This is a genomic window from Yimella lutea (assembly GCF_006715095.1).
GTDB classification, from domain to species: domain Bacteria; phylum Actinomycetota; class Actinomycetes; order Actinomycetales; family Dermatophilaceae; genus Yimella; species Yimella lutea.
In genome coordinates this window covers 2,456,691-2,687,376 of the sequence record NZ_VFMO01000001.1, presented here as the reverse complement: position 1 = coordinate 2,687,376, position 230,686 = coordinate 2,456,691, and the positions used below count along the sequence as shown (strand labels likewise).

Below are 230,686 nucleotides of genomic sequence, written 5' to 3'. Positions count from 1 at the left end.
ACTCAAGTTGCGCGGTTGGTCCGGGAGCGTCCTGGCTGAACAGGTTGTGGATGACATCGGTGCCCGCCTCGTAGCGGAACCAGTCGCCGGGCGGCGGGATGTCGTACCGGGTGCAGTGGTCGATGTACGCCCGGTACGCCGGCAGGAGCTGGGGGTGGCGCCGGGCGAACTGCTTGGCGACACCGGCGCCCATCACGCCATGCGTGTTGACCCCGTGCGCGAGGTGACGCTGCTGCCCGAGCACTGCGGGGACGTCGAACAGGTCGGTGTGACTGTGCTTGATGGTCATGCTGCACCACCAGGTGCGCTCTGGAAGCGGGTGAGTGCCTTCATCGACGACGAAGAAGGCATCCGGACGCGGACGGGAGCGCAGCACGTGGACGTGTTCATAACCTCACGGTGCGACGGGCCTCGCCGGCTATCCGCCGAACTGACACAGGAACGTCAACTTGACCTGGTCGGGACGCCAGATGATCGCCTCGTGGTTGAGCACGCCGCACGTTCCACCCTTGACGTTGATCGAGTCGAAGCGGCGGCCTTCGTGGTGGTTGTCGACCAGAGAGCCGGAGCGGGCGCGGTCGTAGGCAGCATGGCTCTGACCGTGCATGTTCGGTCGGTACTCCCAGCCCATCGCCACGTCAGCGGCGAACATGAAGAACTCCGGGTCCGTGCCAGCAGACCACACCCCGCCACGGCTGTACTGCAGCGACTTGGACGACTGCTCGGACAGGTACACACCGTCGCCGAACATGCGGGCTGTGACGTGCTTGGCGGTCGCCGGCGGCACTACCAACCCGGAGGACAGGATGGACAGCACGTTGCCTGCGCGCGAACCGTGCCACATCGACCGCACATTGCCGACGCTGGCGATGGTCTGCTCGATCTCATCGCTGCGGCGGTTGTCAATCAGCCGGTAGGCACCGGACATCGTCGCCGAGGAGACTCCGCGGTGCTTGGCGTTCTTCGTGCCCACGTACCGGGCGCGCAGGGTCTTCAGTTCGGCGGCGGTCGCCGGGACGAGGGTGTAGCGGAAGAAGTCGTCGTCCCCGCTGTCCGGCGCCGCGGTGAACGCGACAGCAGCCTCGAGCTGATCGAGCAGGTCCCGCTGCTGACGCACCTGCGCGTCACCGGTGACGAAGTGGTCCGCCCAGGCACCGCGTGAAGGCACCGTCTGCGGGATGAGCATGAGGTAGTCGTTGACCAGGCGGACCCGGTCAGTGCCGGACGTCATGACGTGCATCCGGTCGAGCAGGTTGCGGGCCTGACTGATCGCGGAGGAGGACACCGGGCCGAGCGCGGTCTGCACACCGGTCGAGGTGACGGTGATCTTGCCGCCGGACGCCGAGGAGATCGTGTGCGCGGTCACGGCGACCAACCGGTCGACCATCGCAGCGATCGCCGTGTTGCCGCCGGCGAGCTTGTCACGGCCCACTGTGCGCAGCACGTCGGCGCTGGCTTGAGCAGCCCCGCAAGCGCCGTCGACCAGCTCAACCGGACGATAACCCTTACGTGTCTTGTCGTGAACCGCACGGTCAAAGGACTTCTTGCCGGTCAGGTCGGTGATGTTTCCCGACTGGCCGACGCGCCCCCAACGGGCGATGACACGGCCGTCGGCGTGCGCGGTTACTTCGTAGAACTTGTTGCTGTTCGCGGACCCGTCGGTCAGGACGAGCATCGTGCGTTCGAGGGTTGTAGACATGACCGTACGGTGCGACGCAGCACGCCCGGCGAAGGTTGTCACACCGTACCGCCATGACTTCTCAAAGCACCCAGAACAACCACAGCAGTCCGACCTCATGCGATCCCGTTCGGTCATCGTGCAGTCAGCGAGGTCCCACAAGGACTCATCAGTGAGCGGGCGAGGGGCATTCGGCCGTGACTGCGAGACCGTAATGCCGACAGCTGGGTTCTTGGTGATGAGCCCCTCGTCGACGGCGTCGTCCAAGCAGCGTCGAAGCAGTCCGAGCGCTTGGTGTGCCGAACTCGCGGACAGGTCGCGGCTCATTGAGTGAGCCGAAGTAGCAATCTCCGTCTTGCGCATCATGGTTAGTGGCTTGCGCCCGAAGGCGGGAAGAATGTGGTTGTCCCGCAGGCCGACATACCGTGCCTCGGTGCTGTCCTTGACAGGGCGTCGGGACGGCCACCACAGCGCGACCCAGGACGACATGAGCATCGACCCTCCGTTCGGGTCGACCCATGTTCCTCCGCGCAAGGCACTGCGCTGGTCGCGCTCCCATTGCTCGGCCTCTGCCTTGCGAGCGAACGTTTGACTCGATAGGTACCGACCCTTGTGTTTGATCCTGACTCGGTACCGCTTGCCACGCTTCTCAATCATGACGCCGCTCCAGGAGTTGATCGGTTCTGGGCGATCCAGGAGTCGACGTCCTGCAGGTCGTAACGGACGGCGTGCCCGACCTTGATCCACGGCGGTCCGCCGCCGCGAACCCTCCAGGCCTAGAGTGCGGCCTCCGAGACCGACAGATAGATCGCGGTGTCGCGGGTGGTCATCAGCCGTGGCTGGACCTCTTTCATGGCGTGCCCTTCGAGTCGATGAATCTCGAAGGTCACGGTGCGACGGTGCGTGTCCGCGGTCCTGTGGGAGTTGATCGGGTTCGTGGGTGATGGAGTGATACAAAGTGCTATCCAGTTGGGCCCCAGTCGGGCCCCACGCTGTTTCAAAGATCCGATGTTAGGTGACGCTAAAACAGCACTTGACCTGCTCAAACACTCTGTAGGGCGACTGGGGCTTGAACCCAGGACCGACGGATTATGAGTCCGCTGCTCTGACCGGCTGAGCTACCGCCCCGCGCCCGGAGATCCGGGCCGGTCAGATCCTCCGTCCACCTCGGGACAGCCGGTGCGTTGATGAGCCGACGAGAACCTGACCGGTAGACGAGGGTACGGGAGCGCCGACGGAGGACGTCAGCCGGTGCCGTGCGGTGGATCCCAGGTCAGGCGGCGTCGGGTCGGGGCGTCGAGCACAGCTCGTGCTGGATCCTTGCCCCCGACGCCGTACACGAAGTCGGCCAGGTCAGCACGCTCTTCGGCCCGTCGCGGGTAGGTGTAGTGGCCGACGGGGTCGGAGGGACGCGTGAGCCGATGCTCACGGATCACCGCGTCCGCGCGCTCCAGGTCGTTCGCCGGCCTCCCCTTCATGCTTTCGAGCGTAGGAGGCGCAACGGAGGAGCTCAATCGGTTTGCGGTCTCAGCGTGCCGCCGGGTAGGCACCCCCGCGTGGTGCATGCTTGGGCACAAAGACAGCCACGACGGGGAGGCGCGATCGTGAGACCGGGGGAGACGCTCGGCGGACGGTACGAGTTGCGTTCGCGGATCGCCGGCGGTGGCATGGGCGAGGTCTGGGTGGCGCACGACGCCGTGCTCGATCGCACGGTCGCGGTGAAGGTCATCAGACGCGAGCTTGCCGAAGACTCTGAGTTCGCACGGCGCTTCCATCACGAAGCCCGCACCGCCGCTCGGCTGAGCCACCCCAACATCGCGCAAGTGCACGACTTCGGACGTGACGCCGGCACCGACTACCTGGTCATGGAGTACGTCCGCGGTACATCCCTCGCAGACCTCATCGAACGCCGAGGTGGACTACCGCCCGAGCAGGTCGTGTCACTCGTCGGCCAGGCAGCCGCAGGGCTCGAGGCGGCGCACGAGGCAGGTGTGGTCCACCGTGATGTGAAGCCGGCCAACATCCTGGTCACCGAGAAGGGCACGGTGAAACTCACCGACTTCGGCATCGCCCGCGCACTTGGCGAGGCGAAGATGACCCGCACCGGAGAGGTGCTCGGCACCGCGCAGTACCTCGCGCCGGAGGCGGCGCTCGGACACGACGTCGACGGCCAGGCCGACCTGTACGCGCTCGCGGTAGTCACGTACGAGGCCCTCACCGGCGGTCGACCGTTCCAGGCCGATTCGGCTGTGACACTGGCGATGAAGCACATCAACGAATCGCCGCCGCAGTTGCCTGCGCACGTCCCGTCCGGAGTCCGGGACGCGGTCATGCACGGTCTCGCCAAGGGCGCCTACCAGCGTCCACACGGGGTGGGGGAGTACGCCCGCGCACTGCGGGGTGGCCTCAGTTCGACCCCGAGCCGCTTCCCGGTGCAGCCGACCCATGCGCCGTACGCCGGACCGCCGTCCATGCCGCCGTCCATGCCGCCGTCCATGCCGTCGTCCATGCCGTCGTCCATGCCGTCGTCCATGCCGTCGTCCATGCCGTCGTCCATGCCGTCGTCCATGCCGTCGTCCATGCCGCCGTCTGCGGCGCAGACCTACCGCCCGTCATCGGATCCGAGAATGCACGGCGGCTCGGCCGTTGCGAGCCACGGGCCCAGTGCGTCAGGCTGTTGTGAGACAGCTGGGTGGGGAAAGGATTTCCCTGATGGTTTCTGATGAGGTGCCGTTTCGTCCGTCGCGTCATGCGGCTTTCACTGATGAGCAGCGGTGGGCTCTGCTGCTGGAGCATGACCAGTGCCTCGAGCGTGGTGCGAAGGCCGCGTTCCTGCGTAGGGTCGGTGTCACGCCGTTCTCGATCAAGAAGTGGTCGATGTGGCGGGACGCTGGCCGGTTGGTCGACCCGGCCACCAAAGAGCCAACGACGGTAGCGAGGCACGTGTTGAAATATGACGAACGCGTTGAGCTGGAACGGTTGCGGCGTGAGAACCAGCGGTTGCAACAAGAACTGGAGCAATCGCAGTCCGCGGTGGAACTGCTGGGAAAAGCTGCCGCGCTCTTGGAGGGATTGGCCAAGAGCGCGGGCCCCAACCAGGAGGAACCACCACCCCGCCCGGGGATGCCGGACTGGTTGAGAGACCCCGATACTTCGAGGTTGCCGCCGATACCGTCACGGCCCTCGGCCATGCCGGAGTGAGCATCGTCCAGGGTTGTGCCTGGCTGGGGATCGCTCGGTCGTCCTACTACCGATATCTCAATCCGCCCCCACGGATCGGGGTGGTGGTGCCCCACACGGAACGGGCGTACCCCAACCGTGTCACCGCTGCCGAGGCGAAGGCCGTGGTGCAGGCCCTCAACACGGTCGAGTTGGCAGGGTTATCGATCCGGCAGGCACACTTCGAACTACTGGATCAGGGCGTGTACCTGTGTTCGTTGCCCTCGATGCACCGCATCATGCGTCGCGAAGGGCAGTCCAGTGATCGCCGCCGGCACACCGCGCACCGCGGGTACGGTGCACGGTCCACTCCCCGGTTGCACGCCACCGCCCCGGGACAAGTGTGGTGCTGGGACATCACCAACCTGCCCGGTCCAGGACGGATGAGTTTCAAGCTGTACTCGATGATCGATCTGTACTCGAGGTACGTGGTCGGGTACCGCGTCGAGCACGTCGAGGACCACCGGTTCACCCAGGAACTGTTCAACAACGCGTTCACCGCCCAGCAGGGCACACCGCAGGTCATCCATGCCGACAACGGTGGCGTGATGCGAGCCGGGACCGTGCGAGAACTGCTGGCCACGATGCACGTCCACGCCTCGTACTCACGCCCTCGGGTGTCGAACGACAACGCGTTCGCCGAGGCGTTGTTCAAAACGGTGAAGTACGACCTGGACTACCCCGAAGAGTTCGACTCCTTAGAACACGCGCGGCAGTGGAGTGCCGAGTTCTTCGACCGGTATAACACCCGCCACCACCACGCCGGCCTCGCCGGACACACCCCGGCCCGAGTCCACCACGGCACCTGGAGCAGTACCCACGACCAGTGGGCAACCACCAAAGCCGCCTACGCCGCCAAGCACACCGCCCGGCACCACAAACCGCCGATCACGCACATGCCCCCAGACACCGTCTGGATCAACAAACCCAACACACCCAACCCACAGCTGTCCCAAACAGCTTGATTCATTCCGCGGGTACGGCGCACCGTACGGGCAACCGGCGTACGGATTCGCTCCACCGATCAACCGGGAGCGCCCGGCCGACGGCACGGCCAAGGGAATCGGCTGGACCTGGATCATCATGTGTGTGGTGATCCTCGCCAGCCTGTTCATGCCGTGGGCGTCGATGAACGGGCAGAGCTGGAACGCATTCAATCTCGAATGGGCCGAGCTCAACTACAACGTCGAGCCGGCGTCCGCAGGGCTGGCAGAGGTACTACTCGGCGTCACGGTCGTTCTGCTGATGCTGGGCCTGCCGCAAGCACTCGGCAAGGGACATCTGGCGTGGGGCATCGTCGCGCTGTTCGTGTGCCTGCTGGGTGGACTGTTGTGGGCGGCGATGATGGGATACGTGACCGGCACGGACGACGAACCGAGTCCGCTCGATGCCGGGGCCGGACTCACGTTCTGCGGGATTGCGGGGTTGGTGGTGTTCGGCACCGCCATCGCCTCGCTCGCCAAACGACGCTGACGTCGGCGCGCCGGATCGGGCGTCGAGCTGAGCGCCGTTAAGGTCATCGGCTGTGACCGATGGTGCGGAAGTTACGAATTTGGGGCACAATGGCCACAACAACTTCACTGCCGTTGACATGGGCCACTGCGAGGCCGTTGGGGAAGACGTCCCTCGCACAGCTAGGAGGCCCGGATGTCTGCGGTGAATTCGCGTGTCACGCGCGGAGTCGTGTTCATTCACTCGACTCCGACTGCGTTGTGCCCACACATCAGTTGGGCGTTGGAGAACGTCCTCGGTTCTGCCGTCCGCATCGACTGGACCGGCCAGCCGATGGCGCCCGGCCTCGTCCGCACCGAGTTGTCCTGGATGGGGGAACCCGGTACCGGCGCCAAACTCGCCAGTGCTCTGCGCGGCTCGGAGCACGTACGTTTCGAGATCACCGAGGAACCCAGCCCCGGCTGTGACGGCTCGCGCTGGTCTCACACCCCGGCCCTCGGCATCCACCACACCTGGACCTCGGCCAACGGCGACGCCGTCGTCAATGAGGACCGGCTGCGCTCTGCGCTCGCCGCGAGCAAGGGCGACCCCGACCAGTTCCGTGCCGAGATGGCCGAACTCCTGGGAGTCGCATGGGACCAAGAGCTCGAACCCTTCCGGTACGCCGGTGACGGCGCGACCGTCCGCTGGCTGCACCGCGTGAGCTGAGCGTGAAAACAGAAGCCCTGCACCGAGATCCGGTGCAGGGCTTCTGTGTGCAATGACTCAGAGCGGGATGTTGCCGTGTTGCCCCCGCCGGGCCGGTGCGGACGCGATGGCCGCCGCCAGCGCAGACCTGGTCGCGGACGGCTCGACCGCCTCGTCGATCACGCCGATCTCCATCGCTCGGGGGAGCCCGCCGGCGAGCTTGGCGTGCTCGTCGGCCAACTGGTTCTCGACGCCGGGGCGCTCGGCCTCGTCGACCTCCGCCAGTCGGCGGCGGTGCAGGATGCGTACTGCGGCGACGTGGCCCATGACCGCGATCTCGGCGTCGGGCCAGGCGAAAACCCTTGTCGCACCGAGCGATCGGGAGTTCATCGCGATGTACGCGCCGCCGTAGGTCTTGCGGGTCACCAGCGTCACCCGAGGCACCACGGCTTCGGCGAACGCATGCAGCAGCTTGGCTCCGCGGCGCACGACGCCATCCCATTCCTGGCCGACGCCGGGTAGGTAACCGGGCACGTCGACCAGCACGACCAGCGGCACGCCGAACGCGTCGCACATCCGCACGAACCGGGCCGCCTTCTCCGCCGAGGAGGAGTCGAGGCACCCGCCCAGGCGCATCGGGTTGTTCGCGATGACACCGACGGTCCGACCGCCGAGGCGGCCGAGGGTCGTCACGATGTTCGGTGCCCAACGCGGATGCAACTCGAGGGAATTGTCACCCTCGTCCAGCAGGTCCGCGATCAGCGGATGAACGTCGTACGCACGCTTCGCAGACTCAGGCAGCGTGGCAGCGAGGTCGCGGTCCTCCACGCTGTCCACGTCCATCTCGCCCTGTGCGGCAAGCAGATCCACGAGCTGGCGGCCACGCTCGTACGCCTCCTCGGTCGAGTCGGTGACGACGTGGACGACACCGGAACGACGTCCGTGCGGCTCCGGGCCGCCCAGGCGTAGCGCGTCCACCTGCTCGCCCGTCACCGAACGCACGACATCCGGGCCGGTGACGAACACGCGTCCGTCGGGCCCCAGGATCACGATGTCGGTGAGCGCGGGACCGTACGCGGCACCGCCCGCAGCAGGACCGATCACGATCGAGATCTGCGGGATCTTGCCGGACGCGCGGGTCATGATCGCAAAGACCTCGCCCACCGCGTGCAGCGATACGACGCCTTCGGCCAGGCGGGCGCCGCCGGAGTGCCACAACCCCACGACGGGCACCTCGTCGGCCAGCGCACGCTCGTAGGCCACCAGGATCGCCTTGCAACCCTCGACGCCCATCGCGCCGCCCTGGATGGTGGCGTCAGAGGCGAAAGCCACGGCGCGCGCACCCTTCACGTCACCGACACCGACCAACACACCACTGGTGTCCTCGTCGGTGATCAGTTCGAGCGTGCCGGCGTCGAAGAACTGCTCCAGACGCTTGCGCGGGTTACGGGGATCGTTCTCCCGGTCGACTTTCGGCTTGGCCGATGCGGACGCGGCGGCGGACGCTTCGTTGGGCTGACGTGCCATCAGAGGCTCTTCACCATCATGGCGACGTTGTGACCGCCGAATCCGAACGAGTTGTTGAGGGCAGCGATGTCGCCGTCCGGAAGCTTGCGATGCTCGCCCTTGACGACATCGAGGACGATCTCGGGGTCCTGGTTGTCGACGTTGATCGTGGCCGGAACCAGGCGGTGGTGCACCGACAGGACAGTCAGCAGTCCTTCGAGTGCGCCGGCAGCACCCAGCAGGTGGCCGGTCATCGACTTGGTGGCGGTGACGGCGATGTTGTCGGTCGCATCGCCGAAGGTGCGACGGATCGCGTTCGACTCGGCGATGTCACCGACCGGAGTCGAGGTGGCGTGCGCGTTGATGTGCGCAACATCCTTGTGCGACAGGCCTGCTCGCTGTACAGCCTCGTTCATCGCACGGCTGGCGCCGGAACCTTCCGGTTCGGGTGCGGTGATGTGGTGTGCGTCGGCGGACATCCCGATGGATGCGAACTCGGCGTAGATCTTCGCGCCGCGTGCCTTCGCGTGCTCGTAGGTCTCCAGCACGATCACCGCAGCACCTTCACCCATGACGAAGCCGTCACGATCGACGTCGTACGGCCGCGATGCAGCCGCCGGGTCGTCGTTGCGCTTGGACAATGCCTGCATCGCGCTGAAACCGCCGATGGTCAATGCGTGGATCGCGGCCTCTGTGCCACCGGCGACGACGACATCGGCGCGGCCCACACGGATCATCTCCGCGGCGTAACCCATCGCCTCAGCTCCGGACGCACAGGCGGAAACCGTGGTGTGTGCTCCGGCGCGCGCACCGAGTTCGAGGGAGACATTGCCGGACGCGGTGTTCGGCATCAGCATCGGAACCGTCAGCGGGTAGATGCGACGCGCGCCCTTTTCCTTCATCACGTCGTACTGCGACAGCAGCGTGTGGACGCCACCGATACCGGTGCCGATCGCGACGCCGAGACGCTCCGGGTCGACCTGGGGCTCGCCGGCGTCGGCCCAGGCCTCACGGGTCGCCACGAGTGCGTAATGCGCGGACGGGTCCATGCGGCGCGTCTCCACACGCGCGAGCACCTCACCAGGATCCTGGGCGATGGACGCGGCGAAAGTGGTGGGCAGCTCGTACTGCTGCACCCAGTCGGCTTCGATGGTGCGGGCTCCGGAACGTCCGGCCAGCAGTGCGTCCCACGTCTCGGTCGCCGTGCCACCCAGGGGTGTGGTGGCGCCGACTCCGGTGACGACGATGCGCTTGTCTGCGCTCATGGGGTGCGTACTCCTCGTGGTTGTGGCGCGCGTGCGAGTGCTGTGCGTGGTTCGGTGAGTGGTGCGGCAGCGGGTGGGGGAGCCGGCCCGAAGACGCCGACCGGCTCCCCGACCGGTCAGCCCTGGGCGTTCTTGATGTAGGTGACGGCGTCGCCAACGGTGGTGAGGTTCTTGACCTCGTCGTCGGGGATGCGCACACCGAACTTCTCCTCGGCGTTGACGACGATCGTCATCATCGACAGCGAGTCGATGTCGAGGTCCTCGGTGAACGACTTGTCGACCTGCACCTCCTTGGTGTCGAGGCCGGTCTCCTCGTTGACGATCTCAGCGAGGCCCTCGAGGATCTCCTGGTCGCTCTGTGCCATCTTCGACAACTCCTTGTTTCGTGATGTGTTTCCCTGTGGTTCAGGGAAACTCGGGGCTGACCCGGTTTGCCCGCCGAGCCGACGGGGGTTTACGGGAGTTCGATCACCTGGGCGGCATAGACCAGACCGGCACCGAAACCGATCTGCAGTGCCAGCCCACCGTGGGGGGCTTCGCCCTCGCGCAGCATGCGTTCGGTCGCGAGCGGGACCGAGGCGGCGGACGCGTTGCCCTGCTCGGCGATGTCGCGGGCGACGGGGATGTCGGCAGGCAGCTTCAACTGCTTGATCATCGCGTCGATGATCCGCATGTTCGCCTGGTGCGGGATGAACGCGTCCAGGTCGTCGGCGGTGATGCCGGCGGCGTCCAATGCCTTCTGAGCAACCGGGGCCATGCCCCACACCGCCCAACGGAACACCGACTGGCCGGCCATTCCGATCGTCGGCCAGGTGCGCTGGTCGCCGGGTTCGTTCTCCCACGAACGCCGGATGTCGAGCCAGGACTCACGCTGGGAGATGACATCCCACTGTTCCCCGTCCGATCCCCAGACGGTGGGTCCGATGCCCGGGGTGTCGGACGCGCCGACCACCGCTGCACCGGCTCCGTCGGAGAAAATGAAGGCGGTGCCGCGGTCGTACTTGTCGGTGAAGTCCGAGAGCTTCTCCACGCCGATCACCAGGACGTTGCGGGCACTGCCCGAGCGCACCATGTCGTTGGCCAGGCTGATGCCGTAGCAGTACCCGGCACACGCGGCGGAGATGTCGAAGGCCGGCACACCGTTGATTCCCAGGTTCGTCGCGATCAACGGTGCCGCGGCGGGTGTCTGGTACGGGTGGCTGACCGTTGCGACCAGCACCGCGTCGATCTGGCTCATGTCCATCCCGGCGTTCGCGACCGCCTCGCGTGATGCGGCTTCGGCCATCGAGGTGACGGTCTCGTGGTCACCGGCGATGCGCCGGGTGATGATGCCCGAGCGTTCGCGGATCCACTGGTCGGAGGAGTCGATGAACTGGCAGATCTCGTCGTTGGTGACCACTCGGTCGGGGCGGTAGGCGCCCACTCCGAGGATGCGCGAGTGTCGGACGCTGTCGGCGACCTGGAGTTTGCCGGTTTTCTTGGGTTGGGACACAGGGGAATTCATCACAGTTCCGTCGGGTAGAGGCGAAGGATCGGTTGGCCGGGTGCGACGGGATCGCCGTCGTCGACCAGCCACTCCAGCACCTGTCCGCCGTGCAGTGCGCTGACCGGGTAGGAGTCGCGCAGGGTGTTGACCGTCGCGATCTCGGTGCCGGGTCGGACGTCCTCGCCGGCGGTGAGGTCGGCGATCGTGACCGTGCCCTTGGCGGGCGAGATGACCAGGCGCCAGGTGGGGTCCATCGCCTGCTGCGGGTCCCCGTGCTCCCGGATCATCCGGTGAGCGGCGTCGAGGTCGTCGGGCGACTTCAGGGCCAGTGCCTCGACGCCCGGCATGTCGCGTTTGGCGAGACCGACCAGGGTGCCTGCCGGAGGGATCTCGATGATGCCGGTGACACCCATCCCGACGAGCGTCTCCATCGTGAGGTCCCAGCGCACCGGGCTGCTGACCTGGGTCACCAGGCGGCGCAGCACGTCGACGCCACTGTGCACGACCTGCCCGTCCTTGTTCGAGACCAGGGCGACGCGGGGATCGTGGGTCGACATCGCACGGGCGTATCCGCCCAGTTGTTCGACGGCCGACCCCATGTGCTCGGTGTGGAATGCACCGGCGACCTGCAGCGGGATCACGCGAGCCTTGGCCGGCGGGTCGGCCTTCAGCGCGTCCAACTGCTCCATCGTGCCGGCGGCGACAATCTGTCCGCCACCGTTGCGGTTGGCCGGTGTCAGCCCGTGCTTGTCGAGCACCGACAACACATCATCCTCTGTGCCACCGACGACGGCGGCCATCCCGGTCGGCAGGACGGCGCTCGCAGCTGCCATGCCTTTGCCGCGCTCACGGACGAACACCATTGCCTGCTCCGCCGACAGCACGCCCGCAGCGGATGCGGCGGTGATCTCACCGACGGAGTGACCGGCGCCGGCCCCGACCAGGCGGAAGCCGTCGGCCGGGTGACTGAACAGGGCCAACAAGGAGACCAGGCCGGCGCCGACGATGAGCGGCTGCGCGACTGCGGTGTCCTTGATGGTGTCGGCGTCGGACGTCGTGCCGTGCTCCACCAGGTCCATTGCGGCGACGGCGGAGAGCCAGTTCAGACGGTCTTGGAAGCCGGGCAGTTCGAGCCAGGGAGCCAGGAAGCCGGGGGTCTGGGAGCCCTGTCCAGGGCAGACGATTGCGAGCACGTCCTCAACTCTCCCTTGCCGACCGTGGGGGAGCAGGTCACCGAAACCGACGAAAGTCGGCGGTCCGTCTTTGTAGGAATCGTCAACGACGCTCGGACGGAGATGGCAACACGGCATACATGGCACCGAGCCGGACGGCGAAGGCGTCACGGGAATCGGTGATGTCGTAGCCGCTGTCCTGCTCGAACTTGCCGAGCCGGTAGCGGACCGTGTTGGGGTGCACAAACAGCGCACGGGCGGTCGCCTCGAGGCTGCCGTTCTGCAGGTAGGCCATCACGGTTTGTCGGGTGCCGGCACGTCGTTCGAGTGCTTCGTCGACCCGGTCGGTGAGCTGTCGCCGGGCGCGGTGGTCGCCGCCGAGTGCGCGTTCGGCGAGCAGTTCTTCGGCGTGACAGGGACGCGGTGCATTCGGCCAGGCGGCCGCCGCGACATACCCGGATTGCGCGGCCCTGGCACTGCGTCCGGCCGCGTACAGATGCGGAACCAGCGGGCCGACGACGACCGGGCCGGGCGCCCAGAGGTCGGCCAGGTCACCGGCGACCGGCATGGGGTCGGCGACATTGCCGAGGATGGCGATGAGCCTGCGTCCCTGCACAGCGGCCAGCGCTTCGGCACCGATCCGGGTCGAGACCCGGCGAACGGCGTCCACCGTCTCGCTGCCCGCACCGGGGGGTGCGTTCCCGGCGATCACCACGATGTCCTTGACCTCGTCCCAGCCCAGCGCCGACACCCGCGAGCGCAACGCCTCGTCGGCCTCGGCGCGCAGCACCGCGTCGAGCACCAACGACTCCAGTCGCGCGTCCCACGCGCCGCGGGTCTCGGCGGCCTGCGCGTACACGTGGGCGCACGCGAACGCGACTTCGCGTGAATAGGTGAGCACCGCGGCGCGCATCTCGACTCGCTCGTCCGGCTCAGCGACCTCGGGCACGGCCTGTTCGACGACATCGATCGTGGTGCGGACGAGGTCGAGGGTCTGCTGGAGCGTGATCGATCGAGTGAGTTCACGCGGCGCGGTGCCGAAGACGTCGGCCGCGATCGGAGGCAACGTGTCTTGGTCGGCGTGCCAGGCGATGAAGGCCGCGATGCCCGCATGGGCGACCATGCCCACCCAGGACCGGTCCTCGGCGGGCAGCGCCCGGTACCAAGGCAGTTCGTCCTCCATCCGCTGCACCGCGGTCGTTGCGAGACCACCGGCTGCGGCCTCGAGTCGGCGCTGGGTGCTGCGGGGCTGGGGCATGGGGCCAGCTTATTTGTAGAACCTTTACCAAAACGGGCGACCGTTCGTCGATTGGACACCTCGATGTCACCCCTACGGCGACTTGATGGGCTGGCATGGATTCATGAATCGACGTTCTTTCGCCGGCCTCGTCGCCGCCGGCGCCGCATCCGCTGTTGCTGCCCCCGCCCTGACCGACCCCGCGTACGCCGACTCCGGCCACCGACGTGGACCCCGCCGCAAGGGTCCGATCGTCGTCGGACACCGAGGTGCGTCCGGCTATCGCCCCGAGCACACACTTGCCGCGTACACCCTCGCCGCCCGGATGGGCGCCGACTTCATCGAGCCCGACCTGGTCATCACCAAGGACGGCGTGCTGGTCTGTCGGCACGAGCCGGAGATCGGTGGCACCACGGACGTTGCCGAACGCCCGGAGTTCGCCTCCCGCAAGACCACCAAGAGTCTGGATGGTGTCCCGGTCACCGGATGGTTCGCCGAGGACTTCACCCTCGCCGAACTGCGCACGCTGCGAGCGGTGGAGCGCCTGCCGGAACTGCGGCAGGAGAACACCGCGTACGACGGTCTGTGGCAGATCCCGACCTTCGAGGAGGTGCTGAAGCTGCGCGAGAAACTGTCGCGTGAGCTCGGTCGTGTCATCGGGGTCTACCCCGAGACCAAGCACCCGACGTACTTCCGGGAGATGGGAAACCCGTTGGAGGAGAGGCTTGTTCGTCTCATCCGTCGTTTCCGTCTCGACTCGCCCAAGGCCCCGATCTTCATCCAGTCGTTCGAACTGCAGAACCTGATCGATCTGCGGACCGAGATGCGGGTCAAGGCGCCGTTGGTCTTCCTCGCCACGGTCAAGGGCACGCCGTACGGTGACACCCGCAGCTACGACCAGTTGCTGTCCCGCTCGGGCATGAAGGAGTGGGCCAAGTACATCGACGGCGTCGGCCCGGACACCAAGCGCGTCATCGCCTGGAACTCCGACGGCACCCTCGGCAAGCCCACCTCGCTGGTCGCCGACGCGCACGCCAACGGCCTCACGGTCTGCCCGTGGACGGTCCGCGCGGAGAACACCTTCCTTCCCGCCGACTACCGCATCGGCACGAACCCGGCCGACTACGGTCGCGTGCTCGACTTCTTCGCGCAACTGTGGAAGACCGGCATCGACGGCATCTTCACCGACAACCCCGACCTCGGTGTGCTCTCGCGTGAACTGACGCTCGGCATCGAGGCACCCTGACCCCCGGTCCCGGTCGATCATGATGAAGCCCCCCGGCATGTGCCGGGGGGCTTCATCGATCGGTGTCGCGAAGTCAGGCGTCGCCGCCCGCGTTGCCGGAGGTACCCGCGCGGACGTCGAGCAGCTGGTACTTCTCGGCGGCCTTCTTCGGGTAGCTCTCGTCCAGCTCACCGCGCTCGACCAGCATCTGCAGCGCACGCACCGCCATCGACGGACCGTCGATGTGGAAGAAACGTCGTGCAGCCGGACGGGTGTCGGAGAAACCGAACCCGTCGGCACCCAGCGAGGCGAACTCCTGAGGAACCCATTGGCGAACCTGGTCCTGCACGGTGCGCATCCAGTCGGACGTTGCCACGACCGGACCCGGAGCACCCTGCAACTTCTGCGTGATGAACGGGATCCGCGGTTCCTCGTCCGGGTGCAGGAAGTTGTGCTCGTCGGCGGCCAGGCCGTCGCGGCGCAGTTCGCCCCACGAGGTCACCGACCAGACGTCGGCGACGACGCCCCAGTCGTCCTTGAGCAACTGCTGCGCCTCGAGCGCCCACGGCACACCGACACCGGACGCGAGCAACTGCACGCGACGTGCGTCGTCACCGACACCCTCGGTGCTGCCCTCGGACACCTTGTAGATGCCCTTGAGCAAACCTTCGACGTCCAGGTCGTCCGGCTCGGCCGGCTGCTGCATCGGCTCGTTGTAGACCGTCATGTAGTAGATGACGTTCTCCGGTTCGGCGCCGTACATGCGCTCCACACCGTTCTGCATGATGTGCGCGATCTCGTACGCGTACGCAGGGTCATAAGCCACGACGGCCGGGTTGGTCGACGCCAGCAGCAGGCTGTGACCGTCGGCGTGCTGCAGACCCTCGCCGGTCAGCGTGGTACGACCGGCGGTGGCGCCGATCATGAACCCGCGCGCCATCTGGTCGGCGGCCGCCCAGATGCTGTCTCCGGTGCGCTGGAACCCGAACATCGAGTAGAAGATGTAGATCGGGATCATCGGCACGTCGTGCGTCGCGTAGGCCGAGCCGGCAGCCGTGAACGCAGCCACCGAACCCGCCTCGTTGATGCCGGTGTGCAGGATGTGTCCCTGCTCCGACTCCTTGTACGCGAGCATCAGCTCGGCGTCGACCGACTTGTAGTTCTGGCCGTGCGGGTTGTAGATCTTCAGCGTCGGGAAGAACGCGTCCATGCCGAACGTGCGTGCCTCGTCCGGGATGATCGGCACGATCCGGTTGCCGAACTCCTTGTCGCGCATCATGTCCTTCAGGATGCGGACGAACGCCATGGTCGTTGCGACCATCTGCTTGCCCGAGCCCTTCTTGGCCTGGGCGTACGCAGAGTCGGCCGGAAGGCTGATCTCCTTCGACTTCGTGCGGCGCGAGGGCAGGCCACCACCGAGGGCAGCGCGGCGCTCACGCATGTACTTGATCGCCTCGTCGTTCTCGCCCGGGTGGTAGTACGGCGGCAGGTAGGGGTTCTCCTCCAACTGCGCGTCCGAGATCGGGATCTTGAGCGAGTCGCGGAACATCTTGAGGTCGTCCAGCGTGAGCTTCTTCATCTGGTGGGTCGCATTGCGCCCCGCGAAGTGGGTGCCCAGGCTGTAGCCCTTGATCGTCTTGGCGAGGATGACCGTCGGCTGACCGTGATGCTCGGTCGCCGCCTTGTACGCCGCGTAGACCTTCCGGTAGTCGTGGCCACCACGCTTGAGGCGCCACCAGACGTCCTCGTCGCTCCAGTCGGCGACCATCGCCTTGGTACGAGGGTCGCGTCCGAAGAAGTTGTCGCGGACGTACTTTCCGTCGTTGGCGCGGAAGGTCTGGTAGTCGCCGTCGGACGTGGTGTTCATCAGGTTGACCAGGGCGCCGTCACGGTCGGCAGCGAGCAACGGGTCCCAGCCGCGTCCCCAGACCGTCTTGATGACGTTCCAGCCGGCGCCGCGGAAGAACGACTCGAGCTCCTGGATGATCTTGCCGTTTCCGCGCACCGGGCCGTCGAGCCGCTGCAGGTTGCAGTTGACGACGAACGTCAGGTTGTCGAGCTCCTCGCCGGCCGCCAGCTGCAGGAGACCGCGCGACTCCGGCTCGTCCATCTCGCCGTCACCGAGGAACGCCCACACGTGCTGGTCGCTGGTGTCCTTGATGCCGCGGTTGTGCAGGTAGCGGTTGAACTGCGCCTGGTAGATCGCGTTCATCGGACCGATACCCATCGACACCGTCGGGAACTCCCAGAAGTCGGGCATGTTCCGCGGGTGCGGGTACGACGGCAGACCGAACGGTTTGCCGTCGATGAAGTGCGACTTCTCCTGGCGGAAACCGTTGAGCTGGTCCTCGGACAGGCGGCCTTCGAGGAAGGCGCGGGCGTACATGCCGGGGGAGGCGTGGCCCTGGAAGAAGACCTGGTCGCCACCGCCGGGGTGGTCCTTGCCGCGGAAGAAGTGGTTGAAACCCACTTCGTACAGCGTGGCGGCCGATGCGTAGGACGAGATGTGTCCACCGACGCTGATCTCAGGACGCTGGGCGCGGTGCACCATGATCGCAGCGTTCCAGCGCAGCCAGGCGCGGTAGCGGCGCTCGACCTCCTCGTCACCGGGGAACCACGGTTCGCCCTCCGGAGGGATGGTGTTGATGTAGTCGGTCGTCGTCAACGACGGGATGCCCACCTGGCGTTCGCGAGCTCGCTCAAGCAACTTGAGCATGACGTAACGCGCGCGGTTGCGACCGCCGGCGTCGATGATCCCGTCGAGGGACTCCAACCATTCCTGCGTCTCTTCCGGATCGACGTCCGGAAGTTGGCTGGGTAGACCGTTGAGGATCGGGCCCTTGGCAGGCTCTGGTGACACGATTGGCTCCTTCGCGTACATGATTCGCAATCTCCATCAAACACCGCGGAAGGCGTGTACGTACAAGCGAGTCCGGTTACCTTCTAGTACGTGGGCATATATGCCCGCATCTGACCCGATTCGTGCGGTGATCGCAGTCGGCGCCGCTCGTCCACTACCGTGGGGCGGCATCACCGACGCACGATCGAGCGGGTGGTGCAATCGAACACTCTGGGAAGGAACATGGCTAACGACGCAGGCGGCGGCACCTGGGCGAACCGCATCGGGTTCACCGAAGGACAGGTCGTACTCGAGATCGGTTGGGACGAGGACGTCGAGGACGCCCTCCGGGAGAACGTCGAGGACCTCATCGGATCGGCCCTCGAGGAGGACCAGTTCGACGGCGTCGTCGACGCGGTACTGCTGTGGTGGCGCGACGGCGACGGTGATCTCATCGACGACTGTGTCGACGCACTCGCCATGCTGGCCGACAAGGGTTTCCTGGTCGTGTTGGTGCCGAAGGCCGGCCACCCGGAACACGTTCAGGCCGCAGACATCGAAGAGGCGGCGAAAACCGTTGGACTCAAGGCGAGTTCGACCGCGAAAGCCGGCGACTGGATCGCCACCAAACTGGTCCAGGGCGGCCACCAGAAGCAACGCTGAGAAGAGGCGACACATGACTTCCCCCAAGCAGGTCGGCGAACAGGCTGCCGCGTTCACCGCCAAGGACCAGTTCGGCCAGGAGCAGACCCTCACCGGTCTGACCTCCGAAAAAGCACTGCTGCTGGTGTTCTACCCGTTCGCGTTCTCCGGCATCTGCACCGGCGAACTGTGCTCCATCCGCGATGACCTGTCGCGCTTCGCGAACGACAAGGTGCAGGTCGTCGGAATCTCCTGCGACCCGATGTTCACCCAGCGCGCCTGGGCGGACGACCAGGGTTACGACTTTCCGTTGCTGTCCGACTTCTGGCCGCACGGTTCGATCGCCCAGGACTACGGGGTGTTCAACGAGGACGCCGGCATGGCCATCCGCGGCACCTTCCTCATCGACGGCAGCGCCACGATCACCTGGTCGCAGGTCAACGGCCCGGGCGAAGCCCGCGACTTCGCCGGCTACGACGAGGCCGTCGCGAAGCTGTCCTGAACCCCATTACCCTTGACCGAGCTCCGCACCCGACGGTGCGTGGCGAGGGCCTGTAGCTCAGTTGGTAGAGCACCGCGTTTACACCGCGGGTGTCGTCGGTTCGAGGCCGGCCGGGCCCACTCGATGACATTTGCCGCTCCCTCGGCGTGAAGGCGGGCAGCCGCTCACTTCGTGGCGGCTGCCCGCCTTCGCCGTTCCGCGGCGTGAGCCTTCCAGCGTGGTCGCCCAGGTGCCACCACCGGCTTCGCGGTCCAACCTCGCTCGCTACACACACCTTCGCTGCTCCGTGGCGCAGGGGCCCACCTTTCCCGCTGGTTGAGCCTGGATGCAGCGACGAAGCAGCAGCGTCCAGGGTCGAAACCACGGTGACACTCGACGGCCGCCCGACCCGTAGGCTTGGCGACGCCCGCAAACCCGAACCGCTCGAAGGAACCCATGACTTCCGACCTGACGAGTCCGACTCTGGCGCAGGTCATCTCGGTGCTCGAGGAGTTCTTCCCGAGTTCGACCGCCGCCTCCTGGGACCGCGTCGGCCTGGTGACCGGAGACCCCGAACAACCCGTGCAGCGCATCAGGTTCGCGGTCGACCCGACGCTGGCCGTCATCGAACAAGCGCGGGACGACGTCATCGACCTGGTGGTCACCCACCACCCTCTGCTGCTGCGCGGCATCAACTCGGTCGCCACCACCACGGCCAAGGGTGCGGCGATCACCTCCCTGGTGGTCGCCGACATGGCGCTGTACTGCGCGCACACCAACGCCGACGTGGCGCGGCCCGGCGTCAACGACGCGCTGGCGGCCGCGTGCGGTCTACCGGATGACTGCGAGGCCCTCGACGACGAGGACGGCCAGCCCATCGGGCGCGTCGGCGACCTGCCGCAACCGTTGTCGCTCAAGGCTTTCGCCGAGCATCTTGCGTCCGCACTGCCGCCTGCCCCGGTCGGCATCCGGGTCAGTGGGGAAGCGAAAGCACAGGTCCGTCGGGTCGCCGTCCTGGGTGGTGCCGGCGACGACCGTTTCGAGGCCGTGCGACGCTCGGGTGCGGACGTCTACGTGACCGCCGACCTGCGTCACCACCCCGCCATCGAGGCGCGCGAAGAGGCGCGAGGCGGGCCGCCCTACCTTATCGACGCGGGCCACTGGGCCACCGAGTCGCTCTGGCTCGACGCAGCCGCCGACCGGCTGCGGGAGCGCCTGGCCTGCGACGGACTTACAGTTGACACCGACATCTGCACAGTGCGCACCGATCCGTGGGATTTCCTCGTCGGCAGCACCCACTCGACAACCGACTCGACACCGGACTCTGGGAGCCAGGAATGAAAGCCGACCTCGCAAAGCAGTGGCGCATGCTCGACCTGCAGGCGCTCGACACGCGCCTGACGCAGCTCGCCCACAAGAAGCGCACGCTGCCGGTGCTCGCCGAGATCGAGAAGGCGACCAAGCAGCAGGACGAACTCTTCGAGGAGGTCGTGCTCGCTCGCACGGCCGCCCAGGACGTCGAGCGGGAGATCACCAAGGCCGAGGACGCCGTCCAACTCGTCCGCGACCGTGCCGCGCGCAACCAGCAGCGCCTGGACGCCGGGCAGGGTTCGCCGAAGGACCTGCAGGGCATGCAGCACGAACTGCAGACCCTCGCGCGCCGACAGGCCGAACTCGAGGACGAGGAAATCGCCGTGATGGAGCGTGCCGAGGAGCTGCGCGCCGTTCTCGCCCGGCGCGAGGCACAGAAGGCGGAGCTGGACGAGAAGATCGTCTCCCTCGCGAACGACCGCGACCAGGCGATCGCCGAGATCGACGAAGAGTCGAACAGCGTTGCAGCGCAACGTGATCAGATCGCGCCCGGACTCGGCACCGATCTGCTCGGCCTCTATGAGAAGGTGCGCGAGCAGTGCGGCGGACTCGCAGCAGCGGCGCTCACGCAGCGTCGGTGCGGCGGCTGCGGTCTTGAGCTGAACGCGACCGAGCTGGCGAAATTCAAGAACGCACCCGAGGACGAGATCCTGCGCTGCGAGGACTGCCGCCGGATCGTCGTCCGCACATCCGAGTCGGGGCTGTAAGCGCTCGATGGCACGGGCTCTCATTGTCGAGGCCGACGGCGGCTCTCGGGGCAATCCGGGGGTGGCCGGATACGGCGCCCTCGTCCGGGACGCATCCACCGGAGAACTGCTTGCCGAACGCGCCGAGCCGCTTGGTTTGGCCAGCAACAACGTCGCCGAGTACTCCGGTCTGATCGCCGGGTTGGAGGCTGCCGCCGAGATCGACCCGTCCGCGCGCGTCGAGGTGCGGATGGACTCCAAGCTGGTCGTCGAACAGATGGCCGGTCGTTGGAAGATCAAGCACGAGGACATGAAGCGCCTCGCCCTCGAGGCGCAGGAGATCGTCCGGTCATTGACGACCGCGGGCGGCGCCGTGACCTGGACGTGGATCCCGCGCGAGAAGAACAAGGACGCCGACAAGCTGTCCAATGTGGCGATGGACGGCGAAACGGTCGTCCGGAATCTTTGGCGGACAACCGAACCCGACGACCCCGCCGAGGTAAGTGAGCCCGCCGTCGATGCCACCGACGCCGAGGCAGCCGCTGCCCCCGCACCGGCGTCTGCGCAGGCAGGTCGTCCGGTTCGCGTCCTGATGGTGCGTCACGGAGTCACCGACTTCACCGTCGAGGGAAGACTCGACGGTCGCGGCGGACCGAACCCCGACCTCAACAAGCAAGGGCTCGCCCAAGCCCGATCGGTCGCTGCGGGCATCGCCGCCAAGACGGGCGACCTGCCGGTGCGGTTCATCGCATCGGACCTGTCGCGCGCCCAGGAAACCATCCGTCCGGCGGCTGAAGCCCGTGGCCAGCAGGTCGAGATCGACCCGGACTGGGACGAACAGAACTTCGGCGAGTGGGACGGCGAGCTCGTGCGGGATCTGGTGCAGCACAAGGACTTCGCGCGGCTGCGTGACGACCCGACCTACGCGGCACCGGGCGGGGGAGAGACGCACGAGCAACTCACGTCCCGCGTCCGGGACGCCCTGCGCCGGGCCGTCGAGTCGGCGTCCGACGGGAGTGTGGTCGTCGTGGCCACGCACCGCAAGCCGATCATGGTCGTGCTTGCCGAGGTGCTTGGCCTCGATCTGGCGCACGCCTGGATGCTCGCGATCGGTCCGGGTTCGTTCACAGGTCTCGAACTCTGGGCCGACGGGCACGGCTCGGTGAGCTTCGTGAACGATACGAATCACCTTCGCGCGACGCGCGGTGCTCGAGCGCAGTAGGAGCGAGATGGACGACCAGCAGTTTGCCCCCGACACCATCGCGGTGCGAGGAGGCTTGTCCCGCAGCGGTTTCGAGGAGACGGCGGAAGCCCTTTATCTGACGTCGGGTTTCGTCTACGAGACCGCCGAGGACGCCGAGGCGGCGTTCAAGGCAGAGGTGGATCGTTTCGTCTACAGCCGGTACGGGAACCCGACCGTCGCCGTGTTCGAGGAGCGCCTACGTCAGTTGGAGGGCGCCGAGGCCTGTTACGCGACCGGCTCAGGCATGGGCGCGGTCTTCACGGCACTCGCGGCTCTGCTCGGTGCCGGCGACCGCGTCGTGGCGTCCCGCGGACTGTTCGGCTCCTGCTTCGTGATCCTGGACGAGATCCTCCCGCGCTGGGGCGTCGAGACCGTGTTCGTCGACGGTCCCGATCTCGATCAGTGGCGCGAGGCCCTCAGCGTTCCTACGACGGCGGTCTTCTTCGAGACGCCGAGCAACCCGATGCAGGAACTCGTCGACATCCGCGCAGTCTGCGATCTCGCCCACGCCGCCGGCGCGCAGGTGGTCGTCGACAACGTGTTCGGCACGCCCGTCTACTCCAAGCCGCTCGAGCACGGCGCCGACATCGTCGTCTACTCCGCGACCAAGCACATCGACGGACAGGGACGCGTCCTCGGTGGCGCGATCCTGGGGCCGAAGGACTACATCGAAGGTCCTGTCCAGAACCTCATCAGGCACACCGGCCCGTCGCTGTCGCCCTTCAACGCGTGGGTCCTGGTCAAGGGTCTGGAGACCATGCGTCTGCGCGTGGATCAGATGGCCCAGTCGGCTATCGAGGTTGCGCGCACCTTGGCGAATCACGCTGCGGTGGAACAGGTTTGGTACCCATACCTGGAGTCGCACCCGCAGTACGAGTTGGCACGCAAGCAGATGGGTGGGGGCGGCACGGTCGTCACTTTCCGCCTGGCCGGCGGCAAGGCCGAGGCGTTCAAGCTGATGAACGCGCTGCAGATCATCGACATCTCCAACAACCTGGGCGACTCCAAGTCGCTGATCACCCACCCGGCCACCACCACTCACCGCCGCATGGGCGAGGAAGCGCGGCTGGCGATCGGGATCACCGACGGCGTCCTACGCGTCTCGGTCGGCCTGGAGGACGCCGCCGACCTGGTGCGTGACCTCACCCAGGCTCTCGACAAGGCGACCTGACCCGGCGTCCGACCGGTGGTCCGAGGAGCGGAGGCGGTCTCCCCCTCAAATCACGAGGGTTGCTGCAAGGACCGCGCACACGGCGACCAGCGCGCTCTGCCAGGTGTAGGTGCGCAGGGGCACCTCCACCCCGGCACGGCGGCAGCGTTGCCGCCACAACAGCGTCGCGACGGTGCCCCAGACCGTGACGATCGATCCGGTGTTCACCCCGACCAGCAGGGCAGCGTGCCGATCGAGCGATCCGGTGACCGGCTCGATCGCGAGGTACGTGGGCAGATTGTTGCCGAGGTTGCCGAGTACCGCGGAAACACCCGAGAGCCGCATGAGATCAGTCACCGACGAACCCTGGCCCGTGAGTGCTCCGATCGCGTCGGTGAGGCCGTGTCGTCCGGCAAGGTCGACCACCACGAACAGTACGACGAGCGCTGCGACGGTGCGCCACGGCAGGTTGAGCGCGCGCAGCCCGGGACGGTCTCGGACCGCCAGGACGACCAGCAGAAACGCCGCCGCGACAGCCGCTGGGAACACCGGCGTGATTCCGCTGACGCAGAGCGGGCCGAGGGCGACACAGACCCCGGCTGCGGTGAGCAGCAGAACGCGGTCGTGCGGGTCCGCAGGACGCGCGGTCACGTACCGTCCACGTAGTTGTCTGCGGTACAGGATCGCGGCCACGACGACCGTCGCGAGGATGGCCGCGAGAGCCGGACGCCACATCACGCTCAGGTAGGACGGATGGTCGGGGATCCGGGAAAAGCTGTGCAACGCAAGCAGGTTCGTCAGGTTCGAGACCGGCAACAGCAGCGACGCCGTGCTCGCCAGCCACACGGTGGTCAGCGCGAACAGTGTGCCATCGAGCTTGGCCTGGCGGGCGACCGCGAGTACCACCGGAGTGAGCAGGACAGCCGTCGTGTCGAGGCTGAGCACGATGGTGCTCGCGACAGCCAGCACGACGATCAGCAGCCAGAGTCGAAGAACGCTTCCGCGCGCCACTCGTGCGGCCCAGTGGGCGGCCACGTCGAAGACACCGGCCCGCTCGGAGATCTCGGCAACGATCGTGAGCGCGACCAGGAACCCGATGACCGGTCCGACGCGCTCGATGAGGTCAACCACGCGTGGTCGTCGACAGAACCCAGGGCCTGCCCGGCTTCGTGAGGGCGTCCCATGACACCTCGAACTGCTCGGAGAGGCCATCGGCGAGTTGTTCGGGACGACGGGGGTCGAGTCCGAGTTCGCAGATGGCGCGCGCAACCAGGCCGCGGGTGTGCTTGGCCATGTGGGTGGCTCCGGGCACCTTGATCTGCACCCAGCGGGCAGCGAGGTCGCCCGACGGTGTCCAGGCGGCGGCGTACGTGCTGGAGCGGCAGTCGACGATCAGACCCTTGCCCGCAGCCGAGGTCATCGGTTCGTCGAGCAAGGGTTTCCAGAACGACGCGAGCGGACCGACACCCGGCAGGTTGACTGCCATCGAGAGCCGGTATGGCGGCACCTTGTCCTTCATCCGAAGTGCTCCGAACAGCGCGGATTGCACGACGAGCCAGCGGTTCGCCCGTCGCAGCGCGGCAGCGTCGAGGGAAGGAAGATCCAGCGCGTCGTACAGGACGCCGGTGTAGAGGGCCGCGACCGGTACCGCCGGCGCGGACCGCAGACGTGTGTTGCGGGCGATCTCCTCGGTGAGGTTCGGGCTCACCCCGAGCACCGTTGCAGCCGTGTCGGATTCGCTCAGCCCGCCGGCCCGCTCGATGACAGCCTCCCGGGCGTCGACCAGTTCGGGAAAGGACATCGCGTCCGGTCGGTACGCCCCACCTCGGGAGCGGGGAGTCTTGGATTCCGAGGGAGGCAGCAGCACGAGCACCCGGTGAGTCTACGAGCCGGCGCCTCCATCCGTTCAGTCACTAACCCGCGCGACCTGCGTCCGGCTCCCTAGGGTGTGAGCTATGGTCAAACGCGTCATCAAGGTCACCAGCGAAGTCCCCTCGGATCAGGTCGAGAGCCCTGAGCTCGCCGCTGCCTTCGACGGCCTGCGGCAGCGTCTGGAGCTACCGGCGCGGTTCCCGGCCGAGGTGGAGGAGGAAGCAAGGCGGGCTGTTGCCGCGCCGGAGTTGCCGGAGCGCGACGAGACCGCCGTGCCGTTCTTCACCATCGACCCGGAAGGCTCGACCGACCTCGACCAGGCGATGTGTCTGGAACGGGACGGCGACGGCTACCGCGTGAGGTACGCGATCGCCGACGTCCCCGCGTTCGTGAAGGCCGGGGGAGCACTCGACGCCGAGACGCACCGACGCGGACAGACCATCTACCTACCCGATCAGCGAATTCCGTTGCACCCAACAACGATCAGCGAGGACGCAGCCAGCCTGCTCGAAGGGCAGACGCGGCCCGCGTTCGTGTGGAACATGAAGCTGGACGCGTCCGGCGACTGCACCGCCTACGAGGTGTACCGGGCGATGGTGAGCAGCAAGAAGCGTCTGGACTACACCTTCGTCCAGGAGCAGGTCGACTCCGGCAACGCCGACGAGTCCCTGATGCTGCTGAAGGAGATCGGCGAGAAGCGGATCGAGATGGAACGTGCCCGTGGCGGCGCGAGCCTGCCGATGCCCGAGCAGATCGTCACCAGCAAGGAGAACGGGTACGAGCTGACCATGCGTCCGCCGGTACCCGCCGAGGACTGGAACGCACAGATCTCGCTGCTGACGGGCATGGCGGCCGCAGAGATGATGCTGCACAACCAGATCGGCGTGCTGCGCACGATGCCCGAACCTGAGGGCAACGCGATCGCACGGTTCAAGCGGGCCGCTCAGGCGCTCGGCGCCGAGTGGCGTTCGGACCTCACCTACGGTGAGTTCCTGCGCACCCTCGACCGCGACAACCCCAAGCACCTCGCGCTGATCTACGAGGCCACCGGGCTGTTCCGCGGAGCCGGTTACACCTGCTTCGACGGCGACATCCCCGAGGTCACTCAGCAGGCTGCGGTGGCAGCGCCGTACGCCCACGTCACCGCGCCGCTTCGGCGCCTCATGGACCGCTACGGCCTGGTGATCTGCGAGGCGCTCAGCCGTGACGCCGAGGTGCCGCAATGGGTGCGATCGGCCCTTGCGACCCTTCCGGACGACATGAAGAAGTCCGACGAGCTGGCCCGCAAGGCCGAACGGGCCGCGACCGACATCATCGAGGCGGCGTTCATGTCCGGCCACGTGGGAGAGTCCTTCGAGGCCGTCGTGGTCGACAACAACGGCAAGGAGGGGTTGCTGGTGCAACTGACCGAGCACGCGGTGATCCAGCCGGTGCCCGGCACCGCCGAGCTCGGTTCCACCGTTCAGGTGAAGGTGGTCTCCGCCGACATCGCGGCCGGCAAGGTGGAGTTCGCGCTCGCCTGAGGTGAACGGACACCGATAGACTCGACCACGGATGAGCCGGCCAGGCGGCCGCGTCGGGAGTTCGCTCCCGCCGAGGAACGTCCGGGCTCCGAAGAGCAGGGTGGTGGCTAACGGCCACCCGGGGTGACCCGCGGGACAGTGCCACAGAAAGCAGACCGCCTGCGCTCGCGCAGGTAAGGGTGAAACGGTGGTGTAAGAGACCACCAGCGCCCCAGGTGACTGGGGCGGCTAGGTAAACCCCACCCGGAGCAAGGCCAGACAGCATGCGCCCGAGGGCTGCTCGCCCGAGCATGCGGGTAGGCCGCTGGAGGCGACTGGCAACAGTCGTCCTAGATGGATGGTCGCCCAATGACTGAACCCGGCGTATCGGCCGGCTCATCCCCGGCACGCCCACTTTCTGCGGAACCGGATCAACACCCACGCACGTCGGTGTTGAAGCTTCTTCGACCGGTGGGCCGTCACCGAAATGCGTTCGTGCGGTCTGGCGTCGCGCCCTACGGTCGAGGACAACAAGAGAACACAGCTGAGAGTCGGGGCGGGCCGAAGACCGTCGGTCACCTTTCGCCGAAGCCACCGGTGGTCGTTCGCGCCTGTCACCCTCCTCGCTTGTTCCGAGAGGGGTCCGCCGTGACCGGCGTTCTGCGTACCTTCAACACCCCGCCGCACCGCTCAGACGTCCAGTTCGGATGCCCGACAGATGCCCAACCATGCAGGCGGCTAATCCTTCGAACTCGCCCACGTGCAGCGGCTGCGCCGGTTCCTGACGCTCGGCACCTATTACGTCACTGCAACCGAGCTGACCGCGCCGCGCCGTCGCCGACTGGTACACGTGCAAGGACGCCGACACGGTCGCCTTCCAGGTGGTCAAGTACCGACAGCGCGAGGGCTGGTCTCATCGGGAGATCGTCGGCGCGTTGGACGCGGCGTTCTACAACGCGTTCGGTGCGGTGCACCCGTCCGGCAAGCGCACGTTGCTGGTCCTCGACGTGTCCGGTTCGATGACGATGCCGATCAGCAACATGCCGCTGACCTGTCGGGAGGCGTCCACGACGCTCGCCTTGGTGACGATGGCGACCGAGCCGGAGTGCGAGGTCGTCGGGTTCACCGGTTCGGGCGGGGACTGGCGCGAGGCGCCGTTGCTGACCGAGCTCGGTATCAGCCCGCGGCAGCGACTAGACGACGCGGTGCGCGCCGTTTCGGATCTGCCGTTCGGTGGCACGGACTGTGCGTTGCCGATGGTGTGGGCGAAGGAGAGCGGTAAGGAGTTCGACTCCTTCGCGGTCTTGACGGAGTTTGCGAAGTCCTGACTCCACGTTCGCCCGCCGGTCACCGTCCGGGGCGTTGGCTGGACGCATGTCTGCTCACTCCTGCACCCGCCGCACGCTGCTGACCGGAGGTCTGGTCGCTTCGGCCACCCTCGCGCTCAGCCAGGAACAGGCCGCCGCTGCTGCCCGGTCGCCGCTGGCTAGCGTCCGTCCGCTGGCCAAGGCCCACGCCCACAACGACTACGAGCACACCCGTCCCCTGTTCGATGCTCTCGAGCACGGCTTTACCAGCGTCGAGGCCGACGTCTGGCTCGTCGACGGCGAGTTGTACCTCGGTCACGACGGACCCGACCTGTCGCGCACGCTACGCAGCTTCTACCTCGAGCCGCTGGATCGGCTGGCCCGGCTCGGCAACGGCCGGACCTTCCCGCGTCGCAAGACGCCGATCCAACTGCTGATCGACATCAAGTCTGACGGCGACGCCGCTTGGCCCGTCGTCCAACAGCAACTGAGCCAGTACCCGAAGCTGATGACGCACTGGGTGCGTGGTCGCCGCCGCGACCGCGCGGTGACCGCCGTCCTCAGCGGCAACCTGGCGCAGCGCACGTCAGAAGTCGCGGTGCGGTGGGCCGGCTTCGACGGTCGCCTCACGTCGCCGCTTCCGGCGGGCGCGAACAGCGAGCAGTTGCCTCTGCTCTCGGACAACTGGACCAAGTTGTTCACCTGGCAGGGCTTCGGTCCCATGCCCGCGGCAGAGCGCACGAAACTGCACAGGATCGTTTCGGACGCGCATGCCGGGGGATACCGCGTGCGGTTCTGGGCAACTCCCGACCTCGCGCTGCCCAACCGTGAGGCATTGTGGAGCGAACTCGTCGCGGCCGGGGTCGACCACATCAACACCGACGACCTCGCCGGATTACGGAGTTTCCTCAGCAACCGCTGATAGCCGCCACAGCGAAGGGATCCGGTCGCCATTGCGACCGGATCCTTGACTACGGGTGTAGCGGCCTCAGCTCCAGGAGGTTTCGCGGGGGCGGCCCTCGTCGTAACCACTCGCGCTCTGCACACCGACCGTCGCGCGCTCGCGGAACTCGGCGATGTTGCGGGCACCCGCGTAGGTGAAGCTGGAGCGGACACCGGCGATGATCGAGTCGATGAGGTCTTCCACGCCGGGGCGCTGGGCGTCGAGGTACATCTTCGAGGACGAGATGCCTTCCTCGAACAACGCCGAGCGGGCGCGGTCGAACGCGGTGCGTCCCTGCGTCCGGTTGCTCACCGCACGGGCGGACGCCATGCCGAACGACTCCTTGTAGAACCTGCCGGACGCGTCCCGGTTGAGGTCACCGGGGCTCTCCCAGGTGCCCGCGAACCACGAGCCGATCATCACCGAACCGGCTCCGGCGGCAAGGGCGAGAGCGACATCGCGCGGGTACTTCACGCCGCCGTCCGCCCAGACATGCGCGCCGAGTTCCGTTGCCGCAGCTGCACATTCGAGCACCGCCGAGAACTGCGGGCGTCCCACGCCGGTCATCATGCGGGTGGTGCACATGGCGCCCGGTCCGACTCCGACCTTGATGATGTCGGCACCGGCGCTCGCCAGGTCGCGGGCGCCGTCGGCGGTCACCACGTTGCCGGCGGCGATCGGGATACGGGTTCCGGTGGACGCCTCGTGCTCGTCACGGGCGGACTTCACGACGTCGAGTGCGTCGAGCATCTTGTCCTGGTGGCCGTGCGCGGTGTCGACGACCAGCACGTCCGAGCCCGCTTCGAGCATCGCCTTCGCTTTGGCGGCGATGTCGCCGTTGATGCCGATCGCGGTGCCGATCCGCAGGCGCCCCCGGTCATCCAGCGCGGGCTGATAGATCGCGCTGCGCAGGATGCCCTTGCGGGTCAGCACTCCCTGCAGCTCGCCGTCCTTCACCACCGGCGCGAGGCCGAGGTGGTGCTTGGCGAGGTCGTCGTAGACCTGGTCGAGGTCGGCGTCCGGAGTCACGCTGAACAGGTCGCAGGACATGACCTGACCGACGGTGGTGAAGCGGTCGACATCGCGCAGGTCGCCTTCGGTGACCACTCCGACCGGACGGTGGTCGGCGTCCACGACCACGGCGGCCTTGTGCGCGCGCTTGCCCAGCAGGGCGATCGCGGACGCCACCGGAGCCTCGGCCGACACCGTCACCGGGGTCTCGTAGACGGTGTGTGCCGCCTTGACGTAGTCGATCGTCTCGGTGACCGCGTGCACCGGAATGTCCTGGGGCAGCACCGCGATCGCGCCGCGTCGAGCGACGGTCTCGGCCATGCGTCGACCCGACACCGCGGTCATGTTCGCGACCACCAGCGGGATGGTGGTGCCCACACCGTCCGGCGTGGACAGGTCGACGTCGAGGCGACTGGTCACCGATGACCGCGACGGAACCATGAACACGTCGCTGTACGTGAGATCGAACGGGGGCATTTCACCGAGGAGTTTCACGGGAGGTAATGGTACGTCGCGCCCAGGAACACCCGCGCGTTCGTGTCGTGTTCGCGATGTGGGCGCTCGTCAGTTGTTCGCCCGGAACGCCTCCGCGTCCGTGCGCCGACTCGTACGGTGGCTGGCATGAAGATCACCCACCTCGGTCATGCCTGCCTCCTGGTCGAGTACGCCGACGCACGCATGCTCATCGACCCGGGTTCGTTCTCGGACGTCGCGGCCGTCAGTGTCGTCGATGCCGTCCTGATCACCCACCAGCACGCCGATCACCTGGACGTCACGAAGCTGAGGGGTGTGCTGGAACGCAACCCGGACGCCTCGGTGTTCGCCGACACAGGATCGCTGAGAACGTTGCAGGAGAACGACATCCAAGCGACCGAGAACCGCGCCGGTCAGAGTTTCGAGATCGGCTCGGTGCGGGTCACCCCGATCGGGCAGCAGCACGCCGAGATCCACCCGTACGTCGACCGCATCCCCAACCTCGGCCTGATGTTCCAGGTGGAGGGAGAGCCGACGCTGTTCCACCCCGGCGACGCACTGGATGGTCAGCCCCTCGACCGGATCGACATCCTCGCGGTGCCCGTCTCCGCGCCGTGGGGCGCGGTCAAGGAAACAATCGCCTTCGTCCGGCGGATCGCACCACGCGAGGTCGTCCCGATCCACGACGGCACCCTGTCGGAGGCCGGTCGTGCGATGTACCTGCAGCACATCGGCGACTTCGGGCTGGACGGTGGCGTCCCCGTGCGTGATCTGCGCCGGGAGAAGGCCACCGAGTTCACCCTCTGACGCCGTAACCTCGCGCCGTCGGATTCACCGTCCGGGCTCAGGTGACCTAAGCTCGAACGGTGCCCCAACTCACCGCCAAGAAGAAGTGCTGCAAGAAGGACACCCGGTGCAAGAAGTGCCCGGTCGTTCTATCGCGTCTGGCCAAGTGGGGACACGCGGAGCGGATCGACCGCCGCCGTTACGAGCTCGCCGAGTCGGTGCCCAAGAAGGTGCGCAAGCGCGCCCGCGTCCGGTGAAGAACCTTCAACTACGCCCTTAGTAAAGAACGTCGGCCGCTGTTGCGACCGCGCACGGCCTCTGCCCACCCGTCGCAGTCAGTTGGTGGATAGCCTGACCGCATGACTTTGAGCGTCGCCCTGTGCACCGATCAGACCGAATGGGACGAACTCGTCGACGCCGCCGGGGGACACCCGCTGCAACTTTGGGGCTGGGGTGAGCTGAAGTCGAGGTATGAGTGGACCGCAGACCGGCTCGTCGTCCGCGACGGTGACCGGATCGTCGGGTCGGCGCAGGTGCTGCACCGCAAGCTGCCGCAGCCGTTCCGCAGCCTGTCCTACATCCCGCGCGGGCCCCAGGTGCAGGATGAGGCTCGGCGCGCCGAGGTGCTCGACGCGCTCGCGGGCTGGGTGAAGCGCGAGCGGCAGCCGATCGCACTGTCGATCGAGCCCGACTGGGAGGCCGGCTACTCGCCGATGCCGAAGGGCACCGACGACGAAGCTCTCGCACAGCTGCAGTCGCAGCCGGCGCCGCAATGGTTGAAAGACATTGCAGCCAAGGCCTTTTCGCCCAGCGAGAACACCGGTCTGATCCCACGGACCCTCGTCGTCGACTGCAGCCAGGACGACGATGCCCTGATGAAGGGCCTCGGTTCAAGTGCGCGACAGAACGTGCGCAAGTCGTTCAAGGCCGAGAACGTCCGCTTCGGACTGGTCGAGACCGACGAGGACCTCGCCCAGGTGCTGGCGATCAACAACGAGACCGCGCGGCGAGCGGGCTTCGCGGTGCACAGCGACGACTACCACCGCGGCATCCGCGACCTGATGGGGGAGCGGTCCCAGCTGATCGCGGCCTGGGAGGGCGACCAGGTCGTCGCGTTCGTCTGGCTGGTGGTCTCGGCGACGACGGCCTTCGAGTTGTACGGCGGCGTCAACGAGCGCGGCATGAAGCTGCGCCTGAACTACGGCCTAAAGTTCCACGCGATGAAGCATGTCCGTGAGCAGGGCGTGTCCCGTTACGACTTCAACGGCCTGCTCAACGACGGCATCAGCGACTTCAAGCGGCAGTTCGCCAAGCACGAGAACATGCTCATCGGCACCTGGGACCGGCCGCTCTCGCCGCTGTACCCCGCGTTCGCCAAGGCCCTGCCCAAGGTGCGCACGGTGCTGAAGAAGGGTGTGCCGCAGGTGAAGTCGGCGGTCAAAGACCCGAAGGGCACATTCGCCAAGCTGCGTCCGAACAAATCCGAGCAGGAAAAGTAGATTCGCGCACCGTGACAGGTGCGCGGATCACCGCAGGATGCGCGGATTCGGCGCTCGGGGTCAGTCGCGCTTGTGGCGGGCGGTCCATGCGGCACCGATGATGCCCGCGTCGTTCTGGAGCTTCGCCGGCACGATCTTGGTACGCAGGTCGAGCAGCGGCAGGAACTTCTCGTGCTTCTTGCTCACCCCGCCGCCGACGACGATGAGGTCAGGCCACAGCAGGTTCTCCAGGGTGGAGTAGTACTTCTGCAGGCGCTCGGCCCACTTCTCCCAGGAGAGGTCCTCCTTATCGCGGACGCTCTCGGCAGCGCGTGATTCGGCGTCGTGACCGTCGATCTCGATGTGTCCGAGTTCCGAATTCGGAACCAGCACACCGTTGTTGAAGATCGCGGTGCCGATGCCGGTGCCGAGCGTGGTCATCACGACCACACCCTTCTGGTCCTTGGCGGCGCCGAAGTGCAGTTCGCCCACGCCGGCCGCGTCGGCATCGTTGAGGACGCTGATGTCGCGGCCGAGCCTCTTCTCCAGCTTCTGCTCGATCTCGGTCTCGATCCAGGACTTGTCGATGTTCGCCGCGGTCTTCACCACGCCGTGCATCACGACGGCGGGGAAGGTGATGCCGATCGCCTCGCCCTTGGTCTCGTCCGCGAAGTTCTCGGCGATCTGCTCGATGACTTCGGCAACCGCGTCCGGGGTGGCCGGTTTCGGAGTGTCGATCCGCAGACGGTCCGTCGCGAACTTGCCCTTGTCGAGGTCGACCGGGGCGCCTTTGATGCCGCTGCCGCCGACGTCGATGCCGAGGGCGTAGGTCTTGGCCTTTGCCATTGTGTCGTTCTCCTTCTCCGTCACGGGAGGGTGAGGATCTCCGGGCCGTCCTGCGTCATCAGGACGGTGTGTTCGAACTGTGCGCACCACGACTTGTCGGCCGTGGTGACCGTCCATCCGTCATCCCACAGTTCCCATTCGTGGGTGCCGAGGGTGATCATCGGCTCGACGGTGAAGGTCATGCCGGGCTCGATGACGTCGTCGTACGCCGGCGCTGCGTCGTAATGCGGGACGATCAGGCCGGAGTGGAAACTGGTGCCGATGCCGTGTCCGGTGTAGTCGCGCACCACGCCGTAGCCGAAACGGGCGGCGTACTTCTCGATCACTCGTCCGACCACGTTGAACTGCCGACCCGGCATCGCGGACTTGATGCCGCGCAGCATCGCTTCCTGGGTGCGGTCGACCAGGTCGCGTACTTCGGGGGCGACGTCGCCCACCAGGAAGGTGGCGCAGTTGTCGCCGTGGACGCCGTCGATGTAGGCGGTGACGTCGATCTTGACGATGTCGCCGTCCTGCAACTCGCGATCGTCGGGGATGCCGTGACAGATGACCTCGTTGACGCTGGTACACAGCGACTTGGGGAAGCCGCGGTAGCCGAGCGTCGAGGGGTAGGCGTGGTGGTCGAGCAGGAACTCGTGTGCGACGCGGTCGAGTTCGTCCGTGGTGACACCCGGCCGGACGGCAGCACCGGCGGCCTGCAGCGCCTGCGCACCGAGGCGTCCGGCGAGCCGCATGCGTTCGATCGTGGCGGCGTCCTTGATCTCCGATCCCTCGAACGGCGTCGGTTCCGGCCGGTCGACGTACTCGGGGCGGGCGATTGAGGACGGCACCGGACGGCGAGGACTGATCGTTCCGGCGACCATCGGACTGCGTAGCGGCATAAGGTTCAGCTTAGGACGCGGACCTACGGGCTACGTCCTAAGCGGTCGACCCGGACATCGCCGCACATGAACCGACAACGGTGGACGAAGGAGTGATGATGGCCTACTGGTACAACGTCAACACGGGCCAGATCGAGCAGGACGGCAGCACCGAGAGCAAGGACCACCTGATGGGTCCGTACGCGTCCGAGGACGAGGCGCGCTCGGCGATCGAGTTGTCCCGCAAGAAGAACGAGTTGGCCGACGAGGCCGACCGGGCGTGGAAGGAAGGCTGAGCCTGCCTTCGAGCTGAAGGGCGTGAGGCGACGGCCTCACGCCCTTCACCGTTGTTCGGGCTTCCCCCGGCAGCTCAGGCCCGTTTGCGGCGCAGGAACGCGCGCCCGGCCACGGCCAGCAGCAGCGCGATGCCTCCTGCGGCGACCGGCACCCAGAATCCGGCGTGCGGACGGACCTGCTCGATCACGATGCCGGACAGCGCCGAGCCGGCCGCGATCCCGATGATCAAACCGGTGAGTACCACGCTCATCGCCTCGTTGACCTGCGATGAGGGCACGAGTTTCTGCGCCAGTTGCATGGAGATGATCAGCGTCGGCGCCGTTGCCGCGCCGGCGACCATCATCACCAGGGCGATCGGCACCAGATGCTCGGTGAGCAGGATCGGCGCTTCGAGCAGGAACATGCCGGCGGTGCCGACCACCAGCAGAGACTGCAGCGATCGCGTGAGGGTTCGACTGCCGAACCAGAGCCCGGCAGCGGCCGAACCGACCGCGAAGAGCGCGACGATGAGTCCGGACGCCGAAGGGTTGCCTTGGTCCTTTGCGACGGCGATCGCGGTCACCTCGTTGGATCCGAAGATCGCCCCGGTCATGAACATCACGCAGGTCAGGATCAGGATCCCGGGCGTGCGGATGGCCAGCGCACTGCCGTGGTGGGCCACCTCGTCGACCGGAGGTTCGGTACTGCGATCGGACAGGAAGATGAGCGTGCCGACCAGATAGAACAGTGCCGCAGCGATGTAGCCGGCCTCGGGGAACCACAGGGTGGCCAGCGCGATGGCGAGGGCAGGGCCGAGTACGAACGACAGTTCGTCGACCACCTGTTCCAGCGACATGGAGGTGTGCAACTTGTTCGGCTCGTCGCGCAGTTTGTGCGCCCAGCGTGCGCGGCTGAGCGTGCCGACGTTCGCCACGATCGTCGCCATCGCGTAGGCCCCGAACAACGTCCAGGTCGGCCATTCCAGCGCTGACGCCGCAACCATCACCGCGCACCACACCGACGACCAGACCAACAACGGGTAGGTCACGCGGCGCTGACCGAACCGGTCGGTGAGCCGTCCGGCGACGACCGCGGTCAAGGCCAGGAGCACCAGACCGGTCGCCGACACCGCCCCGGCGAGCGCGAACGAACCAGTGCGGGTGGAGATCATCGCCACCAAGGACATGCCGAACATCGCACCGCCGAGGCGTCCGATCGCCGAGCCGATCATGAAACGGCGGGTGGCGGAGTCCTTCAGCAAGGGGGTGTACGTCGACAGCACCGGGTCATCTCATCACCCGATCAGCGGCGTCGACGAATCGAGTGGCGCGCGCCACTGCATTGTCGGACTATGAAAGTCCTCCGGCGGGCGCTCGCAGTCGTACGGTGGGAGGCGATGACTACGCAAACACCCGCGCTCGCGGTGACCCAGGCCAACGGTTCCTTCGAAACGATTTCCCTCGACCGCCGCGCCCTGCGCGACGACGACATCCGAATCGACATCAAGTTCGCCGGCATCTGCCACAGCGACATCCACACGGTGCGCCAGGAGTGGGGCGACATCGAGTTTCCGATCACCCCCGGTCACGAGATCGCCGGTGTGGTCTCGGCTGTCGGCGACGGCGTGACGAAGTACAAGGTCGGCGACCGCGTCGGCGTCGGCTGCATGGTCGACTCGTGCGGCGAGTGCGAGAACTGCAAGAACGACCACGAGCAGTTCTGCACCAAGCCTGCGGTCTTCACCTACAACTCCCTCAACTATGACGGTGAGCGTGCCCAGGGCGGCTACGCCCAGCAGATCGTCGTGACCGAGCGTTTCGCCTGCCGCATCCCCGACGAGATCGGGTTGGATGCAGCTGCGCCGCTGCTGTGCGCCGGCATCACCACGTACTCGCCGCTGAAGCGCTGGGGTGCGCGTCCGGGTACGAAGGTCGGCATCGTCGGCGTCGGCGGCCTGGGACACCTCGGCGTGAAGATCGCGGCCGCGATGGGTGCGCAGGTGTACGGCATCTCGCGCAGCATGGCCAAGGCCGAGGACTCCGAGGCGCTGGGTGCGACCGCGCACCTGGCCACCTCGGACGAGCGCACCTTCTCCGACCACAAGCGCAGTTTCGACATCATCCTCAACACCGTCAGTGCGGACCTGCCGATGTTCGACTACATGAAGCTGCTCAAGCCGTTCGGTGTGATGGTGAACGTCGGTCTGCCGAACGGCACGTACGAACTGCCGCCGCGCGCGTTCAGCGGCAACACCGCGATGGCCGGCTCGATGATCGGCGGCATCGCCGAGACCCAGGAGATGCTCGACTTCTGCGCCGAGCACGGTATCGGCGCGACGATCGAGACGATCAGCGCCGACCAGGTGGACGAGGCGTACGAGCGGGTCGTCGACGGCGACGTCCGGTACCGCTTCGTCATCGACACCGCCACCATCGGCGCATCGGAGAAGGCTTGACCCGTGAGTGAGTCCGGCGCAGGTTTCGACCTGCGCCGGCTCGCTGTTCCGGCGTACGGCCCGTCGCTGCTGTTCGGGCTCGCGGAAGGCGCGATTCTCCCGGTCGTCACGTTGACCGCACGCTCGCTCGGGGCGAGCGTCCCGGTCGCGGCCTTGATGGTGATGCTGACGTACGTCTCGTCGCTGGTCTGCAACGTGCCGGCGTCCGTGATCACCCATCGGGTGGGGGAGCGCAAGGCGATCGTCGCAGCCGCCCTGCTCGGTGCTGTCGCCGGTGGGATCTGTTGGGGCGCAAGCCAGTTGTGGCACCTGGTCGTCGGAGTACTCGTGTTCGGCGCGGCGGCCTCCGTCTTCATGTTGGCTCGGCAGAAGTACCTCACCGAAGCCGTCCCCATCGCCTACCGGGCACGCGCGCTGTCGACGCTCGGTGGGGTCATGCGCATCGGAGTCTTCGCCGGTCCGTTCCTCGGCGCCGCGGCGATCGGGGTGTGGGGCCTGCCGGCGGCGTACCTGGTCTGTTCGGTGGGACTGCTGCTGGCCGGTGTGCTCGCGATGACGCTGCCCGACCTCGAGGGTTCTGCCTCGACCGGACAATCCCGGGTGACCGTCGCCCACGTGCTCCACGAGCACGCGCGCGTCTTCCTTACCGTCGGTCTCGGTGTCCTGTTGATCGCCGCCGTGCGTGCCTCCCGGCAAGCGGTCATCCCCTTGTGGGCCGAACGCCTCGGTCTCAGCCCGCAGCAGGCTTCGGTGATCTACGGCATCTCCGGTGGAATCGACATGCTGGTCTTCTATCCGGCCGGCAAGTTGATGGACGTGCGCGGACGTCGCTGGGTGGCCATCCCGTCGATGATCGTGATGGCTGTGTCATTGCTGGCAATTCCGTTGACGCACAACCCGATCGCTTTCACGATCGTGTGCTGCGTCCTCGGTTTCGGCAACGGCATCGGCGCCGGCATGGTGATGACGCTCGGCGCGGACTTCTCCCCGGACGTCGGACGGGCACAGTTCCTCGGGATCTGGCGAGAACTGTCGGATCTGGGAGCCGTCGGGGGACCGGCGCTGCTTTCCGGAGTCACCGCGGCGCTCGCCCTCGGTCCGGCGATCGCAGCCACCGGGGCGGTCGGACTCGCCGCGGCGGCCGTGCTGTGGCGTTACGTGCCGAACCACCCGTCTCGCTGATCGAGGCGGGCATCACTCGGCGAAGGACTGCTCCTGGTTGGGGAAGGTGCCGGCGGCGACGTCCTCACGGTACTCACGCGCGGCCTCCAGCAAGGTGCTGCGAATGTCGGCGTAGCGCTTGACGAAGCGGGGAGCCTTGCCGCCACGCAAACCGGCGAAGTCCTGCCAGACCAGCACCTGGGCATCGCATTCCGGCCCGGCACCGATGCCGATCGTCGGGATACGCAACGCCTTGGTCACCTCTGCGGCGACCGGGGTCGGCACCATCTCCATCACGATCCCGAATGCGCCCGCGTCCTGCAGCGCTCGCGCGTCGGCGATCATCTTGGCTGCCGCTTCGCCTCGCCCCTGGACCCGATAGCCGCCGAGATTGTGCTCGCTCTGTGGAGTGAACCCGATGTGCGCCATGACCGGAATGCCTGCGGCCGTGAGGGTCTGCACCAGCGGCGCCATCGCGGCACCCCCCTCGAGCTTGACCGCGTGTGCACGCCCTTCCTTCATCAACCGGACCGCGGAGTCGAAGCCCTGCTGGACGCTGCCTCCGTAGGTGCCGAACGGGAGGTCGGCGACGACCATCGCGTACTTGACCGCGCCGGACACCGCGCGCACCAGCGGAACGAATTCGTCGAGAGTCACCGGAAGAGTGGTCTCGTACCCGAACACGTTGTTGCCGGCCGAGTCACCGACCAGCAGCACCGGGATCTGCGCCTCGTCGAAGATCTCGGCCGCGTACTGGTCGTACGCGGTGAGCATCGACCACTTCTCGCCCCGCTCCTTCATCTGGTGCAGATGGACGGTGCGGGTGCGACGGCGGGGACGCATGCCGTCGCCCTGTGGAGCATCGGAGGACTTGGCCGGGCTGCCACCGTAGGGTGCGGGCTCTTCGCTCATGGCCGCAAGGCTAGCGAGCGTGCCGCCGTGTGCACGGACGAGCCCACGTGCGGGAAAGTTCCACCTCTACGGGTGGGGAAAGGTAAGAAGATGTTAAAGAAATCAGATCGCCTATCGCTGTGGCGATGATTTGGAGCCAAACTTCCTGGATGACCGGGCTCCACCCCCGCAGCCCGGGATCCCCTGGAGGAACAGTGAACCGACGGATTTTCCGTGCCGTGGTGGGCACGACAGCTGCCGTGACGGCAATGACATGCGCAGGAGGCGCAGCGACCGCGGCCCCGGTCGTGGGCCAGGTGGCCACTTCGGCGGTGCCCGGTGACGACGCACCCTCGAAGGTCCAGCGCGACAACCTGCCCGACCCGATGCACGAGGCGCAGGGCAAGTTGCGCAACGACGCCGTCAAGCAGGTCGTCGCCGGCAAGGCCAACCTGAAGACCATCAACGGCAAGCGTGTTGTCGAGATGAAGAAGGCCAAGGGCGCTCAGAAGGGCAAGTACGTCCAGTACGACGTCAACCGAACCGCCTCGATCTTCACGATCCTCGCCGAGTTCGGAGACCAGACCAAGCCGGCCCAGGGTGGTGGCGCAGGTCCGATGCACAACCAGATCGAGCAGCCCGACCGCTCGGTCGACAACAGCACCATCTGGAAGCCGAACTTCGACCGGGCACACTTCCAGGACCTCATGTTCGGTCCGACGAACTCGATGCAGCACTTCTACAAGGCGCAGTCCCAGGGGCGCTTCAACGTCACCGGTGACGTCAGCGACTGGGTCAAGCTGCCCTACAACGAGGCGCGCTACGGCCACAATCCGGTCCCGGGCGACGGCACCAGCGAGGCCGAGGGCTACTGGTCGTTCATCGGCGACTCGGCCACCGCGTGGTACAACGCGCAGAAGGCTGCCGGCAAGACCGACCAGCAGATCAAGACCTACCTGGCGCAGTTCGACAAGTGGGACCGTTACGACTACGACGGTGACGGCAACTTCGATGAGCCGGACGGCTACATCGACCACTTCCAGGCCATCCACGCCGGCCAGGGCGAAGAAGTCGGAGGCGGCGCACAGGGCGAGGACGCGATCTGGTCCCACCGCTGGTCCGTCCAGTCGGGTACCGGCACCACCGGTCCGGCCAACTTCAAGGCCGGCGGTGTGCAGATCGGTAACACCGGCATCTGGATCCGCGACTACACGACCGAGCCGGAGAACGGTGGCCTCGGTGTGTTCGCGCACGAGTTCGGCCACGACCTCGGCCTGCCGGACCTGTACGACACCGCGGGTGGCGACAACAGCACCGCGTTCTGGTCGCTGATGAGCGCCGGTTCCTACCTCAACGACGGTGGCCCCGACGGCATCGGCACGATTCCGGGCTATATGGGTGCCTGGGAGAAGATGTTCCTCGGTTGGTCCGACACCAAGACGGTGAACTACGCCAAGGGTACGAGCCAGACTGTCACCACTGGACCGGCCGACCTGGACGACAAGAAGCTTCCGCAGGCTGTCGCCGTCAACCTGCCGAACCGCACGCTCGTGGAGCAGTACACCAAGCCCAAGACCGGAACGATGGAATGGTGGAGCGGTCGTACCGATGGCACCACCACGTCGCTCACCCGCGACATCGACCTGACCAACGCCTCGACCGCGTCCGTCTCGGCTGCTGTCGCCTACGACATCGAGACGAACTACGACTACCTGTACTCGCAGGTCTCCACCGACGGTGGCACCACGTGGAAGAACGTCGCCGCGCCGCTGACGGGTAAGAACCTCAACTGGGCGACCAAGACGGTCGACCTGTCGGCGTACAAGGGACAGAAGATCAAGTTCCGTTTCGCCTACGTGACCGACGAGGCCTACAACGAGGCCGGCGCGTTCCTGGACGACATCGTCACCACCATCGACGGTGTCTCCAGCACCGAGGGTGCGGAGTCCGAGACCTCGGCGTGGACCGCGAAGGGCTTCACCCGAATCGACGGAACCGTCACCAAGCAGGTGCCGCAGTACTACCTCGCCGAGTACCGCCGTTACGCCGGGTACGACGCCGGCCTGCGGACCGGTCCGTACAACTTCGGTTTCGCGAACACCAAGCCCGACTGGGTGGAGCACTTCCCCTACCAGGACGGCCTGCTGATCACCTTCAGCGACGGTCGCTACGAGGACAACAACACCTCGGTGCACCCGGGCGGCGGACTCGTCCTGCCGGTCGACGCCAACCCGGCGAACATGAAGTTCTCGGACGGTACGAAGGTCGGCAACCGTCGCCAGCCGTACGACGCGACGTTCACCACGCAGGCTCGTGACGAAATCACGTTGCACCGCAACGGTGTTCCGACCACCTTCCCGTCCAAGCCGGGCGTGACCACGTTCGACGACAGCGACCCGGACCGCTACTACGACGCCACCAACCCGTGGGCCTCGACAAAGGTCGCCGGCTCCGGCACGACGATCCGCGTCCAGAACCACGCGGCTAAGTCGATGAAGCTGGTCATCTCGTTCAAGTGATCGCACAGCAGTAAGCCGCGACCCTCGCGGTGAGATGCGTGGCCCCGGGTGTGAATCACCCGGGGCCACGCGTATGACGCCGCAGTAGGCCAAGATGGGAACCATGGATCGGCAACAGGAATTCGTGCTGCGCACCATCGAGGAACGCGACATCCGGTTCGTACGGGTGTGGTTCACCGACGTGTTGGGAACCTTGAAGTCGGTGGCGGTCGCCCCGGCCGAGCTCGAGGGGGCGTTCGTCGAGGGCATCGGCTTCGACGGCAGTTCGATCGAGGGACTGGCCCGGGTCTACGAGGCCGACATGCTCGTACGGCCGGACGCTTCGACCTTCCAGATCCTGCCGTGGCGCGGTGAGCGTCCCGGCACCGCGCGGATGTTCGCCGACATCCGGTTGCCCGACAACTCACCGAGTGCCGCTGACCCGCGCAGCGTGCTGCGTCGGGCGCTGGGCAAGGCGGCCGAGAAGGGGCTGACCTTCTACACCCACCCGGAGATCGAGTTCTATCTGTTCGAGAAGGACCTGTCCTCCTCCGGTGAACCGGTGCCGATCGATCAAGCGGGCTTCTTCGACCACGTCCCGCAGGGTGCCGGCCACGACTTCCGTCGAGCGGCGATCTCGATGCTGGAGACGATGGGCATCTCGGTGGAGTTCAGCCATCACGAGTCCGGTCCAGGCCAGAACGAGATCGATCTGCGTTATGCGGACGCGTTGTCCACCGCAGACAACATCATGACCTTCAAGACGGTCGTGAAGGAGGTCGCGCTGGAGCGCGGCATCTTCGCGTCCTTCATGCCCAAACCGCTTGCGCACCAACCGGGTTCGGGCATGCATACGCACGTGTCGCTGTTCGAGGGTGACACCAACGCGTTCTACGAACCCGGTGCGCCGTACCAGCTGTCGCTCACCGCACGCCGCTTCATCGCGGGCGTCCTGAAGCATGCACCGGAGATCTCCGCCGTCACCAATCAGTGGGTCAACTCCTACAAGCGGCTATGGGGCGGCCAAGAGGCTCCGGCGTACATCTGCTGGGGCCACAACAACCGCAGCGCGATGGTGCGAGTGCCGATGTACAAGCCGAACAAGGGCGCCTCGACCCGCGTCGAGATCCGGTCCCTCGATCCGTCCTGCAACCCCTACCTGGCGTACGCGCTCGTGCTGGCCGCAGGCATGCGCGGCATCGAGCAAGAGTACGAGTTGCCTCCCGAGGCGGAGGACGACGTCTGGAACCTCACCGACCGCGAACGCCGAGCGATGGGCATCGACCCGCTGCCGGCGTCCCTCGACCACGCGATCCACCTGATGGAGGAGAGCGAACTGGTCGCCGAAACCCTTGGCGAGCACGTCTTCGACTTCTTCCTGCGCAACAAGCGCGCCGAGTGGGCGGCCTACCGCGAGCAAGTCACCCAGTTCGAGATCCAGCACTACCTCTACCGGCTATGAGCGCCGAGTCCGCACTGACCGACGGCGCCCTCACCCGCGTCGGCTTCCTGGAACCGTCCCGAAGCAAGGGTCTGCTGGAGCAGGTGCCCGACTGGTCGCCGGAGGCGTTGGTCGGCCCGTTGTCGAAGGTCGCCGATCCCGATGGCGCGGCCCTGGGCCTGGTCCGGTTGTACGAGGCGCTGGACGCCGGTGATCGCCGCGAGGTCGGCGAGCTGCTGGCACAGGACGGCGACCGCGCCGATCGGCTGTTGCATCTGCTCGGTGCATCCTCCGCACTCACCGACTGGCTGGTGCGCCGCCCCGAGCAATGGCGCGAGGTCGCGGACGCCACGATCGGCGACGAGGCGACGCTGCGCGAGGCGGTCTCGAACGAGGTGCGCGACAGCACCGGTCCGGAAGCGGTCGATCTGCTGCGGATCGCCTACAAGCGCCAACTGCTGAAGATCGCGGCTGTCGACCTCTGCGGCAACTCGGTCGAACTGCTGCCCCAGGTCTCGCAAGCGCTTGCGGACCTGGCCGGCGCCGCGCTGCAGACCGCCCTCGACATCGCCTCCCGTGAACACGACGACAGTGATCGGTGTCGGCTCACCGTGATCGCGATGGGCAAGTGTGGGGCACGCGAGCTCAACTACATCTCCGATGTCGACGTCGTGTTCGTGGCCGAGCCGGCCGACGGTGCCGACGAGGACGAAGCCCTTTCTGTGGCGACGAAACTGGCGATCGACCTGATGCGGATCTGCAGCACCTCGACCGGGGAGGGGAGCCTGTGGGAGGTGGACGCGGCGCTGCGCCCGGAGGGCAAACAAGGCCCGCTGGTGCGCACGGTGGCCAGCCATCGTCGTTACTACGAGCGTTGGGCGAAGACGTGGGAGTTCCAGGCGCTGCTGAAGGCACGACCGGTCGCGGGCGACATGGAACTCGGCGCGGAGTATCTCGACGCCATCCAGCCGATGATCTGGCAGGCCGCCCACCGGGAGAACTTCGTCGAGGACGTCCAGGCCATGCGTCGCCGCGTCGAGCAGCACGTGCCCGCCGGGGAGGCGGCCCGGCAGATCAAGCTCGGGCCTGGCGGCCTGCGCGACATCGAGTTCAGCATGCAGCTGCTCCAGCTGGTGCACGGCCGCACCGACGAACGATTGCGGCTGCGCAGCACTCTGGCGGCGATCGACGCGCTCGCCAACCGCGGTTACATCGGTCGTACCGACGCCGCAAAGCTGGACCAGGCGTACCGGACCCTTCGGGCGATGGAGCACCGCATCCAGGTCTCGAAGATGCGGCGCACCCACTTGATGCCGACCTCCGAGACCGACCGTCGGCGGATCGGGCGCGGACTCGGCTTCCGTAGTGACGCCGAGACCGAGATCGAGTCGCTGTGGCGCAAGCAGTCGCGCGAGGTGCGCCACCTGCACGAAAGCATCTTCTACCGTCCGCTCCTGTCGGCCGTTGCGCGGTTGTCCGACGACGACGCTCGTCTGAGCCCGCAGAGTGCGGCCGACCGGTTGAACGCGCTGGGTTACCGCGACGCCAAGGGAGCCATGCGTCACCTGGAGGCTCTGACCGGGGGAGTGACCCGGCGCGCGGCGATCCAGCGCACGCTCATGCCGGTGATGTTGCAGTGGTTCGCCGAGGAGCCCGATCCTGATCTGGGCCTGCTGACGTTCCGCAAGATCAGTGAGGCCCTGGGCACCAGCCCCTGGTATCTGCGCATGCTGCGTGACGAAGGCTCCGCCGCCGAGACCCTGGCGCGGGTGCTGGCCACCAGCCGGTTCGTGTCCGGGCTGCTCGAACGCGCCCCGTCGGCTGCCGCGCTCGTCGGCGACAAGGACGCGCTCGTCCCGTTGTCGCGTGAGGCGATCATCACCGCGATGAAAGCGGCCGCGTCCCGCCAGGAGGATGACGAAAAGGCCGTCGTCGGGTTGCGGTCCACCCGGCGCACCGAACTCATCCGCATCGCGATCGCCGACCTGTCCGGCGACCTCGACACGGACGCGGTCGAGACCGCACTCAGCGAACTCACCGCAGCCACTCTGCATGTCACGCTGGGAATCGCGATCCGAGCGGTGGAAAGGGAAGCGGGAGAACGACTTTCGACCCGCGTCGCGATCATCGGCATGGGCCGGCTCGGGGGCCGCGAGTGCGGTTACGCCAGCGACGCCGACGTGCTGTTCGTGCATGACCCGGCCGAGGGTGCTGACCCGAAGACTGCCGAGAAGCAGGCCGAAACCGTGGTCGGCTTCGTCCGCAAACACCTGAGTTCCGCAGGCCCTGACCCAGCCTTGGGCATCGATGCCGATCTGCGTCCGGAGGGCAAGGCCGGTCCCTTGGTCCGCACGCTGGAGTCGTACGCCGCGTACTACGAGCGCTGGTCCGAGGGCTGGGAGGCGCAGGCCCTGCTGCGTGCCTCGCCGGTCGCCGGCGACCCGGAGGTCGGTCGCCGGTTCATCGAGATCATCGACCCGCTTCGTTACCCCGAGGGCGGCATCGACGACAAGGCCGTTCGTCAGATCCGCACCCTGAAGGCCCGCATGGAGGCCGAACGCATCCCGCGCGGCGGCGACCTGAAACGGCACTTCAAGCTCGGTCACGGCGGTCTCTCGGACGTCGAATGGACCGTCCAGATGCTGCAACTGCAGCACGCCGCCGCCTACCCCGACCTGCGTCACCCGGGCACGATGACTCCGCTCAAGGCGCTTGCCGAGCACGGTCTGATCGACGACGAGGCGGCGTCGATGCTTCGGCAGTCCTGGACGCTTGCCTCGCGCCTGCGTAACGCGTCCGTGCTGTGGCGCGGCCGTGCGTTCGACGGGTTGCCGAGCAACATGACCGACGCGAACGGCATCGCCCGGGTGATGGGCTGGCCGGTTGGCTCGGGCAACCAGCTGTCCGAGCGGTATCGCCGAGCGGCGCGTAAGGCGCGTGGTGTGGTCGAGGAAGTGTTCTACGGCGAGAAGAAACGCCTCGGCCGGGACCCCAATCCGAGCCGGTGAGCAGCTCGTCGGGCGGCCGTTCGGTGGACGGTTCTACATCACACCGGCGAGCTTCGTAGACTGAAGCACGTGCTTTCCCGTATCGATCTGCGCGGCACCGCCCTGTCCGGCCTGGACGCCCGCGGCCTGCGTAACACCCTGCCCCGTGCCGAGTTCGACGTCGAGGCCGCGCTGGACGCGGTCCGTCCGATCTGCGAGCAGGTCGAGCATGGTGGCGTCGAGGCGCTGCTGGAGCTGGGGGAGAAGTTCGACGGCGTCCGACCCCCGCAGCTTCGGGTGCCCGCCGAGGTCATCACCGCCGCGCTCGAAACGCTCGACCCGGCCGTCCGCGCCGCGCTCGAGGAGTCGATCCGCCGCGCTCGCCTGGTGCACGCCGACCAGCGCCGCACCGAGGTGACCACGAAGGTCAGCGACGGTGGCACGGTCACCGAGAAGTGGATCCCGGTCGATCGGGTCGGTCTCTACGTCCCCGGCGGCAAGGCGGTGTACCCGAGCTCGGTGGTGATGAACGTGGTGCCCGCGCAACTGGCCGAGGTCGGCTCGATCGCGGTCGCCAGCCCCCCGCAGAAGGACAATGGCGGTTACCCGCACCCGACGATCCTGGCCGCGTGCGCGCTGCTCGACGTCGACGAGGTGTACGCGGTCGGCGGGGCACAGGCGGTCGCGATGTTCGCGCACGGTGCGCGGGACGCGTCCGGTGTCACGGTCTGTGAACCGGCCACCTTGGTCACCGGCCCGGGCAACATCTACGTCGCCGCCGCCAAGCGGTTGCTCAAGGGGCTCATCGGAATCGACGCCGAAGCGGGCCCCACCGAGATCGCGATCCTCGCCGATGCCACCGCGCAGCCGGACCTGGTGGCGGCCGACCTGATCAGCCAGGCAGAGCACGACGAACTGGCTGCATCGGTGCTGGTCACCGACTCGGTCGAGCTGGCCGACGCCGTCGACGCCGCGCTGGAGCGCCGGGTGCCCGCGACCAAGCACACCGAGCGCGTGCGTATCGCGCTGACCGGGCGCCAGTCGGGCACCGTCCTCGTCGACGACGTGTCGGCCGGACTGCGGGTCGTCGACTCCTACGCGGCCGAGCACCTGGAGATCCAGACCGCGGACGCAGCCTCGGTGGCTGCCAAGGTCCGCAATGCCGGCGCGATCTTCGTCGGCGATCACTCGCCGGTGAGCCTGGGCGACTACGCCGCCGGTTCGAACCACGTCCTGCCCACGGGCGGATGCGCGTGCCACAGCAGCGGTCTGTCGGTGCAGTCCTTCCTGCGCGGTGTCCACGTCATCGACTACTCTCGTGACGCGCTCGACGTGATCGCCGAAACCGTTGTGACGCTTGCAAATTCCGAAGATCTACCGGCGCACGGTGAGGCCGTGACCGCCCGCTTCGAGGCGCGCTCATGAACGAACTCGACCGACTGCTGCGCGCGGATCTGCGCGGCCGCACCGCCTACGGCGCTCCGCAGCTCGACGTGCCCGTGGCGCTCAACACCAACGAATCCTCCTACGGCGTCTCACGCGAGGTGATTGACGCGATCCTCACCGAGGTGGAGGCCGTCGCGAGCACGCTCAACCGGTACCCCGACCGTGAGTTCACCCGCCTGCGCACCGACCTGGCCGGCTACCTCACCCGGACGACCGACGTGCACGTGGAGCCGGACCGGGTCTGGGCGGGCAACGGCTCCAACGAGGTGCTGCAGCACATCGTGCAGGCCTTCGGCGGCACCGGACGTACCGCCCTCGGCTTCACCCCGTCGTACTCGATGCACCCGATCATCAGCGGCGTGAGCGGTACGAGCTGGGTCGACGGAATGCGCACCCAGGATCCGTCCCGCTTCGACATCGATCTCGGCCTCGCGGTGGAACAGGCGACGGAGCATGACCCGTCGGTGGTGTTCCTCACCTCCCCGAACAACCCGACCGGCACCGCACTCGACCTCGACGTCGTGCAGGCCGTGTACGACGCAGCACCGAACGCGATCGTCGTCGTCGACGAGGCGTACGCCGAGTTCGCGCGACCGGGCACGCCCAGTGCGATCACGCTGCTCAAGGGACGGCCGCGACTGGTGGTGACCCGCACGATGTCCAAGGCGTTCGCCTTCGCGGGGGTGCGTCTGGGCTACCTGGCCGCTGACCCACACCTGATCGACCTGCTCCGTCTGGTCCGGATGCCCTATCACCTCTCGTCCGTCACGCAGGCGGTCGCGTGTGCTGCTCTCGAACACCGCACCACGATGTTGTCGATGGTCGAGGCCATCAAGGCCGAGCGTGACCGATTGGTCGCGGGGTGCACCGATCTCGGGTTGCGACCGGTGCCGAGTGATGCGAACTTCGTCCTCGTCGGCGGGTTCGACGACGCCGCCACGACCTGGCAGGCTCTGCTCGACCAGGGGGTCCTGGTGCGTGACGTCGGCATCGCCAACCACCTGCGGATCACCGCAGGCACACCGGACGAGACGGACGCCGTCCTCGCCGCCTTCAGCACTGTCCTCGCCACCGCGCGAGGCGCGGACGAACGTCAGGAGACAGCATGAATTCCGTTCACGCAGAGCCCTACTCGCCGCAGAACCAGCCGCACCGCGTCGCTGAGTTGTCGCGCAAGACCTCGGAGAGCTCAGTCGAGGTGCGGGTCGACCTCGACGGAACCGGGAAGGCCGAGATCTCGACGGGTGTGCGCTTCTACGACCACATGCTCGAGAGCTTGGCGAAGCACTCGCTCATCGATCTGCGGGTCAAGACCGTCGGCGATGTCGACGTGGACGCTCACCACTCGGTCGAGGACACCGCGATCCTGCTCGGGCAGGCCGTCCGTGAGGCGCTCGGTGACAAGTGCGGGATCAGCCGGTTCGGCGATGCGACGGTGCCGCTGGACGAGGCACTCGTGCAAGCCGTCGTGGACGTGGCCGGTCGCCCCTACTTCGTGCACGTCGGTGAACCCGACGGGCAGATCTACGCGATCATCGGCGGCGACTACACCGGCTCGCTGACCCGACACGTGCTGGAGAGCTTCGCGCACCACGCAGGGATCGCGCTGCACGTTCGCGTGCTGTCCGGTCGCGACCCGCACCACATCGTGGAGACTCAGTTCAAGGCGGTCGCCCGAGCGCTGCGCGCCGCGATCGCGCGCGACCCGCGCGTCGAGGGCGTGCCCAGCGCCAAGGGCGTGCTTTGAGCCGATGAACCGATCATGAGTCGAACGCTGCCCGGCGTTCTGCTGCTGCACGCCGACGCCAAGCTGACCGACGCGTGGGTGCGGCGCGGTGTGGTGCCCAGCTACGTCGTCCCGCTGCCCGGCTGGACCGCGGTCGTCCCCGCCGGACCGACTCAGCTGTCGGCCCCATACGACGACGCGTTGACCGTGACAGCGAACCGTCCGGTACCGACCCGGCTGCGAACAGCCTTGGGGTTCTTCGTGATCGACGGTATTGCGATCGTGTCCGCGCAGACCCGTGGCTGGCGCTCCGCACCGCGGATGGTCAGTTGGACGCCCGGTCACGGCGCGGATGAGGTGCCTGGTTTCCCACCGCTGAAGCTCGGTCAGCTCGCCGAGTCGGCGGGTCTCGACGAGAACGATGTCGCCGGGGTCCGTCGGGTGCTCGCGGCTCGCGCCGGTGACCCGACCGCGCAGTTGCAGCAGTTGATGCACGCTCTCGCATTGCCGGGTGCCGGGATGCTGTCCGGCGAGGGCGTGAAGTCCGACCTCGAAGCAGTTCTGGTGGAGCCCGACCGGAGCGCCGTCGGTCACTTCGAGAAGGTTGCCGGCGACGAGGCCGAGATGCGCGCCGAACTGCGGGAGAACCTGTGAAGCGGGTCGTCGTCCTCGACTACGGCAGCGGCAACGTGCGCTCCGTCGTCCGCATGCTCGAGCGGGTCGGCGCCGATGTCGAGTTGACGGCCGATCGTGAGGCCGCACTGTCGGCCGACGGACTGTACGTGCCCGGTGTCGGCAACTTCCACGCGTGCATGGCCGGCCTCGACGCGGTCGGTGCTGCCGGATTGATCGAGCAGCGGCTCACGAACGGGCGTCCGGTTCTCGGCGTCTGCGTCGGCTACCAGGTGATGTTCGACGGCAGCGCCGAACCCAGCCCGGCCCCGTTGCCGGGCCTTCGGCGCTGGGCCTGCGAGGTCGGCCGTCTCGAAGCCGACGTCGTCCCGCACATGGGGTGGAGTCAGGTCGCCGCCGGGGCGGGGAGCGTGTTGTTGGACGGTCTGGACGGCGAACGGTTCTACTTCGTCCACTCCTTCGCCCCGTCGCGCTGGGGAGGTGCCGACACCGCCGTCGTCAGCACGGCCACGCACGGTGGCTCCTTCGTCGCCGCGGTTGAGGACGGCCTGCTGGCAGGCACACAATTCCACCCGGAGAAGTCCGGGGACGCCGGTGCGCAGTTGTTGCGCAACTGGTGTGATTCGTTGTGAGACAAGGGAAGTGACATGACCGAACAGCCACGCCTCGAGCTTCTTCCGGCCGTCGACGTCGTCGACGGCCAGGCCGTCCAACTGGTGCAGGGCATCGCCGGCACCGGTGGTGAGTTCGGTGACCCTTGGCTGGCCGCGAAGGGTTGGCAGGACCAAGGCGCCGAGTGGCTGCACCTCGTCGATCTCGACGCCGCCTTCGGTCGCGGGTCGAACCACGAACTGCTCGCCTCCATCGTGCAGCGTCTCGACATCAAGGTGGAACTGTCCGGCGGCATCCGCGACGCCGAGACCCTCGAACGGGCGCTGGCCACCGGCTGCCGCCGGGTCAACCTCGGCACCGCTGCGCTGGAGCACCCGGAATGGACCGCCCGCGCGATCGCCGAGCACGGCGACCGGATCGCCGTCGGGCTCGACGTCAAGGGCACGACGCTCGCCGCGCGTGGCTGGACCAAGGAAGGCGGCGACCTCTACGAGACGCTCGCCCGCCTCGACGGTGAGGGTTGCGCTCGTTACGTGGTGACCGATGTCGCCAAGGACGGGATGATGCAGGGCGCGAACGTCGACCTGCTGAAGGACGTCTGCTCACGCACCGACCGTCCGGTCGTCGCATCGGGTGGTGTCTCGACGTTGGACGACCTACGTGCGATCCGTGAACTGGTGCCGAACGGTGTCGAAGGGGCGATCGTCGGTTCGGCCCTGTACAAGCGGGCGTTCACGCTGCCCGAGGCGCTCGACGTCGCCGGGCGTGCGTGAGAACGCTGTGAGCTCCGAGGTACCTGACTCGACCGACGACAACGAGCAGTTCGACTCCGCAGGGCAGACCTGGCGGGGTAGGCAGGTCACCGACACCGGTTTCGGACACGATGACGGTTCGGCGAGTCCGGCTGTACTGCAGGCCCTTTCGGCTCCCGGTGACGAAGTCTCGCTGATGGCGACCCTCGCCGACGCCCGCTTCCTGGTTCCGATCGTCGCCGACGCCACCGAGGTCGTCCAGGGCGGCGGCCTGCACGCGGACAAGGCCGCCGACATGGCGGTGGCGGTGCTCGTCGGACAGGACGGCACGCGTGCACTGCCGGTCTTCACCTCACTCGATTCGCTGCACGCGTGGGATCCGGCGGCACGGCCTTCTGCGGTGGCAGCGGACAAGGCCGCGCAGGCTGCGGTGAGCGAGCGCGCCGACGTGATGGTGGTCGACCTGGCCGGTCCGCACCAGGCCGTCCTGCGACCCAGCATGGTGTGGGCGCTGGCGATGGGACGTCCGTGGCGTCCGGCACACGAGGACGAGCACGTCATCGCAGCGGTCGACTCTGCGGTGGCGCTCGAACAGGCTGCGGCCGGAGCGTCCTGTGAGGCAGGAGAGAGCGGTGCACTACGCATCGTGCTGCACCTGCGACCCGGGCTGGACGCGTCCGAGGTTTCAGCCCTCGCGCAGCGCGTGGGGGAGAGACTGGCGACCGACGGTGAGGTGCGGGCCCGCATCGACGCGGTCTCGTTCGCCGTCCGCCCTGCCGAGTAGGGCTCGGCGGGGCGCTCAGTCGCCGTCGAGTTCGTCGGTCCAGTCGTCCAACCGTTCCCACTCGTCCTGCAGCCAGGCATCGATGTGCTCGTCCGGTAGCGAATCTGCCTGTCGCACATCGATATGGATCTGCCGACGCAGTGGCAGGGCCCGCCAGATGTCGGGCACCGAGCGAAGGTCCTCCACTCCCTGATGGCCCGCGACGAGCACCTGGGAATCGGGCCTGGCCTGCAGGATGCGGCGCACACCGGTGGATCGTGGTGACAGCACCCGCGGGTTGCGTTCCAGCCAGGCCGCTCGCTCGGTCTCACCCTTCTCGATCGCTTCGGCGAGATCGGACGCGTGCCGGCCGGGTGACCAGTTGCGGCCTTCGGGGAACAGGAGGGTCGCGTCGTTCACCTCGACGTGTTCGGCGAAAGCGCGCAACCGTTCGTCACGCACCTGTGCAGTCATGCCCTCACCGAGGAAGTAGGCGTGCAGTCGACGCAGGCACAGGTCCATGGCCGGGTCCCACAGCAGCGCCCGTTTCAACACGACGCGGGGAACACGCACCAGGGTGTGGGTGATGACGTACACCATCAGCAACGAGTCTCCGGTGCCGGCGTGGCGGGCGAGCAGGAGCACGGGCCGGTCCGGATCCACGGCCGGCACCCTCACCCGTAGGTCGAGCCCCACCAGGCGATCGGCTGCCTGCACGAACCGGTGCAGTTCCTGGCCGAGCACGACCACATGTCGTGCCTGCCACTCCTGCTGATTGCGTCGCCAAGGCGGCATTACACACCACAACCAGGTACAGCGCACGAACACCGACCAGTCGAGCAGGACGGCAACCGCACAGGTCCACGTCAGGCGCCATCCGCGCTTGCGGCGGCTGGGCAACTCCAGCACCCACAACAGACAGCCGAGGACGACGAGCAGCAACATCATGACCGGCGCGACAACGGCGTAGATCGGATCGCGAAGGATCCGACGGACGATCAGTCCAGGGACCGGCGGATTCACCGGCGCAGGCCGGTCAGGTGTGCGGACGCCGCGTCGTAGGCGTCGTCGATCCGGCGGCGGACGGCGGTGTTCGACATCTGGCCGAAGGACACGGACGGTGCCGCTTCGGTGCCGGTCGGCAGCACGATCAGTTCGATCTCGTCCGGTACCGACTCGATCTCCTCCAGATACCGGTGGCGCCGGGCGATCTCGAACGCGACCTGACCCACCTGCCAGGGCCATCTGGGGGCGCGCAGCGCGCGGTCGACCCGACCGACGTGCATCACGAAGATTCGGTCGCAGTCCAGCAGCATCGCGCGGCCGACGGGGATCGAGTGCACCAGACCGCCGTCGAAGAAGTGCTCGTCGCCGATCCGAAACGGCGGGAACATCCCTGGTACCGAACAGGATGCGACGACTGCTTCGGCGAGCGGTCCTTTGGTGAACCAGTGCGCCTTCGCCTGCTCGACGCTCGCTGCCACACACTGGAAGCGCACCGGGAGGTCTTCGATCGATCGGGCCGGCAGTTCGTCACGCAGCAGTTTGAGCAGCCCGCCGGAGGGGTAGAGGTGAGTGCGTAGGTCTCGTCCGCGAGGACGGCGCAGATAGTCCGCTCGGTCGCGCAGTCCGCGCACCGTGGTCAGTTGTGTCCACAGGTCCTCCAAATCGGCGAGACCTGACGCGTCCGGTCTGCCGGCGAACGCCGCCCCGTTGATCGCCCCGATGCTGGTGCCGAGGACGACGTCCGGGGTGATGCCGTGGTCGACCAGGGCTCGTAGGGCGCCGATCTGGGTGGCACCCAACACACCGCCGCCACCGAGGACGAAGGCGGTGCGCGGTGTGCTGACGGGGGCGGCGCGAGGATCGTCATGAACGGCGGGGGACACGTCGCGACGATATCCGAGCGATCGCCCTGTCGACCGAGCACAATGGCGCACGATTCGGTGAGGCCTCGGTGAGGCCTCGGCGGGACCGGGGTGAGGTCCCGTCGAGACCTCGATGGACAAGGGGAAGTGACGGATGCCCGAACAGGAGTTTCCTCGGCAGTTCGGTCAGTATCGTCTCGACGCACTCGATCCGAGCTGGGTGGCGACTCGGAGCCGGATCCGACCGCTGCGCCATCGACCCGCAGCACTTCGAGCTCGACGCGTTCGGCGGTGACGCTCTGCCTGAAGGATCCGAGCGAGAGCTGACCGATCAGCGCTCGAAGTAACGGCGCGGATTCGCGACCAACATGGTCTCGATGTCGTCGTCACTGACGCCGCCGTCGCGCAGGGCAGGAAGGACATCCTCGCTGATGTGGCGGAAGTTCCACTTGGGCACCACCTGCCGCTTTGCCTCAGGGTCGAACCAGTCGATGAAGCACGACGCGTCGTGCGCGAGGACGATCTTCTCGGCGTAGCCGCGCTCGACGAGATCGACGACCGTGCGGACTCGGTCCTCGAACGGCAGCAGCACGTCGAGACCGAACCGGTCCATGCCGAGAAGCGATCCGGCGTCCGCGAGTTCGGCGAGGTAATCCAGGTCGGTCGTGTCGCCGGAGTGCCCGATGACGACCTTGGTCAGGTCGACGCCCTCTTCGCGCAGGACGCGCTGCGCCTCCAGCCCCGAGCGGGTATGCGGGTTGGTGTGAACGGTGATGGGTGCACCGGTGCGGACGTGCGCCTGCGCGACCGCTCGCATCACGCGCTCGACGCCCGGAGTCATCCCTTGCTCCTCGATCGCGCACTTGAGGAATCCCGCTCGGACGCCGGTGTCGGCGATTCCCTCGGTGAGGTCCTTCACGAAGAGTTCGGTCATCGGCTCGGGGACGTCGAACAGCAATCCCGGTCCGCTGTAATGGAATTGGAACGGGATCTCGTTGTATGTGTAGACGCCGGTCGCGACGACGATGTTCAGGTCGGTCTGTGCGGCGATCTTCTGGATCCGCGGGATGTAGCGGCCCAGGCCGAGCACGGTCGGATCGAGGATCGTGTCGATCCCGAGTCCCTTCAGTTCGTTGAGGTCGCGGACCGCATCGGCGATCTTTCCCTCCTCGTCCCAGTCACCCTGGAAGTTCTGCCGGTACTCCTCGTTCACCACGAAGACGTGTTCGTGCACGAGCACCCGTCCGAGCTCTGCGGACTCGACGGTGCCGGTGACGGTGGGGATGCTGGTCATGCCCGCTCCTGCGCTTCGAGGGACGCGCGATCGATCGCGCGTTTGAGGATTTTGCCGGTCGCACCCTTGGGCAGGGCGTCGGTGAACGTGATGACGTGCGGGACCTTGTACGCCGAGAGTTGTTCCTTCGCGTAGGCGCGCAACCCTTCGGCGTCGAGGGTGGAGCCGGGGGTGCGCACGACCACAGCGGCTACTTCCTCGCCGTAGTGCTCGTGCGGGATACCGACGACGGCGGCCTCGACGATCTCGGGGTGCGCGTAGAGCACCTCCTCGACCTCGCGGGGGTAGACGTTGTAGCCACCACGGATGATGAGATCCTTCACTCGGTCGACGATGCTCAGATACCCGTCGGCATCCACGGAGCCGAGATCGCCGGTGCGCAACCATCCGTCCTGCAGGTCGGACGCGGTCGCGTCCGGACGATTCCAATAACCCTTGAAGATCATCGGTCCGGTGATGAAGACCTCGCCGACGGTGCCCGGCTCGACCGGCTGCCCGGACGGGTCGCGGATCTCGACGGCGGCACCCGGGAGAGGCGGGCCGACGGTGCCGACCTTCTGTTCCCGCCGAATGTCGTTGAAGGTCGCCGTGCCGTTGGACTCCGTGAGCCCGTATCCCTCCAGGATCGCGCAGCCGAACTTCTTCTTGAAGGCGTTGATCACCTCGACCGGCAGCGACGCGCCGCCCGAGCTGGCCACACGCAGGTGCTTGAAGTCGTCGGCGCAGTAGTCGCCCGCGGCGTGCAGGATGGCGTTCCACATGGTCGGGACGCCTGACACGGCGGTCAGCTCGTGCTCGGTGATCATCCGCAGCATCGTCTGCGGGGTGAACGGGTGCAGGATCGAGAGGGTGACCCCCTGGACGAGCACGGCGTTCATCACCACGCACTGACCGAAGACGTGGAACAGCGGCAGACCCGTGCCGAACCTGTCGCCGGGTTCGACCTGCAGCACCGGCTCGAACATCTTGGGCGTTTGCACCAGGTTGTCCGCCGTCAGCTCGGCACCCTTCGGGCGGCCCGTCGTGCCGGAGGTGTAGAGGATGAGCGCAGTGGCATTCGCGTCGTGATCGTGCGCTGCGGTCAGCGGCTCGGTGTCGTAGCGATGGCCGGGCTCGATGATGTCCAGCGGTAGGTCGCGGCGCTCGGCCACCACGCCGGACGCATCCGCGCACCGGCTGTACGCGACGATACGGCTGACACCCGCGTCCTCACAGAGGTAGTCCAGCTCCGCAGCGGTCGACATCGTGTTGGCAGTGATCACCGTTGCGCCCAGAGCGTGCAGACCCAGGTAGGTGATCGGGAACTCCATCACTGTCGGCGCGATGAACAGGACGCGGTCGTACGGCTGCACTCCGGCCTGCCGGAAGTAGCCGCCGGCTGCCGCACTGGCAGCCTTCAGCTCGGCGAAGGTGAGTTGCGAATCCAGCGTACGAACCGCGAGATGCTCCGGCTGGCGATCAGCGGTCTCCCAGATTTCACCGGCGATGTTGACCATTCGAATCCTCCCGTCCGGCAACAGGATTCGTACGTGCGACGGACGCTCCGTTGCAGCCTGGCCGGATTTGCTCTCACGCTACGCCGGGCCGGGCGGACGAGGCAACGGATTGTCGAGGTCAGTGTGTCTAGGCTGGCACCATGTTCGCCGCTCACGCCGCCCGCACCGACTCTGCCGACCCACTGTCCGCTCTCGAGATCAGTGACATCGTCCCAGCCAGCACGCCTGCGGAGTGGGTGTCGGTGCGGATGAAGGCGGCCAGTCTCAACCATCACGATGTCTGGTCGTTGCGTGGCGTCGGTCTATCGCCCGAACGGCTGCCGATGGTGCTCGGTTGTGATGGTGTCGGTGAAACGGACGACGGACGGATGGTGGTGTTGCACACCGTGATCGCGAGCCCGGGGTGGACAGGTGACGAGACGCTTGATCCGAAGCGATCGTTGCTGTCCGAGGTGTACCCCGGGACTCTCGCCGAGTACGTGCGGATCCCCGCGGCGAATCTCGTGCCTCTGCCCGAAGGGCTGGCGGTGGAGCACGCCGCCTGCGTGTCGACCGGTTGGCTGACCGCGTACCGGATGTTGTTCGTCCAGGCCGGCGTGAAGCCCGGCGACTCGGTGCTCGTTCAGGGTGCGGGTGGTGGAGTGGCCACTGCCGCAGTGCAACTGGGCAGCGCCGCAGGACTGCGGATGTTCGTGACCTCTCGCGACGAGGAGCGCGGCCGGCGTGCCGTCGAACTCGGCGCCGAGGACGCGTTCGGGTCGGGGGAGCGGTTGCCGCGCCGGGTCGACGCCGTGCTCGAGACCGTTGGTGCCGCGACCTGGTCGCACTCGGTGAAGTCGCTGCGCCCGGGCGGCACGATCGTGATCGCCGGGGCGACGTCGGGAGATGCACCGGACAAGGCGGAGCTCACCCGGATCTTCTTCCAGCAGATGCGGATTCAGGGTTCGACGATGGGCACTCGCTCGGAACTCGAGGCCCTGCTGAGCTTCATGGCTTCCCGTCGCATCGAGCCGGTGATCGACTCCGTCCGCCCGCTGTCCGAGGCCCGCGGAGCGTTCGAGCGGATGATCGACGGCGACCTGTTCGGCAAGCTCGTCCTCACCATGTGACCACCTCACGGAACAACCGATCGAGATCGCGCGAGACTGTGACGAATGCGGCGCAGTCCCAGCACTTCTCACCGTGGTTTCGGCGCGCGGGCCCTCCTTCGTCGGGTCCGCGGCTCAACCAGCGCAGGATTGAGGCTCACCCTGGGGACGGCTGAGCCCCCTGGCGGGAACGACTTCGTCGAAGGACTGGCTCGGTGTGCCGGTGGTGGCACCTGGGTGACCAAAGCGCAAGGCTCACCTTGCGGGACGCATCGACCCCCTGGCAGAAACGATGCCTCGTCGAAGGACTGGCTCGGTGTGCCGCGGTGGTGGCACCTGGGTGACCACAGCGCAGGGCTCACGCGGCGGGACGCATCGACCCCCTGGCAGAAACGAAGTGCCTGCCAGGGGGTCGAAGTGCGAAGGAGCCGCAAAACTAGAAATTGATCATGTGGCCTTCGATGCCGTGGAAGGCCTCCTTGAGCGCCTCACCCAGGGTCGGGTGGGCGAACACGACGCGCGACATCTCGGCGGCGGTGAGGTCCCAAGTGGTGGCAGTGACGGCGGCCGGGAGCAACTCGGTGACGTCCGGGCCGATCATGTGGACGCCGAGGATCTCGTTGTGCTCGGCGTCGGCGACGACCTTGACGAAGCCGACCGGTTCGCCGAGGCCCATAGCCTTGCCGTTCGCGGTGAACGGGAACTTCGCGGTCTTGACCTCGTGGCCGGCGTCCTTGGCCTGTGCCTCGGACAGGCCCATGGAACCGATCTGCGGCATGCAGTAGGTCGCGCGGGGGATGTTCTGGAAGTCGATTGTCTGGGTGTCGGCGCCGGCGATGGTTTCCGCCGCGACGATGCCCATGGCCTCGGCGACGTGGGCGAGCATCAGCTTGCCGGTGACGTCACCGATGGCGTAGACGCCGTCGACGTTGGTGCGGCCGTAGTCGTCCACCTTGATGGCGCCGCGGTCGGTGGTCTCGACACCGATGGCGTCCAGGCCGTACCCCTCAAGGCGCGGCGCGAACCCGATGGCGGACAGCAGGCGGTCTGCCTCCAGCACCTTCTCGGCTCCACCCTTGGCGGGGGAGACGGTCACCTTGACGCCGGAGCCGGTGTCCTCGACCGACTCGACCTTGGTACCGGTCAGCACCTTGACGCCCAGCTTCTTGTAGTGCTTGGCGAGTTCCTTGGAGATCTCTTCGTCCTCGGTCGGCACCATGCGGTCGAGGAACTCCACGATCGTGACATCGACACCGAAGTTGGCCATGACGTAAGCGAATTCGACGCCGATGGCACCCGAGCCGGCGATGATGATCGACTTCGGCAGGTTCGGGTCGAGGATCTGCTCTTCGTAGGTGACGACGTTGTCGCTCACCTGCACTCCGGGCAGCATGCGGGTGGTCGCGCCGGTGGCGAGGATCAGGTTGTCGCAGGTGACCTCACGGGTCTCACCGTCGTTGCCCTCGACCGAGATCGTGTTCGGGCCGGTGAGGGTGCCCCAGCCGTCGATCTCGGTGATGTTGTTCTTCTTCATCAGGAAGTGGACACCCTTGACGATGCCCTCGGAAACCGCTCGGCTGCGCTTGTGTGTCGGGCCGTACTCCATGGAGGCGTCGCCGACGATGCCGAACTTCTCCTTCTCGTGGTTCAGCGTGTGCGCGAGTTCGGCGTTCTTGAGCAGGGCCTTGCTGGGGATACAGCCGACATTGAGGCAGACACCTCCCCAGTACTTCTTCTCGACCACGGCGGTCTTCAGACCGAGCTGGCTGGCGCGGATGGCGGCGACGTACCCACCGGGGCCGGCGCCAAGGACAACGACGTCAAAGTGATCTGCCACGAGCACGAGAGTACGCCGCCCGTTCGTCTGCGTGGGCGCGGAGTCATACCTGCAAGTACGGGAGCAGTTCTACGGCGGTCACGCACTCGATCGGCAGGGGGCCGTACAGGTGGGGGAACTGCTCGCCGGTCTCCGGATTGCCGACCTCCACGACGATCTCGAGGTCCGCGGCGTCGACGTGGAGCAGCAGCAGATCCCCCACGTCGGCGTAGAACCGTTGCCTAGTGGCCGGCCACTGATGCTGGAACGAAAGGTGGATGAAGCCCTGCACTTCGAGGGTGACACCACGGGTCGAGACGCGGTACTCACCCTGTTCCTGCGCCAGGATCCAGTCTGCAGGGAGGGCGAGGTGGAACAGTTCGGTGGTCGGCTCGGATTTCATGGTCGAGATTGAAGCAGTGGGAGCGCGAAGGACTCACCGGGCCGAGAGTTGCTGGTCTGGCCGCACGCTGCAGGGCAGGATATCCCCGTGGAGAGAGATCTTGCACCTGGCACCGTGATCGGGGGAGTGTCCATCATCGGCCTGGCCGGGCGCGGCGGCATGGGCTCGGTGTACCGGGCGCAGCACCTCGCGCTCGATCGGACCGTCGCGATCAAGGTGATGAACGCCGACGTCGCCGACGACCCCGAGTTCCTCGCCAGGTTTCGCCGCGAAGCGCGGCTGGCGGCCGCGTTGGATCACCCGCACGTCGTCCCGATCATGCATGCCGGGGAAGAAGGCGGTCGCGTCTACCTCACGATGAAGTTCGTCGACGGCACGGATCTGTCGAAGGTCATCCGGGAGGGAAGCGTCGAGCCTGCGGAGGCGGTGGAGATCGTCCATCAGGTCGCGGGAGCGCTGGACGCCGCCCACGCCCGCGGGCTCGTCCACCGGGACGTGAAGCCGGCCAACATCCTGGTGAGCGGAAGTCGAGGCAGACCGCACAGTTACCTGACCGACTTCGGCATCACCAAGGAGGTCAGTGACAACGGGCTGACCGCTGCCGGGATGACCATCGGCACCGTCGACTACATGTCGCCCGAGCAGATCAACGGGGATCCGGTCGACGGACGCAGCGACCAGTACGCCTTGGCGTGTGTGCTGTTCCAACTGCTCACCGGTCGGGTGCCGTTCGCAGCGGATCGACAGGTCGCCCGGATCTCGGGTCACTTGTACTCTCCGCCGCCCGACCTTCGAACGATCAGACCGCAGCTGCCGGGCGAACTGGCTCACGTCGTCGCCAAGGGCCTCGCCAAACAGCCGGATCAACGCTTCGGCTCGTGTACCGCGTTGGCCGAGGCTGCTCGAGCAGCTCTGGTGGACGGTGGATCAGTCCACTCGACGGTGCCGTTCGTCGGCGCAGATGCCACCCATGGACCCGGCGGTTCCACCATGATGTCTGCGCCGCGTCCCGGAGGGCCGTCGAGACGCGTGCTGCTCGGAGCCGGGGCGGGCGCCGCGGCACTGGCGGCCGGAGCCATCGGCTGGTATCTGATCCCGCGGGACGACGAGCCCGCTGGCACGGGCCCCTCGCCCGGAGTGGTCGGTGAGTTGAAGGCCGGTGCGATTTCGGTGGGCCCGAACCCAAGAGGGCTCGCCGGCGGCGACGGCGCGTTGTGGACCGCGAACTACGACGACGGCACGGTGAGTCGGATCGACCTCGCGAACCGGACGGTGCGCTCGATCAAGGTCAACGGTGGCCCGGGCAGCCTGCACTTCGGCCAGGGCAAGACGTGGGTGTGGAACTACTCCAGTTCGTTCACGCCGGTCGATGCCGCGACCGGGGAGGTCGGTGAGCTCATCCGCCTCGACCACGCGATCTCCAGGTCGGCCGCCGGAACCGACTTCCTCTGGTATGTCGTGCCGAGCCAGCAAGCCATCGGCAGGATCGACATGCGTAGCGGTGAGAACATCCCTGGTCTCATCAAGGTGGGTAGCCGTCCTGATGGAATCGCGGCCTCCGGTGGCAAGGTCTACGTCGTCTGTGTCGGCGATCGGGCGCTGGTAACGCTCGACGAGGCCACCGGGCAGCCTGCCGGGGAACGGGTGGACCTGCCCGCAGGCATCGTCGAGGTGGTGGCTGCTTTCGGGCGAGTGTTCGTCGGCGGTAACGGCCTGGCCCAGGTGCGCGGCTCGAAGGTGACCGCCGCCGACCTGGAGAACAACGTGCGCGGTAGCGCTGCCCTGGGCAACGACGGCGTGTGGATCCACGACGGCTCTGGGGGCACGATCACCAAGTACGACTTCGACCTGAATGCGCCGCTGGGTGCGTCCATCGCCGGAGTGCCGCCACGGCTGGTGGACTTCCTGGTCTTCTCCGGCTCCCTCTGGCTGCTGGACGGCGACAACTCGCAGGTGCATGAGATCCGCATCCTTTGAGGCGGTGATCGAACTCACCGGAAAACCGTTTGTGTTCGAACACTTCGAATTGGAAGAATGGCCGGATGTCCATCACCCCTTACCGCAGCGTGCTCGCCAACCAGGCGGCACGTCGTGTGCTGCTGCTCGGAATCCTGCTGCGGATCCCGATCTTCGGCACCGGGGTGTTGCTCATGCTGCACGTCGTCGAGCAACTGGGTCGTTCCTGGGGGGAAGCCGGCCTGGTGTCGGCCGTGGTCACCTTGGCCATCGCCGTCAGCGGCCCCTGGCGTGGACGCCTGCTCGACCGTCACGGTCTGCGCAAGGTCGTCCTCCCGTCGATCCTGATCAACGGATCCTGTTGGGCCGTAGCCCCTTTCGTCGGCTACTGGCCGCTGCTGATCCTTGCCGGTGTCGCCGGTCTCTTCGTCGTCCCGATCTTCTCCATCGCGCGCCAGAGCGTCATCGCTGCCGTGCCGATGCACGAACGGCGCACCGCGTTGTCGGTGGACGGCGTGGGCGTCGAACTTGCCTACATGTCCGGGCCGGCCGTCGCCGTGTGGGCGGGGAGCCAGTGGGGCACCGCACCGACCCTCTTCGTCCTGCAGATGCTCGGCGTCCTCGGCGGAATCGTGTTGTGGATCCTCGACCCGCGCCTGCGCGAGGAGACCGCCGGGGCCGGCGAGGTCATCGACGTCCCGCGATCGGCATGGTTCCGGCCGGCATTCATCGGCCTGTGCCTGGCCGCCGCCGCCTCGACGCTCGTCCTGGTCGGCAGTGAGGTCTCCGTCGTCGCCGGCCTGCGCGAGTGGGGGCAGTCCGGATCGCTCGGACTCGTGTTCGCCGGGTGGGGGATAGGTTCGATCGTCGGCGGTCTCGTCTACGGCGCACTGTCCCGCGGCCTCTCGCCGTACCTGCTGCTCAGCGGTCTGGCGCTGGTCACCCTGCCCATGGCGCTCGCAGACTCCGCGGTGACCGTCGCTGCTCTCGCGTTGCTGGCCGGGCTGCTGTGCGCGCCGACGATCACCGCGTCCGTCGAAGCAGTCAGCCGGGTCGTGCCCGCCGTGGCCCGCGGCGAGGCGATGGGTTGGCACGGATCATGCATGACCGCCGGATCGGCGATGGCGGCACCGCTCGCCGGTCTGGTCATCGACTCCCGGGGGCACCAGAGCGCGATCGTGCTGGTGTGCCTGGCCGGTCTGCTCATCGCCTGCGTGGGCGCGGCGTCCGTGCTCGTGGTCCGCCGTCGTCGCAGCCAAGTGGCTTTGGCCGCCTGACCGCCCGATCGAACGAGCGACGATTTCGGCGCCGCGGGCTTCACTGGTAGCCTTGTAGCACCGACTCATGCGTTTGCCGTATGAGTGTGCAAGAGAAGCGACGCTTCCACCCGAGTCGACAGGCATGTCGCCGGGTCCCGGTACCGGAGTGGACGGTTTCGATCGTCCCACCCGCGGCATTTCGCCGTGAGTATCGCTCCGTTGTCTGGCGTTGGCTCCTCGTGCACTTCGGTGACGAGGAGCCTTTCTTTGTCTCCGCACGGAGCATTGAACGTAGACACAAGGAGTAGACATCAGCGTCGAGCCACGAATCAATGACCGCATCCGGGTTCCGGAAGTGCGGCTGGTCGGCCCCAACGGTGAGCAGGTCGGAATCGTCCGAGTCGAGGACGCATTGCGACTGGCTGCCGAAGCAGACCTCGATCTCGTCGAGGTGGCCGCGGAAGCGAAGCCTCCCGTGGCCAAGCTCATGGATTACGGCAAGTTCAAGTACGAAGCTGCCCTGAAGGCGCGTGAGGCCCGCAAGAACCAGGTCAACACGGTCATCAAGGAGATCAAGCTCCGTCCGAAGATCGACCCGCACGACTACTCCACCAAGCTCGGTCACATCGAGCGCTTCCTCAAGGCCGGCGACAAGGTGAAGGTGACGATCTGGTTGCGCGGGCGTGAGCAGTCGCGTCCCGAGCTGGGCTTCCGCCTGCTGCAACGCGTCGCAGAGGACATCGGTGAACTCGGCTTCGTCGAGAGCTCGCCCAAGCAGGACGGCCGCAACATGATCATGGTGCTCGGCCCGACCCGCAAGAAGGCCGAGGCCCGCGCCGAGGGTCGTCGCCGTCGCGAGCAGGCTGCCGAGGAGAAAGCCGCCGGTGCGCCGTCGTCCGACTCGGGTGCTGCCGCCGCCGAGGCCACGCCTGAGACCGAAACGGCTGCTCAGTAACACGACCGAAAACTTCGAGTCCTGCGGGCCTCGATGCCAGACGACCGGTGCCCACGCGCCGGGACAGCGATATGAAGGAGATCGGCTCATGCCGAAGATGAAGACCCACAGTGGTGCCAAGAAGCGCTTCCGCGTGACGGGCTCCGGCAAGGTGATGCGCCAGCGCGCCCGCCACGTGCACAAGTTCCAGGAGCGCAGCAAGACGGCCACCCGTCGCCTCGTTCCGGACGTCGTCGTCGCCAAGTCCGACGAGAAGAAGATCAAGAAGCTTCTCGGTAAGTAATCAGCCCACTTTGCAGCACTGGTTCTGAGATCGACCAACATCTCGGGACCGCCCCAGAACGAAGGAGATTCACGTGGCACGCGTGAAGCGGGCAGTCAACGCCCAGAAGAAGCGCCGTACCGTCCTCGAGCAGGCCAGCGGTTACCGCGGCCAGCGCTCGCGCCTTTACCGCAAGGCGAAGGAGCAGGTCACCCACAGCATGGGTTACAGCTACCGGGACCGTCGCGCCAGGAAGGGCGACTTCCGTCGCCTCTGGATCCAGCGCATCAATGCCGGCGCGCGCGCCAACGGCATGACCTACAACCGGTTCATCCAGGGTCTGAAGAACGCCGAGATCGAGGTCGACCGTCGCATGCTGGCCGAGTTGGCCGTCAACGACGCCGCCGCCTTCGCCGCGCTGGTCGAGATCGCCAAGGCCAACGTCAGCACCGAGTCGAACACCGACTCGAAGGCAGACGTCGCCTGACGCAGCACAGCAACCGACGAACGCCGGTGGAGCCCGTCCTTTCGAACCCGCAGTCAGATCGGGTCAAGAAGGTCCGTGCGCTGCACCGGCGTTCGTCGCGTCAGCGGGCGGGGCTTTTCCTGGCCGAAGGGCCGCAAGCCGTCCGAGAACTGTTGCGCTTCCGCCCGGAGACCGCACAGACGGTCTATGCCGTGGCGGACGCCGACGCAGAGCTGGTCGAACTGGCCGCCGGCCGGGGCGTGCCGGTGCGTGAGGTGACGGACGCTGTGATGACGGCGATGTGCGAGGCCCAGCACCCGCAGGGCATCGCCGCCGTCGCACGACCGGTCGACGTCCCGCTGCAGGATGCACTGGCCGGCGACGGCTACGTCGTGGTGCTCACCAACGTCCGCGATCCCGGCAACGCCGGCACGGTGATCCGTGGCGCGGACGCCGCCGGTGCGCGATGTGTCCTGGTCAGCGACGCCAGTGTTGACATCTACAACCCGAAGGTCGTCCGCTCGACCGTCGGGTCCCTGTGGCACCTGCCGGTCAGCCTCGGTGGCTCGGTCGAGGAGATCTTCGCCGCGTGTCGGTCCGCCGGCCTGCGGCTGCTCGCCACCGATGGCATCGGCACGCAGCTCTTGCCTGACACTGACCTGGCCACCCCGCACGCCTGGGTCATGGGGAACGAGGCGTGGGGCCTCGAACCGGAGGTCCGCGACGCGTGCGACGAGGTCGTCCGGGTACCGATCTACGGCCATGCAGAGTCGCTGAATCTCGCGATGGCCGCCACTGTCTGCATGTACGCCAGCGCAGCCGCAGCCCACCCGAAATCCCGATGAACCGCTCGACACTGCGTCGATAGACTCGGCGCGGTGAACCGGACGCATCCACGCCCGGATCCGACGAAAACGTAGAGACGAGAGCGATGTCAGGCCCCAACACCCAGTACGACCCGGTGGAGGTCGCCGCACTCGACCCCGCTGCCATCGAGCAAGCCGTTCAGGGCGCGCTCGCCGCGATCACCGCTGCGTCGAACCTCGACGAACTCAAGACCGTCCGCACCGCCCACCAGGGCGACAAGTCGCCGTTGGCACTCGCCAACCGGGAGATCGGGGCGTTGCCGCCGACTGCGAAGGCCGAGGCCGGCAAGCGGGTCGGGCAGGCGCGTGGTCAGGTCGGCGCAGCGCTGAAGGAGCGCCAGAGCGAACTGGAGGCCGAGCGCGACGAACGCATCCTGGTGGAGGAGGCCGTCGACGTCACGATGATCTCCGGGCGCAACCCGCTGGGCCGTCGTCACCCCACCGAGCTCATGGGCGAGCGGATCGCCGACATCCTCGTCGGCATGGGTTGGGAGATCGCCGAAGGTCCCGAGGTCGAGGCCGAGTGGTTCGTCTTCGACGCCCTCAACTTCGACGCCGATCACCCGGCCCGGCAGATGCAGGACACCTTCTACATCGAGCCGGCGGACGCCGGCCTCGTGCTTCGCACGCACACCTCGCCGGTGCAGGCGCGCGCCATGCTCGAACGTGGAGCCCCGCTCTATATCGGTTGTCTCGGAAGGGTCTTCCGCACCGACGAGCTCGATGCGACGCACATGCCGGCCTTCCATCAGATCGAGGGACTGGCCGTCGACGAAGGCCTGACGATGGCCCACCTGAAGGGCACGCTCGACCGGATGGCCACCGAACTGTTCGGCGAGGGCATCGTGACGCGGCTGCGTCCGTCGTACTTCCCGTTCACCGAGCCGTCGGCCGAGATGGACCTGCGCTGCTTCGTCTGCCGAGGCGAGGATCCCGACTGCCGCGCCTGTTCCGGTACCGGCTGGATCGAGTGGGGCGGCTGCGGCATGGTCAACCAGAACGTGTTGCGCGCCTGCAACATCGACCCCGAGAAGTACTCCGGATTCGCCTTCGGCATGGGCGTCGATCGGGCGCTGATGTTCCGCACCGGCGCTGCCGACATGCGCGAAATGATCGAGGGCGACGTTCGCTTCAACAACCAGTTCGGAATGGAGATCTGATGCGGGTGCCGATCGATTGGCTGCGCGAGTACGTCGCAGTCCCGGCCGATGCACGCGGTGTCGACGTCGCGGCCGCCCTGGTGAAGGTCGGCCTGGAGGAGGAAGGCATCCACGGCGGTGACATCACCGGACCGCTTGTGGTCGGCCGGGTTATCTCCAAGGAGCCGGAGCAGCAGAAGAACGGCAAGACGATCAACTGGTGCCAGGTCGACGTCGGTGACGCGAACGGTTCGGGTGAGCCCCAGGGGATCGTCTGCGGCGCGCACAACTTCGACGCCGGTGACTGGGTCGTCTGCGTGCTGCCAGGAGCGGTGCTGCCGGGCGGGTTCGCCATCTCGGCGCGTAAGACCTACGGTCACGTGTCCGCCGGAATGATCTGTGCTGCAGACGAACTCGGCCTTCCGGACGACGGATCCGGCGGTATCATCCGTCTGACCGAGCGTGTCCCGGGCGTGGATTTCACAGCCGGCCAGGACGCGTTGCCGCTGCTCGGCCTCGACCGGGAGACCGTCGAGATCAACGTCACCCCCGACCGTGGCTACTGCTTCTGCATCCGCGGTGTGGCGCGTGAGTACTCGCACTCGACCGGTGCCGCCTACACCGACCCCGCGCCTGCGCTGGTCGACAAGGCGCCCGCCGCGAACGACTCCGGATTCGGGGTGCAGGTCCAGGACGACGCCCCGGTGGGCGGCAACATCGGGTGCACCCGGTACGTGGCCCGCGTCGTGCGCGGCATCGACCCGTCCGCAGCCACGCCCGAGTGGATGGCCACCCGCCTGACCGAGGCGGGTATGCGGCCGATCTCGCTCGCGGTCGACATCACCAACTACGTGATGCTTGCGCTCGGTCAGCCGTTGCATGCCTTCGACGTCGACACCCTGACCGGGCCGATCGTCGTGCGTCGTGCCCGCGCGGGCGAGAAGCTCAAGACCCTCGACGACGTCGAGCGCGATCTTTTCCCCGAGGACCTGCTGATCACGGACGCGGGGGAGAGGGCCCTGGCCATTGCCGGCGTCATGGGGGGCGAGGACTCCGAGGTCAGCGAGTCCACCCGCAACGTGCTCATCGAGGCGGCCCGCTTCGATCAGACCTCGATCGCCCGTTCGGCACGTCGACACAAGCTGGCCACCGAGGCATCAAAGCGTTTCGAACGTGGTGTCGACCCCGAAGTCGCTGTCGCCGCAGCGCAATTGGCAGTCGACCTGCTCATCGAGTTCGGCGGTGGTGCCGCCGATGAGGGCGTCACCGACGTTTACTCACCGTTGCGGCGACCGGTCATCGAACTGGACGCGGCACAGCCGGGCCGCCTTGTCGGCGTGCCCTACACGACCGAGCAGGTCGTGTCGGTGCTGGAGCAGATCGGGTGCGCCGTCGAGCGATCCGGCGATCACCTGCGCGTCACGCCGCCGACCTGGCGCCCCGATCTCGCGACCTGGCCCGACCTCGCCGAAGAGGTCGCCCGGATCGAGGGCTATGACGCCATCCCCTCGGTCGTCCCGGCGGCGCCCGGCGGTCGCGGGCTGACCCGTGCCCAGCAGGCACGACGGATCGCTGCGAACGTTCTGGCGGCGCGTGGATTCTGGGAGATCTGGAGTGCTCCGTTCGTCGCTGAGAAGTCGTTTGACCAGCTGGGGTACGCGGCCGACGACGTGCGTCGAGTCACCGTCCGCGTGGCCAATCCGCTGTCGGAGGAGGAGCCGCTCATTCGTACGGCAGTGTTGCCGAATGTGCTCGAATCCCTGCGCCGCAACGTTTCTCGCGGACAGCGAGACGTAGCGTTGTTCGAACACGGCCTGGTGATCGCCGGCGCCGCGGGCCAGGCGCAGACCTTCCCGGTCGGCACCTACCCGGGTCCGGATGCCGTTCGCGCGATCGAGGACGCCGTGCCCGACCAGCCGCGGCACCTTGCCTGGGCCATGGCAGGTGAAACCGATCGCGGCGGTTGGTGGGGGCAGGGACGGGTGGCCGACTGGTCCGACGCGATCGCGGCCGCCCTCGCCGTCGGTGATGCCCTTGCCGTTCCGATCCAGGTGCGCACCGCAGCAGTTGCCCCGTTCCACCCGGGACGGTGCGCAGAACTCGTTCTGGCGGACGGCACGGTCATCGGCGCGGCGGGGGAGTTGCACCCGAAGGTGGTGACCTCCTTTGGACTGACCGGTCGTCCGGTCGCGGGTGAACTCGATCTGGACGCACTGATCGCGGCGTCCTCGACACCGCAGGCGGTCGGGCTGTCCAACTTCCCGATCGTGCAGAGCGACATCGCGCTCACCGTGGACTCCTGCGTGCGGGCCGGAGAGGTCCTGCAAACGCTGCGCTCCGCGGCATGCGACGACCTCGAGCAGATCCAGTTGTTCGACAGTTACGAGGGTGATCAGGTCGGCGAGGGCAAGAAGTCCTTGGCTTTCCGGATGACCTTCCGGGCCGACCGGACCCTGAAGACCGAAGAGGTCAACAGCATGCGCGACGGCGCCGTGAGTGCGGCGAGCACGAAGCACGGGGCGGTTCTGCGCGGAGCATGACGAAGGCCACGCGATGGCAGCAATACACCGCTATGCATGAATATGCATGGCGGTGTATTGTTTCCGAATGGTCAAGGTTGCTGTCGCCGGAGCGAGCGGTTATGCCGGGGGAGAGATCGTCCGGTTGCTCGTCGCCCATCCGGGCGTCGAGATCGGTGCCCTGTGCGCCGGCAGTCAGGCGGGGCAGCGGGTGGGTTCTGTGCACCCGCACCTCGCGCCGGTGGCCGATCGAACCTTCGACGAGACGTCCGCGGACTTCCTCGCCGGCCACGAGGTCGTCTTCCTCGCCCTCCCGCACGGGCAGAGCGCCGCGCTCGCCGGCTCGTTGCCCGACGACGTGGTGGTCATCGACTGCGGTGCCGACTTCCGGTTGGTCGATCAGGTGGCGTGGAACTCGTTCTACGACACCGATTTCGCCGGCACCTGGCCGTACGGGATGCCTGAGCTTGTTACCGCTGACGGTAAGCAGCGCGGCGCTCTCGAAGGAGCCCGACGCGTCGCCGTCCCCGGGTGCTATCCCACCGCAGTCAGCCTGGCGCTGGCGCCGGCCTTCGCCGCCGGTCTCGTCGAGTTCGACGATGTGGTGATCGTCGCCGCATCGGGCACGTCCGGTGCGGGGAAGAGCCTGAAGCCGCACTTGCTGGGTGCGGAGACGATGGGATCGATGAGCCCGTACGGGGTGGGCGGCGGGCATCGTCACACCCCCGAGATCGAGCAGAACCTCGCACGCGCCGCAGGCGCCAAGGTCTCGGTGTCGTTCACACCGACCCTGGCGCCCATGCCGCGCGGGATCCTCGCGACATGTACGGCCCGTCTCAAGGACGACGTGACCGAGGGCGACGTTCGGGCAGCGTACGAGAACGCCTACGGCACAGAGCAGTTCGTCCAGCTATTGCCCGAGGGTGTCTGGCCGTCCACCGGTGCGGTGCTCGGATCGAACAACGTCCAGTTGCAGTTCGCGGTCGATCGGCATGCGGGCCGACTCGTCGTGACCAGCGCGGTCGACAACCTCACCAAAGGCACCGCCGGAGCTGCCGTGCAGTGCATGAACCTTGCGCTCGGTCTCGATGAGTGCACCGGACTTCCGACCGTAGGAGTGGCGCCTTGACCGTGACAGCACCCAAGGGTTTCCGGGCTTCCGGAGTCACTGCCGGCCTCAAGACCAGTGGCAACCCCGACTTGGCTCTCGTCGTCAACGACGGTCCCGACCACTACGCAGCGGCGGTGTTCACCAGCAACCGCGTGGAGGCTGCGCCGGTCACCTGGTCGCGGATCGTGGTCGGTGACGGTCGAGTCGACGCCGTCGTCCTGAACTCGGGGGGCGCGAACGCGTGCACCGGGCCGCAGGGCTTCGCCGACACGCACCGCACTGCGGAACTGGTGGCGGATGCACTCGGGATCGCATCGGGTGATCTCGCAGTCTGCTCGACAGGTCTGATCGGTGAACTTCTGCCGGTGGACAAGATCGAAAGCGCTGTGCCGCAACTGGTTTCGGCGGTGACGCCGGACGGTGGTGAGGACGCTGCGCGCGCGATCATGACCACCGACACCGTGCCCAAACAGGCTGTGGTGCAGCGTGCCAGCTGGTCCGTGGGCGGCATGGCCAAAGGTGCAGGGATGCTGGCGCCGGCACTCGCCACGATGCTCGTCGTGGTGACAACTGACGCGGTCGTCGATCAGTCCGAACTCGACGGCGTGCTCCGTACCGCGACGGCGACGACCTTCGACCGCATCGACTCCGATGGTTGCCAGTCGACCAACGACACAGTCCTCCTCCTGGCTTCGGGCGCGTCGGGGGTCCGCCCGAGCCAGGAGGACCTCATCGCCGCCGTCACCGAGGTGTGCGGCTCGCTGGCCCGACAGCTCATCGCTGACGCCGAGGGTGCCCATCATGAGGTCGCCATCGAAGTTCGCACTGCCGCAAGCGAATCCGACGCATTGACCGTCGCCAGGGCGATCGCACGGAACAACCTGTTCAAGTGTGCGATCTTCGGCAACGACCCCAACTGGGGCCGCATCGTCGCGGCGGTCGGCACGACGGACGCGGTCTTCGAGCCGCAGCGGCTCGACGTCAACGTCAACGGCGTCCAGGTCTGCCGCGGCTGCGGTGTCGGGGACGACCGATCGCTGGTCGACCTTTCCGAGCGTGAAGTTCACGTCGTCGTCGACCTGCACGCCGGCGACGCGTCCGCCACGGTCTGGACCAACGACCTGACCCACGACTACGTGCACGAGAACTCGGCCTACTCCACATGATCACCTCACGAAGTCCACGCTCCGGAAGCTGGGCTCGGTACTTCGCGGGGACCCTGATCAGGATCGCAATGACAGCTGTCGCCAGAACGCAGGTGCTTGCATGACACTCCGTGATTCCGTCTCCCTCGCCGCCGCCGCGGACAAGGCGGCCACGCTCGTCGAAGCGTTGCCCTGGCTCGAGCAGTTCCGGGGTGCTCTCGTCGTCATCAAGTACGGCGGCAACGCGATGACCGACGACACCCTCAAGGCAGCTTTCGCGCAGGACGTCGCCTTCTTGAAGTACGCCGGTCTGCGTCCCGTCGTGGTGCATGGCGGAGGCCCGCAGATCCAGGCCATGCTCACCCGCCTCGGCCTCGAGAGTGAGTTCAAGGGCGGTCTACGGGTCACCACACCCGAGGTGATGGACGTCGTCCGCATGGTGCTCACCGGGCAGGTCTCGCGCGAACTCGTCGGCCTCATCAACAACCACGGCGCACTGGCAGTGGGTTTGTCGGGGGAGGACGCCTCACTCTTCGGTGCTCGTAAGCGCGGTGCTGTGGTCGACGGCGAGACGGTCGACATCGGCCTGGTCGGTGACGTCGAGACGGTGAATCCCGCTGCGGTACAGGACCTTCTGGACGCAGGACGTATTCCTGTCGTCTCCTCGATCGCGCCCGATCTGGACGTCGAAGGACAAGTTCTCAACGTCAACGCCGACACCGCTGCGGCGGCGCTGGCAACCGCGCTCGGTGCTCGCAAGCTCGTCGTGCTGACCGACGTCGAGGGCATCTACGCCGGCTGGCCCGACCGTGAGAGCCTGCTCAGCACGCTGCCCGTCGACGACGCGCGGGAGTTGCTCACCCGCGTCGACAGCGGCATGGTGCCCAAGCTCGAGGCCTGCATCCGGGCCATCGACGGGGGAGTGCCGCAGGCGCACGTGATCGACGGTCGGCGACCGCACTCGGTGTTGCTCGAGATCTTCACCAACGCCGGAATCGGCACCATGCTGCTTGCGAAGGAGAACGCATGACCGACAACACGGCCGCAAATCAGCAGACCGCTCTTGCGCAGTACGGCGAGGAGCTCCTCCCGGTCTTCGGCGCCCCCTCGCTGGTCATCGATCGCGGCGACGGATGCTACGTCTGGGATCTGGACGGCAAGCGCTACCTGGACCTGCTGGGTGGGATCGCCGTCAACGCCGTCGGTCACAACCACCCTGACCTGGTTGCCGCCGTCTCCAAACAGGCCGGCGAGATGCTGCACGTCTCCAACTTCTTCACCAGCCGTGCCCAGGTCGCCCTGGCGCACGAACTTCTTCGGATCAGCCGGGTGCCGGAAGGATCGCGGGTGTTCTTCGCCAACTCCGGTGCGGAGGCGAACGAAGCCGCGATCAAGCTGAGCCGCCGCACCGGCCGGTCGAAGATCGTCGCGTGCGAGGGCGCTTTCCACGGGCGCACCACCGGCGCACTGGCTCTCACGCACAAAGCGGCCTATCGAGAGCCGTTCGAACCCCTGCTGCCGGACGTCGTCCACGTCCCGTTCGGCGACGCGGACGCGTTGCGTTCCGCGGTCGACGACCGGACGGCGGCAGTCTTCCTCGAGCCCATCCAGGGCGAGGCGGGGGTGCGTGTCGCCGACGACGAGTACCTCCGGGCGGCACGTGAGATCACCTCTGCCGCAGGCGCTTTGCTGATCGTCGACGAGATCCAGACCGGTGTCGGACGAACCGGTGACTGGCTTGCGCATCAAAGGTCGAGCATCGTCCCGGACGCCGTGACCTTCGCCAAGGGTCTCGGCGGTGGCGTCCCGATCGGTGCGATGGTCACGTTCGGTGCCGAGGTCTCGGCCCTGCTCCAACCCGGCCAACACGGCACCACCTTCGGCGGAAACCCACTGGCCTGCGCCGCTGGACTGGCGGTCATCGATGTCATCGAGCGGGACGATCTGCTGGACAACGCCCGCACGCTCGGCGAGTGGTTCGCGGCCGCTGTCGACGATCTGGATGACGAGCGCGTCGCCGGCGTCCGCGGGCGCGGACTGCTGCTCGCCGTGGAGTTACGCGATGAGTTGTCCGCCGACGTCGTGACGGCCGCCCGGAACGCAGGCTTCATCGTGAACGCCGTTGCGCCGAACGCGATTCGTCTTGCTCCGCCGCTGATCATTGCCCAGGAGCAGTTGCAGACCTTCGTCGACGCCCTGCCCACCCTCATCACGGAGGCCACCTCATGACGCGTCACTTCCTGCGTGACGACGACCTCACCCCGGCCGAACAGGCGCGGGTGCTCGACCTCGCCGCGCAGATGAAGGCCGATCGCACCGCCCGGCAACCGCTGGTCGGTCCGCAGGCAGTGGCGATCATCTTCGACAAGCCGACGTTGCGCACGCAGTTGTCCTTTAGTACCGGGGTCGCCGAACTCGGCGGCTTCCCGACGGTGGTCGACGGAAACCTGGCGCAGATCGGCACCCGGGAGTCGGTGGCGGACGTGGCACGCGTCCTTGGTCGCCAGGTGTCGCTCATCGTATGGCGCACCTTCGGTCAGGACCGGATCGAGGAGATGGCGCAGTTCGCGGGTGTGCCGGTGGTCAACGCTCTCACCGACGACTTCCACCCCTGCCAGATCCTCGCCGACCTGCTGACCATCAAGGAGCACAAGGCAGACCTCGCCGGCCTCACCATCACGTACGTCGGCGACGGCGCGAACAACATGGCGCATTCCTACCTCCTCGGCGGGTCACTCGCCGGCATGCACGTGCGGATCGGCACCCCGGGTTCGCACCGTCCGCAGCCGGCAGTCCTCGAGCGAGCGCAGGAGATTGCTGCGGACACCGGCGGTTCGGTTGCGGTGGGCGACGATCCGATCACCGCTGTCCGGGGGGCCGACGTCGTCATCACCGACACCTGGGTCTCGATGGGCAAAGAGACCGAGGCACAGACGCGCAAGGGCGTCGAGAGTCCCTTCGCGAGGTTCGCGCTCGACGAGACACTCCTCGGGCACGCTGCCGCGGACGCGATCGTGATGCACTGCCTGCCCGCCTACCGCGGTTTCGAGATCTCGGCCGACGTCATCGACGGGCCGCGCTCGGTGGTCTGGGATGAGGCCGAGAACCGCTTGCACGCCCAGAAGGCACTCATGGCCTTCCTGCTGGAGCAGTCGTCATGATCACCGGCACGCGTGCCTCACGGCACCGCGCCATTGCGGATGTGCTCGCTCGCGAGGAAGTCCAATCCCAGACACAACTGTCGGAAATCCTTGCCGCACAAGGATTTTCAGTGACCCAGGCGACGTTGTCCCGCGATCTCGACGACCTCGGAGCGGTCAAGCTCCGTAAGGGTGGACAACTGGTGTACGCCGTCGCCGCCGAGGGCGGCGACGGCACCGCGGTGGCCACCCTCGCCGAGCCGGAGGGTCGACTACGACGCATGTGCGCTGATCTCTTGGTGTCGGCCGATCAGTCCGAGAACCTCGTCGTTCTCAAGACGCCGCCGGGCGGCGCCAGTCTGCTCGCGTCGGCCATCGACCACGCGCGTCCACGGGACGTCGTCGGGACCATCGCCGGGGATGACACGATCATGGTGATCGCCGGAAACAAGCAAGCGGCCCCGCAGGTCCGCGACTACTTCATCCAACTCGCACAAGGGCAGGCATGACGAACGAAGTACCGAGCAACGACCGCGTGAGTCTGTGGGGAGGCCGGTTCGCCGGGGGGCCGGCCGACGCGCTCGCCGCACTGTCGAAGTCCACCCACTTCGACTGGCGACTGGCCGCCTACGACATCGCCGGGTCCAAGGCTCACGCGCGTGTGTTGCACTCGGCCGGACTGCTCGACGATGCGCAGCGCGACGGGATGATCGCCGCACTCGACCGGTTGCTCGATGACGTCCGCACCGGCGCTTTCGAACCCGCAGTCGACGACGAGGACGTCCACACCGCTCTCGAACGCGGGCTCATCGAGCGTGCCGGCGACGACCTCGGCGGACGCCTGCGTGCCGGCCGGAGCCGCAACGACCAGGTCGCCACCCTCTTCCGGATGTACCTGCGCGATCATGCCCGTGTCGTCAGCGCTCTCGTCCTCGACGTGGTGGACGCGCTCATCGGGCAGGCCGAACGACACCACGGTGTCGCCATGCCGGGTCGCACCCATCTGCAGCACGCGCAGCCGGTGCTGCTGTCGCACCACCTGCTCGCGCACGCCTGGGCATTGTTGCGGGATGTGCAGAGGTTCGCCGACTGGGACAAGCGCGCCGACGAATCGCCCTATGGTTCGGGCGCGCTCGCCGGCTCCAGCCTCGGCCTCGACCCACGTGCGGTGGCTGCCGACCTCGGGTTCAGCAGGGCGGCGATGAACTCCATCGACGCAACTGCGAGCCGTGACTTCGTCGCCGAGTTCGCCTTCGTGTCCGCGATGACCGCGGTGGACATCTCCCGGATCGCCGAGGAGGTCGTGCTCTGGGCGACCAAGGAGTTCTCGTTCATCACGCTGGACGACTCCTACTCGACCGGGTCGAGCATCATGCCGCAGAAGAAGAACCCCGATGTCGCCGAACTCGCGCGTGGCAAGGCCGGACGTCTGGTCGGCGATCTCACCGGTCTGATGACCACCTTGAAGGCACTCCCGCTCGCGTACAACCGCGACCTGCAGGAGGACAAGGAACCGGTGTTCGACGCGGTCGACACCCTGGAGGTGCTCCTTCCTGCATTCGCAGGCATGGTGGACACGATGGTGTTCGACACCGACCGGCTCGAAGCGCTCGCCCCGCAGGGCTTCGCGCTTGCGACCGACATCGCGGAATGGTTGGTGCGGGAAGGCACGCCCTTCCGGGTCGCGCACGAAATGGCGGGGGAGTGCGTCCGCGTCTGCGAGTCCCAGGACAAGGAACTGTGGGATCTCACGGACGACGAACTGACCGCGATCAATCCGGCGCTCACTCCCGCGGTGCGCGAGGTGCTGACCGTGCCCGGATCGCTCGGGTCGCGCAACTCCCAGGGTGGCACCGCTCCGGAGCGCGTCGAGGAGCAGCGCGAAGCATCCAAGATCGTTGCGGCACAGGCTCGTTCGTGGTCACAGCAGCGGGTCGTGAAGGCCTGACAGAGTGGTCCGCGACGCTCTCGAACCCTGCGGTGCCGGGCTGCGTCCCCGCGCCGACGCGCCGGTCACGCAGGTGGCGCACGACGTCCTCGGCTGCCTGATTTCGCACGCCGGAGTCACCGTCCGCATCACCGAGGCCGAGGCGTACGCCGGCAGTGACGACCCCGGTGCGCACACCTTTCGGGGTCGCACCGCGCGCAATGCGTCGATGTTCGGCCCGGTCGGGCACGCGTACGTGTACTTCACCTACGGGATGCACCACGCGCTGAACCTCGTGTGCGGACCGGAGGGCACCGGCCACGGGGTGCTGATCCGTGCGGGCGAGGTCGTGGACGGTGTCGATCTGGCTCGATCGCGACGTGGCGGGGTGTCGGATCGCGACCTGGCCCGGGGCCCCGGACGCCTGGCGCAGGCGCTCGCGCTCGACCGGACGCACGACGGAATGTCCATGGAGGGTTCCGCGCCGGACCTGCTGCTCGTCCCTGCAACGGTCCCGAAATGTACTTCGAGCGGGCCACGAGTGGGTGTCAGCGGACCGGGAGGCGACGGTGAGTTGTTCCCATGGCGCTTCTGGATCACCGAGGACCCGTACGTCTCCGCGTATCGGCCGGCGAAACCGCGTCGCAGGCCGGCCCGGCCGTAAGGCAGGCTTTGACCACGATCAACGACGCACGGAGCCTGCGTGCGGTAGAAAAGGAGGACGGACACGTGAGCAACATCTTCGACGAGTTGCAGTGGCGGGGCCTGGTGGCGCAGACCACCGACGAGGCCGCGCTGCGGGAAGCGCTCGAGGGGAAGCTCACCGTGTATTGCGGTTTCGACCCGACGGCTCCATCCCTCCACTTCGGCAACCTGGTCCAGTTGATGCAGCTTCGCCGGCTGCAGCAGGCGGGCCATCGGGTGATCTGCCTCGTCGGTGGTTCGACCGGTCTCATCGGTGACCCGAAGCCGGACAGCGAGCGGGTGTTACGCACGAAGGATCAGGTCGCCGATGCGGTGGCCTCGATCCGCGCGCAAGCCGAGTCATTCCTCGACTTCGACGGTGACAACCCGGCCACCATGGTCAACAACCTGGACTGGACCGAGGGCATCAGTGCCCTGGACTTCCTGCGCGACTACGGCAAGTACTTCCGGGTGAACGCGATGATCAAGAAGGACGCGGTCTCGGCGCGGCTGAATTCGGACACGGGTATCAGCTACACCGAGTTCAGCTACCAGATCCTGCAGGGGCTGGACTACCTGCATCTGTACCGCGCCCACGGATGCACGCTGCAGGTCGGGGGTTCCGATCAGTGGGGCAACCTGATCGCCGGCGTGGACCTGGTGCGACTGGCCGACTCCGCGCATGTGCACGCGTTAACCTCGCCGCTGCTGACGGACTCGACCGGACGCAAGTACGGGAAGTCGGAGGGCAACGCCATCTGGCTGAACCCGGAGATGACCTCGCCGTACGCCTTCTACCAGTACTTCGTCAACGTCGAGGACTCCGAAGTGGTGAAGCTGCTGAAGGTGTTCAGCGACCTCGGTTCCGAGGAGATCGCCGAGTACGAACGCCAGGTGGCGGACGAACCGTTCAAGCGCGTGGCCCAACGCGCACTCGCGTCAGCTGCGACCACCCTGGTGCACGGCGCCGATGCGACCGAGGCGGTTCAGGCTGCGTCCGAAGCGTTGTTCGGCAAGGGAGACATCACCGCTCTGGACGCCCGCACCCTGCGTGATGCGACCACCGAGCTCCCTGGCGGCGAGGTGGCGGTCGGGACGGGCATCGTCGAGGCATTGATCGCCGTCGGGATCGCTGACAGCCGCAACGCGGCGCGCCGGCTGATCGGTGACGGTGGCATCTCGATCAACAACGACAAAATCACCGATGTCGAGGCAAGCCTGACCGAGAACGACTTCCTGCACGGCCAGGTGGCCGTCATCAAGCGAGGTCGCAAGCACCAGGCGGCTGCGCGGCTGCCCCAGAATTCCGCTTAGTTCCGGCCGTCCGTCACGGTCGGGGAGGGTGTGGCGCAGGTCGCACCCTCCCCGATTTGGCATCACGCGGGGATCGGCGTAATGTTCTCCGAGTCGCCCGGCGAGGGAACGGACAAGCCGCAAGGCAAGGCCGGATCCGCAAGGCGAAACCACCGCTCTCGGAGCTCGAAATCGGAAAAAAGCCGATTTGAAAGCGAAGAAAAGCGGTGATAACCTGAAGAGGTTGCCCCGGAAAGTGCGGCTGAGAAGCCGAACCAAGGTGAGCGATCGTTTCTTGAGAACTCAACAGCGTGTCGAGTGATTGATGCCAAATGTTTGTTTGGTTGAGATTGTACTCAGTAGCATTTTTTTGGATGCTCTTGATCAATTTCGGCCAGGATGGTTTTTCTGTTTTTTTACGGAGAGTTTGATCCTGGCTCAGGACGAACGCTGGCGGCGTGCTTAACACATGCAAGTCGAACGATGAAGCTCCAGCTTGCTGGGGTGGATTAGTGGCGAACGGGTGAGTAACACGTGAGTAACCTGCCCTTCACTCTGGGATAAGCCTTGGAAACGAGGTCTAATACTGGATATTCATACATGGTCGCATGGTTGTGTGTGGAAAGATTTTTTGGTGAAGGATGGACTCGCGGCCTATCAGCTTGTTGGTGAGGTAGTGGCTTACCAAGGCTTTGACGGGTAGCCGGCCTGAGAGGGTGACCGGCCACACTGGGACTGAGACACGGCCCAGACTCCTACGGGAGGCAGCAGTGGGGAATATTGCACAATGGGCGAAAGCCTGATGCAGCGACGCCGCGTGAGGGATGACGGCCTTCGGGTTGTAAACCTCTTTCAGTAGGGACGAAGCGAGAGTGACGGTACCTGCAGAAGAAGCACCGGCTAACTACGTGCCAGCAGCCGCGGTAATACGTAGGGTGCGAGCGTTGTCCGGAATTATTGGGCGTAAAGAGCTTGTAGGCGGTTTGTCGCGTCTGCTGTGAAAGACCGGGGCTTAACTCCGGTTCTGCAGTGGGTACGGGCAGGCTAGAGTATGGTAGGGGAGACTGGAATTCCTGGTGTAGCGGTGAAATGCGCAGATATCAGGAGGAACACCGATGGCGAAGGCAGGTCTCTGGGCCATCACTGACGCTGAGAAGCGAAAGCATGGGGAGCAAACAGGATTAGATACCCTGGTAGTCCATGCCGTAAACGTTGGGCGCTAGGTGTGGGACTCATTCCACGAGTTCCGTGCCGCAGCTAACGCATTAAGCGCCCCGCCTGGGGAGTACGGCCGCAAGGCTAAAACTCAAAGGAATTGACGGGGGCCCGCACAAGCGGCGGAGCATGCGGATTAATTCGATGCAACGCGAAGAACCTTACCAAGGCTTGACATACACCGGAAGCATGCAGAGATGTGTGTGCCTTTTGGCTGGTGTACAGGTGGTGCATGGTTGTCGTCAGCTCGTGTCGTGAGATGTTGGGTTAAGTCCCGCAACGAGCGCAACCCTCGTTCCATGTTGCCAGCACGTGATGGTGGGGACTCATGGGAGACTGCCGGGGTCAACTCGGAGGAAGGTGGGGATGACGTCAAATCATCATGCCCCTTATGTCTTGGGCTTCACGCATGCTACAATGGCTGGTACAGAGGGCTGCGATACCGTGAGGTGGAGCGAATCCCTTAAAACCGGTCTCAGTTCGGATTGGGGTCTGCAACTCGACCCCATGAAGTTGGAGTCGCTAGTAATCGCAGATCAGCAGTGCTGCGGTGAATACGTTCCCGGGCCTTGTACACACCGCCCGTCAAGTCACGAAAGTCGGTAACACCCGAAGCCGGTGGCCTAACCCTTGTGGGGGGAGCCGTCGAAGGTGGGATTGGCGATTGGGACTAAGTCGTAACAAGGTAGCCGTACCGGAAGGTGCGGCTGGATCACCTCCTTTCTAAGGAGCGACAGTGGCCTTTCATCACCGCGTGTGTGGTGGGGTCCTGCTCAAGGGTGGAACATCAATCATGGTGCCCGTGACCGGGTGGCTGTCTCGACCAAGTACGAACCGGTGGTTCGGCTGATGTGAGTGATCATGGATGCTGGACTGGGTTGTGGAAAGGTGTTGGGGTGGTTGCTGGGTGTGGGGTGTCGGCACGTTGTTGGGTCCTGAAGAAACGATCTTCGGCGACTGGTACAGCTCCTTCGTGGGTTGTGGTGGTTGGTTGGGGTTGTTTTTTCTGGGTTGGCAGGCTGTTCGCCGGCTGCACTGAATAATCTGGGCTTGTGGGTCTGGGTTGGTGTGGGTGGTGGTGGTGCTGTGTGTTGTTTGAGAATTGCATAGTGGACGCGAAGCATCTGTAGTGCTCTGTGAAGTTTTTTTGTGTAAGTTTTTAAGAGCGTACGGTGGATGCCTTGGCACCAGGAACCGATGAAGGACGTAGGAATCTGCGATAAGCCTCGGGGAGTCGATAACCAGACTGTGATCCGAGGATTTCCGAATGGGGGAACCCCGCACCATTCATGTGGTGTGACCCATACCTGAACTCATAGGGTATGTGGAGGGAACGTGGGGAAGTGAAACATCTCAGTACCCACAGGAAGAGAAAACAAGAGTGATTCCGTGAGTAGTGGCGAGCGAAAGCGGATGAGGCTAAACCGCGGTTGTGTGATACCTGTCAGGGGTTGCAGTCGTGGGGTTGTGGGATCGTTCTTACCAATGCTGACATGTTGGTGGGCAGTTAGAAATGGCGCGTGTAGGCGAAACATCTTGAATGGTGTACCGGAGAGGGTGTAAGTCCTGTAGCCGAAACATGTGTCACTGTCTTGGACGTGTTCCCAAGTAGCACCGGGCCCGTGAAATCCGGTGTGAATCTGGCAGGACCACCTGCTAAGCCTAAATATTCCCTGGTGACCGATAGCGGACTAGTACCGTGAGGGAAAGGTGAAAAGTACCCCGGGAGGGGAGTGAAATAGTACCTGAAACCGTGCGCTTACAATCCGTCAGAGCCTCCTTGTTGGGGTGATGGCGTGCCTTTTGAAGAATGAGCCTGCGAGTTAGTGCTCAGTGGCGAGGTTAACCCGGGTGGGGTAGCCGTAGCGAAAGCGAGTCCGAAGAGGGCGCCCATAGTCGCTGGGTCTAGACCCGAAGCGGAGTGATCTACCCATGGCCAGGTTGAAGCGACGGTAAGACGTCGTGGAGGACCGAACCCACTTAGGTTGAAAACTGAGGGGATGAGCTGTGGGTAGGGGTGAAAGGCCAATCAAACTCCGTGATAGCTGGTTCTCCCCGAAATGCATTTAGGTGCAGCGTCACGTGTTTCTTGCCGGAGGTAGAGCTACTGGATGGCTGATGGGCCTCACCAGGTTACTGACGTCAGCCAAACTCCGAATGCCGGTAAGTGAGAGCGTGGCAGTGAGACTGTGGGGGATAAGCTTCATAGTCGAGAGGGAAACAGCCCAGATCACCAGCTAAGGTCCCTAAGCGTGTGCTAAGTGGAAAAGGATGTGGAGTTGCTGTGACAACCAGGAGGTTGGCTTAGAAGCAGCCACCCTTTAAAGAGTGCGTAATAGCTCACTGGTCAAGTGATTCCGCGCCGACAATGTAGCGGGGCTCAAGCACACCACCGAAGCTGTGGCAATCACACGACACCCTGATTTCAAACCTTGTGTTTGTGGTCCAGGGGTGTGGTTGGGTAGGGGAGCGTCGTGTGGGCAGTGAAGCGCCGGAGTGATCCAGGTGTGGAGGCCACACGAGTGAGAATGCAGGCATGAGTAGCGAATGACGGGTGAGAAACCCGTCCGCCGAATAACCAAGGGTTCCAGGGTCAAGCTAATCTGCCCTGGGTAAGTCGGGACCTAAGGCGAGGCCGACAGGCGTAGTCGATGGACATCCGGTTGATATTCCGGAACCGGCGAAGGACCGCCCATATCGAACCAAGGGATGCTAACCACCCGAACCATCATGTTCGTACGCCTTCGGGTGTGCGTGTTGGTGGGGAGCGTGGGACCCGATCTTGTAGTAGGTAAGCGAGGGAGTGACGCAGGAAGGTAGCCTCCGCGGGGCGATGGTTGTCCCCGTCTAAGACTGTAGGCCGACTGGTAGGCAAATCCGCCAGTCATTGAGGCTGAGAGTTGATAGTGACCACATATGTGGGAAGTAGGGTGATCCTATGCTGCCGAGAAAAACTTCTAGCGAGGTTCGAGCCGCCCGTACCCTAAACCGACTCAGGTGGTTAGGTAGAGAATACTAAGGCGATCGAGTGAATCGTGGTTAAGGAATTCGGCAAAATGCCCCCGTAACTTCGGGAGAAGGGGGGCCCAATCCTTGAAGTGACGTGCTCACTAGGGGTGAGGGCCGCAGAGACCAGGGAGAAGCGACTGTTTACTAAAAACACAGGTCCGTGCGAAGAAGTAATTCGATGTATACGGACTGACGCCTGCCCGGTGCTGGAACGTTAAGGGGACCGGTTAGCCTTTGGGCGAAGCTGAGAACTTAAGCGCCAGTAAACGGCGGTGGTAACTATAACCATCCTAAGGTAGCGAAATTCCTTGTCGGGTAAGTTCCGACCTGCACGAATGGCGTAACGACTTCTCCACTGTCTCAACCGCGAACTCGGCGAAATTGCACTACGAGTAAAGATGCTCGTTACGCGCAGCAGGACGGAAAGACCCCGGGACCTTTACTACAGCTTGGTATTGGTGTTCGGTACGGCTTGTGTAGGATAGGTGGGAGACTGTGAAGCATGCACGCCAGTGTGTGTGGAGTCAACGTTGAAATACCACTCTGGTCGTTCTGGGCTCCTAACCTCGGTCCGTGATCCGGATCAGGGACAGTGCCTGGTGGGTAGTTTAACTGGGGCGGTTGCCTCCCAAAAGGTAACGGAGGCGCCCAAAGGTTCCCTCAGCCTGGTTGGCAATCAGGTTTTGAGTGTAAGTGCACAAGGGAGCTTGACTGTGAGACAGACATGTCGAGCAGAGACGAAAGTCGGGACTAGTGACCCGGCGGTGGCTTGTGGAAGCGCCGTCGCTCAACGGATAAAAGGTACCCCGGGGATAACAGGCTGATCTTGCCCAAGAGCTCATATCGACGGCATGGTTTGGCACCTCGATGTCGGCTCGTCGCATCCTGGGGCTGGAGTAGGTCCCAAGGGTTGGGCTGTTCGCCCATTAAAGCGGTACGCGAGCTGGGTTTAGAACGTCGTGAGACAGTTCGGTCCCTATCCGCTGTGCGCGTAGGAAACTTGAGAAGACCTGTCCCTAGTACGAGAGGACCGGGATGGACGAACCTCTGGTGTGTCAGTTGTTCCGCCAGGAGCACCGCTGATTAGCTACGTTCGGAAGTGATAACCGCTGAAAGCATCTAAGCGGGAAGCACGCTTCAAGATGAGGTTTCCATGCCCCTTTGTGGGTGAGAGGCTCCCAGTAGACGACTGGGTTGATAGGCCGGACGTGGAAGCACAGTAATGTGTGTAGCTGACCGGTACTAATAAGCCGATAACTTACTCAAACCCTTCACAACAAAGGGTTCCTGCAGTTCATGCTTCAGCGTCCACTATGCGATATCTGAAACAACACGCAACAAACCTGTTGGCGTCATAGTTTCATAGTGTTACGGCGGTCATAGCGAAGTGGGAAACGCCCGGTCACATTCCGAACCCGGAAGCTAAGCCCTTCAGCGCCGATGGTACTGCACTCGGTAGGGTGTGGGAGAGTAGGACACCGCCGGACTTCACCTCAATTGGAGGGTTGTCCCCGTAATGGGTCACAGACCTGTCGGGGACGACCCTCCAATTTTTTTGTATGCGCGTGGGACACTGATCAGCACGCCTGTACCCGATGAATGATCTCGATCCGAGGAGACGTAGTGGCTGACGAGCGACCCGAGAAGGACGACCAGCAGGGCGAAGGCCGGTCGGCGCGGTGGTCCCGAGCCGGCGGTTCCGATCGAGGATCCGATCGGGCGGAAAGCAGTCGCTCGGAAGGACGCGGACGGCGCGATGACAACCGCGCCGGTTCCCGTGGTTCTGGTGGTGGCTCCGGTTTCGGTCCTCGACGCGACGACCGTGGCGACAACCGTGGCGGCGATCGCCGGGATGACCGTCGTGACCAGGGGCGCGGCGACTATCAGCGTGACGATCGAGGCGCGAGCCGTGGGGGCGATCGACGCGATGACCGCGGCGGCCGGCGGCCCGGATCCGAGCGCCGCGACGACCGCGGATCGCGCGGCGGGTACCAGCAGCGCGAAAACCGAGGCGGCTCAGGGGACAGCGGACGTTTCGAGCGCCGGGATGACCGTCGCTCCGACGGCGGCCGGGATGACCGTCGCGACCTGGGCCGAGGTGGCTACCAGCGCGACGACCGGGGCGGTGCCGGTGGCGGCGGACGGTTCGAGCGTCGTGATGACCGTAGTGCTCAGGGGCGTGCTGGATACCAGCGGGACGATCGACGCCAGAGTCGCGACGTAGATCGACGCGATGACCGACGTGATGACCGACGTGATGACCGTGGCGGAGAGCGGCGTGGATTCGAGCGTCGCGAGGACCGCGGGTCGCGAGGTGGCTCCGACTTCAGGAAGCAGAGTGAGGGTCGCAGCTACGGCCGGCGCGATGATCGTCGTGATGAACGACAGGGCGACCGCCGTCGGGATGACCGCGGTGGCTCCCAGCGCAGTGGCGATGCTGCCGCACGTTCGTTCGGCGGCGGTCCCCGCAGAGACGATCGCCCGTTCCGCGATGGTGCTCGCCGCGACTCGCGTCCGGACGACCGCCGGGGCGGACGAGGCAACGACCGCCGCGATGACAGACGCGACAACCGCCGTGACGACCGCGAGCAGCGTCCGGAGGAAGCACGTCCCGAGGGAGGCCCGCGCAGTTGGGACCGTGGCCTCGACGATCAAGCTCGTCGTGACCGCCGTCGGGAGCCGGCCCTGCCTGAAGGCGTGACCGGTAAGGAACTCGACCGCAGTGTGTGGCAACAACTGCGAACGCTCACCGTGGAGAACGCCGAAGGAGTCGCCGCTCACCTTGCGGCGACGGCGATCGTGCTCGACGACGACCCCGACAAGGCACTCGACCACGCCGAACATGCTGCCCGCCGCGCCGGACGGGTGCCTGCCGTCCGTGAGGCCCTGGGTCTGGTCCGTTACCGGCGGGGTGAGTTCACCGACGCACTACGGGAGTTCAAGACAGCGCGTCGGCTGTCCGGGTCGGACCACCTGTTGCCGTACATGGTCGACTGCGAGCGTGGACTCGGCCGGTTCGATCGGGCGCTCGACCTCGCGGCTTCGCCCGAGGCCAAGCGACTGGCTCAGGACGACGCCATCGAACTCGCGATCGTGGTCTCCGGTGTGCGTCGTGACATGGGTCAGCCGGACGCCGCGCTGATCGGACTGCGAATTCCCGCACTCGACAAGGCCGGTCGTCAGCCGTGGGCCGCCCGCTTGCTCTACGCGTACGCCGAGGCACTTCTGGCCGGCGGCGACGAAGAGCAAGCACGTGAGTACTTCTCGCGCGCCGCCACTGCCGACGAAGACGGCTTGACCGACGCAGATGAACGCCTCGCGGAACTGGACGGCATCGAGCTGGTCGATCTCCTCGGAGACGACGGGGACAACGACGAACTGCCGGAGTCGGACCTGACTTGCACAGGTGATGCCGATTGATGGCACCTGACGCGGTGTTTGTGCTGGTCAGCGGGTTGCCGGGTTCGTGAACCACACACTAACGGTGGGCCGGTAGCGTCTCGTTCGTGGTGTTCGTGCGGAAGGTGAAGACGGCTTCGGGAGCCACGGCGGTCCAACTGGCTGAGTACGCCGGAGGCCGTGACCGCGTGATCGAGCACCTCGGCTCGGCGCACACCGAGGCCGAGTTGGCCGTGCTGCTGGACCTCGCACACGCGAAGTTGCACGAGGGCCAAGACGAGCTTGACCTCGACTGGGCACGCCCGGTTAGCGGGGCGCCCGTGGTGCAGGCACAAGCCTCACAACTACTGATCCACGCGATCCGGTCAGCATGGAACCGGTTGGGATTCAACGAGATCGGTGACGAGGCGTTCTTCTCGTTGGTGCTCGCGCGGCTGGTGGAACCGACCAGCAAAGTTGACTCGCTGCGCGTGCTGACCGAACTCGGATACGAGGCACCGCACCGCAACACCTTCACTGCGACGATGAAACGCTGCGCGACCCGCGGATACCGGGACGTGATCGCGACCAAGTGTTTCGCGCATGCCGCGACTGCTGGTGATGTGACGTTGTGCCTGTACGACGTCACCACGCTCTACTTCGAGGCCGAGCACGAGGACGACCTACGCAAGGTCGGCTACTCCAAAGAACGCCGCGTCGACCCCCAAGTCGTCGTCGGGCTACTCGTCGACCGGCACGGGTTCCCGTTGGAGATCGGCTGCTTCGAAGGCAACCGGGCAGAGACGGCCACGATCGTGCCGATCGTGCGGCAGTTCGCTGACCGGCACAACCTGGCCGATATCGCGATCGTTGCCGACGCGGGCATGCTGTCGATGGCCAACCTTCACGCCTTGGATGAGGCGGGGTTGCGGTTCATCGTCGGGTCCCGCGTCACGAAGGCACCCGCGGATTTGGGGCTCTTCCTACCTGAGGTGGGGGTGAGTGAGCCCGCCGCCGATGAGCAGCATGCGTAGCCGGTAGTGCTCGCGGTTGCGGAAGCCTCGGGCGACGCGTCGGTGGAGCTCGATCAGGCCGTTGATCGCCTCCGTGCCGCCGTTGTTGGCGCGGCTGGTGTCGAAGTAGGCCAGGAACGCTGCCCGCCACTGCTTCAGGGTCTTACCGAGCCGTCGGATCTCCGGGATCGGACAGGTCGGCAGCGAGGCCAGGATTTTCTCCGCGATCCGCCGGCCCTCGACCGTGCTCTTGGCCTGGTAGGCCGACCGGAGCTGTTGGGTGCACAGCCACGCGACGAGCACTTCGTCGTGACGTTCGTCGGCAGCGATCGCACGGTCGAGCCGTGCCCGTTGCCGGTCGGTGAGCTTCTCCTGCCCGCAGCGCAGGATCGTGCGGATGCCATAGAGCGGGTCGTTCTTGCGGCCACGGTGACCATGGATCTCCTGCTGCACCCGACGGCGGACCTCATCCACGGCCTGGGTACCGAGCTTGACGACATGGAACGCGTCCAGGACCGCGACCGCGTCCTCGAGCTGGTCATCGATGGCGTTCTTGTAGCCGTGGAACGGGTCCAGTGTGGCGACCACGACACCGTCACGGAACTCCTGGCCACGTTCGGCAAGCCAGTCGCTGTACACCTTCCCGGACCGGCCCGGCACCAGGTCCAGCAACCGCGCCCGCGGCTTGCCGTCAACGTCGGGTGTCAGGTCGACCATCCCGGTCAGCTGCTTCGGACCGCGGCCACCCTCGGCGATCGGGAACTCGGACACGTGATGCCACACGTGCTCGTCCACGCCGAGTCGCGTCACGCCGGCGAACCGATCCTCGTCGTCGGCCATCTCCTGCAGAAGTGGCCGGATCGAGGACCACACCGTGTTCCACGTCGTCCCCAACTGTCGGGCGATCCCGCTGATCGAGCCGTGCTCACGGCGGATCTGATTGATCGCCCACCAGCAGGCCCGCGTAGTCAGCAGCGCCCGCGGTCGAGCGATGTCCTCGTCTTGCTCGGTGAACGCCTTCCTAGGGCAGGCTGCCTCCTGGCAACGCCAGATCCGCTTGCGCCACACCACTTGGACCGGGCGGTCGAAGCACGGCGCGTCGACCAGCGTGACGTCACTGCGGCCGTGGCTGTGCGCAATCACGCCGCAGCTCGGGCAGCCCATCGGCGTCCGGGGCGACTCCACACCAACGACCAGCAGCCCGACGTCGTGGTCGTACTCGACGGCGGTCACGCGCAATTCACCGAGCCCGACCAAAAGATCGCAGCGCGAGCAGTAGCGGGTGTCGCGATGGCAGCGCGCAGCGATGTGCGCCGTAGGCTCGGACAACGTCGAGGTCCTTCGGAACGGTGTGCTTGGTCGCCACTGATCCTGAAGGCCTCGACGTCCCTCACCCCGCAGCCAAGCTCATACCGGCGCGCCTCTCACCCCCACCGCAACTCGGAAGAGCCGGATTTGGAGTCGCATTTGCGGTGGCACGGTGACGCGTTCACCGACGGGCAGATCATCGACACGATCACCCCACGCACCTCGACCTCCGCGGGCCGCGCAGTCAACGATCCGATGCTGAAGTCCGAGCCGGTGTGGAACCCAGCGGTGCACACCACTGCGTGGCGGGCGGTGTGGGCGTACTCGGCCAAACGTGCGGCCCGAGACGCCAGGACCTTGACGTTGCAGGAGAACCGGGCGATGGCCGTTGTGGAGGGTGAGCGGGCCCCGCACAAGACTCGGTTCGTCAAGACGGACAACGGCGCCCGATCCTTGGACGAGGCGTCGCTGGCGCGGGCGCGGCGGTTGGTCGGGTTGAAGGGGTACGTCACGAACATCCCGGTCGACCTGGCGACCGCGTCGGAGGTCATCGGGAACTATCACGACTTGTGGCGGGTCGAGCAGTCCTTCCGGATGTCCAAAACCGACCTACGAGCAAGGCCGATGTTCCACCACACCCGCGACGCGATCGAAGCCCACCTCACGATCGTGTTCGCTGCCCTCGCGGTCGCCCGCTACCTGCAGAACGAAACCGGGCTCAGCATCAAACGCATCGTCACCACCTTGAGGCCACTACGCGAAGTGCAGGTCAGCATCGCTGGACACCTCATCACCGCCCAGCCACAACTCACCCCCGAAGCCGAGCAGATCCTCCGTCTTCTTGGCACACACTAAAACTGTGCAACTCGGGTGAGTACTTCTCGCGCGCCGCCACTGCCGACGAAGACGGCTTGACCGACGCAGATGAACGCCTCGCGGAACTGGACGGCATCGAGCTGGTCGATCTCCTCGGAGACGACGGGGACAACGACGAACTGCCGGAGTCGGACGACGACGAACTGCCGGAGTCGGACGACCCCGCTCACGCGGACGGCTCCGATCCGGTGTCCGGTCGCGAGGACTGATTTCCACAGCCCCTTCGACGTCCCGCGCTTGTCCACACGACAGGTGCGGGACGTTTGTTTTCTCCCTCCGGCCGGCGATCGTCTGGTCATCAGGAGAGGAGGCTGGACATGCCAGCACAGAAGGCGACGCCGAATTCGGCCGAGAAGACCACTCGAGGTGCCGCCAAGGGACTACAGCCCTCGGTGACAGCCGTCAACGAGGTTCGAATCGTGGGCACCGTGCAAAGCGACCCGCAGGTTCGTCAGATGCCGAGCGGGGACGAACTCGTCGTCCTGCGGGTGTCGGTGGAGCGACCGGCTTCGGCACGACGCTCGAGTAGAAGCCCCAGGTATGACGTCTTCGAGGTCAACTGTTTCACCGCGTCGACACGCAAAGCTGCGTGCAGATTGCGCGAAGGCCAAGCCGTCGAGGTGCTGGGAGCGATGCGCCGCCGCGTCCGCCGGGTCGACGCCGGCGCGATGGTGCGGATGGAACTGGAGGCGATGCGGGTGCGTACCGGTCGTTCCATCATGACCGGGTGAGGCGACAATGACCGAATGACGAGCTTGCGGGACTCCTACGATGCCTTAGTCTTCGATCTCGATGGGGTGATCTATCGCGGCCCCGAACCGGTAGCGCACGCGATCACAGCGGTGGAGGCGGCCCGCTCCGCCGGCCTGAAGGTGGCCTACGCGACGAACAATGCCTCCCGACCACCGGCACAGGTCGCTGAGCACCTCCGCGATCTCGGCCTCACCCTCGACGACAACGCGGTCGTCAACAGTTCCATGGCGGGTGCAGCTTTCCTGGCTCAGGAGATCGGGCAGGATTCGCTTGTTCTGGCGGTCGGTGGTGAGGGTGTCCGGATCGCCTTGGTGGACAAGGGATTCGAGGTGGCGACTGGTCATCCGAAGGAGCGACCGGCTGCGGTGCTGCAGGGTTACGGTCCGCAGGTCACGGCCCAGGATCTCGCCGACGCGGCGTACGCGATCCAGGGCGGTGCGCGTTGGGTGGCGACGAACACCGACCTGACTCTGCCCACGGCTCTGGGTACGGCACCGGGTAACGGATCGCTCGTGGCCGCGGTGCGTGCCGCCGTCGACCGCGATCCCGACGTCGTGGGTAAACCGGGGCCGCTGATGTACACGATGGCAGCCGAGATACTCGGTGTGGCGCCCGAGAAAACGCTCGGGGTCGGTGACCGGTTGGAGACCGACGTCGCCGGCGCGGCAGCAGCCGGGATGGACTGCCTCCACGTGCTCACGGGAGTGCACGGACCGGCCGATCTGATCGCCGCTCCGGCCGAGCTTCGACCGCGCTTCGTCGCTGAAGACCTCCGCGCCCTCGACCAGAATTACACCGAACCGCGACAGGATTCGGGCAGTTGGAGCATCGGCTCGGCGCGTGCCCACCTCGATGACGATGCCTCGGGACCGAGGCTGCGAATCGAAGGAACCGACGATTCGCAGGAGCGTCTACGCCTTGCGTTGGCCGTTCTCTGGGAGGCTGTCGACACGGGTCGGATCGACTCGGCGAAGGCAGTGAACTGCTGGGTAACGAGCAAGTAGTCTGGTACGAAGACTTTCCCCGATCAGGAGTGGCCATGGCTCTCGACAGCGTGCGTGCAGCACTGCAAATCCTTTCCGGCGCAGGCGAACTGACCCGTGCCAAGGCGATGGAGGCGGCGCAGACCCTCGTCAGCGCAACCGGGATGGACAAGCCGGTCGGTCAGGTTTCGGCACTCGCCGACGAACTGATCGCAGCCGCCGCTGCGAACCGTGAACTGATCCGCCAGACAGTCCAGGCAGAGATCAGCGGCCAGCTCGAGAAGGTCGGTTTGTCGACCCTCTCCGAGCTCGGTAACGCCCAGCAGGAGATCGACCGCCTGAGCAAGGAGGTCCGCTCGTTGCGTTCAGGCCTGGCAGGAGGCACCGCGACCCTTGCCGGTTTGGCCACCACCGGGGCTCGCAGTGCCGCGCGGGTAGTGCCCGGTCGTGGTCCGAAGACCGAGAAGCCGACTACTGCCCCCGATCCCGGTCCCTCGCGTCCGGCCGGGGCTGAGGCAACGAAGAGGGCTACGCCCTCGCGTGCTGCCGTCCGTAAGGCTGCAACGACCTCGGCCACCGCGAAGGTGGCTCCGGCGAAGAAGAGCACCACGAAGTCCACCCCGTCGAAGTCCACCCCGTCGACGGCGTCCTCGGCGAACAAGACCGCTGCGGCGAAGTCTGCTCCGGCGGCGAAGAAGAGCACCGCGAAGTCCGCCACGACGAAGGCGACCGGCACGGTCAAGACGACGGCGGCGTCGAAGTCGGCTTCGGCCAAGGAGCCGGCTACCAAGTCTGCAGCTGCGAAGACCGCGTCGAAGTCGTCTCCGACCAAGACCACCGCCGCGGCCAAGAAGACGGCGGCGAAGACGGCCGCCAAGGCGAGCCCGGCGAAGAAGGCGTCCACCACCGAGTCGACTCCGGCGAAGGCCACCGCGACCAAGAAGACGGCGACGAAGAAGTCCGCCGCGAAGAAGTCGGCCAGCACATCGACCCCGGCGAAGACGAGCACCACGAAGTCCACCCCGTCGAAGTCCACCCCGTCGAATAAGACCGCGTCGAAGTCGACGCCGGCCAAGAAGACGACGACCACGTCGAAGTCGACGCCGGCCAAGAAGTCGACGCCGGCCAAGAAGACGACGACCACGTCGAAGTCGACGCCGGCCAAAAAAACGACGACCACGGCATCGACCACCAAGGCGAGCCCGAGCAAGACTGCGTCGTCGCCGTCCGGCACCACGACGAAGTCGGCTGCCACCACCAAGACGGCAGCGACTACGCCCACCAAGACGGCAGCGACTACGCCCACCAAGACGGCAGCGACTACGCCCACGTCCGACACGGCGAAGAGCACGACACCGAAGCCGTCGGCACCTGCTCAGGCTCCGTCTACCGCCACGAAGGACGAGACCCGTCCGAGCGCGACCGAGACCACGGTGGGTGTCGAGTCGGCCGGGGTGACCCCCGCCGCGCCGGCAACCCCGTCCTCGGTGGCCACGCCGTCGACCGCGGTTGTGGAGCAGGACGCACCGACCACCACCGAGTCCGCGGCAGCGCCGGCGAAGTCGACGGCCGAGTCCGTGGAGCCGGCGAAGGTGGCCGAGTCCACCTCGCAGGCCGACGAGGCTCCGGCAGTGAACACCGACGCGCAGACCGAGCAGTCCACCAAGCCCGCGGATGTCTGAACCGACGGTTCCCAAGCCCGGCCCGGTCGCGCCCGCCGCAGAGCGTGGCGCGACCGAGGTCGAGGCGGCGATGTCCGCAGTTCGTGAGCTGCCGAGTCCCTCATCAACTGCCGAGTACAGCGAAGCCGACGACGTACGGATCGACCTCGATCAGCAGATCGCGACGTTGAGTTCGGCGCACGACACCCTGCGGCGACAGCTGTCGAGCATCGAGCGGTGAACCGCCGGTGAGCGACGCCGAACGCGTCGACCAGGCGCTCGTGTCCCGCGGGCTTGCTCGATCGCGCGCTGTGGCAAGGGAGTTCGTTCTGGCCGGACGAGTCCACGCCGACGGTGACCTGATCACGAAACCGTCGGTGAAGGTGGACGAATCCGTCGAACTGGGCGTGAGCGGCGAGATCGATCCCTGGGTAGGCCGCGCCGCTCACAAGCTGCTCGGCGCGCTCGACACCTTCGCCCTCGACCCCTCCGGGCGACGCGCCATCGATGTCGGCGCATCGACGGGTGGGTTCACCCAGGTGTTGCTGTCACGCGGCGCTGTGCAGGTCGAAGCCGTCGATGTCGGTCATGACCAGTTGGCGACGGTGGTGCGTGACGACGAACGGGTCAACGACCACAGTGGGGTGAGCGTCCGCGGGCTCGACCCGGCGACGATCGGAGGTCCCGCCGACCTCGTTGTCACCGATCTCAGCTTCATCTCCTTGACCTTGGTCCTCGCTGACCTCGCGCGACTGATGACGCACGACGGTGAGCTGATCGCCTTGGTGAAACCGCAGTTCGAGGTCGGTCGCGAACGGCTCGGCCACGGCGGGGTGGTCCGATCCGCCGGCGAACGCGCTCGCGCCGTCCGCGAAGTACTCATGGCAACCGACCGGGCCGGACTGCACGTGTGTGGCCTGGCTCGCAGCGCGGTCGCCGGCACCGGTGGAAACCACGAGTACCTGCTGTGGGCGAGGCGGTCCACGGAAGGCAAGATGGACGAGGCCGCACAGGCGGACTTCGTGACCACTATCGAGCAGGAGACCGCATGACCCGCCGCGTCCTGCTGAGCGGGCACCCCGGTCGCGAGCAGGCACGACAGACAGCTTGCGAACTGGTCGAGGAGCTCGCAGTTCACGACATCGAGATCACCGGCGACGAGGAGGAGCTTCGCGCGTTCGGTGTGCTCGACCGACCGAACGTGGTGCCGCAGGCCGGCTTGCCCGGCGAGGGTTGTGAGCTCGCCGTCGTGCTCGGTGGTGATGGCACGATCCTGCGCAGCGCGGAGACCGTGCGAGCTGCGGGCACGCCGCTGCTCGGGATCAACCTGGGACATGTCGGTTTCCTCGCCGAGGCCGAGCGCGACAACATCCACGAGACCGTCGAGCGGATCGTGTCACGGTCATGGACGGTCGAGGAGCGCGAAACCCTCGAGGTCGACGTGACGGTGGACGGAGAAGTCGTCTGGAACAGTTGGGCGCTCAACGAAGCATCGGTCGAGAAGGCTTCCCGGGAGCGGATGATCGAACTGGTCATCGAGATCGACGGTCGACCCTTGTCGACCTGGGGCTGCGACGGTGTCGTCATCAGTACCCCCACCGGTTCCACGGCTTACGCATTCTCGGCCGGGGGTCCGGTGGTCTGGCCTGGCGTGGAAGCGCTTCTGCTGTGCCCGATCTCGGCGCACGCTCTGTTCGCCCGTCCGCTTGTGCTGAGCCATGACGTCCGTGTCGCTGTGGAGATGGTCGCCGGTTCGCCGGGCCGCGCGGTCGTCTGGTGCGACGGTCGGCGTAGTTTCGACCTCCCCGAGGGTGCACGGATAGCGGTGCGGCGCAGCCCAGTTCCGGTGCGCCTGGCTCGCTTGGCCGAGGCCCCGTTCACCGACCGTCTGGTGGCCAAGTTCGATCTTTCCGTGCACGGTTGGCGTGGCGCGCGCGAGGTGCGTTGATGCTCAAGGAGATTCGCATCCGCGACTTGGGTGTGATCGATGATGCGACGCTGCGTTTCGCGCCCGGCCTGAATGTGCTCACCGGTGAGACCGGTGCCGGCAAGACGATGGTCGTCCAAGGGCTCGGCCTGCTGCTCGGCGGACGCGCGACTGCAGCCCTGGTGCGCGAAGGCGCTTCCTCCGCGGTCGTCGAAGGGGTGCTCGAACTTCCCGCGGAACATGCCGCTGTCGAACGCGCGCTGGAAGCCGGCGGAGAGGTCGACCAGGGAGAACTACTGCTTGCTCGATCGGTGGCCGACGGTGGCCGCTCGCGAGCATGGGTGGGCGGCCGCAACGCACCCGTGGGAGTGCTCGGTGAGATCGGCGAACTCGTCGTCGCCGTGCACGGACAATCCGATCAATGGCGCCTGCAGCGCCCCGACCAGCACCGCGCAGTGCTGGACGACTTCGGTGGCGCGCCGCTGCGTAAGGCTGGCGATCGGTACGCGACCGTGTACCTCGGACGTCAACAGGTACGTCGCGAACTGAACGAACTGACCACCAAGGCGCGCGACCGGGCGATGCGCCTCGACCAATTGACGACGGCGCTGGAGGAGATCGAGTCCGTCGACCCGCAACCGGGGGAGGACGTCGCCCTCGCTGAGGAATCGTCGCGTCTGGAGCACCTGGACGCCCTGATGCTCGCCGCCGGCGGCGCTCACGAAGCGATCAGTGGCAGCGACGACCTGGACGACCGCAGCGCCCTGACCCTGCTCGGCCAGGCATCCGCGTCCCTCGCGCGCGGCATCGAACATGACGCGGTCCTGCGCGATCTGCGCGTCCGGCTCGACGACCTCAGCGTCCAGCTCACCGATCTCGCGGCCGACATTCAGGGGTATGTACAGAACCTCGACGCAGACCCGGCCCGTGTGGAGCAGGTGCAACAACGTCGCGCTGCCCTCAACACGTTGCTGCGCAAGTACGGACGTTCGGTCGACGAAGTGCTGGCGTGGTCCGCGCAGGCGGCGCAGGAGAGCAACGATCTGGCGTCCTCGGACGAGCGGATCGAGGACCTGACCTTGAGGTCGAAGGCGCTGGAGAACGAACTCGCCGAAGCGGCAAGGGAACTCAGCTCCCAGCGCAGCAAAGCCGCGGTCAAGCTCGGCAAAGAGGTGTCCGCCGAACTTGCGCATCTCGCGATGGGTTCGGCGAAGGTGAGCGTGCAGGTCACCGCGAAGCCGGGGGAGTACAGCTCCAGCGGTATCGACGACGTCGAGATCCAACTCGCCGCGAACAAGGGCGCAAAGCCACGCGCGGTGTCCAAGGCGGCATCCGGTGGTGAGCTTTCGCGGGTCATGTTGGCGATCGAGGTCGTGACCGCAGCCGGAGGAGTGCCGACCTTCATCTTCGACGAGGTCGACGCAGGCGTCGGCGGTTCCGCGGCGCTCGACATCGGGGCGCGGCTCAAGGCGCTGGCCCAGCACGCTCAGGTCATCGTGGTCACCCATCTGGGGCAGGTGGCTGCGTACGCCGACCAGCACCTGGTTGTGCACAAGCAGGACGACGGACACGTGACCGTCAGCGACGTCGCGGTCGTCGAGGGTGACCGCCGTCGGCGTGAACTGGCCCGCATGCTGGGCGGTGTCAGCGACAGCCCAGCCGCGTTGGCGCACGTCGATGATCTCCTCGCCCAGGTGGCCACCTCCCGGGCTTCGAGCCGTTGACCTGGCACGATGTGCGGGTGAGGAACCCACTCCAGCGGTCTGACGCGGCCCCGGAACGCACCGGTGGCCGGGTGCAGGTGGACCCTCGCACGAAGGACCTCACCAAGCGGCTGCGGCCGGGCGACATCGCCGTCATCAACCACGCTGACATCGACAAGGTGAGTGCCGAGGCGCTGGTCGCGTGCCGGCCGAGTGCCGTCGTGAACGCGGCGAAGTCGTCCACCGGTCGTTACCCGAACGTCGGACCGGGGATCCTGGTCGACGCCGGTATCCCGTTGCTCGACGGTGTCGGTGAAGCAGTGATGACGGCGGCCACCGAAGGCAGCACCGGACGCCTGGTCGATGACACGTTCATGGTCGACGACGAGACGATCGCCTCCGGCACACTGATGACTCCTGAGATCGTCGAGCAGGCGATGCAGGAGGCCCGCGAGGGCCTGTCCGAGCAGATCGTGGCGTTCGCCGGCAACACGATGGAGTACCTCGAGCAGGAGCGTGACCTGCTGCTGAACGGCATCGGTCTGCCCGACATCCGCACCGACATGGACGGCAAACCGGTGCTGATCGTCGTCCGTGGCTACCACTACAAGGAGGATCTGGCGATCCTCAAGCCATACATCCGCGACTTCAGACCGGTGCTCATCGGAGTCGACGGTGGCGCCGACGCGATCCTGGAGGCCGGCCACAAGCCCGACATGATCGTCGGCGACATGGACTCGGTCAGTGATCAAGCACTGCGCAGCGGCGCCGAGCTTGTCGTGCACGCCTACCGCGACGGACGCGCTCCGGGCCTTTCCCGGGTCGAGGAGCTCGGCATCGACGACGCCGTGGTGTTCCCGGCGACCGGCACCAGCGAGGACATCGCGATGCTCATCGCCGATGACGCCGGCGCCGATCTCATCGTCGCCGTCGGTACCCACGCCACCCTGGTCGAGTTCCTGGACAAGGGTCGTGCCGGTATGGCCAGCACCTTTCTGACCCGGCTGCGGGTCGGCAGCAAACTGGTCGACGCGAAGGGCGTGAGCAGGTTGTATCGCTCCAGCATCGGCTGGCCGTCCTTGGCTGTGCTCGTCGTCGCGGGACTGATCGCGCTGCTGGTCGCGATGTTGTCGACCCCTGCGGGACAAGCGTTCTACCAGATCATCGGTGCGCGCTGGGACACCTTCTACTCCTGGCTCGAGGGGCTCTTTCAGTGATTGATTTCCGGTATCACGTCGTGTCGTTGGTCGCGGTCTTCCTCGCGCTCGCGACCGGCATCATCATCGGCGGGTTCTCTTTGCGCGGCGAGGTGGCCGACCAGCTCAACGGCCAGGTGGTGTCGCTGCGCAAGGACAAGGCCGAGCTGCAGAACCAGGTCAATCAGGGCAACGCGTCCAGCAAGAAGCGCGACGACGGAGTGGCGCAACTCTCACCGAGTCTGTTGGCAGGCAAGCTCACCGGACGGCAGGTCGCGATCGTGGTGCTTCCCGGGGTCGATGACAGCCTGGTCACCAAGGTCCGCAGGACGGTGACCGACAGTGACGGGAAGGTCGCCACGACCGTCACTCTCGACGACAAGTGGACCGGATCCGATTACGCCGACTCGGCCACGATGCGTGACTACGCCGCGAAGGTGGCTCTCGACCCGAGGTCGGTGAAGGCCGACCGGCTCGGTGGAGCTGTGTTGGCGCGCGCGCTGACGCGCGGGGACGCCGGTGCGCGAGGTGTCCTCGACAAGCTCGCCGACAGCGATGCCACCACGGTCGAACCGTCCGACGGTCCGGCAGCGTCCGCGATCGTCGTGGTGTGGCCGGGAATGGTGGACAAGGACGGCCAGGCGAAGCGGTGGGCCGCCGTGGTCTCCGGCCTCGGCATCTCGGTCGATGCCGTGGTCGGGGTGTCCAGCGGCTCCGCGTCCACCAACGACGGCCTGTCCCCGGATGCCCTTATGACCCGGTTGCGCGACACCCCTGATGTCGTCTCGGTGATGAGCACCGTCGACAACGGCTCGCTCGCCATCGGTCAGGTCGCTGTCGGGCTCTGCCTGCGCGACGAACTCGCCGGCAGGTCGGGGCAGTACGGCATGGGCCGGGATGCGTCGGCGATGATGCCGCAGGTGGAACCGTCCGCCGAGGCGCAGTGATGGCTTCGACCGCTACCTGCGTTCGCTCGGCCGTGTTTTCCGCAGCGCTCACGGGTGGTACGCGTTCGCTGCTGCACCGTCTTCCCGCCGTCCGAGAACGCCTGTCGCGCAAGAACTTCCGTGGCGACGACGTCACACTGATCGAAGGTCCGGCGATCATCGCGGGCCTGTCCGGCGCGGCGATGGTCGATCCGGTGCTGGCACTCGTCGCGGTGGGATCGGGTGCGTTCGGTCTGGTGGACGATGTGGCCGGGTCGGCCGACAGGCGTGGGTTGAAGGGGCATGTCGCCGGGCTGCTGCACGGCGAGGTCACCACCGGCGCCCTGAAGATCCTCGGCATCGGCGGCACCGCCGTCCTCGCCGCCTTGCTGATGGACCGTGGCCGACTGCGTCCGATCGGGACACCGGCAGCCGCCGTCCTCATCGCCGGTTCGGCGAACCTGATGAACCTGTTCGACCTACGGCCCGGACGAGCGCTCAAGGTCGCGCTACTCGCCGACCTTCCCTTGCTGTTCATCGACCCGGAGCTCGCGGTCGTGCCGATCACGTCAGGGGCCGTCGTCGCGCGGCATGACCTCGCCGGTCACTCGATGATGGGCGACACCGGCAGCAACCCCCTGGGTGCCGTGCTGGGTGCTGCCTGGGCACGACACCTCGGAACGCGCGGCCGGCTCGTGGCCGCTGCCGGCGTCGTCGCGTTGATGTTGAGTTCGGAGAAGGTCAGCTTCTCCCGGGTGATCGATGCCCACCCGGTGCTGCACGCGATCGATCAGTGGGGCAGATCGACGTGAGTCCGCGGCGGACCGGGACGCTTCTCGGTGCTGCAGGTGCGATCGCGGGCGTCACCCTGGCCAGCCGGATCACCGGGTTCGGACGCTGGTTGGTGTTCTCCAAGGAGATCGGTGGTAGTTGCGTCGGCCAGGCGTACGCCACCGCGAACCAACTGCCCAACGTCCTCTACGAGGTCACTGCCGGTGGGGCGCTCGCTGCGGTGGTGGTGCCGCTGGTGGCGTCCGCGGTCGAGAGAGGCGATCGCGATCAGGCCGATCGCATCTCGTCGGCGCTGCTGACCTGGGCCGTCGTGGTTCTGCTGCCTCTCGCCGTGTTGTTGGGGCTGCTCGCCGGTCCGATCGCATCGGCCCTCGCCGGCGGAGCGGGTACTCGATGCGAGGGCACGCTGTCGAACCTCACCGCGACGATGCTGGTGGTCTTCGCGCCACAGGTGCTGCTCTACGGAGTCGGCATCGTGCTGGCGGGAGTACTGCAGGCGCACCGACGCTTCGTCGCGGCAGCGGTCGCACCGCTGTTGTCCAGCCTGGTCGTGATCGCCGCCTACCTGGTCTACGGTGCGACCGGTGACCCGAACAGCTACGAAGTCCGACCCGGCGTCGTGCTGGGGACGGACGACGGCGTCCGCTGGATCCTTGCCGGAGGCACCACTCTCGGCGTCGTGATGCTCAGCCTGCCGCTGCTGATCCCACTACTGCGAGCGGGTATTCGGCTCCGGCCCACAGTGCGATTCCCCGAAGGTGTCGCTGCCCGGGCCCGGCAATTGGCGGGTGCGGGGATGATCGCTCTCGTGGCCCAACAAGTCACCGTGCTCGCCACCATCGCCCTGGCCAACGACCGTGGCGACACCGGTGCCGTCAACGTCTACAACTACGTCCAGGCGCTCTACCTCCTGCCGTACGCGCTGCTCGCGGTACCGATCGCCACCGCCGCGTTTCCGCGACTCAGCGGCACCGAAGGGTCGTCCGTGCTGCGCCGAGTGCTGCCACTCGTCGGGGCGGCGGCGATCCTCGGTGCCGCTGCTCTGATCGCTGTCTCCGGTCCGGCCGGGGCCTTCTTCGAAGCGCTCGACGCCCGGCCGGCCTCGGTGCGTGCGCTCACGCCCGCGCTCGCCGCGTACGCGCCAGGACTGGTCGGGTTCAGCCTGATCGCTCTGCTCAGCCGTGCACTCTACGCGCGCGGCGCGGCCGTGGCGGCGGGAATGGCGGTGGGTATCGGCTGGCTCGTCGCGGGCGTCCTGCCGTTCGCATTCCTGCACGGCGTGCACCTGGATTCCGCGCGTACCCTCGTCGTACTCGGGCTGTGCTCGTCCCTGGGGATGACCGCGGCCGCCGCAGCTCTCGTGGCGTTGGTCCGGCGTGACTGGCCGGACCTTGAGCTCGCAACGACGATCCGATCATGGGTCCGGGCGTTTATCGCCGGGCTGTTGTCCGCCCTCGCCGGCTTGGGCCTCGGACGTCTGTGCGCAGGACTGACCGACACCCTGGCTGGGGCGACTGCGGTCAGTGTGCTGGTCGGACTGGTGGCCATGGCCACGTTCGTGGGAGCCATGTGGACGATCGACCGGCCGACCATGCGCGGCTGGGTCGGTGCGTTGGGCCGCGCAGGAGGCTCCTGAGCGTTGGCAGCGAGTCGATCGTGTGCCGGTGTCGCACCCGGTGAACCATCTGCGTAGACTGGCAGCCCGTGGCGGACCAGACGAAGCATATCTTTGTTACCGGAGGCGTCGCCTCCTCTCTCGGTAAGGGTCTGACGGCTTCCAGCCTCGGTCACCTGCTCGGCGCTCGCGGCCTTCGGGTCACGATGCAGAAGCTCGATCCGTACATCAACGTCGACCCGGGAACGATGAACCCGTTCCAGCACGGTGAGGTCTTCGTGACCGACGACGGAGCCGAGACCGACCTCGACATCGGACACTACGAGCGCTTCCTCGACGTGAACCTCGCCGGTAGCGCGAATGTCACGACCGGCAAGGTCTACAGCCAGGTCATCGCCAAGGAGCGGCGCGGTGAGTACCTCGGCGACACCGTCCAGGTCATTCCGCACATCACCAACGAGATCAAGGCGCAGATGCGCGCCCAGGCCGGCCCGGATGTCGACCTGATCATCACCGAGATCGGTGGCACCGTCGGCGACATCGAGTCGCTGCCCTTCCTCGAGGCAGCCCGTCAGGTGCGGCAGGACGTCGGACGCGACAACGTGTTCTTCCTGCACGTCTCGCTCGTGCCCTACCTGGCACCCAGCGGTGAACTGAAGACGAAGCCGACCCAGCACTCGGTCGCTGCCCTGCGTCAGGTCGGTATTCAGCCCGATTCGCTTGTGCTGCGGGCAGATCGGGAGCTTCCCGACTCGATCAAGAACAAGATCGCCCGCATGTGCGATGTCGACCAGGAAGCCGTCGCCGCGTGCGTCGATGCCCCGAGCATCTACGACATCCCCAAGGTGATCCACGGCGAAGGTCTGGACGCTTACGTCATCCGCCGCCTTGACCTTCCGTTCCGCGACGTCAACTGGACCTCCTGGAACGACCTGCTCACCCGCGTCCACAGCCCCGAGCACGAGGTCGAGGTCGCGCTGGTCGGTAAGTACATCGATCTACCGGACGCCTATCTCTCGGTCACCGAGGCGTTGCGTGCCGGCGGCTTCCACTACGACGCGCGCGTGAAGATCCGTTGGGTCGCCAGTGACTCCTGCGCCACCGATGCCGGTGCGCAGAAGGAGCTCGCAGGTGTCGACGCGGTGCTCGTGCCCGGTGGGTTCGGGGTGCGGGGGATCGACGGCAAGCTCGGCGCGCTGAAGTGGGCCCGTGAGAAGGGTGTGCCGACTCTCGGTATCTGCCTCGGCCTGCAGTGCATGGTCATCGAGTACGCGCGCAACGTCGCCGGCATCGCCGACGCGTCGTCGAGCGAGTTCGACCCCGACACCAAGACCCCGATCATCGCGACGATGGAGGAGCAGAAGAACTTCGTCGAGGGTGCAGGAGACCTTGGCGGCACCATGCGCCTGGGCGCACAGGAGGCTGCATTGCTGGAGGGTTCGGTCGTGGCCGATGCCTACGGCTCCACCACGGCGACCGAGCGGCACCGGCACCGTTACGAGGTCAACAACGAGTACGTCCAGCAGTTGAAGGACGCCGGACTCGTGATCAGCGGAACCCACCCCGAGTGGGGGCTGGTCGAATTCGTCGAACTGGCGAAGGACGTGCACCCGTACTACGTCTCGACGCAGGCGCACCCGGAGTTCAAGTCGCGTCCGAACCGAGCGCACCCGCTGTTCGCCGGTCTCATCGGTGCGGCGATCGATCAGCAGCGGGCCTCACGGCTGGTCGAGGTCGAGCGGCCGCGCACGCCCGAAGACGCTGCGGCACAGTCGAACTGACCTGATGACGCACGAGCTCCTGCCCTCGGGAATCGCCGACCGTATCGAACCCGCGCCGGTGGTCTCTCGGCGCGAAGCGTTCCACGGCCATGTCTGGAACGTCGTCACCGACCGGGTCGATCTCGGTGATGCCGGAGAGGTCAGCCGCGACTACGTGCAACACACCGGCGCGGTGGCGGTCGTGGCGTTACGCGGTGAACCCGGAGCCGAAGAGGTGCTGCTCATTCAGCAGTACCGGCACCCCGTCGGCACCTACGACTGGGAGATCCCCGCGGGTCTGCTCGACGTCGCGGGGGAGGACCCACACGCTGCCGCCGTCCGGGAGCTCGTGGAGGAAGCCGAGCTCGGTGCCGAACACTGGTCGGTGCTGCTCGACCTGTTCACCTCGCCGGGCGGCAACTCCGAGAACATCCGCATCTTTCTCGCACGGGACGTCTTCCCATCGGTGCTGGACGACTTCGTCCGTGAGGGCGAGGAGCACGAGATGCCGACGGGCTGGGCGCCGTTGAGCGAGGTTGCCGACGCCGCCCTCGAAGGACGGGTGCACAACGCGGTCGCGATCGCGGGTGTGCTTGCCGCCGCACGCTTGGCGGGAGACTACTCGGGTCTGCGCCCGGCGGACGCTCCTTGGCCGGCTCATCCGGTGTACCGCTGAAAGAGCTTGCCGTGCAAAGGGTTTCGAGTCGAGGTCAGGTCCCGCCGTTCCACGTGATGGAGCTGGTCGCCGCCGCCACCCGTCGCCAGCAGACTCACGGCGACGCGATCATGCTCTGCGTCGGTCAGCCCTCCACGTCCGCACCCGATCCGGTGCGGCGGGAGGTGGAACGGGTGCTCGACACGCACACGCTCGGCTACACCGAGGCGAAGGGCACGCTCGAACTGCGCACGGCCATCAGTGGGCACTACCTGCGGCACTACGCAGTCGAGGTCGATCCGGACGAGGTCGTGGTCAGCAACGGCAGCTCGGGCGGCTTCAGTACGGTCTTGCTGGCAGCGTTCGAGGCGGGGGATCGGATCGCGATGACTCGTCCGGGCTACCCGGCCTATCGCAACACCGTCCGCGCACTGGGCTGCGAGCCGGTCGAATTGGTGTGCGGACCCGAGACGCGCTTCCAGCCTTCGGTGGCACAGCTCGAATCGCTGGAGCAACCGATCGACGGGCTGATCATCGCGAGTCCGGCCAACCCGACCGGCACGATCATCGACGCTGCCGAGTTGGCCACGATCGCGCTGTGGTGCGAGGCGAACGACGTGCTGTTGCTGTCGGACGAGATCTATCACGGCATCAGCTTCGGGCGACCGACATCGACCGCTTGGCAGACGTCGCGAAACGCCGTCGTGATGGGATCGGTGAGCAAGTTCCATTCGATGACCGGCTGGCGTCTGGGTTGGAATCTGTTGCCGCACAGTCTGGTTCGTCCGGTCGAACTGTTGCAGGGCAACCTGTCGATCTGTGCGCCGGCGATCTCACAGGCGGGCGCTGTGGCTGCCTTCGCCCAGGAGTCGGAGACCGAACTCGTCGGCCACGTCGAGCGCTATGCACGCAACCGGGACCTGGTGTTACGGCGACTTCCCGAATTGGGTGTGACCTCGTTCGCCCCGCCGGACGGCGCCTTCTACGCGTACTGCGACATCAGCCACCTCACCGACGATTCCCAGCAGTGGTGCCTGGACGTGCTCGACCGCACCGGCGTCGCGCTGGCGCCGGGCATCGACTTCGATCCGGTCGACGGTCACCGCTTCATGCGTCTGTCGTTCTGCGGGTCGACCGAGCAACTCGACCAGGCATTCGACCGACTGGCCGCGGTGGTCTGAAACCATGGCCGGGCGAGGTGCTGCTCAACGGTCGGTCGAGCGCGGGAAAGAGCACTCTTGCAGCGGCCTTCGCCCGAAGGCAGCCGACCCCGTGGAGGGTGTTCCCCGTCGACCTGCTGCACTCGATCCGCTCGCGGCCCGACCTGCGTCCACAGGGTTGCCCGCTCACTCCGGACGATTGGCAGGCCACCTTCCGGCGGACTCGAGCGGGCTACCACCGAAGGCCTCTGATCCGTCGCCGGCACCTGCACGCCGTGATACCACAAGCGCGACACTCTGATCGGTCGTTGTGGACCAACGAGAACTGTCTGTGGAAACCGGCACCGACGACAGAACGGGTCCACTGTGCTCGGCATGAGTTTCCATGACCTTGAAGACGACTGGAGCGATGCACCGGTCACCGATTCCGACGTCGCCGACGTGATCGATCTGCTCGTCAGCTTCGAGGACCGGGACCGCGGTTCGATCACCTTCCTCGTGCTCGACGAGAACGAACGGCTGCTGCAGCCGGTCGCGATCAACGACGTGCCCGCCGACGCGGACGAACCGCCCTGGGTGTTGATGGATTTCCTGCGGGACTTCCTGGACGAGATCGGTGGATGTCTGTTGTTCGCACGCGGGCGGCTCGGTTCGCCGCATCTCGGACCTGCGGATCTGCGATGGCAACAGTGGATTGCGCAGACCTTCGGCGACCGCCTGATCGGCTGCTACCTGGCCACCGACGACGAGGTCACCCGATATGACGAGTGCGTCTTCGAAGACGAACTGGCCAGTTGACGCCGCCTCGGAGCACCTGCGGACGGGCCGGTGCTCCGAGACGAACCACGCGGGGTCTCAGGCGTGAGCCGCCGCCTTGTGCTGCGCGTCCGGTTCGGCGTCCCTCATCTTGCGGTGCACCATCGGGGAAATGAGCGCCAACAGCGCACCGACGGCGATCGCCATGGCACCGAGCACGAGGTAGAACGTCGTGTCGGACAGTCCGCCCATCGCCTGGATCAACTGCGCGGCCAACGACTGACCCGTTGCGGACGACAGGTACCACAAGGCCATCGCCTGACCGGCGAACGCAGCGGGAGCCAGCGTCGTGGTCGCCGACAGTCCGACGGGGGACAGGCACAGTTCACCGATCGTCTGGACGACGAACACGCTCATCAGCAGGAATACCGGAGCGGTGGGACCTTCGTACTGCGCGCTGCCCCAAGCCATCACGATGAACGACAGACCAGCGAGAACGACGCCCATCGCGAATTTCGTCGGCGTCGACGGGAAGCGTCCGGCCCGGCGGGCCCACAGCATTCCGATCGGCGCGGACAGAATCATGATCGTCACCGGGTTGACCGACTGGAACCACTCGGCCTTGAACGTGAAGCCGAGCGAGTCGAGGTCGGTACGCGTGTCCGCGAACGCGGCGAGCTTGCCGGCGGCCTGCTCGAAGATCATCCAGAAGAACACCGCGGCCAGCCACATCGGCATGTATGCCCACAGGTGGGTGCGCTCCCGTTCGCTGACCTTCGGGCTGCGGAACATCACCGTGAAGTACGCGATGGACGCACTGATCGACAGGATCGAGATGGCATCGATGACGGCCTCGAGGGTGTCGTCGCGCCACAACCGAGCGACAACGACGAGAAGAGCGACAAGGGCAACCGCGCCGATCAGCATCAGTGGCACCCACTTGCGCTCATGTGGCTGCAACGGGTTTGGGACGACGTCGCTCTCGCCGGCGACCGATCGGCGTCCGAGGACGAACAGCACCAGGGCGATCGCCATGCCGGCAGCCGCAGCGGCGAAGCCGGCGTGGTAGCCCCAGCGGTCTTTCAGGAACGACACCACGAAAGGGGAGAAGAACGCGCCGATGTTGATCGACATGTAGAAGATCGAGAAGCCGGCATCCCGACGGGGGTCACGGTCGCCGTACAGGTGGCCGACCATCAACGCCGTGTTCGGTTTCAATAGGCCGGTGCCGAGTGCGACCAGGGCGATTCCCAGCCAGGAGAAGGCTGCTGCCGGCATCGCGAGACAGAGGTGCCCGGCCATGATGATGAGTCCGCCGAACAGGACCGCCCGGCGTGCGCCGATGACTCGGTCGGCCGCCCACCCACCGATGATCGACAACAGGTAGACCGCAGCACCGTAGATCGTGACGACTGCCGCGGCGAGCGTCTCATCGACCGCGAGACCGCCGTCGGCGACCGTGTCGACCAGGTAGTACAGCAGGATGGCGCGCATCCCGTAGTACGAAAAGCGTTCCCACAGTTCGACGTTGAAAATTGTCCCAAGCCCTCGGGGGTGACCGAGGAAAGTGCGCTCAGGGCTGTCCGGCGCTGATGCCGCCTGGGACATGAGGACTCCTCACAGGTGATGTATCGGACCCCTCAGCATCGCAAAGTGCTCGGTTCACAACCAGCACGATGTCGGAGGGCGTGTTCATGATTCGTCTCTCCGTCGAGAACAGCGAACGGCCCCGCCGTTGGTGCGTGGCGGGGCCGTTCGACGGTAGTGCGTCGGGGCGCTCAGTCGGTTCCGAGGTCGAACGCCGCGCGGTCGAGCGCTTCGTCATCGTCGCTGCCCGCGAACGGGTTCGACGAGATCTGTTGTGCGCCACCGGGCTTCAACTCGCCGACCAGATCTGTCTCGCGCTGCGGGAGTGCGCCCTGCGAGGCGTACAACTCCAGCTTCGCGCGGGTGTCGGCGATGTCCAGGTTGCGCATCGTGAGCTGGCCGATGCGGTCGACCGGACCGAACGCGGCGTTCTCGGTGCGCTCCATCGACAGCTTGTCCGGGTGGTAGCTGAAGTTCTCACCCTTGGTGTCGACGATCGAGTAGTCCTCACCGCGGCGCAGGCGCAGCGCGACCTCGCCGGTGACGGCGGAGGCGACCCAACGCAGCAGACCCTCGCGCAGCATCAACGACTGCGGATCGAACCAGCGGCCTTCGTACAGCAGACGGCCCAGGCGGCGTCCGTCGTTGTGGAACGCGGCGACGGTGTCCTCGTTGTGGATGGCGTTGACCAGACGCTCGTAGGCGATCCACAACAGCGCCATACCCGGCGCCTCGTAGATGCCGCGTGACTTGGCCTCGATCACGCGGTTCTCGATCTGGTCGCTCATGCCCAGACCGTGTCGGCCACCGATGGTGTTGGCCTCGTGCATGAGCGCGTCGACGTCGTCACCGAATTCGGTGCCGTTGATCGACACCGGCCGGCCCTGCTCGAAACGAATCGTGACGTCCTCGGTGTCGATCTTCACCGACTCGTCCCAGAACGCGACGCCCATGATCGGCTCGACGATCTCCATCGAGGTGTCGAGGTGCTCGAGCTTCTTCGCCTCGTGCGTGGCGCCCAGGATGTTCGCATCGGTGGAGTACGCCTTCTCGGCACTGTCGCGGTACGGGAAGTTGTGTGCGACAAGCCATTCCGACATCTCGTGACGTCCGCCGAGCTCGGTCACGAAGTCGTGGTCGAGCCACGGCTTGTAGATGCGCAAGGCCGGGTTGGCGAGCAGCCCGTAGCGGTAGAACCGCTCGATGTCGTTGCCCTTGTACGTCGATCCGTCACCCCAGATCGACACGCCGTCCTTCTGCATCGCACGTACCAGCAAGGTGCCGGTGACCGCGCGGCCCAGGGGAGTGGTGTTGAAATACGTACGGCCCGCAGAGCGGATGTGGAATGCACCGGTCGCGATGGCCGCGAGGCCCTCTTCGACGAGCAGGCGCTTGCAGTCGACCAGACGAGCCACCTCGGCGCCGTACTGCATCGCACGCCCGGGCACGGACTCGATGTCCGTCTCGTCGTACTGGCCGAGATCGGCCGTGTAGGTGCACGGAACGGCACCTCCGGCACGCATCCAGGCAACAGCACACGACGTGTCCAGACCGCCCGAGAAGGCGATGCCGACACGTTCACCGACAGGAAGGGAGTTCAAGACTTTCGACACGGTCGTCATCGTAGGAGGTCGCCCAATGTGGGCGGTGCCACGTCCGATTCGTGGAGGGCGCGGGGTCCACACTGGGCAGATGACCGATCTGCACTGCCCGATGTGTCCGTGTGACTCGCTGCTGCCCTACGACGCGTGCTGCGGCCCGTTGCTGTCCACCGACCGGCTCGCGACGACCGCGCAGGAGCTGATGCGCTCGCGGTACACCGCCTACTTCTACGGCAACCGCGAACACCTTTGGCGCACATGGCATCCCAAGACGCGACCGAACCCGGTGACGGTCGACCCGGAGACCGAATGGACAGGCCTCACGGTTCACGAAACGGTCGACGGTGGCCCGGACGACGAAACCGGCGTCGTCGAGTTCACCGCCACCCACAAGGGCGGTCTGGTGCACGAACGCAGCACCTTCGCACGCCGCGCCGGACGCTGGTTCTACCTCTCCGACGAAGGCTGACGGCGCCCGTCCACAGGACTCCTGGCGCCAGATGTCACCGCACTGAAGGACGCTCAGACGCGCGGAGTCGGTCAACCGGAGGCACTGGCTCTGGTCGTAGAAGTTGCTGCGCGCGACGGACCGGCAGTGGGGTAAGCGGCAGGTAAAGCTTGTACCGGCCGGATGGGCAGGAACCGGTTCGCGCCCATTCGCGTGCTGCCCTAGCATTGAAAGCGTTCGAGGTGACGGAGTGACGATCCGCCGGGCCGCAAGGTCAGCCTCGAACCGCGCGTCCGGCGTACCGACGAGAGGCCGGGCGATCTGCCCGGCGAAGGTGTGGTGGCACCGCGATCTGGCCCCCGCCCACACCTCCCGGGCCGCCGTTCCTCGCCAGGAACCGCGGATCCCCGCAGTTCCTTCGGTGAGGACCCGACCGAAAGGAACGAACATGCTTCGTACTCATCAGGCCGGCACGCTGCGCGCGGCGGAGACCGGACAGACCGTCACCCTCACCGGATGGGTCGGGCGTCGCCGAGACCACGGTGGTGTGGCCTTCATCGACCTGCGCGACGCCAGCGGTGTCGTTCAGGTCGTCGCCCGCGACGAGGTGCTCACCGGCAGCGCGCACGACCTGCGCAACGAGTACTGCATCAAGGTCGTCGGCACCGTGCAGCCGCGCGACGCGAAGGACGTCAACCCCGAGCTGCCGACCGGCGAGATCGACGTCGTTGCCGAGGAGATCGAGGTGCTCAGCGAGTCCGCCGCGCTGCCGTTCCAGATCGACGAACGAGTCACCGTCGGTGAGGAGGCTCGCCTCAAGCACCGCTACCTCGACCTGCGTCGTCCGGCACAGGGCAACGCCATCCGCATGCGTTCCAAGGTGAACGCCGCCGCCCGGGCCGTGCTTGCCGAGCGCGACTTCGTCGAGATCGAGACGCCGACCCTGACTCGGTCCACCCCTGAGGGCGCTCGCGACTTCCTGGTGCCCGCACGCCTGGCGCCGGGAAGCTGGTACGCGCTGCCGCAGAGCCCGCAGTTGTTCAAACAGCTGCTCATGGTCGCCGGCATGGAGCGCTACTACCAGATCGCACGTTGCTACCGCGACGAGGACTTCCGCGCCGACCGTCAGCCGGAGTTCACCCAGCTCGACATCGAGATGAGCTTCGTCGAACAGGACGACATCATCGAACTCGGCGAGGCGATCGCCAAGGCGTTGTGGCAGGTCATCGGCGTCGAACTGCCGACGCCGTTCCCGCGCATGACCTACGCCGACGCGATGGCCAAGTACGGCTCGGACAAGCCCGACCTGCGCTTCGGCAACGAACTCGTCGAGTGCACCGACCTGTTCAAGGACACCACCTTCCGCGTGTTCCAGGCACCGTACGTCGGTGCGGTTGTCATGCCCGGCGGAGCCTCGCAGCCCCGCCGTCAGTTGGACGCATGGCAGGACTGGGCCAAGCAGCGCGGCGCCAAGGGCCTTGCCTACGTGCTGCTGCAGCAGGACGGCGAGCTCACCGGACCGGTCGCCAAGAACCTCTCGGACGCCGAGAAGGCAGCGTTGCCGGCGCATGTGGGAGCCAAGCCGGGCGACTGCATATTCTTCGCCGCCGGCGACGTCAAGAGTTCGCGCGCCCTGCTCGGCGCGGCTCGTCTGGAGATCGGCAAGCGCTGCGGCCTCATCGACGAATCAGCCTGGTCGTTCCTGTGGGTGCTCGACGCCCCGCTGTTCGAACCGGCCGCGGACGCCGTCGCCTCCGGTGACGTCGCCGTCGGCTCCGGCAAGTGGACCGCCGTGCACCACGCGTTCACCATGCCGAAGAAGGAGTACCTCGACAGCTTCGACACCGACCCGGGCGAGGCGCTCGCGTACGCCTACGACATGGTCTGCAACGGCAACGAGATCGGCGGAGGCTCGATCCGTATCCACCGCAAGGACATTCAGGAGCGGGTGTTCGAGGTGATGGGTCTGTCCAAGGAAGACGCGCAGGAGAAGTTCGGCTTCCTCCTGGACGCGTTCTCCTTCGGCGCACCCCCGCACGGTGGAATCGCCTTCGGCTGGGACCGCATCTGCGCCCTGCTCGCCGGCACCGACTCGATCCGCGAGGTCATTGCGTTCCCGAAGTCGGGTGGCGGTTACGACCCGCTGACCGCGGCACCGGCACCGATCACGTCGGCGCAGCGCAAGGAGGCCGGCGTAGACGCCAAGCCGCAGCAGCCGAAGGCTGCGGCGCAAGGTGCCGACGAGGTCAACCCGAACCAGAGTTGAAGGCGTGGGAGCGCGGCTCGCCGCGCTCCCACCGCCGGCGCTGGTTGAGCCACGCGTCCGACGAAGCAGGACGCGCGCGCCGAAACCTGGTTCGCCCCTCGGAGATCTGGCTCAGCGAACGAACGGAGACAGCACGTGGCGATCAAGGCGATCCTCTGGGACTGCGACGGCGTGCTCCAGCACCCTGCCCACGACTGGGACGACGCGCTGTCGCGGCTGGGCGGTGCCGAGTTCACCGCCGCTCTCTTCGAGGCCGAGCACGCGGCGCTGCGCGGTGAGCGCTCCCTGCGGGATGTCGTCGCCGATCTGGTCGATCTGCACCCTGTGGCCGTGTCGGTCGAGGACGTGCTGGCTCTCTGGTCGCTCTTCGAAGCGGACGAACCGGCCTGGCAGGTGGTCGACGACGCACGGGCGGCCGGTGTTCGGTGCGTGCTTGCGACCAATCAGCAGGACATCCGGGTCGAGTTGATGCGCCACGAGCGCAAGTACGACGACCGGGTCGACGGTGCCTACTACTCATCCGAGATCGGCCACATGAAGCCGTCCCGCGAGTTCTTCGAGGCGATACTCGCCGACTTGGACATCGAGGCACAGGAGGCGCTCTTCGTCGACGATGTTCTGAGCAACATCGAGAGCGCTCGGTCGCTGGGCATCGTTGCGGTGCATCATGATCCGGCGTCCGGCGCCGCTGAGTTGCGGCGCGAGGTAGCGGAGCACATCCCCGACCTGCGGCAGTAGCGAATCGGGTCGCCGACTCTCAGGCGGCGAAGCGAGCAGAGGCCAGTTGGCGCGACTGCGCCACCAGTCGGCCGGTGGAGTCCCAGACCTCGGCGTCCTCCTCCAGCAGGTTGCCGGTGACCGTCGAAGTACGCAGCCGGATCGCGAGCCAACCCGCCGCCGGGACGGCGCGAACGTAGCCGGTGAACTCGATCGTCGGCACCCAACCCACCGAGCCCAGGTCGAACGCAACCGGCGGGAACGCGTCCAGGAAAGTCAACAGCGACAACGGATCCGGTTCGCGCCCGTCGGCGAACCTGATCCAACCGCGGATCTCGCCCATCCCACTGGGGTCGCCGAGCGCCCAGCCGACGGTCGCGGGATCCAGTCGCATGTCGAAGCGCTGGAGCAGCCCCGACTTCGTCAGCGCGGACGGCGGCGCCTCGGAGGCCGACACACAGTGCTCGACGTCCGGGAAGGTCGGCATCGGGCTGTGCTTGCGCACCGGTTCGGCGTGCGACGACACGTCGCCCATCGTCACCAGCGCCCGGAAGCGTTCTGAATCTCCCTGTCGCACAATCACTTCGGCGGTCGACATGGTCCGACCGGTACGCAGGACGGTCGGTGCGACCGTCACCTCGCCGGGTACCGCGGGGGAGAGGAAGACCCCACTCCAGGTGAGGGGGTGCGCGTGGTGCTCCGGAACAGCGTCGACCACAGCGACGGTGGAGAGGGCCATCAGCAGCCCGCCGTTCACCGCCTCGCCGATGCTCCACTCGTCCGAAAGCGATCCGCGGTAGGTGCCGTCGGCAGCGGAGGTCAGCGCGATCGCGTCATCGAAGTCGGTCATGTGCACATCCCATCACTCACTGCGAGCCGATGGGTGTCTCGGCGAACCCGCGGGACGCCCAGGCGTGAGCGGTGCGGTAGCCGAGACGGTGGTAGAGCCGACGACCCGTGTCGTTGTCGGAGTACATCCCGAGCGTGCTGACGCCCGAGCGGTCGAGTGCCGCGGTCGTCAGTCCGGCAGTCACGGCTGCGCCGAAGCCACGTCCACGGGCGTCTGGGTGGGTGACGATGCCGGCGAGGTGTGGCGCACCTGCACCCGTGCGGTGCATTGCTCCGGCAGCAACGATGCGACCCTCCTCGCGGATGCCGAGCCACAGTTCGGTTGCGCCCTCGCCCGGACGAGATTCAGCAGTCGGGTTACCGATCTCGTTCAGCGCCAACAGTTCTGCGGCGTCCAACGTATCGTCCAGTTCGTCCAAGTGATCGAGGTGAGGCACGACAGGTGGCGTGTCCACCGTCCACATCCAGTCCCAGTCGCCACCTCGGCCGAAGGTGAAATGGCGCTGCGCGAGCGGGAAGAGATGCTGGTCGATCGAGATGCCGTCTGCCTCCGGCGGCAAGCCTGCCGCGACGATCGCGTCCAGCAGGGGAGCGGCATCGTGCTCCGGGCCGCAGACGTTCAGGTGAACGTTGCGACGATGGTGGCCGCGGCGCAGGAACGCCACGGCCGATCCGAGCGCCCACGCCTGATCGACCAGGGCGGCATCGCATTCCCAACGCACATAGGGGTCGTCGCCGCTCGCGGCAAGGAGTTCGTCACGTCCGCTCAGGGTTCGTAGCTGCAGGTTCACGAGGGTTAGCGTTGCAGTCGTGTCCGACGACCTCTTCGCCGCCTCCGCCGACGCCGACCCCAGGGGTCAGGGCGGCCTACTACCACCGCTCGCCGTGCGGATGCGGCCGCGCAACCTGGACGAGGTACGAGGGCAGCAGGCCGTACTCCGTGTCGGCAGCCCGCTTCGCCGGTTGATCGAGGGCGCCGGGGGAGCGGCCGGTCCGGTTTCGGCGATCCTGTGGGGGCCGCCCGGCACCGGCAAGACGACACTCGCGCACCTGGTGGCCGGCGCCACCGACCGCAGGTTCGTCGAGCTCTCGGCGATCAATGCGGGAGTCAAGGACGTCCGGGCGGTGCTGGACCAGGCGGTGCGCGACAAGTCCCTCTACGGGCGCGACACAGTCCTGTTCCTCGACGAGATCCATCGGTTCAGCAAGGCGCAGCAGGACGCATTGCTGCCCGGTGTGGAGAACCGGACGATCATCCTGGTCGCGGCCACGACCGAGAATCCGTCCTTCTCGATCATCGCCCCACTGCTGTCCCGGTCGGTCACAGTCACACTGAAGTCGTTGGACGACAGCGATATTCGTCAACTGATCACCGACTCGGTGGCCGACGAGCGCGGCCTTGCTGCCGAGTTCGTGCTGGACGACGAAGCTCTCGACCACCTCGTCCGGATGGCCGGCGGTGACGGACGGCGTTCGCTCACCTCGCTCGAGGCGGCCGCAGGTGTCGCGCTCGACCGTGACGACACCGCGACGCCGACCCACATCACGCTTGCCGACGTGGAGCAGGCAGTAGCGACGGCGGCGGTGCGCTACGACAAGACCGGCGACCAGCACTACGACGTCGCCTCGGCCTTCATCAAGTCGATGCGGGGAAGCGATGTCGACGCCGCGCTGCACTACCTCGCCCGTATGTTGGAGGCGGGTGAGGACCCGCGCTTCATCGCCAGGCGGGTGGTCATCTCCGCCTCGGAGGAGATCGGGATGGCCGATCCGACGGCACTGCAGACGGCCGTCGCGGCCCTGCACGCTGTCGCCCAGATCGGCATGCCCGAAGCGCGTCTGGTGCTCGCCCAGGCAGTGGTACACAATTGTCTGGCTCCGAAGTCGAACGCGACCTATGCGGCGATCAACGCGGCCATCTCCGACGTCCGGGCCGGCCGGATCGGGCAGGTTCCGGCCCACCTGCGCGGCACCGGCTATGCGCGCGCCGCCGAGTACGGCAGTGGCGAGGGCTACCGCTACACGCACGACGAACCCAATGGCGTTGGGCCGCAACAGTTCCTGCCCGACGATCTGATCTCAGAAGCGGACTATTACCACCCGTCCGACAGGGGCTGGGAAGCGACCCTGGGACAGCGTTGGGCGACCCTTCGCAGCACCATCCGGAACCACACCTTGTGATCTCGGACACTTGGTAACGATTGGGTGACCGTACGGCACCGAAGGGTTGCACCTGGCAAACCGTGTGGCATGTTTTTCCACGGCGTGAGGCGCGTGTGAACCACGAGCCGCCGGGTGGGGGCCTGGTACACGTCGCAACCGAAGGTCAGTCAACCGACGAGCCCGAACCCGCGTCTGTCCCAACGGAGGATCGATGAGCTTCAACCCGCAGCAGGTGGCCGAGTCTGTCTCGGAGGCCACCGTCGAACCGGTAGACACCGGTCGTCGTGGGAAGAAGGACAAGGGTCTGAGCACCGCCGGTAAGTCGCCGGTTCAGATCGCCATGGCGCGCCTGCGCAAGGACAAGGTCGCGATGATCTGCTTCGGCATCATCGTCGTGTACGTGCTGGTGGCCATCTTCGCTCCGGCGTTGGCCGCGCTCGAAGGGCAGGACCCCGCGACCACGCACTCCGACCTGCTGGACGTCGACGGACTTCCCACCATCGGGCAGACCGCCGACCACTGGCTGGGCATCGAACCTTCGCTCGGCCGTGACCTGTTCGCTCGCTTCGTGTACGGAGCACGTCCCTCCATCGTCATCGGCACATTCGCCGCGATCGCAACAACGGTCATCGGCGTGACGGTCGGTCTGCTGGCCGGCTACTTCGGTGGCTGGATCGACAACATCGTCTCGTGGGTCATCGACTTCATCCTGTCGCTGCCGTTCCTGCTCTTCGCCATCGCGCTGGTGCCGATCATCACCTCATGGTTCGGCTCTCCGCTGGAGATCTCCGACGACACGGTCACCAAGGTTCGCTTCGGCTCGCTGGTGTTCGTGCTCACCTTCTTCTTCTGGGCCGGCCTTGCTCGCCTGGTACGAGGCGAAGTGATCTCGATGCGCGAGAAAGAATTCGTGCAGGCCGCTCGGGCGCTGGGCGTGCCCACACGCCGGATCCTGTTCAAGGAGATGCTTCCGAACCTGGTCGGCCTGATCATCGTGTCGCTGACGTTGGCCATCCCGGCGTTCATCTCCGCCGAAGCCGGTCTGTCCTTCCTCGGTGTCGGGCTCAAGGAGCCGACGGCTTCGTGGGGTCTGACGATCGCCGCGGCACAGGGCTACTACGAATTGCAGCCCCTGTACCTGTGGGTCCCCGTGATCGCGGTCTCCCTGCTGGTGCTCGCGCTGTCGCTGCTGGGCGACGCGATCGCGGACGCGTTCAACCCGAACACCCGCCGATAAAGACTTCGATCCGTCGCCGACGGATCGTGCAGAACCTTCCTGGTGCTGGCCGGGAAGTACACAAAGGAGAAACAACATGCGCTGGACCAAGGTCGTGGCGCTGGCTGCAGCGGGCACTGTGTCGCTCGCAGCCTGCGGTGGAGGAAGCCCCTCCGACAAGAAGACCGACGCGGGCAAGGGTTCGAGCTCGTCGACCTCGCAGGGCACGGCCGCGGCCGACCTGCAGGCCGACGCCAAGGGCCCCGCTCCGGAGATCCAGGGTGCGAAGAAGGGCGGCACGCTGACCATCAAGTACGCGTCGGTGCCGGAGACCTTCGACCCGACCCGTGCCTACTACCAGGACACCATGGCCATCCTGAGCCAGCTGGTGACCCGTACGCTCACCACCTACAAGGTCGAGAACGGCAAGTCCGTCCTCGTGCCCGACCTCGCCACCGACCTGGGCAAGGCGTCGAAGGACGGCCTGACCTGGACCTTCACTCTGAAGGACGGCCTGAAGTACGCCGACGGAACCCCGATCAAGGCTGCCGACATCGCCTACGCGGTGAAGCGGTCGTTCGCCACCGAGGAACTGCCGGACGGCCCGCCGTACGTCATGGACTACCTGCTCGACGGTGACAAGTACAAGGGTCCGTTCAAGGACAAGGGCGAGTACAAGGGTGTCGTCGCCAAGGACGACAAGACCATCGAGATCAAGCTCAAGAAGAAGTGGCCGACCTTCCCGTACTACGCGGCGTTCACCCAGGTCTCCCCGATTCCGCAGGCCAAGGACACCAAGGACAAGTACGGCGACAACCCCATCGCCACCGGTCCGTACATGTTCGACAAGTACGTCAAGGGCCAGAGCCTCACCCTGAAGAAGAACCCGAACTGGGATGCTGCTTCCGACCCGGCTCGCCGCCAGTACGTCGACTCGTACAACTTCCAGTTCGGTGCCGACATCAAGCCGACCCAGACTGCGATCCTCGCCAGCACCGGTCCGGACGCCACCACCTTGAACTGGGACGGCGTCGACTCGACCCTGCTGCAGAAGGTCAACCAGCAGAAGGACCAGCTGGTCACCGGTCCGGACCCGTGTGTCACCTACTTCAACATCGACACCCGCTCCGTGCCGTTCGAGGTCCGCAAGGCGATCGCCGCTGCGTACCCGTACGACCAGGTGCGCAAGGCGTCGGGCGCGACCAGCCTAAGCTTCTCCCCGGCGACGTCGTACATGGCGCCGCAGGTGCCGGGGTTCAAGGCCTACGCCCCGCAGAACGGCATGACCGGCCAGGGTACGGGTGACCCGGAGAAGGCCAAGAAGATGCTGAAGGACGCCGGCAAGGAGAACTTCGAGATCTCCTGGTACTACACCCAGGACAACCCGGAGGCAGTCAAGGCGAACATCGCCCGCAAGACCGCGTTCGAGAAGGCCGGCTTCAAGGTCAAGGACGTCGGTGTGCCGAAGGCTGACGCTCGTAAGCGTCGCGCCGAGACCGACGGCAAGGTCAACACCCTCACTGGTCCCGCCGGATGGTGCTACGACTGGCCGGCCGGCGACTCCGTCTACCCGGCTCTGTTCACCAGCGCCGTGCAGAAGGGTGGCCACAGCGTGGGCTTCCTGGCTGACAAGACCCTCGACGCCGAGATCAACCGCATCATCGGTCTCGACGCCGACAAGCAGGGACCGGAGTGGAACAAGCTCGACGAGAAGCTGGCCAAGGACTACATCCCGGCGATCCCGCTGGGTTACGGTAAGGCCAACTTCATCTTCGGCAAGCAGGTCCACAACGTGGTCAACGACCCGAACCGCGGTATGCCGGACCTGGCCCAGGTCTGGGTCGGCTGACCTACGTCAGTAGCAACACCTTGAAGTAAGTTCACGAGCGGGGCCGCCCGGTGATCCCGGGCGGCCCTTCTCGCGAGCCCCCAACGCACCCCATTCCGACCAGGAGTACTCGTGCTCGTCTACGTCCTCCGACGGCTGCTCATGACGCTCAGCGTCATGCTTGCCGCGGTGACCTTCACCTTCGTCATCTTCTATCTCGGCCCGAACGATCCCGCCGGAATTTCGTGCACCCGTAACTGCACCGAGGAGCGGATCGCGGAGATCGAAAAGAGCATGGGCCTCGACAAGCCCAAGGTTCAGCAGTACACCGAGTACGTGAAGGGGATCGCCGTCGGGCGCACGATCACCTCCGGCGGTTTCCAGAAGGAATGCGCCGCCCCCTGCCTGGGCTGGTCCTGGGTTCAGGACCGTCCGGTCAAGGACATGGTCTTCCAAGCAGCTCCGGTCACGCTGTCGGTGGTGGTCGGCGGCACCGTGGTCTACACGCTCTTCGGCTTGATGTTCGGGGTGGTGGCAGCGCGCAACAGAGGTAACTGGGTCGATCGGATGATCGTCGGTATCACCCAGTTCGTCCCGTCGGTGCCCTACTACATCCTCGCGCTGCTGTTCTTCCTGTACCTGATGGTGCTGCATCCCATTCTCCCGCGCAGTCAGTGGGTGCCATTCACCGAAGATCCTGCAAAGTGGTTCGTCGGCCTGATCGGTGTCTGGCTGATCTACGGCCTGATCCAGGCGACGGCATACGTGCGCTACGTGCGCGCCGCGATGATCGACACGCTCTCCGGTGACTTCGTCCGCACCGCCCGATCGAAGGGCCTGTCGGAGCGGAAGGTCGTCGTCAGCCACGCGTTGCGCGCTGCGATGGCACCGTTCCTGACCCTCGTCGGCCTGAACATCGCCGCGGACCTGTCCGGGGCGGTCTTCACCGAGCGCATCTTCGGTCTGCCCGGCATGGGCACCTTGGCGATTCGTTCGTTCGATCAGCAGGACCTGCAGGTCATCAGTGGCGTCGTCCTGGTCGGAGCCCTGGTCGTCAGCGTCGGCAACCTCATCGTCGACCTGCTGTACGGCGTCGTCGACCCACGCGTGAAGCTGTCCTGAGGAGAGAAGAGCGATGTCCACAGCAGCAATCAGCGAACAGTCCTCCCGCCGTCCGCGGCTCGACCCCAACGCCGAGACCATCCTGGAGGTCAAGGATCTGCAGGTGCAGTTCCCGACGGCCGATGGTGTGGTCAGTGCCGTCAACGGCGTGAGCTACGAGCTCAAGCTCGGTGAAACCCTGGCGATCGTGGGGGAGTCCGGTTCGGGCAAGTCCGTGTCGTCGATGGCCGTCATGGGCCTGCACGACCCGAAGCGCACCCGGATGAGCGGGTCGATCCTGCTCGACGGACAGGAACTGGTGGGCGCGAGCCCGCAGACCTTCCAGAAGGTGCGCAGCAACACCGTGGCGATGATCTTCCAGGATCCGCAGTCTTCACTGCACCCGTTCAAGAAGATCGGAAGCCAGATCGCCGAGGCGTACCTGGTGCACCACAAGGTGTCCAAGAGTGTCGCCCACAAGCGTGCGGTCGAGATGTTGGACCGTGTCGGTATCCCGAACCCGGCCCGTCGTGCGAAGCAGTACCCGCACGAGTTCTCCGGTGGTATGCGTCAGCGCGCGATGATCGCACTCGGTCTGGTGAACGACCCGCGTCTGCTGATCGCGGACGAGCCGACCACCGCGCTCGATGTGACAGTGCAGGCACAGATTCTCGACCTGCTCAACGATCTGCAGCGCGAGTTCGGGTCGGCGATCATCATGATCACCCACGACCTTGCTGTCGTCGCGGAGGTCTCCGACAAGGTGCTGGTGATGTACGCCGGCCGCGGTGTTGAGTACGGCACCACGCGTGAGGTGCTGGCCGATCCGCGTCACCCGTACACCTGGGGCCTGTTGTCGTCGGTGCCCTCGCTGTCGGCAGCACTCGACGTGCCGTTGAACCCGGTGCGCGGCAACCCGCCGAGCCTGTTGAACCTGCCCAAGGGCTGCTCGTTCAACCCGCGGTGCGACTACGCCGACCGTGTTCCGGGAGACCGGTGCTTCACCGAACTGCCGGCGTTCACCGAGGTGCCGGGCGAACCCGGACGTCTGACCCGGTGCCACCTGGCCGAGCCCGCCGAGATCTTCGCGGCCGAGGTCGCGCCGCGACTGGGGAAGTAGTACGAGATGGCAGATCTGAACAAGGAATCGGGCACCGGCTCCCACGCAGCCGGCGCCGAAGAGAACGCCGCAGGCGCCGGTGCCACGCATCGGCCGGAGTACGACGCTGCCCCGGTGGTGCACGAGCGCAAGGCCACCGCCGGCCGTGAGCCGCTGCTGGTGGTGGAGAACCTCGCCAAGCACTTCCCGGTGAAGGAGTACTCGGGGCTGTTCCCGACCACCCTGCAGACACGGGCCGTCGACGGAGTGAGTTTCGACCTCGCCGCGGGGGAGACCCTGGGCCTGGTCGGTGAGTCCGGCTGTGGCAAGACCACCACCGGTCGTCTCATCACCCGACTGCTGGAGCCCACCGACGGCAAGATCACCTTCGGCGGCAACGACATCACCCACATGAAGGAGAAGGACCTGCGTCCGCTCCGTCGTGACATCCAGCTGATCTTCCAGGACCCCTACGGTTCGCTGAACCCCCGCTTCACGGTTCAGTCGATCGTCGGTACCGCACTGGAACTGCACGGCATCGTGCCCAAGAAGCAGGTCAAGGCACGCGTTCAGGAGTTGCTGGAACTCGTCGGTCTGAACCCTGAGCACATCAATCGTTATCCGAACGAGTTCTCCGGCGGTCAGCGTCAGCGCATCGGTATCGCCCGAGCGCTGGCCGTGGAGCCGAAGGTCATCGTGGCCGACGAACCGGTGTCGGCGCTCGACGTGTCGATCCAGGCACAGGTCATGAACCTGATGAGCAAGTTGCGCAAGGAACTCGACATCGCGTTCGTGTTCATCGCTCACGACCTCGGCGTCGTGCGGCACTTCTGCGACCGCGTCGCGGTCATGTATCTGGGCAAGGTCATGGAACTCGGCGACCGCGAGGAGATCTACGGCGCACCCGAGCACCCTTACACGCAGGCGCTGCTCTCGGCGGCGCCCGACCTGAATGTCGTTCGTGGCCACGTGCCCGAGGAGCGGATCCGACTGGTCGGTGACGTCCCGAGCCCGATCGATCCGCCGAGCGGTTGCCGCTTCCGCACCCGGTGCTGGAAGGCACAGGACATCTGTGCCAGCGAGGAACCGCAGATCAAGGGGCACGGGGAGCGTTTCGGTCACGGCATCGCCTGTCACTTCCCGGAGAAGAAGACCCACCTCACCGCAGAGGTCGTCGAGGCGGACGCCTGATCCACGCAGGACGCATTCGAACGGCGGCCGCACCACACACCGTGGCGCGGCCGCCGTTCGTATCTGTCGCGACGACCCTCACCGACGGGCGATAAGCTTCGAGGGATGCATACCGACACCTTCTCCCGAGCAGCCCGACGACGCGACGTCGCCGGGACAGTCGGGTCGTGTCGGCACCTGGGAGCACGAGCCGCGTAGGGCCCTGTCGGCCCCGCCCCTCGTCCTGCCCATTTTCTTGATCGAAACCTAAGGATTCTCATGGAAACCGCCGAGATCCGGCGCCGTTGGCTGAAGTTCTTCGAGGACAACGACCACGTGGTCGTGCCCAGCGCACCGCTCATCTACGACGACCCCAACCTGCTGTTCGTCAACGCCGGCATGGTGCCGATGAAGCCGTACATGCTCGGCCAGCAGACGCCGCCGTGGCCGCGCGCCACCAGCGTCCAGAAGTGCGTGCGCACCGGTGACATCGAAGAGGTCGGCAAGACCTCACGTCACGGCACGTTCTTCCAGATGAACGGCAACTTCAGCTTCGGTGACTACTTCAAGGAGCGCGCCATCGAACTGGCGTGGGGTCTGGTCACCACCCCGATCGCCGACGGCGGGTACGGCCTCGACCCCGAACGTGTCTGGCCGACCGTCTACGAGGACGACGACGAGGCGTACGCGATCTGGCACGAGAAGATCGGCATCCCCGTCGAGAGGATGACCCGCCGCGGCAAGGAGGACAACTACTGGAACATGGGTGTGCCCGGTCCGGGTGGTCCCTGTTCGGAGTTGTTCTACGACCGTGGCGCGCAGTACGGCGCCGAGGGCGGACCGGCGGTCGACGAGGACCGTTACATGGAGTTCTGGAACCTCGTGTTCATGCAGGACGACCTGTCACAGGTGCGCAGCAAGGCCGACTTCGACATCGCCGGTCCGCTGCCCGCCAAGAACATCGACACCGGTATGGGCCTCGAGCGCATGGCGACGCTCCTGCAGGGCAAGGACAACCTGTACGAGATCGACGAGGTCTTCCCAGTGCTCGCCAAGGCCGCCGAGATGACCGGCAGGAAGTACGGCGAGAAGTCCGGGCAGGCGGCAGGGCAATCGCACCCGGACGACGTGCACCTGCGTGTGGTCGCCGACCACGTCCGCTCCAGCCTGATGCTCATCGGCGACGGAGTGACCCCGGGGAACGAGGGTCGCGGCTACGTGCTGCGTCGCATGCTGCGCCGCGCGGTGCGCGCGATGCGGTTGCTCGGTTACGAGGACAAGGCCCTGCCCGAACTGCTGCCGGTCTCCATGGACCGCATGAAGGCCAGTTACCCCGAACTCGAGATCGATTTTCCCCGCATCAGCCAGATCGCCTACGGCGAGGAGGACGCGTTCCGCCGCACGTTGGGCGCCGGCACGGTCATCCTCGACACCGCCGTGACGAAGGCGAAGCAGAGTGCTGCGTCGACGGGCGGTGGCCAGGCGACGCTCGCGGGAGAGCAGGCCTTCCAGTTGCACGACACCTACGGCTTCCCGATCGATCTGACCCTCGAGATGGCCGCCGAGCAGGGTGTCCAGGTCGACGAGCCGGGGTTCCGCCGCCTGATGCAGGAGCAGCGCGATCGCGCGAAGGCCGACGCGAAGTCGAAGAAGGCCGGCCACGCGCACACCGAGGTGTGGCGTGAACTGCGAGCCCTCGGTGCCACCGATTGGCTTGCCTACCAAGGACTTTCGGCGGACGCGAAGATCACCGGCATCGTCGTGGACGGCGTGCAGGTGCCCGAGCTTCGTCCGGGTCAGACCGGTCAGGTCGTACTCGACCGCACCACGTTCTACGCAGAGTCCGGCGGTCAGATCGCAGACTCAGGAGTCATCGCCGGTCCGTACGGCGAGTTGCCGGTGCGCGACGTTCAGCGTCCGGTCAAGGGCCTGGTCGTCCACACCGTCGAAGCCGGCGAGCACGGGCTCACCGTCGGCGACGCAGTGGAGGCCAAGGTCGACCCCGAGTGGCGTGTGTCGGCCTGTCAGGCACACTCCGGCACCCACGTCGTGCACGCGGCGCTGCGGCAGGTCCTCGGCCCGTCCGCGCTGCAGTCGGGTTCGTACAACAAGCCCGGCTACCTGCGTCTCGACTTCGCGTGGAACTCCGGCCTCTCGGCCGCGACCCGCAGCGAGATCGAGGAAGTGTCGAATCTCGCTGTGCGACAGGACCTTCCGGTGTCGGCGCAGTTCATGACGCTGCCGGAAGCGCGCGAATGGGGGGCGCTCGCTCTCTTCGGGGAGACCTATGACGAGCAGGTACGCGTCGTCGAAATCGGTGGCCCGTGGTCGCGCGAACTGTGCGGTGGCACGCACGTCGCACACTCCTCGCAGATCGGTGCCCTGACGCTCACCGGTGAGGGGAGTGTCGGCTCGGGCGTACGTCGTGTCGAGGCGCTCGTCGGGATGGAAGCGCTGCGTTACCTCGCCAAGGAACGAATGCTGGTCGCCGAACTCAGCGGAATGGTCGGCGCGCAACCGGGCGAACTGCGCGACAAGGTCGACGCCCTGCTCGGCCGGGTCAAGGACGCCGAGCGCGAGATCGCCAGGCTGAAGCAGGAACAGGTGCAGGCCGAGGCTGCCTCCCTCGTGGAGCAGGCACAGGACATTTGCGCGGTGAAGGTGCTGACCCACCACGCGGGTGACCTACCGGCGGACCAGGTGCGCTCGCTGGTGCTCTCGTTGCGCGCCCGCCTCGGTGACGCGTCCGGCTCCGTCGTGGCGGTCACCGGTGTCAATGCCGGGCGGCCGGTGGTCGTGATCGCTACCAACCAGTCGGCCCGTGACCGCGGCATCCAGGCGGGTGCGCTGGTCAAGCAGGCCGCGTCCGTGCTCGGTGGCGGTGGCGGTGGCAAGCCGGACGTCGCCCAGGGCGGCGGCCAGGACCCGTCCAAGGTGGACGAGGCGCTGTCGGCCGTGGCCTGCGCGATTCGACAGACACTCGACTGATCATGCGCCGTGGCGTACGCGTCGGCGTCGACGTGGGCTCCGTCCGGGTCGGGATCGCGATCTGCGACCCGGACGGCCTCATCGCGACCCCGGAGACGACCCTCGCGCGGGACGCCGCCACGAACCGCGACATCCAGCAGACGCTGGAACTGGTCGACGCGCGTTCCGCCGTCGAGGTGATCGTGGGGCTGCCGAGGTCGTTGTCCGGCGACGAAGGGGCGGCCGCCGAGGCAGCGCGCGCCTGGGCGACCGCTCTGCACCGAGCCAGACCATCCATCGGGGTGAGGCTGGTCGACGAACGGCTCACCACGGTGGACGCTCACCGGGCGATGCGCGAAGCCGGAGTTTCGACACGGCGCAGCAAAAGCGTGATCGACAGCCAGGCGGCTGCGATGATCTTGCAAGTCGCGTTGGACACAGAACGTACGACCGGTGCGCCCCCAGGCATCGCCGTGGGCGGGCGCAAACCCCGCCACCGGCGGTCGACGTGAAGAAGAAGGGCACTTGATGAACGACTCCCGTCTGTCCGATTCGATCTTCGGAGAGGGAGAAGACCGCGGGCAGCCGGCCGGGAAACTTCCCGACCGGCGGGAGCCGGCCGCGCAATCGCGTGCGCAGGCGCGTGACATGCGTCCGTTCGCGCAGGCTGACAACCCCGAGGGTCCGAACCGTCGCAACCGCTCCTGCCTGGTGATGGCTCTCGCGAGCGTGCTGGTTCTCGGTGGTTTCGGGCTGGCTCTCAAGACCGTGGGCACCGACCTCATTCCCAGCATCGGCGCAGGCAGATCCGGCGGTGGTGATTACGCGGGTGAGGGCACCGGTACGGTCGAGGTCAAGGTCAAGCCGGGTGACTCCGGCCATGCCATCGGGGTCGCTCTGAAGGAGGCCGGCGTCGTGAAGTCCGCCGGAACCTTCGCCTCCGTCGCCGGGGCGAACCCGGAGTTCTCCAAGGTGCAGCCCGGCACGTACAAGATGAAGAAGCAGATGAGTTCGCAGTCGGCGCTCAACCTGCTGCTCGACCCCGCAACCCGCATGTCCAAGGGCGTGACAGTGCGTGAGGGCATGTGGGTGAGCGAGATCTTCGCGACCCTTTCCAAGCAGACCGGTGTTCCGGTGGCCGAGTACAAGAAGGTCGATCCGAAGGCGCTCGGCCTCCCGCCGGCCGCTGACGGCAAGCTCGAAGGCTTCCTGTTCCCCTCCACCTACGAGTTCGAGCCGAGCGCGACCGCGTCCGAGCAGCTCAAGGCGATGGTCGCACTGGGTAAGAAGCAGCTGAACCAGCTGGGTGTTCCGGCGGACCAGTTGCGCAAGACCGTGATCGTGGCGTCGTTCGTCCAAGGTGAGTCGCGGCTGGGTGCCGACGGCGCGAAGGTGGCGCGCGTGATCGACAACCGCGAGGAGAAGGGGATGCCGCTGCAGATGGACTCCTCGATCCACTACATCACCCAGAAGCGCGGCACCGTCACCACCACCGACAAGGAACGTAACGACAACAGCCCGTACAACACCTACAAGCATCCGGGTCTGCCCCCTGGCCCGATCAACAACCCGGGTCTGGAAGCGCTCAAGGCAGCGGCCAAGCCCGCCACCGGACCGTGGCTCTACTTCGTGACGGTGAACCAGGAGACCGGCGAGACGAAGTTCGAGACCGACTACGGCGCCCACCTGAAGAATGTTCGTGAGTTCCAGGCCTGGTGCCGCAACAATCCGGGCAAGTGCTGATCCGTCGGGCGGCAGTGCTCGGTTCGCCGATCGAGCACTCGCTGTCGCCGGTGCTCCACCGGGCGGCGTACGAGGCGTTGGGGTTGGACGACTGGCGCTACGAGCGGTTCGAGGTCGACGAGTCCGCCCTGGCGGAGTTCGTCGGATCCCTCGGTACGGAGTGGGCGGGTCTCTCCCTCACGATGCCGTTGAAGGAGGAGGCGCTCGTCCTCGCTGCGCACTGTGATCCGATCGCGCTCCAGACCGGTGCGGTCAACACGCTTGTCCCCACCGAGTCGGGTTGGCACGGCTACAACACCGACGTCCACGGGGTGGTCGCCGCTCTGCAGGACGCCGGGGTGGGAACGGCCGCGACTGGCCGTGCACTCGTGCTGGGTTCGGGCGCGACTGCCCGGTCGGTGTTGGCCGCACTGGCCGAACTCGGCGTGCTGGACGTGACCCTCGCCGTCCGCAAGGACGCGCGCGCCTCGACACTCGCCCAAGCCAATGATCACGCAATGACCACCGACGTCGTCTCACTGACCGACGCCGGCGTGCACGCACACGGATACGACCTGGTCATCAGTACCCTCCCGCCCGGCGGCGCGGACGGCTTCGCGGGGGTGGCAAGCGCGAGTCCGGTGCGTGCCCGGACCGGAACGGTGTGGATGGACGCCGTCTACGCCGGCTGGCCGACCGCCTTCGCCGATTCGGGTGAGCACACCGGCGCTCGTGTCGTCTCCGGTCTGGAGATGCTGATCCACCAGGCTGTGCGACAGGTCGAGTTGATGACCGGCCGGGTTCCGCCGCTGAATGCCGTCCAGCAGGCTGGACACGCTGCACTCGCGGCCCGCGAGGCGTGAAAAGATCGCGCACATGTTGCGCTGGTTGACCGCAGGTGAGTCCCACGGGCCGTGCCTGACCGCCGTTCTCGAAGGATTGCCCGCAGGGGTCGAGGTGTCCTCGTCCGATCTGCAGGCTGCTCTGGCCCGCCGCCGTCTCGGCCATGGTCGGGGGGCGCGGATGAAGTTCGAGCAGGACGAGGTGTCCTTCGGTGGCGGTGTGCGCCACGGTCGCACCCTCGGGTCGCCGATCGCGATCACGATCGCCAACACCGAATGGCCCAAATGGCAGGCCGTCATGGGTACCGACCCGGTCGACGAGGGCGCGATCGCTGCCGCAGACGACATCGGTGCGCCGCAGGAGCTCGCCCGTAACCGTCCGCTGACCCGTCCGCGTCCGGGCCATGCCGACCTCGTCGGTATGCAGAAGTACGGGTTCGACGAGGCGCGCCCCATTCTCGAACGTGCCTCCGCACGCGAGACCGCGGCACGCGTGGCCCTGGGAGCGGTGGCCGAAGCGTTCCTGGAGCAGGCATACGGCATCGAACTGGTCTCGCACACCGTTTCGATCGGTACCGCCGGTTCGGCGCCCGATACTTCGCTGCCGGTCCCGGCCGATGTCGAGGCGCTCGATGCCGACCCGGTTCGCTCGCTGGATCCGCACGGATCCGCTGCGATGGTGGCCGAGGTCGACGCGGCGAAGAAGGACGGCGACACGCTCGGTGGGGTGGTCGAGGTGCTGGCGTACGGGTTACCCCCGGGCCTCGGTTCGCACGTGCACTGGGACCGCCGCCTCGACGCGCGGCTGGCCGGTGCCTTGATGGGGATCCAGGCGATCAAGGGTGTGGAGGTGGGCGACGGCTTCCTCACCGCGGCTCGTCGCGGATCCGCGGCCCACGACGAGATCGACCGCACCGACGCAGTGATCCGGCGGGCCTCCAACCGCGCGGGAGGTACCGAAGGTGGCATGTCGACGGGCGAGCCGCTGCGGGTGCGTGCCGCGATGAAGCCGATCTCCACCGTCCCGCGTGCGCTGCGTACGGTCGACGTGAGTACGGGGGAGGCGTCGACGGCGATCCACCAGCGCTCTGACGTGTGCGCGGTGCCGGCGGCGGGGGTCGTGGCGCAAGCCATGGTGGCTCTTGTGCTCGCCGAGGCATGCGTGGAGAAGTTCGGCGGCGACAGCGTCGCCGAGACGGCCCGCAACCACCGCGCCTATCTCGACGCGATTCCCGAGCTGATGAAGTCCTTCGAGTCGCAGGAGGGATCGTGACTGTTCGTCCTACGGTTGTGCTGATCGGCCCGCCGGGGGCGGGCAAGTCGACGGTCGGGGCGCACCTGGCGCAGACGCTCGGCACGGAGTTCGTCGATACCGACGCGCTCGTCGAGCAGACCGACGGTCGCACGATCAGCGACATCTTCGTCGAGGACGGCGAGCCTGCGTTCCGCCGCATGGAGGCCGACGCGGTCGCCCGAGCCCTCGACGGTGCGGGCGTCGTCGCGCTCGGCGGGGGAGCGCCGATGCAGCCGAGCGTCGCCGAACTCCTGAGTGGTCACCATGTCGTCTTTCTCGACGTCTCGATCTCGGACGCATCGGGACGCATCGGTTTCGATGCCTCCCGACCGTTGCTCGCCGTCAACCCGCGCGCCACCTGGACCCGGTTGATGAACGAGCGCCGTCCTACCTATGAGTCGCTCGCGAGCGTCCGCATCGACACCGCAGGGTGCACGCCCGAGCAGGTCGTCGAGCAGGTGAACGCCTGGTTCGCGCGCGAATCATGAGTGGCACCAAGGTGATACGGGTCGGTGACGATTACGAGGTATTCATCGGACGTGGAGTCGCCGACCAGGTCGCCGACCACGTCGGGGACGCGATGCGGGTCCTGCTCGTGCACGCCCCCGCCGTGGCTGACAAAGCCGAACAAGTCGCAGCCTCGTTGCGAACCGGTGACCGCCAGGTGGTGGTTCGCGTCCTGCCCGACGCCGAGTCGGCCAAACAGATCGGCGTCGCCGCCGACCTGTGGGCGACCCTCGGACAGGCAGGCTTCACCCGCACCGATGTCGTCGTTGCCCTTGGCGGCGGTGCCACCACCGATCTCGGCGGATTCGTCGCGGCCGGTTGGTTGCGGGGAGTTCCTGTGGTGCAGGTGCCCACCACCCTGCTCGGCATGGTCGATGCCGCGGTCGGTGGCAAGACCGGGGTCAACACGGCCGAGGGCAAGAACCTCGTCGGTGCGTTCCATTCCCCGTCCGCTGTGGTGTGCGATCTGGATCTGCTGCACACCTTGCCGTGGGCCGACCTGGTTGCCGGGTTCGCCGAAGTGATCAAGTGCGGTTTCATCGCCGACCCGCAGATCCTTCGTCTGATCGAAAGCGACCCCGAGGCGGCCTTGGACGTCGACGGCGAGGTGTTGCCCGAACTCGTCTCGCGAGCTGTCGCCGTCAAGGCGCGTGTGGTGGCCGCCGACCCGCGCGAATCCTCGCTGCGGGAGATTCTCAACTACGGCCACACGTTCGCCCACGCCATCGAGCAGGTGGAGCACTACCGGTGGCGGCACGGTGACGCCGTTGCGGTCGGCATGGTGTACGTCGCCGAACTGGCCTGCCGCGCAGGCATGTTGGACGAGACGATCGTCGCCGAGCACCGCCGCATCCTCGACCTTGTCGGGCTGCCGACCCGCTACGAACCCGGTCGGTGGGACGAACTGCTGACCGCCATGTCGCGGGACAAGAAGACGCGCGGAGCCACTTTGCGTTTCGTGGTGCTCACCGACATCGCCGAGCCGGCGCGCCTCGAGGGTCCCGACCCGCAGTGGCTGCGCGAGGCGTACGACGCGGTCAGCTGAGTCCCACCGTTCGGCGCATCATTGCGCGGTGGCCGACGGGGGAGCGGAGCCACCGGTGGGTTCGCCGACCATGAGTTCGTCGATCTGGGATCGCCACGGTTCGCCCAGGCGTCCCCAGCCCGGCTCGTACTCGTAGATCTCGCCGACCGGCGTGCCCTTCCGGGTGCCGAGCATGAGCTCGACGTCGTCCTGTTCGAGCAGGCTCGGGTGCATGACGCCGACGGCCTCGCTCACCTTGAGCAGGTCACGGCGCATCGCGCGCAGGTAATTGGCGACGCGGACCGCCTTCAGCTCCGGGTCGAGGCCGCGCTCCAGCCACTTGTTCTGAGTCGCGACACCGGTGGGACAGGTGTCCTTGTGGCACTTCTGGGTCTGCAAACAGCCGATCGCGAGCATCGCTTCGCGGGCGACGTTGACCATGTCGATGCCGAGCGCGTAACCAACGGCCGCATTGCGCGGCAGACCCAGCTTCCCGGAGCCGATGAATGTGAGCTGATCGGTGATGCCGGTCCTCGCGAACCGGGCGTACACCCGGGTGAACCCGATCAGGAACGGCAGCGCCACCGCGTCGCTGAAGACCAGCGGTGCGGCACCGGTGCCGCCTTCGCCGCCGTCGATGGTGACGAAGTCGACACCGCGCTGACCGTCGGCCATGGTCGCCGCCAGTTCGTCCCAGAAGGCGAGGTCGCCGACGGCCGACTTGATGCCCACCGGCAGACCCGTGCGTTGCGCGATGAGTTCGACGAAGTCGAGCATCGAATCGACGTCGCCGAACTCCGCGTGCCGGGACGGGCTGATGACGTCCTGACCGGCCGGGACGCCCCGGATCTCGGCGATCTCCTGGCTGACCTTGGCGGCCGGCAGCACGCCGCCCAGGCCGGGCTTGGCGCCCTGCGACAGTTTGATCTCGACGGCGCGGACGGGTGCCGACTCCACCAGAGCTGCGAGCCGATCGATGTCGAACCGGCCGTGCTCGTCCCGACAGCCGAAGTAACCGGTGCCGATCTGGAAGATCAGGTCCCCGCCCTGACGGTGGTGCTTGGACAGCCCGCCCTCACCGGTGTTGTGCAGGGCGCCGGCTTGCTTCACGCCGGCGTTGAGGGCGTGAATCGCGTTGCCGGACAACGATCCGAAGCTCATCGCCGACACGTTCACGACGCTGCCCGGCCGGAACGCCTTCGCGCGTCCGCGGGGCGCGCCGAGGATCTTCGCGCTGGGCAGGACGACGTCGTTCCCGACGTGGGCGCCGGTCGGAGGGGGAGTCGGACTGAATGTGCGGTGCTTGATGATCGAGTAGCCCTCCTCGGTCTCGACGTTGTTGTCGGTGCCGAACGCGACGTAGTTGTTCTCGCCCTTCGCGGAGGCGTAGATCCAGGCGCGCTGGTCGCGGCTGAACGGCCGTTCCTCGTCGTTCGACGCCACGACGTACTGCCTCATCTCCGGACCGATTGCCTCGATCGCGTAGCGGGCATGACCGATCAGCGGGAAGTTGCGAAGCAGGGAGTGCTTGCGCTGCAGCACGTCGCGGGCGGCAACTCCGGCGGCTGCCATCAACGGCACGGCGGCGATCAGCGAACGGTTCATGAGGGAAGTCTGCCGTCTGCGCGCCTCGTCCGAGCCTGCTGGCCCCGACAAGTATGACCGGCGCCTGATCGGACGCGTGACCGGAGCACCGGTGTGCCGCCGGTACCATGGTCCAGTTCCCGGGTCGGTCGACCATTGCTGGTCGCTGCCCAGACCTCGACGATGAAAGTGAACCGCGCGTGGCATCCACGAACGACCTGAAAAACGGAATGGTCCTCAAGATCGACAACGGGCTGTGGTCGGTCGTCGAGTTCCAGCACGTCAAGCCCGGTAAGGGCCCGGCCTTCGTGCGCACCAAGCTCAAGAACGTCCTGTCCGGCAAGACCGTCGACAAGACCTTCAACGCCGGCGTCAAGGTCGAGACCGCGAATGTCGACCGCTCCGACATGCAGTACCTGTACAAGGACGGCAACGACTACGTCTTCATGGACGTGAAGTCCTACGACCAGATCAACATCCCCGCCGAGACCGTCGGCGATGCAGCGAACTTCCTGCTGGAGAACCAGGAAGCCATCGTCGCCCAGAACGAGGGCACCGTGTTGTACGTCGAGCTCCCGGCCGCCGTCGTCCTGGAGATCACCCACACCGAACCGGGCCTGCAGGGTGACCGCTCCACCGGCGGCACGAAGCCCGCGACGTTGGAGACCGGCGCCGAGATCTCGGTGCCCTTGTTCCTGGAGACGGGCACGAAGGTCAAGGTCGACACCCGCGACGGTTCGTACCTCGGCCGCGTGAACTGACGTATGGGTGCTCGCACCAAGGCGCGTAAGCGCGCACTCGACCTGCTCTTCGAGGCCGAGCAGCGTGGCGTGAACGCGGTGACCCTGCTCGACGAGCGGGTCGAGGCGCCGGTGACCCCGGCGCCGCTGCCGGAATACACCGGCGACCTCGTGCGTGGAGTCGTGCGCAACTGGGCGGCGATCAACGACGCACTCACCACGTACGCCAAGGACTGGCCGCTGGACCGGATGCCCGCCGTCGACCGCAACTTGTTGCGCATCGGCGCGTTCGAGTTGCTCTACAACGACGAGGTGCCCGACCGCGTGGCGATCGCCGAGGCCGTCGGCCTCGCCACCGAGCTGTCGACCGACGAGTCGCCGAAGTTCGTCAACGGCTTGCTCAACCGGCTGGCCGAGGTCAAGGACACACTGGTCTAGAAACGACCGGAGGTTCGGGGGAGGACGAGTGCGGAACCGCGCGCGCAGCAGCGCCGTCGCAGCTGACGTGACCGCGCTCGCCCCCGAACAATCGACAGCAGTTGCCTGCAGGGCTGCCCGCACGGCGCGTTGGGCGATCGTCGACGTCGTTCGTGGTGTCGCGATCGTGGCGGTGGTGCTCTACCACCTGGTGTGGGACCTCGGCCATTTCGGCGTCACCGAGCACTGGGCCCGAACGCCGTCGGGGCGCATGACAGGACACGTCATCGCCGGCACCTTCTTGTTGCTCACCGGCGTGAGTCTCGCTCTGGCACACCGGCATTCGGTCGACCTTCGGACATTCGGACGACGGTTGCTCAAGCTGCTCGCCGCCGCGTACGCCATCACCGCGGTGAGCCTCGTCCTGGCGCCCCAGTTCATGGTGACCTTCGGGATCCTGCAGAACATCGCGCTCACCAGCGTGCTGCTCCTGCCTTTCCTTCGGGCCTCGCGGTTGGTGGCGATCGGCGCGGCTCTGATCAGCGCGGCGCTTCCGGCGATCGTCTCCATCGACTCGACATCGCGCTGGGTCACCTGGACGGGTCTGACGCCGACGCTCTCGCCGAGTCTCGACGTGCAACCACTGCTGCCTATGTTCGCGCTGTCGCTGTTCGGCCTCGTCCTCACCCGCACGTTGCTCGGCAATGACGCACTGCGGGACCGGGTGGCGTCCTGGCAGCCCACCGGCCCGGTCTCGACCGCGTCGCAGACACTCGGGCGGCACACACTCGCCATCTACCTTGCCCACCAGCCTGTGCTGTTCGGCGCTCTGTCCCTGCTTGTATTGCTCGAACTCATCTAAGAGCCCTCAACGTGCCCAAGTCCCGGTCGCCGAGAGCATCTGCACGATAAGGTCTGCCGACCTGTCTCAATCCCCGGGGGAATCGCACCGCATGAACCCTCACCGGCGAGCCCGCCGGGCCCGCGTGGTGGCAGTACTGCTGGCGGGTGTACTCGCCACCGGCTGAAGTGGTGATCGTTCAGCAGGCACGGCCGCCTCGACGTCCCCGGTGACCACCTCGGCCGGCACATCGAGCGGCGGATTCTCCCCCAGCTCGACGGCGCTGAGGACGGCGTCCGCCAGCACGTCGACCAGACCGGCGACGGCATCGACATCCATGACACGCGACCCGGTGGGCGAGGCGCTGTTGCGTTGGGGCCTGAGCGACGAGGTCGATATGAGTGCGCACGGCATGTCCAGCGTGCGGCAGGGTCGTTTCGTCGTCGTGGGTGATGTGCCACGTGGGCGCCTGGCTCAGATCGCGAGCACTGCCGTGAAGTTCGACGGCGAGGTCGCCGACTATGTCAACTCGGTCCCGAAGGAGCCGTTGCTGATCCTCGCGCCCGCGAAGGCCGACCGAATCGTTTAAGCAGGTCGTGATGCTTGGTCGGGACCGCCCGCCTGTCGGTACCGGGTGCGACCGGCAGTCGGATCTCGGCTAGGCTCGCACGCGCTCGACATCCTTTAACGATTCCGTCCTGTGAGGCGGCGAAGGAGGTCCTGACGCCATGCGTCCTGACTCAACAGACTCCCCGTCCGAAGGCACCTCTTCCACGGGTCGAGTAGTCCTCAACTCCAGCGACATTCAGCGCGCGCTGCGCCGGATCGCCCACGAAGTGGTCGAGCACAACAAGGGAGCCGATGACCTCGTCGTGCTCGGTATCCCGGCCCGCGGAGCGGTACTCGCCACACGCCTGGCCGACTCCCTGCGCGAGGTCGAAGGCACCGAGGTGCCCGTCGGCACGCTCGACGTGACGATGTACCGCGACGATCTGCGCCGCAACCCGGTGCGCACCGCGTTGCCGACGACCATTCCGGACTGCGGGGTCGATGACAGGGTCGTGGTGCTGGTCGACGATGTGCTGTACTCCGGCCGTACCGTTCGAGCGGCACTGGACGCACTCGGTGACCTCGGCCGGCCGCGCGCCGTCCGGCTCGCCGTGCTGGTCGACCGTGGTCACCGTGAACTCCCGATCCGCGCCGACCACGTCGGGAAGAACCTGCCCACGTCCAGCCAGGAGCGGGTGTACGTGCGACTGACCGAGTTCGACGATGTCGAGGACGAAGTGCGCATCGACGCCGGAAAGGCCGACATGAGCGAGGGGGACCAGCGATGAAGCACCTACTCTCGGCCGCCGATCTGTCCAAGGACCAGGTGCTCGAGCTGCTCGACACCGCCGAGCAGATGCACGACGTGCAGCACCGCGATGTCAAGAAGCTGCCCGCGTTGCGCGGACGGACGGTCGTGAACCTCTTCTTCGAGGACTCCACCCGCACCCGATCTTCCTTCGAGATCGCCGGCAAGTGGTTGTCCGCCGACGTCATCAACGTCTCGGCGAAGGGCTCCTCCGTCAGCAAGGGCGAGTCGCTGCGCGACACCGTCATGACCGTCGCCTCGATGGGGGTCGACGGGCTGATCATCCGCCACCACGCCAGTGGTGCCCCCGCACAGGTGGCCCGGTGGGTCAATGCCGCCATTGTCAATGCGGGCGACGGTACGCACGAACACCCCACCCAGGCCCTGCTGGACGCGTACACGATGCGTCGCCGGCTGGGCGACCTCGAAGGCAAACACGTCGCGATCGTGGGCGACCTCACCCACTCGCGCGTCGTGCGCAGCAATCTGCTGCTGCTGCGCACGCTCGGAGCGCAGATCACGCTGGTCGCGCCGCCGACGTTGATGCCGAGTGGTATCTCCGATTGGGCCGCGGCGGAGGGATTCTCGATCACCGGCGAGCTCGACCCCGTGCTGCCGACGATCGACGTCGCGATGATGTTGCGGGTGCAGAAGGAACGGATGAGCGGCGGCTACTTCCCGACGCCCCGTGAGTACACCATCGGCTACGGCCTGACCCGCGACCGATTGCGCAAGCTGCCGGAGCATGCGGTGATCTGCCACCCCGGCCCGATGAACCGGGGCCTGGAGATCGCGGCCGACGCCGCCGACGAAGCCCGTTCGGCGATCCTGGACCAAGTGTCCGCCGGTGTCGCCGTCCGGATGAGCGTTCTGTACCACCTGCTCGGAGGAAACGCGTGAGCACCGAAGACACCACCGAAAGCAGCGCCTACCTGATCAAGGGTGCTGACATCCTCGGCCGCGGAGCCGGCGACCTGCTGCTGGCCGACGGTGTGATCCGTGGGCTCGGCTCGATCGACGCACCTGCCGACGCGATCGTGCTCGACGCGGACGGCCTGGTCGCATTGCCCGGACTGGTCGATCTGCACACCCACCTGCGCGAGCCCGGCCGGGAGGACGCCGAGACGGTCGCCACCGGATCCGCCGCCGCGGCGGCCGGTGGGTTCACCGCCGTCCTGGCGATGGCGAACACCAACCCGGTGACCGATACCGCCGAGGCCGCGGAGCACATCCACGACCTGGGCCGCCGCTGCGGTCTGGTCGACGTTCATCCCGTCGGCGCCGTGACCAAGGGCCTGGCCGGCGAGGAACTCGCCGAACTCGGCCTCATGCACCGCAGCAGCGCCGCGGTCAACGTCTTCTCCGACGACGGCAAGTGCGTACACGACGCCCGGCTGATGCGCCGCGCGTTGGAGTACGTCCGGGCCTTCGACGCAGTCATCTCCCAGCACAGTCAGGACCCGCGCCTGGCCGACGGACAGGCTTGCTGTCACGAGGGCGAACTGTCCGGACGCCTGGGACTGCCCGGCTGGCCGGTCGTCGCCGAAGAAGTCATCGTGGCACGCGATGTGATGCTCGCCCGGCACACGAACTCTCGGGTGCACGTGGCGCATGTGTCGACGGCCGGTTCGGTCGAGGTGATCCGTTGGGCGAAGGCTCAGGGCATCAAGGTGACCGCCGAGGTCACACCGCACCACCTGATGCTGACCACGGACCTGCTGGCTACCTACGACCCGACGTTCAAGGTGAACCCGCCGCTGCGCCCGAACCAGCACGTGCAGGCGCTGCGCGAGGCGCTCGCCGACGGCACGATCGATGCCGTCGCAACCGATCACGCCCCGCACGCGCGCCACGACAAGGAGCACGCGTTCGGCGAGGCAGCCTTCGGCATGTTGGGTCTGGAGCAGGCGCTGCAGGTGGTCAACACGGTGATGCACCGGGACGGCACGTTGGACTGGGCGGGGGTCGCCGACCGAATGTCCGGTGCACCCGCACGGATCGCCGGGCTCGCCGGTCAAGGGCGCCCGCTCGCCGAAGGGGAGCCGGCCAACCTGGTGCTCTTCGATCCGGAAGGTCAGGTCGTCATCGACGGCGCTGCCTCGCAGTCGCTGTCCCGCAACAACCCGTGGCACGGACGCACCCTGCACGGACAGGTGGTCGCCACCTTCCTGCGCGGTCGCGCCACTGTGCTCGATGGAGAGGTCAACTCGTGAATTCCGTTGTGAACCAAACCCGCTCGCTCGACGAGAGGGAGCGGGCGGTGCTCGTGCTGGAGGACGGCACGAGGTTCGAGGGTGAGGCCTACGGTGCCGTGGGCAGCACGTTCGGAGAGGCCGTTTTCTCGACCGGCATGACCGGCTACCAGGAGACACTCACCGACCCCAGCTACCACAAGCAGGTCGTGGTCATGACCGCGCCGCACGTCGGCAATACCGGCGTCAACGACGACGACGCCGAGAGCAAGCGCATCTGGGTGAGCGGCTACGTGGTGCGTGACCCCGCCCTGCGCCCGTCGAACTGGCGCTCGCAGCGCACGCTCGAGGACGACCTGCGCGAGCAGGATGTGGTCGGCATCTGCGGCGTCGATACCCGGGCGCTCACCCGTCACCTGCGCGAGCGGGGGGCCATGCGGGTCGGGATCTTCTCCGGACCCGACGACATCGAGGGCGACCTCGTCGAGAAGGTTGCCGAGCAGCCGTTGATGGCCGGGGCCGAACTGGCGTCCGAGGTCTCCACCGAGCGGGCCTACGTCGTGCCGGCAGTGGGGGACAAGCGGTTCACCGTGGCCGCGCTCGACCTGGGCATCAAGGCGATGACCCCGCAGCGGATGGCCGAGCGAGGCATCGAGGTCCACGTGCTTCCGGCGACCTCGACCATCGATGAGATCCGGGCCGTGAAGCCCGACGGCGTCTTCTTCTCCAACGGCCCGGGTGACCCGGCGACGGCCCCGCAGGTGGAGGTGCTGCGCGAGGTGCTGCGCGCCGGGATTCCGTTCTTCGGCATCTGCTTCGGCAACCAGTTGCTCGGGCGAGCGCTCGGGTTCGGCACGTACAAGCTGAAGTACGGCCACCGTGGCATCAACCAACCGGTGATGGACCGTCGCACCGGCAAGGTCGAGATCACCGCGCACAACCACGGCTTCGCGGTCGATGCGCCCCTCGACGGGGACGTCGAGGCCCCGGCCGGCGCCGAGTTCGGACGCGTCCGCGTCTCCCACGTGTGTCTTAACGACGACGTGGTGGAGGGCCTGGAGTGCCTGGACATCCCAGCGTTCTCGGTGCAGTACCACCCGGAAGCTGCCGCCGGTCCGCACGACGCCGCATACCTGTTTGACCGCTTCGTCGAACTGCTCGAAACCACTGCAGGAGGCAAGCACTGATGCCCAAGCGCGAGGACATCAAGTCGGTCCTGGTGATCGGCTCCGGCCCGATCGTCATCGGTCAGGCCTGTGAGTTCGACTACTCCGGCACCCAGGCCTGCCGGGTGCTGCGCGAGGAGGGGATCCGGGTCGTCCTGGTCAACTCCAACCCGGCGACGATCATGACCGACCCGGAGTTCGCCGACGCCACCTATGTCGAGCCGATCACCCCGGACGTCGTCGAGGCGATCATCGCCAAGGAACGCCCGGACGCGGTGCTGGCCACCCTCGGGGGCCAGACCGCCCTCAACACGGCGATCGCCCTGCACGAGCGCGGGACGTTGGAGAAGTACAACTGTCCGCTGATCGGTGCGAACGTCGAGGCGATCGAACTCGGTGAGGACCGGGAACGGTTCAAAGGTGTCGTCGAGCGCTGCGGCGCCGAGTCGGCGAAGTCGAAGATCTGTCACTCCATGGACGAATGCCTCGACGCCGCAAAGGAACTCGGCTACCCGGTCGTCGTCCGTCCGTCGTTCACGATGGGCGGTCTCGGCTCTGGTTTCGCCTACGACGAGGATGACCTGCGTCGCATCGCCGGCGCCGGTCTGCAGTACAGCCCGACCACCGAGGTGCTCCTGGAGGAGTCGATCCTCGGCTGGAAGGAGTACGAACTCGAGGTGATGCGTGACCACGCCGACAACGTCGTGGTGGTGTGTTCGATCGAGAACCTCGACCCGATGGGCGTGCACACCGGCGACTCGATCACCGTCGCCCCGGCGCTGACGCTCACCGACCGCGAGTACCAGAAGCTGCGCGACATCGGCATCGCCGTGATCCGCGAGGTCGGTGTCGACACCGGCGGGTGCAACATCCAGTTCGCGGTCAACCCCGCCGACGGACGCATCATCGTCATCGAGATGAACCCGCGAGTCTCGCGATCGTCCGCATTGGCTTCCAAGGCAACGGGATTCCCGATCGCCAAGATCGCGGCCAAGATGGCGATCGGTTACACGCTCGACGAGGTGCCGAACGACATCACCGAGCAGACCCCGGCCAGTTTCGAGCCGACGCTCGACTATGTGGTGGTCAAGGTGCCGCGGTTCGCGTTCGAGAAGTTCCCTGCGGCCGACCCGACGCTGACCACCACGATGAAGTCGGTGGGCGAGGCGATGTCGATCGGCCGCAACTTCACCGAGGCCCTGCAGAAGGCGCTGCGTTCGATGGAGCGCAAGGACGCGACCTTCCACTGGCGCAAGGACATCGCGCCGACCATCGAGGCCGGTCGCGAACTGCTGGAGCAGGCGAAGACACCGACCGACGGGCGAATCGTCCTGGTGCAGCAGGCGTTGCGTTCCGGGTTGTCTGTGCAGGAAGTGCACGACGCGACCGGTATCGACCCGTGGTTCCTGGACCAGATCGAGCTGATCAACCAGATCGCCACGAAGGTGGAACAGGCCGACCGGCTCACCCCGCAGCTGCTGCGCCTGGCGAAGCGGCACGGCTTCTCCGACAGCCAGTTGGCGCAGCTCACCGGCACCCCGGAGGCGGTCGTCCGCGGCGTCCGTCACGCGCTCGGTGTGCGTCCGGTGTTCAAGACGGTCGACACGTGCGCGGCGGAGTTCCAGGCGTCCACCCCCTACCACTACTCCACCTACGACCAGGAGAACGAGGTCGCGCCGCGCGAGAAGCCGGCCGTCCTCATCCTCGGGTCCGGGCCCAACCGCATCGGTCAGGGAGTCGAGTTCGACTACTCCTGCGTGCACGCGTCGTTCGCTCTGCGCGAAGCGGGTTTCGACACGGTCATGGTCAACTGCAACCCCGAGACCGTCTCAACCGACTACGACACCTCCAGCCGGCTCTACTTCGAGCCGCTGACGCTGGAGGACGTCCTCGAGGTCTTCCACGCCGAGAAGCAGGCCGGCCCGATCGCCGGTGTGATCGTGCAACTCGGCGGGCAGACGCCGCTCGGGCTGGCGAAGGCACTCAAGGACGAAGGTGTGCCGATCGTCGGCACCTCGCCCGAGGCGATCGATCTCGCCGAGGACCGCGGAGCCTTCGGACGCGTGCTCGCCGAGGCCAACCTCCCGGCGCCCAAGCACGGCATCGCCTACAGCGCCGCCGAGGCGGTCGAGGTCGCGAGCGACATCGGCTACCCGGTGCTGGTGCGGCCCTCGTACGTGCTCGGTGGACGCGGCATGGAGATCGTCTACGACGACGACACGTTGCGCGAGTACGTCACCCGGGCGACGACCGCTTCGCCGGAACACCCGGTGCTGGTCGACCGCTTCCTGGACGACGCCATCGAGATCGACGTCGACGCGCTCTTCGACGGCAACGAGATGTACCTCGGCGGCATCATGGAGCACATCGAGGAGGCCGGTATCCACTCCGGTGACTCCGCCTGCACCCTGCCGCCGGTCACGCTCGGCGCGCAGGAGATCGAACGGGTGCGCGAGTCCACCCGTCGTCTCGCCGAAGGCATCGGCGTCCGTGGGCTGATGAACGTCCAGTTCGCCCTCGCGCAGGACATCCTCTACGTGCTGGAGGCCAACCCCCGGGCCAGCCGCACCGTGCCGTTCGTCGCCAAGGCGACCGGAGTGCCGCTGGCGAAGGCGGCCGCACGCGTGATGCTGGGCGCGAGCATCAAGCAGCTGCGCGACGAAGGGCTGCTCCCACAGACCGGCGACGGCTCAGAACTGCCGAGCCACGCGCCGATCTCCGTCAAGGAGGCGGTGCTGCCGTTCAAGCGCTTCCGCACCCGGGAGGGCGACGTCGTCGACAGCCTGCTCGGCCCGGAGATGCGTTCGACCGGTGAGGTCATGGGTATCGACCGCGACTTCGGCTCGGCGTTCGCCAAGGCCCAACTCGGCGCGATCAGCGGATTGCCGACGTCCGGCGTGGTCTTCGTCTCCGCCGCGAACCGTGACAAGCGCGCGATGATCTTCCCGGTGAAGCGGCTGACCGACCTCGGGTTCACCGTCATGGCGACCGGCGGTACGGCAGAAGTTTTGCGCCGCAACGGAATTCCGGCACAGGTGGTGCGCAAGCACAGTCTCGGACGCGGCGCGGACGGTGAACCGACGATCGTCGACCGCATCCTCGCCGGCGAGGTCGACATGGTGTTCAACTCGCCCTCGGGCGGTGGAGCACGGGCGGACGGCTACGCGATTCGTGCGGCGACGACCAGCATGGACCGGCCGATCATCACCACCGTGCAGGAACTCGGTGCCGCGGTGCAGGGCATCGAGTCGTTGCAGACGGGGGAGATCCGGGTGAAGCCGCTGCAGGCTCACGCCGCGGATCTCGACCTGTACGGCCGGACGGGCGCAGCGGGTGCTGGTCACCAGCAAAGCTGAGGTCATCGCGACCCGGCGGATGGGCGCGTTCCGGCACCTGACACTGGTCGCGCCGCAGATCGCCGACATCGCCAAGCCGGGTCAGTTCGTGTCCGCCGCGGTCGGTGGTCACGCCTCGGCGCTGGTCGGGCGACGCACCGTCCCGATCAGCAACGCGTCACCCAGTGGCACGTACGGCGGCACGGTCGAGATCATCGTCGACTCCGACGGTGACGCCGGCGTCCGGTGGCTTGCCGAACGCCGAGCCCACGACGAGGTCGACCTCATCGGGCCGATCGGTCGGCCGTTCCCGTTGCCGTCGAGCGCGGTCGATGCGGTCGTCGTCGGGGTGGGTGCCAGTGCTGCTTCGCTGAGCTGGCTCGCCGGCCAGTTGCGTGATCGAGGCTGCCGGATCGACCTGGTGCTGGGCGGCACCGATGACCGGCACCTGGTGGGAGTCGTCGAGGCACGCCGCATCGTCGGCAACGTGTCCGTCGTGCTGCCGTCAGCTGACACCGGCCTGTCGGAGCAGGTGGCCGCGGCCGTGCGTCAGTTGCTGCGCACCGGTGAGGCGTCGGTGGTCTACGCGGCCGGCAGAGCGCCGCACCTGGCCTCAGTGGCCGCGGTGGCGCAGCCGTTCGGTGTCGTCGTCCAGTGCTGCATCGACGAGGAAATGCCCTGTGGCACAGGACTGTGCGGTAGCTGCGAGGTGCCGGTGCAGTCGAAATCGGGCGACCGGCATTCGATCCGTTGCTGTACCGAGGGCGCTGTCCTTCGTGCCGACCGGGTGCGTTGGCCGCTGTACCTGCAGGACCTGTCCGGCATCTCGACCGTGGTCACGTCATGAGCGCCGCACTCGACGCGCTCGCGGTGGACGTCGGCGGGTTGCGTCTGAAACACCCGGTGATGGGTGCCTCCGGTTGCGTGGCCTTCGGGCGCGAACTCAAACGCCTGGGCATCGCCGACGATCTCGCGGCCATCGTCACTCCGTCGATGACCGCCAGCACCCGACCGGCCTCACGACGCGGGGTGCTGCGGGAGTCGGCGAGCGGTCTGCTCGCACCCACCGAGCGTCCCTCGTTGGGCGTCGACCGATTGCGACCGACCGCGTTGCCATGGGACGATGATGCGATCGGGCAGGTCGTGGTGTCGATCGCGGGCACGACGATCGGCGAATGCGCCGAAGTAGCACAGGGATTGCGGCGCAACTCGCTCATGCGCAGGGTCGCAGCTGTCGAGATGAACCTGGCGTGCCCCGACGCGAAGAACTCCGGACGGCCGTTCTCGCACGACGAGTTCCAGGCGACCAAAGCGGTGGCCCGGGTGCGCGAGGAGCTCCCGCGCTCGGTGCCGCTGCTCGCGAAGCTCAGCGCCGACGTCACGGACGTCGCCGACATCGCCCGTGGGTGCGTGAAGGCCGGCGCGACGGCGATCGTGGTCGGCAGCCCGTTGCGTGCGATCGGTCGTCCCTTCGGTCCGCACCAGCACATCGACGTCGCTGCCCCCAGCGGTGGCCTGTCCGGCCCGGCGATCCTGCCGGTCACGTTGCGCGCGATCTGGGACCTGCGTGCCGCCGTCCGTTCGGGACGTCTGGCTCCCGTGCATCTGGTTGCCGTCGGGGGAGTGAGCAGCGCGGCGGACGCACTCGCGGCGCTCGCCGTCGGAGCCACCGCCGTGCAGTTGGGCACGGCTCTGCTGCACGATCCGTCCAGCGCGCGCTCCGTCGTCGATGGTCTGTCAGAACACTTGAGTCACAACGGAATCGACAGCGTGCTCGACCTCGTCGGGCTCGCTCACGAAGGGTGAACGATGCAGACCTCGACCCAAACCTCGATGCAGACCTTCGGCTCACGCCTCAGCGCCGCCATGAACCAGCACGGTCCGTTGTGTGTCGGCATCGACCCGCACGCGGCCCTGCTACGGGACTGGGGTTTGACCGACGATGTCGACGGTCTGCGTGAGTTCGCGCTGCGATGTGTCGAGGCGTTCGGTGGGCACGCAGCGATCGTCAAACCGCAGGCGGCCTTCTTCGAACGATTCGGATCGGCCGGCGTCGCCGTCCTGGAAGAGACGTTGGCCGGGCTGCGTGCGGCCGGGACGTTGAGCCTGCTCGACGTCAAGCGGGGCGACATCGGCAGCACGATGGACGCGTACGCCGCGGCGCCACATCGCGCCGAACTCCTCGCGCGACGTCCGCTCGGTCGTGCTCACGGCCACCATCATCCCCGGCCCGCGCTCACGTCGTTCCGCGCTTGAACCAGCGGAACGTCGTGACGCACAGGATCAGGCCCGCGATGCCCACGCCAGGAGGACGAGGGCCGTCTTGCCGGTCTCCCACGACCCGGCCATCTCGCCGGCCGCCATCTCGGCCGGGAAGAACACCGAGCGCATACCCTGGGCGATCCACTTGAGCGGGAAGATGGCGGCGGCCTGCTGCAACCACGTGGGCACGTCGTCGAAGGCGATGTAGACGCCCGAGATGAACTGGAGCACGAGCATCGGCCCGATGACGACGGCCCCGATCGAGCGGGACGTCGCCAGCGAGGAGTACGCGATGCCGAGCACCGTGCCGCTGAAGACGCCGAGCCCGAAGACGAGCACGAAGACGGCCCAGCGCTCGGGGTCGGTCGGCAGGTCGACGTCGAAGAACAGCGTCGCCACGACGAGGAGCAACACCGTCTGCAGCACGGAGGTCACGCCGACGAGTCCGACCTTGCCCAGGAAGTACGCCACCGACGGCATGGGGGTGGCGCGCAGCCGCTTGAGCGTGCCGTCGTCACGTTCGGTGGCGATCGACAGGGCCATCGTCTGGAAGCTCGTGAGGAGCACACCGGCCGAAAGCATGCCCGGCATGAAGAACAGGCCCGCGGTCATCGCGTCCTGGCCTGCCCCTTCCTCGAACTGGGCCGAGAAGATGACCGAGAACAGGCTCAGCAGCAGGATCGGGAACAGGAAGGAGAAGAACACCGACTCCTTCTCGCGCGAGTACATCTTCAGCTCGAGGATGGTGCGGTCCAGCCCGAGGGCGAGCGCGTTCACGACGCCACCTCCGTGGTGTCGTCGGTGATGTGGGGGGCGATGAGGGTGAGGTAGGAGTCCTCGAGCGATGGTCTGGTGACGGTGAGGCCGGGGACCTCGCCACCCGGCATCCGGGCTGCGAGCCGGGCCACCTCCGCGGTCGGCGTCGCGGTTCGCATGCTCCGTCGGATGCCGTCCTCCTCCCACGTGACCGTGGCCTCCGACGTGCCCCGCCCGCCCAGCGCCGCAGGGGTGTCGAGGACGAGGAGGCGACCGGCGGCGATGACGCCGACCCGGTCCGCGAGCTCTTCGGCCTCGTCCAGGTAGTGGGTCGTGAGCAGGATCGTCGTGCCCTGGTCGGCCAACGCGCGGATGAGGGTCCAGAAGTCGCGCCGGGCCTGCGGGTCGAACCCGGTGGTCGGCTCGTCGAGGAAGATCAGCTCGGGCCCACCGACGATCCCCAGGCCGACGTCGAGGCGGCGTCGCTGGCCACCGCTCAGCCCCACGATGCGGGTGTCGGCCTTGTCGGCGAGCCCGACGGCGGCGATCACCTCGTCGACGTCGCGGGGGTCGGAGTAGACCTTCGCCGTGCTCGCGAGTGCCTCGCGGGGGGTCAACAGGTCCAGGCCCGCCGAGGTCTGCGTGACGATGCCGATCTGGTTGCGCCAGGAACGCCCCGCTCCCTCGGGGTCCGTGCCGAGCACGCGGACCTCGCCGGCGTCACGGCTGCGAAATCCTTCGGCGATCTCGACGGTGGTCGTCTTCCCGGCCCCGTTGGGTCCGAGGAGCGCGAACACCTCCCCCGTGCGGATGTCGAGGTCGAGCCCGTCGACGGCGGCCCGCCCGCCATAGGCCTTGCGCAGGCCCCTGATCGTGATTGCGTCGTCCATGGGTCCAGACTGCCCGCCCGGGAGCGTGGGCTGGAACACCCATGCAGTGGATGCCGGGTCCACCACCCGGTGGACCCGGGACCCGCGGAGTCAGGCCTGGGGTGCGGGGGGCGTGTCCTGGGGGCCGTTGCCGGAGCCACCGGCATACCCGCTCGGCGGCGGGATGACGGCCTCACGCTGCCCGAAGTCGACCTTGGGGGCCTCGCGCTGTTCCCCGACGGCCTCGAAGTACTCGGCCCGGGAGATGGTGAACACGCCGGCGATGATGTTGCTCGGCACCGTCTCGACCTTGGTGTTGAGGTCGCGGACCGTGGCGTTGTAGTAGCGGCGGGCCGAGGCGATCCGGTCCTCGGTCGAGGGTGAGCTCGGCCTGCAGCGCCATGAAGTTCTGGTTGGCCTTCAGGTCGGGGTAGGCCTCGGCGATGGCGAGCAGCCGTCCGGGGGCTTGGCTCAGCATGTTCTCGCTCTCGGCCTGCTGCGCCGGGGACTGGCCGGGCGCCATGGCACCAGCTCGGGCCTTGATGACATCCTCGAGCGTGCCGCGCTCGTGGGCTGCGTAGCCCTTGACCGTCTCGACGAGGTTGCCGATGAGGTCGTGCCGGCGGGTGAGCTCGACGTCGATCTGGCGCCAGGCCTCCTGCACCAGGTTGCGCAGCTTGATGAGGCCGTTGTACGTCGCGATGGCCCAGCCGACGACGGCGATGAGCAGCACCACGATGGCGATGACGATGACAAGGGCGGCTGTCATGGGACTCCTCGAGGAGACGGGTAACTGCCTCAAGCGTAGATGCCAGCAGGTGTGTCCGCGGTCACACTGCGGTAGCCTGCCTTGGACCTGACCAGTCCGCACCGACAGATTGGCCCTCCCATGGACACCATCGTCGTCGGCGTCGACAACAGTGAGGCCTCCACCCGCGCGGCGGAGTTCGCCGTTGATCGCGCCCAGAAGAACCACTGGAAGATCGTCCTCGTCCACGTGATCCCTTGGACACCGTTCTCCTTCCAGACCGCCAGCGAGAACGAGCACCGGCACCGTGAACGGCAGCGTGAACTCGAGGCGGCGACCGAACAGGTCATCGCGCCCATGGTCGAGATCTGCGAGCGTGGCGGGGTGCCCCACGAGGAGATCGTGCGCCACGGCAAGGCATCCGAGACGTTGCTCGACATCAGCGCGGAGTCCGGCGCCGTGCACATCATCGTCGGCCGCACCGGCGACTCGGGGCTGCGCGACGCCGTGTTCGGCAGCGTGGCCAACCGCCTGGCTCAGCACGCCAGCGTTCCCGTGACGGTGGTGCCCTGATGGGAGAGAACACCATGCGTGACAGCGAGACCCCGCAGATGGGGTCGGCCACCAAGACCCTCGGCATCATCGGCGCAGTCGTCGCCGCCTTCTACGTCGTCATCTTCGCGCTCTCACCGAAGCCGATCACCTTCCCGAGCCCGGTCCCCGAGTTCGCACCGGACGCCACGCTGTTCGACAAGGTGTCGGGGTGGATCACCGGCCTGGTCTTCTACGGCCCGTCCGCCAATGGCGAGTACACGATCCGCATCGTCGTCATCTGGCTCATCACGGCCGCGATCTTCTTCACGATCTGGCTCGGCTTCATCAACGTGCGCGGCTTCAAGCACGCGATCGACCTCGTGCGCGGCAAGTACTCCGACCCCAACGACGCCGGTGAGGTGTCGCACTTCCAGGCCCTCGCCACCGCGGTGTCGGGCACCGTCGGTCTCGGCAACATCGCCGGTGTCGCCATCGCCATCGCCATCGGCGGTCCCGGCGCGACGTTCTGGATGATCGTCGCGGGCTTCCTCGGCATGAGCCTGAAGGCCGCCGAGTGCATGCTCGGGGTCAAGTACCGCCAGGAGCACGCCGACGGAACCGTCTCCGGTGGCCCGATGTACTACCTCCGGGATGCCGTGAAGGACCTCGGCAAGCCGGGCCTGGGCAAGGGTCTGGCCGCGTTCTTCGCCGTCTGCATGATCGGTGGCGCGGTCGGTGGCGGCAACATGTTCCAGTCCAACCAGGCCACCGCCCAGATCGTCAGCCAGGTCGGGGGCGAGGAGAGCTTCCTCGGCCGCAACACCTGGATCATGGGCCTGCTGTTCGCCGCCGCCGTCGGCGCGGTGATCATCGGCGGCATCAAGAGCATCGCCAAGGTCACCGAGAAGATCGTGCCGTTCATGGCGATCCTCTACCTCGGTGCCTGCCTCATCGTGCTCCTCGGCAACTTCGGGGAGGTCCCGGCGGCCTTCGGGGCGATCCTCGACGGCGCCTTCACCGGCGAGGGCGCAGCGGGCGGCGTCATCGGCGCCCTGATCGTCGGCTTCCAGCGGGCGGCGTTCTCCAACGAGGCCGGTCTGGGCTCGGCCTCGGTCGCCCACTCCGCGGTGCGCACCAAGGAGCCCGCGACCGAGGGCTTCGTGGCGTCGCTCGAGCCGTTCATCGACACCATCGTCATCTGCACGATGACGGCGTTGACGATCATCATCACCAAGGCCTACCTTGACCCCGCTGCCTCCGAACTCGGCGGTGTGGCCCTGACCTCGAACGCCTTCGCCTCGGTCCTGCCGTGGTTCCCGAAGGTCCTCGCGGTCGCCGTGGTGCTCTTCGCCTTCTCGACCATGATCAGCTGGTCGTACTACGGCATGAAGGCCACCGGGTACCTGTTCGGTGACAACCCGTTGGCGGAGAACGTCTTCAAGGTCATCTTCCTCGGCTTCACCGTCCTGGGTTCGATCGCCAGCCTCGGCTCGGTCATCGACTTCTCGGACTCGATGATCTTCATGATGAGCATCCCCAACCTGATCGGTCTCTACCTGTTGCGCAACGTCATCCGGCGCGAGTTCTCGCACTACCGGGCACGTCTGGCCTCCGGCGAGATCAAGGAGTTCGCCGACCGGCACTGAGCTCCGCACGGCGCAGGGCCCGACGGTTCGCCGTCGGGCCCTGCTGCTGTTTCAGGCGAGGCCGAGGTCAGCGAGGCCGAAGACGTGCCGGTACTCCAGCCCGGCATCCGCGAACTTCTCCGCCGCGGCTCTGCTGCACGATCCGTCCAGCGCGCGCTCCGTCGTCGATGGTCTGTCAGAATACTTGAGTCACAACGGAATCGACAGCGTGCTCGACCTCGTCGGGCTCGCTCACGAAGGGTGAACGATGCAGACCTCGACCCAAACCTCGATGCAGACCTTCGGCTCACGCCTCAGCGCCGCCATGAACCAGCACGGTCCGTTGTGTGTCGGCATCGACCCGCACGCGGCTCTGCTACGGGACTGGGGTTTGACCGACGATGTCGACGGTCTGCGTGAGTTCGCGCTGCGATGTGTCGAGGCGTTCGGTGGGCACGCAGCGATCGTCAAACCGCAGGCGGCCTTCTTCGAACGATTCGGATCGCCCGGCGTCGCCGTCCTGGAAGAGACGTTGGCCGGGCTGCGTGCGGCCGGGACGTTGAGCCTGCTCGACGTCAAGCGGGGCGACATCGGCAGCACGATGGACGCGTACGCCGCGGCGCACCTGGGGCCGGCGGCGCCGACGCGGGCGGACGCCATCACGGTGAGCCCGTTCCTCGGCGTCGACAGTCTCGAGCCGGCGTTCGAACTCGCGCGTGCGACCGGCTCCGGCATCTTCGTGCTCGCGCTCACCAGCAATGCAGAGGGCGCGCAGGTGCAACACGCACGGCAGCGCGACGGGCGCACGGTAGCGCAGACGGTGATCGACGCGGTCGCCGACCTCAACGACGCGACCCCGGCCGACCGGCGGGTCGCCGACATCGGGCTGGTGGTCGGCGCGACGACCGGCGAGGACATCGCCGATCTGGGTCTGGGCGACGCCCTCGAACACTGTCGCGGGCCGCTGCTGGCGCCGGGCCTCGGGGCGCAGGGCGCGACCGTCGAGGACATCGCTCGCGCCTTCGGTGCGGCATCCGCACAGGTGCTGCCGTCGGCGTCCCGGGCGGTGCTCGCGGCCGGTCCGGACGCTGCTTGTCTGCGGGAGGCGTTGCGTGCGACCGCGACCCACGCCGCCGCGGCCCTGGGCTAGGGTCTGACCGGACGCCTTCGGGCGTCGAGCGAGCGTCGGTCAGGATCGAGCGGCGATCGATAGACCTGAACACCTCTGTGGCCCAAGGAGATTGCACGTGGCACTTCCCCAGTTGACGCCTGAGCAGCGCGCCGAGGCTCTGGCGAAGGCGGCGGAGGCCAGGCGCAGACGCGCCGCCGTGAAGAACCGGCTGAAGAACTCGCAGGGATCGCTGCAAGAGGTCATCGACAGCGGTCGCAACGACGAGATCATCGGCAAGATGAAGGTGTCCGCCTTGCTGGAGTCCATGCCCGGCGTCGGCAAGGTCCGCGCAGCGCAGATCATGGACGAGATCGGGATCGCCTCGACCCGTCGGCTGCGCGGTCTGGGCAACCACCAGATCGCCGCTCTGTTGGAGCGTTTCGAGAAGCGCTGATGTCGACCACCGCCTCCACCTCATCCCCGTCCGGCGCGGCGCCCCTGTTCGTGCTGGCCGGCCCGACCGCCGTCGGGAAGGGCACTGTCGCGGCCTACATCAGGCAGAACTACCCCAAGGTGTGGCTGTCGGTCTCGGTCACCACACGGGCCCCGCGTCCCGGTGAGGTCGACGGCGTCCACTACCACTTCGTCGGCCAGGCCGAGTTCGACCGGATGGCCGAACAGGACGAACTCCTGGAGTACGCGATCGTGCACGGCCGGGCCAGTTACGGCACCCCGCGCCGTCCGGTGCAGGACGCGATCGAAGCCGGCCGCCTGCCGTTGCTCGAGATCGACCTGCAGGGTGCACGCCAGGTGCGCGAACGGATGCCGGACGCCTTCTTCGTGTTCCTGACGCCGCCCAGCTGGGACGAACTGGTGCACCGACTCATCGGCCGCGGCACCGAATCCGCGCAGGAACAGGCCGTCCGGCTGGAGACCGCGCGCGCCGAACTGGCTGCCCAGAAGGAGTTCGACGCCACCATCGTCAACGAGGATGTTGGGGTTGCCGCCGCAGAACTCGTAGACTTGATGGAGCGGCACGCTTCTGCGGCCCGCGCAACGCATTAAAAACCCCGAACGAAACGAGAGCTTCTTCGTGTCTGGCACCAAGGCTGCCCCCGAGGGCATCACCAACCCGCCGATCGACGACCTGCTGCAGGTGGCCGACTCAAAGTACGCGCTGGTCATCCTGGGCGCCAAGCGCGCACGGCAGATCAACGCCTACTACTCGCAGCTGTCCGAAGGTCTGCTGGAGTACGTCGGCCCGTTGGTCGACAGCCAGATCAACGACAAGGCCCTGTCGATCGCGCTGCGCGAGATCAACGACGGACTGCTGAACGTCGACAAGGTCGAGGCCTAGTCACCACCGGCATGCGCATCGTTCTCGGTGTCGGCGGAGGTATCGCCGCGTACAAGGCGTGCACCCTCCTTCGCCGATTCACCGAGTGTGGGCACGACGTCACCGTCGTGCCCACAGCATCCGCGCTGAAGTTCGTCGGCGCTCCCACCTGGGCGGCGCTGTCGGGTAAACCGGTCAGCGACCAGGTCTGGGACGACGTGCATCGCGTGCCGCACGTCCGGATCGGCCAGCAGGCCGACCTGGTGGTCGTCGCGCCGGCCACTGCCGACCTGCTCGCGAAGGCGGCGCACGGGCTGGCCGACGATCTGCTGACCAACACCCTGCTCACCGCGCGCTGCCCGGTCGTGCTCGCGCCGGCGATGCACACGGAGATGTGGACGCACCCGGCGACGGTTGCCAACGTCAGCACGCTGCGCGAGCGAGGCATCGATGTCATCGAGCCGGCGTCCGGTCGCCTCACCGGCGCGGACACCGGCCCGGGACGCCTGCCGGAGCCCGAGGACATCTTCGAGCACTGTCGCTGCTACATCGAGGGCGTCAGCGGCGGCCCCAATGACGAACTCAACGGCAAACACGTCGTGATCAGCGCGGGCGGCACCCGTGAACCGCTTGATCCGGTGCGCTATCTGGGCAATCGTTCCTCCGGCAAGCAGGGGTACGCGCTCGCCGCTGCGGCCGCGCGCCGGGGCGCCCGGGTGACGCTCGTGTCGACGGCCTCCTTGCCGCTACCCGGCGGCGTCGACCTGGTGAAGGTCGAGACCGCACTCGAGCTCGAACGTGAGATGAAGGCACTCGCCGGCGGGGCCGACGTCATCGTGATGGCCGCAGCCGTCGCCGACTTCCGTCCGGCGCAGGTTTCCGCCGCCAAGATCAAGAAGGGTTTCGCCGCCGGTGACCCGGATGCACCCACCGTCGAGTTGGTGCGCAACCCCGACATCCTGGCCGGCCTGGTCGAAGCACGCGGCGACTCGCGCACGCCGTACATCGTCGGGTTCGCCGCCGAGACCGGTGACGAGCACGGTGACGTCCTCACTCATGCCCGAGCCAAGTTGGAACGCAAGAAGTGCGACCTGCTCGTCGCCAATGAGGTGGGGGACGGAGTCACCTTCGGGCAGGACACCAGCACCGTCCACCTGATGCGTCCGGGGCAGGAGCCCGTCACGGTGGGTCCGGCGGACAAGAATCTGATCGCCGACACGGTGTGGGACGCGGTGGGTCAGGACCTCTCCTGACCTTTACACTCAGGTCGGCCCGGCGACGGGTCGACACAAGCCAGCAGCCGCTGCAACGAAGGAGATAACAGGTGGCACGCCTTTTCACGTCCGAGTCGGTGACCGAGGGACACCCGGACAAGATCTGTGACCAGATCAGCGACTCGATCCTGGACGCGATGCTCGCGCAGGACCCGAACTCCCGTGTCGCCGTCGAGACGATGGTGACCACCGGCCTGGTGCACGTCGCCGGTGAGGTGCGTACCGAGAGCTACGTGCCGATCGCCAAGCTCGTGCGCGAGACCATCATGGAGGTCGGCTACGACAGCTCGCTCAAGGGCTTCGACGGCAACTCCTGTGGCGTGTCCATCTCCATCGGTGAGCAGTCGGTCGACATCGCCCAGGGCGTCGACCAGGCCCACGAGCACCGTGCCGAGGGCGGCACCGAGGCGCTGGACGCGCAGGGCGCCGGCGACCAGGGGCTGATGTTCGGGTACGCGTGCGACGACACCGCCGAGCTGATGCCGCTGCCGATCTTCCTCGCGCACCGCCTGTCCGAGCGCCTCACCGCTGTCCGCAAGAGTGGCGAGCTGGCCTACCTGCGCCCCGACGGTAAGACCCAGGTCACCATCTCCTACGAGGGTGACAAGGCCGTCAAACTCGACACGGTTGTGCTGTCGACCCAGCACTCGGAGGACATCTCGCTCACCGGGATGCTCGAGCCCGACATCGACCAGCACGTCATCAAGCCGGTGCTGGAGGAACTCGCCGCGAGTGGCAACAGCCTCGACGTCAGCAGCTACCGCAAGCTGATCAACCCCACCGGCAAGTTCGTCATCGGTGGCCCGATGGGCGACGCCGGCCTCACCGGCCGCAAGATCATCGTCGACACGTACGGCGGCATGGCACGCCACGGTGGCGGCGCGTTCTCCGGCAAGGACCCCTCGAAGGTGGACCGTTCGGCCGCGTACGCGATGCGTTGGGTCGCCAAGAACGTCGTTGCCGCGGGCCTGGCCACGCGCTGCGAGGTGCAGGTCGCCTACGCCATCGGCAAGGCGCAGCCGGTCGGTCTGTACATCGAGACCTTCGGCACCGAGACCGTCCCGGCCGACAAGATCCAGGCTGCAATCACCTCGGTCTTCGACCTGCGTCCGGCTGCGATCGTGGAGCAGCTCGATCTGCTGCGTCCGATCTACAAGCCGACCGCTGCGTACGGCCACTTCGGCCGCACCACCGCAGACGGTGTCGACAACCCGTTCACCTGGGAGCAGACCAACCGCGTCGAGCAGCTCCAGGCCGCAGCCCGATAGCCGCTCGACCTTCCTGAATCCGCGTGAGTTCGTGCTCCGGTGGACTGATCGACCGGCGTGTCGTCGACGGCTGATAGAACGAACCCGTGACAGACGAGCACCCGGCGACACCGCAGCAGTTGGAACTGCTGCGGACCGCCGCGCGCGCGAAGAAGCAGCGGCCAGAGCCGACGCTCGCGCAGTTCGATCCGGTGGCGGTGGTAATGCTCGACCTCGGCGTCGCCCACCTCGATCGCACCTTCGAGTACGCCGTCCCGGCCGACCTGGACGAGGCCGCACGGCCCGGCGTGCGGGTCAAGGTGCGCTTCGGCGCACAGGACGTCACCGGTTACCTCCTCCAGCGCACGGCGACGGCCGAGCACGTCGGCAAACTCGTCCCGCTGCGCACCGTCGTCTCCGACGAACCGGTGCTCACTCCCGAGATTCTGCGTCTGTGCCGACAGATCGCCACCGACCAGGCCGGGTCGGTGTCCGACGTCGTCCGGCTCGCTGTTCCACCCCGTCATGCTCGGGCCGAGGGCGCGCTCGCGACCGAAGGCAGTGCGCCGTGGACGCCGCTGCTGGAGACGAGCGCGGCCTGGGCGCGTTACCCGGCGGGGCCGGCATTACTGCGCCGGATCGCAGCAGGGCAGGCGCCCGCAGCGTCCTGGCTCGCTCTGCCGAGCACGGATCCGGCACTCGATTGGCCGCGGGCGCTCGCCGACGCCGCCCGAGCGGCCCTGTCCGCCAAGCGGGGGGTCATCATCACCGTCCCCGATCACCGCGACGTCGAACGCGTCGCGCGCGAACTCGATGACCAGATCGGCAAGGACTCCTATGTCCGCCTCACCGCCGACCAGGGGCCACAGGCGCGTTACACCGCCTGGCTCAAGGTGCTGCGGGGTCATGTGCAATGCGTGGTCGGCAACCGCGCCGCGGCCTTCGCGCCGGTGCACGACCTCGGCCTGATGCTGTGCTGGGACGACGGCGACAACCTGCTCACCGAACCGCGGGCTCCGTACCCCACCACCCGCGACATCCTGTGGCGCCGACATCTCGACTCCGCGGCCGCCCTCGTGCTCGGCGGGTTTGCGCGCTCCGTCGCCGTCGCGCAATGGATGGACGAAGGACGGGTCGTCTCTGTGGAGGCCCGGCCCGTCCGGGCGCAGTTGCCCCGGGTCAACGTCGCCGGCGACGACCGCGAGGTGGAGCGGCACGGCCCGGCGGCGCATGCTCGCCTGCCGGCCAGCGCCTGGAAGGCATTGCACGACGGACTGCAGACCGGACCGGTGCTGGTGCAGGTGCCTCGCCGCGGATACGTTCCCCGGTTGCGCTGTGTCACCTGTGGTCACGCGGCGCAGTGCCCGACCTGCCACGGCCCGCTGCAACTCGCCGGCTCCGACCAAGCTCCGCACTGCGCGTGGTGCGACACGCGAGTGGACGGGTTCCGGTGTCCCGAGTGCGATGACACCCGCCTGCGAGCATCCGTCATCGGTGCTCGGCGCACCGCCGAGGAACTGGGACGCGCGTTCCCGGGTGTGCCGGTCGTGCGATCCGGAGCGGGCCAGATCGTTGCCCGCGTGCCCGCAGCACCGGCCCTCGTGATCTCCACACCGGGTGCGGAACCCGTTGCCGAGCAAGGGTATTCAGCCGTCCTCCTGCTCGACGCGTGGGCAATGCTCGACCGGCCGTCCCTGCAGAGCAACGAACAAGCGATGCGCCAGTGGTTGGCAGCCGCGGCACTGTGCCGTTCGGCGGACGACGGCGGAGTGGTCGTGCTCGCCGGCGCGGAGGCGACGTCGCCGGTCGTGCGGCATCTGGTGCGATGGGCCCCAGCGGCCCTCGCCGAGAGCGAACTCGCCGAGCGCACCGCGCTCGACCTACCACCCACCCGCTGGACGGCCACGCTCACCGGTACGCCGGACGCAGTGACGGCGGCGGCGTCCACCGTCCCCGGCTGGCTCGAGCGCTTCGGTCCGGCACCGCTCCCGGGCCCGGAACCCCAGGTGCGATTGCTGCTGCGAGCCCCGGCGGACCGCGCCGGGCAGGCCTCGGGCGCCATCACCGCGTTGCGTACTTCGCGCAGCCTCGCGAGGGCCAAGGACCACCTGTCCGTACGGGTCGACCCGGACGGATCGACCCTCTGATCCGGGCGATACGGTTTCCGGCATGGATCTCGACATCGACCTCGATGACGAACGCTTCGCACCCGCCCCGGCCGAAGCCGTGATCTTCGACCTCGGCAACGTCCTGATCCGGTGGATCCCGCAGGACGCGGTGGCGGCCGCACTCGGGCCGGACAAGGCGCGAGAATTCGTGCACCATCCCGAGTTCGATTTCTTCGCCTGGAATCTCACCAACGACGCCGGACGTACACCCGCGCAGGCCGTGGCCGACGTCCGCGCCCGGTTTCCGGAACTGGAGCCCGCCGCGCAGGCCTACATCGACAACTTCACCGCCTCGCTCAGCCCGATCGAGGGTTCGATCGAGGTGCTGCGTGAACTCGACCGGGCCGGTGTACCCCTGGTGGCGCTCACCAACTGGAATGCCGACCTCTTCGCGCTCGCGGAACAGCAGTACGACTTCCTGGAGATCTTCGAGGACATCGTCGTGTCCGGCGAGGAGGGCGTCGTCAAGCCCGACCCGGAGATCTGGGAGGTGCTTGCCGAGCGCACCGACCACATCGGCGGCATCGACGACTTCCTGTTCATCGACGACTCGATCGTCAACGTGCAGTCGGCCGTCGAAGCCGGCATCGACGCCGTCCAGTTCACCGGTCCAGAGGATCTTCGTCAGGACCTCGCCGCCCGCGGGTACGACGTGCGTCCGGTGGCCTGAGCGTGCGCATCGTCTTCGCGGGCACTCCTGAACCCGCCGTTCCTTCCCTGCAGGCCCTGCTCGAGTCCCGGCACGAGGTGGTCGGCGTCGTGTCCCGGCCGGACGCTCCTGCCGGGCGCGGACGCTCGCTACGACCGTCACCGGTGAAGGAGGTCGCGGTCCGGGAAGGCCTGCCGGTCTCCACCCCGGGGCATCCCAAGGAACCGGATTTCCAGGAGTGGCTGCGCGCGCTGCAGCCCGACGTGTGCCCCGTGGTCGCGTACGGTGCCCTTGTGCCGCGTGCGGTGCTCGACATCCCGCGACACGGCTGGGTGAATCTGCACTTCTCGCTGCTGCCTGCCTGGCGCGGTGCGGCCCCCGTCCAGCACGCCTTGCTGCACGGCGACGACGTCACCGGTGCCACGACCTTCCTGCTCGAACAGGGTATGGACACCGGACCGGTGCTGGGCACGATGACCGAGACGATCAAACCGAGCGACACCTCGGGCGACCTGCTGCAGCGGCTCGCCGGCGCAGGCGCCGGCCTGTTGGTCGCCACCCTCGACGCGATGGAAGAGGGCACGATCACCCCTGTTCCGCAGCCCGCCGAAGGCGTCTCGACGGCGCCGAAGATAACCGTTGACGACGCTCGGATCCGTTGGCACGAGCCGGCATTCGCGATCGATCGCCGGGTGCGCGCCTGTTCACCGGCCCCGGGCGCATGGACGATGTTCCGGGACGCCCGCCTGAAGATCGGGTCGGCTCGTCCGGTCGACGAGCCAGGCCTTGCGCCAGGTGAGCTTCGGGTGACCAAGAAGGCGGTGTTCGTGGGCACGGGATCGGGCGCTGTCGAACTCGGCATCGTGCAGCCGCACGGCAAGAAGGCAGTACCGGCGCCCGACTGGGCGCGCGGCGCACGTATCGAGGAAGGGGAGTCACTGGCATGAGCGACTCCGAGCAGTCCGGCAGGAACCACGACGAATACCGCAACGCCAAAGGCCGGCAGCGTCCGCAGGCGCGTCGCACGTCCGACCGAGCCAGGTCCGAGCAGCGGCCCGCCGAGCGCCGCCGCAGCGGGGACCCGGCACGACGGGTGGCGTGGGACGTCCTGCGACAGGTGCACGACAACGACGCATACGCCAACATCGCTATGCCGAAAGCGTTGCGCGACAACAGGATCAGTGGACGCGACGCCGCGTTTGCGAGCGAGCTCGCTTACGGCACGTTGCGGATGCATGGCCTCTACGACCGGATCATCGAGCATGCCGCCGGACGCGGTGCGTCGCAGATCGACCCCGCCGTGCTCGACACCATTCGCCTCGGCGCACACCAGTTGCTCGGCATGCGAGTGCCGTCACACGCCGCCGCGTCCGAGACCGTGGCCCTGGCCCGCGAGGTCAACGGTGCGGGCGCGGCCGGGTTCGTCAACGCCGTGCTGCGTCGGGTCAGCGAACGCACCCGCGAGGAATGGGTCGCCGAGGTGACCGCCGGACGTGAGCCGCTCGCCGCGTTGGCGGTCGAGCACTCCCACCCCGAGTGGATCGTCCGGGCCCTGCGGGGTGCGCTGATCGGCTCGGGTGCCGCGGCTGCGGAGAATGTCGATGCCGAACTGCGGCGGTTGCTCGAGGCGGACAACGACCCGGCCGACGTCATGCTCGTCGCCCGTCCGCACCTGGCAACGGTCGAGGAACTGCTCGACGAGGGGGCGACGCCGTCGCGCCTGTCGCCGTTCGGTGCCCGGATGTCGGGGGGAGACCCCGGAGCCATCCGCGCTGTGCGCGACACGCGTGCTGCTGTGCAGGACGAGGGCTCACAACTGCTCGCCCTCGCTTTGGCATCGGTGCCCGTCGAGGGTGATCAGCAGGAATGGCTCGACCTGTGCGCCGGGCCCGGCGGCAAGGCGGCTCTGTTGGCTTGCCTTGCGGCAGAACAGGATTCGGTGTTGTTCGTCAACGAGGTCAGCGAACATCGCACCGACCTGGTGCGGCGGACGATGGCCGCGGCGCTGCAGTCGGGTATCGAGGTGATGATCGGTACCGGTGACGGCCGGGAACTCGGAGCCGAAGAACCCGACACCTACGACAAGGTGCTGGTCGACGCTCCCTGCACGGGCCTGGGCGCATTGCGTCGTCGTCCGGAAGCGAGGTGGCGCAAGTCGGCGTCCGACGTCGCCGGTCTGACCACGCTGCAGGGTGAACTGCTCGACTCGGCGATCGCGGCGACCCGCCCCGGCGGAGTCATCGGCTACGCGACCTGCAGCCCGCACACCGCCGAGACCACCGCGGTTGTCGCTGACGCGTTGAAGCGACACCCGGAGGTGGTCCAGGAGGACGCTCGGCCGTACTTCAAGGACGCGACGGGCAAGCAGATTCCCGACCTCGGCGACGGCCCCGGCGTTCAGTTGTGGCCGCATCTGCACGACACCGACGCGATGTTCTTCGCCCTGCTGCGCAAGCAGTCCACGTCCGTCTGACTCCCGAAAAGGTATGTCCCACATGCAGATCGCACCGAGCATCCTGTCCGCTGACTTCGCCAACCTCGAGGCCGAGCTGAAGCGGATCGGCAATGCCGAGTGGGCACACGTCGACGTCATGGACGCGCACTTCGTGCCGAATCTCACGCTCGGCCTGCCGGTCGTGGAGTCGCTGCTGAAGGTGGCGCCGATGCCGCTGGACTGCCACCTGATGATCGACGACCCCGACCACTGGGCACCGAAGTACGCCGAGGCAGGGGCACAGAGTGTCACCTTCCACATCGAGGCCGCGAAGGACCCGGTGAAGCTGGCCCGAGCGCTTCGGTCGGCGGGAGCCCGTGCGTCGATGGCGATCAAGCCGGGCACCGACTTCGCTCCGTACGAGGAACTCCTGCCCGAACTCGACATGGTGCTGGTGATGACCGTCGAACCCGGGTTCGGTGGCCAGTCGTTCATGGCGGACCAGATGCCGAAGGTGCGTCAGGTGCGCGAGGCCGCCCGCAAACACGGCGGCGACATCTGGGTGCAGGTCGACGGGGGAGTGTCCGCCAAGACCATCGAGCAATGCGCCGAGGCGGGGGCCGATGTCTTCGTCGCCGGGTCGGCGGTCTACGGCGCCGATGACGCGGCGGCCGCAGTCGACGAACTGCGCGAGCTGGCCGCATCCTGCGTCCACTGACGACGATCCACAGGCCGAACGACTACCGCCGACTGCGCTCGAGTGGTACGCAGGAGTATGCGCCGCCGGCTCGGCGACCCCTGCGAAACGGAGAATCTGTCATGAGCAACCCGACGAGCAACCCGACGAGCAACCCGATAGGCACTGTGGTCAGCACGATCGAGGAGATGGGCGGCCTCGACAAGATCAGTGAGCCGTACGCCGGCTTCGTCGGCAGATTGACCGGCAACAAGGCGGTCAAGAACATCCTTTCCGGCACCTTCCTCGGCCACCCGATCCATCCGGTTCTGTCCGACGTGCCGATCGGCGCGTACGCCATGGCGACCGTGCTCGACCTCACCGGAGCAGACGCCGCGGCGGCGCGCCGGTTGGTGGGGGTGGGGATCCTCGCCTCCGTTCCCACTGCGGCCACCGGGGCGTCCGACTGGTCGGACAGCTACGGAGCCGAACAGCGGGTCGGGTTGGTGCACGCCGCTGCCAACTCGGCCGCCACCGTCCTGCAGGTCGCGTCCTGGGTGGCGCGTGGGAAGGGTCGGCATTCCACCGGGCGGCTGCTGAGCCTGGCAGGGGTCGGTCTCACCGCGGGGGCCGGTTACCTCGGTGGACACCTGTCGTTCGTCAAGGGTGTAGGTGTCAACCACACCGCGTTCGAGCACCGCACGGACGACTGGACCGACGTCGCTGCCCGCGTCGATCTCACCCCTGGCACGCCGATGCGGGTGACGGCGGACGGTGTCTCGGTGGTACTCATCGAACAGAACGACCGGGTGTACGCGCTGTCGTCCGTGTGCACGCACGCCGGTGGCCCGCTCGACGAAGGAACAGTCCAGGACGGATGCATCCGATGCCCTTGGCACGGAAGCGAATTCAGACTGAGGGACGGCAAGCCGATGCGTGGTCCGGCGTCGGTCGAGCAGCCCAGCTGGGACGTGAAGATCGCCGACGGGCGGGTGCTGGTCAAGGCGTCCTGAACCTCAGCCTTCGCGGTCGGCATTGCCGCGCAAGAGGATGACGCGATCACCGAGACCACCCAGCCGGTCGAGTACCTGGACGGGAAGTGTCATACTGATCGGCGAAACGTGCTCCGGGGTCAGCGAAACTCTGAGCCGGCGGTGACAGTCCGCGACCCGTGATCCTCTTCGGAGGTGAGCGGTTGACCTGGTGGAATTCCGGGACCGACGGTGAAAGTCCGGATGGGAGGCGCACGTTCAGGGTCTGCTTCGGCATTCTCTGAGCACGCAGGGTGCCCTGCGGGTGTGCATCATTCGATGTCAGCCCGTGCGGGTTTCCTGGCGTTCGCCATCGCCCCGGTTCACGTCCATGACGGACGACCGAAGGAACCGATGGCGCTCAGCCCCCAGGACGAGCAGATGCTCGACCGTGCGCTGGCACTCGCCGCGCTCGGCTCTCTCGTCGACCCCAATCCACGCGTCGGTTGCGTTCTCGTGCGAGACGAAGTGGTCGTCGGGGAGGGCTTCCACGCAGGCGCGGGCACGGCCCACGCCGAAGCCGCCGCACTCGCACAGTCCGGCGAATCGGCCCGGGGCGCAACGGCTTTCATCACGCTCGAACCCTGCACGCATGTCGGACGAACGCCGCCGTGTGCACAGGCGCTCATCGACGCCGGGGTCGAGCGTGTGGTTTTCGTAGCGGCGGATCCATCGGAGCGAGCAGGCGGCGGAGCAGCGCTGCTGCGTGAGGCCGGAATCGCCGTCGAAAAGGCGTCCCCGCGCTTCGAACAGTCCTCCAGAGCGCTGAACGAAGCTTGGTTCTTCGCGGCCGAGCACGGCCGGCCCCACGTGACGTGGAAGTACGCGACCACCCTCGACGGCCGTATCGCCGCGGCCGACGGCAGCAGCAGGTGGATCACCGGGGACGCGTCCCGGGCGGACGTCCACGCGCTGCGCGCGCGCTCCGGCGCGGTCGTCGTGGGAACCGGCACCGCGCTGACGGACGACCCGGCCCTCACCGTCCGCGGCTCGGCGTACACCGGACACGACCCGCTACGGGTCGTCGTCGGGCACCGTGACCTTCCGGCGGACAGCCGGCTGCTCGAACCCGAAGGAGAAATCTGATGTTCACCGGAATCATCCAGGAACTCGGACGCGTCGAAAGCATTGAACGGCAGGGCGATTCAGCCCAGATCGTGGTGGGGGCGAGGGACGTCGAGGAGGTCAGGGCATGAACTCAACTCCTTCGAGGACGCACTCCAGGCGCTACGAGACGGACGTCCGATGCTCGTCGCCGACGACGAGTCCCGTCTACCTGCGTGGTCACGAGGGTCGCGGCGTCGGCCTGCCGGTCGACGCCCGGGAGTACGCGGCGGCAGCAGCGATCCTGCACAGCCTCGACATCTGCGATGTTCGGCTGATCAGCAACAACCCCGCAAAGCGACTCGGGTTGCAGGACAACGGAATCGAGGTTGGTTCGATGGAGCCGTCACCGGTGCGCGTCAGCGATCACAATCTGCGCTACCTACAGACCAAACGTGACCGGATGGGTCACGACCTTCCCGACCTCCACGAAGGAGCAACCGTATGAGCGGACACGGAGCACCGACCGTCCAGGTCGACGGGCGCGGTCTGAGGGTCGCTGTCGTCGCCGCGAGTTGGCACGAACAGGTGATGGACGGCCTGCTCGCCGGAGCACAGCGGTCCCTGGACGATGCCGGCGTCGCGGACGCCACCGTCGTCCGCGTCCCGGGATCCTTCGAACTTCCGGTCGCAGCGGCACGTCTGGCCGCCGACCATGACGCGGTCGTCGCACTGGGCGTGGTGGTGCGGGGCGGGACACCGCACTTTGACTACGTCTGCCAGGCAGCCACCATCGGCCTCACCGAGGTCTCGGTGCGCACCGGCGTCCCGGTCGGATTCGGGGTGTTGACGTGCGACGACGATCAGCAGGCTCTGGATCGGGCGGGCTTGCCCGGTTCGAGTGAGGACAAGGGATACGAGGCCGCGACTGCGGCCTTGGCGACCGCGCGTACGCTTCGCGACGCGCCACGACACACATCAGGAGAACACGCATGAGAACGACCGTGCTGGCCGCTGCCGCGGGCGGCGAGCAGAACTTCTTCCAGCAGCTGTTGGAATGGCACCTCGACATCGGCAAGTACCAACTGCACTGGCTCGAGTTGATCGGTGTGCTGATCGGTGTCGCGTCCGCCTACCTCGGTATGAAGCGCTGGGTGTGGGCGTGGCCGGTCGGCATCGTCGCCAACGTCATGCTGTTCTTCGTTTACATCGGAGCCGCGTTCGGCACTGACACCCGCATCCCGCTGTTCGGGCAGGCCGGGCGACAGATCTTCTTCATCACCACCAGCATCTACGGCTGGTGGCGGTGGAACCAGTACCGCAAGAACAAGCGCGCGGAGGCGTCCGAGGCGGCCGTCACCCCGCGATGGGCGACGAACAAGGAACGCCTGCTGATGGCGGCTTTCTGGATCGTGGGAACGGTGATTGCCCACGCCGTCTTCCAGGCGATCCTGGACGCGAATGCCAACCCGCACTGGACGCCGGAATGGTGGTTCGCCTGGTGCGACGCATGGGTGTTCGTCGGGTCGATCGTCGCGACGTACGCGATGGCCCGCGCCTGGAACGAGTTCTGGCTGGCGTGGATCGTGGTCGACCTGGTGGGAGTGCCGTTCGGGTTCGCCACCGACTATGTGCCCACAGCGGTCATGTACATCTTCTACGGGCTGTTCGTGATCTACGGGTTCACCCAGTGGGTGAAGGTGACCCGGCGAGAGCGCGGGAGCCAACCGGTCACGGCCTGACCCCCACCCGCCGAGTGGCCGGGGTCACGTGGGCGCGTCCACGTCCCGGCCGCTCGTCCGCGGGCTCCGCCCCGCTGCGTACCCTTGTGCCCCGTGAAGAGCTTCGAGCAGTTGTGGGCCGAGCTGCAGGACAAGGCAGCCGAGCGTCCCGAAGGATCCGGCACGGTCGCAGAGATCGAGGCCGGCGTCCACTTCATCGGCAAGAAGATCGTCGAGGAGGCTGCCGAGGTGTGGATGGCCGCCGAGTACGAGGGCAACGACAAAGCCGCCGAGGAGATCAGCCAGCTGCTCTACCACCTGCAGGTGCTGATGCTGGAGCGCGGCATCGCGTTGGAGGACGTCTACCGACATCTCTGAGCCCCGAGTGGTTCGAGCCGATCTTCAATCTGCACAAGGAGTTTCACCATGCTGCGAGTCGCCATGCCGAACAAGGGCAGCCTCGCCGAGTCCGCCGCCGAGATCATGCGTGAGGCGGGTTACCGCGGTCGTCGTGAGTCGAAGGAATTGGTCGTCGTCGACGCCGACAACGACGTCGAACTGTTCTTCCTGCGACCACGGGACATCGCCGTGTACGTCGGACGCGGGACGCTCGATGTCGGCATCACCGGCCGCGATCTGCTGCTCGATTCCGGAGCGCCGGCGATCGAGGCCATGCAGCTCGGCTTCGGTGCCTCCACCTTCCGGTACGCCGCGCGCCCTGGTGTTGCTTGCTCGGTGGGCGACCTTGCGGGCAAGCGCGTCGCCACGAGCTTCGAAGGTCTCGTCGAATCCGATCTGAAGAACGCCGGTGTCGAGGCGTCCGTCGTCCGACTGGACGGTGCCGTCGAGACCGCGGTCACCCTCGGTGTCGCCGACGTCATCGCGGATGTCGTGGAGACCGGTACCACCCTGCGCAACGCCGGGCTCGAGGTGTTCGGCGAGCCGATCCTGAAGAGCGAAGCCGTTCTGATCCGTCCGGCGGAGGCCGGCGCGAACCCCGCGGTCGACGTCCTGGTCCGCCGCTTGCAGGGTGTGCTCACGGCCCGCGACTACGTGATGCTCGACTACGACATCCGCAAGGACCTCGTCGAGAAAGCGTCCGCGATCACGCCCGGCCTGGAGTCACCGACGATCTCCCCGTTGCACGACCCGGACTACGTCGCGGTGCGTGCGATGGTGCCGCGCAAGCGCACGAACGCCCTCATGGACGAGCTCTACGACCTGGGTGCTCGTGCCATCCTGGTGACAGAGATCGCTGCCTGCCGATTGTGAGTTCTCGATGAACACCCCGAGCGGTTCCGACCCACACCATTCGGGCGACCACGACCCGTACACGCCGTTCCGGCCCCGCAGCGGACGGTGGGTGCCGCTGGTGGCGGGGCTTGCCTCGATCGCGGTCTTCGGTTTCGTGGCCATCAACCTGCCCCGCGGCGGCGTCACCGGGTGGACCGTCCTGGACGCGCTCATGATGTTCCTGCTCGGCGTCGGCATGGCTGCGTTCCTTTGGCGCTACACCGCGATCAAGGCCGTGCCCACCGACAAGGGCTTGATCGTGCGCAACCTCTTCCTCACCCGGGAGGTCGCCTGGGAGGAGATCCTCGGCGTCCAGTTCGGCGGTGGGTCACCGTGGCTGATCCTCGATCTCGCGGACACCGAACAGCTCGCCGTGATGGCGGTACAGCGCGCCGACGGCGAGTTCGCCCAGGCCGAGGCGCAACGAATGGCAGCATTGGTGGAGGCCAACGCCTACCCGGACGAATCCGTCGGCTGACCGAAGTCTTTCTTGTTCAGGCGGATTCGCGGAGCAAGTGGCTGGTGTCGAAGACCAGGTCGGCGTGTTCGCGGGTCTCGTCACCGGTGAACAAGGATTCTTCCTGCTCGGCCCATGTGTCCCAGTGCTCGTCGAACGCGCCTGCATCGCGGACGAGTCCACGGGCGCGGCGTAGGTCATCGTCTGCTTCCAGCCACACCCGGACGTCGCTCAGCTGACCCGCCGGGCCGACACTGCAGCCGCATCCTTCGACGATCACGTACGGCGCGGGCTCCACGAACAACTCTGCAGTGAAGTCGCCCTCGATCCAGTCGTACTGCTCATAGGTGGCAATCTCGTTGCCCCGCAACGGGATCAGGATGTCGTCCGTGAGTGCCGGCAGGGCAGCTGCCAGGCCGTTCCAGCCGGGGTAGAGGTCGTCCATGTGGACGACGGGCGCGTCGTCCAGCACCGCCGACAACTCGCCGGCGAGGGTGGTCTTGCCGGTCGAGGAGCGCCCGTCAATCGTGATCGTCACGGGGCGGTCGGTGATCTCGCCGGCACGCTGAAGCGCTGCGCGGGCGATCTTCTCGACCATGGGGTTCTTCGCCTGTGGGCGGCTCAGATGGTCAGCGGCGTCCGCCTGCTGAGCTGTCGGGGTCTCGGTCACGTGCCGAAGATTACGCTGTGCCGCATGTCGGTTGCAGTGCGTGTGATCCCGTGTCTCGACGTCGACGCCGGTCGGGTGGTCAAGGGAGTGAACTTCACCGGATTGCGCGACGCGGGCGACCCGGTCGAACTGGCCCACCGATACGACGACCAGGGTGCCGACGAACTGACCTTCCTCGACGTCACCGCCAGCTCGGCCGGCCGGGAAACCACGTACGACGTGGTCCGTCGGACCGCCGAAGAGGTGTTCATTCCGTTGACCGTCGGCGGGGGAGTGCGGGAGGCCGGGGACGTCGATCGCCTGCTGCGGGCCGGGGCCGACAAGGTCGGGATCAACACCGGCGCCATCGCCCGACCGCAGGTGATTCGGGAGATCGCCGATCGGTTCGGTTCGCAGGTTCTGGTGCTTTCGGCCGATGTGCGGCGGGCGGCGGACGGCTCGTTCGAGGTGACCACCCACGGTGGACGCGAATCCGCCGGTCTCGAAGCCATCGAATGGTGCGTGCGGGCGTGCGAACTCGGCGCCGGCGAGATCCTGTTGAATTCGATGGACGCCGACGGCACCAAGGACGGCTTCGATCTCGAGCTGATCCGCGCTGTTCGACGCGAGGTGGACGTTCCGCTCATCGCGAGCGGCGGCGCCGGAACGATCGAGCACTTCGTCCAAGCGGTGGAGGCCGGCGCGGACGCCGTGCTCGCCGCCTCGGTGTTCCACTTCGGTCAACTGAGGATCGACCAGGTCAAGGCCGCGCTGCGAACCGCGGGTCACCCCGTCCGTTGAGCGCGGCACGAGCTACCCGGGCTGAACCGTCCTTGAATCGCTGGTTGAGCCATGCGCCCTACCGAGGTTTGTGCTGAGCCGTTGCCTCACGGCTGGTTGAGCCATGCGCTCGACGGAGGAGGGCGCATGTGCCGAAACCTGGTGACCGTGAACGGCTACCCGACCCTACGGGGCTGATTCATGAAGCGTCGTGCACGGAGTCTGGGTAGGTGATGTAGGTGCGGCCGGTGCGTGAGGTCCAGGTACAGACTCCGTCGTCGCTCATCTCGTAGTCCCAGTGCTTCTTGGTCTTGGCGTCGTGATGGTGTCGGCAGAGTGCGGCGAGGTTGTGCCCGGCGGTGGGTCCGTCCGGCCATTCGACGACATGATCGATGTCGCACCTGATGGCGGTCCTGGTGCACATGGGGAACCGGCAGGTCTGGTCGCGTTGTTGCACGAACTCCCTCATCCGCGGCGTGGGCTCGTACGCGGTCGTCGAGGTCTCGCAGGTGACTCCGGTGTCGGCGTCGACCAGTGCTCGGGTCAGGCGGCAACCGAACTGCTCGATCAACGCGTCGAGGACTTCAGGTGGGATGAACCCGATCCCTGCGATCCGTGCCCACCCCGTGGTGTAGCAGTGGTCCGATTCGCGTGCTGTTGAGCCGGATTCGGTGCCATCAGTGTCGGCGGGCGCTCCGGAATGGTCAGGGCCTCGCGGGGATGAGGTGGACTGTCCGGGTGGTGGTGATCCGTCGTCCGGGGACGCCTCGGGCTCGTGTTCCGCGTCGTCGGTGGCACGTTTGGCCGCTGTTGCAGCCTGTTGCTCTTCACGAACGACGGGGACCTGGATGACGACCTGGTAGGAGATGTCGGCGCCTTGTGTGACGAGGTCGTGCAACGTGCCGAGGCGGAGTTGTCCGAGCGTCGGCTTCGCATCTGTGGCCGGGTCATCGGCCTTTGATGGGTTCTTGGCGCGTTGGTCAGCGAGTTGGTCCACGGCTCCGTAGATGCGGGCGATCTGGTCGGCCGGTCCGATGGCGCACAGTTCGGCCATGCCCGGGATGTCGGAGGGGCGCACCCAGCACCGGTGGCTTCTTTGGCTTCCTTCTGGCGGGTCTTCTTCGCGGCTTCCTCTTCCCACTGGGTCACCAGCGCCCGCGCGGCGGTCTTCACTTTGAGGAAACCCCAGGTGTTGAAGCCTTTGGTGTCGAGCAGGTGCTGCTCGACCCGGCGGGACGTCTCGGGTGAGGCGTTCACCAGTTCCGAGGCAACGAGGCTGACTTTCCAGTACGGGATTGAACCCTCGACCGCCGCGGCGAGCAACCCGGGAGTTTTGGTGCACGTATCGATGGAGTTGCTCATCTTGATCGACGCAGTGCGGGGTGCCATCTGACAGGCAGCCGGCACGTCGGTGTCCGCGAACGACGCCTGATGACCGAGCGCGTGCTCGACCTTCGCAGTGACACCGGTGTCGGAATCGACCAACTCTTCATCGATCGCGGCGTACCGCGCCATTGCCATGGCTTGCACGGCTTGGGAGATCGATGCCAACTGGGTGGAACCGGTCACTGCTTTCTCGAGCATGCGGTGGTCATCGGCATCGACGGGTCGGGCAGAGGCGATGTCCCCCGGGTGCTGCAGGGCGTCTGCGTGCAGTCCGTGGAACGCGTCCTGCGACATCTGAACCGCGAACTCCAGGACCTCCGACGGCGACCCCAATGCATCGACCAGTTGTTTCAACAAACGCTGCTTGTGATCCGAGATCGATTCCAACAGAACGAATTCCACCGGAGACTCCGGTTCGTAGAACTCGTAGCTGATGCCCATGAGAAGACTCTAGGCGGGACCACCGACAACCTCCGTGGCACTGATCTCGCGGGTGGGTCGGTCACCAAGGACCGGATCTCACCAGGGTTTCGGCACTGGACTCAGTCCTTCGTCGCAGCGTCCAGGCTCAACCAGCGGCGGTGGTCGGCGCCCCCCGGTTCATGGCCTGCGTCGCTGCGCCGGTCCGTGGAACGCCTGTCACGATGAACAAGTGAACGAACTCAGCGTCGACGGCAATCGGTACTCGGTGCGCAGGGCAACCGCACATGACGTCCGGCCCATCGTGCAGTTGCTGGCGGACGATCCTCTCGGCGCCACCAGGGAGCGCAGCGACGAGTCGGTCTACGAAAGGGCCTTCGCCGCGATCGACGCCGACCCCAACCAGTTCCTCGCGGTCGTCGCGGACGACGAAGCTGCAGTCGTCGGAACGTTCCAACTCACGCTGATCCCGGGACTGGCCAGGGCAGGCGCCACACGATTGCTCATCGAGGCCGTCCGTGTATCGGCCTCAGTCCGCGGAACCGGCCTGGGTGCAGCGATGTTCGGCTGGGCGCACGAGTACGGACGCAGCCGTGGGGCGGTGCTCGCTCAACTCACGACCGACAAGTCGCGCTTGGATGCCCACCGCTTCTATGAGCGGCTCGGTTACGAAGGCAGTCATGAGGGCTTCAAGCTCGTCCTCTGAGCCAACGGCGAAACGCGTGATCAGACGCCGAGGTTCGTCTCGCGGAAGGCCGCGACATCGTGATCGGCACCGTCGAGTTCGACGTCGGCGACCTCACCACGTCCGAAGAGGTACAACACGATCTCGCTGGGTTCACCGGTCATCACGACGTTGCCGTGCTCGTCCTTCGGACTGCGCAGCGACCGACGTCCGTACCCCGGTGAATCGGCCACCACACCGACGCGGCACGACCGCAGGGTCAGCATGCCCATGCGGGAGAGCACCCCGAACAGCGCCTTCTGCTCGGCCGGGTCGAGCTGGCGGCGAGCGGCGGGGTCGACCCCACGCAGCACGTCCTCGTGGTGCACGAAGAACTCGCCCAGGTTCGCGGCCTCGTCGATGCTGCCCAGTGCCATCGGGTTCCACTTCGGCGGGCCGCTGCGGATGGTGTCGACCAACTCCTCGAACGGCCGCTGCGCCAGCGACGCCTGGATCTTGTCCGTGCGTCCGGCAAGCGGCGCGAGAAACATGCCGATGGCAGCGTCCGGACGGCGTTCGCGAAGGATCAGGTGTGCGGCCAGGTCACGTGTACGCCACGAGCCGCTGAGCGTCGGCGCGTCGGGACCGACCTCCAGGAAGGTGTCGCACAACGCTGAACGCTCGCTTTGGGCAAATGAGGTCATGCAGTGAATCATGTCCTACATGCCCTCCTCCGTGACCGTCACGCCCGACAACGATCAGGTGGCGGATGGCAAGAAGAACGATCGAAAGAAGGGAACGACCGAGGTCGACTTCGGCGCATCAACCCTCGGTGAAGGGTTCCGCGTCCTCGGGCGTGGCTTCCGCGACCAGCCGAAGACACTGCTCGTCGCGGTGATCGGCTCAGCGATCTACGGCGTGATGACGGTCTTCACCGCTCGCGTGATCGGTCACCTCATCGCGACGGTCGTCGAGCCTGCGGTTGCAGCCGGTCGCCTCACGGGTGAACAGGTCTGGACGATCATCTGGCAACTCGGAGCAGTGGTGTTGCTCAACGTGATCGGTGTGATTCTGCGCCGTGTCGCGGCCGGCATGGCCTACTTCAACCTCAACGCGATCTACCGCCGACGGGTCACCCGTCAGTACCTGCGTCTGCCACTGTCATGGCATCACCGCCACCCGTCCGGACAGTTGCTCTCGAACGCGAACGCCGACGTGGAGGCGACCTGGAACATCTTCCAGCCGCTCCCGATGGCTATCGGGGTGCTCGTCATGCTGGGTGTCGGTCTGGCCGAGATGTTCCGGGTCGACGTCTGGCTTGCGCTCGTCGGTCTGATCGTCTTCCCGTTGTTGTTCGCCACCAACCTGGTCTTCCAGCGCTACATGTCGCCGCGGGTGACCCGCGCCCAGCGGATGCGCTCGCACGTCAGCGAGGTGGCCCACGAATCGATCGAGGCCGCCCTGCTGGTCAAGGTGATGGGACGCGAGCAACAGGAAGCCGACCGGTTCTCCGTCGAGACCCAGCGCCTGCGCAATGCCGCCGTCGAGGTCGGCCGCGTCCGGGGCATCTTCGACCCGCTGGTCGAAGCGATTCCGACGATCGGGACGCTGGCGGTCCTGACGGTCGGCACCGCCCAGGTGAGCGCCGGCGCAACGACGGCGGCAGAAGTCGTCCAGATCGCTTACCTGTTCTCCGTGCTCGCCTTCCCGGTGCGGTCCTTCGGCTGGGTGCTGGCCGAGATGCCGCGCTCGGTCGCCGGCTGGGTACGCCTCAACAGCGTGCTGGCCGCCACCGGGCACACCGACTACGGCACCCGGACGCTCATTTCCGACCACGCCGCCGCGCTCGGCGCCGATCAGGTCGGCTACGAGTACGACCTGTCCGGTTCGGTCGACCTCAGCGAGAAGTACCAGGGCGGCGGTGCCGAACGCTGGCGCGCCCTGGACGACGTCGACCTCGACCTGGCACCGGGATCGTTGACCGCGATCGTCGGACCGACCGGATCGGGCAAGTCGACGCTGATGAGTCTGCTCGTGCGACTGATGGACCCGACCGACGGACGTGTGCTGATCGACAACGTGCCCGAACGCGACCTCGCGGCAGGGGAGACCAGCAAGGCCGCGTCCCTGGTGACCCAGCAGACGTTCGTCTTCGACGACACCATCGCCGGCAACGTCACCCTCGGTCACGACTTCACCGACGACGAGGTGCGTCGCGCGCTGCAGATCGCGCAAGCCACCGGGTTCGTCGACGAGCTCCCGGACGGTGCCGCCACCCGGGTCGGTGAGCGCGGAGCGTCGCTGTCAGGCGGGCAGAGGCAGCGAATTGCACTGGCCCGCGCGGTGATCCGTCGTCCACGCGCACTCCTGCTCGACGATGCGACCAGCGCGGTCGACCCCGCTGTCGAGCAGTCGATCCTGCAGGCGCTGCGTGAGAACCGTGACGGCACGACGGTGGTGATGGTCGCCTACCGGATGTCCAGCATCGCGCTCGCGGACGAGGTCGTGTTCGTCGACGGTGGCCGCATCACCGACCGCGGCACCCACGCCCAACTCATGGAGCGCAGCGAGGGATATCGCACGCTGGTCACGGCCTACGCCGAACGCGCCGCCGAGATCGCCGAGCAGGATGACGCGCAGGATGACGCGCAGAACGACGAAACGATCGACCAGCAGATGAACAAGCAGGATGAGGACGCATGAGCACCGCGGTCGGCACCCCAGGATCCACGGCTGCGGGGGAGCGGGTCGGCACCGCCGGTGAACTCACCACCTGGCAGACCCTCAAGCGCGGCTTCGAACTCTCGCCCGAACTGCGGCGCGGTCTGCTGGTCACGATCGCGCTCGCCATTTTCTCCACCACCGGACGCGTCCTCGTCCCGATCGCCGTCCAGCAGACCTTGGACCGCGGAATTCTGGCCCCCGGTGGTCCGCAGACCGGCACGGTCAAGACCCTGATGGTGCTCACCGTGCTGGGTGTGGCCGTCACCGGCCTTGCCTCGTACGCAGTCAACCTGCGGCTGTTCCGTAGTAGCGAGAGTGGCTTGGCAACCTTGAGGGTCAAGGGTTTTCGGCACATCCACGACCTGTCCATGCTCACCCAGAACGCCGAGCGCCGGGGCGCGCTGGTCTCCCGCGTGACCAGCGATGTCGACCAGATCAGCCAGTTCGTCCAGTTCAGTGGCCTCATGCTGCTGATGGCCGTCGGCCAGTTGCTCATCGCCAGCGTCCTGATGCTCGTATATAGCCCGTTGCTCGCCGCCGTCGTGTGGATCTGCTTCATCCCGATGTTCATCGTGTTGCGCTACTTCCAGGGTGTCGTCGGACGCGCCTACACGGTCGTCCGCGAACGCGTCGCCGACATGCTGGCCGCGATCTCCGAGTCCGTGGTCGGTGCCGCGACGATCCGCGCGTACGGCGTCCAGGACCGCACCGCCGAGCGCATCGACGTCACCGTCGAGAAGCATCGCAAGGCGAGCATCCTCGCCCAGATCAAGGCCGTCGGTGCCTTCTCGACCGGCCAGTTCGTCGCGGGTGTCACGACCGTCGTCGTGCTCGTGATCGGCGCACAACAGGCAGCAGCCGGCAACATCACGCTCGGTGAACTCGTCGCGTTCCTGTTCATCGTCAACTTGTTCACCCAGCCGGTGCAGATGGCCACGGAGAACCTCAACGAACTGCAGAACGCCGTGGCCGGCTGGCGCCGCGTCATCGGCCTGATCGACACCCCGGTCGCAGTCGTCGACCCGCCGGAAGGCCGGGAGATGCCGTCCGGTTCGGTGACCGTCGACTTCGAGAAGGTGAAGTTCGCCTACCCCGGTGGAGCGCCCGTCCTGCACGACGTCGACCTGCACATCCCGGCGGGAGCCCGCGTCGCGGTCGTGGGGGAGACGGGGTCGGGCAAGACCACGATCGCCAAGCTCGTCACCCGACTGATGGATCCGACGGGCGGCAGCGTCAAACTCGACGGAATCGACTTGCGCGACATCAGTTTCCGCTCGCTGCGCGAACACGTCGTGCTGGTGCCGCAGGAGGGCTTCCTGTTCGACGCCACCCTGCTCGACAATGTGCGCTTCGGGCTGCAGACGGCCACCCGCGCCGACGTCGAGCAGGCGTTCACCAACATGAATCTCACCGACTGGATCGCCGGTCTCCCACGCGGCCTGGACACCCGGGTCGGGCAACGCGGCGAGTCACTGTCGGCCGGTGAAAGGCAACTCGTCGCCCTAGCGCGGGCCTACCTCGTCGACCCCGACCTGCTGTTGCTGGACGAGGCCACCTCGGCCGTCGACCCCGGCACCGAGGTGCGGATCCAGCGGGCACTCGACCAGGTCACGGCCGGACGAACCTCGATCGCGATCGCGCACCGGTTGTCGACGGCGGAGTCGGCCGACATGGTGGTCGTCGTGGACGCCGGGCACATCGTGGCCGTCGGGCCGCACCGTGACCTGGTGCGTGACCCGGACTCCGTCTACGGACGCCTGCACGCCAGTTGGGCGGCTCAGCAGTCCGGCCACTGACCCTCCGCCGAGATCAGGACGAGGCGACGGTGTCGCTGGTGAGGGAAGCAACTTCGGGTTGGTCGGTCGTGCCGGGGCTCCCGAGACCGGTTCGCGCTCGTGCAGCGGGTGCGTGACAATGGCAGACATGCCCGAATCCACCAGTCCGCTACCAACCGAACTCGCCGCCGGACTCAAGCGGGACGAGCACGGGCTGGTCGCAGCGGTGATTCAACAGCACGACACCGGAGAGGTGCTGATGCTCGGCTGGATGGACGATGAAGCCCTCCGCCGGACGCTGAGTGAAGGGTGCGTGACGTTCTGGTCGCGCAGTCGTGGCGAGTACTGGCGCAAGGGCGACACCAGCGGGCACGTGCAACATGTGAGGTCCGTGTCGCTCGACTGCGACGGCGATGCGGTCCTGGTTCGCGTGGACCAGGTCGGCGCGGCCTGTCACACCGGTGAGCGCACCTGCTTCTTCACTCCGTTGGACGTGACCCCGTGAGCAGGATGGACATCTGCGCCGATCTCACGTTCGGTCTCACCTGGCCCTCGGCGAACCTGTTCGAGCACCTTGCGCAGGACCGTCGGGTCATTCCCGTCGTCCGTCGACTGCTCGCCGACGCAGAAACCCCGCTGGGCGTCTACCGCAAGCTGGCGAGCGACCGACCCGGCACGTTCCTGCTGGAGTCCGCCGAGCACGGCGGGGTGTGGTCGCGCTACTCCATCATCGGGGCTGCCAGTCACGCCACCCTCACCGAACAGGACGGTGAGGCGGTCTGGATCGGTGAGCCGCCGGTCGGTCTGCCCACCGGTGGCGACCCGACGAAGGCGCTGCGCGAGACGATGCTGGCGCTGAGCACTCCGGTCATCCCGGGACTGCCGCCGTTGACCGGAGGCATGGTCGGTGCGATCACCTATGACGCGGTCCGCCGCTGGGAACGGTTGCTCGACAACGGCATCGACAAGCTGGGGCTGCCCGAGATCTCGATGATGCTCACCACTGATCTCGCCGTCTTCGACCACGCGGACAACTCTCTGCTGCTCGTGGCGAACGCGATCAATCACGACAACACGCCGGATCGGGTGGAGCAGGCGTACACCGACGCCGTCCGCCGCCTGGACGTCATGACCGACGCGTTGATGGCACCCGCGCCCAGCACCGTCTCGGTGCCCGAACCCGCCGAACTGCGTCCGGACAGCAGTCACAGTCAGCAGGAGTTCCACGACATGGTGGACGCCTGCAAGGAGGCGATCCGAGCCGGCGAGGCCTTCCAGATCGTTGTCTCCCAACGGTTCTCGGTGCCGTGCGAAGCAGACGCGTTGGATGTCTACCGGGCCCTGCGGGCCAGCAATCCCAGCCCGTACATGTATCTGCTGCGTATCCCATTGCCGGGCGGCGGCGCGTACGACATCGTCGGGTCGAGTCCGGAGGCGCTGGTGAAGGTGACCGACGGTGAGGTGATCACCCACCCGATCGCCGGTTCCCGGCCGCGCGGCAAGACGCCGGAGCACGACGGTCTGCTGCGCGAGGAACTGCTCACCGACCCCAAGGAGCGCGCCGAGCACCTGATGCTGGTCGACCTGTCCCGCAACGACCTGCAACGCGTCTGTCGGGCCGGCACCGTCGACACGGTGGAGTTCATGAACGTGCGCCGGTACTCCCACATCATGCATCTCGAGTCGACCGTCGTCGGTCGGTTGAAGGACGGCCTCACCGCGTACGACGCGCTGGTGGCGACCTTCCCCGCGGGCACCCTGTCCGGTGCACCCAAGCCGCGTGCCATGGCGATCATCGACGAACTCGAGGGGCTGCGGCGCGGCGTCTACGGGGGGGTCGTGGGCTATCTCGACTTCGCCGGAGACCTCGACATGGCGATCGCGATCCGTACCGCGGTGCTGCACCAAGGACGCGCCCACGTGCAGGCGGGGGCCGGGATCGTTGCCGACTCCGTCGCCGAGACCGAGTATCAGGAGACCGTCAACAAGGCGGCCGCCGCGCTGCGCGCCGTCGCGACCGCGTCCAGCATGAAGCCTCCGGCCGGCGGCGCATCGTGAGCAAACGCCAGGTGTTGACCACGGCGTTCGTCGTCGCCGTTGCCCTGCTCGCACTGACGTCCAGGGCGTGGGTCACGGGCACGGTCATCGACACCATCACCGGCACGACCCAGGCATCGGTCAAGGGCAACAAGGCCTCGCCACCGGCGTTCGCAGGCGCGCTGGTCGCACTGGCCGCGGTCATCGCACTGCTGAGTTCGAAGCGGGTCGGCCGCATCATCGCTTCTGTTGCCTTGATGCTGGCCGGCGTCATGGCGGCGTACGGAGCGCTGCGCTCCCTGCTCGACCCGAGCGGCGTCGTGCGCACCTGGGTGAGCACCTCCGGGGGTCACGCCGACGCACGGGTCACCGACGCCGCAGCGACGGCGTGGTCATGGCCGGCGCTCGCGGCCGGCGTACTGCTGGCCGTACTCGGCGTGCTGGCGCTGGCCGGCGGTCGCCGCTGGAGCGGCCTGGGGGAGAAGTACGACGCCCCCACCGCGCCCAAGGAGTCCGACTGGGACCAGTTGTCGGCGGGCAAAGACCCGACTGCAGCAACGGCCGACGATGACTGACAGAATGACCCAAGCTCAGAACCGGCGAACCACGGAACGTGCCCAAGCGCCCGAATCAAGGAGTTGTACCCATGGCTGAGAAGCACCTCGACAACCACGGCAAGAGCGTGGCGTCCTGGACCGCGGTCGGCATCTTGCTGCTGGCCGCCGTGTTGATCGGTGTCGGCATCATGATCAACCAGTCGCTCATCGCATGGGTCGGCGCTGCCCTGGTCGTCGTCGGTGTCATCGCCGGTGCCGGCCTCACCGCTGCTGGCTTCGGTTCCAAGCCGCACGAAGCCCCGAAGCTGCAGGCTGCGACGCCGGACCACGAGTCGCGCGGCGCCCGTGACGCCCAGTCGGCACACTGATCCGCGCAAGTAGTCCCTCAGCGTGGCAACTGTTCTCGACGACATCATCTCCGGGGTCCGTGAGGATCTGAAGACCCGGATGCGAGCCATCGGCCCCGTCCAGATCATCGAGCAGGCGGCAGCCGCACCGGCCGCGCTCGACGCGGCCGCGATGCTCGCGGCGCCCGGACCGGTCAAGATCATCAGCGAGGTCAAGCGCAAGAGCCCCAGCAAGGGTGAACTCGCGACGATCCCCGATCCCGCCGAACTGGCCGGTTCCTACGAGGCCGGTGGCGCCACCGCGATCTCGGTGCTCACCGAACAACGGCGCTTCGGCGGCTCGCTCGACGATCTCGACGCGGTCCGGGAGCGCGTGCGAATCCCGTTGTTGCGCAAGGACTTCATGGTCAGCGAGTACCAGATGTTCGAGGCACGCGCGCACGGCGCCGACATCATCCTGCTGATCGTCGCCGCCCTCGACGACCGCCAACTGCATGACCTGTTCCAGCAGTCCGCCGACCTCGGCATGACTGCTCTGGTCGAGGTGCACGACGAGCACGAGACCGAACGCGCCGTCGAACTCGGCGCTCGCGTCATCGGCGTCAATGCCCGCAACCTCAAGACCCTCGAGGTGCACCGCGAGATGTTCGGCAAGCTCGCGCATCTCATCCCGGACGACTGCGTGAAGGTAGCCGAGTCCGGCATCCGCGGCCCGGAGGACATCGCCTACTACGTGTCGCAGGGCGCCGACGCGGCACTGGTCGGCGAGGCGCTCGTGACCGGCGGCGAGCCCAGCCAGGCCGTACGCACCATGATCGAAGCGGGCGCGCGCGCCCGGCAGGGAGTTGCCTGAGCTGTGAACAGGAACAAGACCGACGATCCGTTGACCACTCCGGTCGAGCAGAACTCTGGTCGGCCCGGCATCGGACGCTTCGGCGACTACGGCGGTCGATATGTGCCCGAGGCTCTCATCGCGGCGCTCGAGGAACTCGACGAGCACCGTCACAAGGCGGCCCACGACCCTGAGTTCACCGCCGAACTCGCCAGGTTGCACAAGACATACACCGGTCGGCCGAGCATCATCACCGAGGCGCCACGGTTCGCCGATCATTGCGGCGGCGCCCGTGTCGTGCTCAAGCGCGAGGATCTCAACCACACCGGATCGCACAAGATCAACAACGTCCTCGGACAAGCGCTGCTCGCCAAGCGGATGGGCAAGCGCCGGGTCATCGCCGAGACCGGCGCCGGTCAGCACGGCGTCGCGACGGCCACGGCGGCTGCGCTTCTCGGACTCGAATGCGTCGTCTACATGGGCGAGGTCGACACCGAGCGCCAAGCGCTCAACGTTGCGCGGATGCGCCTGCTCGGCGCGAGGGTTGTCGCCGTCAAGCACGGGTCACGCACGCTCAAGGACGCCGTCAACGAGGCCTTCCGCGACTGGGTCGCCACCGTCGACCACACCCACTACGTCCTGGGCACCGTCACCGGGCCCTACCCGTTCCCGGAGATGGTGCGCGACTTCCACAAGATCATCGGCGAGGAAGCCCGCGAGCAGGTCCTGCAGGAGTACGGCCGACTGCCGGACGCCGTCCTGGCGTGTGTCGGCGGCGGTTCGAACGCGATGGGTATCTTCCACCGGTTCGTGCCGGACGAGGGGGTTCGGCTGATCGGCCTCGAAGCTGGGGGAGAGGGCGTCGAATCAGGACGGCACGCGGCCCGCTTCACTGGTCAGGCCACCCCCGGCGTCCTGCACGGTGCGTATACCTACCTGCTGCAGGACGACCAGGGTCAGACGCTCGAATCCAATTCCGTATCAGCAGGATTGGACTACCCCAGTGTGGGCCCGGAGCACGCGTATCTGCGCGACTCGGGCCGCGCCGATTACTACCCGGTGACCGATGTCGAGGCGATGGACGCCTTCAAACTGCTCGCCCGGACCGAGGGCATCCTGCCGGCGATCGAGTCGGCCCATGCCCTCGCCGGCGCGATCCGTATCGGCAAGGAACTCGGGCCGGACGCGCTGCTGCTGGTCAGCCTGTCCGGACGCGGCGACAAGGACGTCCACACTGCGGGCCAGTGGTTCGGGTTGCTGGACTCCGACGGCCACACGATCGAGGAGGGCGAGCAGCTGTGACCCGTCTGGACGAGGTGCTCGGCAAGGCCCGCGCCGACGACCGTGCCGTGCTGGTCGGCTACCTGCCGGTCGGCTGCCCGTCGGTGCAGGAGTCGATCGAGGCGATGGTCGCCATGGTCGAAGCGGGCGTCGACGTCGTCGAGATCGGCATGCCGTACACCGACCCGTTGATGGACGGTCCGGTGATCCAGGACGCCGCGAATCGGGCGCTGGAGAACGGTGTGCAGGTCAAGGACGTCTTCAGCGCGGTCGAAGCGGTCAGCGCTGCCGGCGCCGCCTGCGTCGTGATGATCTATTGGAACCTCGTGCTGCGTTACGGCGTGGAGGAGTTCGCACGCGACCTGAAGGCCGCCGGCGGATCCGGCCTCATCACCCCCGACCTCGTGCCTGACGAGGCACAGGAGTGGCTTGATGCGAGCGCGAAACACGACCTGAACCGGGTCTTCCTCGTCGCTCCGAGTTCCACCCCGGACCGCCTCGCCTACACCACCTCCTACTGCAGCGGCTTCGTCTATGCGACGTCCGTCATGGGCGTCACCGGAGCTCGCGAGAGCCTCGGTTCCGAGGCCGCCGCCGTCGTCGAACGCACCCGCGAGCACACCGACCTGCCGGTCTGCGTCGGCATCGGCGTCAGCACCCCGCAGCAGGCCGAACAGGTGGCCAGGTTCGCCGACGGGGTGATCGTCGGCACCGCTCTGGTGCGCACACTGCTGGACAACGACACTCGCGACTCGCGTCTGGACGCGATCCGAACCCTCGCCGGCGAGCTCGCCGACGGCGTCCGACGGGGACGCTGAGTGCATACCTACCTGCCGAGCCCGACCACTGGAGTGCTGTGGCTCGGCCCCATCCCGCTGCGTGGGTACGCGCTGTGCATTTTGGCCGGCATCGCCGCCGCGATCTGGATCTGCGGCCGGCGACTGCGTGACCGCGGCTACGAGTCCGATCACGCACTCAACGTCGCCTGGTGGGCCGTCCCGTTCGGCATCGTCGGCGGACGCATCTACCACGTCATCACCTCACCGCAGGCCTACTTCGGAGAGGGCGGCAAACCGCTCGATGCGTTCAAGATCTGGCAGGGCGGCCTCGGCATCTGGGGCGCGATCGCCCTCGGTGCCCTCGGTGCGTGGATCGGCTGCCGCAAGTACAACGTGAATTTCTGGGACTACGCCGACGCCGCTGCTCCGGGCGTGATCCTCGCTCAGGCAATGGGCCGCTGGGGCAACTGGTTCAACAACGAGTTGTACGGAGAGAAGACCGACGTCCCGTGGGCGTTGAAGATCTACCAGTGGGACGAGTCGGCGGGGCACGCGGTGAAGGACGCCGCGGGCGATCCCGTCGTGCTCGGCTACTTCCACCCCACGTTCCTGTACGAGTCGCTGTGGTGCTTGGTTGTCGCGGCGATCATCGTCTTCGTCGACCGGAAGCGCGGATTGGCCCGCGGCCGCAGCTTCGCGCTGTACGTGATGCTCTACCCGGTCGGTCGCATCGTCTTCGAACTCATGCGCACCGACAAGGCCAACCACATCCTCGGCTTGCGGGTCAACGTGTGGACCAGCATGTTCGTCTTCGCTCTCGGCGCGTTCCTGTGGTGGAAGTTCCGGAACAACCCGGTCATCGCCGCCGACGACGAGCCCGTCGACGAAGCCGCCCCGTACACCGAGCGCACCGACGAGGATCCCGAGCCCTCCGCTCGTTGAGTTTCGCATTGTGGGACATTTCCGTCCCATTGTTCGGAACGCCACCGGCCGCCGGTAGTGTGTCGCACGCATGTCCGGCCAACGTCGTCCTGCCATGCGTGTTTCACACGGCGACACTCCGCTCCGGCGGGATGTCCGGACGACAGGATGGTGATCGGACCCATGGGTCAGAGCTCGTTCTCAGCAGTTCCTGCGGCGCAGGGACTGTACAACCCAGCCGCCGAGAAGGACGCCTGCGGCGTCGCGATGGTGGCCACGATGCGCGGTTGGGCGGGGCACGACATCGTGCAGCTCGGCCTCACCGCGCTGATGAACCTCGAGCACCGTGGAGCCACCGGCGCCGACCCGACCGTCGGTGACGGCGCGGGCATCCTGACCCAGATCCCGGACGACTTCTTCCGCGGCGTCTGCGAGTTCGAGCTCCCCACCAAGGGTGAGTACGCGATCGGTATTGCCTTCCTGCCGCAGGACGCCGACGCGCAGTGGCACATCGGTGAGCGCATCGACCAGATCGCTGCCGAGGAGAACCTGCGGGTGCTCGGGTGGCGTGACGTGCCGACCGACGATTCGATGATCGGTCAGGCCGCGCGTGACGTGATGCCGGTGTTCCGCCAGGTCGCGGTCGCCGGCACCGAGGACGGAGTGGGCGGACTCGACCTGGAGCGTCGCGCCTTCGCGCTGCGCAAGCGGATCGAGCGTGAGACCGAGGTCTACTTCCCGTCGCTGTCCAGCCGGACGATCACCTACAAGGGCATGCTCACCACCGAGCAGCTCGGTCGTTTCTACCCGGACCTGTCAGACGAGCGGTTCAGCTCCGAACTCGCGCTCGTCCACTCGCGATTCTCGACCAACACCTTCCCGGCGTGGCCGCTCGCCCACCCGTACCGATTGATCGCCCACAACGGCGAGATCAACACCGTCCGTGGTAACCGCAACTGGATGCACTCGCGCGAATCCACTTTGCGCAGTGAGCTGTTCGGCGGCGACATGAAGCGGCTGTTCCCGATCTGTGCGGGCGAGGTTTCCGACTCCGCGTCCTTCGACGAGGTGCTGGAACTGCTGCACCTCGGCGGGCGCAGCCTGCCCCACGCCGTGCTGATGATGATCCCGGAGGCCTGGGAGAACCACGCCACGATGGACCCCGAGCGCCGCGCGTTCTACGAGTACCACTCGGCCCTGATGGAGCCGTGGGACGGCCCGGCCTGCGTCGCGTTCACCGACGGCACCCTGGTGGGCGCGGTCCTGGACCGGAACGGTCTGCGTCCGGGCCGCTACTCGGTGACCGACGACGGCCTGGTCGTGCTCGCGTCCGAAGCCGGTGTGCTCGACCTCGATCCGGCCAAGGTCGTCCGCAAGGGACGCCTGCAGCCGGGCAAAATGTTCCTGGTCGACACCGCGGCCGGTCGCCTCATCGGCGACGAGGAGGTCAAGCAGCAACTCGCCCAGGAGCACCCGTACCAGGAGTGGCTGCACGGCGGTCTGATCCACTTCAAGGACCTGCCGGAGCGCGAACACGTCTGGCACTCACCGAAATCCGTACTCCGTCGACAGCAGACCTTCGGTTACACACACGAGGAGATCCGCATCCTGCTGCGCCCGATGGCGGCCGGCAAGGGCGAGGCGCTCGGCTCGATGGGCACCGACACCCCGATCGCTGTGCTGTCGGACCGTCCGCGGATGATCTTCGACTACTTCACCCAGCTGTTCGCGCAGGTCACCAACCCGCCGCTGGACTCCATCCGTGAAGAACTGGTCACCTCGCTCGGCGGCTTCATGGGGCCCGAGGGCAATCTGCTCGAGGCCGTGCCGCAGCACGCCCGTCAGGTGGAACTGCCGTTCCCGGTGATCGACAACGACCAACTGGCCAAGATCCGGCACATCAATGCGGACGGCAACTTCCCGGGTTTCGCGACCTACGTCGTCCGCGGCACGTTCGACGCCCAGGGGGGCGTCACGGCACTGCGCGCTCGGCTGCGCGGCATCTGCACCGAGGTCAGCGAAGCGATCGCCGACGGGTACCGGTTCATCGTGTTGTCCGACCGCGACAGCAACGCCGACTTCGCGCCGATCCCGTCGCTGCTGCTCACCTCGACCGTGCACCACCACCTGATCCGCGAACACACCCGCACGAAGGTCGGCCTCGTCGTCGAGGCCGGTGACGTCCGCGAGGTGCACCACGTCGCACTGCTGGTCGGCTACGGCGCAGCCGCCGTCAACCCCTACCTGGCGATGGAGACCGTCGAGGACCTCGTCCGCAGCGGCGAGATCGAGGGCGTCACCCCCGAGGAGGCCGTCCGTAACCTCATCAAGGCACTCGGCAAGGGCCTGCTGAAGGTGATGTCGAAGATGGGTATCTCCACCGTGGCCTCCTACCGCGGCGCGCAGGTGTTCGAAGCGATCGGTCTGTCGAAGGAACTCATCGACGACCACTTCACCGGCACCACCTCACGCCTCGGTGGCATCGGCCTGGACGCGATCGCGAAGGAGGTCGTCGCACGTCACGCCACGGCATACCCGGCCAGCGGCCAGCACCAGGCGCACCGCAGCCTCGAGGTGGGCGGTGAGTACCAGTGGCGCCGCGAAGGACCGCCGCACCTGTTCGACCCCGAGACCGTCTTCCGACTTCAGCACTCCACGCGGCAACGCCGGTACGACATCTTCAAGCAGTACACGCAGCGCGTCGACGACCAGGCCGAGCGCCTGATGACGCTGCGCGGGTTGTTCAAGTTCAGGACCGACCGTCCCTCGATCCCGATCGAGGAGGTCGAGCCGGTCAGCGAGATCGTGAAGCGGTTCTCCACCGGTGCGATGAGCTACGGCTCGATCAGCCGCGAGGCGCACGAGACGCTCGCGATCGCGATGAACAACATCGGCGCCCGCTCCAACACCGGTGAAGGCGGCGAGGACCCCGAGCGGTTGATGGACCCCAAGCGGCGTTCGGCGATCAAGCAGGTAGCGTCCGGCCGGTTCGGCGTCACCTCGTTGTACCTGACCGAGTCCGACGACATCCAGATCAAGATGGCGCAGGGCGCCAAGCCCGGGGAGGGCGGGCAGCTGCCCGGCAACAAGGTGTACCCGTGGGTGGCCAAGACCCGTCACTCCACGCCCGGTGTCGGCCTGATCTCGCCGCCGCCGCACCACGACATCTACTCGATCGAGGATCTGGCCCAGCTGATCCACGACCTGAAGAACGCCAACCCCTCGGCACGGGTGCACGTCAAGCTCGTCGCCGAGACCGGCGTCGGTACGGTCGCGGCCGGTGTCAGCAAGGCGCACGCGGACGTCGTCCTGGTCTCGGGCCATGACGGTGGAACGGGTGCTGCGCCGTTGACCTCGCTGAAGCACGCGGGTGGGCCGTGGGAACTCGGCCTGGCCGAGACGCAGCAGACGTTGTTGCTGAACAACCTGCGCGACCGGATCGTGGTGCAGGCAGATGGCCAGCTCAAGACGGGGCGGGACGTCGTCATCGCGGCACTGCTCGGCGCCGAGGAGTACGGTTTCGCCACCGCTCCGCTCGTGGTCAGCGGCTGCATCATGATGCGCGTCTGCCACCTCGACACCTGCCCCGTGGGTGTGGCCACCCAGAACCCCGACCTGCGAGCGCGGTTCAGTGGCAAGCCGGAGTTCGTTGAGACCTTCTTCGAGTACATCGCCGAAGAAGTGCGAGAACTCCTCGCGCAGTTGGGCTTCCGGACCCTTGACGAAGCGATCGGTCACTCCGAGATGCTCGACACGGTCAGGGCGATCAACCACTGGAAGGCGGCCGGTCTCGACCTGTCACCGATCCTCGCCCAGGTGGACGTACCCGCCGACGCCCCACGCCGCTGCGTCACGGTGCAGGACCACGGTCTGGACAAGGCGCTCGACCAGAAGCTCATCGAGATGAGCGCGGACGCGCTGCAGCGCAAGGAGCCGGTGCGGATCGATCTGCCGATCACGAACGTGAACCGTACGGTCGGCACGATGCTCGGTCACGAGGTCACCAAGCGTTACCCACAGGGACTGCCCGACGGCACGATCGACGTGTCGCTGCGTGGATCGGCCGGCCAGTCTCTCGGCGCCTTCCTGCCGGTGGGTGTCACGTTGCGGATGTTCGGGGAAGCCAACGACTACGTCGGCAAGGGCATCTCGGGTGGTCGCGTCGTCGTCCGCCCCCTGCCCGAGGCCTCGCTGGTCGCCGAGGCGAACGCGATCGCCGGCAACGTGATCGGGTACGGCGCGACGTCCGGTGAGATCTTCCTGCGCGGCGTCGTCGGCGAACGCTTCTGCGTCCGTAACTCCGGCGCCACGGCAGTGGTCGAGGGCGTCGGTGACCACGGGTGTGAGTACATGACAGGTGGCACGGTGATGGTGCTCGGACCGACCGGACGCAACTTCGGCGCCGGCATGTCCGGTGGCCTGGCGTTCGTGCTCGACCTGGACGCATCGCAGGTGAATCCCGAACTGGTCGACGTCGTCGAGGTGCGCGAGCGCGACAAGCCGCTCGTGGAGAAGTTGCTGCGCGACCACGCCGAATGGACCGAATCGACGGTGGCCGTGAAGTTGCTGAACGACCTGGACGCGGCTTACCAGCGGTTCTCGCTGGTGCTGCCGCGCGACTACCAGCGCGTCATCGACGTGCGAGAGAAGGCTCAGACCGAGGGCCTCGACCTCGACGGAACCGAGGTCTGGGGACGAATCATGGAGGTGTCCGGTGGCTGACCCGCGCGGATTTCTGAAGCACCGCGAGCGCGAACTGCCCGCTCGCCGTCCGGTGCCGGTGCGCATCAAGGACTGGAAAGAGGTCTACGAGGAACAGGAACTCGCCCAGGTGCAGCGGCAGGCCAGCCGCTGCATGGATTGCGGAATCCCGTTCTGCCACAGCGGTTGTCCGCTCGGCAACCTCATCCCGGAGTGGAACGACCTGGCCTACCGCGGCGACTGGAAGGACGGCATCGAGCGGCTGCACGCCACCAACAACTTCCCGGAGTTCACCGGACGGTTGTGCCCGGCGCCGTGCGAGACCGCCTGTGTGCTCGGCATCAGCCAGCCCGCGGTGACGATCAAGCAGATCGAGGTCACCACGATCGAGAAGGCGTTCGAGGACGGCGTCGTGGAGCCGCAGATCCCGAACCGGCTGACCGGCAAAACGGTTGCTGTTGTCGGGTCGGGTCCGGCCGGTCTGGCCGCCGCCCAGCAACTCACCCGGGCCGGCCACACCGTCGCGGTCTACGAGCGTGCGGACAAGCCGGGTGGACTGCTGCGGTACGGCATCCCTGAGTTCAAGATGGAGAAGTCCGTGCTCGACCGCCGCATCGCGCAGATGGAGGCCGAGGGCACCCGCTTCCGCTGCGGCGTGGAGGTCGGTAAGGACATCACCGGTGAACAACTGCGCCAGCGCTACGACTCCGTCGTCCTCGCCGTGGGTGCGACCGTTCCCCGTGACCTGCCGGTCACCGGACGTGAACTGAACGGCATCCACCAGGCGATGGACTTCCTGCCCCAGGCCAACCGTCAGGCGCTCGGCGAGGATGTCGAGGGCCAGATCACCGCGACCGACAAGCACGTCATCGTGATCGGTGGCGGTGACACCGGTGCCGACTGCATCGGCACCTCGCACCGGCACGGTGCGAAGTCGGTCACCTCGCTGGAGATCATGCCGAAGCCGGGAGAGGACCGCGCGCAGAACCACCCGTGGCCGACCTACCCGATGCTCTACCGCGTGGCGAGCGCGCACGAGGAGGGCGGCGAGCGCGTCTACGCGGTCTCCACCAAGGAACTCGTGGACGACGGCAACGGCAATGTGAAGGCGTTGCGTCTGGCCGAGGTGCGCCAGGGCGACAACGGCTTCGAGGAGGTGCCGGGTTCGGAGAAGGAACTGCCCGCCGATCTGGTGCTCCTTGCGATGGGCTTCCTCGGACCCGAGGGCGAAGGTCTGCTCGAACAGTTGGGCGTGGAGCAGGACGAGCGCTCGAATGTCCTGCGGGACAAGCGCTTCGAGACCACCACACCCGGCGTGTTCGTCTGCGGTGACGCCGGACGCGGGCAGTCGCTCATCGTGTGGGCGATCGCGGAAGGCCGGTCGGCAGCGCGAGGGGTCGACGAATTCCTCTCCGGCACATCGGAACTGCCCGCGCCGATCGGTCCCATGGACCGGCCGTTGACCGTCTGATCCCGGTCACCCAGCAGCGAGACGGGGATGCCCGGTGGACACGATCCGCCGGGCATCCCTGATCCGTTGTCAAAACGGAAAAGCTACTTTCCGGTCACTGAGCGTAAATCGTGGCTTGTTCGAACAATCGCTAGGGTTGCGTCATGCGCAGAGCGAAGATCGTCGCCACCATGGGTCCTGCAGTCGCCAGTCCCGAGAAGCTCACCGAACTTGTCCACGCCGGCCTCGACGTCGCGCGATTGAACCTGTCGCACGGCAGCCACGAGGACCACGCCCAGATGTACACCTGGGTGCGCGAGGCGAGTGACGCCGAAGGTCACGCGGTCGCGATCCTCGCCGACCTGCAGGGCCCGAAGATCCGCACCGCACGCTTCTCCGGCGGCCCGATCACGGTCGAGAAGGGCGACACCTTCACGATCACCGTGGACGACGTCGACGGCGATCAGGAACGGGTGTCCACGACCTACAAGGGCCTGCCCGGCGATGTCGAAGCCGGCGACCGCATCCTGATCGACGACGGCAAGATCGAGCTGCGCGCGATCGAGGTGACCGACACCGACGTGGTGACCACCGTCGTCGAGGGCGGAAGGATCTCCAACAACAAGGGCATCAACCTTCCCGGCGTCGCGGTGAGTGTGCCCGCGCTGTCGGAGAAGGACGAGGACGACCTGCGCTGGGCGTTGCGCCAGGGCTGCGACATCATCGCGCTGTCGTTCGTGCGGGACGCCGGCGACATCGACCGCGTGCACGAGATCATGGACGAGGAGGGTGAGACCCGCCCGGTCGTCGCGAAGATCGAGAAGCCGCAGGCGGTCGAGAACCTCGAGGCCATCATCGAGGCCTTCGACGGTGTGATGGTGGCGCGTGGTGACCTCGGTGTCGAGTTGCCGCTGGAGGACGTGCCGATCGTGCAGAAGCGCGCGGTCGAGTTGTCCCGGATGGCGTCCAAGCCGGTCATCGTCGCGACCCAGGTGCTGGAGTCGATGATCGAGAATCACCGCCCGACCCGCGCGGAGGCCAGCGACTGTGCCAATGCTGTGCTCGACGGCGCCGACGCGATCATGCTCTCGGGGGAGACCTCGATGGGAGCGTGGCCGGTCGAGGCGGTCAAGACGATGGCTCGCATCATCGAGAGCACCGAGACGAACGGATTCGACCGCATCCCGCCGCTGCCGGACGGCATCGTCCGGACGATGGGTGACGCGGTCTGCAAGGCGGCGTCCGATATCGGCAACCAACTGGACGTGAAGTATCTGGTCACCTTCACCACCACCGGCGGGTCCACCAAGCGACTGGCCCGGCTGCGCAACGAGATCCCGATCCTGGCGTTCACCCCGGTGCAGCTGACCCGCTCGGAACTCGCGCTCGTCTGGGGCGTCGAGACCTTCCTGGTGCCGGCCGTCATGCACACCGACCAGATGGCGATGCAGGTCGACGAGACCCTGATCGCCGACGGGTACTGCGAGGAAGGCGACCTGGTGATCATCGTCGCCGGTTCCCCGCCCGGAATCCCCGGCTCCACCAACGCGATTCGCGTGCACAAGATCGGCGACGCCAAGAACGGCGTGGCTCCGGCGTACGGCTTCCACCAGGAGGGCGAAACCGATTCGTGAGCGGTCGCGCCACTGACGTATAGTGGCGCGGCGGTCCACTGCCGGGGTGGTGGAATGGCAGACACGGCGCACTCAAAATGCGTTGCTCGAAAGGGCGTGCGGGTTCAAGTCCCGCTCCCGGCACTTCTCGAATCGGGGCGAATCCCATGGGGGGTTCGCCCCGATTCGTGTTCCTGTAGGTGGCTCGCGTGAGCGAATGGCTCGCTGAGATGATCACCACGATGTGACGTAAACCACCGACGCCCCACGGAAGATGCCGGCCGACGAAGTCGTTGACACGTCCATGAAGAAGCTTGGCATCGTCGTCTCCAGCACCCGTCCGGCCCGCATCGGTCCGAAGGTTGCTGCCTGGGTGGAGTCGGTCGTCCCGGCGGGGGAGTGGGAGGTCGAGTTGCTCGACCTGTCGCAGATCGCGCTGCCCTTCCTGGACGAGGTCGACATGCCGGCGAACGGCAACTACGCGCTGCCGCACACCAAGGCGTGGGCCGAGCAGGTTTCCGGCCTCGGCGCGCTCGTCGTCGTCACCCCGCAGTACAACAAGAGCTTCCCGGCGTCGATCAAGAACGCGATCGACTTCCTGTACGCCGAGTGGCACGCCAAGCCGATCGCCCTGGTGGGCTACGGCTGGAGCGGCGCCGCGCAGGCGACCCAGGCATTGGCCGAGGTGCTCACGCATGTCAAGGCCGACGTCGTGGACCAGATCAACCTGGTCTTCAACGCCGACCTCACGCCCGAGGGCGAACTCACCGTCGGTGAGGACAATGCCGACCGACTTCGTCTGGCGCTCTCCGCGATGGCCCAGAAGCAGAGCCAGCAGCAGCCGGCTGCCTGATCCGGCAGCCCCACAGACCGGCCCGTGAACGTCGACCCCCCCTGGGCGTTCGCGGGCCTTCCTGTGTCCGCCGACAGTCCGCTGCCGCGCTCGGCTAGCGTTGAGCCGACCGAACGGAAGGACGCTCGTGGGACTCTTCGGCGGACGCGGCAAGGGTCGCGACAACCAGGCGGCACGCCAGACCGCGCGACAGGCTGAGGCGATCGCTCGCTTCTGGGCATGGTGGACCGACGAAGGAATGGCGCGCAGCAGCAGCGCCCTCGCCGAGGGCGACCCCGGGCGCATCGTCGCCGACATGACCGGCCAGGTCGAAGCGGTCGCCGGCGAACTGTCCTGGGAGTTCGCGAAGGGCGATGAGTCCATGCACAAGCTCGTCGTGACCGCCGACGGCGACCCCGCGTTGCGTTCGACGGCACGACGATGGCTGGAAGGCGCACCGGAGTCGGACGTGTTCTGGTCGTACGCCGACGCGCGTCCGCCCATGCTCGACCTGTCCGACTCCGTCCTGAAACTGGACTCGATCGAGCTCGCATTGAACGAGACCCGGGTCGGCGTGCGACGTTCGGGTACTCGTGTCGACGTCCAGGTACACCACCCTCGTCTTGAGGAACTGGGGGAGCAAGGGCGAACCACGTTCTGCTTCCTGGCGGTCGACGCCGCCGTGGGGGAGACGATGACCGAGACCTGGATCGGCGAACTTCACCCGAGCCTCGTTCCACCGATGGACGGTTTCGGCCTCTCCGGTCTGCGCGCTGTCGTGCGGGACATGGCGCAGGAGTTCGAGGGCGCCAACTCCTGGGTGGCGCTGGAAGGCGTCAGCCAGATCGGACCGGTGCGGGTGCTCGCCCGCGTGCCGCTCGCGGCCGCGTCCGCACCCACGCTCGACCAGAGCGTGACGATCAGCGTGACCTACACCGGCGACGCCGAAGGTCTGCCCGACGAAACGGTGCAGCGTGACCTGATGGCGTTCCGTGATCACCTGTCGGAGCGGCTCGAGGGCCAAGGTGAGCTGGTCGCGATCGTCATGGCCGGATCCCGGTGCCAGTACCACTTCTACGTCGACTCGACCCGGACCGGTGCAGCGCAACTGGAGGCTGCGGCGTCCGGCCGTCCGGGTCGGGTGGAGACCCACATCGAGGACGACCCGGGCTGGGCCAACGTGGCCCACCTGCGGGGCTGAGTTCACGCCGATCCGCGACGGATCTCACAGCTGCCCCGATCCCTTCCGGGTCGAGCCGGGGGCTCGGCCTCGATACCCTGGCCCCATGCCTGAAACTGCCGCCGTTCCTGCCGGCGTGTCCGCCCCGCTGCGCATCGTGGTCGCCGAGGACGAAGCGATCATCCGGCTGGATCTGGTGGAGATGTTGCGGGAGGCCGGACACGACGTCATCGGCGAGGCCGGCGACGGTCGCAAGGCCGTGGAGTTGGTCGGCGAACTGCGCCCGGACCTCGTCGTGATGGACGTGAAGATGCCACGCCTGGACGGCATCAGCGCTGCACAGGAGATCGGCGGCGCAGGACTGGCGCCGGTCGTGATGCTGACCGCGTTCAGCGACAAGGAGCTCGTCGAGCGGGCCTCGGAAGCCGGCGTCATGGCCTACGTGCTCAAACCGTTCACCGCGGACGACCTGCGCCCGGCGATCACCGTCGCGGCCGGCCGTTGGGCCGAGCGCAAGGCGCTGGAGTCCGAGGTCGCCGACCTGTTCGAGCGGTTGGAGACCCGCAAGGCTGTGGACAAGGCCAAGGGCGTGCTGATGAAGTCGCTCGATCTCGACGAGGCCGAGGCCTTCCGGTGGATCCAGAAGGCCGCCATGGACCGTCGTCTCGGCATGCGTGAGGTGGCGGACGCCGTCGTCGCCGGCGCCGCGCAGCCCAAGCGCTGACCAAGCCGTTCCGGGCATCCGTCCCACTGCGGCTTCGCTCCGGACGCTTGGTAACGAACAGGCTTCATTCCGCTGATCCCGGTGCGGCCCGTGTCGCACCGCATTAGTGTTCCGAACGCCCGACAGGCGCGCGATTCCCGTGCGGACGGCGGGCGATCAGCGCACGTGCCGCGGTGGCACTCGCATGACCTATGGAGGACTTCACTGTGTCCCGGACTCTGAAGACTGCGGCGGCTCTCGCCGCTTTGTCCCTGACCATCGCCGGTTGCGCCAACGAGGAAGGCGGCAACGAGGGCGGCGGTGGCGGTGGCGCCGAGGGTCTGAAGACCCTTCAGGCCCAGACCAGCATCGACGTTCCGAAGGACGCGCTGAAGGCTGCCGGTGACGGCAAGGCCAAGTGCGCCGCCGGCACCACGATCGCCTTCATCGGTGCGATGACCGGCGACAACGCCCAGCTCGGAATCAACGAGTACAACGGCGTCCAGCTCGCGATCAACGAGCACAACAAGTCGAACAAGGACTGCCAGGTGCAGTTCAAGAAGTACGACACCGAGGGCGACCCCACCAAGGCCACCGGCCCGGTCACCCAGGCCGTCGGCGACAAGAACATCGTCGGTGTCATCGGTCTGCCCTTCTCGGGTGAGAGCAAGGCCACCGGCGCGATCTTCGAGCAGGCGGGCCTCGTCCACATCACCCCGTCCGCGACCAACCCGGGACTGACGGGCAACGGCTGGAAGACCTTCTTCCGTGGCCTGGGCAACGACAACGTCCAGGGTCCGGCTGCGGCCATCCTGGCCGAGAAGCTCGGCGCCAAGAAGGTCTACCTGGTCATGGACGACTCCGACTACGGCATCGGCCTGGGTGGCACCGCCAAGAAGGCGCTCACCGAGAAGAAGCTGCTCGCCGGTGAGGACAAGGTCACCACCAAGCAGAAGGACTTCAGCTCCACCGTCCAGAAGATCGTCAACTCCAAGGCTGACGCGATCTTCTACGCCGGCTACTACGCCGAGGGTGCGCCGCTGAACCAGCAGCTCGTCGCCAAGGGCTTCAAGGGTGCCTTCATCGGACCCGATGGCGTCAAGGACGACCAGTTCATCAAGTTGTCCGGTGACTCGAGCAAGAACGCCTACTTCACCTGCCCCTGCATCCCCGGTGAACTGATTCCCGACTTCGCCTCGGCGTACAAGGGTGTCGCCAACGCGGCCCCCGGTACGTACTCGGTCGAGTCCTACGACGCGGCGGCGATCCTGCTGGCCGGTCTGCAGAAGGGCAACACCGACCGTCCCAAGCTGCTCAACTTCGTCAAGACCTACGACGGTCAGGGCCTGAGCAAGAAGATCAAGTGGGACGACAAGGGTGAGCTGTCCGACCTGGCCGTCTACGGCTACAAGGTCGACGGCGGCAAGATCGTTTCTGTCGGCAAGCTGGACTGATTTCGAGATCGGTCCGAATTCACCAACGAGCGAGGGCTTGTCTGCAACCGCGGACGGGCCCTCGCCCGGTTTCATGAAATGAGGCTTGCATGACAGCCCTCCATTCGGTGGTGCCCGCGCTGTCCGCGCTCGCGTCCGCCGACGAGAACACCTGGATCAGCTTCCACTGGCAGGAACTGGCCGACAACTTCTGGAACGCCACCTTCGACGGCCTCACCTTCGGCGCCATCTACGCGCTGGTCGCCCTGGGCTACACCCTGGTGTACGGCGTCCTGAACCTGATCAACTTCGCCCACTCCGAGGTCTTCATCGCCGGCGCCTACGCGGTGGTGTTCACCCTGACCGCGCTCGGCTTCGGAGCGTCCGTCCCCAATCTGGGATGGCCGGCCATCATCGGCAACCTGCTGCTGGCGTTGGTCATCGCGATGGTGGTCTCCGCGCTGGTCGCGCTCGCGGTCGAACGCATCGCCTACAAACCGTTGCGGGCCCGCAACGCCCCCCGCCTGGTCTTCCTGATCACCGCGATCGGCATGTCCTTCGTCATCCAATACGCGTTCTTCTGGTGGCGCGGCGCCGTCGCGGAGCCCTCGGTGACGATGTTCAAGGACGAGGCGATCTTCGAAGTCTTCGGCTCCACCATCCCGCTGTCGTCGCTGATCATCGTCGGCGCAGCGGTGCTGATGATGGTTGCGGTCGACCAGTTGATCCGGCACACGCGCGTCGGACGTGGCGTGCGTGCCGTTGCGCAGGATCCCGACACCGCAACCCTCATGGGCGTCAACCGCGAGCGCATCATCATGATCACGTTCGTCATCGGTGGTGCCCTCGCCGGCGCAGCCGCACTGTTCTACGTGATGAAGGTGCCCGCCGGCGTCCAGTACAACGGCGGATTCATCCTCGGCATCAAAGCCTTTACCGCCGCCGTGCTCGGTGGTATCGGCAACATCCGTGGAGCGCTGCTCGGTGGTCTGCTGCTCGGCGTCATCGGCAACTACGGCGCGTGGCTCCTGGGTAGTGCTCAGTGGATCGACGTCGTCTCGTTCGTCATCCTGATCATGGTGCTGATGGTTCGCCCCGACGGCATCCTCGGATCCAACCTGGGGAAGGTACGCGCATGAGAATCACCCCACGAAGTTCTACGCTCCTGCGTCGCTCCGATACGTTGCGAGGACCCCGATGAGCACCCCGATCCCGGACGCAGCCGCGTCCCAGGCCAAGGCCGACGAGCAGTCGGAAGAGACCCGCAAACCGACTCGCTTCGAGGGCCTGTCCCGCTGGTGGAACGGTCTGGAGCGCTGGCAGCAGTGGTGCGTCCTCGCGGTCGCAGCAGCGCTGCTCTACCTGCTACCGATCCTCAATCCGCCGCTGCTGTCCACCGAGAGCGCCGGTTACAACTTCCCGCTGGCCTGCTTCGACGCGGCCCGGTTCGCGCTCGTCGCGCTCGGCCTCAACGTCGTGGTCGGTCAGGCCGGTCTGCTCGACCTGGGGTACATCGGCTTCTTCGCGGTCGGGTCGTACGTCGCGGCGCTGTGGACCAGCCCGGACTCCACCATGGTGAAGATCCCTTACCTGGCCACTTTGCCGCTGGCGATGATCGTGACCGGCATCGTCGGCATGTTGATCGGCATCCCGACGCTGCGCCTGCGCGGTGACTACCTGGCGATCGTGACCCTCGGCTTCGGAGAGATCATCCGCCTGCTGGCGACGATCATCCCGGCGCTGAAGGGCAACACCGGCTTCCAGAGCATCGGTCGCCCCCCGGGCACCGATGACAAAGGCGTGCCGATCTTCGTCCAGAGCAACGGAACCGCTTGGTACTGGCTGATCCTGACGGTGATCATCATCGTGATGCTGCTGCTGGGCAACCTCGAGCGCTCGCGCGTGGGTCGTGCCTGGATCGCCATCCGTGAGGACGAGGACGCGGCCGAGGTGATGGGCGTGCCGACCTTCAAGTTCAAGATGTGGGCGTTCTGTCTCGGCGCGGCGCTCGGTGGTCTGTCCGGTGCGATCTTCGCCGGTCAGGTCGGCTTCGTGAACAACCAGAAGTTCGACGTGGCGACCTCCATGCTGTTCATCGCGGCTGTCGTCATGGGCGGTGCCGGTAACAAGTTCGGAGCGGTCCTGGGTGGAATCTTGGTGTCTTACTTGCCGATTCGATTCATCTTCATCGCGGAGCAGAAGTACCTCGTGTTCGGCATCCTGCTGGTGCTGATCATGATCTTCCGACCGCAGGGTCTGTTCGGTGCCCGTAACCACCTGCTCGCGTACGGCAAGAAGGCCAAGCGCGTAGCGGCACGGTTGCGCAGGGACCCAGGACACGGCACAGAGCAGGAGGCCACCTCGTGAGCGAGAACACCCACAACGTGATCGGCGGGGAGCCCGGCGACGGTCCCGAACGCCAGACGTACACGCCCGGCCACCTCGGTCTGGGCAAGGGCGAACCGGAGAACGAGCACGAACTGCTGGACGAGGACGCGCACCCGGCGCCCCCGCCGCCGCCGGATTCGGAGGCGGCACAGATCGTCGAGCTCGACCGCACGATCGCGGTCGAGGTCGGCGAGAAGCTGGTCGAGATCGACAACCTGACGGTCAAGTTCGGTGGTCTGACCGCCCTGGACAGCGTCTCGTTCGACATCAAGCGCGGCGAGATCCTCGGTCTGATCGGTCCGAACGGTGCCGGAAAGACGACCTGCTTCAACGCCATGACCGGTGTCTACAAGCCGGCGAGCGGAGGTGTGCTGCTCGAGGGCAAGTCGGTGCTTGGTCTGAAGAAGAACGCGATCACCCGCGCCGGCTTCGCCCGCACTTTCCAGAACATCCGCCTGTTCGGTGAGATGACCGCTCTGGAGAATGTCGTCGTCGGTCTGGACGCCCGGCACAAGACCAGCGTCTTCGGCGCACTCGTGCGTTCGCCACGGCACATCCGCGAGGAGAAGTCGGCGATCGAGCACGGCATGGCGCTGCTGGAGTTCGTCGGCATTGCGGACAAGGCCCAGGAACTGTCGCGCAACCTTCCCTACGGCTACCAACGTCGTCTGGAGATTGCGCGCGCCCTGGCGACCGAGCCGAAGCTGCTGTGTCTCGACGAGCCGGCCGCGGGCTTCAACCCGGCGGAGAAGGAAGAGCTCATGGAGCTCATCCGCACCATTCGGGACGAGGGTTACACGGTGCTGCTCATCGAGCACGACATGAAGCTGGTCATGGGTGTCTGTGACCGCATCGTGGTGCTGGAGTTCGGCAAGAAGATCGCCGATGACGTACCGAAGGCGATCCAGGCCGACCCGGCCGTCATCGCTGCGTACCTGGGAGTGGAGGACGACGAAGATGGCGTTGCTTGAGATCAAGGACCTCGGGGTCCACTACGGCAGGATCCAGGCGCTGCACGGCATCTCGATCGACGTGAACGAGGGCGAGATCGTGTCGCTGATCGGCGCCAACGGTGCCGGTAAGACGACGACGATGCGTGCCATCGCCGGCTTGCTCAACTCCTCGTCCGGCTCGATCACCTTCGACGGCAAGGACATCACCAAGGTCCCCGGTCACTCCCGGGTCGGCCTCGGCATGTCTCTCACCCCCGAAGGGCGCGGTGTGTTCCCGGCGATGACCGTGCTGGACAACCTCGACATGGGTGCGTACGCGCGCAAGAAGAACCAGAAGGAGTACGACCAGGACCTCGAACGGGTCTTCACGTTGTTCCCGCGGTTGAAGGAGCGCGAGAAGCAGGCCGGCGGCACGATGTCCGGTGGCGAGCAGCAGATGCTCGCCATCGGCCGCGCGCTGATGGCCCGCCCGAAGCTGCTGCTGCTGGACGAACCCTCGATGGGCCTCGCCCCGCAGTACATCAAGCAGATCTTCAACATCATCAAGGAAGTCAACAGCCAGGGCACCACGGTGCTGGTCGTGGAGCAGAACGCCAACCAGGCGCTCAAGATCGCCCACCGGGCGTACGTGCTCGAAACCGGCTACATCACCCGCGAGGGCGCCGGCGCCGAGCTCGCCGCCGACCCCGCGGTGAAGGCTGCCTACCTGGGCGCCGACTGACCCACTCGATGCGAAAGTCCGCGGAACCACGGTGTCGGGTCGCCGGTTCCGCGGACTTTCGCATTCGTCAACGCAGCGCGATGACGAGTTGGGTCAACAGGGGAGCGACGATCAACGCCGGCAGCATGTCTCCGACCGCGATCTGACGGATGTTCAACAGCCGCAAGCCGATCGCGATCAACATGACCCCACCGGTGGCTGTCAGTGCTGCGATATGGGGGTCGGGCAGCACGGAGCCGAGAAGGAACCCGGCGAGCGTGAGCCCTCCCTGGACGACCGCCACCGAGACCGCCGACATCAGGACGCCGATGCCGAAGGTCGACGCGAAGGCCATCGCCGCGAAACCGTCCAGGACGGACTTCAGCACGAGTTGGTCGATGCCGCGTCCGAGTCCGTCGTTCAGGGAACCGAGGATGGTGAGTGGCCCGACGCAGAACAACAGGGACGCGGTCATCCAGCCCTCGATGAAGCGCTCGCGAGCCGAGCCGGCATCGGCGTCGATCTGCTCCTTCGGCATCCGGCCGGCGATCCGGGACTGGATGCGCCCGGCCACCGATTCCAGTCGGTCCTCGATCCGCAGGACGCTGCCCGCGATCCCGCCGATGAGCAACGCCCCGAGCACGATCATCAGGGGAGCACCGCTGCCGACGGCATCGGTCAGGCCGATGTCCGTCACCATCATCGCGTTCAGACCTGCCGTCAGCAGAGTGACCAGGCCGAGACAGTCGGTGACCACGGAGCGGGTGTGTTCGGAAAGCCGGTGCCCCACAAGCATCCCCAACACGGCACCGATGACGACCGTCGCGACGTTGATGACCGTGCCGAGGCCAGGAAAGACTGCGCTCACGAGCGGTAACGGTAGTCCGACGGGAGCAATCTGTCGGATTCTTGTTCCACGCCGAACTGAACAGGCGTACTGTTCCGGTCGGAAGGTGAACCCTCAACGATCCGGAGAAGACACGAAATGGCGCGTTCGTCCGTGCGTGCGGTGCGTCCTGGCTCGGCCGACCTGGTGGACCTCGAGCAGTTGTGGATCGACTACCGGGTGTCTGCCGGGCAGACCCGTGAATGGGCTGCCCGGATGGTTCGCGACGGCCGGCTGCGGGACGCCGTCGAGCACAAGGACGTGCGAATCTTCTTGGCGCACAACGGGACCGAGGCCACCGGCTACCTGGTGCTGTTGCGCAACCCGATGAGCTCGATGAGTGACGAGACGTCCGTCTGGATCGATCAGATGTACGTGCTTCCCGCGCACCGGCGCACCGGCGTGGCACGCTCCCTGCTGGCCGTCGTCCCGCTCGCCGCCGAGAGCATCGGGGCCGGCGTCGTCACCGCTGCGGTGCCTGCTGCGCAGCGTGACATCAACCGATTCTTCGCCCGGCTCGGGTTCGCCAGCACGACCACCCTGCGATCGACCTCGGTGGCCGCGCTGCGTCGCCATCTCGAGCCCGAACTCGCGGCCGAGCGGGCGGGCGGACAGTCCGTCGTCCGGCTGCGCCGTTCCATCCGTGGCCGCGCCCGCACCAAGACCGCGACCGCCCGCAACGCAGGCTGAACGCAAAAGTCCGCAGAACCCGCGCCTTGACCCGCGAGTTCTGCGGACTTTCGCCCTGTTAGGGCGTCACTGTGCCTTGGTCGGCGCGTCACGCAGCATGCACGTGATGCGGCTGGTGCAGACCCGGCGGCCCTCGTCGTCTGTGATCGCGACGTCGTAGGACGCCACCGTGCGGCCGAGCGAGATCGCCGTCGCCGTGGCGGTGACGAATCCGCTGCGGACGCCGCGGTGATGGGTCGCGTTGATGTCCAGCCCAACCGCGGCGCGTCCTTCGCCGGCTTGCAGGGCCGAGCCCACCGATCCGACCGTCTCGGCCAGGACGACGCTCGCGCCGCCGTGCAGCAGGCCGTAGGGCTGGGTGTTTCCCTCCACCGGCATCCGGGCCACGACCCGCTGCGGGGAGGCTTCGAGGAACTCGATCCCCATCCGTTCGACGAGCGTTCCGGCGTTCATCGTGTTGAACAGTTCGACCATTTCCGGGTCGGACATCGAGGAGGTGGTGGGGGCGGCGTGGTTGTCGGTCATGGGGCTTAGGCTGCCATGCGTGAAGAGATTGTTGTTGTTGGACGGACATTCCTTGGCGTACCGCGCCTTCTTCGCCCTCCCGGCCGAGAACTTCTCGACCACGACGGGGCAGCACACGAACGCCGTCTACGGCTTCACCTCGATGCTCATCAACGTCCTGCGTGACGAGGAACCGACCCACGTCGGCGTGGCCTTCGACGTCTCGCGCAAGACCTTCCGGGTGGAGGAGTACGCCGAGTACAAGGCCGGACGTTCGGCCACCCCGGACGAGTTCAAGGGTCAAGTCTCCCTGCTGCGTGAGGTGCTCGACGCACTGCGAATCACCTACATCGAGTCCGAGGGCTACGAGGCCGACGACATCATCGCCACCCTCACGACCCAGGCGGTCGACGCCGGTTTCGACGAGGTGCTGATCTGTTCCGGCGACCGGGACGCGTTGCAGTTGGTCAACGACAAAGTCACCCTGCTCTACCCGGTGCGCGGTGTCTCGGAACTTGCTCGCATGACACCGGCCGCGGTGCAGGAGAAGTACGGAGTTCTGCCCGAGCGCTACAGCGACCTCGCCGCGCTGGTGGGGGAGTCGTCCGACAACCTGCCCGGTGTCCCGGGTGTCGGTCCGAAGACGGCGGCCAAATGGATCGGCCTGTACGGCGACCTCGCCGGCGTCGTTGCCAATGCGGGCGAGATCAAGGGCAAGGCCGGCGAGTCGTTCCGGGCCCACCTCGACGGGGTGCTGCGTAACCGCCGGCTCAACCAGTTGCTGCGCGATGTCGTGCTGCCCACCGATCCGGACGGTCTCGAGCGCCAGGTGTGGGACCGCCAGGAGGTGCACACCGTCTTCGACGGCCTGGAGTTCAAAGTGCTGCGGGACCGCCTGTTCGCCACGCTCGAAGCTGTGCAGGAGGAGGCCGAGGACGGAGTCGATGTCGAGGGCCAGGTGCTCCCGCCGGGTGAGGTGGCCGAATGGATCGGGGAGCACCTCAGCAGCGGGGTGACCGCCGGTGTCGAGGTCATCGGACGCTGGGCGCGCGGCGCGGGCGAGGCCGAAGCGATCGCGATCAGCGCCGACCACAAGGCGGCCTACCTCGAGCTCGCGACGCTTGAACCGCGAGGCGAGATCGCTGTGCGGGAATGGCTTTCGGACGCTGCTCGACCGAAGGTGATGCACGACGCCAAGCCGCAGGCGCAGGCACTCGTGGCCAGTGGGTTGCCGGTCGAGGGCATCGTCAACGATACGGCGCTGTCGGCTTACCTGGTGCGTCCTGACCAGCGTTCGTACGACCTCGCCGACCTCGTCCTGCGCTACCTCAAGCGCGAACTGCGGGCCGACGCCGAACCCGCCGCGCAGGGGATGCTCGACTTCGGCGGCACCGACACCGAGGCGCACGAAGCCATGGTGCGGGCCGCCGCCGTTGCCGAACTCGCCCAGGCATTGGCGACCGAACTCGACAACACCGGTGGAGCGCAGTTGCTGCGCGAGGTGGAGCTTCCGCTGACCGGTGTGTTGGCCTCGATGGAGCGCACCGGTATTGCGGTCGACGCCGACGCGATGCAGTCGCTGGAATCGGAGTACGCCGACGGCGTGCGGCAGGCGCAGCAGGACGCGTACGACGCGATCGGCGGCGAGCAGATCAATCTCGGCTCACCCAAGCAGTTGCAGGTCGTGTTGTTCGACCAGCTGGGCATGCCGAAGACCAAGAAGACCAAGACCGGCTACACCACTGACGCCGACGCACTCACCGACCTGTACACCAAGACCGAGCACCCGTTCCTGGAAGCACTGCTGCGGCACCGCGACTGGTCACGCCTGCGGGTCACCGTCGAGGGTCTGATGAAGTCGGCCGCCGACGACGGACGCATCCACACCACCTACCTGCAGACCGTCGCCGCGACCGGCCGGCTGTCCTCGGTCGACCCGAACCTGCAGAACATTCCGATTCGCACCGAGGCCGGCCGCCGGGTGCGCGAGGTGTTCGTGGTGGGAGAGGGTTACGAGTCATTGATGTCGGCCGACTACAGCCAGATCGAGATGCGCATCATGGCTCACCTGTCCGGCGACGAGGGGCTCATCGAAGCCTTCCGCACCGGCGAGGACCTGCACCGATTCGTCGGAGCACGCGTCTTCGGAGTGGAGCCCGCCGACGTAACCCTGGAGATGAGGTCGAAGGTCAAGGCGATGAGTTACGGACTTGCGTACGGGTTGTCCGCGTTCGGTCTGTCCAAGCAGCTCACGATCAGCACCGGTGAGGCGAAGGACCTCATGGACGAGTACTTCAAGCGGTTCGGTGGCGTGCGCGACTACCTGCGCTCGGTCGTCGACAACGCCCGGGTGGTGGGTTACACCGAGACGATGCTCGGCCGCCGCCGGTACCTGCCCGACCTCACGTCCGACAACCGTCCGCGCCGCGAGATGGCCGAGCGGATGGCGCTCAATGCACCGATCCAGGGTTCGGCCGCCGATGTGGTGAAGATGGCGATGCTCGGTGTGCAACGCGCGCTCGATGACACCGACCTGAAGTCACGTATGCTGCTGCAGGTGCACGACGAACTGGTGCTGGAGATCGCGCCGGGCGAGCGCGACCAGGTCGAGGATCTCGTGCGTCGTGAGATGGGCGCAGCGATCGAGATGGACGTTCCGCTCGACGTGAGCATCGGCGTGGGCAATTCCTGGCACCAGGCGGCGCACTAACCGACCACAGCACCGGTCGGCACGACCGCACCGGGTTCGAGGGAGCTGCTGACCCGCGCTCCTTCGCCGATGACGTTGTCCTGCAGCCGAACTCCCGCGGCCACGACGGCGGTCTGGGCGACAATCGAGCGTTCGATCTTCGTGCCGTCACCGATGACACATCCGGGCATCAAGACCGATCCGTGGACGACCGCGTCGGCGCCGACCGCCGCGCCGGTCCCGACATAACTGTGTCCGTCGATGGTCGCGCTGCTCGCCACGACGCCGTCGACCCGCGCTATGGCACCGGTTCTGGCGACCGCGTCCCGGTTGGCCTGAAGGAGCGCACGGGGGGAGCCGACGTCCAGGCAGTAGGCGTCCTCCAGGTATGCGGTGACGACGGAACCGTCGGCGATCAGGCGGGGGAACACCTCACGTTCGAGGCTCACCGCGGTGTCGCTCGGCACGTCGCGCAGGACACCTGCCCGCAGGATGTAGGTGCCGGCATTCACGACGCCGGGAACCGGCTCGGTGGGCTTCTCGCGAAAGCCGCGGACCTGATCACCGTCGAGTTCCAACAGGCCGAACGCGCGTGCATCGTCCACTCGCCGGGCATGAATGGTGACAGCCACGCCGCCGTCGGCGAACGCGAGCAGGTGCGCTTCGAGGTCGTGACCGGTGAGTTGGTCGCCGTTGAGGACGACGACAGCCTGGTGCGGATCCATCGCTCGGGTGGCCAGCGCCAGTGCGCCACCGGTCCCGAGAGGTTCGGCTTCGTGCACGTAACTGACCGCTACCCCGAACTCCGAGCCGTCGTCCAGGACCGTGCGCAGGTCTTTCGCGCGGTAGGAGGTCGCGATCACGACCCGCCTGATCCCGGCAGACGCCAACCAACGCAACTGATGACCGACGATGGGCGTCCCGGCGACCAGGAGCGCGGGTTTGGCCCGCAGGTCGGTCAGCGGCCGCATCCGGGTACCGAGTCCACCGGCGAGGATCACCGCCACCGGCACGATCAGCCCCTGCTCTGCAACGCGGTCTGGAGCTGGGGCACCAGCCAACTCCACATGATGCGCGCACTCTCCGGGGTGAAGTGGAGCGTGTCTTTGTACAGCGGGACGCCGTTGACCGATCCGTGATAGCCGCCGGTGCACAGCGCCTTGTACTGGTCGATGACCGGAACTCCTGCCTGCTTCGCCCAAACCGCGACGACCCGGTTGACGTGTTGCACCCTGCGATCGTCATTGACGTTCTTGATCGTCGGATCAAAACCGAAGTCGGTCTGGCGGTGGCAGGCAAGATTCATCACCACGAACCGGCCCCCTTTTGCCGATGTGACCCTGCGGTGCAGCGTGGTGAGTTCTCCGGCCAACCATCGGTCGTACGCCGGGGTGCCGAACTCGATCTTCCGCCCTGCGTCACCCCAGTCGCCAGTCGTTGTCTGGGGGACGAAGAACAACGTGAGCGCGGGTCTCTGCTCGCCGAGCGCTCGGACCCAGCCGCCGTCCTTCCATCCGCGGCACTCCGAGGAGGGCGGTTGAACTGCTCCGTCACGCCACCGGTTGGAGACGAACGGATCACAACCAATGCTCGTCACCTCTTTGGCCTCGATGTCCGGGTACTCCGCAGCGTCGAAACCGGTCTTCAGACTTTCCGGGATCGAGTTGCCGATCAAGGTCACGACCGCGCGCTCTTCCAGAGGCACATACGTCCCGACAGCCAGATCCACATTACGAACCGTCGCCGCCGGTGCGGGTGTGAGCCGGACGAGAAACGGCCCGGCCAGCAGGAGCGGCACGGTGGCGATCGTGACGGCGCGGCTGGTCGCCGGTCGGCCAGGCACCAGCGCCCGAAAGCCGCCACGTCGGATCGGCTGCTCCACGAACCGCCAGGTCGCGTACGCCAGGCCGAGGGAGAGCGTGACCTGGGCGAGCGCCCGCGCCCAGGGGTTCGCGACGATCTCCGCGTTCAGGAAGACGATTACCGGCCAGTGCCACAGGTACAGCGAGTAGCTGATCAGGCCGAGACCACGCAAAGGCTCCCATCCCAAGAGTCGCTGGAAGGAGTTCCTCGTCCGCGCCGATGCGGCGACGATCGGGACGACAGCGATCAGGCACAGCAGGGCCAACCCACCGCGGAAGACGAAGGGACTGTTCTCGTCCACCAGGAAGAAGCTCGACACGAACAGTGCGATGGCCGGCCAGGCCAGGCGCTCGATCATGCCGTCGACGCGCCAGCGGGTCCGTTCCGCGAACTCGTGAGCACCCAGAAGTGCTCCTGCTGCGGCGCCGATCAGCAACTCGAAGATGCGGGTGTCGGTGCCGTAGTAGACCCGGGACGGGTCGACGCCCGGTACGTACTTGACCGACATCCATAGGGCCGAAGCGGTCGCGAGAACACCCAGAACGACCGCGAGTTGGACCCGCCGCCGGACCACGACCAGGAGCGCCGCCAACAGCAGCGGAAAGACGAAGTAGAACTGCTCCTCGATGGACAAGGACCAGGTGTGTCGCACTGGTGAGGGCATCGCGATCGTCGCGAAGTACTGCTCGTCCCCGAGCAGGAAGCGCCAGTTGGCGACGTAGAAGAATGCCGCCAGGACGTCCCCACCGATGGCCGGACGCCGTCCGTGCTCGGCCAGGAACGCGGATGCAGTCAGCACCGCCAACAGCATGAGGACCAGGCTCGGCAGGAGCCGGCGAGCTCGGGATGCCCAGAAACCGCCGAGACTGATCCGCCCCCAACGATTGTGTTCGGTCAGCAGCAGTGACGTGATCAGGAATCCGGACAGGACGAAGAAGAGGTCGACCCCGAGCCATCCGCCAGGAAGGGCGGACTTGTTCAGATGGAAGACGACGACGGCAGCGACTGCGACCCCACGCAGGCCGTCGAGAGCCGGACGGTACGGCAACGACTTGTGCTTGGCCACGGGGTCCTTCCATCGGCAGGAAAACTCGTCGGATCATATCTACCGAGCAGTAGATCTGCAGTCGTTGCTGCCGGTAGCATCGCCGCCATGTCAGCTGATGGATACGAGACCCGCACTGTGACAGCGTTGCGGACAGGCAGCAAGATCGCGTTGTTGTGCGGGCTTCCATTGCTGGGCCTCGCCGCATACTTCTACTTCACACCTCTGTGGGTACCCAAGGGTGACGTAGGCGGGGTATTCGGGTGTGGATCGGCGGCCTCCCCGCCGGACGGATGGGGCAGAGGTGCTTGCCAGGGAGTCAACGACGCAGCCAAACTGCGCGCGATCATCGCCCTCGCACTCGGCCTGTTGATTCCGGCACTCGGAGTCGCTCTTTTCGGTCTCGACAAGCGGCAGGAACGTCGACCCGCTCGCCACGATGATGACGACGAGGGCTACGACGACCGTCCTGCCCCCCGCCGTACCTCGGCGAGCGACCGGTTCGACGACGACGAGGACGACGACGATCGTCCGACCGGACGTGGTTCCGCACGCGATGCCGAGCGCCGCGGTCGCCGCCCCGCAATCGTGGACGACGACGCCGATCGTCCGACCGGACGTGATTCCGCACGCGACTCCGGACGTCGTGGACGCCGCCCCGTGCTCGAGGACGACCTGGACGAGCGTGCTGACCGCCGACGCCGCCGTTCCTACGAGGATGACGACTTCGACCGTGGAGACGTCGACGCCGACCGCGTTCCCGACGGGCGCTCGACAGACGTCTGACACAGCAGATCGGGAGCCGTGATCGACGGCTCCTGCTCGTTGTTCCGTCGGCACGACATACCCGGCCGGATGCGGTCCGGCCGAGAGGACATGTGATGGCAGGACTCGACGTGCCCGATGTGCTGCGCCGCAGCGTCGCGCTCGACCTTGAGCAGCACGGACCGAGCTACCGCCGCGCGATGGACGGTTACCGCGGTCTGTTCGTGCTGTTGGTCATCGCTTACCACTTCGGCGCCAGTTGGTTGGTGGGCGGTTGGATCGGCATCAACCATTTCTTCGTCTTCTCCGGATTCCTGATCGGCACCATCCTGATCAAGGAGCGGTACAAGTACGGCGATCTGGACGTGGTGCGCTTCTACCTGCGCCGCGCGCGACGCATCGTCCCCGCGATGTGTCTGCTGGTGCTGGCGGTACTGGTCAAGGTCGCGTTCGTCGACAGCACCCCGAACCGCTCGCAGACCGCGGGTGATGCGTTCGCGACACTGACGTTCTGGCAGAACTGGCGCCTGATCGAACGCGACGACCAGTACTTCGACTACTTCAGCGATCCTTCGCCGCTGCGCCATGTGTGGACATTGTCCGTCGAGGAGCAGTTCTACCTCTTCGTTCCCTGGCTCATCCTCGGTCTGTTCGCGGTCAGCCGCCGTAAAGCCGTGCGCGTGTGGATGTTGGTCGCGCTCGCGGCCGCGAGCGCAGCCTGGACCTCCTACCTCGTCGGCCCGGGGGGCGGCTCCGGAAGCCGGCTCTACTACGGCACCGACGTTCGCATGCAGGCCCTGATCGTCGGTGTGGCCGGTGCAGCGATGTACACCGCAGCCCCCGGACGCGAGAAGTTCCGGTTGCCGCGCGGCATCACCAACGCGATCGGGTGGATCGGCACCATCGTTTCGCTCAGTGCCTTCTTCCTGCTCGACGAGCGCAGCACAGGTGCGTTCCGGTATGGCGGTCTGTTCTGTTTCGCGGTGCTCGCGGCCTTCATGGGTATCTCCGCGCTGGACACGCGCAGACTCACGATCAACCGGGTGATCGGGATTGCGCCCCTGGTCCACTTGGGACAGATCAGCTACGGGCTGTACCTGTACCACTGGCCGATCTCCTTGTGGTTGCGCTTCGACTCGTTGCCGGCGCTGGTCAACGGGTTGCTGCAGTTTTTGCTCACCTGGGTCTGCGCGGTCGCGTCCTACCGGCTGGTCGAACTGCCGATCCTGATGTACGGGCTTCGCGGCTCGGTCCGGCGTATGCTGCGCCGACGAGTACCTCGGGCCACCGGCTTCGTGACGGTGGCCGTGCTGGCCGCGATCGCGGCAGGTCTGTGGAACTCGTTGCCGCAGACAGACAGCCCGCCGTGGAACGGGCAGCCTCTGGACGCATCCGTGCGGTATGTCGCGCCGACGACCCCGGTCCGGATGGCCGTGGTCGGCGACTCGATACCCTCGTCCCTCGTCGAAGGATTCCACCGATCGAGCTATCCGGGTTTGCAGATGACCAGGTTGGCGACGTACAACGGCTGCAACCCGGTACCTGTGACCCTCGCCGTCCTGGACAAGACGATCCCTGAGGATCCTGGTTGCGCAGCCTGGCGCGAACGGTGGCCAGGGCAGGCGCGTGCCGCAGGGTCGGACGTGATCCTCGCTCCGGCCGGCCTTGCATTCCTGTTCCCGCTGCAGATCGACGGGCGTGTCGTCCAACCGGGGTCGCCGGAGGCGGGCCGTCTCCTGCTGCGCAGCCTGGACGCCTTGTACGGCCAGTTCAAGACCACCGGTGCGCGACGTCTCGACGTGGTCAACGTTCCGTGTCGAGTGCTCGAACCGGCCCAATTGCGCGGTCGTAGTGCAGAACTCGTCGGGCGTGAGCCCGTGCCGATCGACACCGCATGGGCGAACAGGTTGATCGGTGAGTGGAGGGCCCGCCACCAGGGCGACGTGTCGGTGCTCGACCTGAGCGGTCAGCTGTGTCCGGCCGGTGAATATCGGCGGACCATCAACGGTGCCCGCGTCTACAAGGACAGCATCCACTTCTCGCAGCCGGGAGCCGAACTCATCTGGAGTTGGCTGGCCCCGCAGGTCGTGCGGGTCGAGGGTTAAGCGCGCGCGCTGAGCTGCCCGAGCAGCCAACGCCACAGCGTCGGGGTGAACTCGGGGGAGAAATGCAGCCCGTCGTTGAACACGGTGATTCCGTTGATGGAATCCCGGCGTCCTTCGGGGCAGATGGCGCTGTGCAGGTCGATCAGGCGGGCGCCCGGGGTGGAGGACACCCAGCGGGCCAGGAGGCCGTTCAGTCGAACCGGATCGTTGAACTCCTCGACGTAGCCGGGTTGTTCGCGCTGCAGTTGCTGGTACTCCTGGGAGTCCGGAGCCGCTCCGAAGCGCCGACAAGGCACGTTGACCACGTCGACGGTCCGCGCTCCGTTGGCCCGTGCGGTCTGCCAGATCCGGTCGTAGGTCTGCAGAATCAGTTGCTCGTACGCAGGGTTACCCAGCAGCCCCTTCGAACCGTCGGGCATCTGGTGTGCCGAGGCCAGCAACGGCGAACCCCAGACCACCAACGACGCAGCGCCGGACTCTCGCAATCGCGCGCCCCAGGTGTTCATGTTCTGCTTGCAGGCTCCGTGCTGATCCTTGATGCCGTCGACCGACAGCAGCGGCCGGTCCAGCAGGTCGCACCCCTCGGAGGCGAGGTTGACCGGTTTCGCCTGCGGGAACAGCTTGCGCGGAAAGCGTTCGGTGAGGTACCACGGCACGGAATCGCCCAGCATCGCGAAGGCAGCAGGTGTGCCCGAGTACTCAGGTTGGGTCCGCGTGATCGCTGCTGGCATGACCGTCGTCTGCGATCCGGTCGGCGCCGCCGAGGTGGGCAGCAACACGGTGGCACACACCACCACGAAGGCGACCATGGGCGCGAAAACGGCCGCCATCGGGACCCGGAGACGAGGGAGCAGGGCCTTGATCCCACCGCGCAGCACCGGCTGCTCCAGGAATCGGTCGGACAGGTAGGCGAGCAGAGTGGAGATCGCGAAGCCGACGACTCCGGTGAGCACGATGCTGCCGGCGAGCCCGTCGGGACCCAGCAGCAAGTGAACCGGCCAGTGCCACAGATAGAGCGAGTAGGAGAGCCGACCGAACCAGCGCGCGATGCGGGGTTTGAACAACTGTTTGATGGCGCTGCGACGCGGGTCGGCGAGCGACATGATCAGCAACGCCGACCCGACGGCGCCGAAGAACATCCCGCCGCGGGTGTACATCCAGTCGGTGAACGGATCGATCAACAGGAAGAGCGCGACATTGCTCACCAGTCCGACCCAACCGAGCACGGTGACCCACAACAGCGGCAACCGAGGGATACCCTCCCTGGCGGTCCATCCGAGCGCGATTCCGAGTGCGGTACCGATCAGCAGCGACGCGATGCGCGTATCGGTGCCGTAATAGAGCCGGGCGAAGCCGGTCGACTCCCGAGCGGCCAGCGTCGCCGTCCAGATCGTCGTCAGACCGGCGAGGGCCACGAGCGCCAGGACGCGTGCGGCACGGTTGCGCACCAACAGGACTAGCCCCATCACCAGGAACGGGATGACCAGGTAGTACTGCTCCTCGATTCCGAGGGTCCAGGCGTGTCGTAGCGGGGGCGCGATGAGGTGGTCGCCGAAGTATTCGTCGCTCTGGGCGATCAGTCGCCAGTTCATGACGAATCCGAGGGTGGCCAGAATGTCACCGCCCCACCGGGCGCGTAGCTCTTCCGGTGCCCACGCACAGACGTAGACGGTCACCACCGTCAACATGGCGAACAGCCCAGGCAGGATCCGTCGTCCGCGTCGCTTGTAGAAGCCCCAGACGTCGATGCTTGCGCGGGTCTCGCGTTCCTCGATCAACAGCCGGGTGATCAGGAAGCCGGACAGCACGAAGAACAGGTTGATCGCGATCCACATGCCGGACAGGAACGTCGCCCCGAAGTGAAAGGCCATGAACGCAGCCATGAAGACCCCACGCAGGCCGTCCAGCGCCGGGCTGTGGCCGTAGTGCGATCTGCTGTGTTGCGCCATGTGGTGCTGGTCCTCCTCGATCCGGGCAGAGCCGCGGGCAAGCGCAGGTGCCCGACAGGCCTGCGACGACGTGCGGCGGAACTTCGAACACGCACGTTACCCATCGGTAGGATGCCGCGTGGGTCCCAGTCGTGGGCCGTTATCCGGAAGAGAGTCTATGAACACCGCGAAGTTCTTCGATCAGTTGGCTGACGTCTTCCCCGGCGATCCGCAGACCACGGATCCTCTCGACGCGCGGTGGGCGCAGATCGCGACCGACGTCGCGGGCTATACCGGTCCCAATGAACTTGCCGTCCTTCAGGCGGCCGCCGCCGCGATGCCCGACGACGAAGCGTATCTCGAGGTCGGCACGTTCAAGGGCCGGTCATTGTGTGCTGCCGTGCAGGACAACGCCGGCAAGGACTTCTATGCGATGGAGAACTTCCTCGAGTTCGGTATGCAGGGACTCCAAGCACGAGCCGAGCTGGAGGCCAACCTCGGGAAGTACGCGGGGCAGGCGAACGTCGTTCTGCTCGAAGGCGATTGCTTCAAGCTGATGACCGACCGGACCCTGATCGACAAGCCGGTGGGCGTGTACTTCTACGACGGGGAACACACCCTCATCTCGCACTATCTGGCGCTCGCGGTGGTGGAACCCTTGCTCGCCGACGAAGCGCTCGTGCTCATCGATGACGCCTCATGGCCGGTCGTGCAGAAGGCGCACCGCCTGTTCCTGGCCAAGCACCCCGGCTGGACGATCGAACGCACCTGGGACGCGGCACATGCGGATGACCCGCGTTGGTCGAACGGTCTGCACGCACTGGTGTTCCGCCGTCCGGCAGGTACCGGACGAGCGCTGTCCAAGAGGGACGAGGCGCTGCGGCTTTACCAGGCGAGGATTCAGGACCGCGTCAACACGGTGGCCTGGAAGGCCGTCAACAAGTTTCCCGGGTTGTTCCGCGCCGGGGCGAAGGTGTTCCTGTCACGCTCACGGGCCATCGGCGAGGACAAGTAGCTCCGGACGGGCACCGTCCGGCGGTCGGCGCCCGCGTAGCACGCGCAGCAGACCCGCAACTGCGATCAGGAGTGCCCCCGCCAAGCAGACACCGACGATCTGACCGGGGCTCTCGTGTGCCCACAGCCAGATCGTCGCGCTCTGCACCCCGACGACCACCCAGGTGAGTGCACCGAGGACACCGGAGTCCGTGCTCATCTCCGAGAACAACCACACCTGCGCCAGAGCCCACGCGATTCCGAGCACGACACAGATGAGCGCCAGAGAGCCGTACTCGGTGAACTCAGCGCCTCCGGCCAGAGTGATAAACAACCCGGGGTCGACGGCGATGAGGACAGTGCCGCACAACCCGATGGTCAGGACCAACAGACTGGCTCTCAGCAGTGTCCGCGTGGGATTGATGCCGTGCATCCGGGGCACGATGATGAGCGCGACGAACTGCGTGCCCCAACACATCGCGCGACCGAAGGTGGACGCCAGGGCGTAACCACCGCTCTCGTGCGGGTCGAGGAAGTGCCGCGCGAGCAGGACGTCGATGTTGGTCAGCGCCACGTACGCGGCGAGGGTGCTGTTCGAGCGCAGCATCTCACCGGTGAGTCCGTGGGCTGATCGCGGCAACGACCGCAGATCGGCTCGTGTCAGCCAGGCGCCGGTCGCGGCCGACACGAGCGTGGCCAGGAACATCGCCGCGAACACGTCGCGTACCGAGAACGCGAACGTGGCAGCGACTGCTGCCGCGAGGACCCGGCTCACCGCCGTGACCAGGTAGAGAATCGACAACTGGCGTAGGCGTTGGCGACCCAGCAGGATGCCCTGGAAACATCCGGTGAGCATCATGGGCGGCAACATCGCTGCGAGGAAGACCGCGGACCAGGCGGAACCCACGTGGAAGATCTCGATCAGCCACGGGGCGAGCACTGTCGTGATTGCGAAGAACACGACTCCCAGCAAGGCAGCCGATCCGATGCCCGAGGTCTGTCGCAACCCGGTATCGGCCCAGCCGCTGGACAGCCGTCGGGCGACCACGATCTGGAACGCGCCCGCAGGAATCGCCAACAGGACGCCGTAGGTGGACAAAGCGGTGTAGCCGCCGAAGTCGGCCGGACCCAGTGAGCGGGTCAACAGCAGCACCATCAAGTAGCCGAGCAGGTTCGACAGCCCCATCGCAAGTCCCAGGACGGCCGCCAACGCCTGATGGCGGTAACCCTTGGTGGCTGGATTCTTCACCGTGTCCTAGGCATGTGGTCGACCCGATCCGCACGTGATCGGGAAATGATGGGAGATGACAGAGCAAGCATCGTGGCGATGCGCTGTGACCTAGGTTACCGGGCAGTTATAGTGGGGAACTGATTTGTCCGAGGACGCCCGCCGCGGCGTTGACGCCGACCGTGCGGAGCGAAACCGAGTGCGACCCAGAATCAGCCGCTACGCCTGTGCGTGCGTGGCGTCGGTCGTGGGTCTGGCGCTGATCGTCGCCCTGAACGGCTTCGGATCCTTCTACACCGACATCAAGCCCGAGGTCTACCTGGCACCCTGGGACACCCTCGCGCGCTACCTCAGTGGCTGGACGGCGTCCCCTTACCTCGGCTCGGCGAACTTCAACGTGGGACTCGTCCCCGTCCTGCTGGTCGTCGGACTGCTGCGCGCCGTGGGGATGAATCCCGAGTGGGCCTTCAAGGTGTTCCACTTCGGGCTCTGGCTGTCGGCGGCATGGGGCGCCAACCGCCTGGTGCGGCTGCTCGCACCACGAGCCTCACGCTGGGCGGGCCTGGTCGCCGGCATCGTGTACCTGGCCAATCCGTACCAGATCCAGGCCGGCGTCACCCTCGCCATCCTGCTGCCGATGGCTCTTCTGCCCTGGCTGCTGATCACCTTCGTCCACGCCGTCCGTCATCCGCGAAGTTGGGCCTGGCCGGCAGCCTTCGGTCTCGTCTTCTTCGGCATGAGTGGAATGAACGTGGCCGTCGTTCCGCTGCTCCAGTTGGCCGCGCTGATCCCGATCCTCCTCGTCGCCCGCTTCGCGTGGCGCGCGAGGATCAGCGATCTGGCTCTGGTCACGGCCAAGTGTGCGGCCTTCGTGGTGGGGGTCTCGCTGTACTGGTTGGTCCCCGCGCGAGCTGCGCTCACCACCGGACGCCAGATCGTCATGCAGTCCGAGACGCTGGACGGCATCGCGAAGGTGTCCTCGTTCCCGGAGGTGCTGCGCGGCCTGGGCATGTGGCCGTTGTACGGGACGGATTCCAGCGGTCCGTGGGTGCCGCAACACGCGATCTTCCTCGTCGGCACGTTCGTGGTGCTGCTGACGATGTTGTGGCCCACGCTTTCTGCGTTGGCGTTGCGATACCTGCCCGGTGACGTACGCGGGATGGTCGTGGGGTGGATCGCGCTCGCGGCTGTGGTCATGGTCGGGATGTTCCCGGGTCCCGGACGCGAGGAGTCACCATTCGGTCGAGTGCTCGGAGAAGTTCTCCAGAATCCGGCGGCCTCCGCCTTCCGCACCACCAACAAGGTGGGTGCGGTGTTGGCGCTGGGGTTCGCGGTCGCGCTCGGCCTCGCCGCAGAACACTGGGCACGAGCCGTCCAACGGCGCGGCTGGGCCGCGCCGTTGGTTTTCGCGATGGTGTCCGTGCTGCTCACCGCGTGGGCGTTGCCTGCCCTGACCGGGCGCCTCTACACCTCACAGATGAACATCCCCGGCTACTGGCACGAGGCCGCACGGGCCGCCGACAAGGGGCATCCGAGTTCTCGGGTGTTGTTCCTACCCGGTCAGGTGCGGCCCACCTACCGGTGGACGGCGCAGCGTCCGGACGATCTGCCGAACTCGCTGCTGAAGCGTGACGCGGTCCTGCCGGAGACCAGTCCCAACGCTTCGGCTCCGGGCGGAAATTACCTCGCGGCGGTGAACGATGCTCTGCAGAGTGCGGGTACCCCGGCGAACGCAATCTCGAGTTATGCCCGCTACCTCGGTGCGGATCGCGTGCTGGTGCGTCACGACACGGTGTGGGAGCAGGACGGCGGAGCTCGGCCCGGCTTGGTGGATCGGGTCATCAGTGTCGACCCAGGCCTGTTCGGCCGGGCGAACTTCGGTGAGCCGGGTGAGTTCGTCTTCGGACGCGGCACCGACGCCTATTCCTACGGAGAGGCGTTGATGCATCCGGTTCAGTTGTACGACGTCCGCGACCCGGTCACGGCAGTGCGGGCGACGAGCGACAACCGGTCGATCGTCGTCGCGGGTGACGCGTGGTCGATCGGACGGTTGGCCGCCGACGGATTGTTGTCGACCCAGCCCAGTTTCCGTTATGCCGCCGATCTCACCGTCGGTGACCTGTTGCACCAACTCGGTCAGCGGCACGCGCTGGTCATCACCGACACGAATGCGCGTCGCGCGGCGATTCCCAACCGGCTCACGAACGGCGAAGGGTCCTTGTTGGCCGCCGACGAGACGGCGAAGAACATGCGCGCGCTCGGCACCCCGGACGACCAGACGGTCGCTGTCCGTTCAGGTGCGATCGTCACGGCGAGCGCGCGCGGCGGCACCTTCTTCGACGTTCCCTCGGCGGCACCGGAGAACCTCCTCGACGCAGATCCCGACACCTCGTGGTTGTTCGGTGACTTCGGCCGTGCGGTCGGTCAGTACGCCACCGTGCGCCAGCCGACCCCAATACGTCTGGGCACAGTGAAGGTGCAGCAGGCACAACTCGGCTCGGCCCGGATCGACCGGCTTTCGGTCACGGCCGGGGGACGCACGATCACCCATCGCCTGCCGGACAAGGGCTACGCGTCCTTCGACTTCGGCGATCTGACCACCGACACGGTCCGCTTCACCGTCGCCGGCACACGTGGTGACGGATACAACATGGTCGGCTTGTCCGACGTGAAGATGGCAGGCGCCCTGGCGATCCGCACCGCCCGCACACCGCTGACCTACCAGTCATTGCATGCACGCCTGACTCCGGCGCAGCAACAGGCGTTCGCCCGAACGCCGCTGGATGTCACCCTCGCTCGCCAGCAGGGCACCGCGTCCACGGCGGACGATCCGGAGAAGGTCTTCCGGCGGATCGTGACATTGCCCGACGAGCGCAGCTTCACTGCGAGGGCGACGGTGCGGACCAAGGGCGATGTAGAGACCGCATACGACGACGTAGCCGGGTACAGCCGATCGACACGCGCCACGTCGTCCGACTTCTACTTCCACAACGCGGACGCCCGCGCGTCCATGGCCGTCGACGGCAAGTCGTCCACCGCCTGGATGCCCGGAGGAGGTACCGACGGGTCGTGGTGGCAACTCACCGGGTCGCGGCGCCCCGTCTCGTCGGTCACGATCGACCAGGCGGAGGGGTTCGGTGCCCAGAACAACACCGACTGGGCCGGCTGGGCGACGGTGACCGTCGACGGCAAGAAGGTGGTCGACCAGTACAAGCTTCGGCAGGACGGGCGCACGACCATCAAGTTCCCCGAGGTGGACGGGCGAACGGTTCGGGTCACCTTCAAGGCCGCCATCGGACGGCGCGACGGCCCACCCCCCAGATTCACCACGATCGACACCGGCGCCCGGATGGCGCAGGACCAGCCCGGACCGTTGGACTCGGCAGGCAGTTCAGGCGGGCGTTGTCTGACGGTCGGAACCGTCGACGGTCAACCCCTGCGGATGCGACCGGCGACGAAATCGATCGCCGGAGAGAGTGAGCAGGCAACATCCTGGGCGGCATGCGCACCGCTGAGCCTCGGTGCCGGTGAGCATCGCATCGAACAGGCCGCCGGCTTCGTCGTCGACTCCATGACCCTGACCGACCGGCAGGATCGCGTGCGGGTGCGCACCACGGATCCGGTCGTCAAGATCACGAAGGACACGCCGTCCTCGAAGGCGATGACCGTCGCCGCGTCGGGCCCCTTCAACGTGATTCTCGGTCAGAGTTACGACGCCCGCTGGAAAGCGACCGCCAACGGTCGCGACCTCGGGGCTCCGACCACGCTCGACGGATACTCCACGGGATGGCGGGTTCCGGCCGGTGGCCGGTACGAGATCGAGATGCGGTTCGGACCGCAGATGTGGTCGAACATTGCGGCCGGTGCATCGGGTCTCGTCCTGATCGTCGCGCTGATGTCCGTGGTGCTGGCCGCACGGAGAAAGCGGCTGTTCGCCGACGACGTCATGCCGACCGATGTTCGGACGAAGCAGGTTCCGCGCTGGTCGAAGCAGGCCGGTGCTGTGCTCGTGGCGGGCTTCGCCGTCGGGTGGCCGGGTCTGGTCGCGGCTGCGCTGGTCGTGGCGCTCCAACGCCTGCGTCCGGTCCCACCCAGGCATCTGTTGTCCGTCGGTGCCGGGCTGATGTTCGCCGCGGTCCCGCTCTACCTGTGGGTGATCGGGGACAAGCGAGGCACCGTGAGCGCGGACGCGGTGGCGCTCAGTCTCTGGCCGCATCGGCTGGCCGGATTCGGTCTCGTTGTCGTGTTGCTCGCGGCATTGTCGATGCGTGGTTCTGCTGCGGAACCCGAGCGGGGCGGGCCGGGCCGCAACACGATCCCACCGGACGCGAACAACCGGTCCGATACAGCAGCCGGTACTTCACCGGCAACCGAACGCGAAGGAACACCGGCATGAATGATCGCTCGGTCGGCAACGCCATGGTGACGGTGGTCGTTCCTACCCGCAACAACGAGCGCACGATCGAAGAATGTCTGAAGTCGGTTGTCGCGCAGACCTATCGGCCGCTCGAACTCATCGTCGTCGACAACCACAGCACGGACGCGACACCGCAGATCGCGGCACGGTACGCCGACCGGGTGCTCACCGGTGGCCCGGAGCGCTCCGCCCAGCGCAACCTCGGCATCGAGCAGGCAGTCGGGGAGTGGGTGCTCTGGCTCGACAGCGACATGATCCTGCCGCCGAAGAGCATCGAGGTCGCGGTCGAGACGGCGCTGTCGACCGGGGCCGACGGGGTGGCGCTGCCCGAGCGCACCACCGGTGAAGGCTTCTGGACGGCGTGCCGCGCGCTGGAACGTGAGTGCTACCTCGATCAACCGTGGCTGCACAATCCTCGTCTGCTGCGCCGCGACTTCCTGCTCGGCGACGGCGGGTTCCATCTCGACATGTCCGGCCCCGAGGACGCCGACCTGCGGATGCGGATGCTCGCGGCCGGCGCCAGGATCGAACTCGCGCCGGTCGTGATCGACCACGACGAGGGACGTCTGACGCTGCGTGACGTGATGAGCAAGCGCTACTACTACGGGCGCTCCATCCCCGCGTTCGCCCAGCAGCACGAAGGAGCCGTCGGTGCGCAGGGCAAGGCGCTGATCAAGGCGTACGTCGACAATCGTGCCCGGCTGGCGCGCGACCCTCAGCATGCTGCCGGGATGGTCGCGCTGCGTTCGATGGAGGTCGTCGGATACACCCTGGGCGCACGGCGCGGACGCCGTGATCGAGCACGTGACCGGGCAGCAACCGGCTCATGACCCGCCGGTTGCTCTGGGTCTCGCTGCCCGACCAGCGGGCACGGCGCGAGTTGTACTGGATGTCGCGAATGCCCGACACGAAGGTCACCGCGCTCGCCGCCCAGGAGCCGGTGGGCGACATCACCTGGGTGCCGTCGACCTACCGTCGCCCGATCAAACGCTTCATCGAGGCCGGCGCGTTCGCGTGGGTCGACGGGCTGGAACGTCAGCCGGCGTCCGAGTACGACTGGGTCACCAGCCTCGAGCTGTGTTCGCTGGTCACCGGCCAGGCGTCGAAGTACCGTCGGCGCGCATCCGGGAGGGTGAAGCAGGCGGTCATCACCTGGGAGAACATGCCCTACCAGCCCCTGTACAGGGTGCCGCCGTACAAGCAGGCACTGGAATCCGCACGGGGCGCCGACCTGCTGTTGTGCATGGTCGACGCGGCACGGGATCACCTGCTGCTCAACGGTTTTACCGATGAACTGATCCGGGTCGTCAAACCCGGTGTCGACACCGAGATCTTCCGCCCACGGCGCGACGGTGCCGACCGTCCGCAGATCGTCTTCACCTCGCCGCTGGCCGAGAACAAAGGGATCGACCGGGTGCTGGAGGCCTTGCAGATCGTGCGGCGCAGTGTCCCCGAGGCCACCTTGGTGGTTGCAGGTCAGGGGCCGCTTCGTCCGCTGGTCGAGCAAGCGGCGGCCGACCCTTCCAGTGGGGTGAGCCTCGCGGGACAACTGGACGCTCATGGCGTGGCCGACCTGTTGGCGAGTTCGGCTGTGTTCTGCACCGCCCCCCGCCCGACCTGGAAGTGGTCGGAGCAGCTGGGCCTGGCCTATCTCGAAGCGCAGGCGACCGGTCTGCCGGTGGTCACCACCCGCTGCGGCACCAACGACGAAGCCGTCCACGCACCCAACCTGCTGGTGGACGACGACGCGGAGGCGCTGGCCGACGGACTGCTCCGCTTCCTGCAGGACACCGCGCTGCGCACTTCGGTCGGTGCGCACAACCGCGCGCGGATGCTCGCCGAGCACGACCTCGCGACCCAGTGCGCGCGTATGGGTGACGCGTTCGCCGACGTCGAACGGTCCTGAATCATGTTCTCCCACAAGGGGACCGGCCGCACGGACCGAAAGACTTGGCTCGGCGCTCTCGTCGGATTGATCTGTGGGGTCCTCGCTCTCGGCCCGGCGATCAAACCCGGCTACTTGCTGTTCTACGACATGGTGTTCGTACCGCGTCTCGACCTCAGTGAGCGCACGCTCGGCACCGACGGATCCGTCCCGCGCGCGGTTCCGGGCGACCTGGTGGTCTCGATCATGTCGCACCTTGCCCCAGGGTGGGTCGTTCAGAAGGTAGTGCTCCTGCTCGTGTTCGTGGGTGTCGCGGCCGGAGCCGCCTCGTTCTTCCGCAGCCGCACAGGAGCCGTCGCGGCTGCCGTCGCAGCCGCCTGGAATCCGTATGTGGGGGAGCGACTCGCCATCGGTCACTGGGGATTCCTGCTCGGGTACGCCTGTCTGCCGTTCCTGGTGCGCGCGGTGTTGTCGTACCGCCGGACGGAGGACGGGGCTCGTTTCCGCCTGCTGCTGTGGATACTCCTGACCGCGCTCACCGGCAGCACCGGTGCGGTCATCGGTCTGCTCACCACGGTCGCCGCCTTGCTCGTCCCGGTGGACGAGGCATCGCCGCGTGAACGACTGCGCACGGCGATGCTGCCCCTCGGCGCCTTCGTCGTTGTGAACTCCGCCTGGTGGTTCCCCTTCCTGTTCCTGGCGCCCCGGGACACGGCCGATCCGGCAGGCGTGACCGCGTTCATGTCTCGATCCGACACCCCGCTCGGGGTCGTGCTGTCGGTGTTCACCGGGGGCGGGATCTGGAACGAGGGAGTCTGGTTCGCCGACCGACGCTCGCTCCCCGTCGCGGTCGCGGCGACCCTGGCGGTCGCCTTCGTCCTGGTCGTCGCCTGGCGGGCAGTCATACGACCCGATCATCGGACGGCGCAGCAGGTCGAGCGACGCGCAACTCTGTCGGCGGCCTACCTGGCCGGGGGAGTAGGCCTGTTCATCGCCTGCGCTGCGGCCCTGCCCGGGGGCGAGGCAGTGATGACATGGATCGTCACGTCCGTGCCGGGGGGTGGCTTGCTGCGCGACTCGCAGAAATTCATCGCGCCGTGGATGGTCGCCGTCGCCGTCGCGTCCGGGATCACCGCCGAACGTCTGACCGGGCTCGCGCGTGCCGCCGGCGCGGCGGGGGCCGTCCGGGTGGCATTGGCCGCCGCGTTGGCGCTGTGGCCGGTGGCGACCTTCGCCGGCTTGGCCTTCGGTGCGGGTGGGCGTTGGCACGCCGTGGACTATCCGGCGGGTCATCTACGGATGGCACAACGGATCGAGAGCCTGTCCCCAGGGAAGGTGGCGGTCTTCCCGTGGAATCTGTACCGGCGCTACAGCTGGAATCACGACGTCGTCACCCTGGACCCTTGGCAGCGCCTCGTCGGCCGCGAGGTGCTTGTCAACGACGACCTGCCGTTGTCCGATCGGGTGGTCCGTGGCGAGTCCACCGAGTCCGCCCGGATCACTGCGGCTGTGTCGGCCGGTGCTCCTGGTGGCATCGAGCGGGAATTGCGCCGCGTCGGTGTCCGGTACGTCCTCGTCCAGATCGATCAGCCGGCGGTGCGCAGCTTCGACCCTGTTGGACGAACGCCGAGCGCGTCCGAACCGGGGCTACGCCTGTACGAGTTGCCGGGTGTAGCGACGGCACCGACCGAGCGTCCGCCGTGGCGCTGGAGCGGAATTGTCGGCCCGGTGGTGGGCGTCGCAGCGGTCCTCGTGACGGTGTTCGCAGATCGTCGAGCACGGGCCCGAACGCGGGGGTAACATTGTCGCAGACAACCGCCCGGCACCCTGGTAACCTGTCGACTTGACAGAGTCCCGAATCGCCGACGGGCGATCCGAGAAAGATGGGTGTGGAATCGCATGAGTGCCACCACGAACAACAACGTCGGCAAGAAGGCTGCCTGGAACATCGGCGGTGCGATCGCCGGCGCGTTGCTCGCAGCAGTCGCGATCTTCGGCCTCGTGCAGCAGCAGTCCTCCGTCAGCCAGCCGCAGACCTATAAGGCGCAGATCAACTACGACCAGTGACCTGAGTAGCTGAATCTTCGAGGCCGGCCATCCGCATCAGCGGGTGGCCGGCCTCGTTCGCCCGAGACGAAGTTCAGGCGTGTGTTCGGGAGAGGCTGCGCTCGATCTCGTACTCGCGGACGATCTGATCGATGCGCTTGAAGTTCACCCTGGCGGTGGACGGTGTCGCCGGGCGGCTGCCACGACCCAGAACCGAGAGAGCCACCTGGTGGACCTGCTCACCGGCAGCCTCCCAGGAGAAACCACGAGCGTGCTTGCGGGCGCCGCGTCCGAGTTCCTCGCGCAGGTCGTGATGAGTCAGCAGCACCCGCACCTGCTCGGTCATGTCGTGGATGTCCTGCGCGAGGAGTCCGCTGATCCCGTGCACGATCGATTCGCTCGGGCCGCCGGCATGAGCGAACGCGATCGTCGGTGTGCCGTGCAGTCCGGCTTCGACGATCGTCAGACCCCAACCCTCCTTGTGCGAGGGCATGAGGGAAAGCCAGGCACGTGCGAGGAGGGTGTGCTTGGTGTTCTCGTCGACGAAGCCGTGGAACAGGACGCGGTCGGCAACCTCACGTGCCTGCGCGTGCCTCTCGAGTTCCGCGCGCCAATAGCCGGAACCGACGATGTCCAAAGTCAGGTCGGGGATCTGGTCGCGTAGTTGTGCGAGGACATCGATTGCCAACTCGACCTGCTTGTGCGGCACCAGTCGGCAGACCACCACCATCGACGGGTGCTGCGTGCGCGGCACGAGTTCGTAGGAGTCGTAGTCGTCCGGCAGATCATTGCCGGAGTAGACGAGGTCGATGTCGGCGACGTTGATGCCGAGATCCCCCAGATCGTCCTGCGTCGCTCTGGAGACCGTGATGTACCGGCTTCCGCGATAGACGCGCGGGGCGATCCTGGATTCCAGGAACCAGCCGAGTCGCGCGATCCTCGGCCCGAAGATCACCGGCCACTGGTCCTTGTGTACGTGGTGGGTCACGTTGATCACCGGCACCTTTGACACCAGGGGAGCCCAGAACGGCACCCCGTTCTGCACGTCGAGGACCACGTCGTAGTCGTCTCGGTGACGCACCAGGTGCGCCAACCCGGCGAGGTAGCAGCCGAATCGGCCACCTTGCCGAATGACACGCACATTGCCGTGCCGGTCGTGCGAGCGTCCACCTGTGAACTTGCTGGCGAAGATGGTGACCTGGGCGCCGAGGTCGGACATGACTTCGCTGGTCCGCTCGGTGAACACCTCCGCGCCGCCTGCTTCGGGGTTGTCACGATCGCGCCACGAGAGGTAGAGGACCCGAAGCGGCGCGGACTGCGCGGCGACTTGGGACGTTCTCACGTACTCTCCTTGCGGTGTTTGCCAGCTCATGTGATGTGCGTCGCTAGGCTAGCGCCTATTGGTTACTCGGAGGTAGCAATAATCGCGACTCAAGCGTGTGAGGTCTGTTCCGCGACGACTTCACCCCGGACGCTCTCGGCGGGCGATGTGCTCCAGCAGTGCACCGCATGTGGTCATCTGACGCGTGACCTGGCGGCAGCACCGGCCGCTCACCGCGATCAGGCGTACGGCGGGGAGCCCACGCTCGACAAGGCACGTCTCGCCCTGACCTACCGCGAGATGGTGCGCTCCAGCGTCCCGGACTCCGTCTTCGAGATCGGCTTCGGCACCGGGTCGATGCTGCGCCGTTTCCTGGACGTCGGTGCCACGGTCGCCGGCGCGGACCCCGACCAGTTGGGTCTGAGGGTCGACGAGGTCGTGCGGCAGCACGGCGACCTGTATGCCTGCCCGGTCGAGGAGATCCCGCACGGATCGGTGGCGGTCGACCTGGTCTTCGGCATCCACGTACTGGAGCACGTCATCGACCCGGCGAAGACGCTGCGCATCGCCCACGCCCTGCTGAAGCCGGGTGGCCAGGTGCAGTTCTTCACGCCGGCCGGGGACAGCGCCGGCCTGACGGCCTACGGATCCGCGTGGTGGATGCTGGAGGACCCCACTCACGTTCGCTTCTTCACCGCTGCCAGCGCGGAGCAGGCGTTGCGAGCGGCCGGATTCATCGACATCGAGGTGCGCCGACCGCTGCTCGACAGCCTGTCCACGGACATCGCTTCGGTCGCTCGCAGGTTCGCCCGCAAGTCGACCCCGCACGGGGTCCTTGCCTCCAAGGCGGTCCTGGGGGCCGCCGCGGCCACCGCACCCCTGGTGATCGCCGGACGAGCGGTGGTGCCGGCGATGCGGCCCACGCTCCAGCTGATCGCGCGTCGTCCCCGATGACAACACGGCGTGGCCTTCGTCGGTCGGTGCGTTTGTTCCGCGCCTTCCGACTCGAGCAGACCCGCCCCGAAGTGTTCTACGGCGCCCTGGCTCAGGACTCCGTGCAGTTGTTGGACGAGTGGGTGAAATTCGACGACGTCCTCGTCCTCGACGTGGGGGCCGGACCGGCCGAGTTCGCACGTGAATTCCGTGCTGCCGGAGCCAGATACGTGCCCATCGATCATGACGTGAACGTTCCCTCGGTGCACGACGGTGGGGTCGTCGCGACTGCTGCCGCTCTGCCGTTCGCCGACGGCACCGCCGATGTCGTGTTCAGCAGCAACGTCTGGGAACACGTCGCGGAACCGGAACGGGTCGCCGACGAACTGGTCCGGGTGACCAAACCCGGCGGGACGATTCTGCTGTCGTACACCAACTGGTTGTCACCCTGGGGCGGACACGAGACGTCTCCTTGGCACTGGCTCGGCGGTGACCGCGCAGCGCGCCGGTACGAGCGCAAGCACGGCCACCGACCCAAGAACCTGGTCGACGACACTCTGTTCCGGGTCAGCGTCCGGCAGGGACTGGACTGGGCGCAGTCGCACCCGGACCTCGAGGTGCTGGCCGCCCGTCCGCGCTATCTTCCGGACTGGGCGGCGCACCTGGTGACGGTGCCCGGCGTGCGCGAAGTGTTGACCTGGAACCTGTTGTTGATCCTTCGGCGGCGACCGGACCACCGATGAGCGTTCGGACGGAGCGTGCAACGAGGGCTCGCTTCTACGATCGGGTCTGGCTCCTCGCGATCGCGCTCATCCCGTGGCTCGTCCAACCCGGCCGCATCCAGCCCGACACCAAGGTCGACCTCACGATCGCCCCCTGGGCTTACCTCGGACGCTCGTTGGACGCATGGAACGGGCACAACGGGCTCGGGGAGTTGCAGAACCAGGCCTACGGGTACCTCTTCCCGATGGGGCCGGTCTTCGGCGTCGGGCATTCGCTCGGTCTGCCGACGTGGGTCGTCCAACGGATCTGGTGGACCCTGCTGATCGTCGTCGCGTTCACCGGCGTCAGAGCACTGATCCGTCGCTGGGAAATCGCCGGGCCGACGGCATCGCTGGTCGGCGCGACCGCGTACGCGCTCTCACCCCGGGTGCTCACCTTGTTGTCCGATCACTCGGTCGAGGCCTGGCCGGGGGCCGTCGCGCCCTGGTTGTTACTGGCGGCCGGCGGGTTCTGCGACCCGCGGATTCGCGGCCGTGCGCTTCTCGCGCCGGTTGCGCGACTCGGGCTCCTGGTCGCAGCACTCGGCGGGGTGAACGCGACAGCGTCCGCGGTGGCGGTGGTGCCGGCCCTCATCCTGCTGGCCGTCCATCCGGTGGGCCGACGGCGAATACTGTTGCTGCTGCTCGCCGCCGCGCTCGGCGGTCTGTGGTGGGTGTTGCCGCTGTTCGTGCTGGGCGGCTATGCCTATCCGTTCCTTGACTACATCGAGACGGCCTCGATCACGACCGCGGTCACCTCGGTGCCCAACACGCTGCGTGGTGCGAACAACTGGATCGCCTACATCCTGGACGCCGAGGGCCACCCGTCCTGGCAGGGCGGGTGGATCGTCGCGCAGTCTCTCACCGCGATCGTCCTGACGAGTCTGGTCGCGGCGCTCGGGGTGGTGGGGGTACTGCGCCTACGGGGGGTGGTGCGCCGGTTCGCGCTGGTCAGCGTTGTCCTCGGCACGCTGGTCATGGTCGTCGGTCACCCGGGCTTCGCCGGCGCACCCTTCGCGGACGCCGTCCGCGGCTTGCTCGACGGACCCCTGGTCGTGTTCCGCAATGTCCACAAGATCGACCTGCTCATCCGCCTGCCCCTGGCGCTCGGGCTGGCGGGTCTGGTGGGCTCGTCGGCACACCTGCGCGGACGCGACCTGTTCGAGCGCAGGATACGTGCCGGTGCCGTCGCGGCGGTCACGCTGCTCGCTCTCGTGCCCCTGTGGCAAGGACGGGTCGGTTCCGACGCGTCGTACAGCGCCGTACCCGCGTCCTGGCAGCGAGCCGCCAAGACCGTGGACCGGCTGTCCGGCGATGAGGGGTCCACGCTGTTGCTCCCGTCGTCGCGTACGGCGTCCTACACCTGGGGACGGTCCACCGACGAACCGCTGTCCGCGATGGCCAACAGTCCGGTTGTAGTGCGCGCCTCCGCACCGCTGGGTCATCCGGTGGCGACGAGGATGTTGGACGCAATCGACGCGCTGGCTGCGTCCGGTGAATCGCAGCCCGCGCTCGCAGAATCGTTGGCGCGCATGGGGATCCGCACCGTCGTCGTCCGGCGTGATCTTGCGGGCAATGCCGGGGCCGGCTCATGGGAGAACGTCGAGAAAACCCTCGCCGCGTCACCCGGACTGGCCGAGGTGGCGGGGGAGCGCGACAAGCACCGCTCCATCTGGCGGGTCGCACCCACGCCGGTCGAGCGAACCGCGGCGCGGGTGGTGATGTCCGGTGGATCCGAAGCGCTGCCCGCCGCTCTTGCCACCGGAGCGATCACCCGTGACATCGCGACCGTGCTGTCGGCCGACACGCGTGAGCCGGCCGGCCTCGTCACCGACTCCGGCGGCTGGCGGGTCTATCACAACGGCGCGCCCGCTCAACTCGCCTACGGTCCGACCCTTCCGGCATCCGACCCGTCTCCGGGCGTGGCGGGATCCAAGGACCTCCCACCGCCGGTGCCGGCCCAGGCGCGACCGCATCGTCAACTCATCGGCCTGCGAGCCCTTGCCGCCAGTTCCAGTGCGGCGGACCCGTTCGCGAAAGCCCCTGTCTCGGTTGCGCATTCGCAGTACGCGGCGATCGACGGTGACCCGCGGACGACCTGGCTCACCGGCGATCACGAGACGACGGCCACCTACGACCTTGAACTCGACGCACCCTCCGACGGTGGGCGGATGCGAGTCGGCGTGGCCACCGGACAAGGGTTGACCGTGCCGGCGCAGATCACGGTGAACGGTCAGTCACGACACCCGGCAGCGCAACACGCGGACTTCTCCATCGCCCGGGGCACGACCACGATCCGGGTGTCCCTGCGGGCACCGGACGGTGCTGCGAAACCGGTGATGGGCTTGAACGAGGTTTCGCTCGACGGCGTTGCCATCGGCTCGATCGTCGTCGTCCCGGACGGGGTCGATCTGCGGACAGGCGCGCTGCTGCTCGGAGCCGACGTGACCGCTGCGACGGTGCCCTCCCGTGCGGGCGAGGAAGAGGTGCTCCGTCGGCGCGTGCGCATCGAGGCGGGTGGCCGAGTGCCGTTGTCCGTGTGGGTGCGGACTGCCGAAGCCGGTGGATCAGGTTGTGGCGCCGCCGGATCCGTGACCCTGGGTGCTTCCAAGCTCCCGCTCCGCTTCGCCGCAGGAGCGACCGGGACGCTGCGTCGTGCCGTCCCGTGCTTCTCGGAGCGGGTCGACGTGCCGCCCGGCGGACTGGACATCCGGGTCGATCCCGCCGAGGGTGCGCAGGTCGAGCACCTGCTCCTCGGATCCCCACCCCGCGGTGAACAGCAACCGCTGTTCGTCACGACGCACGGTGCCAACCCGGGTTGGACCGCGCGGGGGAGAACCAGCCTGACGGTGGACGGCTGGCGGCAGGCGTACGCCCCGGGTGAGGGTGCCGTGCGGGAGATGTTCGCTCCGACCGCCTGGCATCGCGCAGGGCTGCTGGTCGGACTCCTGTGCGTCCTGCTCCTGGCAGCGGTCGCCTTCATCACCCGACGGGTGGACGCGACGTCTTCGTTCGACGGCGTCGAGGACGAGCCTGAAACACACAGAGCCGGCCCGGTTCGCAGCGCGCTGCTCGGCGCTGTTGTCGGTGGCCTCGCCGCCGGTCCGGTGGGCGTCCTCGTCGGCCTCGGTGCAGCGGCGTCACCCCGGCGTCTGCGACCGCTCGTCGCGGCGCTCGCCATGACTCTCGCCGGGCTGGCGCTCGCGTTCGGGGGAGTGGTGGATCAGCGTTCCTGGGGAGCGGCAGCCGGCCAGGTGCTGGGTACGCTCACGCTCACCGTGATCGCGACGGAAGTACCGTTCCGTCGTCCGGGGCAGTCGTCGGTTTCGAGGCCCACCGTTTCATCACCGGCTGTTCGATGAGTAGGGCCGAGGCATAGGCGATCATGCCCGTCACGGTGACTACAGCGAACAACATCCAGCCGAATCCGCCTGCGAACAAAGGCCATCCTGCTACCAGGTAGAGCACCTGCAGCACCAGGACGTGCCAGAGGAACACGGCATACGACAGATCGCCTGCCAGGCGCAGCGCGGGGGAGCGATGCACTCGCTCGGCAGCTTCGTCGCCGGCCGGGCGGGTCGCGGCCGCGAGCGCCAGAAACGCGAACGCGGTGTAGAGCAATTCCTTCACGATCGCCTGTGACACCGTCGGCGCCGTGAGGTCGACCGGTCCGGCCCACGGGAGGGACGCGAGGAGATAGGTCAGCGCTGCGGTCGAGAACAACATGCTCGCGGACGGCGCCGGGACGCGACCGGCGAGCCACGTTCGTCCGGCTCCGGACATCAGTACGGCCAGCGTTGCACCGGCGGCGAACCACGAGGCGTGACCGATCACGCTGGTGGCCAGGACTCCCGGCCACGTGGTGGCGCGTGCCGCCGTGCCGGCCGTCGCGAGTGCCTGAGCGAGCACGCCGACGAGGGCGACCGCAGCGAGAAGGAGAAGCGTTCGCCGGACGTCGCGTCGTGCGAGACGCGCCAACACCGGTCCGACGAACGGCACGAGCGCGTAGAACGTGACCTCGGTAGTCAGGCTCCAGGTCTGGGTGAACGCCTGGTAGTCGGCGCCTGTGTAACCCTGCAGGAGGAACAGGTGCGCCACGACATCGATCGCGCCGCCGACCGAGCCCGTCCGCAGGAACAGCACCAGCCAGACGGCGGCCAGCGCGACGAAGTATGCCGGCAGGATCCGTGCCGCGCGGTGCACGACGTACCGACGCAGGTCGACGTCGCGCCCGAAGTAGGGGCGCAGCAGCAGGAATGCCGAGATGGCGAAGAACACCGCGACTCCGCTGTCGCCCCGCGCCAGCAACGGGCCGCTGACATCGATCCCGGACGCTCCCGTCCAGAAGGCCACGTGGGAGACCAGCACCAGACCTGCAGCCAGCAACCGCAGCCCGTCAAGCATCGGGAATCTGCGCATACCTCTCTCCCGACTCCTGGCTACTGTGCAGTAAGTTTCTCATCGACCTGCTGGGAAATCGGTTCGACGTGGTGGAGGTTAGCCGTCCCGATGACGTTCACGCAGCCGACCGATCCTTCTGTCATCGATCACCGCCGCCCAGTGCTACGGGCCCGGGCGCCATTGCGGATCTCGTTCGCCGGTGGCGGTACGGATGTGTCGCCGTTCCCGGAGCGCGAGGGCGGGTGTGTTCTGTCGAGCACGATCTCCGCGTTCGCCTTCTCCACGTTGCGTCCGCGCACGGACGGCAAGGTCACCGTCCAGTCGCAGGACTTCGGCAAGTCGATCGGCTTCGACATCGACCAGCCGGTGGAGTACGACGGACAACTCGACCTGCCCAAGGCGGCGATCGCCCGCGTGCGTGACTTCGAAGGAGCAACGCCGTCCGGCGGCTTCGACCTGTTCCTGCACACCCAGGCGCCCCCCGGCTCCGGACTCGGTTCCTCCAGTGCGGTCATGGTGTCGGTGATCGGCCTGGTGGCCCAGCACTGCAATGTCGACCTCACGCCGTACGAGATTGCCGAGTTGGCCTACAAGCTCGAGCGCGAGGACCTCGGGATCCCCGGCGGTTCCCAGGATCAATACGCAGCAGCTTTCGGTGGCTTCAACTTCATCGAGTTCGAGAAGGAGCAGGTGATCGTCAACCCGCTCCGGATCCGCCCGGCAACCGTGCACGAACTCGAACACAACATGCTGCTCGCGTTCACCGGGGCGACGCGGGTGAGTGACCACATCATCGAGGACCAGCGTTCCCGGTACGAGACCGGCGACAGCCAGGCCCTGGCCGGTCTGCGCGCACAGAAGGACCTCGCTGCGGCGATGAAGATCGCGCTGGTGCGGGGCGAGGTCGACACCGTCGGCCGACTTCTGGGTCAGGCCTGGCAGGAGAAGCAGAAGATGTCCTCGCGCATCGCCACCCCCCTCATCCTTGAGGCCGTGGAGGAAGCCGGCCGGTGCGGTGCGCTCGGCGGGAAAGTGACCGGTGCCGGCGGCGGCGGTCACATGGTCTTCGTCTGCGAGTTCGAGAGGCGCCACCTGGTGGCTCAGCGACTCATCGACATGGGGCTCGTGGTGTCCGAGGTGACGTTCAGCAAGGAAGGTGTCGTCTCATGGCGAGCCCAGAAGTGAACCCGGACACTCACCCGCTGCACGGCACGACCCCCGGGGATGCGACCGCGGCCGTGCACCGGCAACTCGCCGATGGGATCAACGATTGGGCGGAGCTGGCCCGTGCCCTCGCCGATCCGGAGTTGGCGGATGCGGTTCGAACCGCCGGTGAGGAACTCATCGCGGCCCTCGTCGCGGGACGGACGCTGCTGGTCGCCGGCAACGGCGGGTCGGCCGCAATCGCGTCCCATGTCGCGGCCGAGTTCATCGGCAAGTGCATCCACGACCGCGACCCGCTGCCGGCGATCAACCTGGCCGAGTCGCTCTCGTCGATCACCGCGGTAGGCAACGACTACGGCTACGACAAGGTCTTCACCCGCGGTGTCGCCGCGCACGGCCAGGAGGGCGATGTGTTGCTGGCCATGAGCACCAGCGGCACGAGTCCGAACGTCGTGGCGGCGCTGGCCGAGGCACGACGTCGTGGTCTGCTAACCATCGCGATGGTGGGGGAAGGCGGGGCACACCTGGCCGAATCGGTCGATCACCTGCTCGTCGTGCCCTCGCGCTCGACGCCGCGCATCCAGGAGGTCCACATGCTGTGGGCACATGTGTGGTGCGAGGCCGTCGACGTACTGTCCCGCGATGCATCTGTCTGACGCCGAACTGCTCGGCGCGGGCACCGCAGGGATTCCGCAACCCTCTGCCCGCGGGCGTTGGGATCTTGTCCTGCTCGACCGCGACGGCACGCTGAACGTCCACCGCCCCGGTTACATCGAGCGTCCCGAGGATCTGCAGGTGCTGCCGGGGGCGGCCGCCGCGGTCCGCTCGCTGAACGACCATGGAATCCCGGTCGCGATCGTCACCAACCAGCAGGGCGTCGGCAAGGGACTGATGGACGCCGCAGCGCTCGTCGCGGTGCATCGGGCGCTGATCGAGGGCCTGCAACCGGGTCGCATCGACGCGTTCGCGGTGTGCCCTCACTTGGCCGGCACGTGCGCCTGCCGAAAGCCCGCGGACGGCTTGTTCCGCCACATTCTGGACCGTGCGCCGTGGGCCGATCCGCGCCGCTGCGTGATGGTGGGTGACAGCGATTCGGACCTGCAGCCCGCGCTCGGTCTGGGTATGGCAGTTGTCAAGGTCGACGGCAGGGAACGGTTGCTCGACAAAAACTCCATGACACGTCTTCTGAAGGTGTGACCTACGCCGCATCCAAGCTGCTACTCTCCGGTAGACCTTGCTCACCACTGGGAGGCCAGCGTGCGGAAATCCGCCATCGTCATCGGGTTCGGAGCCTTTTTCCTGACCCTCGCTCTGCTCTTGAAGTTCTACGCGTACCCGCGACTTGCGGTGATCCCGAAGGACCAGAACACGTCGCAGACCCTCGTCGACGAGAAGGCGAACTTCCTCGACGTCGCCTCGCTGTCCTTCAAGAAGGACTCGCCGATCCAGACGACCGCGACGGTCGTCGCCGACGAGAAGGCGGCGAAGGGCATCTCGGACGACGCGCTGGTGCTCAACCAGTGGCAGTACACCGACAGCGTCGAGAACGCCAAGAAGCAGCAGGGCGACAAGACCAAGAACCCGCCGATCTCGGCGACGGTCCAGCGGTACGCGATCGACCGCAAGACCGGTAAGACGCTGAAGTGGGACGGCACCGAGCTGAACGGTGAGAAGGTCGACTACCAGGGCTCCTACACGATCAAGCTGCCGTTCAACGTCGAGAAGAAGACCTACCCCTACTTCGACACCACGCTGGCCAAGCCGGTGAACCTGGAGTTCAAGGGCGAGGAGAAGGTCCGCGACATGGAGACCTACAAGTTCCAGGTCGTCATTCCCGACACCGTCTTCACCAAGCAGGAAGTTCCCGGATCGCTCTTCGGTCTGCCGAAGGAGTCGCCGGCCCAGAACGCCGACCGCTCGTACGGCAACCAAATCACCGTGTGGGCCGACCCGATCACCGGCGTGTTCATGAAGATGGAGCAGCACCAGGTGCAGAAGCTCACGGTGCCCAACCGCGAGCCGATCACCGTCATGGACACCACCTCGGTGTTCACCGACGACACGATCAAGAAGAACGTCGACGACTACAGCAGCAAGGGCAAGTCGCTGAACGCCCTCTCGGTAGCTCCGTGGGTGCTGATGCCGCTCGGTCTGATCCTGCTGGTTCTCGGCGCGATCATGGCCGTCATGAGCAAGAGCCGGCGCCAACCGCGCCACTGACATGAGGGCTGTCGTCACCGGCGGGGCCGGATTCCTCGGCTCGCACCTGTGCGAGACCCTGCTTCGACAGGGGCATACGGTCGTCGCCGTCGACAACTTCTGCACCGGCAGCCCGGACAACGTCGCGCACCTGCACGACACCGGACGGTTCCGGCTCGTGCAGGCCGATGTCACCGAGGGGTTGCGCATCGAGGGCGACGTGGACCTGGTGCTGCACTTCGCCAGCCCAGCGTCCCCCGTGGACTACCTGCGGATGCCGATCGAGACCTTGCAGGTCGGCTCGCAGGGCACCACCCACGCGCTCGATCTCGCACATGCCAAGGACGCGCGGTTCGTCGTCGCTTCGACCTCCGAGGTGTACGGCGACCCGCTGGTGCACCCGCAGCCGGAGTCGTACTGGGGCAATGTGAACCCGGTCGGTCCGCGCGGCGTGTACGACGAGGCGAAGCGTTTCGGTGAAGCGCTCACGCTGGCCTACCGGCAGGCGTACGGGGTCGACACCGGCATCGTCCGAATCTTCAACACCTTCGGCCCGCGGATGCGTCCGAACGACGGGCGTGCCATCCCGAACTTCATCCGCCAAGCGCTGATGGGGGAGCCAGTCACTGTCGCCGGCCACGGTCTGCAGACTCGTTCGATCTGTTACGTCGACGACCTCGTCGCGGGCATCCTCGCAATGGCGGCGAGCGATCACAGCGGCCCGATCAACATCGGCAACCCGCACGAGATCTCGATGCTCGACCTCGCACAGTGGATCGTCCGGCTGGTCGGCTCGGATTCGCCGATCGTGCACATCGACCGTCCGGTGGACGATCCCACGGTGCGCCGTCCGGACACGACGATCGCCCAGCGCGAGCTCGGCTGGGCGCCGATCGTCCCGATCGAGGACGCCCTGCACCGCACCATCGCCTGGTTCCGCGGACACGACGGTGAAGTGCCGCCGTTGTCGCCGGAGGCGACCGAGGAGATCATCGCCACCGGTCACACGGTGCCGCGACCCGTTCGCTGAGTCTCACCTCGTCGAAGGCCGGATCTCT

At 66.8% G+C, this 230,686-nt stretch carries 204 protein-coding genes, 3 tRNA genes, 3 rRNA genes, 1 other RNA gene, 4 pseudogenes and 1 riboswitch (1 of these 216 running past the window's edge); of the genes and pseudogenes, 168 read left to right on the top strand and 47 right to left on the bottom strand.

The window, feature by feature from the left end; all coding sequences use genetic code 11:
- The 4 genes from FB459_RS12965 to FB459_RS12945 form a co-directional block, all read right to left on the bottom strand.
- Positions 1–289 carry the 5' portion of a macro domain-containing protein gene (locus FB459_RS12965; protein WP_141928795.1) on the bottom strand. Its footprint begins 218 nt before the window's first position, so only the first 289 of its 507 coding nucleotides appear in the window; its start codon is at positions 287–289; its stop codon lies beyond the left edge, outside the window.
- A 129-nt stretch (positions 290–418) separates the two neighbouring features.
- Positions 419–1,699, bottom strand: a complete 1,281-nt coding sequence (locus FB459_RS12960) for a WGR domain-containing protein (protein ID WP_170221917.1) — start codon at positions 1,697–1,699, stop codon at positions 419–421.
- Positions 1,700–2,732: 1,033 nt separating this feature from the next.
- Positions 2,733–2,806 (bottom strand) — tRNA-Ile (locus tag FB459_RS12950).
- Positions 2,807–2,922: 116 nt separating this feature from the next.
- Positions 2,923–3,156, bottom strand: a complete 234-nt coding sequence (locus tag FB459_RS12945) for a hypothetical protein (protein WP_170221915.1) — start codon at positions 3,154–3,156, stop codon at positions 2,923–2,925.
- 126 nt (positions 3,157–3,282) lie between these two features.
- Between FB459_RS12945 and FB459_RS12940 the strand changes: the two genes are divergently transcribed.
- From FB459_RS12940 to FB459_RS12925, 5 genes are all read left to right on the top strand, one after another.
- A complete protein-coding gene (locus FB459_RS12940) occupies positions 3,283–4,401 on the top strand; it encodes a protein kinase domain-containing protein (RefSeq protein ID WP_170221913.1) in 1,119 nt (372 codons plus the stop codon).
- On the top strand, positions 4,391–4,879 hold the full coding sequence (locus FB459_RS17395; protein ID WP_170221731.1) for a hypothetical protein: 489 nt from the start codon (positions 4,391–4,393) through the stop codon (positions 4,877–4,879). The genes FB459_RS12940 and FB459_RS17395 overlap by 11 nt, the downstream gene beginning before the upstream one ends.
- Positions 4,876–5,862 carry an IS3 family transposase gene (locus FB459_RS12935; protein ID WP_170221769.1) on the top strand — a complete coding sequence of 329 codons (987 nt, stop codon included), beginning with the start codon at positions 4,876–4,878 and terminating at the stop codon, positions 5,860–5,862. Before FB459_RS17395 ends, FB459_RS12935 begins: the two co-directional genes overlap by 4 nt.
- Before the next feature lie 127 nt (positions 5,863–5,989).
- A complete protein-coding gene (locus FB459_RS12930; RefSeq protein ID WP_141928791.1) occupies positions 5,990–6,370 on the top strand; it encodes a hypothetical protein in 381 nt (126 codons plus the stop codon).
- Positions 6,371–6,544: 174 nt separating this feature from the next.
- Positions 6,545–7,057, top strand: coding sequence for a DUF3145 domain-containing protein (locus tag FB459_RS12925; RefSeq protein ID WP_129626636.1), 513 nt, complete (start codon positions 6,545–6,547; stop codon positions 7,055–7,057).
- A gap of 57 nt (positions 7,058–7,114) precedes the next feature.
- Here FB459_RS12925 and FB459_RS12920 read toward each other — a convergent pair whose 3' ends face one another.
- The 6 genes from FB459_RS12920 to FB459_RS12895 form a co-directional block, all read right to left on the bottom strand.
- Positions 7,115–8,563 carry an acyl-CoA carboxylase subunit beta gene (locus FB459_RS12920; RefSeq protein WP_141928790.1) on the bottom strand — a complete coding sequence of 483 codons (1,449 nt, stop codon included), beginning with the start codon at positions 8,561–8,563 and terminating at the stop codon, positions 7,115–7,117.
- The gene (fabF, locus tag FB459_RS12915) at positions 8,563–9,807 is read right to left on the bottom strand and encodes a beta-ketoacyl-ACP synthase II (RefSeq protein ID WP_141928789.1); all 1,245 of its coding nucleotides are present in this window, start codon (positions 9,805–9,807) and stop codon (positions 8,563–8,565) included. The genes FB459_RS12920 and fabF overlap by 1 nt, the downstream gene beginning before the upstream one ends.
- Positions 9,808–9,923: 116 nt before the next feature.
- On the bottom strand, positions 9,924–10,172 hold the full coding sequence (locus FB459_RS12910) for an acyl carrier protein (protein ID WP_129626642.1): 249 nt from the start codon (positions 10,170–10,172) through the stop codon (positions 9,924–9,926).
- 89 nt (positions 10,173–10,261) lie between these two features.
- Positions 10,262–11,311 (bottom strand): beta-ketoacyl-ACP synthase III, encoded by a 1,050-nt coding sequence (locus tag FB459_RS12905; RefSeq protein WP_129626644.1) that lies wholly within the window; start codon positions 11,309–11,311, stop codon positions 10,262–10,264.
- Positions 11,311–12,486, bottom strand: coding sequence for an acyltransferase domain-containing protein (locus FB459_RS12900; protein WP_141928788.1), 1,176 nt, complete (start codon positions 12,484–12,486; stop codon positions 11,311–11,313). Before FB459_RS12900 ends, FB459_RS12905 begins: the two co-directional genes overlap by 1 nt.
- Before the next feature lie 82 nt (positions 12,487–12,568).
- The gene (locus FB459_RS12895; RefSeq protein ID WP_141928787.1) at positions 12,569–13,723 is read right to left on the bottom strand and encodes a PucR family transcriptional regulator; all 1,155 of its coding nucleotides are present in this window, start codon (positions 13,721–13,723) and stop codon (positions 12,569–12,571) included.
- A 103-nt stretch (positions 13,724–13,826) separates the two neighbouring features.
- Here FB459_RS12895 and FB459_RS12890 point away from each other — a divergent pair, with 103 nt between their 5' ends.
- A complete protein-coding gene (locus FB459_RS12890; protein WP_205744783.1) occupies positions 13,827–14,948 on the top strand; it encodes a glycerophosphodiester phosphodiesterase in 1,122 nt (373 codons plus the stop codon).
- A 73-nt stretch (positions 14,949–15,021) separates the two neighbouring features.
- Here FB459_RS12890 and aceE read toward each other — a convergent pair whose 3' ends face one another.
- Positions 15,022–17,808: a pyruvate dehydrogenase (acetyl-transferring), homodimeric type gene (aceE, locus tag FB459_RS12885; RefSeq protein ID WP_141928786.1), complete on the bottom strand. Its 2,787-nt coding sequence runs from the start codon at positions 17,806–17,808 to the stop codon at positions 15,022–15,024.
- Positions 17,809–18,009: 201 nt separating this feature from the next.
- On the opposite strand from aceE, the gene FB459_RS12880 reads away from it, so the two are divergent.
- From FB459_RS12880 to FB459_RS12850, 7 genes are all read left to right on the top strand, one after another.
- Positions 18,010–18,429 (top strand): DUF3052 domain-containing protein, encoded by a 420-nt coding sequence (locus FB459_RS12880; RefSeq protein ID WP_129626654.1) that lies wholly within the window; start codon positions 18,010–18,012, stop codon positions 18,427–18,429.
- A 13-nt stretch (positions 18,430–18,442) separates the two neighbouring features.
- Positions 18,443–18,910, top strand: coding sequence for a peroxiredoxin (locus FB459_RS12875; RefSeq protein ID WP_129626656.1), 468 nt, complete (start codon positions 18,443–18,445; stop codon positions 18,908–18,910).
- A gap of 46 nt (positions 18,911–18,956) precedes the next feature.
- Positions 18,957–19,029: transfer RNA gene (locus FB459_RS12870), tRNA-Val, on the top strand.
- 316 nt (positions 19,030–19,345) lie between these two features.
- A complete protein-coding gene (locus tag FB459_RS12865; RefSeq protein WP_141928785.1) occupies positions 19,346–20,230 on the top strand; it encodes a Nif3-like dinuclear metal center hexameric protein in 885 nt (294 codons plus the stop codon).
- Positions 20,227–20,967 carry a zinc ribbon domain-containing protein gene (locus FB459_RS12860; protein ID WP_129626659.1) on the top strand — a complete coding sequence of 247 codons (741 nt, stop codon included), beginning with the start codon at positions 20,227–20,229 and terminating at the stop codon, positions 20,965–20,967. Before FB459_RS12865 ends, FB459_RS12860 begins: the two co-directional genes overlap by 4 nt.
- Positions 20,968–20,974: 7 nt before the next feature.
- Positions 20,975–22,168 (top strand): bifunctional RNase H/acid phosphatase, encoded by a 1,194-nt coding sequence (locus FB459_RS12855; protein WP_141928784.1) that lies wholly within the window; start codon positions 20,975–20,977, stop codon positions 22,166–22,168.
- Between the two features lie 7 nt (positions 22,169–22,175).
- Entirely contained in the window at positions 22,176–23,360 is a 1,185-nt protein-coding gene (locus tag FB459_RS12850; protein ID WP_141928783.1) for an O-succinylhomoserine sulfhydrylase, read from the top strand.
- Between the two features lie 45 nt (positions 23,361–23,405).
- Here FB459_RS12850 and FB459_RS12845 read toward each other — a convergent pair whose 3' ends face one another.
- Together FB459_RS12845 and FB459_RS12840 are read right to left on the bottom strand one after the other, a co-directional pair.
- Entirely contained in the window at positions 23,406–24,470 is a 1,065-nt protein-coding gene (locus FB459_RS12845) for an SLC13 family permease (RefSeq protein ID WP_246092440.1), read from the bottom strand.
- Entirely contained in the window at positions 24,463–25,212 is a 750-nt protein-coding gene (locus FB459_RS12840) for a YaaA family protein (protein ID WP_141928781.1), read from the bottom strand. The genes FB459_RS12845 and FB459_RS12840 overlap by 8 nt, the downstream gene beginning before the upstream one ends.
- An 82-nt stretch (positions 25,213–25,294) precedes the next feature.
- Between FB459_RS12840 and FB459_RS12835 the strand changes: the two genes are divergently transcribed.
- The 4 genes from FB459_RS12835 to FB459_RS12820 all read left to right on the top strand — a co-directional run bounded on the left by FB459_RS12835 (position 25,295) and on the right by FB459_RS12820 (position 28,942).
- Positions 25,295–26,734, top strand: coding sequence for an RNB domain-containing ribonuclease (locus FB459_RS12835; protein ID WP_141928780.1), 1,440 nt, complete (start codon positions 25,295–25,297; stop codon positions 26,732–26,734).
- Positions 26,735–26,766: 32 nt separating this feature from the next.
- An RNA gene (gene rnpB, locus FB459_RS12830) (RNase P RNA component class A) lies at positions 26,767–27,116 on the top strand.
- A 478-nt stretch (positions 27,117–27,594) separates the two neighbouring features.
- A complete protein-coding gene (locus tag FB459_RS17390) occupies positions 27,595–28,041 on the top strand; it encodes a hypothetical protein (RefSeq protein WP_205744784.1) in 447 nt (148 codons plus the stop codon).
- A gap of 46 nt (positions 28,042–28,087) precedes the next feature.
- Positions 28,088–28,942: a phosphatidylinositol-specific phospholipase C/glycerophosphodiester phosphodiesterase family protein gene (locus tag FB459_RS12820; RefSeq protein WP_129626671.1), complete on the top strand. Its 855-nt coding sequence runs from the start codon at positions 28,088–28,090 to the stop codon at positions 28,940–28,942.
- Between the two features lie 66 nt (positions 28,943–29,008).
- Here FB459_RS12820 and FB459_RS12815 read toward each other — a convergent pair whose 3' ends face one another.
- On the bottom strand, positions 29,009–30,451 hold the full coding sequence (locus FB459_RS12815) for a GuaB1 family IMP dehydrogenase-related protein (RefSeq protein ID WP_141929536.1): 1,443 nt from the start codon (positions 30,449–30,451) through the stop codon (positions 29,009–29,011).
- Between the two features lie 144 nt (positions 30,452–30,595).
- Between FB459_RS12815 and FB459_RS12810 the strand changes: the two genes are divergently transcribed.
- The 3 genes from FB459_RS12810 to FB459_RS12805 all read left to right on the top strand — a co-directional run bounded on the left by FB459_RS12810 (position 30,596) and on the right by FB459_RS12805 (position 32,733).
- Positions 30,596–31,255: an MBL fold metallo-hydrolase gene (locus tag FB459_RS12810; RefSeq protein ID WP_141928779.1), complete on the top strand. Its 660-nt coding sequence runs from the start codon at positions 30,596–30,598 to the stop codon at positions 31,253–31,255.
- A 59-nt stretch (positions 31,256–31,314) separates the two neighbouring features.
- Positions 31,315–31,491 (top strand): hypothetical protein, encoded by a 177-nt coding sequence (locus FB459_RS17385; protein WP_168990280.1) that lies wholly within the window; start codon positions 31,315–31,317, stop codon positions 31,489–31,491.
- 102 nt (positions 31,492–31,593) lie between these two features.
- Positions 31,594–32,733, top strand: coding sequence for a lipid II:glycine glycyltransferase FemX (locus FB459_RS12805; protein ID WP_141928778.1), 1,140 nt, complete (start codon positions 31,594–31,596; stop codon positions 32,731–32,733).
- Between the two features lie 60 nt (positions 32,734–32,793).
- Here FB459_RS12805 and ppgK read toward each other — a convergent pair whose 3' ends face one another.
- Together ppgK and map are read right to left on the bottom strand one after the other, a co-directional pair.
- On the bottom strand, positions 32,794–33,558 hold the full coding sequence (gene ppgK, locus FB459_RS12800) for a polyphosphate--glucose phosphotransferase (protein ID WP_129626679.1): 765 nt from the start codon (positions 33,556–33,558) through the stop codon (positions 32,794–32,796).
- A 20-nt stretch (positions 33,559–33,578) separates the two neighbouring features.
- Positions 33,579–34,439: a type I methionyl aminopeptidase gene (gene map, locus FB459_RS12795; RefSeq protein WP_129626681.1), complete on the bottom strand. Its 861-nt coding sequence runs from the start codon at positions 34,437–34,439 to the stop codon at positions 33,579–33,581.
- Between the two features lie 95 nt (positions 34,440–34,534).
- On the opposite strand from map, the gene FB459_RS12790 reads away from it, so the two are divergent.
- Positions 34,535–34,714, top strand: coding sequence for a methionine aminopeptidase (locus FB459_RS12790; RefSeq protein ID WP_246092439.1), 180 nt, complete (start codon positions 34,535–34,537; stop codon positions 34,712–34,714).
- 74 nt (positions 34,715–34,788) lie between these two features.
- Here the strand turns inward: FB459_RS12790 and FB459_RS12785 are convergent, their stop codons facing one another.
- Positions 34,789–35,976 (bottom strand): MFS transporter, encoded by a 1,188-nt coding sequence (locus FB459_RS12785; RefSeq protein ID WP_129626685.1) that lies wholly within the window; start codon positions 35,974–35,976, stop codon positions 34,789–34,791.
- Positions 35,977–36,090: 114 nt separating this feature from the next.
- Between FB459_RS12785 and FB459_RS12780 the strand changes: the two genes are divergently transcribed.
- Both FB459_RS12780 and FB459_RS12775 read left to right on the top strand, forming a co-directional pair.
- Complete coding sequence (locus tag FB459_RS12780; protein WP_129626687.1) at positions 36,091–37,149, top strand: NAD(P)-dependent alcohol dehydrogenase; 1,059 nt, start codon at positions 36,091–36,093, stop codon at positions 37,147–37,149.
- A gap of 3 nt (positions 37,150–37,152) precedes the next feature.
- Entirely contained in the window at positions 37,153–38,331 is a 1,179-nt protein-coding gene (locus FB459_RS12775; RefSeq protein WP_129626689.1) for an MFS transporter, read from the top strand.
- Between the two features lie 12 nt (positions 38,332–38,343).
- Here the strand turns inward: FB459_RS12775 and panB are convergent, their stop codons facing one another.
- A complete protein-coding gene (gene panB, locus FB459_RS12770; RefSeq protein WP_141928777.1) occupies positions 38,344–39,222 on the bottom strand; it encodes a 3-methyl-2-oxobutanoate hydroxymethyltransferase in 879 nt (292 codons plus the stop codon).
- Positions 39,223–39,470: 248 nt separating this feature from the next.
- On the opposite strand from panB, the gene FB459_RS12765 reads away from it, so the two are divergent.
- The 10 genes from FB459_RS12765 (at position 39,471) to FB459_RS12720 (ending at position 52,080) form a co-directional block, all read left to right on the top strand.
- Positions 39,471–41,720: an immune inhibitor A domain-containing protein gene (locus FB459_RS12765; protein WP_240796054.1), complete on the top strand. Its 2,250-nt coding sequence runs from the start codon at positions 39,471–39,473 to the stop codon at positions 41,718–41,720.
- Positions 41,721–41,823: 103 nt separating this feature from the next.
- Positions 41,824–43,161 carry a type I glutamate--ammonia ligase gene (glnA, locus tag FB459_RS12760; RefSeq protein WP_141928776.1) on the top strand — a complete coding sequence of 446 codons (1,338 nt, stop codon included), beginning with the start codon at positions 41,824–41,826 and terminating at the stop codon, positions 43,159–43,161.
- Positions 43,158–46,148, top strand: coding sequence for a bifunctional [glutamine synthetase] adenylyltransferase/[glutamine synthetase]-adenylyl-L-tyrosine phosphorylase (locus tag FB459_RS12755; protein ID WP_141928775.1), 2,991 nt, complete (start codon positions 43,158–43,160; stop codon positions 46,146–46,148). Before glnA ends, FB459_RS12755 begins: the two co-directional genes overlap by 4 nt.
- A gap of 69 nt (positions 46,149–46,217) precedes the next feature.
- Positions 46,218–47,552 (top strand): histidinol dehydrogenase, encoded by a 1,335-nt coding sequence (hisD, locus tag FB459_RS12750; RefSeq protein ID WP_141928774.1) that lies wholly within the window; start codon positions 46,218–46,220, stop codon positions 47,550–47,552.
- Entirely contained in the window at positions 47,549–48,682 is a 1,134-nt protein-coding gene (locus FB459_RS12745) for a histidinol-phosphate transaminase (protein ID WP_141928773.1), read from the top strand. The genes hisD and FB459_RS12745 overlap by 4 nt, the downstream gene beginning before the upstream one ends.
- Positions 48,679–49,320, top strand: a complete 642-nt coding sequence (gene hisB, locus FB459_RS12740; protein WP_129626703.1) for an imidazoleglycerol-phosphate dehydratase HisB — start codon at positions 48,679–48,681, stop codon at positions 49,318–49,320. Before FB459_RS12745 ends, hisB begins: the two co-directional genes overlap by 4 nt.
- A 15-nt stretch (positions 49,321–49,335) precedes the next feature.
- On the top strand, positions 49,336–49,953 hold the full coding sequence (locus tag FB459_RS12735; RefSeq protein ID WP_129626705.1) for a hypothetical protein: 618 nt from the start codon (positions 49,336–49,338) through the stop codon (positions 49,951–49,953).
- Positions 49,950–50,564, top strand: coding sequence for an imidazole glycerol phosphate synthase subunit HisH (gene hisH / locus FB459_RS12730; protein WP_141928772.1), 615 nt, complete (start codon positions 49,950–49,952; stop codon positions 50,562–50,564). The genes FB459_RS12735 and hisH overlap by 4 nt, the downstream gene beginning before the upstream one ends.
- Before the next feature lie 15 nt (positions 50,565–50,579).
- Entirely contained in the window at positions 50,580–51,317 is a 738-nt protein-coding gene (priA, locus tag FB459_RS12725; protein WP_129626709.1) for a bifunctional 1-(5-phosphoribosyl)-5-((5-phosphoribosylamino)methylideneamino)imidazole-4-carboxamide isomerase/phosphoribosylanthranilate isomerase PriA, read from the top strand.
- Positions 51,310–52,080 carry an SseB family protein gene (locus FB459_RS12720; protein WP_246092438.1) on the top strand — a complete coding sequence of 257 codons (771 nt, stop codon included), beginning with the start codon at positions 51,310–51,312 and terminating at the stop codon, positions 52,078–52,080. Before priA ends, FB459_RS12720 begins: the two co-directional genes overlap by 8 nt.
- Positions 52,081–52,095: 15 nt before the next feature.
- On the opposite strand, the gene FB459_RS12715 is transcribed toward FB459_RS12720, so the two are convergent.
- From FB459_RS12715 to FB459_RS12700, 4 genes are all read right to left on the bottom strand, one after another.
- Positions 52,096–53,082, bottom strand: coding sequence for a 1-acyl-sn-glycerol-3-phosphate acyltransferase (locus tag FB459_RS12715; RefSeq protein WP_141928771.1), 987 nt, complete (start codon positions 53,080–53,082; stop codon positions 52,096–52,098).
- Complete coding sequence (locus tag FB459_RS12710) at positions 53,079–53,948, bottom strand: patatin-like phospholipase family protein (RefSeq protein ID WP_141928770.1); 870 nt, start codon at positions 53,946–53,948, stop codon at positions 53,079–53,081. Before FB459_RS12710 ends, FB459_RS12715 begins: the two co-directional genes overlap by 4 nt.
- 310 nt (positions 53,949–54,258) lie before the next feature.
- Positions 54,259–55,221, bottom strand: coding sequence for a phosphotriesterase family protein (locus FB459_RS12705; RefSeq protein ID WP_141928769.1), 963 nt, complete (start codon positions 55,219–55,221; stop codon positions 54,259–54,261).
- A complete protein-coding gene (locus tag FB459_RS12700) occupies positions 55,218–56,717 on the bottom strand; it encodes an AMP-binding protein (protein WP_141928768.1) in 1,500 nt (499 codons plus the stop codon). The genes FB459_RS12705 and FB459_RS12700 overlap by 4 nt, the downstream gene beginning before the upstream one ends.
- A gap of 140 nt (positions 56,718–56,857) precedes the next feature.
- Here FB459_RS12700 and FB459_RS12695 point away from each other — a divergent pair, with 140 nt between their 5' ends.
- On the top strand, positions 56,858–57,826 hold the full coding sequence (locus FB459_RS12695) for a zinc-binding dehydrogenase (RefSeq protein WP_141928767.1): 969 nt from the start codon (positions 56,858–56,860) through the stop codon (positions 57,824–57,826).
- Positions 57,827–58,241: 415 nt separating this feature from the next.
- Here the strand turns inward: FB459_RS12695 and lpdA are convergent, their stop codons facing one another.
- Together lpdA and FB459_RS12685 are read right to left on the bottom strand one after the other, a co-directional pair.
- A complete protein-coding gene (gene lpdA / locus FB459_RS12690) occupies positions 58,242–59,642 on the bottom strand; it encodes a dihydrolipoyl dehydrogenase (RefSeq protein WP_141928766.1) in 1,401 nt (466 codons plus the stop codon).
- Positions 59,643–59,685: 43 nt separating this feature from the next.
- Complete coding sequence (locus FB459_RS12685) at positions 59,686–60,024, bottom strand: DUF952 domain-containing protein (RefSeq protein ID WP_141928765.1); 339 nt, start codon at positions 60,022–60,024, stop codon at positions 59,686–59,688.
- An 87-nt stretch (positions 60,025–60,111) separates the two neighbouring features.
- Between FB459_RS12685 and FB459_RS12680 the strand changes: the two genes are divergently transcribed.
- The 24 genes and pseudogenes from FB459_RS12680 to FB459_RS12575 all read left to right on the top strand — a co-directional run.
- Entirely contained in the window at positions 60,112–62,001 is a 1,890-nt protein-coding gene (locus FB459_RS12680; RefSeq protein ID WP_141928764.1) for a serine/threonine-protein kinase, read from the top strand.
- A gap of 65 nt (positions 62,002–62,066) precedes the next feature.
- Complete coding sequence (locus FB459_RS12675) at positions 62,067–63,257, top strand: MFS transporter (RefSeq protein WP_141928763.1); 1,191 nt, start codon at positions 62,067–62,069, stop codon at positions 63,255–63,257.
- Between the two features lie 337 nt (positions 63,258–63,594).
- A complete protein-coding gene (gene infC / locus FB459_RS12670; RefSeq protein ID WP_239701712.1) occupies positions 63,595–64,194 on the top strand; it encodes a translation initiation factor IF-3 in 600 nt (199 codons plus the stop codon).
- An 88-nt stretch (positions 64,195–64,282) separates the two neighbouring features.
- The gene (gene rpmI / locus FB459_RS12665) at positions 64,283–64,477 is read left to right on the top strand and encodes a 50S ribosomal protein L35 (protein ID WP_129626730.1); all 195 of its coding nucleotides are present in this window, start codon (positions 64,283–64,285) and stop codon (positions 64,475–64,477) included.
- 73 nt (positions 64,478–64,550) lie between these two features.
- Positions 64,551–64,943: a 50S ribosomal protein L20 gene (gene rplT, locus FB459_RS12660; protein ID WP_129626732.1), complete on the top strand. Its 393-nt coding sequence runs from the start codon at positions 64,551–64,553 to the stop codon at positions 64,941–64,943.
- Positions 64,944–64,969: 26 nt separating this feature from the next.
- Positions 64,970–65,767: a TrmH family RNA methyltransferase gene (locus FB459_RS12655; RefSeq protein WP_141928762.1), complete on the top strand. Its 798-nt coding sequence runs from the start codon at positions 64,970–64,972 to the stop codon at positions 65,765–65,767.
- A gap of 86 nt (positions 65,768–65,853) precedes the next feature.
- On the top strand, positions 65,854–66,948 hold the full coding sequence (pheS, locus tag FB459_RS12650) for a phenylalanine--tRNA ligase subunit alpha (protein ID WP_141928761.1): 1,095 nt from the start codon (positions 65,854–65,856) through the stop codon (positions 66,946–66,948).
- Positions 66,948–69,467, top strand: a complete 2,520-nt coding sequence (gene pheT / locus FB459_RS12645) for a phenylalanine--tRNA ligase subunit beta (protein ID WP_141928760.1) — start codon at positions 66,948–66,950, stop codon at positions 69,465–69,467. The genes pheS and pheT overlap by 1 nt, the downstream gene beginning before the upstream one ends.
- A gap of 67 nt (positions 69,468–69,534) precedes the next feature.
- Positions 69,535–70,575, top strand: coding sequence for an N-acetyl-gamma-glutamyl-phosphate reductase (gene argC, locus FB459_RS12640; protein WP_141928759.1), 1,041 nt, complete (start codon positions 69,535–69,537; stop codon positions 70,573–70,575).
- A complete protein-coding gene (argJ, locus tag FB459_RS12635; protein ID WP_141928758.1) occupies positions 70,572–71,723 on the top strand; it encodes a bifunctional glutamate N-acetyltransferase/amino-acid acetyltransferase ArgJ in 1,152 nt (383 codons plus the stop codon). The genes argC and argJ overlap by 4 nt, the downstream gene beginning before the upstream one ends.
- A gap of 100 nt (positions 71,724–71,823) precedes the next feature.
- The gene (gene argB / locus FB459_RS12630) at positions 71,824–72,732 is read left to right on the top strand and encodes an acetylglutamate kinase (protein ID WP_141928757.1); all 909 of its coding nucleotides are present in this window, start codon (positions 71,824–71,826) and stop codon (positions 72,730–72,732) included.
- Positions 72,729–73,931 (top strand): acetylornithine transaminase, encoded by a 1,203-nt coding sequence (locus FB459_RS12625; RefSeq protein ID WP_141928756.1) that lies wholly within the window; start codon positions 72,729–72,731, stop codon positions 73,929–73,931. Before argB ends, FB459_RS12625 begins: the two co-directional genes overlap by 4 nt.
- Positions 73,928–74,863: an ornithine carbamoyltransferase gene (gene argF / locus FB459_RS12620; protein ID WP_141928755.1), complete on the top strand. Its 936-nt coding sequence runs from the start codon at positions 73,928–73,930 to the stop codon at positions 74,861–74,863. The genes FB459_RS12625 and argF overlap by 4 nt, the downstream gene beginning before the upstream one ends.
- Positions 74,860–75,351, top strand: a complete 492-nt coding sequence (gene argR, locus FB459_RS12615) for an arginine repressor (RefSeq protein WP_129626751.1) — start codon at positions 74,860–74,862, stop codon at positions 75,349–75,351. Before argF ends, argR begins: the two co-directional genes overlap by 4 nt.
- Complete coding sequence (argH, locus tag FB459_RS12610; protein ID WP_141928754.1) at positions 75,348–76,790, top strand: argininosuccinate lyase; 1,443 nt, start codon at positions 75,348–75,350, stop codon at positions 76,788–76,790. The genes argR and argH overlap by 4 nt, the downstream gene beginning before the upstream one ends.
- 73 nt (positions 76,791–76,863) lie before the next feature.
- Complete coding sequence (locus FB459_RS12605) at positions 76,864–77,433, top strand: DNA-3-methyladenine glycosylase (protein WP_425472383.1); 570 nt, start codon at positions 76,864–76,866, stop codon at positions 77,431–77,433.
- Positions 77,434–77,498: 65 nt separating this feature from the next.
- On the top strand, positions 77,499–78,767 hold the full coding sequence (gene tyrS, locus FB459_RS12600; protein ID WP_211345189.1) for a tyrosine--tRNA ligase: 1,269 nt from the start codon (positions 77,499–77,501) through the stop codon (positions 78,765–78,767).
- A 394-nt stretch (positions 78,768–79,161) separates the two neighbouring features.
- A 16S ribosomal RNA gene (locus FB459_RS12595) occupies positions 79,162–80,684 on the top strand.
- Positions 80,685–81,110: 426 nt separating this feature from the next.
- Positions 81,111–84,236 (top strand): 23S ribosomal RNA (locus FB459_RS12590).
- A gap of 103 nt (positions 84,237–84,339) precedes the next feature.
- Positions 84,340–84,457, top strand: a 5S ribosomal RNA gene (gene rrf, locus FB459_RS12585).
- The 16S, 23S and 5S rRNA genes sit together here, the layout of an rRNA operon.
- A 269-nt stretch (positions 84,458–84,726) precedes the next feature.
- The gene (locus tag FB459_RS17380) at positions 84,727–85,194 is read left to right on the top strand and encodes a hypothetical protein (RefSeq protein ID WP_170221619.1); all 468 of its coding nucleotides are present in this window, start codon (positions 84,727–84,729) and stop codon (positions 85,192–85,194) included.
- A 21-nt stretch (positions 85,195–85,215) separates the two neighbouring features.
- A complete protein-coding gene (locus FB459_RS17375; RefSeq protein WP_170221618.1) occupies positions 85,216–85,671 on the top strand; it encodes a hypothetical protein in 456 nt (151 codons plus the stop codon).
- Complete coding sequence (locus FB459_RS12580; protein ID WP_211345188.1) at positions 85,668–86,390, top strand: tetratricopeptide repeat protein; 723 nt, start codon at positions 85,668–85,670, stop codon at positions 86,388–86,390. Before FB459_RS17375 ends, FB459_RS12580 begins: the two co-directional genes overlap by 4 nt.
- Before the next feature lie 86 nt (positions 86,391–86,476).
- Positions 86,477–87,322, top strand: a pseudogene (locus tag FB459_RS12575) (IS1634 family transposase); the annotation flags it as partial.
- Positions 87,323–87,331: 9 nt separating this feature from the next.
- Here FB459_RS12575 and FB459_RS12570 read toward each other — a convergent pair.
- Positions 87,332–88,690, bottom strand: a complete 1,359-nt coding sequence (locus FB459_RS12570; protein WP_425472349.1) for an ISL3 family transposase — start codon at positions 88,688–88,690, stop codon at positions 87,332–87,334.
- Between the two features lie 123 nt (positions 88,691–88,813).
- Here FB459_RS12570 and FB459_RS12565 point away from each other — a divergent pair.
- From FB459_RS12565 to FB459_RS12555, 4 genes and pseudogenes are all read left to right on the top strand, one after another.
- A pseudogene (locus tag FB459_RS12565) lies at positions 88,814–89,524 on the top strand (IS1634 family transposase); the annotation flags it as partial.
- Between the two features lie 56 nt (positions 89,525–89,580).
- The gene (locus tag FB459_RS17370; protein ID WP_170221912.1) at positions 89,581–89,754 is read left to right on the top strand and encodes a hypothetical protein; all 174 of its coding nucleotides are present in this window, start codon (positions 89,581–89,583) and stop codon (positions 89,752–89,754) included.
- Positions 89,755–89,862: 108 nt separating this feature from the next.
- On the top strand, positions 89,863–90,276 hold the full coding sequence (locus FB459_RS12560; protein WP_129624980.1) for a single-stranded DNA-binding protein: 414 nt from the start codon (positions 89,863–89,865) through the stop codon (positions 90,274–90,276).
- Positions 90,277–90,291: 15 nt separating this feature from the next.
- Positions 90,292–91,302: an HAD-IIA family hydrolase gene (locus tag FB459_RS12555; RefSeq protein ID WP_129624981.1), complete on the top strand. Its 1,011-nt coding sequence runs from the start codon at positions 90,292–90,294 to the stop codon at positions 91,300–91,302.
- 160 nt (positions 91,303–91,462) lie between these two features.
- Here the strand turns inward: FB459_RS12555 and FB459_RS12550 are convergent, their stop codons facing one another.
- Complete coding sequence (locus FB459_RS12550; RefSeq protein WP_141928751.1) at positions 91,463–92,632, bottom strand: hypothetical protein; 1,170 nt, start codon at positions 92,630–92,632, stop codon at positions 91,463–91,465.
- A gap of 82 nt (positions 92,633–92,714) precedes the next feature.
- Between FB459_RS12550 and FB459_RS12545 the strand changes: the two genes are divergently transcribed.
- The 14 genes from FB459_RS12545 to FB459_RS12480 all read left to right on the top strand — a co-directional run bounded on the left by FB459_RS12545 (position 92,715) and on the right by FB459_RS12480 (position 105,474).
- Positions 92,715–92,963, top strand: a complete 249-nt coding sequence (locus tag FB459_RS12545; protein WP_129624983.1) for a hypothetical protein — start codon at positions 92,715–92,717, stop codon at positions 92,961–92,963.
- Complete coding sequence (locus tag FB459_RS12540; RefSeq protein ID WP_141928750.1) at positions 92,956–93,183, top strand: hypothetical protein; 228 nt, start codon at positions 92,956–92,958, stop codon at positions 93,181–93,183. The genes FB459_RS12545 and FB459_RS12540 overlap by 8 nt, the downstream gene beginning before the upstream one ends.
- A 7-nt stretch (positions 93,184–93,190) precedes the next feature.
- Positions 93,191–93,994, top strand: coding sequence for a TlyA family RNA methyltransferase (locus tag FB459_RS12535; RefSeq protein ID WP_141928749.1), 804 nt, complete (start codon positions 93,191–93,193; stop codon positions 93,992–93,994).
- A complete protein-coding gene (locus FB459_RS12530; RefSeq protein ID WP_129624985.1) occupies positions 93,991–94,890 on the top strand; it encodes an NAD kinase in 900 nt (299 codons plus the stop codon). The genes FB459_RS12535 and FB459_RS12530 overlap by 4 nt, the downstream gene beginning before the upstream one ends.
- Positions 94,890–96,593: a DNA repair protein RecN gene (gene recN / locus FB459_RS12525; RefSeq protein ID WP_141928748.1), complete on the top strand. Its 1,704-nt coding sequence runs from the start codon at positions 94,890–94,892 to the stop codon at positions 96,591–96,593. Before FB459_RS12530 ends, recN begins: the two co-directional genes overlap by 1 nt.
- Positions 96,594–96,610: 17 nt before the next feature.
- Positions 96,611–97,789: a putative cytokinetic ring protein SteA gene (steA, locus tag FB459_RS12520; RefSeq protein ID WP_141928747.1), complete on the top strand. Its 1,179-nt coding sequence runs from the start codon at positions 96,611–96,613 to the stop codon at positions 97,787–97,789.
- Positions 97,786–98,715, top strand: a complete 930-nt coding sequence (locus FB459_RS12515; RefSeq protein ID WP_170221910.1) for a copper transporter — start codon at positions 97,786–97,788, stop codon at positions 98,713–98,715. Before steA ends, FB459_RS12515 begins: the two co-directional genes overlap by 4 nt.
- Complete coding sequence (locus tag FB459_RS12510; RefSeq protein WP_141928745.1) at positions 98,715–99,506, top strand: hypothetical protein; 792 nt, start codon at positions 98,715–98,717, stop codon at positions 99,504–99,506. The genes FB459_RS12515 and FB459_RS12510 overlap by 1 nt, the downstream gene beginning before the upstream one ends.
- Positions 99,503–101,122, top strand: coding sequence for a murein biosynthesis integral membrane protein MurJ (murJ, locus tag FB459_RS12505; protein WP_170221908.1), 1,620 nt, complete (start codon positions 99,503–99,505; stop codon positions 101,120–101,122). The genes FB459_RS12510 and murJ overlap by 4 nt, the downstream gene beginning before the upstream one ends.
- Before the next feature lie 68 nt (positions 101,123–101,190).
- Positions 101,191–102,882, top strand: a complete 1,692-nt coding sequence (locus FB459_RS12500; RefSeq protein ID WP_141928743.1) for a CTP synthase — start codon at positions 101,191–101,193, stop codon at positions 102,880–102,882.
- Positions 102,883–102,886: 4 nt separating this feature from the next.
- Complete coding sequence (locus FB459_RS12495; RefSeq protein ID WP_141928742.1) at positions 102,887–103,537, top strand: NUDIX domain-containing protein; 651 nt, start codon at positions 102,887–102,889, stop codon at positions 103,535–103,537.
- Positions 103,538–103,548: 11 nt separating this feature from the next.
- Complete coding sequence (locus tag FB459_RS12490) at positions 103,549–104,697, top strand: pyridoxal phosphate-dependent aminotransferase (protein WP_240795941.1); 1,149 nt, start codon at positions 103,549–103,551, stop codon at positions 104,695–104,697.
- Between the two features lie 17 nt (positions 104,698–104,714).
- Positions 104,715–105,065, top strand: coding sequence for a phosphotransferase-like protein (locus FB459_RS18260; RefSeq protein WP_170221906.1), 351 nt, complete (start codon positions 104,715–104,717; stop codon positions 105,063–105,065).
- Positions 105,052–105,474, top strand: coding sequence for a hypothetical protein (locus FB459_RS12480; protein ID WP_129624994.1), 423 nt, complete (start codon positions 105,052–105,054; stop codon positions 105,472–105,474). The genes FB459_RS18260 and FB459_RS12480 overlap by 14 nt, the downstream gene beginning before the upstream one ends.
- A 57-nt stretch (positions 105,475–105,531) precedes the next feature.
- On the opposite strand, the gene FB459_RS12475 is transcribed toward FB459_RS12480, so the two are convergent.
- Positions 105,532–107,040, bottom strand: coding sequence for a peptide MFS transporter (locus FB459_RS12475; RefSeq protein ID WP_141928740.1), 1,509 nt, complete (start codon positions 107,038–107,040; stop codon positions 105,532–105,534).
- A 170-nt stretch (positions 107,041–107,210) separates the two neighbouring features.
- Positions 107,211–108,632 (bottom strand): argininosuccinate synthase, encoded by a 1,422-nt coding sequence (gene argG, locus FB459_RS12470; RefSeq protein WP_141928739.1) that lies wholly within the window; start codon positions 108,630–108,632, stop codon positions 107,211–107,213.
- Positions 108,633–108,711: 79 nt separating this feature from the next.
- Between argG and FB459_RS12465 the strand changes: the two genes are divergently transcribed.
- The 3 genes from FB459_RS12465 (at position 108,712) to FB459_RS12450 (ending at position 112,072) form a co-directional block, all read left to right on the top strand.
- Positions 108,712–109,089, top strand: coding sequence for a YchJ family protein (locus FB459_RS12465; protein WP_239701734.1), 378 nt, complete (start codon positions 108,712–108,714; stop codon positions 109,087–109,089).
- A 427-nt stretch (positions 109,090–109,516) separates the two neighbouring features.
- Positions 109,517–111,334 carry an aspartate--tRNA ligase gene (aspS, locus tag FB459_RS12455; protein ID WP_141928738.1) on the top strand — a complete coding sequence of 606 codons (1,818 nt, stop codon included), beginning with the start codon at positions 109,517–109,519 and terminating at the stop codon, positions 111,332–111,334.
- Positions 111,335–111,469: 135 nt separating this feature from the next.
- Positions 111,470–112,072 carry an HAD family hydrolase gene (locus FB459_RS12450; protein WP_141928737.1) on the top strand — a complete coding sequence of 201 codons (603 nt, stop codon included), beginning with the start codon at positions 111,470–111,472 and terminating at the stop codon, positions 112,070–112,072.
- 19 nt (positions 112,073–112,091) lie between these two features.
- Here FB459_RS12450 and FB459_RS12445 read toward each other — a convergent pair whose 3' ends face one another.
- The gene (locus FB459_RS12445) at positions 112,092–112,901 is read right to left on the bottom strand and encodes a thioesterase family protein (RefSeq protein WP_141928736.1); all 810 of its coding nucleotides are present in this window, start codon (positions 112,899–112,901) and stop codon (positions 112,092–112,094) included.
- Between the two features lie 16 nt (positions 112,902–112,917).
- Positions 112,918–113,691 (bottom strand): GNAT family N-acetyltransferase, encoded by a 774-nt coding sequence (locus FB459_RS17870; RefSeq protein WP_129625000.1) that lies wholly within the window; start codon positions 113,689–113,691, stop codon positions 112,918–112,920.
- A 19-nt stretch (positions 113,692–113,710) separates the two neighbouring features.
- Here FB459_RS17870 and FB459_RS12435 point away from each other — a divergent pair, with 19 nt between their 5' ends.
- From FB459_RS12435 to aroB, 13 genes are all read left to right on the top strand, one after another.
- Entirely contained in the window at positions 113,711–115,081 is a 1,371-nt protein-coding gene (locus FB459_RS12435) for a replication-associated recombination protein A (protein WP_239701739.1), read from the top strand.
- 193 nt (positions 115,082–115,274) lie between these two features.
- Entirely contained in the window at positions 115,275–116,300 is a 1,026-nt protein-coding gene (locus tag FB459_RS12430; protein WP_129625001.1) for an ABC transporter permease, read from the top strand.
- Positions 116,301–116,376: 76 nt separating this feature from the next.
- Complete coding sequence (locus FB459_RS12425) at positions 116,377–118,128, top strand: ABC transporter substrate-binding protein (protein ID WP_141928735.1); 1,752 nt, start codon at positions 116,377–116,379, stop codon at positions 118,126–118,128.
- A gap of 111 nt (positions 118,129–118,239) precedes the next feature.
- The gene (locus FB459_RS12420; protein ID WP_141928734.1) at positions 118,240–119,229 is read left to right on the top strand and encodes an ABC transporter permease; all 990 of its coding nucleotides are present in this window, start codon (positions 118,240–118,242) and stop codon (positions 119,227–119,229) included.
- 13 nt (positions 119,230–119,242) lie between these two features.
- Positions 119,243–120,328: an ABC transporter ATP-binding protein gene (locus tag FB459_RS12415; protein ID WP_141928733.1), complete on the top strand. Its 1,086-nt coding sequence runs from the start codon at positions 119,243–119,245 to the stop codon at positions 120,326–120,328.
- 6 nt (positions 120,329–120,334) lie between these two features.
- A complete protein-coding gene (locus FB459_RS12410; RefSeq protein WP_141928732.1) occupies positions 120,335–121,498 on the top strand; it encodes an ABC transporter ATP-binding protein in 1,164 nt (387 codons plus the stop codon).
- A 258-nt stretch (positions 121,499–121,756) separates the two neighbouring features.
- Positions 121,757–124,465, top strand: coding sequence for an alanine--tRNA ligase (alaS, locus tag FB459_RS12405; RefSeq protein WP_141928731.1), 2,709 nt, complete (start codon positions 121,757–121,759; stop codon positions 124,463–124,465).
- A gap of 2 nt (positions 124,466–124,467) precedes the next feature.
- A complete protein-coding gene (gene ruvX, locus FB459_RS12400; RefSeq protein WP_141928730.1) occupies positions 124,468–124,956 on the top strand; it encodes a Holliday junction resolvase RuvX in 489 nt (162 codons plus the stop codon).
- Positions 124,957–124,972: 16 nt separating this feature from the next.
- Complete coding sequence (gene mltG, locus FB459_RS12395; protein WP_141928729.1) at positions 124,973–126,187, top strand: endolytic transglycosylase MltG; 1,215 nt, start codon at positions 124,973–124,975, stop codon at positions 126,185–126,187.
- Entirely contained in the window at positions 126,181–127,029 is an 849-nt protein-coding gene (locus FB459_RS12390; protein ID WP_211345186.1) for a shikimate dehydrogenase, read from the top strand. Before mltG ends, FB459_RS12390 begins: the two co-directional genes overlap by 7 nt.
- A 13-nt stretch (positions 127,030–127,042) precedes the next feature.
- Positions 127,043–128,281 (top strand): chorismate synthase, encoded by a 1,239-nt coding sequence (gene aroC, locus FB459_RS12385; RefSeq protein ID WP_141928728.1) that lies wholly within the window; start codon positions 127,043–127,045, stop codon positions 128,279–128,281.
- Complete coding sequence (locus FB459_RS12380) at positions 128,275–128,790, top strand: shikimate kinase (protein ID WP_425472382.1); 516 nt, start codon at positions 128,275–128,277, stop codon at positions 128,788–128,790. The genes aroC and FB459_RS12380 overlap by 7 nt, the downstream gene beginning before the upstream one ends.
- Complete coding sequence (gene aroB / locus FB459_RS12375) at positions 128,787–129,854, top strand: 3-dehydroquinate synthase (protein WP_141928726.1); 1,068 nt, start codon at positions 128,787–128,789, stop codon at positions 129,852–129,854. The genes FB459_RS12380 and aroB overlap by 4 nt, the downstream gene beginning before the upstream one ends.
- A gap of 18 nt (positions 129,855–129,872) precedes the next feature.
- On the opposite strand, the gene FB459_RS12370 is transcribed toward aroB, so the two are convergent.
- Positions 129,873–131,438 carry an FMN-binding glutamate synthase family protein gene (locus tag FB459_RS12370; RefSeq protein WP_141928725.1) on the bottom strand — a complete coding sequence of 522 codons (1,566 nt, stop codon included), beginning with the start codon at positions 131,436–131,438 and terminating at the stop codon, positions 129,873–129,875.
- A 179-nt stretch (positions 131,439–131,617) separates the two neighbouring features.
- On the opposite strand from FB459_RS12370, the gene efp reads away from it, so the two are divergent.
- From efp to FB459_RS12355, 3 genes are read left to right on the top strand one after another with little or no spacing between them, the layout of a single operon-like run.
- Positions 131,618–132,178: an elongation factor P gene (gene efp / locus FB459_RS12365; RefSeq protein WP_129625013.1), complete on the top strand. Its 561-nt coding sequence runs from the start codon at positions 131,618–131,620 to the stop codon at positions 132,176–132,178.
- A 3-nt stretch (positions 132,179–132,181) separates the two neighbouring features.
- Positions 132,182–132,595 (top strand): transcription antitermination factor NusB, encoded by a 414-nt coding sequence (nusB, locus tag FB459_RS12360; RefSeq protein ID WP_129625014.1) that lies wholly within the window; start codon positions 132,182–132,184, stop codon positions 132,593–132,595.
- Between the two features lie 28 nt (positions 132,596–132,623).
- Positions 132,624–133,436: a heparan-alpha-glucosaminide N-acetyltransferase gene (locus FB459_RS12355; protein WP_141928724.1), complete on the top strand. Its 813-nt coding sequence runs from the start codon at positions 132,624–132,626 to the stop codon at positions 133,434–133,436.
- Positions 133,437–133,535: 99 nt separating this feature from the next.
- Here FB459_RS12355 and FB459_RS12350 read toward each other — a convergent pair whose 3' ends face one another.
- Positions 133,536–133,754 carry a hypothetical protein gene (locus FB459_RS12350; RefSeq protein WP_141928723.1) on the bottom strand — a complete coding sequence of 73 codons (219 nt, stop codon included), beginning with the start codon at positions 133,752–133,754 and terminating at the stop codon, positions 133,536–133,538.
- On the opposite strand from FB459_RS12350, the gene FB459_RS12345 reads away from it, so the two are divergent.
- From FB459_RS12345 to pyrF (FB459_RS12305), 9 genes and pseudogenes are all read left to right on the top strand, one after another.
- Positions 133,753–134,004 carry a hypothetical protein gene (locus tag FB459_RS12345; protein WP_141928722.1) on the top strand — a complete coding sequence of 84 codons (252 nt, stop codon included), beginning with the start codon at positions 133,753–133,755 and terminating at the stop codon, positions 134,002–134,004. The genes FB459_RS12350 and FB459_RS12345 overlap by 2 nt on opposite strands.
- 139 nt (positions 134,005–134,143) lie before the next feature.
- Entirely contained in the window at positions 134,144–134,752 is a 609-nt protein-coding gene (gene pyrR / locus FB459_RS12340; protein WP_129625018.1) for a bifunctional pyr operon transcriptional regulator/uracil phosphoribosyltransferase PyrR, read from the top strand.
- Positions 134,749–135,672 carry an aspartate carbamoyltransferase catalytic subunit gene (locus FB459_RS12335; protein WP_129625019.1) on the top strand — a complete coding sequence of 308 codons (924 nt, stop codon included), beginning with the start codon at positions 134,749–134,751 and terminating at the stop codon, positions 135,670–135,672. The genes pyrR and FB459_RS12335 overlap by 4 nt, the downstream gene beginning before the upstream one ends.
- The gene (locus FB459_RS12330; RefSeq protein ID WP_141928721.1) at positions 135,669–136,985 is read left to right on the top strand and encodes a dihydroorotase; all 1,317 of its coding nucleotides are present in this window, start codon (positions 135,669–135,671) and stop codon (positions 136,983–136,985) included. The genes FB459_RS12335 and FB459_RS12330 overlap by 4 nt, the downstream gene beginning before the upstream one ends.
- On the top strand, positions 136,982–138,151 hold the full coding sequence (carA, locus tag FB459_RS12325; RefSeq protein ID WP_246092434.1) for a glutamine-hydrolyzing carbamoyl-phosphate synthase small subunit: 1,170 nt from the start codon (positions 136,982–136,984) through the stop codon (positions 138,149–138,151). Before FB459_RS12330 ends, carA begins: the two co-directional genes overlap by 4 nt.
- Positions 138,151–141,486: a carbamoyl-phosphate synthase large subunit gene (carB, locus tag FB459_RS12320; protein ID WP_141928720.1), complete on the top strand. Its 3,336-nt coding sequence runs from the start codon at positions 138,151–138,153 to the stop codon at positions 141,484–141,486. Before carA ends, carB begins: the two co-directional genes overlap by 1 nt.
- Complete coding sequence (locus FB459_RS12315) at positions 141,464–142,312, top strand: iron-sulfur cluster-binding protein (RefSeq protein ID WP_246092432.1); 849 nt, start codon at positions 141,464–141,466, stop codon at positions 142,310–142,312. Before carB ends, FB459_RS12315 begins: the two co-directional genes overlap by 23 nt.
- Positions 142,309–143,271 carry a beta/alpha barrel domain-containing protein gene (locus FB459_RS12310; protein WP_141928719.1) on the top strand — a complete coding sequence of 321 codons (963 nt, stop codon included), beginning with the start codon at positions 142,309–142,311 and terminating at the stop codon, positions 143,269–143,271. The genes FB459_RS12315 and FB459_RS12310 overlap by 4 nt, the downstream gene beginning before the upstream one ends.
- Positions 143,272–143,298: 27 nt before the next feature.
- Positions 143,299–143,628: pseudogene (gene pyrF, locus FB459_RS12305) on the top strand (orotidine-5'-phosphate decarboxylase); the annotation flags it as partial.
- A gap of 120 nt (positions 143,629–143,748) precedes the next feature.
- Here pyrF (FB459_RS12305) and FB459_RS12300 read toward each other — a convergent pair.
- The 4 genes and pseudogenes from FB459_RS12300 to FB459_RS18060 form a co-directional block, all read right to left on the bottom strand.
- Positions 143,749–144,504: an ABC transporter permease gene (locus tag FB459_RS12300; RefSeq protein ID WP_246092431.1), complete on the bottom strand. Its 756-nt coding sequence runs from the start codon at positions 144,502–144,504 to the stop codon at positions 143,749–143,751.
- The gene (locus FB459_RS12295) at positions 144,501–145,373 is read right to left on the bottom strand and encodes an ABC transporter ATP-binding protein (RefSeq protein ID WP_141928717.1); all 873 of its coding nucleotides are present in this window, start codon (positions 145,371–145,373) and stop codon (positions 144,501–144,503) included. The genes FB459_RS12300 and FB459_RS12295 overlap by 4 nt, the downstream gene beginning before the upstream one ends.
- 90 nt (positions 145,374–145,463) lie before the next feature.
- Positions 145,464–145,715, bottom strand: coding sequence for a LemA family protein (locus tag FB459_RS18065; protein ID WP_281279590.1), 252 nt, complete (start codon positions 145,713–145,715; stop codon positions 145,464–145,466).
- Between the two features lie 76 nt (positions 145,716–145,791).
- Positions 145,792–146,121: pseudogene (locus FB459_RS18060) on the bottom strand (LemA family protein); the annotation flags it as partial.
- 120 nt (positions 146,122–146,241) lie between these two features.
- Here FB459_RS18060 and FB459_RS12285 point away from each other — a divergent pair.
- The 21 genes from FB459_RS12285 to FB459_RS12180 all read left to right on the top strand — a co-directional run bounded on the left by FB459_RS12285 (position 146,242) and on the right by FB459_RS12180 (position 164,721).
- A complete protein-coding gene (locus FB459_RS12285; protein ID WP_141928716.1) occupies positions 146,242–146,673 on the top strand; it encodes a universal stress protein in 432 nt (143 codons plus the stop codon).
- Complete coding sequence (locus FB459_RS12280) at positions 146,673–148,280, top strand: alanine/glycine:cation symporter family protein (RefSeq protein WP_246092430.1); 1,608 nt, start codon at positions 146,673–146,675, stop codon at positions 148,278–148,280. Before FB459_RS12285 ends, FB459_RS12280 begins: the two co-directional genes overlap by 1 nt.
- A gap of 247 nt (positions 148,281–148,527) precedes the next feature.
- Positions 148,528–149,409 carry an orotidine-5'-phosphate decarboxylase gene (gene pyrF, locus FB459_RS12270; RefSeq protein WP_246092429.1) on the top strand — a complete coding sequence of 294 codons (882 nt, stop codon included), beginning with the start codon at positions 148,528–148,530 and terminating at the stop codon, positions 149,407–149,409.
- Between the two features lie 97 nt (positions 149,410–149,506).
- The gene (gene mihF / locus FB459_RS12265) at positions 149,507–149,824 is read left to right on the top strand and encodes an integration host factor, actinobacterial type (RefSeq protein WP_141928715.1); all 318 of its coding nucleotides are present in this window, start codon (positions 149,507–149,509) and stop codon (positions 149,822–149,824) included.
- Positions 149,824–150,435: a guanylate kinase gene (gmk, locus tag FB459_RS12260; RefSeq protein ID WP_141928714.1), complete on the top strand. Its 612-nt coding sequence runs from the start codon at positions 149,824–149,826 to the stop codon at positions 150,433–150,435. The genes mihF and gmk overlap by 1 nt, the downstream gene beginning before the upstream one ends.
- Positions 150,436–150,463: 28 nt before the next feature.
- Positions 150,464–150,727 (top strand): DNA-directed RNA polymerase subunit omega, encoded by a 264-nt coding sequence (gene rpoZ, locus FB459_RS12255; RefSeq protein WP_129625025.1) that lies wholly within the window; start codon positions 150,464–150,466, stop codon positions 150,725–150,727.
- Between the two features lie 11 nt (positions 150,728–150,738).
- Positions 150,739–151,959 carry a bifunctional phosphopantothenoylcysteine decarboxylase/phosphopantothenate--cysteine ligase CoaBC gene (gene coaBC, locus FB459_RS12250; RefSeq protein ID WP_141928713.1) on the top strand — a complete coding sequence of 407 codons (1,221 nt, stop codon included), beginning with the start codon at positions 150,739–150,741 and terminating at the stop codon, positions 151,957–151,959.
- 71 nt (positions 151,960–152,030) lie between these two features.
- Positions 152,031–153,248, top strand: a complete 1,218-nt coding sequence (gene metK, locus FB459_RS12245; RefSeq protein WP_141928712.1) for a methionine adenosyltransferase — start codon at positions 152,031–152,033, stop codon at positions 153,246–153,248.
- A gap of 86 nt (positions 153,249–153,334) precedes the next feature.
- Positions 153,335–155,374 (top strand): primosomal protein N' family DNA-binding protein, encoded by a 2,040-nt coding sequence (locus FB459_RS12240; protein ID WP_246092428.1) that lies wholly within the window; start codon positions 153,335–153,337, stop codon positions 155,372–155,374.
- Between the two features lie 22 nt (positions 155,375–155,396).
- Complete coding sequence (locus tag FB459_RS12235; RefSeq protein ID WP_129625028.1) at positions 155,397–156,065, top strand: HAD-IA family hydrolase; 669 nt, start codon at positions 155,397–155,399, stop codon at positions 156,063–156,065.
- A 2-nt stretch (positions 156,066–156,067) separates the two neighbouring features.
- A complete protein-coding gene (gene fmt / locus FB459_RS12230) occupies positions 156,068–156,991 on the top strand; it encodes a methionyl-tRNA formyltransferase (RefSeq protein WP_129625029.1) in 924 nt (307 codons plus the stop codon).
- Complete coding sequence (locus FB459_RS12225) at positions 156,988–158,517, top strand: RsmB/NOP family class I SAM-dependent RNA methyltransferase (RefSeq protein ID WP_129625030.1); 1,530 nt, start codon at positions 156,988–156,990, stop codon at positions 158,515–158,517. Before fmt ends, FB459_RS12225 begins: the two co-directional genes overlap by 4 nt.
- A 22-nt stretch (positions 158,518–158,539) precedes the next feature.
- The gene (rpe, locus tag FB459_RS12220) at positions 158,540–159,196 is read left to right on the top strand and encodes a ribulose-phosphate 3-epimerase (RefSeq protein WP_129625031.1); all 657 of its coding nucleotides are present in this window, start codon (positions 158,540–158,542) and stop codon (positions 159,194–159,196) included.
- Positions 159,197–159,297: 101 nt separating this feature from the next.
- Positions 159,298–160,167, top strand: a complete 870-nt coding sequence (locus FB459_RS12215; protein WP_168990169.1) for a Rieske (2Fe-2S) protein — start codon at positions 159,298–159,300, stop codon at positions 160,165–160,167.
- 105 nt (positions 160,168–160,272) lie between these two features.
- Positions 160,273–160,405, top strand: a riboswitch (FMN riboswitch).
- A gap of 59 nt (positions 160,406–160,464) precedes the next feature.
- Positions 160,465–161,271, top strand: a complete 807-nt coding sequence (gene ribD, locus FB459_RS12210) for a bifunctional diaminohydroxyphosphoribosylaminopyrimidine deaminase/5-amino-6-(5-phosphoribosylamino)uracil reductase RibD (protein ID WP_246092427.1) — start codon at positions 160,465–160,467, stop codon at positions 161,269–161,271.
- A gap of 106 nt (positions 161,272–161,377) precedes the next feature.
- Positions 161,378–161,737 (top strand): bifunctional 3,4-dihydroxy-2-butanone-4-phosphate synthase/GTP cyclohydrolase II, encoded by a 360-nt coding sequence (locus tag FB459_RS12205; RefSeq protein ID WP_141928711.1) that lies wholly within the window; start codon positions 161,378–161,380, stop codon positions 161,735–161,737.
- On the top strand, positions 161,734–162,225 hold the full coding sequence (gene ribH / locus FB459_RS12200) for a 6,7-dimethyl-8-ribityllumazine synthase (RefSeq protein ID WP_141928710.1): 492 nt from the start codon (positions 161,734–161,736) through the stop codon (positions 162,223–162,225). The genes FB459_RS12205 and ribH overlap by 4 nt, the downstream gene beginning before the upstream one ends.
- Positions 162,222–162,971 carry a nicotinamide riboside transporter PnuC gene (gene pnuC / locus FB459_RS12195; protein ID WP_141928709.1) on the top strand — a complete coding sequence of 250 codons (750 nt, stop codon included), beginning with the start codon at positions 162,222–162,224 and terminating at the stop codon, positions 162,969–162,971. The genes ribH and pnuC overlap by 4 nt, the downstream gene beginning before the upstream one ends.
- 93 nt (positions 162,972–163,064) lie before the next feature.
- Complete coding sequence (locus FB459_RS12190; protein WP_141928708.1) at positions 163,065–163,328, top strand: phosphoribosyl-ATP diphosphatase; 264 nt, start codon at positions 163,065–163,067, stop codon at positions 163,326–163,328.
- 48 nt (positions 163,329–163,376) lie between these two features.
- Positions 163,377–164,222, top strand: a complete 846-nt coding sequence (gene hisG / locus FB459_RS12185; RefSeq protein ID WP_141928707.1) for an ATP phosphoribosyltransferase — start codon at positions 163,377–163,379, stop codon at positions 164,220–164,222.
- Positions 164,223–164,229: 7 nt separating this feature from the next.
- On the top strand, positions 164,230–164,721 hold the full coding sequence (locus FB459_RS12180; protein ID WP_141928706.1) for a PH domain-containing protein: 492 nt from the start codon (positions 164,230–164,232) through the stop codon (positions 164,719–164,721).
- Between the two features lie 16 nt (positions 164,722–164,737).
- On the opposite strand, the gene FB459_RS12175 is transcribed toward FB459_RS12180, so the two are convergent.
- Positions 164,738–165,370 carry a nucleoside/nucleotide kinase family protein gene (locus FB459_RS12175; RefSeq protein ID WP_141928705.1) on the bottom strand — a complete coding sequence of 211 codons (633 nt, stop codon included), beginning with the start codon at positions 165,368–165,370 and terminating at the stop codon, positions 164,738–164,740.
- A 24-nt stretch (positions 165,371–165,394) separates the two neighbouring features.
- Here FB459_RS12175 and hisF point away from each other — a divergent pair, with 24 nt between their 5' ends.
- On the top strand, positions 165,395–166,150 hold the full coding sequence (gene hisF, locus FB459_RS12170) for an imidazole glycerol phosphate synthase subunit HisF (RefSeq protein ID WP_141928704.1): 756 nt from the start codon (positions 165,395–165,397) through the stop codon (positions 166,148–166,150).
- 178 nt (positions 166,151–166,328) lie between these two features.
- Here the strand turns inward: hisF and FB459_RS12165 are convergent, their stop codons facing one another.
- On the bottom strand, positions 166,329–167,207 hold the full coding sequence (locus tag FB459_RS12165) for a hypothetical protein (protein WP_141928703.1): 879 nt from the start codon (positions 167,205–167,207) through the stop codon (positions 166,329–166,331).
- A gap of 353 nt (positions 167,208–167,560) precedes the next feature.
- On the opposite strand from FB459_RS12165, the gene FB459_RS12160 reads away from it, so the two are divergent.
- Entirely contained in the window at positions 167,561–168,163 is a 603-nt protein-coding gene (locus FB459_RS12160) for a hypothetical protein (RefSeq protein WP_141928702.1), read from the top strand.
- A 4-nt stretch (positions 168,164–168,167) separates the two neighbouring features.
- Positions 168,168–168,641: a GNAT family N-acetyltransferase gene (locus FB459_RS12155; RefSeq protein ID WP_141928701.1), complete on the top strand. Its 474-nt coding sequence runs from the start codon at positions 168,168–168,170 to the stop codon at positions 168,639–168,641.
- Between the two features lie 20 nt (positions 168,642–168,661).
- Here FB459_RS12155 and FB459_RS12150 read toward each other — a convergent pair whose 3' ends face one another.
- Complete coding sequence (locus FB459_RS12150; RefSeq protein WP_141928700.1) at positions 168,662–169,303, bottom strand: TIGR03085 family metal-binding protein; 642 nt, start codon at positions 169,301–169,303, stop codon at positions 168,662–168,664.
- 19 nt (positions 169,304–169,322) lie between these two features.
- Between FB459_RS12150 and FB459_RS12145 the strand changes: the two genes are divergently transcribed.
- From FB459_RS12145 to FB459_RS12040, 22 genes are all read left to right on the top strand, one after another.
- Positions 169,323–171,302, top strand: coding sequence for an ABC transporter ATP-binding protein (locus FB459_RS12145; protein ID WP_141928699.1), 1,980 nt, complete (start codon positions 169,323–169,325; stop codon positions 171,300–171,302).
- Positions 171,299–173,119: an ABC transporter ATP-binding protein gene (locus FB459_RS12140; RefSeq protein ID WP_141928698.1), complete on the top strand. Its 1,821-nt coding sequence runs from the start codon at positions 171,299–171,301 to the stop codon at positions 173,117–173,119. Before FB459_RS12145 ends, FB459_RS12140 begins: the two co-directional genes overlap by 4 nt.
- 127 nt (positions 173,120–173,246) lie before the next feature.
- Positions 173,247–173,603, top strand: a complete 357-nt coding sequence (gene hisI / locus FB459_RS12135; protein ID WP_141928697.1) for a phosphoribosyl-AMP cyclohydrolase — start codon at positions 173,247–173,249, stop codon at positions 173,601–173,603.
- Positions 173,604–173,608: 5 nt separating this feature from the next.
- Positions 173,609–175,156, top strand: coding sequence for an anthranilate synthase component I (locus tag FB459_RS12130; RefSeq protein ID WP_141929525.1), 1,548 nt, complete (start codon positions 173,609–173,611; stop codon positions 175,154–175,156).
- A complete protein-coding gene (locus FB459_RS12125) occupies positions 175,153–175,710 on the top strand; it encodes a Trp biosynthesis-associated membrane protein (RefSeq protein ID WP_170221902.1) in 558 nt (185 codons plus the stop codon). Before FB459_RS12130 ends, FB459_RS12125 begins: the two co-directional genes overlap by 4 nt.
- 71 nt (positions 175,711–175,781) lie before the next feature.
- Entirely contained in the window at positions 175,782–176,060 is a 279-nt protein-coding gene (locus FB459_RS12120) for an HGxxPAAW family protein (RefSeq protein ID WP_129625047.1), read from the top strand.
- Between the two features lie 22 nt (positions 176,061–176,082).
- Entirely contained in the window at positions 176,083–176,892 is an 810-nt protein-coding gene (trpC, locus tag FB459_RS12115) for an indole-3-glycerol phosphate synthase TrpC (RefSeq protein WP_141928695.1), read from the top strand.
- 30 nt (positions 176,893–176,922) lie between these two features.
- Positions 176,923–178,173 carry a tryptophan synthase subunit beta gene (trpB, locus tag FB459_RS12110; protein ID WP_211345259.1) on the top strand — a complete coding sequence of 417 codons (1,251 nt, stop codon included), beginning with the start codon at positions 176,923–176,925 and terminating at the stop codon, positions 178,171–178,173.
- Positions 178,170–178,970: a tryptophan synthase subunit alpha gene (gene trpA / locus FB459_RS12105; protein ID WP_141928694.1), complete on the top strand. Its 801-nt coding sequence runs from the start codon at positions 178,170–178,172 to the stop codon at positions 178,968–178,970. The genes trpB and trpA overlap by 4 nt, the downstream gene beginning before the upstream one ends.
- Positions 178,971–179,873 (top strand): prolipoprotein diacylglyceryl transferase, encoded by a 903-nt coding sequence (gene lgt / locus FB459_RS12100; protein WP_141928693.1) that lies wholly within the window; start codon positions 178,971–178,973, stop codon positions 179,871–179,873.
- Between the two features lie 162 nt (positions 179,874–180,035).
- Positions 180,036–184,574 carry a glutamate synthase large subunit gene (gene gltB / locus FB459_RS12095; protein WP_141929523.1) on the top strand — a complete coding sequence of 1,513 codons (4,539 nt, stop codon included), beginning with the start codon at positions 180,036–180,038 and terminating at the stop codon, positions 184,572–184,574.
- Positions 184,567–186,024: a glutamate synthase subunit beta gene (locus FB459_RS12090; RefSeq protein WP_141928692.1), complete on the top strand. Its 1,458-nt coding sequence runs from the start codon at positions 184,567–184,569 to the stop codon at positions 186,022–186,024. The genes gltB and FB459_RS12090 overlap by 8 nt, the downstream gene beginning before the upstream one ends.
- A 143-nt stretch (positions 186,025–186,167) precedes the next feature.
- Entirely contained in the window at positions 186,168–187,637 is a 1,470-nt protein-coding gene (gene pyk / locus FB459_RS12085; protein WP_141928691.1) for a pyruvate kinase, read from the top strand.
- Positions 187,638–187,677: 40 nt separating this feature from the next.
- Positions 187,678–187,760, top strand: a tRNA-Leu gene (locus FB459_RS12080).
- 160 nt (positions 187,761–187,920) lie between these two features.
- Positions 187,921–188,469: an NADPH-dependent FMN reductase gene (locus tag FB459_RS12075; RefSeq protein WP_141928690.1), complete on the top strand. Its 549-nt coding sequence runs from the start codon at positions 187,921–187,923 to the stop codon at positions 188,467–188,469.
- A gap of 127 nt (positions 188,470–188,596) precedes the next feature.
- Positions 188,597–189,649, top strand: coding sequence for a DUF695 domain-containing protein (locus FB459_RS12070; RefSeq protein WP_141928689.1), 1,053 nt, complete (start codon positions 188,597–188,599; stop codon positions 189,647–189,649).
- Positions 189,650–189,734: 85 nt separating this feature from the next.
- Complete coding sequence (locus tag FB459_RS12065; protein ID WP_129625055.1) at positions 189,735–190,352, top strand: ANTAR domain-containing response regulator; 618 nt, start codon at positions 189,735–189,737, stop codon at positions 190,350–190,352.
- A gap of 206 nt (positions 190,353–190,558) precedes the next feature.
- Positions 190,559–191,785 (top strand): branched-chain amino acid ABC transporter substrate-binding protein, encoded by a 1,227-nt coding sequence (locus tag FB459_RS12060; RefSeq protein WP_246092426.1) that lies wholly within the window; start codon positions 190,559–190,561, stop codon positions 191,783–191,785.
- An 89-nt stretch (positions 191,786–191,874) separates the two neighbouring features.
- A complete protein-coding gene (locus FB459_RS12055; protein ID WP_129625057.1) occupies positions 191,875–192,903 on the top strand; it encodes a branched-chain amino acid ABC transporter permease in 1,029 nt (342 codons plus the stop codon).
- 58 nt (positions 192,904–192,961) lie between these two features.
- Complete coding sequence (locus FB459_RS12050; protein WP_141928687.1) at positions 192,962–194,131, top strand: branched-chain amino acid ABC transporter permease; 1,170 nt, start codon at positions 192,962–192,964, stop codon at positions 194,129–194,131.
- A gap of 173 nt (positions 194,132–194,304) precedes the next feature.
- Complete coding sequence (locus FB459_RS12045; RefSeq protein WP_239702859.1) at positions 194,305–195,123, top strand: ABC transporter ATP-binding protein; 819 nt, start codon at positions 194,305–194,307, stop codon at positions 195,121–195,123.
- Complete coding sequence (locus FB459_RS12040) at positions 195,110–195,826, top strand: ABC transporter ATP-binding protein (protein ID WP_129625059.1); 717 nt, start codon at positions 195,110–195,112, stop codon at positions 195,824–195,826. The genes FB459_RS12045 and FB459_RS12040 overlap by 14 nt, the downstream gene beginning before the upstream one ends.
- A 67-nt stretch (positions 195,827–195,893) precedes the next feature.
- On the opposite strand, the gene FB459_RS12035 is transcribed toward FB459_RS12040, so the two are convergent.
- The gene (locus tag FB459_RS12035; protein ID WP_141928686.1) at positions 195,894–196,673 is read right to left on the bottom strand and encodes a DUF554 domain-containing protein; all 780 of its coding nucleotides are present in this window, start codon (positions 196,671–196,673) and stop codon (positions 195,894–195,896) included.
- Positions 196,674–196,790: 117 nt separating this feature from the next.
- Between FB459_RS12035 and FB459_RS12030 the strand changes: the two genes are divergently transcribed.
- On the top strand, positions 196,791–197,381 hold the full coding sequence (locus tag FB459_RS12030) for a GNAT family N-acetyltransferase (RefSeq protein WP_129625061.1): 591 nt from the start codon (positions 196,791–196,793) through the stop codon (positions 197,379–197,381).
- 66 nt (positions 197,382–197,447) lie between these two features.
- On the opposite strand, the gene FB459_RS12025 is transcribed toward FB459_RS12030, so the two are convergent.
- Positions 197,448–197,906, bottom strand: coding sequence for a PaaI family thioesterase (locus FB459_RS12025; protein WP_370447346.1), 459 nt, complete (start codon positions 197,904–197,906; stop codon positions 197,448–197,450).
- Positions 197,907–197,925: 19 nt separating this feature from the next.
- Here FB459_RS12025 and polA point away from each other — a divergent pair, with 19 nt between their 5' ends.
- Positions 197,926–200,595, top strand: coding sequence for a DNA polymerase I (gene polA / locus FB459_RS12020; RefSeq protein WP_141928685.1), 2,670 nt, complete (start codon positions 197,926–197,928; stop codon positions 200,593–200,595).
- Here polA and FB459_RS12015 read toward each other — a convergent pair.
- Both FB459_RS12015 and FB459_RS12010 read right to left on the bottom strand, forming a co-directional pair.
- The gene (locus FB459_RS12015; RefSeq protein WP_141928684.1) at positions 200,592–201,587 is read right to left on the bottom strand and encodes a nucleotidyltransferase family protein; all 996 of its coding nucleotides are present in this window, start codon (positions 201,585–201,587) and stop codon (positions 200,592–200,594) included. The two genes, polA and FB459_RS12015, sit on opposite strands and share 4 nt — an antisense overlap.
- Positions 201,588–201,589: 2 nt before the next feature.
- Positions 201,590–203,503, bottom strand: coding sequence for an acyltransferase family protein (locus FB459_RS12010; protein ID WP_141928683.1), 1,914 nt, complete (start codon positions 203,501–203,503; stop codon positions 201,590–201,592).
- An 87-nt stretch (positions 203,504–203,590) separates the two neighbouring features.
- Between FB459_RS12010 and FB459_RS12005 the strand changes: the two genes are divergently transcribed.
- A complete protein-coding gene (locus FB459_RS12005) occupies positions 203,591–204,268 on the top strand; it encodes a hypothetical protein (RefSeq protein ID WP_129625065.1) in 678 nt (225 codons plus the stop codon).
- 95 nt (positions 204,269–204,363) lie between these two features.
- Positions 204,364–206,352: an acyltransferase family protein gene (locus FB459_RS12000; protein WP_141928682.1), complete on the top strand. Its 1,989-nt coding sequence runs from the start codon at positions 204,364–204,366 to the stop codon at positions 206,350–206,352.
- Here FB459_RS12000 and FB459_RS11995 read toward each other — a convergent pair.
- Positions 206,349–208,301 (bottom strand): acyltransferase family protein, encoded by a 1,953-nt coding sequence (locus FB459_RS11995; RefSeq protein ID WP_141928681.1) that lies wholly within the window; start codon positions 208,299–208,301, stop codon positions 206,349–206,351. The two genes, FB459_RS12000 and FB459_RS11995, sit on opposite strands and share 4 nt — an antisense overlap.
- Before the next feature lie 157 nt (positions 208,302–208,458).
- Between FB459_RS11995 and FB459_RS11990 the strand changes: the two genes are divergently transcribed.
- Positions 208,459–209,295, top strand: a complete 837-nt coding sequence (locus FB459_RS11990; protein WP_141928680.1) for a class I SAM-dependent methyltransferase — start codon at positions 208,459–208,461, stop codon at positions 209,293–209,295.
- Here the strand turns inward: FB459_RS11990 and FB459_RS11985 are convergent.
- Entirely contained in the window at positions 209,269–210,522 is a 1,254-nt protein-coding gene (locus FB459_RS11985) for an oligosaccharide flippase family protein (RefSeq protein WP_141928679.1), read from the bottom strand. The genes FB459_RS11990 and FB459_RS11985 overlap by 27 nt on opposite strands.
- Before the next feature lie 214 nt (positions 210,523–210,736).
- Here FB459_RS11985 and FB459_RS11980 point away from each other — a divergent pair, with 214 nt between their 5' ends.
- The 5 genes from FB459_RS11980 to FB459_RS17365 all read left to right on the top strand — a co-directional run bounded on the left by FB459_RS11980 (position 210,737) and on the right by FB459_RS17365 (position 218,870).
- Positions 210,737–214,897 carry an alpha-(1->3)-arabinofuranosyltransferase domain-containing protein gene (locus FB459_RS11980; protein WP_170221901.1) on the top strand — a complete coding sequence of 1,387 codons (4,161 nt, stop codon included), beginning with the start codon at positions 210,737–210,739 and terminating at the stop codon, positions 214,895–214,897.
- On the top strand, positions 214,894–215,748 hold the full coding sequence (locus FB459_RS11975; RefSeq protein WP_141928677.1) for a glycosyltransferase family 2 protein: 855 nt from the start codon (positions 214,894–214,896) through the stop codon (positions 215,746–215,748). Before FB459_RS11980 ends, FB459_RS11975 begins: the two co-directional genes overlap by 4 nt.
- Positions 215,745–216,824 (top strand): glycosyltransferase family 4 protein, encoded by a 1,080-nt coding sequence (locus FB459_RS11970; RefSeq protein ID WP_141928676.1) that lies wholly within the window; start codon positions 215,745–215,747, stop codon positions 216,822–216,824. The genes FB459_RS11975 and FB459_RS11970 overlap by 4 nt, the downstream gene beginning before the upstream one ends.
- Before the next feature lie 3 nt (positions 216,825–216,827).
- Positions 216,828–218,603: an MmpA family trehalose lipid delivery protein gene (locus FB459_RS11965; protein ID WP_141928675.1), complete on the top strand. Its 1,776-nt coding sequence runs from the start codon at positions 216,828–216,830 to the stop codon at positions 218,601–218,603.
- A 99-nt stretch (positions 218,604–218,702) separates the two neighbouring features.
- Positions 218,703–218,870: a hypothetical protein gene (locus tag FB459_RS17365; protein WP_170221899.1), complete on the top strand. Its 168-nt coding sequence runs from the start codon at positions 218,703–218,705 to the stop codon at positions 218,868–218,870.
- A gap of 73 nt (positions 218,871–218,943) precedes the next feature.
- On the opposite strand, the gene FB459_RS11960 is transcribed toward FB459_RS17365, so the two are convergent.
- Positions 218,944–220,191, bottom strand: a complete 1,248-nt coding sequence (locus FB459_RS11960; RefSeq protein ID WP_246092424.1) for a glycosyltransferase family 4 protein — start codon at positions 220,189–220,191, stop codon at positions 218,944–218,946.
- Between the two features lie 147 nt (positions 220,192–220,338).
- On the opposite strand from FB459_RS11960, the gene FB459_RS11955 reads away from it, so the two are divergent.
- The 3 genes from FB459_RS11955 to FB459_RS11945 are packed head-to-tail and all read left to right on the top strand — an operon-like array spanning position 220,339 to position 225,226.
- Positions 220,339–221,124: a class I SAM-dependent methyltransferase gene (locus tag FB459_RS11955; protein ID WP_246092422.1), complete on the top strand. Its 786-nt coding sequence runs from the start codon at positions 220,339–220,341 to the stop codon at positions 221,122–221,124.
- Positions 221,125–221,150: 26 nt separating this feature from the next.
- Positions 221,151–221,846 (top strand): class I SAM-dependent methyltransferase, encoded by a 696-nt coding sequence (locus FB459_RS11950; RefSeq protein WP_239701791.1) that lies wholly within the window; start codon positions 221,151–221,153, stop codon positions 221,844–221,846.
- On the top strand, positions 221,843–225,226 hold the full coding sequence (locus FB459_RS11945; protein WP_141928671.1) for an alpha-(1->3)-arabinofuranosyltransferase domain-containing protein: 3,384 nt from the start codon (positions 221,843–221,845) through the stop codon (positions 225,224–225,226). The genes FB459_RS11950 and FB459_RS11945 overlap by 4 nt, the downstream gene beginning before the upstream one ends.
- On the opposite strand, the gene FB459_RS11940 is transcribed toward FB459_RS11945, so the two are convergent.
- Positions 225,138–226,283, bottom strand: coding sequence for an acyltransferase family protein (locus FB459_RS11940; protein WP_141928670.1), 1,146 nt, complete (start codon positions 226,281–226,283; stop codon positions 225,138–225,140). The genes FB459_RS11945 and FB459_RS11940 overlap by 89 nt on opposite strands.
- 90 nt (positions 226,284–226,373) lie before the next feature.
- Between FB459_RS11940 and FB459_RS11935 the strand changes: the two genes are divergently transcribed.
- The 5 genes from FB459_RS11935 to FB459_RS11915 are packed head-to-tail and all read left to right on the top strand — an operon-like array spanning position 226,374 to position 230,658.
- Positions 226,374–227,450: a GHMP family kinase ATP-binding protein gene (locus FB459_RS11935; protein WP_141928669.1), complete on the top strand. Its 1,077-nt coding sequence runs from the start codon at positions 226,374–226,376 to the stop codon at positions 227,448–227,450.
- Positions 227,432–228,085 carry a D-sedoheptulose-7-phosphate isomerase gene (locus FB459_RS11930; RefSeq protein ID WP_129625080.1) on the top strand — a complete coding sequence of 218 codons (654 nt, stop codon included), beginning with the start codon at positions 227,432–227,434 and terminating at the stop codon, positions 228,083–228,085. Before FB459_RS11935 ends, FB459_RS11930 begins: the two co-directional genes overlap by 19 nt.
- Entirely contained in the window at positions 228,072–228,626 is a 555-nt protein-coding gene (locus FB459_RS11925) for a D-glycero-alpha-D-manno-heptose-1,7-bisphosphate 7-phosphatase (protein ID WP_170221897.1), read from the top strand. The genes FB459_RS11930 and FB459_RS11925 overlap by 14 nt, the downstream gene beginning before the upstream one ends.
- Before the next feature lie 60 nt (positions 228,627–228,686).
- The gene (gene pgfA, locus FB459_RS11920; protein ID WP_141928667.1) at positions 228,687–229,649 is read left to right on the top strand and encodes a cell envelope lipid trafficking protein PgfA; all 963 of its coding nucleotides are present in this window, start codon (positions 228,687–228,689) and stop codon (positions 229,647–229,649) included.
- Between the two features lies 1 nt (position 229,650).
- Entirely contained in the window at positions 229,651–230,658 is a 1,008-nt protein-coding gene (locus tag FB459_RS11915) for a UDP-glucuronic acid decarboxylase family protein (protein WP_141928666.1), read from the top strand.
- Positions 230,659–230,686: the final 28 nt, after the last annotated feature.

Coding starts and splice junctions, on each gene's coding strand:
- FB459_RS12335 (WP_129625019.1), top strand. CDS start 134,749: ATGAAGCACCTACTCTCGGCCGCCGATCTGTCCAAGGACCAGGTGCTC.
- map (WP_129626681.1), bottom strand. CDS start 34,439: ATGCCGCTACGCAGTCCGATGGTCGCCGGAACGATCAGTCCTCGCCGT.
- FB459_RS11915 (WP_141928666.1), top strand. CDS start 229,651: ATGAGGGCTGTCGTCACCGGCGGGGCCGGATTCCTCGGCTCGCACCTG.
- hisF (WP_141928704.1), top strand. CDS start 165,395: ATGTCGGTTGCAGTGCGTGTGATCCCGTGTCTCGACGTCGACGCCGGT.
- ribD (WP_246092427.1), top strand. CDS start 160,465: ATGTCAGCCCGTGCGGGTTTCCTGGCGTTCGCCATCGCCCCGGTTCAC.
- FB459_RS12295 (WP_141928717.1), bottom strand. CDS start 145,373: ATGGACGACGCAATCACGATCAGGGGCCTGCGCAAGGCCTATGGCGGG.
- FB459_RS12445 (WP_141928736.1), bottom strand. CDS start 112,901: ATGACCGACTTCGATGACGCGATCGCGCTGACCTCCGCTGCCGACGGC.
- FB459_RS11965 (WP_141928675.1), top strand. CDS start 216,828: ATGTTCTCCCACAAGGGGACCGGCCGCACGGACCGAAAGACTTGGCTC.
- FB459_RS11975 (WP_141928677.1), top strand. CDS start 214,894: ATGAATGATCGCTCGGTCGGCAACGCCATGGTGACGGTGGTCGTTCCT.
- FB459_RS11930 (WP_129625080.1), top strand. CDS start 227,432: ATGGCGAGCCCAGAAGTGAACCCGGACACTCACCCGCTGCACGGCACG.
- recN (WP_141928748.1), top strand. CDS start 94,890: ATGCTCAAGGAGATTCGCATCCGCGACTTGGGTGTGATCGATGATGCG.
- FB459_RS12530 (WP_129624985.1), top strand. CDS start 93,991: ATGACCCGCCGCGTCCTGCTGAGCGGGCACCCCGGTCGCGAGCAGGCA.
- FB459_RS11945 (WP_141928671.1), top strand. CDS start 221,843: ATGAGCGTTCGGACGGAGCGTGCAACGAGGGCTCGCTTCTACGATCGG.
- FB459_RS12805 (WP_141928778.1), top strand. CDS start 31,594: ATGACTTTGAGCGTCGCCCTGTGCACCGATCAGACCGAATGGGACGAA.
- FB459_RS12905 (WP_129626644.1), bottom strand. CDS start 11,311: ATGAATTCCCCTGTGTCCCAACCCAAGAAAACCGGCAAACTCCAGGTC.
- rpe (WP_129625031.1), top strand. CDS start 158,540: ATGCAGATCGCACCGAGCATCCTGTCCGCTGACTTCGCCAACCTCGAG.
- aceE (WP_141928786.1), bottom strand. CDS start 17,808: ATGTACGCGAAGGAGCCAATCGTGTCACCAGAGCCTGCCAAGGGCCCG.
- FB459_RS17380 (WP_170221619.1), top strand. CDS start 84,727: ATGACAACCGCGCCGGTTCCCGTGGTTCTGGTGGTGGCTCCGGTTTCG.
- FB459_RS12865 (WP_141928785.1), top strand. CDS start 19,346: ATGACTTCCGACCTGACGAGTCCGACTCTGGCGCAGGTCATCTCGGTG.
- hisB (WP_129626703.1), top strand. CDS start 48,679: ATGAATTCCGTTCACGCAGAGCCCTACTCGCCGCAGAACCAGCCGCAC.
- FB459_RS12280 (WP_246092430.1), top strand. CDS start 146,673: ATGGGAGAGAACACCATGCGTGACAGCGAGACCCCGCAGATGGGGTCG.
- FB459_RS12145 (WP_141928699.1), top strand. CDS start 169,323: ATGCCCTCCTCCGTGACCGTCACGCCCGACAACGATCAGGTGGCGGAT.
- FB459_RS12700 (WP_141928768.1), bottom strand. CDS start 56,717: ATGGTCAACATCGCCGGTGAAATCTGGGAGACCGCTGATCGCCAGCCG.
- hisI (WP_141928697.1), top strand. CDS start 173,247: ATGCCCGAATCCACCAGTCCGCTACCAACCGAACTCGCCGCCGGACTC.
- pyrR (WP_129625018.1), top strand. CDS start 134,144: ATGCGTCCTGACTCAACAGACTCCCCGTCCGAAGGCACCTCTTCCACG.
- FB459_RS12465 (WP_239701734.1), top strand. CDS start 108,712: ATGACCGATCTGCACTGCCCGATGTGTCCGTGTGACTCGCTGCTGCCC.
- FB459_RS11940 (WP_141928670.1), bottom strand. CDS start 226,283: ATGCGCAGATTCCCGATGCTTGACGGGCTGCGGTTGCTGGCTGCAGGT.
- FB459_RS12180 (WP_141928706.1), top strand. CDS start 164,230: ATGAACACCCCGAGCGGTTCCGACCCACACCATTCGGGCGACCACGAC.
- FB459_RS12235 (WP_129625028.1), top strand. CDS start 155,397: ATGGATCTCGACATCGACCTCGATGACGAACGCTTCGCACCCGCCCCG.
- FB459_RS12130 (WP_141929525.1), top strand. CDS start 173,609: ATGGACATCTGCGCCGATCTCACGTTCGGTCTCACCTGGCCCTCGGCG.
- mltG (WP_141928729.1), top strand. CDS start 124,973: ATGAACGACTCCCGTCTGTCCGATTCGATCTTCGGAGAGGGAGAAGAC.
- pyrF (WP_246092429.1), top strand. CDS start 148,528: ATGCAGACCTCGACCCAAACCTCGATGCAGACCTTCGGCTCACGCCTC.
- FB459_RS12685 (WP_141928765.1), bottom strand. CDS start 60,024: ATGAAATCCGAGCCGACCACCGAACTGTTCCACCTCGCCCTCCCTGCA.
- pyk (WP_141928691.1), top strand. CDS start 186,168: ATGCGCAGAGCGAAGATCGTCGCCACCATGGGTCCTGCAGTCGCCAGT.
- FB459_RS12510 (WP_141928745.1), top strand. CDS start 98,715: ATGGCTTCGACCGCTACCTGCGTTCGCTCGGCCGTGTTTTCCGCAGCG.
- FB459_RS12855 (WP_141928784.1), top strand. CDS start 20,975: ATGGCACGGGCTCTCATTGTCGAGGCCGACGGCGGCTCTCGGGGCAAT.
- FB459_RS12075 (WP_141928690.1), top strand. CDS start 187,921: ATGAAGAAGCTTGGCATCGTCGTCTCCAGCACCCGTCCGGCCCGCATC.
- FB459_RS11925 (WP_170221897.1), top strand. CDS start 228,072: ATGCATCTGTCTGACGCCGAACTGCTCGGCGCGGGCACCGCAGGGATT.
- FB459_RS12345 (WP_141928722.1), top strand. CDS start 133,753: ATGACACGCGACCCGGTGGGCGAGGCGCTGTTGCGTTGGGGCCTGAGC.
- FB459_RS12205 (WP_141928711.1), top strand. CDS start 161,378: ATGAACTCAACTCCTTCGAGGACGCACTCCAGGCGCTACGAGACGGAC.
- pnuC (WP_141928709.1), top strand. CDS start 162,222: ATGAGAACGACCGTGCTGGCCGCTGCCGCGGGCGGCGAGCAGAACTTC.
- FB459_RS17395 (WP_170221731.1), top strand. CDS start 4,391: ATGGTTTCTGATGAGGTGCCGTTTCGTCCGTCGCGTCATGCGGCTTTC.
- priA (WP_129626709.1), top strand. CDS start 50,580: ATGACCGAACAGCCACGCCTCGAGCTTCTTCCGGCCGTCGACGTCGTC.
- FB459_RS11970 (WP_141928676.1), top strand. CDS start 215,745: ATGACCCGCCGGTTGCTCTGGGTCTCGCTGCCCGACCAGCGGGCACGG.
- FB459_RS12140 (WP_141928698.1), top strand. CDS start 171,299: ATGAGCACCGCGGTCGGCACCCCAGGATCCACGGCTGCGGGGGAGCGG.
- gmk (WP_141928714.1), top strand. CDS start 149,824: ATGTCGACCACCGCCTCCACCTCATCCCCGTCCGGCGCGGCGCCCCTG.
- FB459_RS12120 (WP_129625047.1), top strand. CDS start 175,782: ATGGCTGAGAAGCACCTCGACAACCACGGCAAGAGCGTGGCGTCCTGG.
- FB459_RS17375 (WP_170221618.1), top strand. CDS start 85,216: ATGACCGACGTGATGACCGTGGCGGAGAGCGGCGTGGATTCGAGCGTC.
- FB459_RS12945 (WP_170221915.1), bottom strand. CDS start 3,156: ATGAAGGGGAGGCCGGCGAACGACCTGGAGCGCGCGGACGCGGTGATC.
- nusB (WP_129625014.1), top strand. CDS start 132,182: ATGGGTGCTCGCACCAAGGCGCGTAAGCGCGCACTCGACCTGCTCTTC.
- FB459_RS12875 (WP_129626656.1), top strand. CDS start 18,443: ATGACTTCCCCCAAGCAGGTCGGCGAACAGGCTGCCGCGTTCACCGCC.
- pheT (WP_141928760.1), top strand. CDS start 66,948: ATGCGGGTGCCGATCGATTGGCTGCGCGAGTACGTCGCAGTCCCGGCC.
- coaBC (WP_141928713.1), top strand. CDS start 150,739: ATGCGCATCGTTCTCGGTGTCGGCGGAGGTATCGCCGCGTACAAGGCG.
- argR (WP_129626751.1), top strand. CDS start 74,860: ATGATCACCGGCACGCGTGCCTCACGGCACCGCGCCATTGCGGATGTG.
- FB459_RS12705 (WP_141928769.1), bottom strand. CDS start 55,221: ATGACCAGCATCCCCACCGTCACCGGCACCGTCGAGTCCGCAGAGCTC.
- FB459_RS12920 (WP_141928790.1), bottom strand. CDS start 8,563: ATGGCACGTCAGCCCAACGAAGCGTCCGCCGCCGCGTCCGCATCGGCC.
- FB459_RS12540 (WP_141928750.1), top strand. CDS start 92,956: ATGTCTGAACCGACGGTTCCCAAGCCCGGCCCGGTCGCGCCCGCCGCA.
- FB459_RS12815 (WP_141929536.1), bottom strand. CDS start 30,451: ATGCCCCCGTTCGATCTCACGTACAGCGACGTGTTCATGGTTCCGTCG.
- hisG (WP_141928707.1), top strand. CDS start 163,377: ATGCTGCGAGTCGCCATGCCGAACAAGGGCAGCCTCGCCGAGTCCGCC.
- FB459_RS12890 (WP_205744783.1), top strand. CDS start 13,827: ATGAATCGACGTTCTTTCGCCGGCCTCGTCGCCGCCGGCGCCGCATCC.
- FB459_RS12225 (WP_129625030.1), top strand. CDS start 156,988: ATGAGCGACTCCGAGCAGTCCGGCAGGAACCACGACGAATACCGCAAC.
- FB459_RS12370 (WP_141928725.1), bottom strand. CDS start 131,438: ATGAACCGTTCGCTGATCGCCGCCGTGCCGTTGATGGCAGCCGCCGGA.
- FB459_RS12030 (WP_129625061.1), top strand. CDS start 196,791: ATGGCGCGTTCGTCCGTGCGTGCGGTGCGTCCTGGCTCGGCCGACCTG.
- FB459_RS12895 (WP_141928787.1), bottom strand. CDS start 13,723: ATGCCCCAGCCCCGCAGCACCCAGCGCCGACTCGAGGCCGCAGCCGGT.
- carB (WP_141928720.1), top strand. CDS start 138,151: ATGCCCAAGCGCGAGGACATCAAGTCGGTCCTGGTGATCGGCTCCGGC.
- FB459_RS12745 (WP_141928773.1), top strand. CDS start 47,549: ATGAACGAACTCGACCGACTGCTGCGCGCGGATCTGCGCGGCCGCACC.
- ppgK (WP_129626679.1), bottom strand. CDS start 33,558: ATGGCAAAGGCCAAGACCTACGCCCTCGGCATCGACGTCGGCGGCAGC.
- FB459_RS12475 (WP_141928740.1), bottom strand. CDS start 107,040: ATGTCCCAGGCGGCATCAGCGCCGGACAGCCCTGAGCGCACTTTCCTC.
- rpmI (WP_129626730.1), top strand. CDS start 64,283: ATGCCGAAGATGAAGACCCACAGTGGTGCCAAGAAGCGCTTCCGCGTG.
- FB459_RS12625 (WP_141928756.1), top strand. CDS start 72,729: ATGACCGACAACACGGCCGCAAATCAGCAGACCGCTCTTGCGCAGTAC.
- glnA (WP_141928776.1), top strand. CDS start 41,824: ATGGATCGGCAACAGGAATTCGTGCTGCGCACCATCGAGGAACGCGAC.
- FB459_RS12055 (WP_129625057.1), top strand. CDS start 191,875: ATGACAGCCCTCCATTCGGTGGTGCCCGCGCTGTCCGCGCTCGCGTCC.
- argC (WP_141928759.1), top strand. CDS start 69,535: ATGGTCAAGGTTGCTGTCGCCGGAGCGAGCGGTTATGCCGGGGGAGAG.
- FB459_RS11935 (WP_141928669.1), top strand. CDS start 226,374: ATGACGTTCACGCAGCCGACCGATCCTTCTGTCATCGATCACCGCCGC.
- FB459_RS12430 (WP_129625001.1), top strand. CDS start 115,275: ATGAGCTTCAACCCGCAGCAGGTGGCCGAGTCTGTCTCGGAGGCCACC.
- FB459_RS12820 (WP_129626671.1), top strand. CDS start 28,088: ATGTCTGCTCACTCCTGCACCCGCCGCACGCTGCTGACCGGAGGTCTG.
- FB459_RS12910 (WP_129626642.1), bottom strand. CDS start 10,172: ATGGCACAGAGCGACCAGGAGATCCTCGAGGGCCTCGCTGAGATCGTC.
- FB459_RS12675 (WP_141928763.1), top strand. CDS start 62,067: ATGTCCATCACCCCTTACCGCAGCGTGCTCGCCAACCAGGCGGCACGT.
- FB459_RS17365 (WP_170221899.1), top strand. CDS start 218,703: ATGAGTGCCACCACGAACAACAACGTCGGCAAGAAGGCTGCCTGGAAC.
- argB (WP_141928757.1), top strand. CDS start 71,824: ATGACACTCCGTGATTCCGTCTCCCTCGCCGCCGCCGCGGACAAGGCG.
- FB459_RS12835 (WP_141928780.1), top strand. CDS start 25,295: ATGGTCAAACGCGTCATCAAGGTCACCAGCGAAGTCCCCTCGGATCAG.
- aroC (WP_141928728.1), top strand. CDS start 127,043: ATGTTGCGCTGGTTGACCGCAGGTGAGTCCCACGGGCCGTGCCTGACC.
- FB459_RS12735 (WP_129626705.1), top strand. CDS start 49,336: ATGAGTCGAACGCTGCCCGGCGTTCTGCTGCTGCACGCCGACGCCAAG.
- ruvX (WP_141928730.1), top strand. CDS start 124,468: ATGCGCCGTGGCGTACGCGTCGGCGTCGACGTGGGCTCCGTCCGGGTC.
- FB459_RS12880 (WP_129626654.1), top strand. CDS start 18,010: ATGGCTAACGACGCAGGCGGCGGCACCTGGGCGAACCGCATCGGGTTC.
- FB459_RS12310 (WP_141928719.1), top strand. CDS start 142,309: ATGAGCGCCGCACTCGACGCGCTCGCGGTGGACGTCGGCGGGTTGCGT.
- FB459_RS12150 (WP_141928700.1), bottom strand. CDS start 169,303: ATGACCTCATTTGCCCAAAGCGAGCGTTCAGCGTTGTGCGACACCTTC.
- FB459_RS11990 (WP_141928680.1), top strand. CDS start 208,459: ATGAACACCGCGAAGTTCTTCGATCAGTTGGCTGACGTCTTCCCCGGC.
- FB459_RS12415 (WP_141928733.1), top strand. CDS start 119,243: ATGTCCACAGCAGCAATCAGCGAACAGTCCTCCCGCCGTCCGCGGCTC.
- FB459_RS12000 (WP_141928682.1), top strand. CDS start 204,364: ATGGCAGGACTCGACGTGCCCGATGTGCTGCGCCGCAGCGTCGCGCTC.
- FB459_RS12025 (WP_370447346.1), bottom strand. CDS start 197,906: ATGACCGACAACCACGCCGCCCCCACCACCTCCTCGATGTCCGACCCG.
- FB459_RS12495 (WP_141928742.1), top strand. CDS start 102,887: ATGACGCACGAGCTCCTGCCCTCGGGAATCGCCGACCGTATCGAACCC.
- FB459_RS12050 (WP_141928687.1), top strand. CDS start 192,962: ATGAGCACCCCGATCCCGGACGCAGCCGCGTCCCAGGCCAAGGCCGAC.
- FB459_RS12925 (WP_129626636.1), top strand. CDS start 6,545: ATGTCTGCGGTGAATTCGCGTGTCACGCGCGGAGTCGTGTTCATTCAC.
- FB459_RS12410 (WP_141928732.1), top strand. CDS start 120,335: ATGGCAGATCTGAACAAGGAATCGGGCACCGGCTCCCACGCAGCCGGC.
- FB459_RS12285 (WP_141928716.1), top strand. CDS start 146,242: ATGGACACCATCGTCGTCGGCGTCGACAACAGTGAGGCCTCCACCCGC.
- FB459_RS12560 (WP_129624980.1), top strand. CDS start 89,863: ATGCCAGCACAGAAGGCGACGCCGAATTCGGCCGAGAAGACCACTCGA.
- FB459_RS12780 (WP_129626687.1), top strand. CDS start 36,091: ATGACTACGCAAACACCCGCGCTCGCGGTGACCCAGGCCAACGGTTCC.
- FB459_RS12040 (WP_129625059.1), top strand. CDS start 195,110: ATGGCGTTGCTTGAGATCAAGGACCTCGGGGTCCACTACGGCAGGATC.
- FB459_RS12695 (WP_141928767.1), top strand. CDS start 56,858: ATGTTCGCCGCTCACGCCGCCCGCACCGACTCTGCCGACCCACTGTCC.
- argH (WP_141928754.1), top strand. CDS start 75,348: ATGACGAACGAAGTACCGAGCAACGACCGCGTGAGTCTGTGGGGAGGC.
- fabF (WP_141928789.1), bottom strand. CDS start 9,807: ATGAGCGCAGACAAGCGCATCGTCGTCACCGGAGTCGGCGCCACCACA.
- FB459_RS12960 (WP_170221917.1), bottom strand. CDS start 1,699: ATGTCTACAACCCTCGAACGCACGATGCTCGTCCTGACCGACGGGTCC.
- FB459_RS12350 (WP_141928723.1), bottom strand. CDS start 133,754: ATGGATGTCGATGCCGTCGCCGGTCTGGTCGACGTGCTGGCGGACGCC.
- FB459_RS12215 (WP_168990169.1), top strand. CDS start 159,298: ATGAGCAACCCGACGAGCAACCCGACGAGCAACCCGATAGGCACTGTG.
- FB459_RS12005 (WP_129625065.1), top strand. CDS start 203,591: ATGTCAGCTGATGGATACGAGACCCGCACTGTGACAGCGTTGCGGACA.
- aspS (WP_141928738.1), top strand. CDS start 109,517: ATGCTTCGTACTCATCAGGCCGGCACGCTGCGCGCGGCGGAGACCGGA.
- FB459_RS12850 (WP_141928783.1), top strand. CDS start 22,176: ATGGACGACCAGCAGTTTGCCCCCGACACCATCGCGGTGCGAGGAGGC.
- panB (WP_141928777.1), bottom strand. CDS start 39,222: ATGAGCGAAGAGCCCGCACCCTACGGTGGCAGCCCGGCCAAGTCCTCC.
- FB459_RS12765 (WP_240796054.1), top strand. CDS start 39,471: ATGACATGCGCAGGAGGCGCAGCGACCGCGGCCCCGGTCGTGGGCCAG.
- alaS (WP_141928731.1), top strand. CDS start 121,757: ATGGAAACCGCCGAGATCCGGCGCCGTTGGCTGAAGTTCTTCGAGGAC.
- pheS (WP_141928761.1), top strand. CDS start 65,854: ATGTCAGGCCCCAACACCCAGTACGACCCGGTGGAGGTCGCCGCACTC.
- argF (WP_141928755.1), top strand. CDS start 73,928: ATGACGCGTCACTTCCTGCGTGACGACGACCTCACCCCGGCCGAACAG.
- FB459_RS12860 (WP_129626659.1), top strand. CDS start 20,227: ATGAAAGCCGACCTCGCAAAGCAGTGGCGCATGCTCGACCTGCAGGCG.
- FB459_RS12755 (WP_141928775.1), top strand. CDS start 43,158: ATGAGCGCCGAGTCCGCACTGACCGACGGCGCCCTCACCCGCGTCGGC.
- FB459_RS12555 (WP_129624981.1), top strand. CDS start 90,292: ATGACGAGCTTGCGGGACTCCTACGATGCCTTAGTCTTCGATCTCGAT.
- ribH (WP_141928710.1), top strand. CDS start 161,734: ATGAGCGGACACGGAGCACCGACCGTCCAGGTCGACGGGCGCGGTCTG.
- FB459_RS12790 (WP_246092439.1), top strand. CDS start 34,535: ATGATGGCCTACTGGTACAACGTCAACACGGGCCAGATCGAGCAGGAC.
- FB459_RS12425 (WP_141928735.1), top strand. CDS start 116,377: ATGCGCTGGACCAAGGTCGTGGCGCTGGCTGCAGCGGGCACTGTGTCG.
- gltB (WP_141929523.1), top strand. CDS start 180,036: ATGGGTCAGAGCTCGTTCTCAGCAGTTCCTGCGGCGCAGGGACTGTAC.
- FB459_RS12480 (WP_129624994.1), top strand. CDS start 105,052: ATGAGTTTCCATGACCTTGAAGACGACTGGAGCGATGCACCGGTCACC.
- aroB (WP_141928726.1), top strand. CDS start 128,787: ATGAGTGGCACCAAGGTGATACGGGTCGGTGACGATTACGAGGTATTC.
- FB459_RS11995 (WP_141928681.1), bottom strand. CDS start 208,301: ATGGCGCAACACAGCAGATCGCACTACGGCCACAGCCCGGCGCTGGAC.
- FB459_RS12810 (WP_141928779.1), top strand. CDS start 30,596: ATGAAGATCACCCACCTCGGTCATGCCTGCCTCCTGGTCGAGTACGCC.
- FB459_RS12160 (WP_141928702.1), top strand. CDS start 167,561: ATGACCGAGCGCGTGCTCGACCTTCGCAGTGACACCGGTGTCGGAATC.
- FB459_RS12065 (WP_129625055.1), top strand. CDS start 189,735: ATGCCTGAAACTGCCGCCGTTCCTGCCGGCGTGTCCGCCCCGCTGCGC.